Below are 230,686 nucleotides of genomic sequence, written 5' to 3' on the forward strand. Positions count from 1 at the left end.
TTGTTAGTAACATTTCTTGAATGATTTCTGGGAGCGTTGTGGCGTTAGATTCAACCGCACCTGTTAATGGGTAGCAACCTAGGGTTCTAAAGCGTACCATTTTCTTCATTGGTACTTCGCCTTCTTCAAGTGGCATACGTTCGTCATCAACCATAATTAATGTACCGTCACGCTCAACTACCGGGCGCTCTGCCGCAAGGTAAAGTGGTACAATGTCGATATTTTCTAGGTAGATGTATTGCCAAATATCTAGCTCTGTCCAGTTACTTAGTGGGAATACACGAATACTTTCGCCTTTGTTTACCTTGCCGTTAAAGGTATTCCATAACTCTGGGCGCTGGCTTTTAGGGTCCCAACGGTGGTTTTTATCGCGGAATGAATAAACACGCTCTTTAGCGCGTGATTTTTCTTCGTCGCGGCGTGCACCACCAAACGCAGCATCAAACTGGTATTTGTCTAATGCTTGTTTTAAGCCCTGAGTTTTCATGATGTCGGTATGCTTTGCACTACCATGGGTAAATGGGCCTACGCCGGCATCTACACCTTCTTGGTTAATATGCACCAACAAATCAAAACCTAATTTTTCTGCCATTTTGTCGCGAAACTCGATCATTTCTTTAAATTTCCATGTGGTATCAACATGCATTAAAGGGAACGGTGGTTTAGCAGGGTAAAACGCTTTCATTGTTAAGTGCAGCATTACTGCTGAGTCTTTACCGACAGAGTAAAGCATTACTGGGTTATCGAATTCGGCAGCAACTTCACGAATAATGTGAATAGATTCAGCTTCTAGTTGCTTTAGGTGAGTCATGCGGGCTTGGGAGATTTCCATTTTTACTCCATGAAAGTATGCTAGGTTTCGAAAGAAAGAAGCCGTAGGAGAAGTCAGAAGTTAGATATCAGAGGTTAGACGGTAAATATCAGATGTAAGATATCAGAGGTTAGATATCAGAGGTTAGATATCAAGTTTCAGATATCAGTTTTAGATATCAGATGTCTGTTTTCGGATATCGGTGCTTTGATTTCAGAATTTGGGCTTCAATCACCGAGATTATTTAAAATTTTTTATTCAATTCTAGGGTCTAGGGTCTAGGGTCTAGGGTCTAGGGTCTAGGGTCTAGGTTCTAGGTTCTAGGTTCTAGGTTCTAGGTTCTAGGTTCTAGGTTCTTCAACACGCTTGCGTGGTGACAATTAAGTCAATCAGAACCTAGAACATCTTTAATTACTTATCAGATTTATATTCGTAGTTGTAATAGCCGTAATAGCCGTACGCATTGCTTGCCTTACGTACTACACCATTAAATACTACACCTTTTACGTCTATGCCGTTTTGTTCAAAGCGGTTACGAGTAAGTTCAATTTCACGTAAATGGTTTTGGCCAAAACGCGTTACTAATAACGTACTACCTGCATGAGCGCTTACAATTGCAGGGTCTGTTACCGCTAAAATAGGTGGTGTATCAACAATAATAATGTCGTACTTGCCACTTACCTCTGCAACCATTTTACTAAAGTTGCTATGCATTAATAGTTCTGATGGGTTTGGTGGTATTTGGCCACGGGTGATTACATCTAGCCCTTCAACTTGTGACTTTTTAGTCACTTGTTCAAGATTTAAACGGCCCGATAATAAATCACTTAAACCATCGTCCCATTTCATACCGAACTGAGTTTGTAAATAACCTTTGCGCATATCGGCATCGATAATCAGTACCTTTTTACCGCTTTGTGCAAGTACGGTTGCCAGGTTTACCGAGATAAACGACTTACCCACACCTGGGCTTGGGCCAGATATTGCAATAATGTTATTTTTGGCCTCCATCATTGCAAAATGTAAGCTTGTACGAAGGCTGCGTAGCGCTTCAATAGATAAGTCAGCTGGGTTATCTACTGCAAGTATTGACTTAGGCTTATCTTTAACTTTGCGTGCACGATTAAAACCCGTTAGCTTATCTTGGAAATCTGAATAAGGTACCGATGCATAAACAGGTAAGCCAATGCTTTCGATCTCAGTTGGATCTTCAACGCCGCGGTGCATTGCTTTTTGAATTAGCACTATAGCAACCGCTAAAAAGCCACCAAGCATTGTTGCAACAACCGCGACGAGCGCTTTTTTAGGCTTAACAGGCTCTGTTGTATCTACCGCTGCAGCATCGACCACGCGAACATTACCTACCGTACCAGCACGTACAATATCAAGCTCTTGTGTTTTGCTTAGTAAAAGCATGTAAATTTCGTTACCTACTTCTACGTCGCGGGTTAAGCGTAATAGCTCTTGCTGTGTTTCTGGTAGGTTACCCACTTTAGATGTGAGTTCGTCTTTTTCTGATTTTACAGATTCAATTTGCTTTAAAACGCCTTGGTAGGCAGGGTGCTCACGCTTAAACTTACGGCTTAACTCTAAGCGTTTAAGTTCAAGCTCTTGTAAAGTTGTTTCTAGCTCTACAATTTGCTCAAGCACACCTTGTGTTTCAAGGCTAATGTTTACCGAGTTACGTTGTTTTTGGTAGTCGTTAAAACGTTGCTCAGACTGTTCAAGCTGCCTTTTAACTTCTGGTAATTGTACTTCTAAAAAATCTAATGATTTTTTAGCTTCTGCACTATTACGCTCTACATTACGGCGTACGTATATATCAGCTACTTTATCAAGCACCTTTGCTGCGTGCGCTGCGTTTTTATGCTCATAACCCATCGCTATAATGCCTGAGTCTTTACCTTTTTCGCTGGCACCTATCTCTTCTTGTAATTCGATAATTGTTCTATAGCGATTCTTTTTAATGAGAGTAAACTCAGTACCCGGGCGTGCATTTAAGTCTCGAATTGTTAACTCGTAATAACCAGAAGTTTGCTCTTTGCCTAAAACGCCTTTTAATACAGAGTCACCGTCCGGGTTAAAAAGCTCGTAAGTTTTATTTTCGCCAATTACTAATTCAAACTCTTCGCCTTCAAACGCTTTAGGTACATTAAACCTAAATACATTAATAGTCTCGCCACCCCAAGCATAACTACTCAAGCCTAAAAATGGATCAGCTATGTCACCTTTAGATTCAGCGACAAAGCTGCGATAAACCTTACCACCAATAATTGGGAATAACTTAGGCTCAGCAATAATATTTAGCTTTAAGGTGTCGACCGCTTCACCAATCACCGATCGCGATTTTAACAGCTCGATTTCGGTTACCGCTTCACTGCTACTTTCGAACATACCCGCCATATCATCAAGACCAGGTACAGACGGGCTGCTTTCTTCAACTTGTACAAGTGCTGTTGCTTTATATATTGGTGTACTTAACACCGCAACAGCCACACCAATAATGGCAAATACAGTTGTCACTAATACGATGAACCATTTACGGTCGAGTAATGCGCCTAGTAATGCGAGTAAGTCTATTTCTTGCGATTGCGATTCTTGACTTTTACTTTGATTTTTACTTGCTGCTAATGCAGTGGGCTGAGCATTCATCTACTACCCTTTCCTTATAAATACTTTTGCCAAGCGCTACATGCGCTATCGATTAATGCGTAAACGTGCTCAAAAGCCTCTTGGCTTTGACGGTATGGGTCGGGTATTTCTTTATCACCAACCCATTTACCTAGCAAAAATGTTTTACCACGCGCTTGCGGGTATCGAGCGCACAAGTCATTTATATGACGTTGTTCCATCACTAAAATAACGCTGTGCTGTGCAACAAGGGCTGAGGTTATTTGCCTACCCTGATGCTCGCTCATATCAATACCATGTTGCGTTGCAATTTGCTGTGCTTGTGCATCTGCATGTTTGCCTTCAAGGGCCGTTAAACCTGCTGAAGACACACTAACATTTTTACCTTGTAGTTTACTTTTTAATACATATTCAGCGGTTGGGCTTCGGCAAATGTTGCCGGCACACACAACCAATACAGAATCAAACATACTACTTAACCTCTAGTTTGACCCTGTTACATCATCAATTGCATTAACTGAACTAACTGATGGTAATAATAAGCTAATTACACGATTCCAACGTGCTAATGGTGCTGAAGTTACATACACAATATCGTGCGGTTGCAACTCAAACTGCTCTGCAAGCACTAAGGCTGCAACATTCTTTGCATGTAGTTGGTAAACATCAGCAATAATGCCGTCGGTTTCTAAGTTGCGTTTACGTAATACAAATACGCCATTTGCATCTGCTGTATTTTCGTTTAAACCACCTGCATCACTTAAAGCTTGCGCTAAATTTAAACCATAACGATTAACGCCCACTGTACCAGCGCGTTTTACATCGCCTAACACAAATACCTTTTGCATGTCGTTACGATTAACATGCACAATATCCCCATGTTTTAATAGGCGGTTTTGCGAGATATCGCCATGTGCATAAAAGTCATCTAACTGGATCACTTCTGTTTTATCGCCACGGGTAAAGGTTACGGTGCGCCAATCAGCGGCATCTGTTAAACCGCCTGCTTGGTTTAGTGCATCAATTAGAGTAAGCGGTACTTCGGTTACAGGGAGTACCCCTGGGTTGTTAACCTCACCTGTTACATAGGCTTTTTGGCTTCTAAAGCCAACAATTTTAATATCTACTTGAGGGTCTTCGATTACGCGGCTTAAGCGCTTAACAAGCTCTTTATGAACTTGTTGTACTGTTTTACCAGCTGCTTGAATATCTGGAGCGTAGGCAAAGGTAATGGTGCCGTCGGCTTGTACACGGAAGCCGTCGAACTCAGCAGTACGTTGTACTGCAGCAGGAATTGTTAATTCAGGATGATCCCATACGCCGATCGTGATTACATCGCCAACACCTAATTTGTACTGGTAATCAGAGGTGTCGATGCCATCAAGGCTTGATGGTAATGCTGGTTTCGTTTTACTTTGCTTTTGTTGGTTAATTAGAGAAGAGTCGATGATTTGGATATTAACTTTATCGAGCTCCTTCTCAAGATTATCTATTTGTTCGCCCGATTCGATTCCTTCAAAATGGCTACCGGGGATGATTGTACAGCCAGTCATTGCTAGTAACGCAAATGACGTTACAATTGTTTTACAGCTAAGCGCCATTGTTATTTCCCAAATAATTATTCTTAAAACGTCCAGTTAAAATAAAACCACAACTGTTTATTTTTACGCTGCCTAATTAAAGCATGGCATTACAAGGTTCGCAAGACTGAGTGTTTAGTAAACGCTCACTTGTGACAGGTTTTTGCAAAATAGTTAATGAATACTTCTAGGTTCTAGGTTCTAGGTTCTAGGTTCTAGGTTCTAGGTTCTAGGTTCTAGGTTCTAGGTTCTAGGTTCTAGGTTCTAGGTTCTAGGTTCTAGGTTCTAGGTTCTAGGTTCTAGGTTCTAGGTTCTAGGTTCTAGGTTCTAGGTTCTAGGTTCTTCAAGATTTTAAATCGTTGCTTGTGTGTGTTTGCAAGCGATATCGCGTTATTAATACAAAAGCCTACTTCGTAGGAGGCTTTTAACGCCGAACATTTTCAACAATTCACGGCTAAAGCTGTTCCTACGGGATTGGCGCCAGGCCATCACCGTGCATTCCATTTTGTAGGTTGTAGGCGTGAAATTTATTTCGCGCGAAGTCTTAACAACAGCGCCGTATTTGAGACCCGCCAAGCAAGCGTGACGTCTACGACCTAGGAGGCATTTTAATGCCGAACATTCCTCCTCAATCACGGCTAAAGCCGTTCCTACGGGATTGGCGCCAGGCCATCACCGTACATTCAATTTTGTAGGCGTGAAATTTATTTCGCGCGAATTATTAGCAGTAGCACCGTGTTTGAGACTCTCCAAGCAAGCGTGACGCCTACACCGTGTCTAGCCCTTCGGGCACGCTTCCGCCCCTAGGTTGCAGTTCCTACGTACTGATTTTATTATTATTTTTGTTTTTCACGTGTAAAAGCTTAATGCCTACACCGTAGGAGGCGTTTTAACGCAGAACATTTTTCCTCATTCACGGCTAAAGCCGTTCCTACGGCTTCGGGCACGCTTCCGTTCCAGTTCGTCGCAGAGCTCCTCTCGCTTACGCTTGAAAGCAAAATTATTTGCTTGTCTAGCCCTTCGGGCACGCTTCCGCCCCTAGGTTGCAGTTCCTACGTACTGATTTTATTATTATTTTTGTTTTTTACGTGTTAAATCTTAATTCTTATACCGTAGTAGGCGTATTAACGCCGAACATTTTGAACATGTTCACGGCTAAAAGCATTCCTAAGTTAATGCCGTTTTGAATCGCGACTTATAAACTGATTTCTTTATTATCTACACTTACGGTGACTTGTTTGTTTAATAAATTAACTAACAAAATGCTACGCATGTCACCATCTGACTCTTGGTAAATAGCTTGAACATTTTTAAATGACTCTGTGTTTAGATAAACAACATCACCGGCTTTTGGTAGCGAAGATGTTACCTCACTCATATCACTCATAGATTTGAGTTGAGCAATTAACTGCTCAGGTACGATTTGAAATTTATGACCATAAGCAACAAAACCACTTACTCCACGGGTATTTTTTACCGCAGAAAAGTTACAGTTTTGCGAGTCTAGCTTTATAAATAAATAACTAGGAAAAAGAGGAGATGTACGAATTGATCGGCGACCCTTTACGATTCGCTCGATTTTATGTTCGGGAAAGAATACTTCAAAACCTTGGTTTTGAAGGTTAGTTTGAGCTCTTAGCTCTTGTTTTGATTTACAAAAAAGTAAGTACCAACTTTCCATAGTCACACCTAAAATACTCATTTTCCTTAAAACCAATCCAAAAGGATTGGTTTTTATGAGCCAGCGATTATACGCAGAGAATTTAGGCGTGTCTATTACAAAATTGTTATTACCCCAAGTGAGAACTAATCACTACCAAACAGGTCTCTGGTGTATACTTTTTCTGCAACATCATCGAGCTCAGTTACCATTCTGTTGGCAATAATTACATCTGCAGAAGACTTTAATTCAGCTAGGTCATGGGTCACTTTAGAGTTAAAGAAAGTTTCTTCATGTAATTCCGGTTCATAAACAATTACTTCAACACCCTTAGCCTTAACTCGCTTCATAATACCTTGAATTGCAGATGCTCTAAAGTTGTCTGAACCTGATTTCATTATTAAGCGGTGAATACCTAAAACTTTCGGTTTTCTAGCAAGAATAGATTCTGCAATAAAATCTTTACGAGTTGAATTTGCATCTACGATTGCGCGGATCATGTTATTTGGCACATCCTTGTAGTTAGCTAGTAACTGCTTGGTATCTTTAGGTAAGCAATAGCCTCCATAACCAAAAGAAGGATTATTATAATGACCACCAATACGCGGGTCTAAACTTACCCCTTCGATTATTTGTTTAGAATTCAACCCATGACTTTCTGCGTAGCTGTCAAGCTCGTTAAAGTAGGCTACGCGCATAGCAAGGTAAGTATTTGAGAACAACTTGATTGCTTCTGCTTCTGTTGGATCCGTAAATAAAACTTCAATACCTTCTTTAATAGCCCCTTGTGCTAGTAAATTTGCAAATACTTCGGCACGCTCAGAACGTTCACCCACGATAATACGCGATGGGTGTAAATTGTCGTATAGCGCTTTACCCTCTCTTAAAAACTCTGGAGAGAAAATAATATTTTCTGTATTAAACTTTTGCTTAATGCTTTCGGTAAAGCCAACAGGCACCGTTGACTTAATAACCATTACTGCTGTTGGGTTTATTGTATGTACATCAGCAATAACAGCTTCAACTGACTTGGTATTAAAGTAGTTGGTTTCTGGGTCATAATCGGTAGGCGTAGCGATGATGATAAAATCTGCATTTTGATAAGCTAATTGCTTATCTGTAGTGGCAGTAAAATTCAGTTGCTTATTAGCAAGAAAATCCTCAATTTCTGTATCTGATATTGGCGACTTCCCGGCATTTAGTTGCGCTACTTTTTCTTCAACAATATCTAGAGCTACTACATTGTTATGTTGGGCCAACAACATGGCATTAGATAAACCAACATAACCCGTACCCGCGATTGTAATATTCATATATACCTAGTTAAACTGCTTTATTTTTTACTTTGCATTCTTCAATACAGTTACATTTTCGTTATTTTTAACACTCTCGAGCCAATGGAGGTCACAAATACCATCAGTGGGATTGAAGGCTGTTGGTGCTTCTAACAACAACTTACGAATAGAGTGGTGATCGTTTAAATCACATGACGATTTAAGCTCAAGTAAAACTTGTTCAAGCTCATCCCATGGCATCTTAACTTCGTGTGCACTCATGATTCTTTGGTGATCTGTACCAACAACGTTATCACCAATTAATAGCTCTTCATAAAGCTTTTCGCCAGGTCTTAGGCCTGTACATTGAATTTCAATATCACCATCTGGGTGTTTATTTGACTTCACTTCTAAACCAGAGAGGTGGACCATCTTAGTAGCTAAATCCATTATTTTAACTGGCTCGCCCATATCTAGAACGAAAACATCGCCACCTTTACCCATTGCACCAGCTTGAATAACAAGCTGTGCGGCTTCAGGAATCGTCATAAAGTAACGAGTGATATCTTTATGGGTTAAAGTGATTGGGCCACCTTGTTTTATTTGTTGCCTAAATAGCGGAACAACAGAGCCTGATGACCCCAGGACATTACCAAAACGCACCATAGTAAAACGCGTAGTTTTTTGCGTATCTGATAATGCTTGAAGCACTAATTCAGCCATGCGCTTAGTAGTACCCATCACATTGGTAGGTCGAACCGCTTTATCGGTTGAAATAAGTACAAAAGTCTCAACCTTGTTTTCTATCGCAGCACGGGCAATGTTACTGGTACCAAAGATGTTATTTTTAACACCTTCTATAACATTGTGCTCAACCAAAGGAACATGCTTGTAAGCCGCTGCATGATAGATAGTTTGCACTTTAAATGACGAAAGTGTCATTGAGATGAGTTTAAAGTTTTGAATAGAGCCAAGAATTGGCACTATTTCAATATTTAAGGAGTTTTGAAAAACGTAGTCTTTTAGTTCTTTTTCAATTGCATATAAGCCATATTCAGAAAGCTCAAATAAGACTAACTTGGCCGGTGAGTTTTTAACAATTTGTCGACAAAGCTCTGAGCCAATAGATCCTCCAGCTCCAGATACCAAAACAACCTTATCTTGAATATTAGCAGACATTAATTCGGAGTTTGGCTCTACTGGGTCACGTCCTAAAAGATCTTCAACACCAACCTCTTTGACTTGCTCTAAGCTTGTATTACCAGCAACAATATCTGCCATACCAGGGATTGTCATAACCTGTAATTTAAAAGACTCTATTTTATTTAGAATTTCTTTTCTGCGACTTCCCCCTGCACTTGGAAGAGCTAATAAAATTTTACTTGCAGATTTACTATTTGCCACTGAGGGAATGTCATCAGGATGAAAAACATTAATACCTTGGATAAAGGTATTTTGCTTTTTAAGATCATCATCAATGAATGCAACTGGGGCATACTCCGGCCCATTGGCAAGAGCTGTGGCTAATTGACGACCTGCAGAACCAGCGCCATAAATAATTACATTCTCTTTTCTGCGCATTATCAGTTTACCGACAATTGCACGGACAGTTAACCGACTGCCACCAATAAACAATAAAGAGATACACGCGTAAATAACAGGAACAGTTCTTGGTACCTGAACGCCTAAAAAGAATGAGCTAGCAACAAAGTAAATTGTTGATAAAATTACACCAGCAAGAATTGCCCATAGAGCTTGTGAGTTTATGTACCTAAGCACAGCACGGTAAAGGCCTAACTTTATGAAACTAAGAAGGCTTAATGGAGTTATGGCAAAAACCAACCACCAATTTTTTACTTCGTGGAATTCATCAAAGTTATCTAAACGCAAGATAAAGGCCAGCCAAAAAGCAGTAAATATAAATACTGTATCAATAGCCACAGACAAAATACGTTTTTGGCTTCTTGGTAATTTCACAAGGTAATTAAGTAACAATCGAGGGCCCTTCCTGAGCTAAGTGTTCACATCTGTGCCGATTTTACTACAGCAACAACATTCATAACAATGAAAATAATTTAACCTTAAACGACTGCGAACTCTTTATTAGTTTGTAATAATGAGTGTAAATTTGTTACCAAGTCATTTACTTTACTCTATCACCACTACCACTGCCTGTTACTGTCATAAGTATTAGCTTGAAATACAGTTTTATATTCAATGTATCAATCATTTGCTTATCAACCTCAGCTAACTTAGCTGGCGTTGACATGTCTATTTCGTTTACTTGTGCTAAACCAGTAATTCCTGGTCGCACATCAAATACGTTTAATTTACTTCTTTCTAAGGTTAGCTCTTCTTGGTTAAATAGCCCAGGTCTTGGACCTACTAAGCTCATTTCTCCTTTAAGCACATTCCATAATTGCGGAATTTCATCTAATTTCGTCTTACGTAAGAACGACCCAAAAGGAGTTATTGAAGCAGAGCTTGCTAGATGACTTGCAACTGATGCAGTATCAACCTTCATTGTTCTAAACTTTACCAAAATGAATGGCTTTTGATTACGTCCAACCCGCTCTTGTCTAAAGACTGGAGAGCCTGTATCAAATAAACCAATAATGAAAAGTATAATCAAGAAAGGAAAAGCAAATACCAATCCGAACAAAGCAATGAAAAAATCTAAAATACGTAACATTAACGTCTACCCATATTTATTTCTGTTAAAAGTTTGTCTGCTTTCGAAGAGTCGACCACAAAGTTATCAAGCAGGACATTTTCACGTTCTTTTTGCCCTAGAGCTCTTAAACCCAAACGCAGCAATACCTCAGGAAAGTAAAAGTGCCTAATATTTACTTTTTGACTACCTGCAAGATAATTCAGTACTTGTTGAAGTGATAAAGCTTTTTCATCAGCTAATAGGTAAGTCTCACCATTTGCTATATCGGTCATTAAGCAAAGTTTGGTGAAACGAAGTAATTTATCTACTGATAAGTACGAACGCTGATTGCTAATTGCTTTGAAAGGAAAAGCATGAACCTTAGAGACCAGTTTAGCTAAAGTTCTTATGTTCCCAGGTGCATCATGGCTCAAAACAAGTGTAGGGCGAATTATAATGTAATCAATGCCTGAATCGGAACAAAAAGTTTTTACTAAGTCTTCTGCGGTGATTCTCGTTTGAAGCTGTGGCTCCCCTTCAATTAACGAAGAGTTTTCATTAACATCTAAATTAGCGAATTTACCGTGCACATATGCCGTACTAAAGTAAATAAACTTTTTTATTTGATTGTTTTTACACGCTACTAATAAATCTTTTAGAGCACTAATATTTGTTTGCTCAAGCTCTTGAATAGCCGGTGTATGTTTATGAGCAAACGATGCCAAATGAATAACTTGAGTGCACCCTTTTAGCGCACAATCCCACTGTGCAAATTCAGATAAGTCACCAGTTACTATAGATTTGACTGCGGCTTGAGTAGTAATTTCGCTCTCTCTTTGTGTTATCGAGATAGAGAAATCTTTTGCTAAAAAATCAACAAGCTTTTTACCAATAAAGCCGTTTCCACCTGTAATTAAGACTCCCATATTAACTCCTAAAAGAATCTATTCTTAAGTCTTAAACTCGGTGCTTCAACTAGTTTCCACGAAACTGTAGAAACAACAAAGATCGTCGTAAATAGCACTAAGTAAGATGAAACCGTATTAAACTCAAAACCATTTGCTATAAATAACTGAATGATCGGGAAATGAAAGATATATACACCGTATGAAATATCGCCTAACTTTTTAAATGAAAGTACATTAGGCAATGAAATAAATACCAATGTAATGAAAACAGCAATTACAAATGGCTGTAAGTAATAGAAATTGAGCCACATCAAAAGAACTGATGCAATTAACAAGGCTGAAAATTGTCTTTTCAATATATCAAAGTATTTAAAGCAAAATATACCTGAAACAAAATACATCATTTGCCCTGGCAGTTGTGATGCCAGTGTTTCAGCCATTGGAATAGTATCTTTATGCAATAAGATAAAATCTTTATAAATGAATGATAATACATAGATTACCAACATATATAAGTAACTATATTTACGCTCTAACAGCATGTAAATAATAGGAACCATGCAATAAAACATAACTTCTATTTTTAGAGTCCATAATGAACCATTAATAAAGGGCTCTGGGTTCGTTGAAAATACACCATCAATAGTAGGTGCTAAGAAATTCAGAAAAACCGCATTAGCTATAAAGTACTTAATTTCAGATGCATAGTTCCCAACCGAACTCCCGTCCCCGACCAGAAAATATAAACAGCTAGAAAACAAAATTAACAAAATATATGCAGGGTAAAGGCGAAGAAAACGTCCCCAAAAATAATTAATGAGCGTTTTTCTTCTGTCGTAACTCATATAAATCAAAAAGCCACTAACAATGAAGAAAGTAGACACAGCACTACCAGATAACCAATGTAGTGATTCACTAACTGACTCCGTCAGGGGGGTTTTAGCTAAAAAAGCTAAGTGTAAAAACACGACCGCCGTGGCAAGTACCAATCTTAAAAAGTCTAGATTATTGCTTTTATAAACATACTTCATTTATGTACTACCTCAAAAGCGCCATGTAAGTTTCAAACCATGACTCTGAATCAGGAAATAACTGCGCTCTTGTGTGTGAGGCTAGCCGCGTATCGTTATACGTTTCAAGATCAAATAACTTACTTATTTGATTTACGCAATCATGCACATCATCTTCTTTGTAAATCACACCCGCTTGATCTAAAACTGAATGAGCATAATCAAGGTCTGGGGCAATAACTGGAAGATCGTAAAACATAGCCTCTATTAAAGGGTTACCGAAGGTTTCAGATTTTGAAGGAAAAATAGCCGCAAATGCAAAGTCTTGATAATATTGTTTAAGATCTGCCTGAGGTAACTCCCCTAGGTTATTGATCGGTAGTTGTTGTTCTTTTATAGCAGCTATAAATTCTGCAGCTTCAGCTATTGATTCATCAACCGTAATATTAATAACAACAGGTAATTCCTTTTCTTTTATTTCAGTAGCAAGCTTCAATAAAAATGCATGATTTTTATGTGCATAAAAGCGACTAACATAAAGTAGCTCTTTTACTTTAGGTAACTCTTGCTTAGCTTGAAAATTTGCAATGCTCTCTCTTTTGAAGTTATCGCTAATTGGGTTAAAAATAATTTCAGAATCAATTGTCACTTTTTCATTGAGCAATTTTTGCATGTAGCTACTTTGAACAACAACTGTGTCTACAGCTTTAACTGTTTTACCAAAAAGGTAACGCTTAATTTTCTCTGCAATTTTTGCAACTCCACCCAAATTACCATACAAACGATCATCAACGATATATGGATGATGAAGTAGGACTACTTTTTTCTGATTACTTTTAATACCAAATAAAAAATTTCCGAAAGCAAGAATTGCTTTAGGCTCATATTGTTTTACTAATGAATTCATCAGTGAAAAGTTGACTTTAAACACATTCAATAAGGCCTTAATACTGCCAGGTACTACGTCAACAACTACAAATTTGCAATTTTCTGTCTCTGAGTATGTTAGATACTCAGGCAAGTTTGGCACAATAAACACGAACTTTTCGCCGCTTTGTAATGCATTACGGATAAAATTATTAGCAATATTTTTGGGGCCTGCAGCAATCTGATTTGAAAAGTTAACGAGATACATTTTTCTTGCCCTCAAATAAGTAAATAAACAAAGTGAATAACATTAATAAAACGAATATGGTTAATGTATTAAAAATAAAAGCGTTTGAAATACCAAACCCTGTCAACATCATGAAGGCATAAAAAGAAACCCACAAAGGAGCAAACTTTGAACTGATCATTACCTGATAGAAGTATTTTAAAATCATACCTGTCAAAATTGCATACAAAATAACTCCAACAGGACCAAAGTGTACATAACCTGCAGTTACACGACTTAGAGGCCAACCTACAGGGATCATGTACTTAAATGGTGAATTAATTGCAACATTATTTCCCTGTGCGAAATTATAGATATAAACACCTTCATCTAGTGGTGGTTTAGCCTCATAAAATGAGCTTGGAATAAACCCTGTAAAGAAGTCCATAAATGTACTACCGAACCAAAGCTTATTTATAGAGTCAAAATATGGAAAGATAAATAGCGAAATATCAATATCACTGAATCGCTTAAATAACTCGCCCATATATGGCAAGGCGTCAGGTATTAAAGAGCCTGGATCTGACATATAGTAATCTAATGCTCCATCAACCCTTAAAATAGGTGCAAGAGAAGCAAAGAAAACTAAAAAGAATAATAAGAGTAAGTTTTTAACAGAAAATACATTTACATTTTTAATTTTATAGTTCCACATTAGAACTAAGAAAACTAAAAGTAGTAGTGGATTTTTTCTTTCACCGTAAGATGCCAACATGGCAAAGAAAAACACTGATATAAAAAATAGAAAAAGGTAATTTTTAAGCTTAATTTTTTTCAGTGACAAGTAAGTTATGTAGTAGCCTATAGAGAGCATCGCAGATATAAAAAAGATGTTCCTATACATTGCAGTACCTTGAACTACCAAGGTTTTATTATCCATATTACTTATCAGAAAGAAGAAACCGCCTACTTTATGAAGGAACAAAGCAAACATTAGTATAGTGAGGGCAATAAAGAAGTAGCTCGCATATTTAAATTTTACTACTTTCATGCCTACACCAATACTTGATACGCCAAAAAGTTTGCCCTTAGGTTCAAAAAAAGCCATGGTAAAAATACAAACAATTGCAAATATTAGCTTGTACATAACATGCTGAAAAAAGGCAAAACTAAAGTCATCTAAGTGATAGATAACTTTTGGATGAAGCTCTTGCGGATTATGGGCTATAAAATATAGATATGGCACTTCGGCCATAGAAAACAAAATGAAAAAGGGAATTACATGGAAAAAGTCTTTCTTCCCCTTTTTCAAATAAAGAAGTAACAGTAATAGGACAATAAAATAAAAGGTTATAAATGCATCAATCATTGTATTGTTTTATTCTTTTTGCAGGTACACCACCAAAGATACATTGCTTTTCTGTAATTGACTTAGATACAACCGCAGCACTCGCAACGATCGTTTTTTCAGCGATACTTTCAGCAGTTTCTAATAAAATTGCACGTGTACCTAACCAGCAATTTGCTGCAATTTCCTTTTCTATACCAACAGGCTTACTTTTAGGGTCGTAGCCATGGCTGTGGCTGTAAATAACAACCCCTTCTGATAACAAAGTGTTATTTCCAATCGTTAATCTACCAGTGTGATCTAAATGGCAATTTCGGCATATATGTACTTTATCTTCGATAATGCATTCACCGGTGTTGTTCTCAGATACAAGCAATGTTCCTTTTCCAATGAAAACCCCATTGCCTATGGTTACAAGTTTGGGTGACTCAATTCTAGCACCAAACTCGATACGAACATTCTTACCTACTTTTTTACATACTGCCTTATAAAATAGAGTATTTAAAATATCGAAAAAGACTTTTAGAAAACGCAAAGGAATTCGTACACAGAAAAGTAGTAAGCCACTGTCTTGGTAAAGTTTCATAATACGATTAATCATTAGATAAGCCTATTTGCGAAAATATATATAAATAAACAACACATGAAGTTAGATAATAAACACTAAACGAAATAGCTAAGCTCTCTGCACTTGCAGTTACAGCCAAAATATATATGCCCATTACTACCGCAGAAGTCAAAGCAACGTAAAAAAGTTGATATGTTTTATTCATAACTACCATTACTCGGTTGAATGCTAAAGCAATAGAATAGAATAAACAGATTAAAGTTACTTCTAAAAATAGATTCGAGGTATATTGCTCACCATATAAAAGTAAGAAATAATCGTAAAGAAAATAACCTATAGCAATGAAGAGAAGGCAAGATAAAAACATATAACGCAAAGCGTAGACAAGAAGTTGTTTTACATTGCTACCCGATTCATGGAGCTTCGTTAAGTTTCGTAAAACAATATTACAGATGATATTTAAAAGGATTGAACAAATCATAAACATCTGAAATGAAACATCGAATTCAGCAAGTGCTACAAAGCCATTTTCACTGTTAGCAGTTATATACCTTACAAACCAAAAGATAAAAGCATTAATTGCTGAACCTAAAATTACTGGCTTTATCGTATTGAATACACCTTTAGTTTTCTGAAAAAGCACATCGTATTTAATATTTTTTAAAACATGCATGTGATTTATCAAGACATTACATGCTTTGATTGCTAAATCTGTAAACTGATAAATAAGCATATAAAATAAAGCTATTTCAACAGTAATATCTTCATATGTATTGAAAATAAAAGCGGCCGATAAAACGATGCTAATTACTGTTGAGAAGAAAATGACTTTATAGATGCCTTTCCCTATGTACACCGAGGTCGCATAGCCATTCAACAGAGTTAGTGAGATCAATATTACTACTGTCAAAACTATTTGAAGTGTCAAAAAATCAAAAGAAGATAAACTTCCTAAAAATGAACTGCTTGACCATAATAATAAGCATAAGGTTGAGACAATTAATGCTGTAAATGCATAGAAAACACCATACGCAAGCACTGATACTCTACTAAAGTTCTCTTTAGAGCTTTCTTTAACAGCGAAAGGGTTTACTGCTGAGCTAAATGTAGTCTCAAATAAGTTAATTGTACTTCGCAAAAACACAAAAGTTCCATAAACATCTTTTGATGTGTAACGAGCAATTAAAATATTAAGAATTAATATAAAGCCTTTCGCTATTAAAGTACTAAGCATTAATAAAAATGCACTAGAAAAGAGTTTTTTTAGCATTGAATTAAACGCTCAACCCAGTTTTCTATAGAGTAACTTTCATAAACTTCATTACTAACTGGAACATATGGTGAAGTTAGAAATTGTGCTAGATCTTGCTCGTTCTGCTCGCCAATTACAAAAACATTTTCAGCTTTATAAAAAGGCTCTTCCATTACTAATTTATTGTTAGTAATTAGCTTTTTGTTTATTCCTAAGGTCTCAATGGTTCTCATTGTTAAGCCTGTTTGATCAGGGTGGCCATAATCAATAATGACCTCAGAATCACACATCACACGAGAAACATCTTGAGCACTCAGCTTATCGAACGAAACCTCTTCTATTGGTACCTTACGAAAGGACTTGTTAATAACTTTTAGTACTTTAAAGACGGGTTTGCTAGGGTAATAAAAAAATGTGAAAGCAGGTTTATTAAGATTCTTTTCAACCAAAGAAGCCATCCCTAATACATCACTAAAGCGATTAGAGTGTAATGTTCCAACAAAAGCAGCTGAGTATTTATTATCTGAGACTGAATTTACCTTTCGGCTATATTCTTTGCTATAGAAAAGCGGTAAATACTCAAGGTGTTCTATATTTTGACAATCAACCCTATCAAATGATTTTATTGCATCAAAATACTGAAACTTCCCTTTAGCACCTTTCACATTAGACAATGAGTCCCATGAGTAGTACACAAACTTTGCTTTGCTAAAGGTCTGCTTCATTTTATCAAGCAAAAACTCTGAAAGGCCTTCACCTTTAATGACAACAATCAACTCATAGTCGCCTTGCCAGTCAATCTCATTTATAAAGTACTTTGCTGTTAACTTACTTGTGAGGCTTGGCATTAACCTTGACTTTACTCGATCAAAGTTACTCTTTACATAAATGTGGTTAATCCAGTCTACAGAATGACCTTTTGACTCCATCACATTTATAATTTTTGTGTAATAGCCAAACGTATCTGGACTAAAGAGTAAAACTTTCATGCTTGTTGTAAAGTTCCGTAAATGAGTTAATCATTGATTCGAGATCGTCTTCAATTGTAGCCGGGCTAAAGTCAATCACACTTTGCAGCTTGCTAATATCAACTTCAGAAAAGGCTTCATTAACATTACTTTCAAACCAATTTACTTTACAGCCTGTTTTATCAGTCAATACTTTTGCAATTGTATCTGCACGAGTGTTTCTTCCTGAAGCAATGTTAAATATTTCATTACTTTGAATGTCAGCTTTGGCTAACTTGTAGATTGCACTAGCTACATCAACTACTGAAACATAGTCTTTTTGATAGTCCTCGCGGATATACATATTTACTTCTTTTTTAGCGATCGAATCTCTAACTATTGAAGGTAAAAATAGAGGGCTGTTTACCGCTAATCCATAAACGTTACTTGGTCGAACTATGATTGCTTTATCTACTAGGTTTAATACTAAATTCTCAGCCGTAAGCTTTGTTAAGTTAAATAGCGCTCTGTTATCTTTAGCACAAACAGTGAGGTCAGCACTTTCACAACTTGCTTGCTGATTCATGTAAACACGCGTAGATGAAATATAAATAAACCTATCAAACTGGCTACTTTCAAGCATTTTTACTAGGTAACTGACGTTTGAATCGAGTACTTTCATTGGATTATTAGCGCAGTCTCCATGGCCTGCAGCATAAATCACTGTGCCTAATGCTTTAGTGAAAACACCCTCATCTAGCTTTTCTGGTACATAGACTTGCTCACCAGCCTCTCTAAGCTGCTTTACAATCTCACTACCTATGAAGCCTTTACCACCAATAACTGTGTAAATCATGCGCTGCCAAGCCTCTCACGTTGATAATTACCAGACTGGACATTTTGACACCATTGTGAGTTTGCTAAATACCATTTAATTGTTTTTAAAATACCTGACTCAAATGTTTCAAGTGGCTGCCAACCTAGCTCTTTGTTTATTTTTGAGGCATCAATTGCATATCTTAAATCATGGCCGGGCCTGTCTTGTACAAATGTAATTAACTCTTTAAAGTCATCTAAGCCAGCAGGCTTTTCTGCAATTAGATCATTCAGATGGTTACAAATTGTTGTGACTACCTCAATATTTTGTTTTTCATTGAAGCCACCAATATTGTATGTTTCGCCTAGTTTTCCCTCAGATACAACTTTATAAAGTGCTCTTGCATGGTCTTCAACAAATAACCAATCTCTTACTTGCTTACCATCGCCATATACAGGTAGTTTTTTACCCTCTAAAGCATTAAGAATAATTAGCGGGATCAATTTTTCCGGAAAATGATATGGACCATAATTATTTGAGCAGTTTGTTAGCACTACTGGTAGTTGGAAAGTTCTGTTCCATGCTCGAACAAGATGATCGGATGCAGCTTTAGACGCAGAGTAAGGTGAACTAGGCTCATAAGGCGTTTTTTCAGTGAAAAGACCCGTTTCACCTAAATCGCCGTATACTTCATCTGTTGAAATGTGGTGAAAGCGGAATACTGTTTTCTTTTCATCATTTAGAGAAGCATAGTAAGTTCTGGCAGCCTCGAGTAGCTCGTAGGTTCCAACAACATTTGTCTGAATAAATTCACCTGGTCCATCAATAGAGCGATCCACATGGCTTTCCGCGGCTAAATGCATGATAAAGTCAGGTTGAAACTTGGCAAACGTAGCGCTAACTATTTCTCGATCACAAATGTCACCTTTTACAAAATGATATCTTTCATTTTGTTCTACAGATGCTAATGACTCTAAATTACCTGCATACGTTAGCTTATCGAAGTTAACTACTGTATGTTCAGTTTCATTTATTAAGAAGCGAACTAATGCTGAACCAATAAAACCAGCTCCGCCGGTTACAAAAATTGTTTTACTCATAAATTACTCGATTAGAAGGTAGGAGCATCTGCTAGCATTAAACCAGCTTCATCTTTAGGTGATAATAATGGCTGCATACCATTTACAAGAGGCCATTGAATCGCAAGAGTAGGATCATCCCAAGAAATGCTTTGTTCAAATTCAGGTGCATAATAATTTGTGCACTTATAAACAAATTCAGCAGATTCAGTTGTTACATAAAAGCCATGTGCAAACCCTTCTGGCACCCAAAGCTGTCTTTTATTGTCACTATTTAATAAGACACCAACATGCTTTCCAAAAGTCGGGCTATCTTTTCGAATATCAACAGCAACATCATAAACTTCTCCGGCAATCACGCGCACTAATTTCCCTTGCGTTTGCTGCGTTTGATAATGCAGACCTCTTAAAATACCTTGGCCAGATTTACTGTGATTGTCTTGCACAAAAGTTACATCTGCAACATGCTCTCGGAACCAGTCTTCACGAAACGTTTCTAAGAAAAAACCTCGCTCATCACCAAATACTTTAGGTTCTAAAATTTTTACATCAGGGATATCTGTATCAATTATATTCATGAGAAAACTCTTCTTGAAAGTAGGCTCAACAAATACTCACCGTAACCACTTTTGACTAATGGAGCAGCTAATTGCTGTAACTGTTGCTCATTGATATATCCCATTCGAAAAGCGACTTCTTCAGGACAATTTACTTTTAATCCCTGTCTTTTTTCTATAGTTTCGATAAATTGCGCTGCTTGTAGCAGGCTGTCATGGGTGCCGGTGTCTAACCAGGCCGTTCCGCGGCCCATAATTTCAACATTTAAAGAGTTAGTCTCCAAATATTGCTCGATAACATCGGTTATTTCTAGCTCACCTCTAGGTGAAGGTTCAACATTCTTTGCATACTCAACAACTTTATTATCAAAGAAATATAAACCTGGGACAGCATAGTTTGATTTTGGCGCTTCTGGCTTTTCTTCTATAGAAATCGCTTTGCCACTCTCATCAAACTCAACAACACCATATGAACATGGATTTGCTACATGATAGCCAAAAACCGTTGCTCCAGACTCCCTAGAAGCAGCTAGCTGCAGTGACTTAACAAGGTCGTGGCCATAGAAAAGGTTATCACCTAAGATCAATGCAACATTGCTATTTCCAATAAACTCTTCACCCAACAAAAAAGCCTGAGCTAGGCCATCTGGCGACGGTTGAGTTTTGTACTCAATATTGATGCCCCAATCTTTGCCATCACCTAGTAGTTCTTTAAAGCGGTCTAATTCTGCTGGCGTTGTTATGACTAGAATATCTTTTATGCCAGCATTCATTAAGGTAGCGATTGGATAATAAACCATCGGCTTATCATATACGGGCATAAGTTGTTTACTTACGACTTTCGTTAATGGGTAAAGGCGAGTACCGCTACCACCCGCTAAAATAATACCTTTAGTCATATAACTTCCATAATATTAATACCTGAATTTCAGGCTTAACTTTAAAAAATGATATAGAGTGAGTTTCAAAATAGCGCTTAGTTATCAAGCACTTTCTTGCTCTCTAAAATAGTTCTTTCCTAAAACAATCAGAATGCCAATTAAAATCCCAAATAAGGCCCCTACAACACATATAAGCGCTCTTTTTGGACTTACTCTTTCTTCAGGAACTAATGCTGGATCGATAGTTTTGAAAACATACTCATCTCGAACTTCAGCGAACATAATTGTTTTAGCTTGTTCCTCAATAAGCTTAAAAAGTACAGTTTTAATATCTGCAACTTTTGTATTTTCAATTTGTTGCTTTAAAAACTCAGTGCTTTTAATTGCCTCGGCTACATCTCGCTCTTTCATCTCTTTGTTAATATCTTCGATGAGCCAAATTACCCATTGTTGGGCTATGTAGGGCGAAATATGTTCCACAGAAATTGTAATCATACCAGTGTCTTTTGAAGAATTTACGTAGACAATCTCTTTAAACTCTCTATAAGCTTCTTGTAGTGATGGCTTTGGCTTAAATGGAGGGTTAACATCTCTGACCCAAGTATTTGTTTTGGCATCATAGATATCTTCATCGTAGGATATAGTATTGGCTTCGTATGACCAGCTTTTAGCAGCCATTAAATCTAGCAAAATATTATGTCGCTCAATGAACTCACTTGTAAATTTTCTAGATTTTAATACTTCAATTGCTAATGCTGACTTATCAGAAGAACCTGCTCCTAAATCAATTCCAGCCATACTAGCTAGACCACCAAATTGACCTGCTAATGCAGCTAACCCCCCTTCTCCTTGACCACTATCAGCAGGAGAAAGCAGTGCTTCTGATTTATAAATATTTGGAAGGCTAAGCGCTAAAGCAACAGATAAACATGTAAAAATGACGGCTACTATTGCAATTGTTAACTTGCCTTTCCAAATAGTTAAGAAAAAGCCTTTAAGATCTACGCCTTCATCTTCAGCATACATACTTTGTTGAATATTCTGTGAATCCACACTTCTTTCCATTGGTAAGTTATCTCATTTATTTAAAGTTACTAAAATTAAATGCCCGGTAACTATTAAATTAAATACTGCTAATAGCGGCTACTGCTACACCCAACTGATATACGATTTGTGTTGCTGTACTCCACAAGGTTAAGTTATCCATGTAATCTGAATTCAGAGGTACAACAATGGTATCACCCGCTTCAAGTGTGTTTGTGTCATTTACAGCAAACCAACTACCAGTAGATGGAATTTTCACAGAGCCGTTTGCTTTGATGATATAAATACGCTCATCAGCTGCGCGCTCTTTTAAGCCGCCACTAAGGTCAATGTAATCGTCAACTGTGATACCTTGTTTGAATAAATGCGAGGTTGCATAATTAACTTCACCTATAACACTAATTGAATCACGCTTACTTGGTACATATAAGGCATCACCATCTTGTAAAACGAGCTTTTGCTTATCTTCAACAATTAATGGTAAATCAATGACTAGTCGACCTACAGCCTCAACACTTGAGAGATCATTTAACAGCTTATTCATTTCATCATAAGACAGAGTACTGCTACTTACTGAGTTTTCGAAACTTTTTGACGCAATATCACGGCGCAAATCTTCAGAAAGTTTTGCAAGTTGCTGTTGCTCTTGTTTGCGAATTGCTTCACGAGTGAAGATAGCAGCATTAGGCGCGGCAAATTCAGAAAAACCACCTGCACGTTCAAGTAAATTGCTTAATGTTTCGCCACGACGAATTGTGTAAACGCCAGGGAATTTAACTTCCCCTCTTAATTGAACTTTCACATTCTCTTGCCAGTTAGGGATAGAAAAAATATTTATACTATCTTTACTTCGTAATGCGATATTTTCACCATTATTACCTAGCATTGCTGCTTGCAGGTTAAATTTAATGTGTTTAACCTTTGACGCATCACCATTCATTATGCGAGTGATCTCAGCTTGCTCTGTGTAAGCAGATTCAAGTAAACCACCTGCAGCAGCTATTAAATCGTTTACTTCACTATTAACTGTAAGCGGATATACACCTGGGTAGGTTACGTGACCATTAATTTCTACAAGTTGCATCGCCACAGAAACTGAAGCTTGTTGTTTAAGTTTTGAAATAATTGGCTTTAATAAGCTGTAACGACTAAATACGGCATAATCTTCTGGTGATAATTCCTTGGTACCACTACCCAATCTACCCTTAGAGATATCTTCAATTGATTTTGCATTGTCGCGTTCTAATTTAGGACTATCAACTGAATCTGTAACCCCAATATATTTTTCAAATTCTCTTTGCTGGTATTCGTGCCATTGCTTGACTTTATATTGCTGCTGTTGCTGCTCTTCGGTAAGCGCCATATTCGCAAGAGCACTTTCTTCTGCTTGTTTTTCCTGGTAACGGCTAAACACAAATAATTTATCGTTAGCTTTCAGTTCTAGATCATGCTCAGCAGCTTTAACTATCGCTTGTGCTATATCAAATTGAAAAACTTGAATATCGCCTGCTACATTAACTTCACGAACAAGTAATCCGTATCCTAAGTCAGCCTGAGGCAGCAAGTCACCACGCACTGAAGTTAGAACGTCAGAGATGTGTTTACCTTGATGCCATTGATAATGACCCGGACGTGCAACGGCACCAATTAAACTAATACTGTTTTGATATTGGAAGCTCACTGGATTAAAACGAATACGATCGCCATCGCGAGGAGTGTAGTTAATTTGATTGCTACTAAAGTCAATTGATAATACTTCTTTCATATTATTGTTATTGAAGCGTTCAACAATTGCTTTTTTAGCGTAAGCTTGCGGCTTTAAACCACCCGCCATTTTTAATAACTGTTCTGCTGTTTCACCTTTTTTAAGCTCAAAAATAGCAGGACGTTTTACCAAGCCTTCAACAGCGACTTGTGAACCAACAGATGGGATAAAAACTACATCGCCTGGTTTTAAAATAATATCGTTACTGCTATCACCATTGATTAATAGATCATACAAGTCAAAGTTTGCAACAACCTTACCCGCACGTTTAACTTGAATATTACGTAGTGAAGCGATATCAGATACCCCACCACTAACAAATAGTGCATGCGATACGGTAGTCAGTGATGAAACAGAATAACTACCCGGTTTGTACGCTTCACCAAGCACTAGCACACGAATGCTTCGAAGTTTGCCTACTGAAACAAATGCTTTAATACCAATTACTTCTTGTTCAACTTTTGCTTTGATTAACTCTTTGACTTCTGCAAAAGTCAGACCCGCCACTTGAACAGGACTTAAGTTTGGAATGCTGATACGCCCTTCGCGGTCAACAACAACCTCATAGCTCTCGCTTTCTTTACCGTAAAAGTTGATATTAAGAGTATCGCCACGACCAATTAAGTAGGTGTCGGGAACTGCCGCATTTTCGCTTGGCATAAATGATGTAGGCTCGCCAGCAAATAAGTCGTAACCAAAAGGCTTTACTTCATCAACTTTTGGAGCAAAGCGTTCTTCATCAGTTAATGGCTCGTCATTTTGCTCTAGACGAGGTTGAACTGTAGGTTCTTGCTCAGCAGATTCACTTGAAGACTTTTTACCTGTAATGGTCGATAAGTCGACACCATATTGCTTTGCTAGCGCTTCTTGCTGTGCTCTAGGAAGCTTTTTAAATTGTTCGATTTGTGCGGCTGTAGGGGTAAAAGCCAATACTGATGCGGAAGTTAACAGCAAAAAAGTAATGAAGAGTCTTTTAAATAACATCACAGGTAGGGATATCCATAGTTCTACAGTCAAAAAGATTGTCTATTCTACCTGAAAATTACAGAAATAAAAAAGGGACTTTCGTCCCTTTTTGTCATTAAATTGTCAACAGAACGATTTATTTAGTTAAAAACTGTAAACTAGCGTTAGTGACGTTTCTGTATCTGTGTTTTCTTTATCATCGGCAACATCTGAGTTGTGGGTGATGTTGTAAGCTACTTTCATTTGTAGTGAGCCGTTGATCTTAGCAAGGATTGCAGACTCTGAACGCGTTTTAGTGTTGGTATCACCATATTCAACTGATACTAATTGAGTGAAACGCGCGCTGTCTGAAATTTGCCAGTTGTAGTCAACTTTACCTAGCGCGATTACTTCACCTTCACGCTCACCAGCAAGTGAATCACCGTTATCATCAACTTCAGTGCTATCATTCGGATACTGGAAGTACTTATAACCAGGACCGATTTCAGCGTTAAGCCACATATCAGAACGGTCGATTAGGCGTAAACCATAACCCGCTGAGATAACTGACTCATGGCGATATGCACCAAAGTAATCAGATACGTGCGAGCCGTAGATGAATAAGTGTGAATGCTTTTCGTTTAACTTATAGTTACCTTGTGCTGAGATTGAGTACTTTTCGTTAGTACGCTGTGTTTCTTTAACACCTTGATCGTTTTCGATCTCATCTTCTTTGTAGATGCCGTCTAACTTGTACTCGTTATTCCAGTTTTCTAAGTTATGTAAAACCTTAACACCACCTTTTAGAGTTGTTGTTTCAGTGTTACCACTTGTAATAATGGCACCTAGTTCACTGGTTACATCCCAAGTTTTGGTTTCATCTGCTGCGAATGCGCTAGTTGCAGCGCTTGCTGCAACTAGAATTGATAATGCTTTTAATTTCATTAAAAAATAACCTTTACTACTTGTACGTTAGACTTAATTAGTCTTCTTTGTGCAAATGAACATCCATTTGCGGGAATGGGATTGTGATGTTGGCATCGTCTAATGCGATCTTAATGTTTTCCATTAAATCGAAATACGTTGGCCAATAATCAGCAGAGTTAACCCAAGGGCGAACTACAAAGTTTACGCTTGAATCTGCAAGCTCAGATACAGCTACTGTATATGCTGGGTCTTTTAGTAAGCGCTCTTCTTTATCTAAAACTGATTTAAGAACTGCTTTTGCTTCTTTAAGATCTGCATCGTAACCAACACCGATTACTAAATCGATACGACGAGTTGATTCACGAGAGAAATTTGTAATTGGGCTGCCCATAATTGATGAGTTAGGCATGATAATTACTTTGTTGTCTGGTGTACGTAATTCTGTAGAGAAAATTTCGATTTTCTTAACTGTACCCGCTTTACCACCTGCTTCTACATAGTCACCTGATTTGAAAGGACGAAGTAAGATGATTAAAACACCTGATGCAAAGTTAGATAATGAACCTTGTAATGCTAAACCTACTGCTAAACCAGCCGCACCTAAAATAGCAATGAATGAAGTAGTTTCAATACCTAATTGAGATAGTGCCATTAAGATTGTTGCAGCAAATACAATTGCATAGACAATACTAGCAACAAATGAACCTACAGCTTTATCGACTTTCTTTTTATCAAATGCTTTTTCAGTTAAGCCTTCGCAGAATTTAGCGATGCGACCACCGATGAAGAAAATGATTAGCGCTAGAACCGCCTGAACGGCGTAATGTATGATTAAACCTGAATTCTCGTTGATCCAGTTCATTATTGTATCCATGTTCTCTCCTGAAGTTCATTTTTAGCATAACGCTGTACAAATTATATATGATCTTTGGTTAAAAAATCATTAAATTACGCGTGAAACTACGAAATGAGTATTTGCTCAATTACAAAAACCGCAAGTCTAATCTGCGAAACTGAACGCGAGCTGACCAGTGATGGTTTTCTGAATTTTCTGAGGTAAATAAGTTTTTTCTACTTTTTTCAATTTAGGGCTTCACAAGCCAACCTTAATTATGTAATATGCGCGCCACACCAAACGAGGTGTATCTCAGTGGCGGCTGTAGCTCAGTTGGTAGAGCCCCGGATTGTGATTCCGGTTGTCGTGGGTTCAAGCCCCATCAGTCGCCCCACTTCTCCCCCTTTGTAAATTTTTTTATTTTCTTAAATATTTTATACTTTAATCTCAAGACTTAGTTTTATCTTCAATACCTGTTTTCAGTTCTAAAAGCCGTCAGCTGTCAGTTTTGAGCCGAACTGTGTTGTTTGATCGCAATACATTCCGCCTTCAGATGGGTGTTGAATGTAAGACGCGCCAAGCAAGCGTGACGCCTCCGAGATGCGAGATGCAGGGGAATGTAGGCGTGAAATTTATTTCGCGCGAAATATTAACAGCAGTGCCGTGTTTGAGGCGCGCCAAGCAAGCGTGACGCCTACGATGTAGGAGGTACTTTAGTGCCGAGGTAATTCACGGCTAAAGCCGTTCCTACGAGACAAGAGATACAAGGTGCGAGGTGCGAGATATTGTAGGCGTGAAATTTATTTCGCGCGGAATGTTAGCAGCAGTGCCGTGTTTGAGGCGCGCCAAGCAAGCGTGACGCCTACGATGTAGGAGGTACTTTAGTGCCGAAGTCTTTAAGGATAATTCACGGCTAAAGCCGTTCCCACGAGATGCGAAATATTGTAGGCGTGAAATTTATTTCACGCGAAATGTTAGCAGCAGTGCCGTGTTTGAGGCGCGCCAAGCAAGCGTGACGCCTACGATGTAGGAGGTACTTTAGTGCCGAAGTCTTTAAGGATAATTCACGGCTAAAGCCGTTCCCACGAGATGCGAGATGCAGGGGAATGTAGGCGTGAAATTTATTTCGCGCGAAATGTTAGCAGCAGTGCCGTGTTTGAGGCGCGCCAAGCAAGCGTGACGCCTCCGATGTAGAAGGCACTCTAGTGCCGAAGTCTTTAAGGGTAATTCACGGTTAAAGCCCTTCCTACGAGACAAGAGATGCGAGGTGCGAGATATTGTAGGCGTGAAATTTATTTCGCGCGAAAGCCTAGCACCTAGCCCCCTAATACCTAGCGCCTAATTTTTTCAAACCCCAAACAAAAAAATGCCACCTTTCGGTGGCATTACACACGGGATTATTTCTATTTACTAGAAATGCTTTTCAAAGTTCAAGGCAGTGCGCTTTACACCCAACCTCAAACTCATAATTACTTCCAACTTTTCATCTTATGACCTTTAACAGCATAGAAAAGTATGAATAAATAACAAGGCAACATCACAATATAAGCCATTTGTTGTGCTTCTGCGCTTTTTACGCCGCCACTTGCTAAGCCCCAAAATAATGGGCCGAACGCTCCACCAGCAATACCCATAACGAGCAGACCAGAGCCTACACTAGTTAGCTTGCCTAAACCAGATAATGCTAACGGCCAAACTGCCGGCCATACAATGGCATTAGCAAAGCCTAGCACAGCAATGAGCAATAAGGTATCAGGCAGTACCGATTTTAGGCCAAATAATGTTGATATAAATACAGTTTCATTGCTACCTGTAACAATCGCTAGAGTTAACACACAACCCAATACCGCTGAAATTGTCAGCGCTGTTTGCTGCGATAACACTCTTGGGATAAGTAAAATCCCTAAAAAGTAACCTAGCACCATGCAGCCCATGGTGTATGATGTCATAACACTGTATTTTTCAACACCTAACGACAACGCAAAACTGCCAATGGTATCACCAGCAATTACTTCAACTGCCACATAAACAAAAAGTGCCACAATCCCTAAGGCAAGACTCGGATGGCTCAGCGCTTCTTTTACCTGCCCTGGTTTTTGTTCATCAACATCGTCATCAATTAACTCGGGTAATGGCATTTTAGTCACCGCAAAGCCGAGTATACCAATAAAAATAGCCATCCCTAAATACGGTAAAATTAAGCCATTGGCCATTGCGTCAATATCAGTTTGGCTGAGCTCTTTACCTACAAAGCCTTTAAAATCGCTGAGTATCAGAGCAGTAAATACAATCGGTGCTACAACACCCGCACCTTTATTTAATATACCCATAATACTAACGCGAGCCGCAGCTGATTCTTCGGGGCCAATTCTTACTACGTATGGGTTAACCGCTGTTTGTAATAACGTTTGCCCAGCCCCCATAACAAGCTGCGCGAATAAAAACAGTGCAAAAATTTGCGTTTTTGCAGCAGGAATAAACAGTAGACCTGCCACCATCATGGTCGCCATACCCAGCGCCATACCGTTTTTATAACCTACCTTTCTGATGATCATCGCCGAAGGTAGAGCCGTAAAAGTCACGGCGATATAAAACGAGAAAATAATCAGCGATGCCTGAAAAGGTGAAAGCTGCAAAATTTGCTGTAAAAATGGCATCAGTGAACCATTCAACCACGTAGCAAAACCCAGTATAAAAAACAGCGTGGCAACAATCGCCATGGGCACAACACTGCTTTGTTTATTCGTTTCAGACATAACATTTCCTATAACAGCACAGTTCGACTCTTCAGCGCTGCTCATTCAGATGATTATATAAAAGAGATATTAAATATTTATAACACTATCGCAACAAAAATGACAGCGCTGACATATTTCTTTTAAGTGGTTTCTAGGAGCCGTCAGCTTTCAGCTGTCAGTTTTGAGCCGAACAGTGTTGAATGTAAGACGCGCCAAGCAAGCGTGACGCCTACGAGATACGAGATACGAGATACGAGATACGAGATACGAGATACGAGATGCGAGATACGAGATGCGAGATGCGATATGCGAGGTGCGAGATGCGGGGTGTTGTAGGCGTGAAATTTATTTCGCGCGATATTTTAAGATTAGCCGTCAGCTTTCAGTTTTGAGCGAACGGTGTTGAATGTAAGACGCGCCAAGCAAGCGTGACGCCTACGAGGTGCGAGATGCGAGATGCGGGATGCGGGATGCGGGATGCGGGATGCGGGATGCGAGGTATTGTAGACGTGAAATTTATTTCGCGCGAAGTTTTTAGGCCGCCAGATTTTAGTCAGACGCGCAAGCAAAAATGACGCCTACGCTTTGCTGTAGGCGTCACATTTATTCATCACAAAGCACTACTCACCTACAACTGTGACGCGACTGGTTTGTTTTGCGTTTAAGCGGGTGCGTAGCGCAATTTTTGCATTGTTATCTACCTCCACTGGCTCAGCGTAAGTTTGCCAGCTTTGGCCGTTGTCTAGGCTGTATTCAATGCTCAAATAAGCAAATGCGCTGTTGGCATACAGCTTACCATTTTCAATCACACCACCTGGTACCGGTAAATGCAGATCAATGCCATCTTTGGCTAATTTATCAAGCTCTTTTAAACCGACAGCACTTGAGAACTCAGCCCAGTCTTTTGCTTGTTTTTTACTATCGACGTTTTCGCCTTCCCAATCGGCTTTATGCCATGCGCGCTCTGCCACTGACAGAATACGCGGGAAGATCATGGCTAATACTTGCTCTTCAGTGCGGATTGTTTCTGACCATACCTGACCTTGCATACCCAAAATATTCTCTGGCTTTTCAAGTTTAGGTAACGGGCGACCCACCAACGCTTCTAAATTAACGATTGGCTCACGGGTGCGGGTGTAATCAGCATTGGCATACACGTCATCAGGCATGTAATTAAAGGCTTTTTTAGTATCTGTGTAACGAGTGGCCCAGTAATAACCACGCTCTTCAGGGCTTGCTTCGTATGGGTGGTCAAAGTACAAATGCGTACCGTGTGATAACACCACTTGATAACCAGCATTTGCTAGGCGGTATGCTCTATCGGCAACGCCCCATTCCCAAATGTTATCCCAAGTATTAACGGTGAAGGTTTTGTTAGGGAACTCATCACGTTTAAACGAGTTTTCACGGTCGTACATGATGCCATCTTCCCAAATCCCCGGAGAAATACCGCGTTTTTCAAGTAAGGTTGCAACACGTTGTGTGAAATAAGGTTTTAAATCAGCCGGGCCAGCTACACCGTTATTAGGATCAGCAAATAACGCCTGACAGATTGGCGAGCCTATCCATGAACCAGCACCGACTTCATCACCACCAATATGCAGGTTCTTTAACTGCACACCTGCTTCGCGGTACATCTGCTGAAGTTCATAAGTTACTTTATCTAAAAATGCGTAGGTAGAGTCCATACACACATTCATTGAGTTATCTTTGTAGTTTTGTACCGTCATGTACACAGAGGTATCTTTAGGATCTGTAAGCAAGTATTGCGTTGCTGGCCCCATATCTATGTGTTGAATTTCTTTGTTTGCAGAGCGCGTTTTAATGTTGTTTTTAGCGGCTTTCTTAGCTTCTTCTAACATGTTGTGATAACGCGCTTCCATCGCTTTGATTGAGGCACGTGCATGGCCAGGACCTTCAACTTCAGGGATGATTTGAATGTGGCGGTCTTTCGCAAACTTTAATAACTCAACAAACTCATCACGTTTCAAATAACCGTTGCCAGAGCCTGATTTAAATGGCCCTGTGCCAAGCTGAGTTAATAAGCACTCGCGCTCTTCTAAATCAAAGCAGCGATAGCCACCAACGTCTGTGAGCTCTGGTAAACCAGGGATCTCAAGTCGCCAACCTTCATCTTCTGAAAAGTGCCAGTGTAGCTTATTCATTTTATAACGAGCCATTTGCTCAACCAGCTTGAACATGGCTTCTTTGCCATGATAGTTACGACCATTATCGTAATGCATACCACGCCAACCATAACGCGGTGAGTCTTCAAGTTCTAACTGCGGTAAACTAGCACTGCCTTGGCTATTTGCAGGAATGAGGTTCAATAAGCTTTGCATCGCATAAAACACACCAGCGTTATCGCTACCTACGATGGTGATCACTTCATCATCAATCTCTAGAGTGTAGCTTTCAGCTTTTGCATTATTGAGTTTAGGGTCAACTTTTAAGCGAATTACTTTGTCTTTACCGACATCGATATGATCAGGCTGTGCTTTAAGGCTAATGCCATAGTCATCTTGTAAGTCTTGCATAAACACCATAACTTCGTGCTTAAGCTGGCCTTGATAACTGATTTGCCAATTATTGTTTAGCGTCGCGCTACCTCGATTAAAATCGACTTTACGAGGCTTAGGGATAATACGCTTTAAAGCATCCTCTTTACTAACCGACACCTTGTCAGTGCTATTACGCTCGAAACGTACTTTTGCCGTTGCTAAAACCGATAAATCTTTTGGCTCATTGTAACGGCGTAACTGATTTTCACGGGTAAATGGCGTCACAAACTGTTTAAAGTCTTCAGTGTCGGTGTTGGCAAATACGGCTGGTTTATTCTTACCCGAAACAAAAAATGCCCGTGGCATAAAGTCACTGTAAGCAACAATCCATACTTGCGCGTCAAACGGCAACTCTAAACTTTCACCTGCGGCTAAACCTTTAAATGAACTCGTTGGTACGATGCGATGCAAGTCACCATTAACGTGTTCAATGTTTAGGCCCGCGACATGCTCGGTTGAGATTTTACGAACGGAGTGAATATAAAGCTGCCAGTCGCTCTCGCCTGCAGGTAACGCCACATCAGAGCCATTATTGAGGGTAATTTTTCCTAAAAAGCCCGCATCTTTATTACGAAAGTTATCTTCTACCGAAAACAGCAGGTCGGTACCTTTCGCAAACTGATCAACTTGCGATTGAGTTAATGCTGCACTTGCCATTAAAGGCGCAGTCGTTAGCATTACCGCGAATAGTGACTTCTTAAAACCCATTACTTTCTCCTCGTTTAAGCCCTGAGTGTACGGTATTTCTGCGTACTATTTTTCATTTTTGTTAATAATTCGTTCCTATCATATAAAAACTAAAATGACAGCGCTATCATTTTGTGAAAAATAAAGGTGAGGAGTTAGCTATCAGCTATCAGCTATCAGCTATCAGCTATCAGCTATCAGCTATCAGCTATCAGCTATCAGCTATCAGCTATCAGCTATCAGCTATCAGCTATCAGCTATCAGCTATCAGCTATCAGCTATCAGCTATCAGCTATCAGCTATCAGGCTGACGGCTGACGACTGACGACTGACGGCTGACGGCTGACGGCTGACGGCTGACGGCTCAAACCTTAACACAAAGATACTTCTCTTCTAGGTACTCATCTAACCCTTGGTGGCCGCCTTCTCGGCCTAAGCCTGACTGCTTAACGCCGCCAAATGGCGCTACGGGATTTGAAATAAGACCTTCGTTAATACCAATCATGCCGTATTCGAGTGCTTCGCTTACGCGATAAACTTGCTTGATGTTTTCACTATAAAAATACGCAGCTAAACCGTAAGGTACGTCGTTCGCAAGCTGAAGTACTTCTTGCTCATCATCAAAGGCGATTATGCTGACTACAGGGCCAAACACTTCATCATGATAGATATCCATCTCAGGGGTTACATCGGTTAAAATTAATGGCGCTTGAAAGCTACCTTCAAGCTCGCTGTTGTCACCGATTAACGACGCCCCTTTATCTACCGCATCTTGCACAAGCGTTTGTACTTTCTCTTTTGCCTTAGGGTAAATTAATGGGCCAATATCTACCCCGTCATCAAGACCATTACCTACCTTTAACTCAGCTACTTTGTCTGTGAGTTTTTCGAGCACCGTTTCAAGCACTGAGCGCTGAACAAAAATTCGGTTAGCGGCAACACAGGTTTGTCCTGCGTTTCTAAATTTAGCCCCCATAAGGCCAGCAACCGCCTCATCTAAATCGGCATTATCGAAAATAATGAACGGTGCATTGCCACCAAGTTCCATCGATGTTTGTTTAATGGTTGAGGCGCACTGCGATAGTAACTGCTTACCTACACCGGTTGAGCCTGTGAATGTGAACTTACGCACTCGCTCCGACTCGGTCATGATCTCACCCACCATTTTTGCGTTTTCGGAGACCACTACGTTCAGCGCACCTTTTACAAATCCAGCCTTATCAGCAAGGTAGGCTAAGGCAATAGCGCATAATGGCGTATGCTCCGAAGGTTTAATCACAAAACTACAACCCGCGGCATAAGCTGGTGCCACTTTACGGGTGATCATAGCAATCGGGAAATTCCAAGGGGTAATACCAGCCACCACACCGATTGGCTGTTTTATCGTTCTTAAACGATGCTTGCTGTCGGTAGCAGGGATCGTGTCGCCATAACTGCGCTTTGCTTCTTCGCTAAACCACTTAATAAAGCCAGCACCGTATTCAACTTCGCCCAGGGCTTCTTTTAAAGGCTTACCCTGCTCTTTGGTCATTAGTTCAGCGAGCTGTTGCTTGTGCTCAATGACTAAGTCGTACCAACGGCGTAACGTTTCACTACGCTCGGTTGCGGTTGTTTGCTTTAATTTGCTAAATGCCTCGTCAGCACTTTTTATTGCTTGCTCAACGCCAGCCTCATCAATATTAGAGACCTGCGTAATTGCTTGTCCAGTTGCGGGGTTATCTACACTAAAACGCTGGCTCGTAGAGTAAAAGTCACCGTCGATAAACGAATCAGAAAAAACCAAATCAGACATAGAACCTCCAAGTAAAAGCTATCAGCTATCAGCTATCAGCTATCAGCTATCAGCTATCAGCTATCAGCTATCAGCTATCAGCTATCAGCTATCAGCTATCAGCTATCAGCTATCAGCTATCAGCTATCAGCTATCAGCTATCAGCTATCAGCTATCAGCTATCAGCTATCAGCTATCAAAAGCTTAAGAAAATCGGGAAATAAATGTAAAGCTATTGCTGTTCAAAAACACTAATAACTGAACCACCCTCTCGTTCTGCTAAAAACTGACGGCTGAAAGCTGACAGCTCTAAAAAACAAAAAACCGCTGTAGAGACCAAGCAACTACAGCGGTTTTTACGAAATCAAAGCCGTTAAAAATTAATGCTCTTCATTAACGATATTGAGATTATACTTTGGAATTTCAACCACTAAATCTTCATCTTTGATCACCGCTTGGCAACCAAGGCGTGACTCAGGCTCAAGACCCCATGCTTTATCTAGCATGTCATCTTCTAGCTCATCGCTCTCATCTAAAGAGTCAAAACCTTCACGGATGACTAAGTGGCATGTTGTACACGCACATGATTTTTCACATGCATGTGGAATGCTAATACCATTCTTTAGCGCTACATCTAATACCGTTTCACCTGCAGGAGCTTCAATAGCAGCGCCTTCTGGGCATAACTCTTCGTGTGGAAGAAAAATAATTTGTGGCATACCTTACCTCGTTAAACTTCGTCTACTGACTGCCCTTGCAGCGCTTTTTTGATTGATGCATCCATTCTGCGAGCAGCAAATTCGCTACTTGCATTGTCTACAGCTTCAATCGCTGCTTTAATTTCTGCAGGTGTTGTTGCGCTTTCGCGTACGGCAACAAGTTTAGCAATTTCTGCTTTTAACGCACCTAATTCTTGTTCATCAAGTAATGCACTGTCGGTTGCCAGTGATGCTTCAAGCGCTTCAACTACACGTAACGCTTCAACTTGCTGCTCTTTAAGCATACGCGCTTGCATGTCGTCTTTCGCGTTAGTCATTGACTCTTTAAGCATGTTTGCAACTTGGTCGTCCGATAAACCAAATGATGGTTTGACCTGAATTTCAGCTTGCACACCCGTTGATTTTTCCATTGCCGATACACTTAATAGGCCATCGGCATCAACTTTAAAGGTTACGCGAATGTGCGCAGCACCTGCTGCCATGGCCGGAATACCTTTTAAGCTGAATTTAGCCAATGAACGACAATCATCAACTAGCTCACGCTCACCTTGTAATACATGCAGTGACATTGCCGTTTGACCATCTTTGAAAGTAGTAAACTCTTGTGCACGTGCAACAGGGATCGTAGTGTTACGTGGAATGATTTTCTCAACCAAGCCACCCATGGTTTCAAGACCTAGCGACAGTGGTAATACGTCTAATAGCAACATGTCTGAATCTGGCTTATTGCCAACCAATACATCTGCTTGCAGTGCTGCACCTAGTGCAACTACGCGATCTGGGTCGATAGAAGTCAGTGGCTCTTTATCAAAAAATGCAGCAACTTGAGAGCGTACAATTGGCATGCGAGTCGAGCCGCCAACCATTACAACTTGTAATACTTCTTCGTTCTCGATACCAGCATCTTTTACTGCACGGCGACAAGAGCGTAGTGTTTTCTTCACAAGGCTAAGAGCTAGCTCATCAAACGTTTCGCGGGTAACTTCAACCTTGTGGCTTTGACCATCAAACTCTAAACCAACATTTACAGTTTGGTATTGGCTCAGCGCTTCTTTACACGCTTTTGCTTTATTGATGAATAAACGCAATACCGATGCAGAAAGCTCGCTCACACCAGTTTGTTTTTTGAAGTAATCAACTAGTAGCGAGTCAAAATCGTCACCACCAAGGCTTGAGTCACCGCCTGTAGCAAGTACTTCGAATACGCCTTGGTGTAAACGTAAAATAGAAATATCGAAGGTACCGCCACCTAAATCGTACACGGCGATAATGCCTTCTTGGCCTGAATCAAGGCCATAAGCTACAGCCGCAGCCGTTGGCTCGTTTAATAAACGTAAAACCTTGATACCTGCAAGCTCTGCAGCATCTTTAGTGCTTTGACGCTGAGCATCATCAAAATAAGCTGGCACAGTAATAACAGCGCCTAAGATGTCTTGGCCTGCAAAGCTGTCTTCTGCGCGCAGTTTTAATGCTTTTAAAATTTCACTCGATGCAGTAACAGGGCTAATTGCACCCGCAACCGTGCTGATTGCTAATGAGCCATCATGCTCACAAAATTCATACGGCAGTTGACCATAGCTTTTTTCGATTTCAGTCTGAGTTTTACCTAAAAAACGCTTAACCGAGATTAGTGTGTTTGCAGGGTCTTGAGTAGCAGCTGCTGCCGCTCGCTCGCCAACCACAATGCTATCTGCTTGGTATTGCACTACCGATGGTAGCATCGCGTTGCCTGCTAAATCAGTTAGTGTGCGCGCTTCGCCGCTTTGCACTGTTGCAACTAACGAGTTAGTCGTACCAAGGTCAATACCGACTGCTAATTTGTGCTCATGTGGTGCCGCGCTCTGCCCCGGCTCAGCAATTTGCAATAATGCCATAATGCTCTTTTTAAACTCTTAAATAGCTGTTGTGTAACAACTAACGATTAATCATCAAATAAACTGTCTTCAATACGCTCTAGTTCATCGCGTAACTTATAAACAAACTTCAATTTACGAATATTGTCAGCGGCAGCTTGCCATTGTTGCTCATCATTACTTGCCAGCTGAGCGGCTAATTCACTGCTGTATTGTTTATCGAGCTGTTTAATTTGCGCTTCAAACTGGGCAATTGCTGCATCAGGATCTGCGGCATTTTCAAGTTCTTCTAATTCTTCACGCAGCTCCATTTGCTGCATTAAGAATAGCGGGTCTTGTAATGTTTGTTGCTCGGCGCGAATATCAACACCAAGCTCGCTTAGCATGTACTCAGCACGTTTTACCGGGTGTTTTAAGGTTTGTAATGCATCATTGATTTCTGCTGCATTTTGCACAGCAAGTAATTTATCACGGCTGCTAGAGCTTGCGTGGCGATCTGGGTGAACTGCACGTTGCAGCTCAAGGTAGTGTTTATTAATAGTCGCTAAATCAATGTTGTAATCTACTGGAATTGCAAATAACTCAAAGTAACGCATTACATAATCCAACTCGGTAAACAGGAAAGAACAAAGCCCTACATAGGCAGGGCTTCAAGCAAAGAAAGTTTTATAAGCTTAAACGGTGAAGCTTTCGCCGCAACCACACTCATCGGCTTGGTTCGGGTTGTTAAACTTAAACCCTTCGTTCAAACCTTCTTTGGTGTAATCAAGCTCAGTACCATCAATGTAGACTAAGCTTTTAGCATCAACGATCACTTTCACACCACGGCTTTCAAAAATTTCGTCGCCGTCTGCTAACTCATCAACAAATTCAAGAACATAAGCAAGACCTGAACAGCCCGTCGTTTTAATGCCAACGCGTAGGCCAATGCCTTTGCCGCGATTTGCTAAAAATGATTCTACGCGGTTTGCTGCCGCATCTGTCAATGTCACTGCCATGAATTTATCTCTTACTTCGCTTGTTTGCTTTTGTAGTCAGCAATTGCTGCTTGAATCGCGTCTTCTGCTAAAATTGAACAGTGAATTTTCACTGGCGGTAATTCAAGCTCAGCACTGATATCAGTGTTTTTGATTGTTGCAGCTTCATCTAATGTTTTGCCTTTTACCCACTCAGTTACAAGTGAAGAAGAAGCGATTGCGCTACCACAACCATATGTTTTGAATTTTGCGTCTTCAATTACACCTTCTGGTGATACTTTGATTTGCAATTTCATTACGTCACCACATGCTGGTGCACCCACCATACCTGTTGCAACTGACGGATCATTTTTGTCTAAAGCACCCACGTTACGTGGATTTTCAACATGATCGATTACTTTATCACTATAAGCCATAATACTATCCTCACTACCTGCTAGCGGCGGCGATCACTGATTAGTGATGCGCCCACTCAACTGAATCTAAATCAATACCTTCTTGATGCATTTCCCATAGAGGAGACATCTCACGTAAACGGCCGATCGAGTTTTTGATTAGTTCAACGGTGTAATCAATCTCTTCTTCAGTCGTAAAGCGGCCAATGCTGAAACGAATTGAGCTGTGTGCCAACTCGTCATTACGGCCTAATGCACGTAGTACATAAGAAGGCTCTAAGCTTGCTGAGGTACAGGCTGAACCTGATGAAACAGCAATGTCTTTAACAGCCATTAATAACGACTCACCTTCAACAAAGTTGAAGCTGATATTTACAATACCTGGAACTGAGTGACTTGGTTCACCATTGAAGTAAACTTCGTCCATATCAGCCATGATGCCATCGATCAGGCGCTTACGAAGTGCGCTGATGTGTGCATGGTCTTTTTCGAAATCTTCTTTAGCGATTCTAAATGCCGCACCCATACCAACTAATTGGTGAGTAGCTAGTGTGCCTGAACGCATACCACGCTCATGACCACCACCGTGCATTTGCGCTTCTAAACGTGCGCGAGGCTTACGACGAACATAAAGTGCGCCTACACCTTTCGGGCCATATACTTTGTGGCCAGAGAACGACATGAAATCTACTTTTAACTGTTGCACGTCGATAAGTACTTTACCTGCGCTTTGTGCAGCATCTACGTGGAACATAATTTTGCGCTCACGGCACATTTCGCCGATTGTCGCGATATCTTGGATAACACCTAGCTCGTTATTTACGTGCATTACGCTCACAAGTACTGTGTCGTCACGCATTGCAGCTTCAAGCTTTTTAAGGTCAAGTAAACCGTTTTCTTCAACGTCCATATAGGTTACTTCGAAACCTTGACGCTCTAGTTCACGACACGTATCAAGCACTGCTTTGTGCTCTGTTTTAACAGTGATAACGTGCTTGCCTTTCTTCTTATAGAACTGCGCAGCACCTTTAATTGCTAGGTTGTTTGATTCTGTAGCACCTGAAGTGAAAACAATTTCACGTGGGTCAGCGTTGATCAGATCAGCAATATCTGTACGTGCTTGATCAACTGCTTCTTCTGCTTGCCAACCAAAACGGTGTGAGCGTGATGCAGGGTTACCAAAATTACCGTCCATAGTCAGGCATTGCATCATTTCTTTTGCCACACGTTCATCAACAGGCGTGGTTGCTGCGTAATCTAAATAAATCGGTAACTTCATTTCTCTCTCCGCTTTCGTCAAGCTACAGTTGACAGCTTACTTGAATGTTTTCCAGTTGCTTAATTGCATTGTTGATGCTGTTATCTTGGCGCGATGCGACTTCTTTCACATCTGACTTTTCCACCAATTCAGCAAGGGTAATACTATTTAAAAACTCTTCGATACGTGCGCTTAAGTCCGACCATAAGGTATGAGTCAAACAACGCATGCCGCTTTGGCAGCCACCCGTTGCATTGTGGCAACGTGTTGCATCAACAGACTCATCAACGGCGTTAATCACATCGCCGACAGAAATTTCGTTCGCTTCTCGACCTAATAAATATCCGCCACCTGGGCCACGCACAGAGGTCACAAGGCCGTTTTTACGTAAACGGGCGAATAGTTGTTCAAGATAAGATAACGAAATCTCTTGGCGTTCAGAAATATCGGCAAGAGGCACTGCACCCACATTTGTATGTAGTGCAACATCCAACATGGCGGTTACTGCGTATCTGCCTTTTGATGTTAACTTCATGGAGCCCCCGATGTTACTGCACGCTAAGGTGTGCAAATTTTAATTACCAGACCAAAATAGTCAAGTATTATCACTTGATAAAAATTGATACTTGCCATTGATAAAACCGAATACTTGACAAAAACAGTCAAGTACTAGGTACATTGTAATTACCTGAGTAATTTAGTCAAGTATTATACTTATAACCTGTGATTATTTAATAGACTTATTAATAGAGGTAAGAATACCGCGTAAAATGTTCATCTCAGCTTCTTCTGGACGTGCGCGGTTAAATAAGCGACGTAGTTTAGTCATCACCATGCCAGGGTGTTGCTTGATGATAAAACCTGTGTCGTTTAGCGTTTGCTCTAAATGCTCGTAGAACAGCTCTGTTTGCTTGGCATTTGGGTAGGTTGCTTCGTCTTCTTCTTGTACTTTTGGCTGTTTATTTAGATATGCCATACGTGTTTCATAACATAGCGTTTGCACGGCCATTGCTAGATTTAGTGAGCTGTATTCAGGGTTTGCAGGAATACATACGTGGTAGTTACATTGTTGTAGCTCTTCGTTCGTTAAACCACTATTTTCACGACCAAACACGAGTGCAACAGGGCCATGTTCAGCCTCAGCCACTAATTTTTCACCACATTCACGCGGCTCAACCATAGGCCAAGATAAAGTACGTGAGCGTGCGCTGGTACCAATTGTTAAGCCACAATCAGCAATCGCATCTGCCAGTGTATCAACAACCACTGTTTTACCTAAAACATCAGTTGCACCGGCCGCAAGCGCACTCGCATGACTGTCAATTTCACAAGCAGGATCAACAAGATATAAATTTGATAAGCCCATCGTTTTCATAGCACGTGCCGCTGAGCCAATATTACCAGAATGTGATGTGTTAACTAATACGATACGAATATCATCAAGTGTCATTGCGTTGTTACTTACTGAAAGTCAAAAATTGCGGGGATTATAACATAGGTATTGGGTATCAGCTATCAGCTATCAGCTATCAGCTATCAGCTATCAGCTATCAGCTATCAGCTATCAGCTATCAGCTATCAGCTATCAGCTATCAGCTATCAGCTATCAGCTATCAGCTTCGATCTTATGAATAAGAGATGTCAACATTTTTGATAGCTCTTCCGTTTCACTCACCCAAGCTCTACCGATGGCAGCATCAATGTATTTAATCTCAATTCCGATATAAATTTGCGTTCGTGTTTCTGCTATTGACGATCTTGATATATCTAAAAAACGCACCCGTTCTTTATTGCTGATTCTGGCCATACCTTCTGCGATGTTACTCGGTATTGATAAACCAGAACGTGTGAGTTGATTGCGAAAACCAAAATCATTTAGATCTGTCGTTTCTTTGTAGATTTCAGCACTTAATCTTGCGGAACGCTTCCATACCTCTAATTTTTCAAAGTTCATACTTGCATCCTTTTAAGTATAAAAACTTTATATAGGCACGAATTTTTCAGAATGCAAATTTCAAACTGACGGCTGACGGCTGACGGCTGACGGCTGACGGCTGACGGCTGACGGCTGACCACTAACCCCTTCTTCTGAAATTAAATCAACAACAAAATCAGAACTGTACAAAAAACAAACTAATTTATTCGAGTTTATTGTTTACTTTACGCTAGAAATCGCTAGAATACGCCGGCTTAAATATATTCGTTCTTTTACAACCCAAAGGTAATGCTATGCATCCAATGTTAAACATTGCGGTTCGCGCTGCGCGTAACGCAGGCAAAATTTTACTTCGCGCAAGTGAAGATTTATCAAAAGTTGATGTACAACAAAAAGGCACAAACGACTTAGTGACTAACATCGACAAAGAAGCTGAAGCCGCAATTCGTGATACCATTTTAAAATCTTACCCAGATCACACTATCGTAGGTGAAGAGCTTGGTGAGCATAAAGGTAAAGATGCAGATTACCAATGGATTGTAGACCCTCTTGATGGCACAACTAACTTCATCAAGGGTATCCCTCATTTCGCAGTATCTATTGCACTTAAAGTTAAAGGTCGTTTAGACCAAGCTGTTATCTATGACCCAATCCGTGGTGAATTATTCACTGCTTCTCGTGGTCAAGGCGCACAGCTTAACAGCAAGCGTTTACGCGTAACTAAAACTAACGAGTTAGCAGGTTCTGTACTTGCAACTGGTTTCCCATTTAAACAAAAGCACCACTTAGACGCATACTCTGAAGCGTTTAAAGCACTTTTCGTGCACACTGCTGATATCCGCCGTGCAGGTTCTGCTGCATTAGATATGGCTTATGTTGCAGCGGGTCGTGTTGATGGTTTCTTTGAAATTGGCCTTAAGCCATGGGACACAGCGGCAGGCGAGCTTTTAGTTAAAGAAGCAGGCGGTATGGTTGTTGATTTCGCAGGTGGTATTAACTACAACCAAAGCGGCAACATCATTTGTGGTGCACCTAAGTTAACTCAAGCAATCATTCGTGAAATTCGCCCAGTGTTAACTGAGTCACTACTTCGCTAATAGCGGGTTGTAATGTAAAAATACAAAAAGGAGCTAAGGCTCCTTTTTTTGTGGCTGAAAATAATCGTTGTCGAGTTTTACCTCTATGACTTCACCTTCTTTAAATGGCAACTTAGCCAAGTCTTCAGCAAAGTAACTGGCAAATAGCTGTTCAAACTCGCCAGTGCTTTTCATCACCTTTAGTCCTTTTAACAGGGCTTCTGCCAATTCAGGCTTGTGGTTACTGACAAAAAAGTAAAATGCCGTTGGATAGCTAATATAAAGGTCAGGCACTATAGCCAGATCGTCACTTTTGATTTGTTCCATTTCAGAAATAACCTCAATGAACGAACGCGGAAAATAATCAACTCGCCCTCTGATCACTAAGCTAAACATTGCCTGGTAATTTGCCAGCGGTCTGACTGTTAAGCCGTTTTGAGCAAGGATTTTAGTATCGGGCCAATCATGGCCTTGAATGGCACTAAACTGCGCTAAATCTTGTTTCGTTTTTAAATCTTTAAAACGCGGTAAAAACGCTCGCTTAGTTAGAAATGCGCGTTTACCAATGTAGCCTTTAAACAAAGGTACTTTAACTGCTATTGCAAGGTGTTCTCGCTCGGGGCTTGTCATACTCCAAAACACATCGGCTTGCTTTTCATCGAGCATCAGCAATGTGCGCTGTTGATGGGGGTGAACCAGAACCTCGTTGATTTCTGCTTGATAATTACTGGCACGCAAAGCTGCTGCCAGCAATTCATGAAGATAATAATCGCGTTTATACAGTGGGCGTTGTTCAATCGCTAAATTGACCACATTGTTAGCTTCTGTGGTAAGGCTGTATCCTAGGCTTAGCAATACTAGGATTGCACTACATAGTCGCTTCATTGTTATTTTTATTCATTGTGTTTTTTTTAAGCTACACCCAGTTAAACAGGGACACAAGTAAAATTAAGCGAACTTAAAATTTCTTCATGAACTGATAGATATCACTTCATCTTTTTGGCTGCTTAAACGCACCACTGCAGGGGCTGGTCGACTACGTTTACATACAAACAAGTGGCTACTCTGATAACGCTTGGCCTCTTTTTTCGCATCTGTTGCCAGCGCTGCGACTTGGTGGCTGTTAATACATAACTCTAAATCAGGCTTAACTAAACCGATTGATAATGTAAGTAGTGGCACAAACTGCTTTTTACCTTCTCGATTGCTTGCCCAATAACCCCCTTGCTCAATATGTTCTGGGGTGAAAAAGGTGCGAGACTGCAGCTCAAACTTACTAATGATGTCATGGCAAACTTGCTCTGCATCATTTTTATCAAACACCACCATAAAGTCATCACCGCCAATGTGCCCGATAAACCCTTTGCTAGTGCTACAGGCCTCTACTATTACTTCTGCAAGTAATTTTATAACGCTGTCACCACTGGCATAACCGTACAGGTCATTGAATTGTTTAAAGTGGTTTAAATCTACGTATGCGAGTGAGAACGGATAATTATTACGAAGTCTCAGCTCAATTGCTTCGTTAATCGCGACATTACCCGGCAGCATAGTAAGCGGGTTGGCATGTTGTGCATGGCGGATTTTTTCTTCGGTAATGTGTTTTAAGATATTACGCAGGGGTGCCAACCCTAAGTATTCACTACTTCGGGTGATAACAATGTGGCGTCGAATATCAAACTCAAACTCAGTAATTTGCTGACTCACCGTATCGAGTAACTCGTTTTCGTCAACGATTAACGGCTGTTTATCCATTAAAGAAGTAACTGGCTGCTTATCATAAAGCGCATGGCCATAGGGAGCGGCAAACACTTCAGTGAGTTGATCTCGGTGTAATAAACCAACAGGAATATTGTGTTCAAGTACTGCCAAGCTCGTTAAGCTTTTATCTTGCTCAAAGATACTGTGGGCATCTTTACAGCGGGTTGTTGCTTCAATGCTGGCGTGCTCGACTGCCAACCAGCCAATTGCCATAGACTGCTCAAATGCATTGCTATTATCTGATGACTCTAAGTGCTTTAAGCAGTGGATATTAATTTCGTAACTTGGCTGTAAGCTCGGCCTTTCGAGTAAAAAGCCTTGTGCATGTTGTACGCCTAAACTCTCGAGTAAACGAAGCTCCTCTGCCCGCTCTATGCCCTCTGCGATAACTTGCGTATTGGTGGCTTTTGCAAGCTCTATAATTGACTTTAAAAACTCTTTTTTAACCACACTCTGATCGCAGTGATCAATAAAGTAGCGGTCTATTTTTACAAACTCAGGACATAACTCAGACCACTGCTTTAAACCCGAATAGCCAGCCCCTAAGTCATCAATGGCAATCGAAAAGCCTAACTCACGATAATGAGCAATGGTCTTTAACAATAAAAAGCCATCATCGACTTTTTCTTGTTCTGTAACTTCAATTACTACCCGATTAGTTGCTAGGCCAAAGTGTTCAACTAGGTGTAATGTTTCACCTTTAGGATGGCAAGGGTCAAGTAAGGTTTTAGGGCTTACATTTAAAAATAGCTTGCCTTCTAGATTGAGCTTAACAAAGTTCTCAATTGCTCTACTGCGGCAAAGTAGCTCTAATTCAGAGATCTTATGGCAAGCAATAGCTGCACTGAATAATGTACTCGGCATTTCTAACTCAGACCCTTTCGGGCCGCGGCTTAATGCTTCATAACCCAAAATATGTTGATTAGAAATATCAAAGATAGGTTGAAACAAGGTCTCAATTGCACTGTTATCTAAGATCTGCTGTAGTTGTGCGTTCACCTTACACCTAGCGTTAGTAATACAAATAGGTGGGTAAATTATCAACCTTGTATGACAATTTTATGGCAAGGCTATGACGAGTGCAGATCACTCAATAGCGGTGATCAGCTCAAGCTGCTTAATGCGGGCAAAACTATCTGTCATTTTTAATTTAGCTTTTTGGTAATCACTCTGTGCTAAATCAGCTTGTTGCGCAAATTTATAAACTGCGAGCGGATTAAGTAATAACTTTTGTGCATGGTAACAGCTTGGTGCAGCAAACTCAGGTAGTTCAGGCTCTACATTAATTGTTATTACATTCTTCAACGCCTCTGTATCATCACTTTGTTGTTGCTGAAACTCTGTAGCGTCTGCCATCGCTTGCAAGCTTGCCTCACACTCTGGCAACTGTGCTTTTAGATTCAAAAACAAGCCTGTTGATGAAGTAATTAGCTTAAGCGTCAAGTCTTGTAATTGCTGAGCAGTTGATTGGTTTTGTAGTGCTTCTACAACTTGCCAAGCCAACCCTTTATAGCTGTCTAACTGCTGCTGAAGTGTTACTTCAGGTGTTTGCTGCATTTCTGTCTGTTCTGGCTCAGGCTTATCGTCACAAGCACTAAGCATTAAAAGTACAAACACGCTAAACATCAGGTGTTTCATAATTTCTCCCATAAAAAAACCGCCCTAATTAGGGCGGTTTCTTTTTGTATCACTTATTAAGGCATTGGATCGAGATCCGCACCTTCTTTTTCAATTACTTCTGGAATTAAGTCTTCTTTACTTACACCCATTGCAATTGCTACAGCTGAAGCAACATAAACAGATGAATAAGTACCGATGAACACACCAAATAGTAATGCAGTTGCGAAACCGTGGATCGTTTGACCACCCCAACCAAATAACGCAATCAATACTAGGATAGTGGTGATTGATGTTACTAGGGTACGGTTTAACGTTTGCGTTAATGAAATATCGATAATTTCAATCGTGTCATCAATACGCACTTTACGGAAGTTTTCACGGATACGGTCAGATACAACAATGGTATCGTTCAGTGAGTAACCTATTACCGCCAAAATCGCCGCAAGAATCGTTAAGTCAAACTCTAGGCCAAGTACTGAGAATAAGCCTAGTGTGATGATAACGTCGTGTAATAGTGCCGATACAGCACCGATCGCAAAACGCCATTCAAAACGAAACGCAACGTAAATTAAGATACAGATAAGCGCAGTTAACATGGCAAGGCCACCCTGCTCTTTTAGATCTTCACCAACACTTGGGCCAACAAATTCGATACGACGCATTTCTACTGTCGACTCTACTTTTTGTAATGCCGTAATGATTTGGTTACCAATTACTTCTGCTTTTACGCCAGGACCTTGCGGAGCAAGACGCACTAAAATTTCTTTACTTGAGCCAAACAGTTGCACCGAGAAATCTTCAAAGCCACTTTCAGTGATTGCATCACGAACGTCTTTAAGATCAGGTGCTTGTGTAAAGCCTACCTCAACAGCGGTACCGCCAGTGAAGTCGAGACCAAAATTCAAGCCTTTAGTAAAAAACGACACGAAAGAAGCCAATATCAACAAGGTTGATAGTGCCATGGCAAACTTTCTTAACTTCATAAACGGGAGTGTTTTACCACCGAGTTTTAAAATTTGCATGCTGACTCCTAAATCGACAACTTATCAATACGCTTACCGCCAATGAATAAGTTGATTACCGCACGGGTACCAACAATGGCTGTAAACATAGAGGTGATAATACCAATCGCTAGTGTTACTGCGAAACCAGCAATAGGACCAGTACCCACTGCAAATAGGATCACTGCTGCGATAAGTGTTGTGATATTAGCATCTAAAATTGTGCTAAACGCGCTGTCGTAACCAAAGTGAACGGCTTGTTGTGGACTACGGCCATCAGCAAGTTCTTCACGAATACGTTCGAAGATAAGTACGTTGGCATCAACGGCCATACCTACAGTTAATACGATACCAGCAATACCCGGTAGTGTTAACGCAGCACCTGGAATAAGCGACATCACACCCACAATTAATACTAGGTTTGCGCCCAGTGCGATATTCGCCACCATGCCGAAACCTTTGTAGTAAACAAGCATAAATAAAAGTACAAACACAAAACCAAGCACCACCGCTGTCATACCTGCTTCAATGTTTTCTTGACCTAAGCTTGGACCTACCGTGCGCTCTTCAACGATTTGAATTGGCGCTACAAGTGCACCGGCACGAAGTAATAGGCTTAGGTTATGTGCTTCAGCTGGGTTATCGATACCAGTAATACGGAATGAACGGTCAAGACGCGCTTGAATCGTCGCTACGTTAATCACTTCTTCAACTTTAATTGGTGGAAGTGCTTTTCCGTTTTCATCTGTTTTACCTGATGGCTTGTATTCAATGAATACCGTTGCCATGCGTTTACCGATAGCACGCTTGGTGAACGCATTCATCTTTGCGCCACCTTTGCTGTCTAGCGTAATGCTAACTTGTGGACGTTGATACTCATCCATACCTGATTGCGCGCCAGTGATGTGGCTACCTTCAAGAATGATGCGTTGCTTAAGTACCACAGGATAACCTTCACGCGCCATGATCATTTCTGTACCTGGTGGTAAACGGCCTTGCAGGGCTGCACTTGCATCTGCATTTTCATCAACTTCGCGGAATTCTAGTGTTGCTGTTGCACCCAGAATCTCTTTAGCACGCGCTGTATCTTGTACACCCGGAAGTTGCACAATGATACGCTCAGCACCTTGGCGCTGTACGTTAGGCTCTGCAACACCGATTTGGTTAATACGGTTACGGATAATTGTTTCATTTTGTTTGATAGCGTAGTCACGAATTTCTTTAAGCTTTTGCTCGCTCATGCTGGCATAAAAAGCATTGTCGCTGCTGCTATCATCAACGTAAACGTTTAATGGGTAACGTGTTGATAAGAAACGCTCTGCTGCGTCTTTATCTTCTTCGTTACGCATTTCAACACGTAATCGCTCGCTGTTCGCTACACGGCGAATGGTGCGATAACGCAATTTTTCTTCACGTAAGTCACTTTTGAAATCTTGTTCCATTTGCTCAAGCTGAGTATCAACCGCCGTCGCCATGTCGATTTCCATAGTAAAGTGAACACCACCGCTTAAATCTAGGCCTAGTTTCATTGGGTTACCACCCAGTGACTTTAACCACTCTGGTTGAGCAGGCGCCATATTGATTGCAGAGATATAATCTTCACTAAGGGAATCACGCAGTAGATCTTGCGCTTTTAGTTGGTCTTCAACATTCTTAAAACGAACGAGGATTTGTCCGTCTTCAAGTTTGCTTGATTTAACAGTAACGTTATGTTCTTTGAGAGTCGCATTTACTTTATCGAGTACGCTGAGGTCAGCATCAGTACCTTTAGTGCCCGATACTTGTATGGCCGGGTCTCGGCCATACAAGTTAGGAGAGGCATATAAAATACCAACGACTAACACAACAAGAACAAGTAAATACTTCCATAATGGAAACTTGTTTAACACGTGTGAGTCCTTATTTTTATTGTTATAGCGACTTCATAGTGCCTTTTGGCAATACTGCAGAAACAGCTGATTTTTGTACTGTTACTTCTGCTTGGTCGTTTAATGAAATCACGATGAAGTCTTTGTCATCAGCGATTTTAGCAATCTTACCTACTAAACCACCTTGCGTTAGTACTTCGTCGCCTTTCGCCATTGCGCCCATTAGTGCTTTATGCTCTTTTACACGCTTAGCTTGTGGACGGTAGATTAAGAAATAAAATACCAGACCAAAAATACCCAACATGATTAGCATTTCCATGCCACCACCTGCTGGTGCTGCACCTGCCGCACTTGCGTGGGCGTTTGAGATGAATAAACTCATTTCACTTCCTCTTTAATTTTTCTAAAAATTTAATCTGATGTATCTGCAAGCTCTGGCACTTCTTGGCCGCGGCGTGCATAAAAATCTGCAACAAATTCGTCTAGTTTGCCATTACTGATGGCATTACGTAAGCCTTCCATCACGCGTTGATAATAACGTAAGTTGTGAATCGTGTTTAGACGTGCGCCTAAGATTTCATTACATTTATCAAGATGATGCAAGTATGCACGTGAATAGTTTTTACACGTATGACAATCACACTCAGGATCCAGTGGACCGGTGTCTGTTTTATGTACTGCATTACGGATTTTAACAATGCCGCCAGTTACAAATAAATGACCGTTACGGGCATTACGCGTAGGCATTACACAGTCAAACATATCGATACCACGGCGAACCGCCTCTACTAAGTCTTCTGGTTTACCAACGCCCATTAAGTAACGAGGCTTGTCTTCAGGCATCTTGTAAGCACAGTGGTCAAGAATATTGATCATTTCGTTTTTCGGTTCACCAACCGATAAACCACCTAATGCATAACCATCAAAGCCAATTTCTTCTAGGCCTTTTTGTGATTGTGCACGAAGCTCAGGGTACATACCACCTTGGATAATACCAAATAGCGCAGCTGGGTTATCGCCATGACCTTCTTTTGAGCGTTTAGCCCAACGAAGTGATAACTCCATAGAATCTTTAGCTTCTTTTTCTGTCGCAGGGTATGGCGTACATTCGTCAAAAATCATCACGATGTCAGAACCTAAATCACGCTGAACTTGCATCGCTTTTTCTGGCGAAAGCATGATTTTTTCACCGTTAACTGGTGAACTGAACATCACGCCTTCTTCAGTGATTTTACGCATTGCGCCTAAGCTGAATACTTGGAAACCGCCTGAATCAGTTAGAATTGGACGATCCCAATTCATAAAGTCATGTAAGTCACCGTGCTGCTTAATGATTTCTGTGCCAGGACGCAGCATTAAGTGGAAAGTGTTACCTAGGCAGATTTGTGCACCAGTATCTTTCACTTCGTCAGGCGTCATACCTTTAACAGTACCGTAAGTACCTACAGGCATAAATGCTGGTGTTTCTACAACACCACGTTCAAAAATCAAGCGGCCGCGGCGCGCTTTACCGTCAGTGCGGTCTAATTCAAATTTCATATTATCCTCAGTGTCGGAAAAACAGTCCAACAAGCTATAATTTAACCGCTCGATTCTACCCTGTTTGCGGGTTTATTACTATAAATTGGGCTAAATTCGAAAATAAAAAGCCCAGTTAAAAAACTGGGCTTTTTCAAATTCTCATCAGCGCTTATTTGCGCGTTAAGAACATCGCATCACCATAACTAAAGAAGCGATACTGCTGCTCAATAGCCGTGTGGTAAGCACCCATTATGTTCTCTTGACCTGCAAAGGCACTGACTAACATGATTAACGTTGATTCAGGTAAGTGGAAATTTGTCACCATGGCATCAACCACATTGAACTGATAACCCGGGTAAATAAAGATATCGGTATCACCAAAGTAAGTATCTAGTTTGCCGCCGTGCACTTTAGCAGCTGACTCCAGTGAGCGAACTGAGGTAGTACCTACAGCAATTACACGCCCACCTTTTGCTTTAGTTTCGGCTACCGCTTTAACCACTTCATCTGGCACTTCGATGTACTCTGAGTGCATAACATGCTCATCAACTGAGTCAACGCGAACAGGCTGGAAGGTACCTGCACCTACGTGCAAAGTCACAAAGGCCATGTTAATGCCCTTGTCTTTTAAGGCTGCCATTAATTTATCATCAAAATGCAGACCAGCTGTTGGCGCGGCTACAGCACCAGGCTTTTCACCATAAACCGTTTGGTAGCGCTCACGATCTGACTCGTTATCAGGACGGTCAATATAAGGTGGTAATGGCATGTGACCGATGTCGTTTAGGATATCGAGTACATTTTCGTCTTTGGCAAATTCAAGCTCGAAAAGCTCGCCATGACGCGCAACCATGATTGCTTCGGCTTTACCTTCTAGAATGATTTTTGAGCCTGGTTTTGGCGATTTACTAGCTCGCACATGCGCAAGCACACGATGCTCGTCGAGTACACGTTCTACTAAAACCTCAAGCTTACCGCCTGACTCTTTTTGCCCGAACATGCGAGCTGGGATCACTTTGGTGTTATTGAAAATTAATAGGTCATTTTCATTAACGAGCGATAAAATATCACTAAATACTTTATGCTCAACTTGGCCTGATGGGCCATCAAGCGTCAGTAAACGACTGCTAGTTCGATCTGCTTTAGGAAAACGAGCAATTAATTCATCAGGAAGGTCAAAGCTAAAATCAGCTACGCGCATAGAGCATATCTCTCATTAATAAAAACGCGCCAAGTTTACTCTGATACGCCCACCACCTCAAGCAAAGCCCTGCGTCAACTTGGTACTAGCTTAAAGGATTACAAACTTAAGTACTTATTAACCGCTTTTGGGTAAAGTTTGCTTGTAGATTAAGCAAAATGTCATTATTCTAGCTTATTCACTAAACATGGGTTAAGTAAGAGGTAGTAGCGCCATGGCAAAGCAGTTAAAGCTGCTAATTTTGAACGCGAGCGTTGCTGAGCGTGAAACAATTAAGACCACATTAAACAAGCTTAATGTCTTCACGTTTATCGAAGCCAGTGACTCTCAAGATGCGCTTAAAATTCTTAAAAGCCACCCGGTGGATATTATCATTACAGGCCTTGAGGTCGGTAAGATTGATGGTTGGCGCTTTTCGCGCATGATCCGTTCAGGGTTATTAAAAACACCAAAAAACACACCAATTTTACTTACTCCACCAATCTATTGTGAACGTATAGCCGAAACCACGGCTCGCAGCTATGGCATTGATGCTGTTCTTCCATTTGAACGCCAAGATATGCTGCCGCAAGTGCTAGCCAACGTGTTATCAACTCACCTTGAAAAAAGTAGTCGCCTTAATTTATTACTACTTGAAACAGATAACCGTAAAGCAGAAGATATCAGCGAACAGTTAAAACTTAGCTTCGCGATAACCCATACCACTTCAACAAAAGCGGCACTTGCGACCTATCTGCAGCAAAAATTTGCCATTGTATTGATTGACGCCACCGAATCTCATTCAGATACCGCAGCTGGGTTAATTAGCGAAATACTACAGCACAACCCAAAGCAAGCGATTGTAACCATCATTGATAACAATGATGCAGATTATGCTGAGCAGTTGTTGCTATCTGGCGTAACTGACTTTATTCGCGCCCCGTACGATCACTCGTTATTAAGTAAAGTGTGTGACCACGCTGCCCGCCGTGAAGATTTCATGGTGAGCTATGCAGAGTTTGCGCAAAAAGTAGAACAACTAAGCCAAAGTCAAAGCCGCTATAAAGAGCTGTTTTCTGCCCACCAACGTATTTTATTACACCTAAATACTGTGGTACTTGAGTTTAACCAAGAGGGTAATATTCGCTTTATTAACCCTGCTTGGGAGCATTTAACGGGCTATGGCATTAAGTCTAGTTTAGCAAAGTCATTAACTGACTTTTGTTTACCTGAGTGTAAAACAAAGCTACAAGATACTATTCAGCGTATTTTGCATGGTGGTGAGCAACAGCAACAGGTAGAGATCCAACTAAAACATAAAAATGGCAATGCCATTTGGGTTGAGTGTCGCTTACAGCTGATTAAAAACAGCCAGAACTCAGCAACTATTACCGCCACCATAGATAACATTCATGAGCGTAAGCAGGCAGAGCTACAACTTCGTCATTTAGCCTTGCACGATACGCTCACAGAGCTGCATAACCGTTATTACTTTGACCAACAATTACAACGTATTTGTAAAGCACAATACACCAGTAACGATACAGAGCACGCGCTGATTTATATCGATTTAGATCACTTTAAAATCATCAACGACAGTAAAGGTCACCAACAAGGTGACATCGTTTTAAAAGAAGTTGCCCAGTTATTCACAGCGAATATTAGTGATGAGCACTTAGTGTGCCGCATCGGTGGTGATGAATTTGCTGTGATCTTAAAAAATACTAACTTACTCGATGCACACTTGGTTGCAGAAAGTATTTGTATGGCGATTGAAAAGCACCGCTTTCATTCAGAAGGTCAAGAGTACTCAATTAGCTGTTCAATTGGTTTAACACAAATCACCGAGCAAAATAACGACCCAAGTGAGTGTTTAAAACAAGCTGATATCGCCCTTTATGTAGCAAAAAGCTTAGGCCGTAACTTAGTACACTGTTATTCAAAAGAAGATAGTCATCACAATAGTTTACAAGCCGGTCTTGAATGGGGCCATAGTATTCGCCAAGCATTACAACATGATGCTATCGAACTGCACTATCAACCGATTTGGGACTTTAAACGCGGCCACGTCGCCTACTTTGAAGCACTATTACGCTTAAAGCTTGATGATGAGCTTATCTACCCTAATCAGTTTATTCCTGCTTTAGAGCTTTTAAACGATACTTTCTTGATGGACCAATGTGTTATTCGTAATGCCATTAAGAGCGTTGCCGAGTACCCAGAGCTTAACCAAGTAGCAATTAACTTGTCAGCACAGTCGTTTTTAGATGAACGCTTACTGCCGCATATTGAATCGAGCTTAAAAGAATACAATGTTGAACCAACACGCATTATTTTTGAGATCACCGAGTCTGCGAGTATTAATAACCTAGTTGCAACCCGTGCCATGATCGAGCGTTTGAATGGCTTAGGCTGTCACTTCTCTATTGATGACTTTGGTACTGGCTTTAGTACCTTTAATTACCTTAAACAGTTACCGGCTCAACACGTAAAAATTGATGGTTCATTTGTTCGCGACATGTTGAACGACCCAATCGATTTAGCGCTTGTAAAAGCGATTAATGATATTAGCCGTTCGCTTGATAAGCGCTCTGTTGCTGAATATGTTGAAAACAAAGAAATATTCTTAGCGCTAAAAGAAATTGGTATCGACTATGGTCAAGGCTACTTTATTGCCCGCCCAGTACCGGTTGAAAAAATTAGCGACGAGCTGAAAAAAATATCTGAAAATAATCTTTTTAACTAACAAATATCTAGCCTTAAAAAGCCTAAATTTAATACATTTTTAAACATTTTTTCTTAGTTTTTAAACTTCCATACTGACAATACTCATCTATACTTAAATCCACAGCAAGATAAAATGTCGTGTTTTTATAGTGATTATCTATAATAAACATGACATTACTTATTACATTAAACATACTGAGTATGACTTAACATCGTTAAGTCCATCTATTAGCGGTATAAAGGAGAAAAGTGATGACACAACTAATCGTTTTGTTGCTGATTGTGAATCTAGGGATAGCGTATCAATGTTACCGTAATGCGACCTTTAAGGGGTACCCGGTAAAAACATTTACAGGGCTAGGTTTAGTACCTTACTTTAACTTAGTCGTGTGGGTTTACTTGTTGTTTTTACCCGACTTAAAACCATTTTCAATGAATGAAAAGCAGCCACTTTAGGCTGCTTTTTTAGTTGGGAGAATTTAAAAACTATAAGTTGATGCTTTTTCGAGTAATTGCGCGGCTTTTATATCGCCAACCACACACTTTTTAATGTCTGACTTTTTAAATACTTTTACTTGCTCAGTTTTACCTTCGCTAACACCACGGATGATAAAGCTGACATGTTCATCGTTAGGCAGATTTCTTAAACCGCTCCCATAATCACACAAAGTCAGTGATAAGCTCTGATCTACTCGCTTAGCTAAAGAAGCCAGCTGTTGCTTTTGCTCTTTAACACGAGCTTGTTTTTTCTCAGCTAACTCTTTGCGCATTTGTTGCTGCTTTTGTGATAACTTTTGCTGCTGCTTTTCAAGCTCTTTAATCGATGCTTGCAATGCTTGTTTACGTTTTTCGAGCTCTTGCTCTTTGGCATCTTTATCATGACGACGGTCAAATTCAAGGTCGCGCTTTTCACGTTCAAGATCACGGATTTCACGGCTCACATCGCGCTCTTGCTCAGCTACTTCACGTACTCGCTCTGCGCTTTCGCGCATCACTTCCATGGCTTGCTGATAGGCTTCTTGCGTTTTCACGACTACTGCATCGCTGATCACTTGCACATGTTCGCCTAACACTTCGATTTCAGTTAGTTCTTCAAAATCGATATCTGGCATAGGTGGCAGCGGCGCATCGGGTACAGAGGCAAACACTGTAGACCAGCGCGAACTGCCTCGTACATCAAAGCTAAACACCACACCTTGATGCTGCAAATAACTCGAAGACACATTTCTTACCTTGTTATCGGTATCTTGTTTTAACGCCGCTGAGAGGATTTTTTCCATGATCCCGACTTCACGCTGAATTTTATTTAACTCATCACTTGCTTGTGCCTGTAAGCTTACTGCTGTGCAAAGCAATAAGGCTGCCGTAGTTGATTTGTATTTTGACATCTTAATACTCCAAATTGTTGGCAACGGTTGGCAATGGTCCGCCGTCCACTTGCTCTGCTAAATCATTTAACTGCATACGTAAGTACGCTTGGTCTTGGGCCCGCTGCGTTTTGATATATGCAAGTACGCTGGCAATATCTTCTTGGCGCTCGACTCGCCCGGTTTTAATCGCTTCTTTGGCCAGTTGGTACATCTGTTGTTGCTGCACTTCGTTTTGCGCAGTAATGATGTTTTGCAACTGATCAATTTGCTTTTGTTGTGACTCTAGTAAATTGGTTTGCTTGGCCACTTGCTCAAGTAACTGCTGATTTCCTTGCTGTGGATTACTAACAAAAACCCATGCGCAAAATACTATTGAAGCAGCCACTGCCCACATTCCAGCACCAAAAAACAGACTCGTTTTTTGCACTTTAGGCATCGTAGACTCTCGATCCCAATTTGGTACGGGTACCGTTTCATAATGTTGACTTTGTTGTTGCCACTGCATTGCATTATTCATCATTGATGCATACTCAGCATTGGCTTGTAGCAACGCAATTTGCTCTTCAGTGAGGCTTTCGCCTTCTAACCATGCGGTAAATAATGAATCTAAATTAGCCATCTACGGCCTCCAAATGCACTTTTAACTTACCAAGCGCACTGTATAGTCTTGATTTAGCTGTATTGGTCGAAATACCTAATTGCTCAGCGATTTCTTCAAATGTACAGTGCTGAAAAAACTTTAACTCCACCACCAAGCGTTGCTCCCAGGGTAAATTGTTCATCATTGCTTTGAGTTCATCATGCTGCTCAGATTGCAGTTGATTGGTTTCTAACTCACTATGCTCGCAGCTTTCTTCTGGTATATCGTCTAAACCTTGATGCAGCTTACGGCGGCGGTAATATTCAACACTACGCCGGTGCACAATTTGATAGAGCCAAGTATTAAAACTCGACTCACCACGAAAACTCGGCAAGCTTTTATAAACAGAAATAAACACTTCTTGCATTAAATCCATTGCATCATCAGGGTGACTTAACATCCTTAGGCAATAGTTATATACCTGTGTTTCGTGCTGCTTTACTAATTTCAACCACGCCCGTTTATTGCCCTGTTGCGCTTTAGCAATTAGTGTCTCAAGTGATTGAAAAAACACGCTAGCCTCGTCATCTGATCTGCCTTTAATGGTTTTATTATTATGTTAGTCGAGGGAAGGAAAAAAATAGTTTGCTTAAATAATAAAAAAACCCCAAATATTTTTTATTTGGGGTTTAATTTAGAGGTAGAGGCTTTATTCGTTGTCACACTGACCGTCTAAGCTACACTGCTTATTAAGAAAGAGCTCTAGCTGCTGACTAAACAGCCTAAAGTCTCTGATCCGGCCTGTGGTTTTACGCCACACAATGCCAATATCACGGTATGCATCGCCTTGTGATGGCGTAGCAACCATATCTTTTTTATCTAAAATACCGGCATTGATAGCCATTTGCGGTAAGAAAGTAACACCAAGCTGGTGTTCAACCATACTTAATAAGGTATGTAAGCTTGCCGCTTCAAATGGGTTAATACAGCTTGAGCGATTCAAATGGCAGGCACTTAACGCATGGCCTGTCATACAGTGCTCACGCTCTAGTAAGAACACACTCGCATCTGGTAATAGGTTAAAGTCTTCCACGCCATCTGCTGGTGTGTAATCTTTATGGTGCACTAGGCTGAACTGATCTTTAGCGAGTACTTGGGTATGAAACTTTTCAGTGTCATAAGGTAAAGCAAGCAATGCCATATCAATTTGGCCATGCTCTAGTTTATCGAGTAGCTTGTCACTGGTGTCTTCAACCAAAACTAACTCTAACTCGGTAAAGATCTGTTTGCAGAAATGATATAAAGGCGCAGCAATAAAACTGGCTATCGTAGGGATAACACCAAGCGTGAGTGTGCCACTTAAAGGCGTTAAAAAGCTTTTTGTCAGCTCTTTAAGGCTAAGGGTGTCGTCAATAATCTTACGTGCTTTTTCGACAACCTCTTCACCAATTGCGGTAAACATTAAGCTGCGGTTTTCACGCTCTATAAGCTGGCAACCTAAAGTTTCTTCTAAGTTTTGAATTGCACTACTTAAGGTTGATTGACCGATAAAACAGGCGCTTGCTGCGCGGCCAAAGTGTTGATGTTGGTGGACTGCTAATAAATACTGTAGTTGTTTAATACTTGGTAAGTTATTCATTCTCTACCTGCAAATAAAAAGACCCCAATACCTAAGGCATTGAGATCTTTTCAAGCTAAAAGTCTTTTAGTACTTTTTATACCCCGAAGGCAGTTCTCAGTACATAGAAAATAACAATAGCAAGGGCTGCGCCAACTGGCAATGTAATTACCCAAGAAACTACAATGTTTCTTACAACACCCATGTTAAGTGCTGCAATACCGCGTGCCATACCTACACCTAAAACCGCACCTACAAGTGTTTGTGTAGTAGAAATAGGTAAACCAGTACCTGATGCGATAACAACTGTAGAAGCAGCAGCAAGCTCAGCAGCAAAACCACGGCTTGGTGTTAAGTGCGTGATACCTTCACCGATTGTTTTAATTACTTTCTTACCTAAAATAGCAAGACCAGCAACAATACCTAAACCACCTAGTGGTAAAATCCACCATGCGATAGCCGCTTTCTTAGCGATTTCACCGTTGTGCTCAACAATGTTTACAACAGCAGCTAGTGGACCGATTGCGTTAGCAACGTCGTTTGAACCGTGCGCGAAAGCCATACAACATGCCGTTAGTACCATTAGTACTGCGAACACTTTCTCAACGTTGTTGAATTGCATTGCTTTGTCAGCTTTAGGGTCAATTTTAAGGCGAGCAATCGCAATCTTACCGATGATAGCAACTACAACAGCAATCGCGATAGAAAGGGCATAACCTTCAACAGCACCTAAGTTGATACCAATGTGCTTTAAGCCTTTCTTGATTGTTACAAGCGACATGATGAAGCCCGCTAGACCCATATAGATAGGTACGAAACGCTTAGCATTTTTAAGTGGTGCATCAGTGTCAAAAATTAGCTTTTGCGCACTCATGAAAATCAAGTAAGCAATAAAACCAGAGATAGCAGGGGTAACAATCCAGCTACCTACGATACCCATTACCTTGTTCCATTGGATTGCTTCGCTACCTACTGCAACTAATGCGAAACCAATGATGGCACCGATGATTGAGTGAGTCGTAGATACTGGCCAGCCTAAGAAAGAGGCAATTAATAACCAGCTACCTGCAGCGAATAACGCGGCAATCATACCTAGTATCATTAACTCAGGTATGTCCATAAACGGCGTGGCATCGATAATCCCTTTACGGATTGTAGATGTAACCTCACCACCGGCAAGGTATGCGCCAGCGAATTCAAACACCATAGCGATGATGATTGCTTGTTTAATTGTAAGTGCTTTTGAGCCTACTGATGTACCCATCGCATTGGCAACGTCATTTGCACCAATACCATAAGCCATGAAGAAACCGACTGCGGCGGCAGTTAAAACCAATAACGTGCCGTAATTTGCAATGATATCCATTGTGTGAACCTTTAATTTTTTTCGTGTTTGAACTGATTTTTAATTAACGAGCTAACATCAGCTCAAGACGAGAACCTACGCGCTCTGCAATATCTGCAAGCTCGCCTACCCACTCAATGATCTTGTATAAGAACATCACGTCAACAGGGTTAAGTTCATTTTCGATGGCGCGCAATTGACGGCGAATTTTGATCTGCATGTCATCCGTGTCTTGTTCAATAGCGTCCAATTCAACGAGCATTTTTTCAACTAAAGTCACTTCGCGACCTTTGAAGCCCGTTTCAAGCAGCTCATCTAGCTCATTGATTGCTTTTGACGCTTGTTTAGTCGCATCAACACAACGAGTTAAATAAGCAAGGAAATCTGTTTGGATTTCGGTAGGTATGATCATCTCACGACCAACTACACGACCTGCGATATCTTTTGCTTTGTTAGCAATTTTGTCTTGTTGAGTAACAAGCTCTAGCAAATCGGTACGCTCAACTGGCATGAATAAGCCACGAGGTAGTTGAAGGCGGATGTTACGTTTCATTTCATCAGCTTCACGCTCTAAATTACGAATGTTTAGACGGATTTCTTCCGCTTCTTGCCATTCTTCTTTAAACACGTGATTAAAGAAAGGGATCAATGCTTTACTTGCTTGATGTACTTTCTTAATGTGATCTTCCATAGGCTTAATAGGTGATTTAGCAAAAACCCCTAAAAATGCATTTGTAGGCATAACTGACCCTTTATAAATTAGTATGCTTTGGCAGCTGCGAATTTTACAGCATTGTGTTCGATTGTGAACGCTTTTTCTGCCTTACATCACCAATAATAGACAAAGCGGCCTAAGGCCGCTCGGTTTAATAATGAAAAGTTGCGGCTAAATTTACAGCGACTTTTCGATATCTTCTTGAGATGTATGACGAATATCTTTGCCGTTAACAAAATAGATGATGTATTCAGCAATATTCTGGCAACGGTCGCCAATACGTTCTAATGAACGAACTGACCACACTAAATCCATAATTTTCGGGATTGAGCGTGGATCTTCCATCATATATGTCATGATTTGACGGGTAATTGCTTCGTATTCGCGGTCAACTTTGGCGTCTTCTTTATGTACTTCAAACGCACATTGCACATCCATACGTGCAAATGCATCAAGTACATCATGAAGCATTTTTGATACTTGGCGACCCATGTTTTCAATGTTCACCAGTAGGTCTTGCTGATCTTTTGTGAATGAGTCCAGCGCAACTTTAGCAATACGCTCAGCTTCATCACCAATACGCTCTAAATCGGCAATTGTTTTTGCAATAGCAATTACAAGACGTAAGTCACTCGCTGCCGGCTGACGACGAGCGATAATGCGTGTACATTCTTCGTCGATGTTCACTTCCATTGCATTTACTTTGTAGTCGTTTTCACGAACTTTTTGTGCAAGATCGGCATCACCATTACTAACAGCATCCAGCGCGCTGTTTAGTTGTTGCTCAACTAAACCACCCATGTTTAATACATGGTTACGCACATTTTCAAGCTCTTCATTAAAGCGGCCCGAAATGTGTTTATTGATATTATGTTCCATTGTCTACCTCTATAAATTTCGTTTACGGTACCAAGTGACTTTATTGACTAACCGTAACGGCCTGTAATGTAGTCTTCTGTTTTCTTCTTGCTTGGTGTTGTAAATAACGTATTGGTATCTGAATACTCAATCAACTCACCCATGTACATAAACGCAGTTTGGTCTGATACACGAGCAGCCTGTTGCATGTTGTGAGTAACGATTACCACGGTAAACTTATTCTTTAAGTCGTTAATTAGCTCTTCGATAACTAAAGTAGAAATTGGATCTAGTGCCGATGTAGGCTCATCCAGAAGTAGTACTTCAGGCTCGATAGCAATTGAGCGAGCAATAACAAGACGCTGTTGCTGACCACCCGATAGGCCAAATGCACTATCGTGTAAACGGTCTTTAACTTCATCCCATAATGCCGCGCCACGTAAAGATTGTTCAACCACTTCGTCTAGTTTACGCTTTTCTTTAATACCTTGTAAGCGTAGGCCATAAACGACATTTTCGTAGATTGATTTTGGAAATGGATTAGGACGTTGGAATACCATCCCGACATTTCTTCGTAGTGCAGCAACATCTACATTCTTATCATAGATATTGTGACCATGTAGTAAGATCTCACCATCAATACGACAGCTATCAACAAGGTCGTTCATACGGTTGATACAACGTAAAAGTGTTGATTTACCACAACCCGATGGACCGATAAATGCTGTTACCTGACCTTTCGGGATGTTCATATTTACGCCGCTAAGCGCTTGTTTATCACCGTAGTATAGATCTAAGTTTTTAATCTCTAACGCTGTTTGTTCTGCAGTTAGGTTATCTAAATCTAGCTTTGCCGCGCTTTTCGCTTGGTTTACTTGTGGTGCAACTGTAATCATCTCTGTCTACCTATAAAAATTCTGTATTAATGCTCAAGAGCTCTAAACTTTTCGCGTAAGTGGTTACGAATACCAATCGCGGTGATATTCAGGGCGATAATTACTGATACCAGTAAGAATGCCGTGGCATATACCAGCGGACGTGCCGCTTCTACGTTAGGGCTTTGGAAACCAACATCGTAAATGTGGAAACCTAAGTGCATAAATTTTCTATCTAAATGTATGTATGGGAAGTTACCGTCAAGTGGCAGTGTTGGCGCCATCTTAACAACACCAACAAGCATTAGTGGTGCTACTTCACCGGCTGCACGTGCAACCGCTAAGATTAAACCTGTCATAATCGCTGGGCTTGCCATCGGAATGATGATACGCCATAGCGTTTCTGCTTTTGTTGCGCCAAGTGCTAATGAACCATGACGAACCGTACTTGGAATACGTGATAAACCTTCTTCAGTCGAAACAATAACAACAGGAAGCGTTAAAATTGCTAGCGTTAAAGCAGACCAAATCACACCTGGCGTACCAAATACTGGGCTTGGCGATGACTCAGGGTAGAACAATTGGTCAATACTGCCACCTAGCATGTATACAAAGAAACCTAGACCAAATACACCGTATACAATCGAAGGTACACCTGCAAGGTTGATTACCGCGATACGGATCATCTTAGTCACGGCATTTTTTGCTGCGTATTCATGTAAGTAAATCGCTGCAACAACACCAAACGGCGTCACAATCACTGCCATTAGTAATACCATGAACACGGTACCGAAAATCGCTGGGAATACACCGCCTTCAGTGTTTGCTTCACGTGGGTCATCTGCTACAAACTTACCAAGTTGTACAAAGTAATGACCAAGCTTAGCAAAGAAGCCCATGTCATTAGGGAACCACACATCAAGAACTTGATACAGAGGTATAGTAACCACTTCACCGCGCATGTCTCTTACAGTTACTTGGTCACGCTTTGCTTGTTTACGAAGCGCGAATAACTGCTTTTCTAATACTGTGTATTCAGCACGTAACTCAGCACGAGTTTGTGCAAGCTCAGCAACACGCTCATCGGTTAGTTCGTTATCAAGCTGGTATGCTTTTTCTCTTAAGCGTAAACGTTCAAGCTCATAGTTAATATGACCAATATCACCATTTTGTAAGTCTAACGCTTGGTCATTCAGGTCAACAGCACGGTCTACAAGATCATAAAGCACGTCGATTTTGTTATCAGTGATAACTTCACCGTCTTTAATAACCTGTTCTACATAACCGTAGAAGTTACCGTTTTTACTACGCTCGAATACAGCAAGCTCAGCTGGCGCAGTACGCGATGTGATGTCTGTCTCTAGTACCCAACGGAAATCTAGAGCTACGTACTCACGGTTACCTGTTTTAATCAATAAACGCTCTAGTTGCTCTTTATCGTAATGAGATAAATCAACGCCCGTCGCCTCAATACGTGATTTTGCAACTAGTTCACGGTCATAAATCTCACCGATCACTGTTTGTTTTTCAACTGAGCCTTGCAGCTCAAATTGCACTACTTCTGATGGCCAGAAAAAGCTTAAACCTTTCCAAGCAATCATGGCTAGTAAGCCAAGAACCGAGATTAAACTGATGCTTACCGCACCGCCGGTCATCCAAATCCAAGGAGAACCAGACTTAAACCACTGCTTTACCATGTCGTGTCTCTCCACCTACATTGAACTGTATTTATCACGCAGTTGCTGTCGAACAAACTCAGCCACTGTGTTGAAAATGAATGTGAATATGAATAATACAAATGCTGCTAAGAATAGAATGCGATAATGCGAGCTACCTACCTCAGACTCAGGCATTTCTACCGCGATATTCGCTGCAAGTGTTCTCATACCCTGGAAGATACTCCAGTCCATAATAGGTGTATTACCTGTTGCCATTAGTACAATCATTGTTTCACCTACAGCACGGCCTAGACCCATCATTACTGCTGAGAATATACCTGGGCTTGCTGTTAGTAATACTACGCGAACCAATGTTTGCCATTGTGTTGCACCTAGTGCTAATGAACCGTTTGATAAGTGCTTAGGAACACTGAATACCGCATCTTCAGCAATTGAGAAGATAGTCGGGATAACAGCAAAGCCCATCGCAATACCAACAACTAGTGAGTTACGTTGGTCAAACGTCATACCCAGTTCATTGGTTAAGTACTGACGCACATTGCCGTCAAACATCCAAAGCTCAATTGAGTTACTCATCGCAAACGATAACCAGCCGATGAAAATAACCACTGGAATAAGTAAAATTGAGTGCGAACCTTCAGGAATACGGTGACGAATTGACGCCGGTAGCTTGTTCCAGCCAAAAGCCGTTAATAAAATAGCGATTGGTAGCAACACCAATAATCCAATAATCGCAGGTAAATGCTCTTCAATTAATGGTGCTAACCAAAGACCCGCTAAGAAACCTAGGATTACCGTTGGTAATGCTTCCATGATTTCTACAGTCGGCTTAACCACTTTACGTAATTCACTCGACATAAAGTACGCCGTGTAAATTGCGGCTGAAAGCGCAATTGGTACCGCAAATAACATTGCGTACATTGCCGCTTTAATCGTACCGAATGAAATTGGCACTAATGAGAACTTAGATTCAAAGTCATCACTTGCAGACGTTGACTGCCAAATGTAGCCCGGCTCTGGGTAACCTTCGTACCATACCTCTTGCCACAACGCAGACCAAGTTACTTCTGGGTGCTCGTTATGAATTTCAATTACTTTTAGCGCGTCATCAGCAAGAATAAGTGCCGCATTTGAACGTGGCGCTATTGCAAAGTTTTGAATTGGACCTTCGCTTACTTTACCTTGCCACAGTTTAGCATCGCTAGTTGTGTAATAAATACCTAGCTCACCGTTAGCGCCTGCTGTGAAGAAGGTACGACGGTAGAACTCGGTGAAAATGTTTAGTTTCGATTGCTTGCTGGTTTCAAATGCACGGATCTTTTGGAACTCACGGCCATTTTCAGTGTTTACTTCAAACCACTGTGAAACTTCGCCATTATCGTTAGCAAGCATCAGTGAGTTGGCACCAGCCAATAGTTGAGTTGAAACTAGGTTCGCGTTTTCTTCGTTAGCTGCAAGCAGTTGAATTTGCTCAACTTCAGAAGGGTAACGGGTATCATATACGTAAATTTGATTTGCTGAACGCACGAATGTACGTGTTGTATCTGGTGAGATTAATAGCTCATCAACACGACCTTCGATATCAAGCTCAGTACGCTCAACAACCCACTCTACTTCGCCGGTGAACATGTTTTCTTCACCCACAAAGCTGCTGAATATAACGCGCTTGTCAGCCGTTAAAGCAACAACAGCTGTTTTATCTTCGTAGTGGCTAAATGCAAATTTAGTGATTGCCGCACCTTGCTCATCAACTTCAAGCGCCATATCACCCAACGGGTAATCTAAACGTGGTGTTAACTTGCGTTGATTGTTCGGGAATGTCACTAAGAATTTTGGCGCAACCACAACCACAGAGCCATTTTCTAGGCCGTATGCGTATTGCCCCTGAAACGGTGCAGAGCTTGCGAAGCTGCTTACATCGCTTGGTAATTCTGTATTAAGGGTGGTGATCTTTTTACCAAATTGCTCTTTTTCAACATTGTAAAAGTCCACATTACCTTTTTCACCGAGTAAAAAGGCAATTTCGGTTTGTTCTTCAATGCCAAGACCCACAACTTCTGACGCATTTTGTAGTTTTACACTGTTGCGTGTATCTACTTTTGCTGACTCAAAAATAGGTTGAACAACATAAAGAAGGTAAAAGAATATAAGTAGCAGTGCTACTAGCACCATTACGCCACCTGCGGAAATACCCCACTTGGCAAACCTGTCTTTAAATAGACGGCTTCTATCCGTATGAAAGGTAGGTTTATTCGGATTGGAAGTCATCAAAACACCCTTAAATCTTAACGTTGCGCGCATTATATTTCACCAAGATGACAGTAATGTTACAAACGTCATAATTCAGTGTAATAAAGCGAGTATTTCAGGGACGTATTTTAAAGTTAAAAAATGACCAAATTGCGACATTGCTCTGCATATTTATAACGACCAAATTCACAACCTAACAAACTGTTATAACTAATTTTTTATAACTATATGGAAAAAATTGGACAAACAATAAAACTGCATCAATACTCAAGATGACTTATTTTTTTCGACAATAAGAATCATTTTTAACCAACGCCTCCTTCCTTTTATTGCATTTTTCAGAGGCATTTTTACAGAGATATAAGTATGAAGCAGTTAGTAATTACTATTTTGGGGCCAGACAAACCCGGCCTAGTTGAAGACCTTTCAGCCACAATTTTAAACCATCATGGTAACTGGTTAAGCAGTAATTTGAGCCACCTTGCAGGTCACTTTGCAGGGATTATTGAGGCAGCAGTACCTGAAGAGCACCTGCAAGAATTGCAAGACGCATTACATAGTCTGCCGTATTTAGAAATCAGAATTGAACGCGGCGCCGAAACTCTGTCAGAAGAAAAATCTGAACAAATCAATTTTGTCATTACTGGCAACGACAGACCTGGCATTGTACAAGAGCTTGCCAGCGTTATTCGTCACAAAGGGGCGAATATCACTCACCTAAATTCAAAACAACAAAGTGCACCTAACTGGGGCGTGCCAATTTTTAGTGCTGTTGCCACCGTCGCTTTGCCAATTGGCATGAACAAAGACGAAGTGATCAGCGCACTTGAGTCTATTACTACAGACCTAATTGTTGATATTGAGGACGCATAACAAGCAAGTTTATAGGGATATTAAAACTTAAACTAAGCTTTAAAATTAACGACATACATGTCACATAACTGACATGTATGTCATAAAAGTGATAAATACGTCACATAAACGTCATCTGCATCCTCTATATTCTAACTAGCTATAAACGTTGGAAAACTAGATGAACGCATCACACTCTTCTTCTCAAGCCGTTAACTACTTTGCCAAAGAGCTAAGTTGGCTGTCTTTTAATGAACGCGTGCTGCAAGAAGCTAAAGATAAATCTAACCCGATTATTGAGCGCATGCGCTTTTTAGGTATTTACTCAAACAACATGGATGAGTTTTTCCGTGTCCGTGTTGCTGATGTAAAACGCCGAATATTACTTAATAAAATTCCTGATGCGAACTTTGAAGAAGACGAAATATTACTTCATCAGATCCAAAGCAAAGTGCTACAGCTTGGTAAAAAGTTTAACCAAATTCATAAAGACATTTTAAATGACTTAAACGAGCACAATATTCACGTTGAGTTACCTGAGGAGTTATCTGAATTTCACTTGAGTTGGCTGAAAAAATTCTTCCACGATAATGTGCTGCAACACATATTGCCGATTTTACTCTCTGAAAAGAAAGACTACTCAGATCAAATCAACGACACCATGACCTATTTGTTTGTCGAGATGACTAACCAAAAAAGTCATTATGCCATGATGGAAGTACCAACCGACCGCGTATCTCGATTTGTTATTTTGCCACCAGAGAAAACGCGCCGTCACAAAACCATTGTGATGCTTGATGACATTATCGCCTACTTTATTCGCGATGTGTTTAGCAGCTTTTTTAGCTTTGATGATATTCAATGTTATGCCATCAAATTGACCCGTGATGCCGAATACAATTTAGATGACGAGCTTGAAGAAGGCTTGCTCGATAAAATGTCAAAAGGTCTAAAACAACGTATTTCTGCAGAGCCTGTGCGCCTTGTTTATGACGAGAGCATGCCAGCTGAGATGCTTAAAGTGATGAAAAAGCGCCTTAATATAAGCCAACATGATGCGCTTATCCCCGGCGGTCGTTACCGTAATTTCCGCGATTTTATTGCGTTTCCGAATGTTGGCCGTCAATATTTAGAAAACAAACCACTGCCTGCATTACAAAGCACGGCTTTTAACAATCATTCAAGTGTGTTTGATGCCATTTCAGAGCAAGATATTTTACTGTATTACCCCTACCACACCTTTAACCATTTACTTGAGTTTGTACGCCAAGCTGCTTTTGACCCAGATGTAACCCAAATTAAGGTCAATATTTATCGCGTTGCGAGTCAGTCTCGACTTGTCTCTACGCTTATTAATGCAGCAAAAAATGGCAAACACGTAACCGTTATGGTTGAGCTGAAAGCGCGCTTTGATGAACAAAACAATATTGAATGGGCAAAAACCCTAAGCAATGCCGGTGTTAAAGTGATCTTTGGTATTCCTGCGTTGAAAGTACACAGTAAGTTATGCGTTATTCACCGTAAAGAAAAGAACAACATAGTGAAATATGCCCATATAGGCACGGGTAACTTCCACGAAAAAACCGCCAAAATCTACACTGACTTTAGCTTATTCACCAAGTTTGATGGCATTAGTGAAGAGTGCGATAGTGTGTTTAAGTTTATTGAAAGTAGCTATAAACCATTTCAATTTGATCATTTGATGATTTCGCCAGTCAACGCAAGACAAACTATTATGTCGCTAATTGATGCTGAAATAACCAATGTAGAACATGGTAAGGCTGGTCGAATTACGCTAAAAATAAACAACCTTGTTGATAAAGAGCTGGTTGATCACCTCTACTTTGCCGCAAGACGCGGTGTGAAAATTCGCATTATTGTGCGAGGCATGTGTTCGTTAGTGCCCTCTGCCGTTAACGAAAATATTCGCATTATTAGCATTGTTGACCGCTTTTTAGAGCACCCTAGGGTGATGGTGTTTCATAATAATGGCGACGAAAAAGTGTATATTTCATCGGCAGACTGGATGACCCGAAATCTTGATCACCGTGTTGAAGTAGCCACACCGATTTATGATGAAAAATTAAAACAGCTTATTATTGATATTCTTGAGCTACAGTTTAAAGATAGATCAAAAGCGCGCATAATCGATAGCGAACAAAAAAACAGCTATGTGCGCCGTGGCAATCGTAAAAAAATTCGCTCGCAAATTGCCATTTATGACCACCTTAAGAAATGGGAAAGTAACTATAATAATGAATGATTATCCCTCAATTGCTGCCGTTGATTTAGGCTCAAATAGTTTTCATTTAGTGGTGGCAAGAGAGGTCGATGGCTCTTTGCAAATCTTACACAAAGAAAAACAGCGCGTTTACTTAGCTGACGGTTTAGATGATAAAAATCATTTAAGCCAAGAAGCAATCGAACGCGCGCTGGCAATTCTTAAGCAGTTTGCGACTACCTTGCAGGACTTCCCCCTTGAGAATGTCAAAGTGGCGGCAACTTACACATTACGCCGCGCTAAAAATATTCATTCGTTCTTAACCCAAGCAAGTAAAGTGTTTCCTTACCCAATCGAAGTAATATCGGGGCAGGAGGAAGCGCGCTTAATTTACCAAGGTGTTGCCCATTACATTCATCACGATGAAAACCGCTTAGTCATTGATATCGGCGGCGGCAGTACCGAACTCATCATTGGCAAACACTTTAAGCACAAGCTACTTACTAGCCGCAATATGGGCTGTGTTAGTTACACCAAGCAGTTTTTTGCAGATGGACAAATCACTGCTAAGCGCTTTGCCAAAGCTGAAGTTCGCGCAGAGCAAGAACTCGAAGTGATTTTCGCCAACTACTTATCGGCTGGCTGGCAATCTGTGGTGGGAACATCAGGCACTATTAAATCTATCCTTGCCATGATCAATGCTAACGATGCCGAGCAAGAGCTGATTACATTAGAGCGATTATTAGAACTAAAAACTCAGTTTATTGCAGCTAAACAAATAAAAGCGCTACAAATTGAAGGTCTTACACCTGAGCGGCAAGTGAGTATATGTGGTGGTTTAGCTATTTTAATTGCGGTATTTAGGCTGTTTAAAATCGAAGCGTTGCAATACAGCGACTTTTCACTTCGTGAAGGCCTGCTACATGAAATGCAGCAAAAGCTCGCACACAAAGATATTCGCACTAATACCATAGCGAACCTATCTGAGCGTAACGCCATAGATAAAGAGCATGCTAACCGCGTCTCGACAACCGCAAAGTGGCTGTTTGAACAAGTAAAAGAGGCATGGCAACTTACCGATCCTGACTACATCAACTTGCTGGATTGGGCCGCGCAGCTGCATGAAATTGGCTTAGGGGTTAATTCATCAGGGATACATAAGCACAGTGCATATATCGTTGCGAATAGCCAATTACCAGGCTTTACGCAGCAACAACAAACCTTGCTTAGTTGCATGATCCGTTTTTATCGGAAAAAAATTCGTTTAGAAGAGTTTCCTGCACTGCATACCATGCAGCATTATGAAATATTGCAGCTTATTGTGATTTTGCGCTTAGCGGTACTACTGAATCAAAAGCGTATTACCGATCAAGGTTTTAAACTTGAGGTAACAGCCAAGCAAAATAGTATGTTCTTAAAGTTTCACAATAAGTGGCTTAAAGAACATACCTTGCTTTTAGCTGACTTACAGCAAGAGCAAAAATACCTTAAAAAAGTCGGCTTCTTACTCGATTTTCATTAAGCGGATTAATAGATTAATAGATTAATAGATTAATAGATTAATAGATTAATCGATTAATCGATTACATATCCATATGGCGATTTGAGCTTTGCATCATTTGCTTAAGGCCTTGATGTTCAAGCTCAAGTAAACGTTCGAGCTTTTCTTTGCTTTGCTCTGTATCAGCTCGCGATACCAAGTACTCGTATAAGTCGATTACTTTTTGGTGTTGCGTGGTTAAGTAAACCTGAATCGCCTTTTCATCAATTTGCTGATCTGTGCTGATATCGTTAAAAGTAATTAGCTCTGGGTTTTCAGCAAAATACTCATAGCAATAGGTATCTAGCGTGTTTATTTCTGTAATGGCTTTAAAGCCAACGAGATCTTCTGCTAGTTTCTTCTCATATTGCAGATAATAGTCCACCAGCATTTGATTATGCTCGTCCAGTAAGTCTTTAACACTGTGGAAATTGGCTGCCATTTGAGTATGAAATAACACGGTCCAATCATAAACTTGTTGTATTGTTTTAACTTGCATGTGCATTCCTTATCAAAATCAATTTAATATGACTTTGCATAAATCACACCAGTAATAAACCCATTAATTTTCAGCCACTTAAAATAAAATGTGTAACTTGCAGCAAGTAAAAGCGTACAAGTTACACACTGACTGTAAAATTTATAGATGGCGTTTACGCCATATAAAATAAAGCGCAGGTAACACTAGTAGTGTTAAAACTATGGCACTGAGCATCCCGCCGACCATAGGCGCGGCTATTCTGCTCATCACCTCACTGCCCGTTCCAGTGCCATAAAGCACTGGCAATAACCCTATGATAATAGTGGCGACTGTCATCATCACTGGTCTAACCCGAAGGCCCGCACCATTGATGATTGCTTGGCGCAGTTCTGTAACCGTAAACTGTGCTGATTGCGCTTTCGCATCTTGATAAGCTTGGTTGAGATAAACTAGCATGATCACGCCAATTTCCACAGCAACCCCAGCTAAGGCAATAAAACCAACCCCAACAGCAACCGAGAAGTTAAAGCCTTCAAGGTACATCAGCCAAATACCGCCTATCATCGCAAGCGGTAAGGTCAGCATGATCATTGCCACCTCAATAAAGCTTCTAAAATTGAGGTATAACAGCACCACAATGATTGCCAAGGTGAGTGGCAATACATAACTGAGTTTGGCTTTTGCGCGCTCCATATATTCATATTGCCCCGCCCACGTAATTGAGTAACCAGCAGGTAGTTCAAGCTGCTCATGCAGCGCTTGTTGCGCACGCTCAACATAACTGCCAATATCACTGCCTTCAATGTCAATTAAGCTCCAACCATTAATACGCGCATTTTCACTTTTAATACCTGGCGGGCCATCTTCGATAAAGACATGGGCAACATCAGCCAATGCGATACGCTGTCCGTTTGGCGTCACTATCGGTAACAACTTAAGCTCTTCTGGCGAGTCACGATAATCTTGCGGGTAACGCAAGTTAACCGGGTAACGCTCTTGCCCTTCAACCGTTTCGGTCACATTCATACCACCGATAGCAGTAGCAACAACCTGTTGCACATCAGCAATGTTTAAACCGTAACGCGCAGCCTTCTCACGGTTAATATCGACTTTGATGTAACGACCGCCGGCAACGCGCTCAGAATAAACCGAAGCCGTGCCCGGTAAATCTTTTAAGATGACTTCAATTTGCTCACCGATTTTTTGAATTTCGCTCAGCTTTGGCCCTGCTACTTTGATCCCCACAGGCGTTTTAATGCCAGTGGCAAGCATGTCGATTCGCGTTTTGATTGGCATAACCCACGCATTGGTAAGCCCTGGGAACTTAACCAGATTATCGAGCTCTTTTTTCAGTTTTTCGGTTGTCATACCCTCGCGCCACTGTGACTTTGGCTTTAACTGAATAAAGGTTTCGATCATGGTGAGCGGAGCAGGATCTGTGGCAGTATCCGCTCGACCAACCTTACCAAATACCGACTCAACTTCTGGAACACTGGCAATTAGCTTATCGGTCTGCTGTAAGATTTCACGGGCCTTACCAATTGAAATACCTGGGTAAGTAGTTGGCATATACATTAAGTCGCCCTCATCAAGGGGAGGAATAAACTCACTGCCAATTTTATTAACCGGGTAAAAGCCGATAGCAGCCAACACTAATGCCAGTACCAATGTTGTTTTCGGTGCTTTTAATACTGCATTTAACAAGGGTTTATAGGCTGCCACTAATAAGCGGTTTACAGGGTTTTTCTGCTCCGAAATAACCTTACCGCGAATAAAGTAGCCCATTAATACCGGCACAAGTGTAATCGCTAAACCAGCCGACGCTGCCATCGCATAGGTTTTTGTATAAGCCAGTGGCGAGAACATTCGTCCTTCTTGTGCTTCAAGAATAAACACCGGCATAAAGCTGACAGTGATGATCAATAAACTAAAGAATAACGCGGGCCCGACTTCTGCGGCTGAGTCCATCACCACTTGCCAACGATTTTCATCGGTCAGTGGGGTTTTCTCCATATGCTTATGCATATTTTCTATCATCACGATAGCGCCATCGGTCATTGCACCAATGGCAATCGCTATCCCGCCAAGCGACATGATATTGGCGTTTATACCTTGCCAATACATCACCACAAAAGCCGTTAAAATACCCATTGGCAACGTGATAATGGCTACGATCGATGAGCGTATATGGAATAAAAACACTACACACACTAAGGCCACGACAATTAATTCTTCAATTAACTTTGAGCTTAAGTTATCAAGCGCTTGGGTAATAAGGTTTGAGCGGTCGTACACAGGGATGATTTCAACCCCCTCTGGCAGGCCTTTTTTGAGCGACTTTAGCTTTTCTTTTACTAGTTTGATGGTTGCTTCGGCGTTTTCTCCAAAGCGCATCACAACTACACCACCAGTTACTTCACCCTCGCCGTTTAGTTCGGCAATACCACGGCGCATTTGCGGCCCAAGTTTTATATCAGCCACATCACGTAATTGCAGTGGCGTGCCATTGGCATTAGTACCCAGCGGAATGGCTTCTAAATCTGCGACACTTTTGATGTAACCTGTGCTTGATACCATGTATTCAGCTTCAGCCATTTCGACCACTGAGGCACCACGCTCTTGGTTACCTTGCTTAATTGCTGTTTGAATTAAACTCAGCGGAATACCATAAGCACGCAATTTATCGGGGTCGACATTCACCTGATACTGCTTAACCATACCACCAACAGACGCTACTTCTGATACACCCGGCACCGTTTGCAGCTCAAACTTTAAAAACCAATCTTGCAGGCTGCGTAGCTGACTAATATCGTGCTTACCGGTTTTATCCACCAGCGCATACAAGTAAATCCAACCCACACCTGTTGCATCAGGGCCAAGTTCAGGCCTTGCTGAATCTGGTAAGCGAGCACTTACTTGACTCAAATACTCTTGCACCCGACTACGGGCCCAATAAAGGTCGGTGTCTTCGTTAAAAATAACGTATACATAAGAGTCACCAAAAAACGAAAAGCCCCTTACCGTTTCAGCACCCGGCACCGACAACATGGCTGTAGTGATAGGAAACGTTACTTGATCTTGCACCACTTGAGGCGCTTGTCCTGGGTAAGACGTTTTTACAATAACCTGTACATCAGATAAGTCAGGCAAGGCATCAACTGGGGTATTCTTTAAAGAAAAAATCCCAAAGCCCGCCAACATTAAAGACAGCAGTAATACAAAGAAGCGATTACCGACTGACCAACGGATCACGGCAGCTATCATTGCATTTCTCCTTGCATAGGGTGGCTCATGGTCATGATGTCAAAAATCACAAACTCACCGTCTACCAACTTAAAGGTAAAATGCACTTCATCATCACTTTGTAAACTAGACATATCGATACGCGGCGAAAAATGAAATTCCATAGTTGCAGCCTCGCGTCCCCACTTAGGGATAGCCTCACGACTGATCACGGCTGTGCGGGCTTCACGGTCAATACTGTTGATCACGCCATTGACCATTGCGCTGTCACTATCTGGCTCTTGCATACGCATAAAGTCAGAACTCTTACTTGATTCGGAATCTATTAAGAACTGCGCTGAAACCACTACGTTATCGTCTTTCAATAAGCCTGATAAAATTTCGACATCATGATTATCACTACGACCTAGCGTCACAGCCACTGATTTAAAACGCCCTTCACCTAAATCAATCACCACACGGTCTTGGCTACCGGTGCGGATCACCGCTTCTTTTGCGATGACTAATTGCGGCTCAGTTGGCTTAGTAGTAATGCTGACTTCAGCAAACATATTCGGTTTGAGTAAGCCATCTTGGTTGGCAAAGCGTAAACGCACACGAAGGGTACGGTTTTTCTCATCAAGGGTTGGGTAAATATAATCGACCTTGCCTTGCCAGCGCTTACCCGGTAAGTAATCTAAGCTCATAGTAACTGGCAAGCCTTTATGAATTAGCCCTGCTTGACGCTCAAAAACTTCAGCCTCAACCCACACTTCTTCTAGGCGAGCAATACTCATCATGGTTGTGCCCGGTTTCACAAAGAAACCTTCGCGGATATTTAACTCATCCAATACGCCACTTTGCTTGGCATAAAAGGTAATGTTTTGTCTGACCTTTTGGCTTTGCTCTAATTGGGTAATAAAATCGTCAGAAACATTCAGTGAGGCTAAGCGTGCTTTTGCGGCACGTATAAGCACTGCATTGTTACGTTTAAGGGCAAGCAATAGCTCTTCTTGTGCATTCACTAGCTGTGGAGAATACAAGGTATAAAGTGGCTCGCCTTGCTTAACTTGGTCACCTGCAGCTTTTACATATAAGGTTTCTATCCAACCTTCGACACGAGGGTGAATATGCACGAGTTGGTCTTGGTCGTATTGCACATAACCAACCGTATCAACCGTCGTTTGTAATGATTTAAACCTTACGGGCGCTGTTCTTACCCCTAAGTTATTAACGACTGCTGGTGAAATTCTCACAGTACCAGGGCTGTCTTCAGCGCTACTTTGCTCCTCATAAACGGGGACTAATTCCATACCCATTGGCGATAAACCCGGTTCATCACGGCGGTAATTACTGTCCATAGGCGCCACCCAATATAAGGGCTTTTTCTCAGCGCTTGGCATAGCTTCATGATCTGGCTCAGCTAGTTTATTTAAAGCCGTTGCCAATGCCGCACCTACCGCCAAGGCGATAACTAATTTCACTGTATTATTCATTGGTAGCTCCTTGGCTTTGTGCTGCATTTATTTGGTTATCTTTTGCTGCTGCGTAATAGTTAAGGCGAGCGAGGGTTATTTGTTTGTCTATTTCGATATTCAATGCATCAATTTTTGCGTTAAGTTCGCTGATGCGTGCACGCATCACTTCTGAAAAGTCACCATCATCGTTGGTGTAAGCATTTAAAGTCGCTTCGGCTTGCTCCGCCATTTGCGGTAAAAGCTGCTGTTGATATAGTGCTTTGCGCTGAGCAAGTCGGCTTAGTTGGCTAAGCTCTTTAAAATACTGACCTTGCAGTTTTTGTAGGGTAATAAGTTTGTTGGTTTTTACCGCCTCGGCATTAGCTATTGCGGCATTAACTTGTTGATCTTGACGGTTATCAGTAAACAGCGGTAAATCAACACTTACCCCAATAGAGAATAAGTCAGCGCGAGAGTCACCCATCGGGGTATCATCACGATAGCCATAGCCTAGGTTCATACCAAATTGCGGCTTATACGCTTCTTTAGCCACTTTCACTTGGGTGTTTTTGGCACGCATAGCATGATCAATAGCAATAATTGCCGGGTGATTCATCAGCACTTCAGTCACCCCCGATGGCGCAAGCTCTTGATAAGCCATTACTGCGGTCACCTTGGTATTTTCATCGCTCACTGCACCGTTTAGCATTTCAATAGGTAGCCATTGTGCTAGTCGTTTTTTTGCACTATCAAACTGTTGCTCTAACATCACCAGCTTATCTTCAAGCCGAGTCAGCTCTAGCTGGGCGCGAATAATATCCTGCTGGCGAGTCGCACCAAGTGTATTGGCATAGCTTGCTTCTGTAATATCAATAAGCTGATTAAATAAGGCTTTATCTTGGCTGATCAGTTGAATGCTTTTTTGTGCGCGATAGGCATTTAGCCATGCTTCGCTAACAATGGCTTTAATCTGTGCTTGGCGGTCAGCTCTTAGCCAAGGGTATTGTTCAGCCGATTGTTTTAAAGCTTGTTGCTGTAAGGCAAGACTATCACCTCGGCTAAATTGTTGTGACAAGCCCACTTTGAATTGCGTCATACCCTCTTGGTCAAAGGCAAAGCCATCGGTTGGTAAGTTCATGAGTCCAACGGTTAACACTGGATCTGGCAAGGTACCTGCCGCAATGCTTTGCGCTTCTATCGCCTGTTGCTGGTATTTATTTGCCTGTAACCAAGGCTCGTGAGTCAATGCATAATCAATCACCTGATTGAGCGCCAATGGCTCTGCTTTCACTAAACTTGAGGTTATCAATACTGCGCCTAGAGAAAGCGCCTTAATCAATTTGCTGTGAATCATCACATGCTCCAAAAATCTTAAAAATGGTTAAAAAACAATAGATTTTGGGTGCAGAATAAGGAGTATTTCAGCGTTTTACTGAATTTTAGACAGACCTATCCTGCTTAAGCAGTAATAGGTGGACGATATAAAGAACTTGCGTGGAAACTAAGCTGGCTGGCGCCTAACACGGTGACTTTTTCTGATTGCTTAATTGATTTAACAACTAAATCATTTAACGGCAGGAGTGAATGAGCTGTACAGGCATTGAGCGGACACGCACAATCGCTGTTATCCATTACGTCTTCATGGCAACAATCCATATCACTCATGTCGCTGTCAGCACTCATATTTGCATGATGATCCATCTGCATACTGGCATGTGGCATATCACACACCATAGCAACAGACGCAACTGACTGACCCACAAAAGTGAGCAGCATCATAGCTATCAATAAGTAGCTTGAAAGTCGCGTCATCATCATACCTTAAAAATTAATTGCCCAAATTGTAGCCCAAAATTTACGCGCTCGACAAGGGCTTATCTATTTTTATGTTACTGCTGGCAGCAATAGCAAACAGGCAATAACCAGTAAAATACCAAAATCCATCCCCCAATTCGGCATGCATTTTGATTAGCTCGCCCATTTGCCCATCGGCATTACCAGCCAAATAAGACACGATTAATGCAATCACAAACACATCGACCATGCTCCATTTACTTAGGCCCTGTATGAGTTGACCGAGCAAATGCTTAAATCTATTCGCAGGTAAAAAATAATAAAGCAATTGCATCAAGAGTTTTAAAGTGGGAATAACAATCGAGAACACTGCAACAAGCGCGGCAACAAGGTAATTTTTGTTATTGGCGAGCTCATTCACGGTGCCCCAAATGCTGCGTGTTTTTTTGTAGGCATCTATTTCACCTTCGAGCTTATCAAGCCCCAACATGCTTGAAGCCATCATTAACACGCTACGGGTATTGCGATCGCCTTCATCGGCAATCATTTCAATACCTGTTTTGGCAAGCTTAGATTTATCGATTTTTCCTTCTAGGGTGAGCACAGGCTGGGTTACACCAGGAATAAGTAACGCCAAGGCAATTAAAATAGCCAGTACTGGAAAAACAACACGCATTAGTTACAAACCTTTTTAATACTCAGAGCCCGCATCATAACGAACTCTGTGCTTTTAGTCTGTAACCGATGATAAGCTTGCGAACACTTCATCGGCATAAGCACGGGCATCGTACATAGCTTGAAAAACCACATCCATCTTTGACGCAGGGCGGATCATCATTAGCAGCTCATGAGCAGTTTGCCATTGCTCTTCTTCCATCGCCTTAACAAGTTGTAAGCTCGCACCTTGCATGCCATTAAAGTTTAACAGTGCGCTCGAAAGCTCACTACCCAGTGAAAACTCTTTGGCAATGATATCAAGCTCCATATCTAAAATAGCATCAAGTACGGATAGTAAACCGACTAAATAACCCTGCTCAGCTAGGTCTTTACCACCGGGTTCAAGCATCAGCGCAATAAACTTAGCTCTTGTTAAGCCCAGTTTAGTCAGCTCTTGCGGTTTATCATTGCCCAACTCGCTCAGCGCTAATACCCGTACAAATTGTCTAATCGCGTCTTCACCAAGGTAAATAACCGCTTGTGAAATCGAACGAATTGTTTGCTGACTATTGCTTATACGCGCATTAACTAATTTTAAAATGCGTGCGGTAAGGCCAATATCTTTAGCAACCCGCTGTTGAATTGCATCAAAATTTAAATCTGTTTGCGCAGTACAGTTAAGTAATTCAAGCACGGCAACTTTTGATGGTTCAACATTACCAAAACTTAAAAGCTCTGGCTTGGCAAAAAAGTAGCCTTGAAACAGGTCGCAACCAGCCGCTTTTAGTTGCTTAAAGTCTTCATAAGTTTCAATGCGCTCCACTATGATAGTGGTTTCTGGGAAGCTGCGTTTGAGCTTTTTGATCATCATGTTGGTTTTGATAATCGGCTGCGTGACTTCAAGCTTAATAAAATCCATTAAAGGTAAAATATCTTGCCATTTATCTGTGCCGTCGTAATCATCAAGCGCAAACAAATAGCCTTCTTGTTTTAACTGCTTAACGCGGCTCACTACTTTTGGAATGCTAGTAGCCCGCTCGACTATTTCGATAACCGCACTGCGTGGTTGCAGCAACTTAGGGAAATCATCCAAAATAGCGTCGGTCGATAGGTTGATAAACGCAGGTTGAAAGCCCGTTAGTTTTTCGAGTCCCATCAACATTAATGCGTTAAAAAACAGCCGTCCCGTTGCTTGACCATCACTGGTGCCTACCGGAAAGACATTATCACTCGATTCTCTATACAATAATTCGTAAGCATACAAACTTCTATCAGCATTAAATATTGGCTGCCGGGCTATATACTGAGTCATGCTCTGACTTTTGTTACCTTCCATACTTAATTCTGACATTCTACTTCTCACTTAGATGTGGCTATCTCCACATTACTATTGTTATAAGTATAGTGAAAGATGTTTGCCTTGCTAAAAAACAAAAACCCAACCAAACTAGGTACATGAAAACGAATTCAATCAGACCATTGCGCTTCTCTAACTCGATTTTCTTAATTTTACTTTTTCTTACTCAAGCAGTTTTGGCTGAGCAGCAACCTGTACTGAAATACAATGTAACCGGCTCTGGGAACTACTATCCTTACTATATTGATGATAAAAGCAATCCAGGGATCCTTCCTGAAATTATCAAACAAGTTATGCTGCTTGCTGATATTCAAGTGCAGCATGTCGAGCTTCCTGCAAAACGAACCGTTAAATACCTTCACCAAGGACATATCGATTTTGATGTCATAAGCCCCGAATGGCTGAGCCAGACAGAAAAACAAAATCCACAGTTTAGTTACTCAAACACCCTGTTTGCCGTTGAAGAGTATCTAGTGAGCTTAAAAAGCTCTGTGGCTCAATGGCAGCAACTCAACAGTATTCGTAATCAACCCGTAGGGACTGTTTTAGGCTATTACTATTATGACGATAACCGCTTTAAACGGGTTGATTTTCACTCTGAACAACAACTCATTCAGGCGTTAAAAATGCAACGAATTGAGGTCGTCATAATTGATAAACTGCCAGCATTATATTGGGCTGAGCAATTTGATGCAGATATCAGCTTTGGTGCATTACATTCGCTAGGTAATCTAAAAATTCGCCTGCGCAGTGAGCATCAATCATTGTTACCAAAAATAAATACAGCAATCAAAGAACTTAAAAATTCTGGCCGCTTAGATGCCATAATCAATAAATACACAAAAAGCATACCCCTACAATAATTAGGGATATTCCGCTTTGGACCTGCTTTTGCTATAATGCGCGCTGTTTTTCTTACCTTGTTAACTAAAAGAGCCTCCTATGAGCATTGAACAAGCCCTAATCGAACGCAGTAATAACCAATGTGAACTTTGCACTAATACAGACAATCTATCTGTTTACGAAGTGCCACCTGTTACAGAGGCTCATTCTGATAAATGCATTTACGTTTGCCAAACCTGTAAAGATCAAATTGAAAATAATGCTGGTTTAACTGCAAACCACTGGCATTGCTTGAACGACAGCATGTGGAGTCAAACACCGGCTGTACAAGTTGTGGCTTATCGCATGTTGAAGCGTTTAGCTGCTGATAACGGTTGGGCACAAGACGCACTCGATATGATTTATCTTGAAGAAGACACGTTAAAATGGGCGCAAACAGCCCTAGCTGAAGATGACGATATTAAACACATCGACAGTAATGGTGTTGTACTTCAAGCGGGTGACACTGTGACACTTATTAAAGATCTTGATGTGAAAGGCAGCAGCCTTGTTGCTAAGCGTGGCACAGCAGTAAGAAACATTGGCTTAACGAGCAACCCAGAACATATTGAAGGCCGTGTTGATGGTCAACGCATTGTTATTCTAACCAAATACGTGAAAAAATAACGAGCACTCAATTTGCTTTTTAAAGCGAATCCGTAATTAAGAAAATGGGCCAAGTGCCCATTTTTTGTTAATTAAGCTATGATTAAGTCAGCGAACTTTATGCTTATTCAATTACAAAGACGCATAACCCTAAAACGCAAGGAAACAATCATGGCTTCGGATACCATCTCATCTTTCAAACGCGCTTCTCTATGCAGTTTAATGATCTTAGGGAGCAGCTTAGTATTAACAGGTTGTGGTGAAGACTCTGCCGCACCACAAGCTGAGCAATCAACAATGAAAACCCTCAATACTCAGGTTATTTATTTAGACCGCAGCATGCTGCCACCGGGTTCAGTATTAAAAGTACAACTTGCTGATGTATCAAAAATGGATGCCAAAGCAGAGGTTATCAGCGAACAAGAAATTGAATTAAATGGTGCGCCACCATATAACGTGGAACTTGAGTATGACGAAAGCAAAATTGCTGACCGTCACCGCTATAGTGTGAGTGCACGCATTGAGAATCAAGGTAAATTACTTTACATCAGCACCACTCACAATAATCCATTTGCCGAAGATGCGACGGATGATGTGTACAAGGTGACAGTAACAAAAGTATCAGCGAAAAAGCCAGACGTGACATTGACCAATACGTATTGGAAAGCAGTTACAATCAGCGGTGAGGCTATCACCGTTGAAAATAAAGAACCTTTCGTACAGTTTAAAGACGATGGTTCAACCAATGGTCACTTAGGATGTAATAACTTCTCAGGTAGTTACGAGGTTAACGAGCAGACGCTTACATTCAACCCATTAGCAAGCACCAAAAAAATGTGTGTATCACAAATGGATATTGAAGCGGCCATGTCTGCAGCACTTGCGGCAACAGCTAAGTACTCTATCAATGGTGAACAGTTAACCTTGTTAGATGATAGTGATGAGCCACTTGCGACCTTCGCAGCGACTTATATGAATTAACAACAGTTAAATAAAAAAACGCCCAGCAATTGCTGGGCGTTTTTGTATTGGAGAAATTATTCTTCAACTAACTGTTCACTGCGATAAAAACCACTGCTATCGCTTAGTAATGAAACAAGCTCTGGTAATACCGCATCCATTGTTTGCTTTAGTTTCCATGGCGGGTTGATCACTATCATACCCGATGCTGTCATACCGTGAACGTCGGTGTCTGCCTCTGTTGCAAGCTCGAAAAGCTGAATGTTACGCATACCCGATGCGATTAAACCCGCTTCCATTCTGTCAATTCGCTCACGATCTACAACCGGATACCAAATCATGTAAGTTCCAGTTGCAAAGCGTTTATGCGCCTTAACAAGAGTGTTAACAACCGTATCGTAGTCGTTTTTAATTTCGTATGGAGGGTCAATAAGCACACAAGCTCGACGTGATGCTGGTGGTAATAAACCAATTAAGCCTTGAAAGCCGTTTTCACCACGTACGCGAATAGAACGCTTACCTTTCATGTTGTCTTGCAGTAACTGTAAGTCACGAGGATGCAACTCAAAGAACCAACCGTTATCTTGGCGACGTAAAAAGTGCTCTGCAATTTTTGGCGAACCAGGGTAAAAATCTAAATTACCATTTGAGTTAAATGATTTAATCAGCTCAATATACTCATTAAGTGCATTGTGTTCACTGTTATGCTGCCAAAGCTTAGCAATCCCATCTAAATACTCTTGTGTTTTTTGTGCATCACTGCCTGCAAGTTCAAAAAAGCCAGCACCTGAGTGGGTGTCCACATAATCAAGCGGTTTGTCTTTAATTGTTTGGTATTTAAGAACTTCAGCTAGAACAAGATGTTTTAGAACATCAGCAGGGTTACCTGCATGAAAAGAGTGTCGATAACTAAGCATATTTATAAGTCGCCAAATGCAAAACTGCATTAAAAATGAATAGCCATATTGTACATGATAAACAGAAAATGATCCTAGCATCTGGCGTTTTGGTGAATCATAAATGAATAAAAAAGCCGCTACGCTGAATTACACCTTAATAATAAATAAAAATCCTCTAAAACGGCCGTAAATGCTGGCATATCAAGACACTTTCCTTTACATTTGCATGACAATAATCACAGTTTTATGAGCGCATTTATGAATAACGAAACTCTTTCCCAACTCGAACAACTGATCGACAAGTTAATTCTTCGCAACAGTGAACTTGAAAGCGAAGTTAAAAGCTTACAAGAGCAAAACTCTAAGCTTTTAGATGAGAACGAAACTCTGCAACTAGAAGTACTAGAAAACGAAGAGAAACAAAAAGATACAAGCAGCACACTAACTGGCCTGCTTGAGAAATTACAAAGCGTTCAACAGGCTAGCTAATGAGCGGCCCACAAAGTCAGCGGGTCACCGTAGAGCTACTAGGTAAAGAACATGAGTTCTCTTGCCCACCTGGGCAAGAACACGCCCTAGTTGCTGCTGCACAAAATTTGAATGACTTAGTGGAGCAAATGAAACAACGCTCATCGGTTCGCAATGACCAAAAAGCGTTGCTGATGGCAGCATTACATTTAAGTCATGAATTGCTTGAAGTTAAATCTCAACAAGCAGAACAAGAGCAACAACATGACAGCTTAATAGATAAGCTCAGCCAGCACCTTAGTATTTAGAAAAAAGCGCATCCTGCGCTTTTTTTGTTTACAATCAATTCTACTAACCACTATCAGAGCGAAACACTATGCGATTTTGTGCTTTTTTGATCTGTCTTTTCGTAAGCTATAGCGCCCAAGCAAGCGTTAGCTGGCATAGCATCAGTCCCGAAATCCAATTTCTACAACAACAAAATAAACTGCGTTTTTACGATTCGAATCAAGTGCTGATTGAAGGTAAAGAATGCGCATTAATGTTTGATGCCAGTGGTAACTTTGCCGAAGTAGAAAAGCTCGCAGTGCAGTTAAAAAAACGCTTAAAAACACCATTATGTTATTTAGTAGCGAGCCATTATCATGATGATCACCTGCTAGGCTTGGCCGTTTTACAGGCTGAGTTCCCTGAAGCTAAGCTTATTGTGCATCAGCAAGTAGCAACTGAGTTTGTAGCGATGCAGCAAGCATTGACAGATAAATTAGATGGTTATGAAAAAAGTATTGAATTGAGCTATCAACGCCTTGCCAATCAACCTGAAGATCAACAAGCTATTTGGCGCGACAAACTAGAACTTGCTAAAAAACGCTTATTTCGCTGGCGAGAGCTCACCTTAAAGCCACCAGCGATTAGCATTACTGAACCAACACAGCTAGACCTTGGTAATTACCCTATCGTTATTACACCGTATCAAGCGCACACTAAGGGCGATCTCACTTTAAGTGCAGATCAAGGTCGCGTGCTGTTAGGTGGCGATATAGTCGACAGCTTACCCTATCCTGGGCATGGTACATTTTCTAGCTGGATAACCACGCTGCAAGGTATCCAAAAAAATACCACACTGACAACAATTTTACCGGGTCACGGTAAGCCACTGACACCTGCTGAACTTGCACTCCCTTTAAGGTTTTTAAAAACCATTCAAGAGATGACAAATTCCTCGCCAGATAAACCAGTGAGTGAATTAATTCCGCTTTTTCCTGCAGAGGTTAAACAGCAATACCAGCTTGATGAAGTGGGCGAAAGAGCGCTTTCTATGTTTCTAGAAGCTGGACTTAAACAAAGCAAATTGTCAAAATAGGGCTAAAATAGTAAAAGGATTTTATTATATGGCTCAAGTAAGTTTGAAATATTTACTTTTGCTGAGCTTGTTTATTGGCTTACAAGGATGCCAAGTAACTCAGCAAGAAACAGAACAACAACGGGCAAGGCCGGAGATTTTTAGCCATTATGAGCCCGATTTAACAACCCAACAAGCACCTAGTGAGTTTGTCGATTCAACAGCTGTTGAACCACGTCCTGTTGCTGCGCCCATAGCAGTCAATAATACCCCGCTAGCAAAGCCTCGCTCGAAAGATCTATGGCAGCATATCGCCAACAATTTAACGCTGGTATTTCAAACCAATAAACATACATCTGCACGAGTAAAATGGTATTTAAAACAGCCCAATTACCTGATTAAAGTAAATAAACGTGCGGCACCTTATTTGTATCATATCGTCACACGTATCGAGCAACAGAAGCTACCGATGGAGCTGGCCCTATTACCCTTTGTTGAAAGTGATTTTAGACCAACAATACGATCATCAGAGCAAGCCGTTGGTGTTTGGCAGTTAGTCGGCGCAACGGCTTATCATTTTGGTGTGCAAAGCGACCAGTGGTATGACGGCCGCCAAGACATACTCGCTTCAACCGATGCCGCTTTAGCTTATTTAAGTTACTTACATAAACGCTTTGATGGTGACTGGCTGCATGCCCTTGCAGCCTATAACAGTGGTGAAGGACGCGTTAAAAAAGCTATCGCAAAAAATAAAAAGCTTGGCAAAAAAACTGACTATTGGTCGCTATCGCTACCAAAAGAAACCGCTGAATATATACCTAAACTTTTGGCACTTAGCTATTTACTAAAGCATCCTGAACAAGGCTTAAAGCGCCCTAAATTAGCGAATAAAGCACTCACCACAGAATTTGATGTTGGCCAGCAATTTGATTTTTCGGTGATCGCTAACTTATCTGGCGTGGGGCATAACCAGCTCCACAAATTAAACCCAGGATATTTAAAAAACCAAAGCTCGCCAAATGGTCCACATACTCTGCTTTTACCTATGGAGCGCCGCACTTTGTTGCAAAGTAAGCTGTTTCGCAACAACTTTGCCGGTGAGTATATAGTGCAAAAAGACGATACCCTTTATGGCATTGCCAGACGCTTTAATATGTCTGTAAAGGATCTGAAAGCGCTTAATAGCAAAACAAGTAACCTGATTAAGGTCGGTGAACAATTGCGCTTATCACAGCCCCAAACCATGCCGGAATCACTTATGGTTGATTACAATATCAGCCCTTACCTTGAACAGCATGAGGAAGTCATCGCAACCATTGCGGTTGATTACCTAGTCAAACCAGGTGATTCAATTTGGAGTATCAGTCAGCTATACGACGTGCCTCATAAAGACGTCGCAACGTGGAATAAACTCAGTGCCACTAGCATTTTAAAACCAGGCACCATTTTGACATTGCACCTACCGCAAGCAAAACCCGCTGAGCCGCAAGTACCAGCCAGCGAAGCCATGTTGTCAGGCATTGAAAGCTCGTTGAAAAAGCCTTGATTGCTCACTCTTTGTGGTTAGCGTAAAATCAGCGCCTATATTTAAATTCTAAAGAGAAATAACATGCAGATCAGTAAAGACGCAGCGGTTGAGTTTCACTACACACTTAGTGAAGCAGGCGAGCAAATCGAATCAAGTAAAGATGGCGAGCCACTTTCATATATCCATGGCACTGAAGGCATGCTTCCTGGTCTTGAAAAAGCCCTTGAAGGTAAATCGGCTGGCGATAACTTTAGCGTAACACTTGAGCCTAGCGAGTCTTACGGCGAGCGCGTTGATAACCTTATTCAACGTATTCCACTTAAGCACTTACAAGGTAACACAAAAGTGTGGAAGCCAGGTATGACTGCAATCGTTCATTCAAACCAAGGTCGCCACCAAGTGACTATCGTTAAAGTGGGCCGTTTCAATGCTGATTGTGACTTAAACCACCCATTTGCTGGTAAAACACTAACGTTTGATGTTGAAGTGATTAATGTTCGCCAAGCAACTGCCGAAGAATTATCACACGGCCACGTGCACGGTGAAGGCGGTTGTGGCCACAGCCACTAAGGGTAAATGATGACAAACGTTGCAATTGTCACTGGTGGCAGTAAAGGTATTGGCAAAGCTATTGTTGAGCGTTTAGAGCGTGAGGCCTACACAGTATATAACTTAGATATCACCCCGTCTGAGGGCAACTATCGCCACTGTGATGTTAGTGATGTTCAGCAGGTGAAGTCAGTTATCGCCGAAATTATTGCCGAGACGGGCCGCGTTGATGCCTTAATTTCTAATGCGGGTCGTCATTTAAGTGCCAGCATCGAAAATACCGATGAAGCAACGTTTGATGCCCTGTTTGCGCTCAATGTGAAAGGTGCCTATGCAGCAATTCAAGCTGTATTACCTAGCATGAAAAGCCAGCAAGGCGGCAGTGTTGTATTGGTTGCCTCTGATCAGGCAATCATTGGCAAACCAAACTCGTTTGCTTATAACCTTACCAAACATGCACTAGCTTCAATGGCAAAAACGACAGCACTCGATTATGCCGCGTTTAACATTCGTGCTAATGCGGTTTGTCCGGGTACGATAGAAACACCACTGTTTCATAATGCGATCGATGCATATTGTCAGCGCAGTGGTGCCAACAAAGCAGAAATTGTTGCTGAAGAAGCCGCACTGCAACCGCTAGGCCGTTTAGGGCAACCAGAAGAAATTGCAGCTTTGGTGAATTTTTTAATAAGCCCAGAAGCAAGCTTTATAACTGGTAGCTTACAAAGCATTGATGGTGGATACACCACGCAATGAGCGACAAAATTATTGACCCCCATGTGCACTTTTTTAACCTCACTGAGGGTCAATACACTTGGCTACAAGGTAACAATCCCCCCGCTTGGCCAAATCTAGATAAAATAAAAAAACAAATTACTGCTTCAGAGCTTAAAGCCGCTTGCCCATTTCAACTAGAAGCGCTGGTGCATATTGAAGCTGGCTTTGATAACCAAGCGCCAGTGAATGAGCTTAATTGGCTTGCAACGCATTTAAATGACATTCCTTATCGCGCAATCAGCTACAGCGCGATTGACGCATCTAGCAAACACTTTGAAGCGTCACTCAATGAGTTAAAGCACTCATCTTTGGTTGGTATTCGCGATATAACCGAAGGTGATGAAGCAAAGCGCTTTTTAACTCCTCACTGCCAAGATAACCTAGCCATGCTCGCAAGCGAAAACTTACACTTTGAAGCACAGTTTGAAATTGAAAACATGCAGGTAACCGAGCAGATTATTAAATATTGCACCGCACTGCCCTCATTACGTGTGGTAATTAATCATTTAGGCTTTATTAGTAATGAGCAAAGATGGCTCGAAGCAATCATTAAACTCAGCCGCTGCGATAATATCGCGATAAAGTTCTCAGGGTTAGAGTTCACGCAAATAGCAGTAAACAAACATCTTTGGCTGGTTAATAATTTAGTTAAGTACTTTGGTGAACATCGAGTGATGTTTGCCAGTAATTTCCCAGTTTGCCAGATAAATACCAGCTACAAAAACTGCTGGGAGCACTATCACTCATTGTGCTCGCAGTCGAGTTTATGGCATAAACTAAGCTATAAAAACGCCCGCGAAATCTATCTAATTGCTTAAAAACTAGCTATATTCAGGTCAGTAAAGCTGTTTAGGTTGGTGTTATGTTTGTTCATTTTAAAAAGCCTTTAGCTGCTGTAGCAGTTACGTGTTCGCTTATCATTGCAGGCTGTGGTGGTTCTGGTAGCTCAGAGTCAGGGACTATCGATGCTGCTGATATCACATGGACTGAAGGTGTATTTGAGCCATCAAGTAAGTTTGACCAACAATGCCAAGCACTTAATGAAAAGCACTGGCTACGCGCTTGGAGTCACGAAACCTACCTTTGGTATAACGAAATTGTTGATCGCGACCCTGCATTGACTGACGGTGTTTTAAATTACTTTGCCTTATTAAAAACCCAAAACACCACTGATTCAGGTGCAAATAAAGATAACTTTCATGCCAGCTTGCCAACTGACGAGTGGCAAGCTCAGAGCCAATCGGGGCAGTCTTTTGGTTATGGGTTTAAACTTAAGTTAATCAGTGCCAGCGCCCCTCGCCAAGGGATTATCAGCTACACAGAACCTAACTCACCGGCTGCAAACCTCAATCTGAGCCGAGGCTTAGAAGTCATTGAAGTGGATGGCGTTGACTTTATTAATGCCAGCACCCAAGCTGAGGTTGATGTATTAAATGCAGGCCTCTTTCCATCAGAGTCTGGCAAGGTGACCTCTTTTGTATTCAAAGACATTAATACCAGCGAAATTCGCGAAGTCACTATGACTGCACAAACTATTACAGGCCAAGCAGTTAGCAACATAAAGACCTTCGCCAATGGTGAAGTAGGCTACTTTCAGTTTAATCGCCATAATGCTGTAGCAGAAAAACCCTTATACGATGCCTTTAATAATTTAGCTGCAAGTAACGTTAAAGATTTAATTATTGATATGCGCTATAACCCCGGTGGATTCCTGCAAATGGCCAGCCAAGTTGCTTACATGGTAGCTGGCGAAAGTAACACCACAGGTAAAATCTTCGAGCGCACTATTTTTAATGATCAGCATCCAACGTTTAACCCAATCACTGGCGATCGCTTAGAGCCTGTTTATTTTACTGATGAGTTTTTAGGCTTTGCCGAAAACCCAGCTGTCAGCCCAGGAACCCCATTGCCTTCGTTGAACCTAGAACGTGTTTTTGTGCTGACAACAGGCAGCACCTGCTCAGCAAGTGAGGCAGTGATTAATGGCCTACGCGGTGCCGACATCGAGGTAATTCAAATAGGCGAAACAACCTGTGGCAAACCCTATGGTTACTACCCAACTGATAACTGTGATACTACGTATTTCAGCATTCAGTTTACGGGCGTCAATAATAAGGAATTTGGTGAATATGCAGATGGCTTTGCACCGCAAAACAGCAACGATAGCGAGTTTCAACCTGTAATGATCCCAGGCTGCGCTGTTGCTGACGACTTCACTCATCAATTAGGCGATGAAAGTGAAGCTATGCTAAGTACAGCGCTTAGCTATCGTGAGACTGGCCGCTGCCCTGCCGCCACTTCAACGATTAGTGAACAAGGGTTTGCACCGGCTATTTTTACAGACACACCGAAAGTGCTTGATACCCGTACTTCTACCTTGCTTCAGCAAAGTAAAATTTTAGAGCAGTAGGAACCTTAATGAGAGCCCAACTAATTAGTGTATTACTGTTATCGACACTGCTAGGCTGTAGTGCTCAAAGCCAAGAGCCAACACCGAAACTACAGCATGCGCGGTTAACTGAGCCACAAAGTGAGCTAATAGCAAAAGGGATAGCAAGACTAATGCATAGCAAGCCTGTCGCTATAGCCGATGATGCGTTTATAAATAGCAGTATATTAGTGACTGATAGTATGAATGTACTGGATGCGCAAGGTAACCCGATAATGGGTAAACAGCTAGCGATGCCTGAGCGTTTTGAATTATTAATCAAAAATAAAATGTGTTTTGTGCGCCATTTAGATAGTAAAGCGACCGAGCCACTACCTTTGGTAAAATGTAAACCGATAAACTAATCTAAACTAAAAAACAGATATAAAAAAAGCCCTTATGGGCTTTTTTAAAATATATTAGTGAGTATTACTTAATCTCAACACGTTGTGAGCGCATAACGACTTCATCATTTAATTCAATACCGATACCCGGCTCTTCAGATACTTGGAAGAAACCATTTTTAGGTTGTGGATCTTGAATACACAATTCACGGTTCCATTTTTTAATCGCATAGGTGTGATGTTCGTGAATTAAGAAGTTAGGAATTGCGGTTTCTAGGTGTAACGAAGCTGCAGTTGCTACTGGGCCGCCACACACGTGAGCTTGAATACGCACATCAAAGATATCAGCATAATCACACACTTTTTTAGTTTCAGTGAAACCACCACACAGGCCTAAGTCTGGCTGTAATACATCAATACTTTGATCTTCTAAGTAAGGACGCACACCCCAGCGGTTATACAAACGTTCACCACCTGCAATTGGCACCGCTACTTTGTCAGCAACTTTTGCATGTAATGAATGATTTAAGTAATTCACAGGCTCTTCGTAATACATACAATCGAACTCTTCAGCAATTTCACCAATTTGAATTGCTGATGTTGCGCCAGGTAAACTGTGACATTCAAAAATAATGTCAACTTCGTCACCGACTGCTTCACGAATAGCTTGCATACGCGCGCGATATAATTTCATTTCTGCACGAGAAATAATATTAGTGCGGTCATAATAAGTATTGCCGTTTTTATCGTACTGGATTGGGTCAACTTTTACCGCATCATACCCTTCAGCCATCGCCTTAAGCGCTGCTTCTGCGTATTCTTCTGGGTGAACAAGCGCTTTAAATTCGCAGTCCCAGTCAAACTGTAATTGTGATGCATAAGTACGCAGCTTATCGTTAACTTTACCACCTAATAGCTGGTAAACAGGCAAGCCTAATGCTTTACCTTTAATATCCCAAAGTGCAGTATCAATGGCGCTCATTGCTGCATATACAACAGGACCACCACCTAAACCCCAAAAGCTTTCGCGTAGCATTCGTGACCACAGTTTTTCTGTTTGAAATGGGTCATGACCAATTAAAAAGGCATCAGCCATTTCTTTGATCATTGCCGCAGCTGCGCTATGACCTAAATCATAAGCCAGACCCGCTTCACCCACACCGCTAATACCTTCATCGGTGTGAATACGCACAAAAACAGGTGTCCAAGCAGGTCTGTCTGGACAATGAATATCGAACACTTCGACGCGATTAACTTTCATGGTTACTCCTTACTGAGCAAAACTAGGATCAAGACGATAAGCTTTACGTAACATGGCTGGCCAAGCTAACTGGCCACCTGTGCTGCCGCTATGCACGACATTCGCTTGATTATAAATATTATCGATAATAGGTTGTGGTACCGGGATTGCCGTTTGACCACTGGCTTGAATAGCCAATTGAATTTCACAGGCACGCTGCAAATCATAAAATCGCATAAAGGCATCTCCCACTGTTGGGCCAACAGTTAAGCCACCGTGGTTAACCAATAGCATGTGATTAGTGGTGCCTAAATCATCTTGCAAGCGCTTTTTCTCATCACTGTTTACCGCTAACCCTTCGTAGCCATGATAAGACAATGATGGCAATGAGAACATTGAGTATTGGCTAAGTGGTAACAGGCCTTTTTCTTGCGTTGCAACGGCGATGGTTTCTTTTGTGTGTAAATGAATAACACAGTGAGCATCATCACGAACTTCATGAATAGCGCTGTGAATAGTGAAACCAGCCGGATTAATTTTAAATGGCGTGTCATCAAGAATATTGCCTGCTAAATCGACCTTCACAAGGTTTGATGCCGTCACTTCATCAAAACTAAGACCAAATGCATTAACTAAATAATGATCTGTGCCCGGTAAACGTGCCGATAGGTGGGTATAAATTAAATCCCCCCATCGAAAGTGCTCAACTAAACGGTAACATGCTGCTAAATCAACACGAAGCTGCCATTCTTGTTCAGATACTTTATTTTTTAAATCGAGTTTTGGTAAGTCAAACATGGAAAACCTTGTATATGTGACACTGCACAAATAGATGTATAGAAGTCTAAATTACTATTAATGGATGATCAATAGGTGATACAAAAAGGCCACATCAATTGATGTGGCCTTTTCACGCTAAAATGGTGTTTATTTTACTTGTGATAAGTAATCAGCAATTGCAGCCATTTCTTCTTCAGATACGTTTGCAACCATTGCTTTCATCGCAGCAGCCATACCGTTGCTACGCGCACCTGATTTAATGTCTTTCATTTGTGCTAGTAAGTACTCTTTATTTTGACCATTTAATTTAGGGTACTGAGGCATGATAGGCGCTTTACCTTCTGCACCGTGACAAGTTTGGCAAAGCTTAGCTGTGTAAAGTGTTGCACCATCCGCAGCCATAGTGTTGAAAGATAGGCTTGCAGCCATTGCAATGCCAGCCCCACATAAAATTTTCGTGATCTTGCTCATTTGTATCTTCTCTTTTTTGACGGGTTATTAAACATTTTCTTTAGTGTAGACCATGATTTAACAATATTGCACCCGAAAATTGTAACGGCAATAGAAACAGTCACTACCAAATTAAATCATCAGGTACTTCAAAATCAGCATACGGATCATCTTCATCCTTTTGCTTATCTTCAGGCTCAACATGGAACACTATGTAGTCTTCGCTGACTTCAGCGACTTTTCGTGCTGGTTCGTCTTCCAGTACAAAAAATTGGCCTTCTAAAACACAAATTGCTAAACGGCCACCAGCTAGGGCCTTTTGTGTTTTTTCGTTTACTTCGAGCTCTTTCACTTTATTTTGATAAGTGAAGTTAAATGTACGGTCACCACGAATTTCATCTTGATTGTGATGCTCTAAAATCTGCTTAACGCGCGCTACTTGCTCACGTTGCTTTTGCTCTTCTAAACGCGCTTTATTAAGCTCGTCGGCTTTTTTCTGCTGCTCAAGCTTAGTCTGCTCAATATGCTTTTGCAGATCGCTAGGATTACTCGTGGCGCCTTTCTTTTTTTTCTTTTGCTGTTTGCGCTTTTCAGATTTGGCTACTTTAGCTTTATGTGCCGTAGTAAGACCAGCCTTAAGTAATTGATCTTGTAATGACCCCATGACGAAATTCCAATTTATTAATGCGTATTAGGGTTATTTTAATCAGCTCTGCCAACAAATAACAGTACTGAGCCCACTTGATTCACAGCAATCGAGTATATTGATGTGAGATTAACACGCGATGAAATCATGACATATTGATTTAACGCAAGATTTATCATTTTAGTCGCCTTTGAACTTGTAAAAAAACCTGTACCCGATAAGCTAGGGCTTTTCCTCTTGGGAGCTAAAAATGCAGCTGCGACATTTGTTACTTTGCTCTGTGTTTATTTTCTTTGTTTTATACGCCCCGCAACCCTTACTTGGATTATTTGCCAGTCATTTTTCTGTGTCACCTGCTACTGCTGGTAGCTTAATGACCGCAACTATGTTGCCACTAGCAATTGCTCCTTTAGTGTATGGCTTGTTTTTAGCTAAGCGAAACCCACTAACAATTCTAAAGATTGCCATGTTTGTGTTAGCAATCAGCTGTATCGCTTTTACTTTAGCACCAAGCTTTGAGTTGCTATTACTGGTTCGCTTTATTCAAGGGATCACCCTACCCGCAGCGCTCACTGCCATGACCAGTTATATCGGTGTGACTTTTCAGGCTGACCAATTACAACGTAATATGACACTTTACATTAGCAGCACCATTGTTGGTGGCTACTTCGGACGTATGCTCGCCGCCTTGTTTACTGACTTTTTGAGCTGGCAAAGTTTTTATTATGTGATTGCGCTTGGGTTAGTACTATTTGCACTCGCCATTCCTAAATCAAACAAAGGTGCGAGTATTCATGCTGCAAAGTCTCCGCTGTTGTATCTAAAGCAATTAAAAGATCCGCTGGTATTAAAGCTCTACGGAGCGGTGTTTTGTATGTTCTTTTGTTTTGCGGCACTGTTAAATTATTTACCTTTCATTCTGCAAGACAGTTTTGCTATCACTAACACCCGAGACATCGGACTGGTTTACAGCGGTTATTTGCTTGGTGCACTAGCTTCCATAGCCACACCTTGGCTGTTACGAAAGTCATCAACACCTTGGCGTTTATTAACCTGGGTTTTTGTATTTTATAGCCTGACAATGGTGCTATTGATGAGCCAACAGTTATTACTTTTTGTTATTGCTTTTACTGGCTTTTGCGGTGCAATGTTTGTTATCCACTCAAGTGCCGCTCCACTGGTAAATAAAATCAGCAGCGCACCTGCAAGTGTCACCAATGGCGGTTATGTGTCGTTTTATTATAGCGGTGGCGCATTAGGTTCATTATTGCCAGGGCTGGTATATCAGCAACACGGCCAAGTTGCCTTTATGACCGTGCTACTTTTAGTCTGCTTAGTGGGTTTAAGCTTAGTTTATTTGGCAGGTAGAAATACGATACGCGGTTGATGCCCGGTACTTTCAAAAAACAGCTCTAAGTCATCTTTTTTCATCAGCCAAGTGGCAGTATTTTCAAAAGGGTGACAATGAAAAAGCTCGTTAAACCAAATTTCTTGGTCTAGCCAAAGAGTGACATTATTTTGCTTATCGTTTAACAGTGCCAGCATAGAAACACAGCCCGGTGGCACTTTAAGATAACGCGCTAATCGCTCATCAGATGCAAATCCTAAACGCGATAACCCCTGCTGCTGAGCAATGGCTTTTAAGTCGAGTTGTTTGTCGTGAGCGGTGATCACTAAAAAGTGGCGCTTACCTTCGTTATCTCGTAAAAACAGGTTTTTTAAACGTGTGCCCGGTCTATCGAGCATAAACTTATCGGCATCTAAGCTGCCGTGTAATGGTGGATGCTCAATCACATCATAATTAATATCTAATTGAGCTAGCGTAGCAGCTAACTTGCTTTTATCTGCATACATTTACAAACAACGTCCTCGTAATTGCACACTTAAATCACGCCATAATACTTCGTCAATAACGTGTTTATCGTCGCAGTATTGTCGTTCTTTAAGCTCTTCATTTAATAATTCAACCGCTTGGTCTTCGAGCATAAGTTTTAAATTGCTCGACTCTTCAAATACTTCTTGCTCGGCAAAATCTTTAAACTGCCTGCGTGTCATTGGCTTATCAAGATTAATCGGGCGTCTGCCCTGTGCTTTAACTGACACCACATAGGCAAAGATTTTATTGCCTTGCTCATCATTTTTTTCGTAAAACTGCTTATTATTGATTTCAAAAGGAGGCGCTTCTTGTTGGCTTGCGCAACCGGCAAGTAAAACAACCAAAAGCCATGCTATTTTTTTCATTATTGGATAAGCCTTGAACAGTGAATGCGCTTTAGTCTACCAAAAATAAAACAACAGAGTAAAAATTCGAACATTTTAAAAAAAATACTTGACCACAAATGCAAAAATATTTAAAGTTCACCCCGCTTGAGACGCAAGACTTAAGCATCCTGTATTTTAGGAATGTGGGGCTATAGCTCAGCTGGGAGAGCGCCTGCCTTGCACGCAGGAGGTCAGCAGTTCGATCCTGCTTAGCTCCACCACTTTCCTACCTCTCTTTAGGCAATCTGCCGAATCCTTAATAAAAGCCAATAAATTCTAAATTAAAGCGACTTTATTAGTCTTTCTGCTGTCTTCGTTTTATTTTAAACACAAAAAAACCGAGCAAAGCCCGGCTTTTTAAGCAATTACTTTTTAGTGATTATTCACGAATTTGCCCTTCGCCATTCACTAAGTATTTTTCAGTTGTAAGTGACTCTAGACCCATTGGACCATAAGCATGTAGCTTAGTTGTCGCAATACCAATCTCAGCACCTAAACCTAACTGTGAGCCATCAGAAAAACGCGATGACGCATTAACCATTACCACAGATGCATCCACACTGCGTTGGAATAACTCAGCTGCAGCTTGGTCTTTAGTACAAATCACTTCAGTGTGGTTTGAACCAAATTTAGCAATATGATCAATGGCACCAGCAAAGTCAGGTACAACCTTGATTGCGATTTCTAAATCTAAGTATTCTTCACCAAACTCGTCGTAAGCAAGTACTGTTGCATTATCAAAGTACTCGGCAGCTTTCGCATCTGCATTTACTTTTACGCCTTCTTGACGAAGAACAACTGCACACAGGTTTAAAAACTCATCAGCGATATCTTGGTGAACCACTAAGCCTTCTAGGGCATTACACACACCAGTACGCTGAGTTTTACCATTTAATAGTAAATTGATTGCTACATTCAAATCAGCGTCTTTATCAACATAAAGGTGACATACGCCTTTAAAATGCTGAATCACTGGAATGGTACTGTTTTCTGTTACAAAATTAATTAAACCTTCACCACCACGCGGAATGATTAAATCAATTGTGTCACGCTGTTGCATCAGCTCCATGAGTAGGCCACGGTCTGGATCTGGGATTACTGAAATCAACGCAGCTGGTAAACCATGCTTTTCAAGTACTTTATGCATTACGCTCGCGATTGCTTGCGAGCTACGTAGTGCTTCTTTACCACCACGCAAAATAACACCATTACCCGATTTAAAGCATAGAGCGCCTGCATCAGCCGTCACATTTGGACGTGCTTCATAAATCATACATACAACACCCAATGGTACGCGCATCTTGCTGATCTTAATACCATTTGGACGTTCTGAAATTTCACGTAATTGACCAACAGGATCATCAAGGCTAACAATTACTTCGATGCCTTCTGCCATTGCTTCAATACGCTCATCGTTAAGCGTTAAACGGTCAATCATCGATGCAGCAAGGTTGTTATCACGTGCTGCCGCTAAATCGCTTTCGTTCTCTTTGATGATAAAAGCTTTGCTTTCACGTAGCGCCTCTGCCATCTCAGTTAAAACTTGATTCTTAGTAGCAGTATCAAGTAAAGCTAACTGGGTTGCAGCTTTTGCAGCTTGACTCGAAATATCCGTAATTAAACTCATGACTTCTCCAATAATGCGATATCTTTTTCTGAAACAACTGGGCCGATTGAATCTTGCATTTTTTCGCTAAATTCACTTTGCTCGTTGTCAGCAATAAAATTCAATAAACAGCTACTGTAATTCGCTGTGGCTTTTGCTAGACGCGTACCATCATCACTACGGACTAAAATGGTATCGCCTACGCCAAATTCTCCGTGTACTGCAACGATTTCATCGCTACGAATACAACCGTCTTCATCTTCTAATGATTCATCAAATGAACCTTCAACGACAACCTCACCTTGCTCATTTGCTGTGTGAGTCATCCAATGCACTGCTTCTTGCATTGGTTTTTCGTATGGTTTGAAGATAGTACCTGGGTTGTCACCCGCTAGCAGTCGGTTAAATGTCTCTTCTTTAAAACCATTTAAAATAAAGGTTGTAATACCATGTGAAGTGGCTTTTTCAGCCGCTTCAATTTTTGTTTTCATACCACCTGTACCAACGGCACTGGTTGCACAACCGGCCATGGCATAAATTGACTCATCAATGCTTTCAATTTCAGGTAACAACACTGCATCTTCATGTAAATTCGGGTTTTTGTCATAAAGACCATCAACATCCGAAAAAATCATCAATGCATCTGCATCCGCAGCTGCAGCAACCATTGCCGACAAGTTATCATTGTCACCAACTTTTAAATCGTCGGTTGTTACCGTGTCATTCTCATTGATGATAGGTAACACACCATGCTCAAGTAAGGTGAAAACAGTTTCACGAATACTTGTGTAACGCTCACGGTCACGTAAGTCACCATGAGTTAATAAAATCTGTGCTGATGGGAAATCGAAGAAGCGATCCCACATCGCCATCATTTCTGTCTGACCGGCAGCAGCCATTGCTTTTTTCATCGTCACTGAACGCTTTTCTTGTTCAGGGAATAAATGCGAACCAGCAGCTACCGAACCCGATGATACTAAAATAACTTCGATACCTTGCGCTCGACAGCGAACGATGAACTGTGCAATGGTCAGTAAATAACGTGAGCGACACCCGTCTTGTTCGGGTGCGATTAATGCGCTACCTACTTTTAGTACTATACGTCGCCAATTTAACTTTTGCATAACTGTTCAACTTTCCATTTTACTATCTGTTCAGTGCCAATTTGCCACTGATTAAAAGACTCGCGCTTAGCTTTACTAAACGCACTGACTATTATCACTTTGCCAAACCACTTATCTATGCACACGACTACGCCACGCAAGTACTGCGATTAGATATAGCACAACTTTTATTCAGTCAGTAGACCAAACGGTTATAAACCATAAGTTGATAAAAAAAGATAAGTGTTGTTTATGTATCGCTGTAAAAAGCTGTGTGCGGCTTTTATTAATAACAACATACATAGAGCCTATACAATCTGGTACACCAGCAGATAGGGTGTAGATTGTATGACCGAGATTTAGCTGCCACGATGGGAGCTAAACATTGACCAGATAATGAACTTATATTCTATTCAACACGTAATAAATATGTACTGAACAACTTAGAGCTCATTTCTATTTAATTAGAAAACAAAGCGTATAAAACACTAATAATGTCGCAAACAAGTATCTTTTCAAAAAGCTAAGCTACAAAGAGTGTCTTTAAAGCCAATAACTATTTAGATATCAAATTGTTTGAACACGAACTATAATACGGGAAATCAGGGGCAAAGATCAAGTGCAAAAAGTAGTCATAACTTTTATACTTACCATAAACATAGAAAATATACATTTATTAACAGTACCTTAGGCGTGCAATTTTATTGTGTAATAATTTTTAACGAGCCTAGCAGGGTTTAATTTCATAAACACACCCAAAAAGTATTAATAACGACTAAAATCGTATTTGAAGCAACGAGTTTGCTTGTATCCATGACGGTGAGTAGGCTTTAATAGGCAAGCATTATTTTAATAATGTCAGCAACTAATGACGCGATTATCTAAGGCGTTGGCATTTTAAATTGTAGTAACTAAAGGATAATTCATTCTATGTCAGCAATTTTTATAGCAGGGATCGCCTTGTGCTCAGTATTGGCACAATGGATAGCTTGGGCGTTTCGTGTACCGGCTATTTTATTTTTACTACTAACAGGTTTAATTCTCGGGCCTTTTAGTGGCGTGTTAGAACCAGATGCACTGTTGGGAGATTTATTATTCCCAGTGGTTTCTTTAAGTGTGGCCGTGATTTTATTCGAAGGTTCACTCACTCTGCACTTTCGAGAACTCAAAGGGATTGGCAAGGTAGTTCGTAACCTTTGTTCAATAGGCATGATCACAACTTGCTTAGTAATAAGCCTAAGTGCCTATTGGATTTTAGAACTTAATTGGCGTGTTGCCGCTGTACTTGGTGCGGTACTTGTTGTTACTGGCCCTACGGTTATTGCACCGCTATTAAACTCTATGAGACCAAACCAAGACATAGACCGTATTTTACGTTGGGAAGGCATCGTAATAGACCCTATTGGTGCCTTGTTTGCTGTATTGGTATTTGAAGCTGTTATGCTGGTAGGCCAAGGCGAAGTACTAAGCCATACTATTATCGCGTTATTTAAAACTCTCGGTGTAGGTTTAACCATTGGTGTGGTTGCAGGCTGGCTTACAACGCTGCTTATTCGTAGAGAATGGCTGCCGTTTGAGTTACACAAGTTTGGTATTCTTGCCTTAGTACTCATTAGTTTTACGGTTTCAAACCACCTAAGCCATGAATCTGGCCTACTCGCTGTTACCGTGTTTGGTATTTGGCTTGCCAACCAAGACGAACTTGAAATTGACTCTGTACTTGAGTTTAAAGAAGACCTTTCGATGATCTTGATTTCATCGTTATTCATCTTACTTGCTGCCCGCCTACAGTTATCAGACTTAATGATGTTACATAGCGATGTGTTTATTTTCTTAGCCATCGTGTTATTCGTAGCCCGTCCTGCGTGTATCGCAATATCGACTTTTAAAACCGATTTACCACTTAAGTCTCGCTTAGTTCTGGCTTGGATTGCGCCAAGGGGTATTGTTGCAGCGGCGGTTGGTTCAGTATTTGCGTTAAGTATGGTGGAAGCTGGCATTGCCGATGCAGAGAAAATTGTGCCACTTATCTTCACGGTGATCATCGTGACCGTGGTACTGCAAAGCCTGACAGCAACGCCATTAGCAAAGTTATTAAAAGTACGTCAGCCAGCGCCAAATACCATTTTGATTATTGGTGCAAACCATGTGGCCCGTGCCATTGCTTGCGGCTTAAAAGATCAAAACATTCCCGTGCACTTATCTGATCCTGCATGGGAGAACTGCAAAATGGCACGCATGGATGGCTTACCTTGTTACTATGGTAATCCGCAGTCAGAGCATGCTGAGCGTTATTTACCGTTAACGACGATTCGTAGCGTACTCGCGCTTTCGCCTAACCGTCACCACAACGCATTAGGCGTGCAGTATTTCTCGCATTTACTTGACGAAAAAGATGTATTTTCACTGCGTTCTTCAACCAACCACGCTAAAGCAAATAAAGACAGTGCGACCTTCTTATCGCGACAAATTCTGTTTGGCGACAATGGCGCTTATGCGCGCTTAAGTAGCTTAATTGCCAAAGGCGGCAAGGTCAGTGCAACACGTATTTCTGAAGAGTTTAGTTGGGAGCAATACAAAGACGTTAATAGCGAAGCTATCCCGCTGTTTATTTTAAATGGTGAGAAAAGTGATGATGACGATTCACCTATTAAAATTCGCCCGTTCACTACAAATATGGAAAAACCTCCACAAGTAGGTGAACGTATTGTGGCACTTCAACCGCCTAAACTATCGGTGCTAAAAGACCCGAATAACGGCAAACTAAAAGAAAATAAAGAAGAGAAATAAAAAAAGGCCAGCATTAGCTGGCCTTTTTTATATGTATTTATATTTACCTACATAGGTAAACGGGCGCGTGCAACGACGCTGTCTGGCATTTTTTCGGCAAGCTTAGCGAGTAAATTTTCGACTTTCTTGTGAGTTGCTTTATCGGCAACCATTGAATGAAATAACCAACGGTAGGCATCTTCATAATCGCGTGGGCTGCCATAACCTTGATTAAATAGGTTAACCAGTCGCATTTGTGCCTTTAAGTTGCCTTGGGCTGATGCTTCTCGTAAATAGGTTACCGCCATCGCTTTATCTTGCTGCACTAACTGGCCTACATCGTAGTAGCGACCAAGTTGCTCTAATGCCGCGCCTAGCCCTTGTTGAGCAGCCTGACGCATGTAATAGACCCCTAACTCTACATTACGGTCTACACACACAGCATAAGCTAGCATATCGCCATACAAGAACTGATACGATGGCAGTGCCATTTTATTGGCTCGCGCTTCGATATCTTGCACTAACTGGCAATCATCTGCCTTTACACGTGCTAGGTGTGCATTTTTATTGATCAAGCCAATTAACTCGCTCTCTGTGTACAGAGGCACAGCTGTTATAGGCTCTTCAGCCATGCTTAGGCTTGAGAAGAGTAATGTTAAAGGCAATAAAACACGCATCAAAATCACTTAAATAAAGTCAGTCTTAGAAAATAATATACAATTATCATTCCAGAGTGAATTTCGGGCACAAAAAAAGCTGCCGAGGCAGCTTCTTTTTTTCAGTCACTATGACGATTATGCAAACGGGCTGCGTAATACCATAGTTTCTACACGGTCTGGGCCAGTAGAGATGATATCAACTGGAACGCCAGTGATTTCTTCAATACGTTTGATGTAATCAAGTGCCGCTTGCGGTAATTGATCAACTGACGTAGCACCTACTGTGTTTTCTGACCAGCCTGGCATCTCTTCGTATACTGGTGTTACTTTCTCGTAACCTTCAGCTGCTAATGGTGTAACGTTCGTTACTGTGCCATCTTCTAACTGGTAACCAGTACAGATTTTTAATGTTTCTAAACCATCTAAAACGTCTAGTTTAGTTAAACAGAAACCTGAGATGCTGTTGATTTGCACTGCGCGGCGCATTGCCACTGCATCTAACCAACCTGTACGGCGTAAACGACCTGTCGTTGCACCGAACTCATGGCCTTTGTCACCTAAGTGCTTACCAACTGGATCTTGTTTATCAAGACCGTCGTAAAGCTCTGTAGGGAATGGACCAGAACCTACACGTGTAGTGTAAGCTTTAATAATACCTAGCACGTAATCAAGGTGTAATGGACCAAAACCAGCACCTGTTGCTACACCACCAGCTGTAGTGTTTGATGATGTTACGTACGGGTAAGTACCGTGGTCGATATCAAGTAATGTACCTTGCGCACCTTCAAATAAGATGTTGTCGCCCGCTAAACGCGTTTGATCAAGAAGCTCAGTAACATCAACAACCATTGCTTTTAAGATATCTGCGATAGCCATTGCATCGTCAAATGTCTTTTGGAAATCAACTGGTTCAGCTTTGTAGTAATGCTCTAATGTGAAGTTATGGTATTCCAATACTTCTTTAAGCTTGCTAGCAAACTGTTCAGGGTTGAATAAGTCACCTACACGTAAACCACGACGTGCTACTTTATCTTCATAAGCTGGACCGATACCACGACCTGTAGTACCAATTGGCTTATCGCCACGTGCTTTTTCACGGGCTAAATCTAATGCAATGTGGAAAGGTAAAATTAATGGACATGCTTCGCTGATTAATAAGCGCTCACGTACTGGTACGCCACGCTCTTCTAGCATGCCGATTTCTTTCATTAATGCTTCTGGTGATAAAACAACACCGTTACCGATCACACACTTAACATTGTCACGTAATACACCCGATGGAATAAGGTGTAAAACCGTCTTTTCACCGTTGATTACCAGAGTATGGCCTGCGTTATGGCCACCTTGATAACGAACTACTAAAGATGCTTTGTCTGTAAGGAGGTCAACTACCTTACCCTTACCTTCGTCACCCCATTGGGTGCCTAGTACAACAACGTTTTTACCCATTGCAAATTCACTTAGAAAAAATTAGGACGAGATTTTATCAGAAAACGAGGTGAAAGATCACCCCGTTTAGCTTATTTTTTCTGCGCATGAATTTTTACCTTCTTAATTACTTAAACAACTACATGCAGAACAGGGGTTTATAAAATAGTTAAGGATAAAAATTAATCACACGCAAAAACAAAAAAGCCCTACATAAAGCAGGGCTTTTTATCACACAAATATTAATTACTGTGCTTTTGTACCTTTCATATAATTAAAGAAGTCGCTATCAGGTGAAATCACCATCACGTCTTGCTTATTTTTAAAGGTGTTTTTGTAAGCTTCTAGGCTACGCACAAAACCGAAGAACTCAGCGTCTTTGTTATAAGCGTTAGCATAGATAGCGGCTGCATCGGCATCACCTTGACCACGAACAGTACGCGCATTACGCTCAGCGTCTGCAAGCATTACTGTTACACGGCGGTCGACTTCTGCACGAATTGTTTCAGCTTTCTCTTGACCTTCAGAACGGTGCTCTTTTGCAACCGCAGTACGCTCAGCACGCATACGTTGGAAGATTGAACTACTCACTTCTTGTGGTAAGTTAATTTGCTTAACGCGTACATCAAGTACTTCAATACCTAGCTCTTGTGCACTTTCAGACGCTTGAACTAATGCTTCTTCCATCAACTCACTACGCTCACCAGAAACGATCTCTCTGATAGTACGAGAACCGAAATTAGTACGCAGACCGTTGTTCACCTTTTGCTTAAGTAGTGTTTCAGCGTATTGCTTATCACCACGGGCACGCAGGTAGAATGCACTAAAGTCATTAATGCGCCACTTAACGTAAGAATCAACGATTAAGTCTTTTTTCTCACTTGTTACGAAACGGTCAGGTGCACCATCTAGCGTTTGAATACGTGCATCTAAACGACGTACTTGGCTAAAGAAAGGCACTTTTAGGTGTAAACCTGGGCCGTATACTACAGCCTTGTCGTCACTGTCTTTTTCAACTTTGCTGAATAACAGTACGATTGCCTTCTCGCCTTCTTGCACAACAAAAATTGAAGAGAAAGACAGCACAATAGCAATGGCAAGTATTACTAAACTAAAATTTTTCATCTTGCTTATCTCCCCTCATTAAAACGGTCAGTTGCGAAACGGTCATTGCTTGAATTTACCGTGCTGTTACGCGACGTGTTTATTTTATTGCGAAGGTCTTTGATATCACTTGAGCTTGGTAATGCAACACGTGTTGCTGTACCTTGCTTTTCCATGATTTTATCAAGCGGTAAATACATCATGTTATTACCACCTTCAACATCAACTAACACTTTAGAGCTGTTACCTAGCACTTCTTCCATCGCATCGATGTAAAGACGCTTACGAGTTACCTCTTTAGCAGCTTGGTACTCAGGTAATAGCTTTTCAAAACGTGCTACCTCACCTTGTGCTTCTAATGTAATACGTTCACGGTACGCTTCTGCTTCTTGCGTCATACGAGTAACTTGACCACGGGCACGAGGTTCAATTTCACGAGCATAGGCTTCTGCTTCACGGATGAAACGCTCTTCATCTTCTTGTGCAGCAATAGCGTCATCAAACGCGTCTTTTACTTCACCCGGCGGACGTGAATCTTTAAAGTTCACATCGCTTACAATAATACCTAGATTATATGGCTCGATGATTTTGTTAAGCTCATCCCACGTTTGTTGACGCACTAACTCACGACCTGTTGTAAGTACTTGGTCCATTTTTACATGACCAATTACATAACGTAATGCACTATCAAGTGCTTGTTGTAAGCTGTGGTCAGCATCAGTAACGCTGAACTTGTAAAGATGTGGGTCGATAACACGGTACTGTACTTCAAACTCTACATTTACCACGTTTTCGTCTTCGGTAAGCATAAAACCTTTAGCAGATAACGAGCGTACCGCTTCGATATCAACAGGGATCACGCGTTCAATGAAGGTCATTTTCCAACGTAAGCCAGGTTCTGCAATGCGATCGTATTGCCCAAATTGTAAAACAATACCGCGCTCAGCTTCTTTTACCGTGTAAATACCACTTAGTGCCCATACAATGATGGCAATAATAAGGATGAAAGAAATGCCTGCGCCACCAAGTCCACCGCCGTTTTTACCTGGCTTATTACCACCAAATAAACCGCCAAACTTGTTGCCGAACTTACGCATTACCTCGTCTAAATCAGGTGGGCCTTGATCTTTTCCGCCTTTATTATTCCACGGATCTTTATCATTGCCATTATTACCCGGTTCATTCCAGGCCATAGCTATACTCCATTGTTATCTAAATGAATTAGGTTAAATCTATCAAATCTACAGCATTTCTCATACTAAAAAAGACAAATGCTGGTGATTTTTAATCAGTCACTACGAAAGAGTCGAGGTCTTGTCCCATCTCTTTTTTCAAGCGATTCCATTCTGCCATTGGCAAGCGTACCGATAATAACCAGTTTCCTTGCTCATCAAAACACTCTTGATGAACTGCATTTAAGTTGAATAATGCTGCGCGAATACGACCATGTTGTGGTGGTAATTTTAGCTCATCAGCAAACATCTTTTTGGCAAGTAACTCATTAATTGCCTCACTTAGCAGTTCACAACCAACGCCAGTGCGCGCCGACAACCAGACTCGTACCGGTTGACCTTCGTCGTTTCTATCTATACGTGGCGCAACGTCATCTAGCGCATCAATTTTGTTATAAACCAATAATTGCGGCACTTCATCTGCTTCTATTTCTTTTAAAACAGACTGTACTTGCTCAATATTTTCTTTTCGACGAGGGTCTGCCACATCGATAACATGTAGCTGTAAATCAGCTTCACGGGTTTCTGTTAAGGTTGCTTTAAATGCTGCAACAAGGTCGTGTGGTAAGTGACGAATAAAACCTACCGTATCAGCTAAAATAATTGGACCTATATCGCCGATATCCAACTTACGTAAGGTTGGATCTAGGGTTGCGAATAGCTGGTCAGCAGCATACACATCTGAGTCTGTAATACGGTTAAATAACGTTGATTTACCCGCATTGGTATAACCTACCAGTGACACAGTTGGAATTTCATTTCGCGTACGCGCACGTCGTCCCTGCTCACGTTGAACAGCAACTTTATCTAAACGGGCACGAATGTTTTTAATTCTTGCGCGCAGTAATCGTCTATCGGTTTCGAGCTGGGTTTCACCCGGACCACGTAAACCTATCCCGCCTTTTTGTCTTTCAAGGTGGGTCCAACCACGGATCAAGCGAGTAGAAATGTGGCGTAACTGAGCTAACTCAACCTGAAGTTTACCTTCGTGAGTACGCGCTCGCTGCGCAAAAATATCTAAGATCAAACTCGTACGATCAAGAACGCGGCACTGGCAAACGCTTTCTAAATTGCGTTCCTGTGACGGGCTAAGTTGATGGTTGAAAATGATGACATCTGCATTGTGGATTTTGACAGTTTCAGCGATTTCTTCTGCTTTTCCGGTCCCGACGAAAAGTTTCGGATGTGGTGCTTGACGACTGCCTTGCACAATCGCCAAACTACTAACACCAGCAGAAGATACCAACAACTCTAATTCGTGAAGATCTTCGCGATCCCCCTCTTTAGGTAAGTCGATATGAACTAAAACTGCCTGTTCGCCGGCTTCATAACGGTCAAACAAGCATTACGCTCCTAAGTTTAAAAATTTCCAGATTCTTGCTCTTCTGAATCATCACTTCCTTGAACGCCTTGGAAGTTAACAGAACGCGCTGGAACAACAGTTGAAATAGCGTGTTTATACACCATTTGATTTACGGTGTTTTCAAGTAAAATAACAAATTGGTCAAATGACTGGATTTTACCCTGCAATTTAATGCCATTAACCAAAAAGATTGATACTGGAATGCGCTCACGACGTAACGCATTTAAAAATGGGTCTTGTAACGACTGGCCTTTTGCCATGTTATTTTCCTTCGTTCTAGGTGTTATTATAATTAAGTAGCTGAACTAATTTAACAAAGCTAAAAAACTTCCAGCTACTACTAGCTTAGCGAACTTACTACACGTTGCAAGTTTTCTTCATCACCCGTGGTCAACCAAGTTACTTCAGGCCAACCTCTTAACCAAGTGAGTTGTCGCTTGGCTAACTGCCGTGTGGCTGCAATACCACGAAAGACCATTTCATCATAGTCAATTTCGCCAGCAATGTAATCCCACATTTGTCTATAACCCACACAACGAATCGAAGGCAGGTCTGGGTGTAAATCATTACGTTTATATAGGGATGAAACTTCATTTTCAAACCCCTGATCGAGCATTATTTTAAACCTTTTCTCAATTCGCTGATGTAATTCACTGCGATCATCAGGTGCAATGGCAAATTGATGGAAAGTATAAGGAAGCTCAGGCTGCTTTTGTTTTTGCAGCTCAGTCATTGTTTTGCCTGTAATACGATACACTTCTAATGCACGATTAATTCTTTGCGAATCATTTTCGCTCATTTTTTTCGCTGCATCTGGATCGATTTTCACAAGCTCTTTATGCAAATGTGGCCAGCCAAACTGCTTTGCTTCCTTTTCGAGTTCAGCACGTACTTCAGGTGATGCCTCTGGTAGCGGTGATAAGCCATCAATAAGCGACTTAAAATACATCATTGTACCGCCAACCAATACAGGTACTTTACCTTGCTGATGAAATAGATCAATCTTTTCAATTGCATCACGGCGAAAATCTGCCACTGAATAACTATCTGCTGGGTCGATAATATCGATCAAGTGGTGCGGCGCACGAGCAAGCTCTTCGGCATTTGGTTTTGCGGTGCCGATGTCCATATCTTTATAGACTAATGCTGAATCAACACTGATTATTTCTGTGTTTAAATGCTCACACAGCGAAATTGCTAAATCTGTTTTCCCTGCAGCGGTTGGTCCCATTAAAAAAATGACGGGTAAGTTATTCAAGCCTAAATACCTTGCTTAGTTTAAAAACTGAGATAGTTCTATTTTAACTGCTTTTTGACGTAAACGTTGCATAGTTTGTGGATTATTTTCTAACCGAGCCACTTGCTCCAAAAAGGCTTGGCTTGCGTAATAGCGTGCTGGGATTTGCTGAGCTAACCAAGCTAACCATTCATCGAGTGAACTTGGTGAGGCTTTACAGCCAGCAATAAGTCGCTCAATAGCATCACTTACATCAAGTAAATAGACACAAGGCGGAAGCTTTTTCACCATCACAAACTGTTTTTCAATGACTAAATCAAAACCAAGTAAGGTAAACCACGACTGCTGAGCATTTAAAGCACTAATATCATCAGCACTTGCATTTACTCGCACAGGTAACAACAAGGCTTTGCCATCAAGGCTACCTGCTTGCTCTACGTGCGCTTGCCAGTCGAGTGCTAATGCATGCTTAAAGTGCGCAGCAAAGAGTTGGTTGTCTTCACTAAATACGCACTCGCCATCTCGTACATGAATAAGCTTGGCAAGTTTTGCTTGCTCTACAACCGGTGCTGTAACACTTGGTTCAGGGCGTACTTGGTCAAAATGCGCAGCATGTTGCTCGCTGATCCCTTGATAAAATGCATTGACATCTTGGTGCGATGTTTTACTGCGACCTTGGCTGTCACTACTAAAACCACCGCCAGAGCGACCTGCTCCAGTTGCCCCAGAATAACTCGCTGAACGTGTCGGCTGTAATTCAGATTTAGGGTAATCATACTGCTCTGTTGGCGCTGATTGAGTAAAACTTGGCTGTGTGCTGCTTGAGTGCGCCTCATCAAACGGAGCATGCTGAAAAGCAGTGTCATTATGCTCTGTAAAACCAGCTTCGTGCTGAAGCGGCACCACCACTTGTTTTATTGCCTGTAGGATAAAGTCATGCACTAAACGGCCTTGATGAAAACGCACTTCATGTTTTGCTGGGTGCACGTTTACATCGACCTGACGTGGGTCAATATCAATATAAATGACAAAACCGGGCAGCTCTTCAGAGCCTGCGACTTCTTCAAAGGCTTGGCGAATTGCATGCAGAATGAGTTTATCGCGCATCATGCGATTATTCACATAGGTATATTGCGTGCTATTCGTTGAGCCCACGGGTAATACCCAACCGCGCAGCATCAAACCAGCTTCACCTGATTGAATATGCAGCCCCTGCTCACTAAATGCTTTGCCAGCAACTTGAGCGACACGCGCTATTGCTTGCTCAGGGTTTGGTTTAGCACGGTATTGGCGCACAACTTTGCCATTATGAGTCAGGGTGATAGAGACATCAAAACGACTCAGCACAATACGCTTTATGAGCTCATCAATATGTGAAAACTCGGTTTTCTCGGTGCGAAGGAATTTACGGCGCGCAGGGGTATTAAAGAATAAGTCTTTCACCTCAATGGTGGTGCCATCAGGGTGTGCGGTTGGCTTAATCTGCACCGCCATATCGCGACCTTCAGCAAACGCTTGCCATGCAGCCTCTTGCTGCTTTGGCTTTGAGCTTAAGGTTAAGCGAGAAACAGAACTAATTGATGCTAACGCTTCACCACGAAAGCCAAGTGAACAGATGTTCTCTAGGTCATCGAGTGACTTAAGCTTACTCGTAGCATGGCGCGACAAGGCTAATGTTAATTCATCTTTATTAATGCCAGAGCCATTATCGCGAATGCGAATAAGCTTATGACCACCACGTTCAATATCTATTTGAATGCGCGTTGCGCCAGCATCTAAACTGTTTTCTACCAGCTCTTTAACAACGGATGCTGGGCGTTCAACCACTTCACCCGCAGCAATTTGGTTAGCCAATCGCGCGGGTAGTATTTCTATACTCATAGTGTTCCTAACACGAAAATTGACTAGCTTTGAGGAATATCAAGCTCTTGACCAATAAATAAGGTATTTGATTTTAAGTTGTTGGCCGTTTTTAGCTTACTCACAGAGGTGTTATATCTGCTTGCTAAAATACTTAACGACTCACCAGGGCGAACTTTGTGTTTAGTCGGAAACTGCGACTTTAACTTAGCGAATAGCGAGTCATCTGGCGGGTTTTGCATATAGTAATTTTTAATCGAGGTGAAAATTGCTTTTGCTAAGCGCTCCTGATGCTGCGCCGTTTTTAGCATTCGCTCTTCGCGTGGATTCGAGATAAACCCTGTTTCAACCAAAATAGACGGAATATCAGGTGACTTTAATACTGCAAGGCTCGCCGCTTGTGGGCGTTTTTTATGCATTTTAGCCACTTTTCGTAATTCGCTAACCACTTCTTCTGCGACACTAAAGCCTGTTTTCATCGAGTGATCCATCGACATATCTAGCAGTGCTTGCGCTAAATATTTTTCGCTTGCGGTATCTTTTAATACCCCAGCTGCACCACCTAAAAGCTCCGAGTGTTTTTCTTTATCCTCAATCCATTTACCAATTTCTGAATTTGCACGGCGCAGTGATAGCACCCACACTGAGGCACCGTTTGGTTGTGGACTAGTAAAGGCATCCGCATGAATCGACACAAAGAAGTCAGCTTTTTTCTTACGGGCGATGCTAGTACGGGTGTTTAAATTTACAAAGTAGTCACTGCGACGCACCATACGCGAAATCATGCCTTTTTCAGCATCTATCATTCGCTCTAAACGCTTCGCTATTTGTAGCGTAATGTCTTTTTCATAAGTCCCTGACGGACCAATTGAACCTGGGTCTTCACCACCATGACCTGCGTCAATCGCAATAACAATATCGCGCTCTTGATTGAGTTCGCGTTTTTTCACACTGGTGTTGGTCGAAGCAACAGGCTCTGCCTTCGGTGTTTTATCAACAAGGTCAACCACTAAGCGGTGTTTATATGGATCAGTTGGTAGTAAAGCAAATACCACTGGTTTGCTGGCACGGGCTAACTCAAAAACAAAGCGCACACTTTTGCTGTCTTTAGGTTTTGAGTAACGCAGCTTTGAAACAATCTGATGCTTTTTAGGAATAGCTGGCAAGCTATCTAGTTTGTCGGTATTTTTTAAATCAATGACTAAACGAGCTGGATTTTTCAGCATGAAATAGCTGAAATCAGGTTTATCGTTTAAATCAAAGACCACACGAGTGCTGTCAGGTGAAGGCCACACACGTACGCTATTAATCGTATTTTGTGCAAGCGCAATCTGGCTCACAACCAATAACATCAAAGTAGTTAATAGTTTAAACGTACAACGACCCATTTTTACTAATACACCTTTATTTTTATATGTTTATTCTTGCGCGCTCTTAAGTTGCTGAACAATTGCCTGACCACGTTCGGTTAAGCTGTTAATTGCAATGGCACGCGCCTCGCCTTCATAGCGTAGGGTGATATCAAGATCCGGTGTTGGAATAAATTCGCCGCCTTTTTCTGGCCATTCCACAACACAAATAGCCTGTGGTGAAAAATAGTCACGAATTCCCATATATTCAAGTTCTTCAGGGTCACCTAAGCGATATAAATCAAAGTGATAGACATCAGCTTTAGCTAATTGGTAAGGCTCAACCAGTGTATAAGTTGGACTCTTAACCTTACCTTGATGACCGAAACCTTGCACGATACCACGGGTTAATGTCGTTTTACCGGCACCTAAATCACCATGTAAATAGATGACTGCCCCTTGCTCCATCAAGGTTGCAAGTTGCTTACCCATATTAACCGTTGCTGCTTCATCAGCGAGTGGAAAACCAACACTGTCGGTCATTATTACCTCATGAAAAACTAAAAACACATTACTTTGTTAATCATACCAGAATAATTTTGTAAGGCGAGAGCCGCTCTTATGCCTAGTTTGACAAAAAAAAGCCGGCAAAGTTGCCGGCTTTTTAGCTTAAACAGAATTTTGTTTACAGACCTAGTTTCTTCTCAAGGTAGTGGATGTTTGTACCACCGTTTTGGAAGTTTTCATCTGCCAAGATTTTCTTGTGCAGTGGTGTGTTGGTCTTGATGCCATCGATCACTAATTCATTTAACGCATTGCGTGAACGAGCAATAGCTACATCACGGTTTTCACCGTAACAGATCAGCTTACCAATCATTGAATCGTAATGAGGTGGTACTGTGTAATCTGCGTAGATGTGGCTGTCCCAACGAATACCTAAACCGCCAGCAGGGTGGAATCGCGTGATTTTACCTGGTGATGGAATAAAGGTGTCTGGGTCTTCCGCATTAATACGGCACTCAATTGCATGACCACGAATAACCACATCTTCTTGTGTGAATGATAATGGTTGACCCGCTGCAATTTTTAGCTGTTCTTTGATTAAGTCAACGCCAGTAACCATTTCTGTTACAGGGTGCTCAACCTGAATACGGGTATTCATTTCGATGAAATAGAACTCGCCGTTTTCGTATAAGAATTCGAACGTACCTGCACCGCGATAACCGATTTCGATACATGCACGAGTACAACGGTCACCGATGAACTTACGCATTTCAGCTGTGATACCTGGCGCTGGCGCTTCTTCAACAACTTTTTGGTGACGACGTTGCATTGAACAATCACGCTCACCTAAGTGAACTGCATTGCCTTGGCCATCAGCAAGTACTTGAACTTCGATGTGACGTGGGTTTTCAAGGAATTTTTCCATGTAAACCATACCATTACCGAAGAACTGCTTTGCTTCTTGCTGAGTAAGAGCGATTGAATCAATCAGCTCTTTTTCGCTGCGAACAACACGCATACCACGACCACCGCCGCCGCCTGCTGCTTTAATGATTACAGGGTAACCAATACGCTTAGCGATTTGAATGTTGCGCTCACTGTCTGCCGTTAATGGGCCATCAGAACCTGGTACACAAGGTACACCGGCTTTACGCATCGCTTCGATTGCAGAAACTTTGTCACCCATTAAACGAATTGTGTCGCCTTTAGGACCGATAAATACAAAGCCGCTTTGCTCAACTTGATCAGCAAAGTCTGCATTTTCAGAAAGGAAACCATAACCTGGGTGGATAGCAACTGCGTCTGTTACTTCTGCCGCTGCAATAATGCGCGGAATATCTAAGTAACTTTCAGTGGCTGCTGGTTTACCAATACAAATTGTTTCGTCTGCCAGTAACACGTGCTTAAGATCACGGTCTGCCGTTGAATGCACAGCAACAGTTTTGATCCCAAGCTCTTTGCAGGCGCGCAGTACGCGAAGTGCAATTTCACCTCGGTTTGCAATGACTACTTTATCTAACATAGAGTTGGCCTTTTGTTGCGCTATTATTCAATGATGAATAAAGGTTGATCGAATTCTACTGGCTCGCCATTTTCAACTAAGATAGCTTTTACTGTGCCTGCTTTATCAGATTCGATTTGGTTCATCATCTTCATTGCTTCAACGATACATAACGTATCGCCAACATTTACTTTAGAACCTACTTCTACGTATGGTGCTGCTTCTGGAGAAGCCGCTGAGTAGAATGAACCTACCATAGGAGATTTAACTTGGTGACCAGTCGGTGCAGCTGGAGCAGCCGCTTCTGCTGCTGGAGCCTCTGCTACTGGAGCTGGTGCCGCTGCTGGCGCAGGTGCTGCAAACTGTTGTGGTGCATACTGCATTGCAGGAGCTGCTGACATATTGTTACGATTGATGCGTACTGACTCTTCACCTTCAGTGATTTCTAATTCAGCAATACCAGATTCTTCTACTAATTCGATAAGTTTTTTGATCTTGCGAATATCCATTGAACGACCCGCCTGTTAGTTATTTAAAAATTAATGTGTGTTTTGCAACCGGCTAACAGCAGCTTCAAGTGCCACCTTATAACCCATTGCTCCTAATCCAATAATGACGCCTTGTGCCACATCCGAAAAATACGAATGATGACGGAATGCTTCTCGAGCATGCACATTACTTAAATGCACCTCGTAAAAGGGAATGTTTACACTGAGTAATGCATCCCGTAAGGCTACGCTTGTATGCGTAAATGCAGCAGGGTTGATAATAATTGCATCAACCGCTTGCCATGCATCGTGAATGCGTTCTATTAATGCAGCTTCACTGTTACTTTGGAAATGCGTTAAATCAACATTGAGACCGGCAGCAACCTGACTAAGTTCAGCTATAATCTCATCAAGAGATTGAGTGCCGTACTTTTCTGGTTCACGCTTGCCAAGCATGTTTAAATTTGGCCCATTTAGAACTAAAAGTTTGAATTTTGCAGCCATAATACGCGATATATCCTATAAGTAAGCAGTTTAACCATATTCATCATAAACCCACGCTTAACCTAAGCGTGCTGATGTAAAATAGCAACTATTTCTCACGTTAACCACCTATTATAGATATTTCGACGTAAATAGCAGCAAAATACTGGTCTAATCACTCCCTATTCGTGGCAAAGTCAAGCATAGCAAGGCACACAACAGGGTCATTCTAAGCGTTTTCCTGTTGATTAATTGAGCTTCACTGAGTGAATTTGCTATTTTTCACTTAAAATAAGTATTTTTTATGATGCAGATACGAAAACGCCACTCAGATGAGTGGCGTTTTGCTATTTTCTTGCACGTTTGCGTTTATTTAGCGCTATTTCGTACTTTTGCTAAATGTTCTGCAAAGTCTTTGGCATTTAAAAAGCCTGTTACACGTTGCTCTAAAAGCTCATTACCTTGGCTGTCAAAGAACAAAATGCTCGGCAACCCAAATACCGTGTATTCTTCCATTAGCTCTATGGTTTTTGCATCGCTTTCAGTTAAATCGATTTGAATTAATTCAAAGTGAGCAAATTGCTCTTGCACTTTAGCGTCAGGAAACGTGTAATGCTCAAACTCTTTACAGGCAACGCACCAGTCGGCATATAAGTCGACCATTACTAAGCGCCCTTCGCTACTTGCCTGTGCAATTTCTTCTTTTAATTCACTTAGATTAGCAACTTGTCTAAAACCATGTGTTTTTACAGCAGCTTCAGCAACCACCGCTTTACTAGGCCAAAAATAATTTTTCGTTAAACTCGCCCCAGTCACAACCAATAAGGTTGCTGCAAACCACAATGCTGTTTTTAGCTTGCCTTGTGATTGACCACTTTGCCAATGGTGTAAATAAAGTGCTGTAGCAAGAGCTAATAAACCCGCCATTAACCAAATGATTTCAATATCAACAATACGCTCAAGCAGAATAAGTGGTACAACTAGCATAATGAAACCAAATAGGGTTTTCACTTGCTCCATCCAACCACCGGCTTTTGGTAGTAATTTACCGCCAGAAGTCCCCAGTAATAATAACGGTAAGCCCATGCCTAAACTGAGCACATAAAGTGTTAAACCACCGACAAGATAGTCACCACTTTGCGCCACATAAAGTAAAGCAGCAGACAATGGTGCTGTTGTACACGGTGAGGCAATCAAACCAGACAGTACACCCATCATAAATACGCCAACATAGTTGCCGCCTTTTTGCTGGTTACTAACCTGAGTGAGCTTATTCATCATGCCGCTAGGTAATTTGATTTCGTACCAGCCAAACATCGACATTGCCAATAATACAAATAAGATACTAAAGCTAATTAGTACAGTAGGATGCTGTAAATACCCTTGTACTTGCCCACCTAATGATGCAACCACTAAGCCCAGTGCTGCGTAAGTAACGGCCATACCTTGTACATATACAAACGACAGCGAGAACGCTTTTTTAGTCGATAAATTCTGCTGACCCGCTATAAGGCTCGACAAAATCGGAAACATTGGGAATACGCATGGCGTAAAGGCAAGACCAACACCAACTAAAAAGAAGATTACTAGGTTAGTTAGTAAACCTTGCGATGCCAGCTTATCGGTATATGACTGCTCACCAGCTGGTTTTGAAACTTCTTGAGAAGGGGCTGATGACGCTTCATTAGTATCGGCTGCTTGTGTTAATGCCGCTAATGCGTTCCCCGCATCTGCAGCCTGTGATACTTGCTCACCTGCAATCACAGATAAAGGAATGGTTCTAACTTCTGGCGGATAACATAACCCCGCCTCGGCACAGCCTTGAAAACGCACCTTAACAACCGCACCTTCTGTGACGTTACTGAGCTTAGAAACCACAGTTAACGAATCAAAGAATACCTCGGTCTTACCAAAAAACTCATCTTCAATAATCACGCCCTTGCCAAGATCAGGAACTTCAATATCTGCGCCTTTGGCAATAATTTCGACTTTCTTTTTATAAAGGTAATAATCAGGCGCAATATCCCAGCCAATAAATAAGGTTTTGCCTTGCTGGTCAAAATCGAAAACAAAAGCCTGATCAACTGGGAGAAATGTTTGCTCCGCAGGTTGTAGTAGATTTCCAAGTAAATTGTTATTACTCGCGCTTGCTGGCATAAGCCACAACGCACAAAGTAATAAAAGGAACGATCGCATTAATTAAGTACCTCATCCATCCAATTAAAATAGGCTAAATTGCCTGTAGCCACATCAACGACCTGAATTTCAGGCACCTCATAACTATGCAATTTCTTGATAGTTTGGATCACCTCATTCATTTTTTCTGACTTAGTTTTGATCAGTAACTTACTCTCAATAGCTTGAGTCACCTCGCCTTCCCACATGTAAATAGATTCAATAGTAGGCAAAATGTTCACACAAGCAGCTAGCTTTTCTTTAACTAGATGTTGTGCCAACTGACGGGCTTCAGCCTCATTTGCACAAGTAGTAAAAATAAGTCGAAAATGCGTAGTCATAAGGAACCTTTATTTGATTACGTGAGTCGCACCATAGTAGCCGATAGTAACTATAATGTGTAGCGAGCAAGGTGATCCTAGGTTCCGTCTTGAAAAATGACCTGCTCACCCCAATTTATATTTCACTGACTCGAAAGAGAATGACATTTTTTAGAGAGCGTTATGTTTAGATTTTTGTTTTTGTTATTTATTTTAGTGCCGATTGTGGAGATCGCGTTACTCATCCAAGTGAGTGAAGTGATCGGCGGCTTTGCCACCATAGCGCTTGTAATTGTGACCGCGATTGTCGGTGCGAAATTAGTGAAGCAGCAAGGTATGGGCGCGATTCAAAACGTGCAATTACAAATGGCACAAGGGCAAATGCCTGCAAAAGAATTATTTACTGGATTATGTGTCATTATCGCCGGTGTTTTATTAATGACACCAGGCATCATGACAGACTTTTTTGGCTTTTTACTACTCACGCCAGCGATTCGCAACAAACTGGCTGCAGGTCTTGCTAGTCAAGCAACTGTGCGTATGAGTTCGCAGGCAAATCAAGGCTCTGCACACTTCCAATATCATAGTAAAACAACCACTCATGAAGAGCCAAACCATCAACCGACAACTATTGATGGTGAATTTGAGCGAAAAGATTAAAATTTTTTAATTTTTGTACTTGGATTTTTTTAAGCCACCCCCATTAATGAATGCAATGAAACGCAACGGGTGGCTTAGCACTCCCCTGCAATAACACAAGATTTTTTCTGTACTGTTCAGAAACTGTTAGGAGAACTAAATAAATGAACATTCGTCCTTTACATGATCGCGTCATCGTTAAGCGTCTAGAAGAAGAAACTAAGTCTGCTGGCGGTATTGTATTAACTGGCTCTGCAGCTGAAAAATCAACTCGCGGAGAAGTTATCGCTGTTGGTAATGGCCGTGTTTTAGACAACGGTGAAGTAAGAGCATTAGAAGTTAAAGCCGGTGACACTGTGCTGTTCGGCTCTTATGTTGAAAAAGCTGAAAAGATCGAAGGTCAAGAGTACCTGATCATGCGTGAAGATAACATTCTAGGCATTGTAGGCTAATCCTACTTTTCGTTTAGCAACCCGTTTACAGAATTTAAGAGGAATTTAATCATGGCAGCAAAAGAAGTACTTTTTGCAGGTGACGCACGTGGCAAAATGCTAACTGGCGTAAACATTTTAGCAAACGCAGTAAAAGTAACTTTAGGTCCTAAAGGCCGTAACGTTGTATTAGACAAATCATTCGGCGCTCCAGTGATCACTAAAGATGGTGTATCTGTAGCAAAAGAAATCGAGCTTGAAGACAAGTTCGAAAACATGGGCGCACAAATGGTTAAAGAAGTAGCGTCGAAAGCGAATGACGCTGCAGGTGACGGTACAACAACTGCAACAGTATTAGCACAAGCTATCGTAAACGAAGGCTTAAAAGCAGTTGCAGCGGGTATGAACCCAATGGACCTTAAGCGCGGTATCGACAAAGCAGTTACTGCAGCAGTTGAAGAGCTTAAAGCACTTTCTGTTCCATGTGCAGACACTAAAGCAATTGCACAAGTAGGTACTATTTCTGCTAACTCTGATAAAGAAATCGGTGACATCATTGCAGAAGCAATGGAAAAAGTAGGCCGTGATTCAGGCGTTATCACTGTTGAAGAAGGTCAGTCGTTAGAAAACGAACTAGACGTCGTTGAAGGTATGCAGTTTGACCGCGGTTACCTTTCTCCATATTTCATCAACAACGCTGAAAAAGGCGCTGTAGAGCTAGACAACCCATTCATTCTACTTGTAGATAAAAAAGTATCTAACATCCGTGAGCTACTACCTACATTAGAAGCTGTTGCAAAAGCTAGCAAGCCACTACTTATCATTGCTGAAGACCTTGAAGGTGAAGCACTTGCAACTCTTGTTGTGAACAACATGCGCGGCATCGTTAAAGTATCTGCGGTTAAAGCACCTGGTTTCGGCGACCGTCGTAAAGCAATGCTACAAGACATCGCAGTATTAACAGGTGGTACTGTTATTTCTGAAGAAATCGGTTTAGAGCTAGAGAAAGCGACAATCGAAGACCTAGGTACAGCGAAGCGCGTTGTGATCACTAAAGATGATACAACAATCATCGACGGTGCAGGCGAAGAAGACGGCATCAATGGTCGTGTTGCACAAATCAAAGCACAAATCGAAGAAGCGACGTCTGACTACGATAAAGAGAAACTACAAGAGCGTATGGCTAAACTAGCTGGCGGTGTTGCAGTAATCAAAGTTGGCGCAGCAACTGAAATCGAAATGAAAGAGAAAAAAGACCGCGTTGAAGATGCACTACACGCAACTCGCGCAGCGGTTGAAGAAGGTGTTGTACCAGGTGGTGGTGTTGCACTAGTTCGCGTAGCAAGCAAACTTGTTGAACTTGCTGGCGACAACGAAGACCAAAGCCACGGTATCAAAGTTGCACTACGTGCGATGGAAGCACCACTTCGTCAAATCGTAACTAACGCAGGTGACGAAGCATCTGTTGTTGTTAACTCAGTAAAAGGCGGTGAAGGTAACTACGGTTACAACGCAGCATCAGGCGAGTACAACGACATGATCGAAATGGGTATCTTAGACCCAACTAAAGTAACGCGTTCGGCACTACAGTACGCAGCTTCAATCGCAGGCCTTATGATCACAACTGAAGCTATGGTTGCTGAAATCCCGAAAGAAGATGTACCAGCTGCTCCAGATATGGGCGGCATGGGTGGTATGGGCGGCATGATGTAATCATCCCCAAGCACTTCGCTTAAAAAACCCAGCTCCGGCTGGGTTTTTTGCATTCATTTACTTGCTCTGTAAATAAACAAAGACCTTCTAACTTTACAAGTCATTTGAACCCGCAATAAATAGTTGCCTTTTCCTAATCACCCTTAATTTTGTATTTTACATACTTGTACCTAAGTATATACTGGTGCGAATACTACTAGAATGCTCCAAATACGTTCAGGATAACAATGGGTTCAGCTTTATCAAACGCCACTGTAATAACTTGCAATAGCGATCAAAATAATATTCATACTTTTATAAAAAATAGTACCGACTCCCTTCACTCTCGTGTGGAAAAACAACTAGGTGCAGTATTATTCGATAAAAATATGACCCAACAATCGTATTTAGAAATTTTAATCGCAATGCATAGTAGCTATTCTATTATGGAGGGTGCTATATCAACCTTTAGTGCCACAAAAAAACTACTTGTTGGCCGCAGCAAGCTAAGCTGGTTAAATCAAGATATTGCTTATTTGCAAACATCTCAACACGCTCCATCTGTTAAATTATATAAACACGATGATTTAAAAAATATCTGCAACGTATCACATGCATTTGGAATGATGTATGTAATGGAGGGAGCCACCATGGGTGGAGGTCACATATTTAAAGCGCTTAAAAAGCATAATTGGATAAATGAGCTTGAAGGGATCCGTTTTTTTTATAGTTATGGTGAACTTAGGAATCAGAAGTGGGCTCAATTTATCCACGCACTAAAGCAGTATCATAACGACAACCCAAACTCAGCAGATGACATTTTATTGGGAGCAAATAAGGCATTTAGCTTAATCTCTCAAGCGCTTGGAGATATAAATTGAGCAATAAGTTTGAAGTCTCATTAGATAATTGCCATAAAGAACCCATTCATATTCCAGGCTCTATTCAACCGCATGGCTACTTGCTTGTTGTTGACCCTGAAACACTAAAAATATGCTATTTCAGCGAAAACATTTTAGCACTTTTAAACACACAAAAAGAGCGCATACTAGGCTCACATGTAAGTGATGTGTTTGCAGCAAATACAGCCGACATTATCGAGAAAAATAAAGCCCATAAGGACTTTCATGCCATTAACCCACTCAAGATTGAGTTAAAAGGTAAATCGCCTGAGACTTCTATTAAAGGTGTTATTTCTCGTAACGATGAATACTTACTCATTGAACTTGAGTTTGATATAAAGAAAGAGCACTCAAGTATTGATCCCATGAATTACTTGATGAAGCAATCTCTTCACCTAATTGCTGACAAAAAAGAGCTAAATTCATCATTCGACACAGCAGTAGAAGAAGTCCGTAACTTAACAGGTTTTGATCGCGTTATGCTCTATCAGTTTGACCATGAATATAATGGTCAAGTCGTAGCAGAAGCTAAAAAAAATGAGTTAAACTCATTTCTACATCAACACTTTCCCGAGTCAGATATTCCAAAGCAAGCACGCGCTTTATATTTGCGTAATCCTATAAGGTTACTTGCAGATGTGGATGCTGAAGTATCACCTATCTACCCACAAGACAAGCCTGTAGATTTAAGCACGTGTATAACCAGAAGTGTATCCCCCATTCATTGCCAATATTTACGCAATATGGGTGTTAAAGCATCAATGTCTATCAGTATTATTATTGCTGGTAAATTATGGGGGTTAATTGCTTGTCACCACTATTCAAGCCATGTTGTCCCTTTTGAGGCACGACAAGTTGCACAGTATATGGGGTTGATGCTCTCATATATAATTTCCCTCAAAACACAATCTACCGAAGCGATTCAAGAAGCTAAAGCCACCGCCATCAGTGCAGAAATAGCAGAGCATATGTCTGAAGAAGTCTTTTTCATTGATGGCTTACGCAAACAAGTTCCTGCTTTACTTAACATGCTAAGTGCTGATGGTGTTGCTTGGCGGCTAGAAAAAGATATTGAAAGTTTTGGGGATGTACCCGCAAACGATGATATTTATCATTTATTTGAGTGGTTAAAAAGCAACCACCTAGAAGATAAACTGCTGTATCATAACCATCATTTGTCTAATGAAAATGCTGAATTTAGTAAGTTTGCTAATATTGCAAGCGGCGTACTTGCTATGCCTGTTTCTACTAATGAAAACCTATTTATTATGTGGTTTCGTAAAGAGGTGATTGAAACAAAGAATTGGGGTGGGAAACCTGAAAAGATAATCGAATTTCTTGACGACGGTAGTCACCGCCTTATGCCTCGTAGCTCATTTCGTTTATGGCAAGAGAATGTACGTAATAAATGCTCACCTTGGAAGGCAAACGAAATATCTTGCGCTATAAAGTTTCGCAATCACCTAGTTAATCATGTTATCGAAAAATCTGAGCGCCTTAAAAAGTTAAACGACTTACTAGAAACTAAAGTTAATGAGCGAACCGCCGCTTTAAAGTCGGAAATACTCACTCGACAACAAGCCGAGCTTGACCTTGAAATCGCACTTAGAAAATCTGAAGAGTCTAACCAAGAGTTAGAACGGTTTGCTTTTGTTGCGTCTCATGATTTACAAGAACCCTTACGAAAAATACAAATGTTCGGCGATCGCCTGCAAAACTCTAAAGAACAGATTGGAGAAAGAAACGCTTCTTATATCTCTCGTATGATGGATTCTGCCGAAAGAATGCAAAAACTTATCAAAGGAGTATTAAGTTTTTCTAGAATCAATCGAAAAGGCGAAGAGTTTCGTAGCTTTTCAGCACAAGATGTTTTTGATGATATTCTTGATGACCTTGAGCTAATTATAGCTGATAAGTCAGCAGTGTTTCATATAGAAGATATCGGTGAAATCTATGGTGATAAACGACAAATCCAGCGTTTATTTCAAAACTTAATTCTTAATGCGCTTAAATTTAGTCACCCACATCAACCACCCATTATAGGGATTAAGTCAGTTGAGCGAACAGACGAGCATATTGTTATCGCTGTCATTGATAATGGAATAGGTTTTAATAATGAATTTAAAGACAGAATCTTTAACCTTTTTGAACGGGTTCACTCTAAACAAGCATACGAAGGAACAGGGTTAGGCTTGGCTATTTGTAAGAAAATAGTCGAACGACACCATGGAACAATTACAGCAGAAGCAAATATCAATGAAGGCTCTCAGTTTTACGTCAACTTACCACTAAGAGATATAAAACTAAGTCAGCTTTAGTTATTACCGCTACGATTGTGGCGGTAACAGTCTACTAATATGCTCTTTAAGTTGTCTAATTTCATTTTCAATAGACTGGAAACGCTGACTTTGAATCTGTGAATCTTGATCTGTTATAGAGCTTATTTTTGCTTTTACACGCCAGATTTCTAAGATATCACTTCCCTGAATTGAATATGTTTTGTACTCAGGGTTATCACTCTTAAATAAGTAACTGATAGGGTCTGTGTCATGGCTAAAGAGACGTTTAGCTACAATGCCATCTTTAGTGACAACAACACACACTGAACCATTCTCTAACTGCTTAATATCCTTGATCTGCTCAGTGATCAGCGTTTCTCTAGGGCGGATAGTTGGCATCATGCTATCGCCTTCAACTTCGAATAGACGATAATTACCATTTTCAAACCCTGGGATTTTATAAACATCCAGAGTTTTAATATAGTCTTCATCACTACACTGTTCTATATATCCAGCGTGAGCTTCTTCATTAACTAGCGGGATAAATGAAGTCTCTAAGGCTTTTTGATAACTCTGAAAGTTCGATTCATCGTACCCCTCAATACCTAAAATAAGCCAGTTACAATCAACATTAAACACTTGGCTGATTTTAGTGATAGTACTGAGAGACAAGGTCGACTTTCCAGCCTCCAACTGTGATAAAGCCCCCTGTGTTATACCTATTTTATCGGCAAATTCTTGTTGAGAAAGGTTCAAATTTTCGCGTAGAGCTGTCACTCTGTTCGTACTAGTATGATTTAATGGCATTAGATTATTAATAAACTTATGTTTGTATTATGGGTATAAGCAAGTTAATATAACACTTGCTTAACTAAAGTATATACTACTCAAGTAACTAATTATTTAATTTGTTGTTTTTATTAAAAAGTATCTACATGGAATAGATGAGCCACATTTGATGAAATCAGGAGCTGCCAATGTTTAACGACAAATTATTTACCAAAAAATTACGCTCTGTGAGCTATATTTTAGTTGCGGATGATGATCTCGATGATCAAGAGCTTATCCGAGATGCCCTTGTTGAAAACAATGTCGATGAAAATAAAATTCAATTTGTTGATGACGGCATGCAATTACTTGAGTCGCTCGATAAAAACAAAATTTTACCTAGCCTTATTTTATTAGACCTAAACATGCCACGAAAGGGTGGAAAAGAAGCGCTAGTTGAACTAAAAAAATCGGAGCTTTACCGCCATATTCCCATCATAATTTTTACGACTTCTGATTCAGAAGTTGATATTAAGCAATGTTACAGCTTAGGTACTAACGCCTTTATGACCAAGCCTTCTAGCTATTATGATTTAGTTGATTCAATGAAAATGCTAACTCAATATTGGCTTGTTCAAGCTAGGATAGTCTTAGACTAAGGCGAAATATTTAGCCTTACCTGCTCAAGTCAGCACTGCTTGCCAACTCTTTTATCAGCTTCCTTACAACGGCAAACAAATCACTCGGTAACATACCTCTTTCGCCCTCACGCTCTGCGGCAATATCACCAGCTTTTGCATGTAAGGTTACGCCTAAGCAAGCTGCTTGCTGAGGAGTAAGCCCCTGTGCGATCAATGCCGCTATGATACCTGTTAATACATCGCCACTGCCGCCAACCGCAAGTGCAGGATTTCCATCTGTACACACCCATGTTTGGTTATTATCAGCAATTAAGCTTCCAGCACCTTTGAGTACACAAGTAGTAGTATAGCTACGTGCAAGCTGCTTTACTGCATGAAAGCGATTTTCTTCAATATCGCTAGCGCGACAATTAAGTAACCTTGCTGCCTCACCTGGGTGTGGTGTGATAACGGTATTAGCTAATGGAAATGACGAAGCATGCTGAGCCATTAAATTAAGTGCATCAGCATCAATAACCAGAGGCTTATTATTAGTAAAGCAATACTGCATTACTGCTTCAAAGGTTTTTTCCGACCAAGTGTCTTGCCCAAGCCCTGGGCCAATAGCAACACAGGTTGCCCACTCAAGAGCGCTTATCAGATTTGTATCTGTCACCATTAATTCTGGCCGGCCAATACTTACTGGTAGAATAGAGCTACTATGGGTATACACTTTAACCATGCCCGCACCGCTGCGAAGCGCTGCCTCTGCAGTTAAACGAATAGCGCCTGCAGTGCCGGCATTACCACCAACACACAGCAATTTACCATGGCTGGTTTTATGGCTGTTGTTATCGCGCTCAGGAAGCCTAGCTTGGCTCTGATAATTGATAAGCTCAGCCGTGGGTGATGTCTGTTTTAAAAAGGCATCTTCAATACCTAAATCATTAAACTCTAATGTCCCTGCATGCGCTCTACCTTGCCCTGTCACTAACCCCTGTTTAATTCCCACAAAAGTCACAGTAAGCGCGGCTTTTATTGCAGCTCCTTGAACCACACCTGTGTCGGCATGTATGCCTGAGGGTAGGTCAATAGCAACTATCGGCACTTGGCTCTCGTTAGCTGCTTTAATCAAGGTTGAAAAAGGCTCGCGCACCGCGCTTTGAATTCCCGTGCCAAGCAGGCCATCAATAATGATATCTGCTTGCTCAATAACACTGGCATCAGCGGTTATTGCCCCTCCGGCGTCAAGCCAAGCTTGCTGAGCACTGAGCGCATCGCCTTTGAGCGGTTTATCAGATATTGCTGCAATAACCGTAACCTGTTTGCCCGCTTGTTTAGCTAAGCGAGCAACAACATAACCATCACCGGCATTGTTACCAACGCCCGCTAACACTACGAATGTACTTGCTTTAGGAAAATAGCTGATAGCTTGCTGATAAGTCGCCAGCCCTGCTCGCTCCATAAGCTCATACAAGGTTACGCCAGAGCGCTTAGCTGCGGGTCCTTCATGGTCACGAACTTGCTCTGCTAAAAATACTGACTGCGAGAGAACAACTGACATATCTATCCTTAAATTGGCCTTTTAACCAGCATATAAGTACAGATGAGTGCAGTCAATGAGGCATAAAAAACGGCGCGTAACTTACATTACGCGCCGTTTCTTTAAAGCTATAGTGACTTACTCAGTGTCTGGTAAGTTGCGACCGTAGAAGATTTCTTGCATCTCGCGGGTCAGCTTAGAGTAGATGGCTTCTTCTTCTTCTTCCGAAAGATCTGCTGTAGAAACACCGAATAGGTAAGTATTCAAGTCAGTTTCTTTTAACATCATCTTAGTGTGGAACAAGTTCTCTTGATACACGTTCACGTCCATCATTTGGTACGCTTCTTTGGTATCTTCAGTCATATAGTTCTGAATTGAGTTAATCGCGTGATCGATATAGTGTTTTACACCATCTACGTCACGAGTAAAACCACGTACGCGGTAGTCAATTGTTACAACATCAGACTCAAGGCTGTGAATTAAGAAGTTTAACGCTTTTAATGGCGAAATAATGCCACACGTTGATACTTCGATATCAGCACGGAACGTACAAATACCATCATCAGGGTGTGCTTCTGGGTATGTGTGAACACAGATGTGGCTCTTGTCTAAGTGCGCTACCACTGTTTCAGGAAGAGGACCCGGCGCTTCATCAACGTCATACGTTGTTTGTTGCTCAATTGGCTCTTCAGAGATCAAGATTGTTACGCTGGCGCCTTGCGGGTCATAATCTTGGCGAGAAACATTTAGAATGTTTGCGCCAATAATATCCACAACTTCACCTAAAATATCGGTAAGGCGATCAGCACTGTACTGTTCGTCGATATATTCAATATATTCTTTACGCTGTTGTTCCGTCTTTGCGTAACAAATATCGTAAATACTAAAACTTAAGCTCTTAGTTAAGTTATTAAAGCCATGAAGCTTAATTTTATCGAAGGGTTTATTCATGCTAAACCAACCTTAAAACGAGTGAAACCTGCACCAGCAGAAATAAAAGTTCGCGGATTTTATACGAATTTCCTGCTCGGAAAAAGCGTTATTTTACCTGTTCTTGCACAACTTCATGACTATGCGTAATTTCTACTGTCTTATCAAGCATTAAGGCTACAGAACAATACTTTTCAGCAGATAATTGTACCGCTCTTGCAAGGTGCTTTTCAGAGACATTATCACCGGTAACCACAAAGTGTAGATTAATCTTGGTAAACACGCGAGGTGCTGACTCAGCACGCTCTGCAGATAGCTTAACTTGCACATCAGAAAATGACTGTTTTGCTTTTTTTAAAATACTAACAACATCAACAGATGAACAACAGCCCGCTGACATTAAAACCATTTCCATTGGGCTTGGCGCAGCGCTATCGCTGCCTGCATCAAAAACTACATTGTGACCTGAATTTGAAAGGCCAATAAACGTATCGCCTTCTACCCATTTTACATTCGCTTGCATGTGCTTTATCTCTTAAAGTTATTTTGCTTGATTGTAAGCAAGTCACACACAGATGCAAGGGATAAGAGGTGAGCTTTAAAGGAAAGCGAGTTGCTAACTTTGAGCTGCTCGCTTAAAGACTAGAAATTGTATTGTGCTTTATAAGTTAGGCACTTTCGACAACAGCACTATCGAATAAGTTTTTTACTAATCCAGCAAACTCATCAATAAACGCGTGTTGTTCAACGGTTACTGTGTGATTTGTAACGCTGCTTAGCACTTCTTGTAAGTCATATACGATACCGTCGACTTCGCGAACAATTTGGCTGCGTTGTTCAGTATTAAGCTCTGTGTGTTGCTCGCAAAGTAACATGACATTTTCTGCTATCACGTCTTCAATAAGCTCTAACACTGTTGGAGCTCCTGGTTTAATTTGACCCGGCTTCTCAAAAAGCGCTAAATTTTGAGTGAGATACATGACAAGATCATCGTACCCTTGCCTATCTAAAACCATACGACTGCACACCTAATAAAAAACTATCTCTTTAGATTTAAGCAGAAAGCGCTTTTAATTGCTACCTTTGCCAAGCATCTCATACAAAAAAAGCAGCCGAAGCTGCTTTTTATAATGATTTACGATTATTAATCGATTTTTAAGCCTGGGCTTAATGTCGCTGGCATTGCTACTTTTTCAAGCTCAACCGAAGCGACTGGGTATGCACAATAGTCAGCAGCATAATATGCGCTTGCTCTGTGGTTACCTGATGCACCAATACCACCAAATGGTGCTGCACTTGATGCACCTGTGATAGGACGGTTCCAGTTTACGATACCCGCGCGAATACGACGAAGGAAATGGTCGTAATCTGCTGCGCTGTCGCTTAATAAACCAGCTGATAAACCAAAGCTTGTGTCATTCGCTTTATCAATAGCGGCATCAAAATCAGTGAAGCGGAATACTTTAAGAAGTGGTCCAAAGTGTTCTTCGTCTGGGAAGTTAGCTACATTTGTACACTCTAAAATACCCGGTGTCACAAAGCCGGTATTTTCTTTGTGCGTTAGCTCAACTAACACTTCAGCGCCAAGCTCAATAAGCTGCTGTTGTGCTGTGACCATACCTGCTGCTGCTGCTGAAGAAATCATTGACCCAATGAAAGGTTGCTCTTCTGCGTCGTAGTCACCTACTTTAATTGCTTTAGTTGCTTTAATAAGACCCGCTAAGATGGCATCACCTTGCTCGCCTACAGGTAAGAATAACTTGCGCGCACACGTACAACGTTGACCTGTAGAGATAAACGCTGATTGAATAATATCGTGAATAGCCGCTTTAGTATCAGCAACATCAGTAACGATAAGCGGGTTATTACCACCCATTTCTAAGGCTAAGATTTTACCCGGCTGACCGGCAAACTGTTCATGTAAAATATGACCAGTGCGCGAAGAGCCAGTAAAGAATAAACCGTCGATCCCTTTATGAGATGCAAGCGCTTTACCCGTTTCTACTTCACCTTGCACAAGGTTGATTACACCCGCAGGGAGACCCGCCTTTTGCCATAACTTTAACGTTAACTCAGCAACTGCTGGCGTTAGCTCAGAGGGTTTAAATACCACGGTATTACCTGCTAATAATGCAGGTACAATGTGACCATTTGGTAAGTGACCAGGGAAGTTATAAGGGCCAAACACAGCTACAACACCATGAGGCTTGTGGCGGATCATCGCACGACCTTGTGGCATTGGGTTTTCAACATCGCCTGTACGCTCTAAAAATGCTTTTTCAGAGATAGCAATTTTACCCACCATCGCACCTGCTTCAGTGCGTGTTTCCCAAAGTGGTTTACCTGTTTCTTGTGCGATAGCAATCGCTAGTTCTTCGCTGTGCTCTTTAAGCGTTTCTGCGAATGTTTTTACAATCGCTAAACGCTCTGCAAATGTTTTATCAGCCCAGCTGTAAAACGCTTCACGTGCAGCAGCGACTGCGCCGTCTACTTGTTCAGCAGTGGCAGTGTTTGCTTGCCAGATTACATCGTTATTTGCTGGGTTTACAGATTGAAAAGTATGACCAAGGCCTGCTTGCCATTGACCATTAATAAATTGCGCTGCATGAGTCATTAATATGTCTCCTGAATTCTATAGTTCTGCAAGTGATACTGAATCACCCGCTTCTAAGTGAAGTGCTTTTGCTAGTTCACTTGAGATTACGATGCTATCGGCATCGCATGATAGGCTAACTTGAGTCACGGTTGCTCTAAAATCAGCAATTTTATCATTTGCTAACAATACCGTGGTGTCGCCTTGGCTTTCACCAATTTCAACTTTAACTGTGTGGGCATTTCTGACTGTAGCAATGTTATCTACTTTTGCTTCAACAGTTGGACCTGCATCAAAAATGTCTACATAACCATTAAAGGTGAAACCTTCGCTCTTTAATAGTTCAATCGCAGGGCGTGTGTTGTCATGTACTTGACCAATCACAGCTTGTGCATCTTTGCTCAGTAAGTTGACGTAAATTGGGTATTTAGGCATTAACTCAGCAATAAATACTTTCTGGCCAATACCCGTTAAGTAATCTGCCGTTGGAAAGTCCATTGAGAAAAAGTGCTCTTCTAGCCATTGCCAGAATGGGCTTTCGCCGCTTTCGTCAGACACACCACGCATTTCAGCAATGACGGTGTCAGCAAAACGTTCTCTATGTTGATTAATAAACATAAAACGCGCTTTTGAAAGCAATTTACCGTTATTATTTTTACGGTAGCCATCTTTTAAGAATAATGTACATAGCTCAGTTGCACCGGTGTAATCATTACACAGAGTTAAAATATCAACGGCTTTATACACGTCTAGCGTACGAGAAGAATGAATTACTTTGCTTAAATGATAATGATAAAAAGCATCATCTAAACCAACAGCGGCTTCAATACCCGAAGTCCCTACAACTTCACCCGTTTCGCTATCTTCAAGAACAAACAAGTAACCTTCATCACCTGGCTGCTGTGCTGCTTTTGCAAATGAGCTGACAGAATGATCAATTTTCTTTTGTAATAACTCTTCATTATTAGGCAAAGACGTAAAGCCATGGCCTGACTCAACAGCAATCTTTACTAACGCTTGGTAATCGCTTTGCTGGATTGGGCGAAGGATCATCATAAGTCCGCTTGCTCCCTTATAAATAACGGTAAATTAAGAAATGTGGGCAAGCTTAACTTGCCCTGAAATGACAGTTTCGTTTAGCCGTTAACGACTTTTGCAACTGCTTTTTCGAAACGAGCCATACCTTCGCGGATATCAGCTTCTGGAATTACAAGTGACGGAGTGAAACGAACAACATCAGCGCCAGCAACTAAAGACATAACGCCTTCTGCTGTACCAGCCACTAAAAACTCTTTTGCACGACCTTTGAATTGCTCTGTTACTACAGCACCAATTAATAGACCTTCGCCACGGATTTCAGTGAATACATTGTACTTTTCGTTAATCGCAGTTAATAACTCGCGGAATAACGCTGACTTTTCTTTAACACCGTTAAGTACGTCAGGAGTATTTACTGTGTCGAATGCTGCTTCTGCTACTGCACACGCAAGAGGGTTACCACCGTAAGTAGAACCATGAGTACCTACTTTTAAGTGCTTAGCAATATCAGTTGTGGTGATCATTGCACCGATAGGGAAACCACCACCTAACGCTTTTGCAGTCGTTAAGATATCAGGAGTTACATTTAAACCTTGATAAGCATAAAGCTCACCCGTACGGCCAACACCTGTTTGTACTTCATCAAAGATTAGTAGTGCATTATGCTTAGTACATAACTCACGAACACCTTCAACAAACTCAGCAGTTGGCGAAATGATACCGCCTTCACCTTGCAGAGGCTCCATCATTACTGCACATGTGCTGTCTGAGATAAGCGCTTCAAATGCAGCTAAATCGTTGTAGTCACAGTGAACGATATCACCAGGTTTAGGACCAAAACCATCAGAGTATGCAGCTTGACCGCCTACTGTTACTGTGAAGAAGGTACGGCCGTGGAAACCTTTGTTGAATGAGATAATTTGTGACTTTTGCTCACCAAAGTTATCAAGTGCAAAACGGCGTGCAAGTTTAAGTGCCGCTTCGTTAGCTTCTGCACCAGAGTTAGCAAAATATACTTTTTCAGCGAACGTTGCGTCAGTTAGCTTTTTAGCTAAGCGAAGCGCTGGCTCATTAGTCATTACATTTGATAAGTGCCAAATTTTTTCGCCTTGCTCTTTTAATGCACTTACAAGAGCTGGGTGACAATGACCAAGACAGTTAACAGCAATACCACCAGCAAAATCGATAAATTCGCGACCTTCTTGATCCCATACGCGAGAGCCTTCGCCTCGAACTGGAATAACACTTGATGGTGCATAGTTAGGAACCATTACTTGATCAAATAATTCGCGATTGACTGTCATTTTATATCCTCATAATTGTAAGCACACTCAGAGTAAGGTGGCGCTCTAAAGCTAAACTAAGCCATTTTACTTAGCCGATTGAGCTTAGCGCAAAATCACCAAAATTACTCTTTGGTTCAATTTTCATTCATCCATTATTCCAGAAAATTTTCGTCCTGTCTCTTAGAAAACTTTCATGTAGCCCTTGAAAATAAAGGGCTTGAGATATTTTTTCATGGATAGTGAATAACTATTTGAAGGCTATTTTTTACTCTAAATACTATAAAAAGGCTTACGGCTAGTGAGCCAAGCAGAGGCTAAAGAGAAAAAATTTGTCACTGCGGATTGATAAACAATGAATGAATAGTCGCAAAAAAATTAACAATTTTTTTAATTAATTTGAATATGAAAGCGATCAAAATTGCATTTTGCTAGCTGATCAAGCTCTTCTTTAGTGAAATCGAAGTGTGCAAACCAACGTTCGGTTTCGTCATTTTCGACTAGTTGATGCTCATTTAAACTTAAATACTGAGCGTAACAACGTGCTTTTAAAATCACCTTGGTAAGCGGCAAATACTCATCGTTTTTAGCTAAAGGTGTAGTTAACTGCTGCATTACCGCATTAAATGGCAAATACCTAAAAGCCATTTTCTCAATTACGGTGGCTGTTACCTTCATCGACTGCTTATTTAGCAAGGTGCTTAAAAATAAAGGATCCGGTTTTAGCTCTAATAAAGCTGTGTGTAGATCTTTCTTTTGCTCATCACGGGCTTTCGTTACTTGGCGCTGCCAAACTAACTCGAAAATACGAAGGTATATACGGACTAGCGCTATCTTACCCACGTCGAGTAGCATACCTAAAGTAAACGCATGCACCTCATTTACACTATTTAATTTAGCAAGTTCTTGAGCAGCAATGGCACACGCCATTGAGTTATCACGAAGTCGGCGCTTTAGTAGTGGAAATGGCTCTGTACTGTGTGGCATCCAATGACGTACCGCAAAGGTTGGCACGACAAACTTTAAGTTATCTAAACCAATGTAGCGTAGCGCTAACAGTGGGTTATCGACTTGAACTGAAGTGTGTTTATTGCGTTGTTTTCGATAGAAAGGTAAATTCACAAACGCAACGAGCTCACGACCTAACCAACTCAAATCTTTAACTAACGGCTCTAGTCGACCTACTGAGGCCGAGCGCACAGCTAAAATATCTAAAATAGCAGGTACGCTATCTTGAATCCCTATAGTTTCATGAATTACTGAATCAATGTCTTCAAGCTGCTTGTGCATGGCAGCCTCAATCACTTGGTGTAATTGCTTGCTCGCCTGTGCACGGTATTTATGGTGAGCTGTACTGCTCTTTTGACGTTTTTTCTCAGCAGCAACTTCTACTTCTAATAGAGTTCGCTGTTCCATTGATTCGCCATAATCAATTTCGAGGGTGTGAATATAGCCAATTTGACGCTGTGCAAAACTGTGACCAAGCAAAAGATCGTGCGCGCGCTCATTAAGCACCATCGCAGTCCTTTGTTGTCGGTTTTCTTCGGTCATTTGCACAGGCGTATTGTCGGTCATATTTGTTAATTCACTAGCCTAAGGTTAGAAGCGAGTTAAAAAGTTAGCAAGTAATTCAAGCCCTTGTTGGGTCAAAATTGCTTCGGGGTGAAATTGCACTCCTTCAAGTGCTAAATCATTATGCATGATCCCCATAATTTCATCAAAATCAGAATTTTGTTCTGTCCATGCAGTAATAGTGAAGTCACTAGGCAGGCTTTGTTTATCCACCACTAAAGAATGGTACCGGCATACCGTTAGTGGATTTGCCAAACCGTTAAACACACCTTGATTGGTATGCTTAACTAACGAGGTTTTACCATGCATCACTTGCTTTGCACGAATAACATCAGCACCTAGAGCCTGAGCAATAGTTTGGTGACCTAAGCAAATACCAAGAATTGGCAACTGACCTTTTAGTTGTTCAACCACTTGCAAAGAAATACCCGCTTCGTTTGGTGAACATGGCCCAGGCGATAGTACGATGTGCTCTGGGTTAAGTTGTTTAATCTCAGCAATGCTGATCTCATCGTTTCGTTTAACTAATACATCTTGATCTAAGCGCTGAAAATATTGCACTAGGTTGTATGTAAACGAATCATAATTGTCGATCATTAACAGCATTGCGTGTAACCCAAAATTACTCAGTCAAAATAATGAAGGCGCATTTTACCCCAAGCGTTCATAAATGTCGGCAAAAAATGGGGTATTACTCAGCGATTAAATGCGCTGTAAGGTCAGCCCTTTCTTGCTCATTAAGTTTTTGCGAACATTTATTTGCGAAGTCGTAACGTACTAGTACGGTTTTACCAACGGCACAGCAGTTATCTTGCTGCCAAGCCTCTTGACGCAGTACAAATGAACTAGAGCCGATGTGCTCAACACTGGTTTTCACTGTGACATCGTGACCATAAAACAACTCACCCACAAAGCTTACTTCAACCTTAGCAATGATCAGTTTCCACTCATAAGGGTTTAAATCGGGCGTAAAAAACCTGAAAATAGGCGCTCGGGCGGCTTCAAACCATACAGGGAGTACGGTATTGTTGATGTGCCCTAGCACATCTGTTTCGCTAAAGCGTGGTGTGATAGTTTCAGTAAACATAGTAACCCTATAAAAAATATAAACTAAAGGTAGCTCATGACGGACTTTATTCGCGTATACGAAAACGCCCTCAGCAAAGAATTTTGCGACAACTTTATCACGGTATTTGAACAAAGCCCGCATTTAAAACAAGGCATTACCTCAGGCGGAGTAGATTTAGCGAAAAAAGACAGCCGCGATTTATACCTTAATAACCACCCCGAATACGCTGAGCAACTAAAGCATATTCAACAAACGACTGCGGGTTACGTCTTCAAATACCTTGAAGAGCATATTTTTATGATGATTGGTGCCTTTGGTTTAAAGGTTTACCATCCGCAAACCGGCAAACCTGTTGACCTAACACAAGATAACTTTGAAGAAGTCGGCAAACCACAATTGCCATTACTCGTGCAGCAAATTTTCCGCATGGGTCCAATTCAAGCACAGAAATACGATATCAATAAAGGTGGCTACCCTTATTGGCATAGCGAGGTATACCCGCAAGCTGGCCACAACGAAGCTCTGCATCGTGTGCTGTTATTTATGTTCTATTTAAATGATGTAGAAGAAGGTGGTGAAACAGAGTTTTACTATCAACAACGAAAAATATCGCCTAAACAGGGTTCTATGGTCGTAGCACCGGGCTATTTTACCCACACGCACCGTGGTAATAAGCCAATTTCAAATGATAAGTATATTTTAACCTCGTGGGTCTTATTCAACCGCGCGGAACAAATATATGGCCAACCACAATCCTAGCGGTAATAAGCAGCCCACTCGGGCTGCTTATAGCTTAATTAAAGCTCAGCTTTAATCTGCTAGTAATTGATCAAATAAATCAAAAACCTTATCAAGCTCTTCAATTGTGTTGTAATGCATACAACCAATGCGTACTACACCACCGGTTTCTAATACACCTAGCTGCTTACATAAGCCTTGAGCGTAGAAGTTACCGTCCCACACACAAATATGTTGCTTACCTAAAAATTCAGACACAACACGTGGCTCGATGCCTTCAAAAGTTAAAGCAAAAGTCGGTGTGCGATAAGCTATACGCTCTAGTTCATCAATACCAAATAACTTGATACGTGGGTAATCTGCTAAACGCGTTAAGAAATGCTTACTTAATGCCATTTCGTGTTGTTTAGTCATAGCAAATGCAGCCGCGAGTTTTTCTCGACGTGAATGACTATCATCAAGTTCACTAATTGCAGCAATGTAATCAACAGCTGCAATTAAGCCAGCTAGCGCTTCAAAGCTTTGTGTACCCGTTTCCCAGCGACCTGGCGCAACATCTTTTGCAGGTTCAACTTTATATGGTGTGAAACCTTCAAGATGCTCACGTTTGCCATAGACAATACCAAGGTGAGGACCAAAGAACTTATATGCAGAGCAGGCTAAGAAGTCACAATCAAGTGCTTGTACATCTACAAGCTCATGAGGTGCGTAATGAACGGCATCAACATACACTAGCGCACCAACAGCATGTGCAAGCTCAACGATGCGTTTAATGTCATTAATTGAACCTGTCGTGTTTGATGCATACGTCACTGCAACAAGCTTTGTTTTGCTAGATAAAAGGCTTTCAAAATGTGCCATATCTAGGCTGCAATCAGCTTCGTTGATAAGGGTTGTTTTTACTGTCGCGCCTTTATCTTCAGCAGCTTGCTGCCAAGATGATACGTTTGAGAAGTGATCTGCATTGGTGACAATAATTTCATCATCAGCAGTCCAATCACGCGAGATGGCACGGCTAAAGCTAAACGTTAAGCTTGTCATGTTTGCACCAAACACGATTTGCTCTTTAGATGGCGCATTTAATAAATCGGCTGCAGCTTGGCGAGCATTTGCCATTAACTCTACCGTTTTATCACTTGAGAAAAATGCGCCGCCTAAGTTTGAGTTGAAGTAACCCAAATATGCACTCATAGCGCTTAGAACTGACTGTGGTACTTGCGAGCCACCTGGACCATCAAGGAAAATCGGTGACTGACCAGCAACTTGTTGCATAAGTGCAGAGAACTGGCGACGTAATTGCGTTAAGTTCATGGTTTACCCTTACGCAGTTAGTACGAAGCAATCAAGGTAACCTTCTTTGCTTGCGTCTAATTTATTCATTGGTGTAGCGTTGTGCCATACTTCACGGTCATTAATCAGTGCGAACATGCCGTCTTTAATTTCCATTTTGAAACATGGTTCTGCCTGCTGGTGTTCATAAACAAGCAGCTCACCACCCTCTAGGTTTTCGTGTGATACACCACACACACATACGTGATCAAAACCATCTTGGTGAACACCTTCTGGCGCAGCTGGTGTGTCACTGTCGATCGCAAGCATTCTGAATTGGTGAATTTCAATAACGCGATCATCGCTGATACCCGTCATATCACGGAACTGATTAACGATTTGCTTCATGCCATCAGTCGCTAATAAGCTATCTTCTAGATTTTCATAGGTGCGCTCAACATTACCTTGGAATGTATTGATTGAGTCATCTTGCACGAATGCTTTTGTTGGTTGTAGTTTTAACTCACCATCAACAACTTTAATTACTGAATAACGACGCTTACGAAATTCACCATCTGCGTATGGGTTAGCAGGTAGGTTAGCAAAAGAAGGCTTAACTGCGTCAATGTGCGCTTGGCTTACAAAACGAAGTTGTAGAAGGTTCTGGTTGTTTAATGTAGTCATTTCGATCTCGCCTTAATACGTTGAGAATATTGGCGAGGATTTTAATTCAATTAGCAGGGAATATTTGCGTTTTTATGTAAACCAGTAAGGTTTATTGGATAATTTTAAGATCGTTATAGACATTTTTTAGAATATTTAATCTAAAAAATAAAAACAGCCACAAATGTGGCTGTTTTAGGTTGCACAATTTACGACAAGTTTAATTTCTCATAGAAAGGGAAACTTTATAAAAAGCCACAGCGAACTGTGGCTCTTGGTTTACTCAATTAATTGCTTTTCTTACTTGTTGAAGCTGCTCCTGAAAAGAGAGGCCTCTCAGATCACCCAAACCAGCAGCCATGGTCAGTGCATAAATTTCACTTTCAAGACTCAGCATGTGCGCTTCAACAGTGTCTTTATCAATAGCCGATTTTTGGGCTAAGTACTCAGCATAGAGACTATTAATACGATCGATTTGTAATGACAATAAAGCAGCTTGTTGTTTAATTTGCTCGTACTCACGATAGTTAGCTTTACTAAATGTTTCACCTTGCTCTAATTGTTTTCGAACGTCCTGATAAACTGTCGGAAATATATCGACTTTTTTTGAGTTAGCTAGCCCATAAATTTTTTCGATATACTGAGAGAAATAAAACTGTACAACGGCGTCTTTTTCTAAATCAATGAGTTGCTCTAATAGCTTAGGTACATACTCAGCAACTTGCTGCTCTTGCCCGTCAATGAGCATTTCCTTTAATTGTTGATGTTGCTTATCGAGCTCTCGATAACGCTTTTCATAAGATGTTTCAGCATCCAATTGATCTAAAATGGCAAACTCATCTCTAATTGGCTGTAAAACCGATGTGATCCTTTGCTTGGCAAGCTGCGCTTCAGTAACCAAGGAAATGACCTCCTGACTTTGAGACATGACTTCATCTGCAACTGTATCAGATGAGAACAGTGACGCACTTTTTAAAGCATGTTCAGGAGCTAAACGCAGTTCATTAAACTCAGGCTCAAGCACCGCCCATACTTTACGAGCCTTAGCTACACGCTCCTCATCAAATTGCGCTAAGTTCTCCGTATCTATTTGGTTATAAGCTGTCAGTGCTTCTTGGAAAACACTTTGGGCTTTTTCATAGGCTGCCTGTATTTGTTCGGGGGTCGCCTGTTCTTCACCTGTAATACTACTCGCAAGAGAACCTAAATCTTGCTGAACCGAGTCAATGGTTTTACATCCTGATAAAGAGAATAAAAGTAATGAGCTAATTATGGCGAACTTGTTCATTAATAGCTCCACTGCAAACCAACTGCAAAAGACACATTACTATATTCGACTTCAGGTACGCGCAGACGTTGACCATTTTCAAGATTCTTAGTCACTATATCGCGAGATTTGTATTGCGCATCAATACCGCCCATTAACGCAATATGTGACATTATTTGATAACGTAGCCCAACTCGTCCTAACACACCCCAGCCATTAAAACTGTCGGTTAATGTAGTTGTTTCAAATTGAGTATTTTGAATTTCAGAGTACATGGGTGTACTCAATTCAGCTTCTGCATACCAGCTGTACTTATTAAAACTGTCTTTTAAACGACTATCGTAACGGGCACCTAAAGTAAGCAAGATACCCATTTGATCTTCTGACACAGAGACCACGGGGCGTAGCTGGGAGTTATAATCTTGTTGGTCGCCCACATTGTTCGCGTTATTCATACCCGGTAAGGTAAAACGAGCGGGGTTATCTGGATCATCTGAGATAGCAATCAGTGCCTCATCAAATGCCGCCGCACCTGGTTGCACAAAAGCAAAATTTGAGCGTGTAAAACTAGAAGTAAAAAACTTAGTGCCTAAAGTAAGCTGTATGGCTTTTGAAAAATTATAAGCACCTTTAAAACCGATCTCATTCGCTTTTGTTTTAAATGCATTTTCTTGAATATCGCCAAACTCTGCCAAATGCCAAGTTTCAGTTTCAATTTCAGTAGAAATTGTTGCAGCACTTTCAATATAGAATCCCCAATCATCATCGATCCCTGTGTATGATATCTGTCGTATTGCGGGATTGGTCACATCAATTGACTGGCTCAACTTGCCAAACCCTGCTACATCATTAAGAGTTTCACTATAGCTAATCGTTTCAAAACCGAGTCGAACTTCACTAAAAGAGGGGTTAACAGCAAGAGCCGAACCACTAAGGGGGAGTAAAAGAAGAAGTGCTTTCATTGTTCAATTCCTTGATTTGCAAAATCTATGCAGCCAAGAAATGATGCCCGCCTTCCTTGGTTACAACATTAAACACAAAGTTACAACTGTTAACTTTTAACAATAATCAGTGTAGACAAATGTATTAATTTTACAACCAAACTGAACAAAAACTTAATAAAAAGCCCGCTAGGTGCGGGCTTTTATACTAATAAATTTAATTATTACTAATTATACAGCTTGCTGAACGATCACTTGGTCTGCCTTTTTAGTGTATTGAGGCATACGGTGGAAGTTCAGGTAACGATAAGTATCAGCTGCAGTTGCATTGATCTTATCTGCATACTCTTGGTACTCAGCAGGTGTAGGTAATTTACCTAAGATTGCCGCTACTGCTGCAAGCTCTGCTGATGCTAAGAATACGTTAGCGCCAGTACCTAGACGGTTAGGGAAGTTACGCGTAGAAGTAGAAACAACAGTTGCTTTATCAGCAACACGTGCTTGGTTACCCATACATAGTGAACACCCTGGAGTTTCGATACGTGCACCTACGCGACCAAAGATACCGTAGTAACCTTCATCAGTAAGCTGGTCTTTATCCATCTTCGTTGGTGGTGCAACCCAAAGTTGAGTTGGGATACGACCACTGAAACCATCTAGTAGTTTACCTGCAGCACGGAAGTGACCGATGTTAGTCATACAAGAACCGATGAATACTTCATCGATTTTCTCGCCTGTTACGTCAGAAAGAAGACGTGCATCATCTGGGTCATTTGGAGCACAAAGGATTGGCTCTTTGATGTCTGCAAGATCGATTTCAATTACATGCTTGTACTCTGCATCAGCGTCAGCTTCCATAAGTTCAGGGTTAGCTAACCACTCTTGCATTGCATTGATACGACGCTCAATAGTACGAACATCACCGTAACCTTCAGAGATCATCCACTTAAGCATTACGATGTTTGACTCTAGGTATTCAGCAATAGACTCTTTAGAAAGCTTAACAGTACAACCTGCCGCTGAACGCTCAGCTGATGCATCAGAAAGTTCGAAAGCTTGCTCAACAGTTAAGTGCTCAACACCTTCGATTTCTAGTACGCGACCAGAGAATTCGTTGATTTTACCTTTCTTCTCAACAGTAAGAAGACCTTCTTTAATACCGTAGTAAGGGATAGCATGAACTAGGTCACGTAGTGTGATACCTGGCTGCATTTCACCTTTGAAACGTACTAAGATTGACTCAGGCATATCAAGAGGCATTACACCAGTTGCTGCTGCGAATGCTACCGCACCTGAACCCGCTGGGAATGAAATACCTAGAGGGAAACGAGTATGAGAGTCACCACCAGTACCTACTGTATCTGGTAATAACATACGGTTTAACCATGAGTGGATTACACCGTCACCTGGACGAAGTGATACACCGCCACGGTTCATGATGAAATCAGGAAGTGTGTGGTGAGTGTTTACGTCGATTGGCTTAGGATAAGCTGATGTATGACAGAAAGACTGCATTGTTAAATCTGCAGAGAAGCCTAAACATGCTAGATCTTTAAGTTCGTCACGCGTCATAGGACCTGTTGTATCTTGCGAACCAACAGTTGTCATTTTCGGTTCACAGTATTGGCCAGGACGTACGCCAGGCATGTTACATGCTTTACCAACCATCTTCTGAGCTAATGTGAAGCCTTTACCAGAATCAGTTACAAGAGCAGGCTTGCGGAAGATATCTTCAGCTTCCATACCTAGTGATGCACGTGCTTTGTCAGTTAAACCACGACCGATGATTAGTGGAATACGACCACCAGCACGCACTTCATCAAGAATTACATCTGATTTAAGTGAGAAAGTAGAGATTACTTCATCAGTACCGTGACGCTTAACAACACCTTCGTATGGGAAGATATCGATTTGGTCACCCATGTTTAGCTCATCAACAGGAAGCTCGATTGGTAATGCACCAGAGTCTTCCATTGTGTTGAAGAAAATAGGAGCGATTTTACCACCTAAACATACACCACCAACGCGTTTGTTTGGTACGTGAGGAATATCATCACCCATGAACCAAAGTACAGAGTTTGTTGCAGATTTACGAGAAGAACCCGTACCAACTACATCACCAACGTATGCAAGAGGTAAACCTTTCGTTTTAAGCTCTTCTAGTTGTGAGATTGGACCAACTTCACCTGGTTTTTCAGGATTGATACCATCACGTTCGTTCTTCAGCATTGCTAAAGCGTGTAGTGGAATATCAGGGCGAGACCATGCGTCTGGAGCAGGAGAAAGGTCATCAGTATTTGTTTCGCCAGTTACTTTGAATACGGTAACTGAGATTTTTTCAGCAACTGCAGGCTTGTTTACAAACCATTCTGCATTTGCCCAAGATTCGATTACTTGCTTAGCAAATTCGTTACCTGCTTTCGCTTTTTCTTCTACATCATAGAAAGCATCGAACATTAATAATGTGTTTGATAAACCTTTAACAACGATCGGCGCTAACGCTTCGTCATCTAGAAGATCAATCATAGGTGCGATGTTGTAACCACCTAGCATAGTACCAAGTAGCTCAGCTGCTTTTTCTTTTGATACAAGTGGAGAGCTCGCTTCACCTTTTGCAACTGCAGCTAAGAAACCTGCTTTGATGTAAGCAGCATCATCAACACCCGGTGGTACGCGGTTAACTAGAAGATCAACGATAAACTCTTCTTCGCCTGCCGGTGGGTTTTTGATTAATTCAATAAGATCAGCCGTTTGCTGAGCATCTAATGGCGCTGGTACGATACCTAACGCGGCACGTTCTTCTACGTGTTTACGATATTCTTGTAGCACAATATTGCCCTCTTGGTGACGTGAAAGTACTCGGTAGTATTAAGCTAAATACCAATTAAGACCCAGCACTTATAGTATTCTGACGGTTAATTATAAAGCTTTTAAGTATAGATGAAAATCCATGCTGTAAGTAAGGAGTTTAATATTCACTATAAATAGCATGAATAGTACTAGAAAAAAAAGCTATTCAAATGAATATTTATTAAGAATCATTCCTATCTACTTACTTTAGAGGTGTTAGAAATGAAAAAACCCAGCACTAGGCTGGGTTTTAAAATTTTCGTAAAGAGTTAGATTAACGCTCTACTTTTACACGCTCAATTACAGATACTTTCGCTTCAACACGACGGTTTTCAGCGTGAGCTTCTGGCGTATTTGCTGGGTTTTTAAGGCGCTCTTCACCTAAACCAACAGTAGTAAGACGCATTGGGTCAATACCGTCTTCGATTAGTTTCTTAGCAACAGCATCAGCACGTTTCTTAGATAACCACTTGTTGTAGTCAGCTTTACCTACTGATGAAGTGTGACCTTCAAGTACTACGTCAGTACCTGGGTGCTCTTTTAAGAACTTAGCAGCGCGGTCAATATCATCTAAGTATTGTTGAGATACTTTAGACGTGTTGTTAGGGAACGTGATTAGTAAGCTCTTAGTTACTTCACGATCTTCATATAATGTACAGCCAGTACCATCAACAGCGTCAGTCATTGGCGTGTTTGCACATTGGTCATCAGCATCAGGGATGTTATCGCCATCGCTATCAACTGGCTCAACCGCAACAGGAACAACTGTTGGAGCAGGTTCAACTGGCTCAGAAGCTGAGCTTTGCGCACCAAAGATATAGCTTAGGCCTAATTTAGCGCCAACATCTGTGTAACCACGGTCAAGACCTTGGTATAAAGATGTTTCAGCGTTAAACGCGAAGTTATCTGTGAAGTAGTGTTGGTAACCAGCACCTACGTTTGCGAACATTAGATCTTCGTCAACCGCATCAAGATTTTTAAGGCCGAAAATACCGTAGAATGGACCACCACCTAAGTGATATAAAGCGTCAATACCGTAACGTTTGCCACTTTCAGTACCGCTAACAGAAGTACCGTCGTTTAGATCAGCTTTCCAATCGAAGTCCATATCAGCGTATTCTAAACGAGCGCTCCAGTAATCACTAAAACGGTAACCTAGCTCTAAACCCCAACCTGTAGAGTCATCAACATCAAGGCCACCTGGAGTGTAGTCGCGGACATTTTCCCAAGAATTATCATAGTAGTCGCCAAATGCGCCGATGTAGAAACCTTGCTTTTCGGCAGCGAAGCTTGAAGCACTAGTTGCAGCAAGTGCTAAAGCAATAGTAAGTGATTTTAATTTCATTGTTTCCTTCCCATTTTCACAATTAAAATTGTAGCTAAGTCAAACCAGCTCAATCAGTTTAAACAGAGTAGTCGACTAATAGTTAATCAAAACTTAACGAACTCGGTACAGAACAAAAATCTTGCCGAGTAATTTCAGTCAATTACCCAAATAATAGGTTATCTAAATAACTTTGCGTAACAATGCCTTTAGATCGCTTTGTTATGATTAGGTGAAAGTCTATTCAGCCTAATCTACTGACTTCAAAACCGATAAAAGTCCATTCCCAATTACATTATTATATTGGTTATTTTTAAATCAACAAGTTGAAAGCAACTTTATTTGTAAATTTTCGTTAAAAAGCAAAACTTTAGTGCTATTTTATTGATATAAATCATAACACTGGCAGCTAACTTGCTCAATCAACGAACACTCAGATTTAAAAAAATGAGCATTTACAATTGTTATCAACCATAAAGATTAACCCTTAAGTACCACAAAAAGTTTGGTAATTACAATCACCTTCCTTCGGAGGTTGATACCATGCCGCAAATTCTTCCTCATACTCATATGGTTTTTGAATAACTTTTAAAAACTCATTGATTGATGAACTAGATCCTGCCTTTTCATACTCAGCCAAGATCATTTCAATATTATGATTACGGGGAATGACTGCAGGATTAACAGCTCGCATTGTGCTGTAACTTTCAGCTGATGTTCTGAGCCTCCATTTTGAAACCCATTCTTTTAAATTAGAATCTATAACAAAGTCTTTCACTAAAGATTCAGTAAGTGCATTAAAAGTATTGGTGTAATCAAGTTGGTGTTGCTTCATTAACCCCAGTAACTCTGAAACTAAAGCATGATCGCCTTCTTGCTGACCAGCTAAGCCTAATTTCTGCTGCCACATAATATTAAATGCATCATTAAATTTAGCAGCAAAACCATTCACAACCGGTGAGAGTTGCTCAACGGCAGCATCTTGATCAGTAAATAAAGGGATTAAGCTTTCAGCTAAACGCGCAATATTCCAATTGGCAATATTCGGCTGATTACCAAATGCATAGCGCCCTTGATGGTCAATCGAACTAAACACCGTGTCTAAGTCAAACTGATTCATCATCGCGCAAGGACCATAATCAATGGTTTCACCGCTAATCAAGGTATTATCGGTATTCATCACGCCATGTATAAAGCCAATTCGCATCCAGCTGATAACGAGCTCAATTTGCTTATCTAGCACGGCGGTTAAAAATTCAATATAACGCTGCTCACCCGTACTGCTAATGTCAGGAAAGTGGCAATTTATTGCGTAGTCGACTAGCTTTTCTAACCCTTCTATATCACCTTGTGTAGCTAAGTATTGAAATGAGCCAACACGAATATGGCTTTTAGCTAAACGAGTGACAACTGCACCCGGGCGAGGTGGCTGGCGATATACCGTTTCGCCAGTTGTAACTACAGCTAAACAACGCGTAGTCGCGATACCAAGCGCATGAAGTGCCTCACTCATGATGTACTCACGTACAGCCGGACCAATGGCACAGCGACCATCACCACCGCGAGAGAATACCGTTGCTCCTGCGCCTTTTAGCTGTAAGTCCCACAATGTGCCATTGTGATCTGCAATAGCACCAAGCAAATGCGCTCTACCATCACCAAGACGCGGTGAAAAATGACCAAATTGATGACCTGAGTAACCAAGTGCAACCGGTGCAACATCTTTATCTATTGTTGAACCAGATAGTAATTTAGCTAAATATTCGCTGTCGTGTTTAATTTCAAAATTATCAGCTAGCTTGTCATTAAATAGCAGTAATTGTGGCTTAGCAACGGCACTCGGCATATCTTTAATAGCAAGCAGTTCACTAATATCTGTGTATCGGGTTTGCAGTTCCATAACTGTCCTTAACGTGTTGCTACACCTACACGATTATCGCCTACACCATAGGCCACTAGTTGGCTTAGAGCCTGCAAGCTGTAACCGCTTTGCTGTTGTAATTCATTGAAAAAATCTTGTGCTGCTTGTAATGACTTTTTAGTTTGTAAGCCGCCATCAATCAACTCATGGGCACGCAAGTAGGCTTCTACATCGCGAGAAAGCAAAAAAGTATCTTTACCAAGCGCTCGCAAAGCGTAAGGGCCAGTGTTGCCTCCTAATCGAGCGCCATGTTTTTTAAGATAAGCCCACAGACCAATAATATTGTCAGTTGGCCAATCTGCAATAAATTGGCTAAAACTGCCATGTTTTTCGGCAACTTCGTGAATCATGTACGCATTTTCAGGGATCGTTTGTACTTTTTTAAAATTACGAACAATTCGCTCATCACTGGCTTTTTGCTCAAGCATATCTGGCGGCATCATCAACAACTTTTCTACGCTGAAATCCCAAAACACATCACGAAAACCAGCCCATTTATTATTGATAACAGACCAATAAAAACCGCTTTGAAAGACTTTACGCGTAAACTCTTCTAACCATAAATCGTCATGCATTTTGGCAATATCAGTATCATCGAGCGGGTTTGATAACAATGCATGCAGCATTTCTTCGCTGCCTTTTCGAGATACGGCTCGCTGATAAATATCGTTAAATTTTTCCATCATTTTTCCAATTTATTTGGTTAACGCTAAGTGTACGTAAAAACACGCTTATACGTAACCATGTTGCAAAATCGGTCACTAAAAAACAAATCCTTCGCCTTGACACCTAGATGGCTAAAATGCTTTAATCGCCGCCAATACCCTATTTAACTATGTTGGCTTTAACCTTTAAAGCGAGCATAAAGGGCTGGAAGAGGTGCGTTATTCAGGTAGCGTATGGGAAGAGCACAGACTCTGTTGATCATACGTGAGGGGAATTAACGCCGAGAAGTAACACCGTTTGTGAGGTGCTTATTTCGGGCGACTGGGCTGAATCCCAGCGACTGTCACCAACAATAGCAAAGCGCTATTGATTAGTTTGGTGGAGAGCTTCTGGTCTTAGTATAATAAGGCCGTCGCGTCTTTATTATTTTAAGCCCATTCGCTCTTCGAATTATACCTTGTTCGAACGACGACATGCGGCTCCATTCAAATGTTCCCGCATAAACTCTTCGAATACCTTATAAGTTCGTGAGAGATGATCAACAATTTTGATTTAAACGACTATCCACTATGGACAGCGCTTGTCACGCCATTTTCTGAATCTGGCGAGGTCGATTACACGGCCCTTGAACAACTGGTTACTGAGCAGCAAGATGCAAATAACGGCATTTTATTGCTTGGCAGTACTGGTGAAGGACTGGCGCTTTCACTCAAAGAGCAACAAGCCATTGTTGAGCATGTTTGCCAATTAGCACCAAGTGTCCCACTCATGGTTGCTGTGGGCGGCATGAATCTTAAGCAACAAATTGCTTGGGTTGAATACTGCAACCAACTACCTATTCATGGCTACCTGTTAGGTTCACCTCTGTATGCAAAACCTGGGGTTGTTGGCCAAACACATTGGTTTGAAAGCCTACTAGACGCAAGTAACCACCCATGTATGTTGTATAACGTACCAGGACGCAGCGCAGTTGAGATTTCACCACAGGTGATCAAAAACCTTGCTGAGCACAAAAATCTTTGGGCTTTAAAAGAAGCCAGTGGCGACATTAGCAAATTTGAAGGCTTTAGAACGGCATCACCAACACTGGCCATATTTAGTGGCGACGATGCACTTATGCCATATTTTGCTCAAGCTGGTGCAAAAGGCTTAGTTTCGGTTGCCGCGAATGCTTGGCCGAGTCAAACCCATGAGTTTGTTAAACGTAGTTTAAGTGGTCAATACCCAAATCTATTCACCGATTGGTCGCAAGCAATCCAAAGTTTATTCGCTGTGGCAAATCCAATCCCAGTAAAAGTACTGATGCACCTGCAAGGTAAAATAAATACCCCGCATTTACGTCCGCCGCTTACGCATTTAGAGCTTGAGCAAACAGACAGCATCACCCACGCAAACAACACAATTTTATCTTGGAACTAAAAACAGGTTTTATCATGAGCTGGTTAGAATTATTAAACAACTTAGAATCAGGCGCAGTTCGCGCAGCAACACAAGACGAGAACGGCAACTGGCACGCCAATGTTGAAGTTAAACAAGGCATTTTAGAAGCCTTTAAAAACGGCACTAATACTGAGTTCCCAGGTGGTTTTGTTGATAAGCACAACTTAGCACCACAAGGGTTTGCAGCAGATGCTGGCGTGCGTATGGTACCAGGTGGTAGCAGTGTTCGCCGTGGCGCACACGTTGCCAAAGGCACGATTATCATGCCACCAGCATATGTGAATATTGGCGCGTTCATCGACGAAGGCACTATGGTCGATAGCCACGCATTAGTGGGTTCATGCGCACAAGTGGGTAAAAATGTTCACCTAAGTGCTGCAGTACAATTAGGTGGTGTACTAGAGCCAATTGGTGCTAGCCCTGTGGTTATTGAAGACGACGCATTCATCGGCGCAGGCTGCGTTATTGTTGAAGGTGTGGTTGTGAAAAAAGGTGCTGTACTTGCGCCAGGTGTTCGCTTATCGGCAACTATTCCTGTCTACGATTGCGTTAACGAACGCCAGCTAGACAAAGGTGAAGCCATCCCAGAAAACGCGATTGTGATCCCAGGCTCTCGCCCTGCTTCAAATGCATGGGCTCGCGAGCAAGGTCTAAGCATGTCTTGTGCATTGATCGTGAAATACCGTGATGAACAAAGCGATGCATCATTACTGTTAGAAGAGGTTTTACGTTAATGAGCTTTTTGAGCACGCCCATCAAGCAAGCGGTTGAACAAGTTTCAACACATCTTGATACGCCATTTTTTATCTATGATTTAGATAAATTAACTGCACATTTAAATCAACTGACTGCGCAAACCGATGTGAAACTTTGGTATGCCGTAAAGGCCAACCCACTGTCTCGCATTATTCAATGTTTAGACAGCGCAGGGTTTAACTTCGATGTTGCAAGTAAAGGTGAACTTGAGCAAGTACTTGCTCAAGGCATCGATAGCGAGCGCGTGCTCAACACTGGGCCTGCAAAGAGCCCTAAACAAATTTCACATTTTATTGCTCGCGGCGTACGTACCTTCGTGGCCGAGAGCATTAACCAAGTTCGCTGGTTAAACGAACAAGCAACAAAAGCAAATTGTCAGCTGCAAGTTCTATTGCGCGTACAACTTCGTTGGCCAGATAGCGAAAAGAATCCACTTGGCGGCGATAGCCTTACTCCTTTTGGTTTGGGCTGTGATGAGTGGCAAGCACTGACTGTAAGTGATTACCCAGCTCTTAACTTTGATGGCCTGCATATTTTCCAATGGGGCAATATGCTAAGTACTGACAAGCTCGCCGAGCTATGGCGCGCTATGATTGCGCCATTACAACAGCTAGCAAGCTCATTAAATATTAACCTTAATATTCTCGATTTAGGGGGTGGCTTAGGCATACCTTATACTCAAGATGCTAACCGACTTGATTGGTCTGCACTTATCGAGACTCTGGCGGCTATTAAAGCGGATGCTGGTGTCAAAGAACTTTGGATGGAACTAGGCCGCTATGCGGTGGGCGAATGCGGCCATTACGCAACACCAGTTGTTGAGCGCAAAGAGAATTACAATCAACAACAGGTCATTTTATCAGGCGGCATTAACCATTTACTTCGCCCAGCTGTGACAAGCCAAGATTTTCCAGCGGCCTTACTACGCGAATCGACGGCTGAGCCTGCGGCAATGACTTTATACGGGCCACTTTGCACCGCCCTTGATTGCTTAGGTGAGCACCAATTAGCGAGCGATTTAAATGAGCAAGACTGGTTGGTATTCAGCCAATGTGGCGCTTACGGCTTTACCGAAAGTATGCCGTACTTTTTATGTCACGAATTAGCGGCTGAATACATCCTTGAACAAGGCAATATTGAGTGCATTCGTAGCGCTGAAGATGCCAGCTATTATTTAAGGTAATCTCCATGAGTAAAGAATTAATCAGCCAAGAGAATATTGTGGTTGGCGAGATTGCCAACGGCCTACCTCTAACAATTCCTGTGTATCGCTTAAAAGGCGATGACACGGGACCAAACGTGTATATACAAGCCAATATGCACGGCGCTGAAGTACAAGGTAATGCAGTAATTTATCAATTGCTTGAGCAGCTAAAATCACTCAAGCTGCGTGGAGATATTACTCTAGTTCCTTATGCTAACCCTATTGGTTGCAACCAAAAATCAGGTGAGTTTACTTTAGGTCGCTTCGACCCAATCACGGGCACCAACTGGAACCGCATGTACCGCTTTAATAAAGCGTTACCGTCACAGATTGCTGAACAGCATAAAGACAGTGATGATGCGACCCTTAAAGCTACATTTAAACAGGCACTCGTTGCTGACATCGACAATCAATTAAAGGGCCCTGATTACAGCCTAACAACGGGTAAGCGTATTGCCCTTAACTTGCAAAAGCTTGCCCATCAGGCTGATATTGTTTTAGACCTTCACACGGGGCCTATCTCAAGTAAGCACTTATATTGCCCTGAATACGCCAAAGACAGCGCAAGTTACTTCAACATCGAGCATGTGTTATTAATCCCAAGTGATTTTGATGGCGCCATGGATGAAGCGAGTTTCTGCCCATGGTGGTCACTATCTGAAGAGCTTGGCAAACAAGGCCGTGAATTTGCTGTTCAAGTCGAAGCATTCACTGTTGAACTTGGTAGCCAAGAAAAAATCGATTTAAGTGCGGCTTTTGAAGATGCAAATAGCATTTTAAGTTACCTCAATCAAAAAGAGGTATTAGTTGATGCTGCGTATCATCCAAAAGCGATGACACGTTATGCCTGCATGCTTGAAGATTATGTAGCTTACTACGCACCTATGGGTGGCATGGTCGAGTATCTTGCCCCACTGGGTGGCCATATTAAAGCTGGTGAGCCTATCGCCCGCATTTTAAGAATGGAGCGCTACCTTTCTGAGCAGCCGCTACAAACATTAAGTTTTGATAAAGACGCCATTGCTATTTTGCATTTTGCTTCAGCAAGCGTGAATCAAGGTACCGAACTTTATAAGTTTTTTACCAACGTATTTGAGCTATAAGCTCATCCCTTCTCATTGCGTGAGAGTCAACGGCTTATGCCCTTAGGCCGTTACAGCAGGGCTCCAAGCTTAGCTTGGGGCTCTCTATTTACCTAAAATTTCAACAATTCAGTACAAGTTCACGGTTACTTATGTAAAAATCGTTATAATTATACCTACTTACAAGTCTACTGAAAGGGAACTGCAATGGGATGGCGCATTTGGCTGGCAGCAGCTGGCTTATTTTCTGTACCTGTATTTGCTCAAACTGAACAACCACAAACTAACGAACAAGATGACGCGCTAGAACTCGTAAAGCAGTGTATTTTGAACGAAGCGATTGGCGGTGACGGTAAACAAACACTCGAAGAACTTCGTAAAAAATGCTCAGACTTAGACGAGAGTAAAAAGCTCACCGCTTTAGACAAGCGTAAAGCCCGTGAAGAAGTGAGCAAGAAAAACCGTAATGTGATCACCCCACATAAGCGTAACTACATATTACCGCTTTCATATGTATCTAACCCGAATGAACGTCCTTTTGATGGTTTAAAAGATCTTGCTGAGCAAACTGATGGCGAGCCACTTGATAATCTTGAAGTGAAATATCAACTTTCAATTAAAGTGCCTATTTTCGAAGGCTTTTCAGATAAAGATCAGGGCGTATTCTTTGCGTTTACCATGCAATCGTTTTGGCAGTTTTATAACAAAGATATTTCATCACCGTTTCGTGAAACAAACTACGAACCAGAGATCTTCTGGGTGAACTACCTTGATCCTGAGCATGTGCTTTGGGGCGATGAAATGGCAATTGCAATTGGTGCCTCACACCAATCGAATGGCCGCAGCCAGCCTAACTCACGTTCATGGAACCGTATCTATGCCGATTTCCTATGGGAAAAAGATGGCTTTGTTTTTAGCTTTAAGCCTTGGTATCGCATTCCTGAAGATAAAAAGGACGATGAGCTAGAAGCCCGTGGCGATGATAATCCTGATATCTACAAATACATGGGTTACTTTGAGTTTTCAGGTGCATACCGTTACAACGAGCATGAATTTAGCTTTATGACCCGTAATAACTTAAATTCAGATAATCGTGGTGCAATCCAATTAGATTGGTCTTTCCCTCTTTGGGGCCGATTACGTGGCTACGCACAATATTTTAATGGTTATGGTGAGAGCTTGATTGATTACAACGCCGATATTGAACGTTTTGGTGTGGGTATTCTGTTAACTGACTTGCTTTAATAAATATATACCCAAGCCCCCTCAAGATGCAGAATTCAGCGTTTCACAGGTGCTTAATATCAAGGCGTTACTTTGCAAGAATGGCAGTCCCTTTTAAGAAGTAACAACGATGAGAGTAAGTGCCTGTGTAACGCCCAAAGGGTTGGTTTAAATGCGATTTATACTGCGTTATTGATCTTAACAATAGAACCACTATTACTTGCAATCAATGCCTTGCCTAAATCGCTTTTAATTCCAACTGAAACTCGTATATTGAGGGGGTTTGGGTATAAGCGAGCTTTAGTTAGCTCGCTCTAAATAGTCGTTATTTTTTAACGATGAAGTGACCTTCGAATTCTGCTACTAACACATCACCATCGTATACATTTACTGGCACATGGTAGCTTGCTTTGCCACTGTCTTCTAAATCCGCTAACTTGCCTTTACAGCCAGCCAACTCAACACTACCACGAGGGTCGTTATTTAATGGTTTAAGGTATTTAATGTTGGCATCAGCTAACACGATATTTCCTTCGAGGCCTGCTTCTTTCAGCGCTAGGTAAGTTGCGCCCCACCCTGTTAAGGTTGCTAAACTATAAATTGAACCCGCAAACATAGTGTTATGAAGGTTTAAGTTCGCATCTAAATCAGCGCGGGTAGTAAACTGCCAATCGGTATAGCTTTCAACTTTAATGCCCATCGCATCACTGATTGGGATCGACTCACGCCAGGTGTTTTGCAGTACTTGTGTCCAGTTTGGATGACGGAACCAACCCGGCTCAGATGGTTTTTGTTTTACCATTTTCCAATGCTGTACATCGTCATAGGCAAGGTGCGCTTTTTCTTTTAATTCGTAGCCATGACGCTTATAGAAATCAAGGGCTCGCTCACGAGCAAACAATACCAGCTCGTCGGCATCTTGAGTCCATGCGATTTTTTCTAATTCATGTAATAAACGGCTACCAATATGCTGGTTACGATTACCTTCAGCGACCGCCATATAACGAACTTGCGCTTGCTGATGATTATTAAAATGCAGGCGAGCTACACCTAATACTTCGTCGTCATTATTTTTGATAAAGCGGTGCTCAGCGTCTTGCTCTAAGTCATCTTGCTCAGAACCACGCGGCTCGCCCCAGGGTGCTCTTAAAACCTGCCAACGTAATGAATAGTACGCTTGCCAATCTTCGCTGCTTTGTGGGGTGGTCACTTTAAACATAAAAACTCCTGTGATAATTCAGCCACTGTCTGTTGTTTTTCTGTCGTGGCCTTTGGAATGCGAATTACGATACGCGATCTTCTAACAAGTTGGAATAATACTTTGGTGACCCAGCCTAAATTATTATTCTTGGCTGTAAAAACTAATGCACAATTGCACTTTAAGCCTGCTGGTCTATGCTGAAATAATTGTCTTATTTTAATAAACAAATTGCTAAAGGCCCGAAATATGGAACATTTTCTTGAACCCAGTGGCGCAGTAAAACATAGTTTTATTGAGGACTGCCACCGATTAGGGCAACTCATCTATTGGCATAAACAAGGCAATTACAGTATTCAAGTTAGGCAACTTAACCAATTACGCTGGTTATTGATCAACGAAACTCTGCAATCGGTCATTGAAAAACGCCGACCTGCCAGATTACTTTTCCCGCATTTACAATACCTTGCAAAGCTTTGGCAAGACTTAGAGGAACCTAAAAAGATTTTAGAACTAGGGCTAGGCGGTGGTGCTATTCGTAATTACTTACAGCACACCTACCCTGACAGCCAACTAACATCGGTTGATAAAAACCCCGACATAATTCACTGCTATAAACGCTACTTTGGTGGCGACCATGCCAATAACTTGCACTGTTTTGATGCGCAGCAAGTATTAGAGCAAAACAACGAATATAATTGGATTATCCTAGATTTATTCAGTGAGGTAGATGCGCCATTATTTTTATACAAGCACCAGTTTTACACCAAACTAAGAGCAGCGATGGCAAAAGATGGCTTGTTGTTCATTAATTTTTTATCTAATCACCCATCGCAACTAAAACAACTTGAGCACCTGCTAATCACCGAGTTTGGCAAGCGCCCAAGCATTGTAAAAATCCCTGACTACGTGAATCATATCGTGATGATCAAAAAATAAAAATGCTTATACCAATCCGCTTACTTAAGTAGTCTATTTTGAGGCAATAAAACCTCGTTGATAACAAGGCAAGAATTTCGTTATTTAGTTGTTCTCGGCAATTGCTCCTGCATTGCTCTACCTCCTGCATCCATGCAGTCGTAAATGAGAGATTTTTAACGCAGTTAGCGACAGGTTTAATCCCTCAAAATGATTAAGTATTATTGCGGGTTGGTATTACACAGATAAATTAAAAGTAACGGGACCGTCGTTACATAGGCTTACTTGCATATCAGCACCAAACTGCCCTGTAGCCACTGTTAAGCCCGTTTTTTTAGCTTCAGCAATAAAATACTCATAGAGCGTATTGGCTTGCTCTGGCGTGCCAGCACTTGAAAAGCTCGGGCGCATGCCCTTTTTGGTGTCAGCTGCTAACGTAAACTGCGAAACCACTAAAAGCTCACCTTTGATGTCATTCAAACTTAAATTCATCTTTCCTTGTTCATCGGTAAAAATGCGGTAATTGCTGACTTTGTGTAAAAGCTTCTGGGCGCTTTGCTCGGTGTCCTGTTTTTCAACACCTAATAGCAGCAAAATACCTTGTGAAATTTCACCAACAACTTCGCCTGCCACTTCTACTTTTGCCTGTTTTACTCTTTGAATTAAGCCTTGCATTGATCCCTCGATAACTTGATATACATTAAATCTGCGGCACGTCGCATTGCCGACAAATATACCTGATTATCGCTGCTGTGCCCAATGCCATCTAAAATCAACAATTGTGCATTTAACTGTTCAGCAAGCTGTTGTACGGCACTATATCGACAGATCAAATCGGCGCGGCCATGAATAAACCAAACCGGTAAATGAGTCAGTAGATGCGCATTTTCTGCGATAAAGCCTTCTTCAATGAAACAATGATGACGAAAATAATGCACCATTAACTTTGCTTGATTTAACCCGACATGGGGCTCCTGTAAACTCCAGTTTGTCAAAGGCTCACCATGACATAGCACCTGCTCCCAATGACACCATAACTTGGCAAATTTACTGGCTTTAATTTTATCATCATTGTTTAGCTGTTGCTGATAAAAATCGAGTAAGGCACGCCAATCAGTGTAATCATGTGCAAATTCATTAAAGCACTCAGGGTAAAAATGCGCGCCGGCTCCTTTTGTTGTGTAAAGCCACTCGAAGTCACTGTTACAAGCTAAAAAGCTAGCCCGTAAAATAAGCCCTGCAACATGCTCTTGGTGATGAATAGCATAGACAAGTGCCAAAGTGGCCCCCCATGACTCACCACACACCAGCCACTTTTCAATACCCAGTTGCTGGCGTAAATACTCGAGATCGGCAACTAATTCTGAGGTGGTATTGGTTGAACTATCATGGGGTGTTGAGTGACCGCAACCGCGCTGACTGAACATGATCACTCGAAAACGTTCTAAGTCGAAAAAGCGGCAATTTTCAGGGCATAGACCCGCACCAGGCCCGCCATGGCATAACACCACAGCAATCCCTGTAGACGCACCATATTCTTGCACATGGATTTGATGACCATCGCCAACACTTAAGTGATAATCACGGTTGGCAACATATTGTGGATGTAACTGCACCTCGCTCTCCTTAGGTGCAGTGAATTTAAACCTCTATATCAGGCGTGTCCTCGATATTCTCAGGGCTGATACATACAGTAAATTCTGCACCGAGTAATACGACAATCCACGACAAATACACCCATACAAATAAAATAGGGATTGTCGCCAACGCCCCATAAATAACTTCGTATGATGGGAAGTGGCTGATGTACAAAGCAAAGCCTTTTTTTGTCAGCTCAAACAACATAGCTGCAAACAAAGCGCCCGGAATTGCCGCTCTAAATGGAACTCGTGTGTTAGGAACTAAAGTATAGAGCATAATGAAGCCAATCATTGAAATTATGTAAGGTAATAATTTCAATAAAAAGCCGCTAAAGCCGGGGATACCTTGGTCGGCAAACGACACTAACGACACGATGTATGAAGTAACACCAATACTAGCCCCTAATAACACAGGGCCCAGACTAAGCACCATCCAATAAACGGCAAACGAAATCATCATTGGACGCTTTTTCTTAATACGCCAAATTCGATTTAATGTAGCATCGACATTGCGAATAAGTAACAAAGATACCGCCGCTAAAAAACCCACACCAACGGCAGTCATTTTATTCGCATTACCGGCAAAAGCGCTGATATGCTCTTTAATTACATCTGTAGAGGTCGGCACAAGGTTAGTAAACAAGAAGTTTTCTATGGTCACTAACGTGCTTTCGAATCCTGGAAAAGCAGAAAAAATAGCCACACCAACCGCTACTAAAGGCACGATTGATAATAAGGTCACATAAGCCAAGTACCCAGCATTAACAGTGATTTGATCGTCAATACAACGATTAAGATACTGCATCCACCAAGTAGGTTGTTGCTTTAAGAAAATGCTTATTTGCAACTTATAACGACTGAGCTTCTCATCCATAGAATCTAATTTCTGCTAAAATGTTTTGATAATCATAGCAATCCACCACATAATTTGAAATGACAGGTACCTAAAAAGGATTCTCAATGAAAAAACTGACACTTTTAAGTGCACCACTATTTGCAGTAACAATGGCATTATCAGGCTGTCAGTCAGCTTACTACTCAGCCATGGAATCTGTAGGTGTGCATAAGCGCGACATTTTAGTAGACCGCGTAGAAGAAACTAAAGAAGCACAGCAAGAGTCGCAAGAAGAGTTTCAATCAGCATTAGACAGATTAACCACACTTATCAATTTTGATGGTGGTGAACTACAAGATGCCTACAATCAACTGAATGATGATTACGAGTCGAGCTTAGCGGCAGCAAACGACGTAACAAGCAATATCAATAAAGTAGAAGATGTAGCTGAAGCGCTATTTGATGAATGGGCCGATGAGCTAGAGCAATACAAAAGCGCCTCTCTTAAACGTGAAAGCAGCAAAAAGCTCAATGCAACTAAGCGCCAATTTGATCAACTACTTCGCTCAATGCGCAGCGCAGAAAGCAAAATGGAGCCGGTATTATCATCACTTCATGATAATGTTTTGTACTTAAAACATAATCTAAACGCACAAGCTGTAACTGCAATCAAAGGTGAGTTCACAAGCCTAAAACGCGATATAAAAGTGTTAATGGACGACATGAACAAATCAATTGAAGACTCTAATAAGTTCATTGAGCAAATGAACAAAGCGGGCTAATCAGCTCAAGCTATTAATAACAAAAGCCTACTTAAACGTAGGCTTTTTTATGTAACCTCTTGTTACTTTTTAATGATTTATCTTAAATTTTATTTTGCTAAACTCACTGCAAAGAATAAAAAGTAAGCATGGTATGCATTTAAAAACACTCTCAACACTTATTGCAGCAGCACTTTTAAGTGCATGCAGTAATTCAAACACTGTTGATATTATTGCCGGTGAAGGCACCATTACTCCGTTAAAAACTGAGGGAGAGTACGAAGGCCGCTACCACAACCTTTATCCGGGTGATAAAGAATACCCAACAACCTGCACTGACAATTGCTATGAAGCATCAGAACTCCTTGTGTGTGACGACAGTAACTCACAATGCGAGTTTCACGCAGAACAAAATGTGCCTGCAATCAATTCAGGTTTTACGGTGCGCTGGTTAGGTCATGCTGGGTTTTATATTCAATCACCAAATGGTGAGCAGCTGTTGTTTGACCCAGTTAAAGATCAGTTTGATTCACCGGTAGACTTTGCCTTTAAGCTTGCTGGCGGCATTTATCGCAAACCTGGTTTTTGGCCATCACATGCTGAACTTAATGACTTAGATGCAGTAATGTACTCACACATTCACTATGACCATTTTAACAAGGCAGATATAGAAGAGATTGGCAATACCCCCCGCTACTTAGTGCCATTAGGCTTTGCAGATAACTTCCCGACGGGTGGCTTTAATATTTCAGAAATGGCGTGGTACGCAAGTACACAAATTAATGATTTAACGATTCATGCGCTGCCAGCTCATCACTTTAGCAGTCGTATAATGGTGCCTTTCATTTACGACGACCACAATAAAGATTTATGGAATGGTTGGTTACTTGAGCAAAATGGTAGAACCTTGTTTTTTGCTGGTGATACCGGTTACTCAAAACACTTCCAAGATATTAATCAAAAATACGGCGAGATTGATGTATGTTTAATGCCTATCGCTTCTTATTACCATGAAGAAAACGGTAAGTGGTATCGCTATGTTCATACAACGCCAGAAGACAGCTTAAACGCCGCAGAGGAGCTAAACTGTAAAGTGATGATCCCATGGGGTTATGGCAACTCAAGCTGGCAAATGGGTGACCATTCAAGCCACTCTGCATTATTAAGATTACTGCATATGCAAAAACAGATGAACAGCAAAGTCCCTCTTTACATATTGAATGAAGGTGAGCAAGTGTCACTGTAGTGACACTTACAAGCACTACATAGTATGTTTGAGCAATGAGTCCCGTAAAGCCAGCATAAGTTTATGGGCGCTTCCTGCCGACATGGCTAATGGATTAAATTCGCTGGTACCTGAGTACTTTAAGTTTAATGGAGTTGTCATTTTTGAATTAGGTATGTATCCCATCGACCAATTCTCAAATTCACGCTCTACTATTTCACAGTAATTCAGCATGATGATATTGCAATGACGTTTGTCATTAAGAATACGATGATAAGTTTCATTCACCGCTTTTCGTGACCCCTCAAGGCATTGCATAAAGTGGGTGCTATTAAAACAAAGTAGCCCAGTTACATTACTTTCTGCATTATTCTGCTTAGCTTTCTCGAGAATATCTTCGATGTCATTGGGCCCAAACCCATCGCTAATTTCACTTGTGTAAATCAGTCTAACTAAATACATCTTACTCTCCTGCAAGGTAGGTTTAGAAAAGATAGTACAGATGGGGGAGTTAGTAAAAAGTTGCGAGTGGTTAGTGGTTAGTGGTTAGTGGTTAGAACAAAGTAAAATACATTTCCTCAACAACAAGATTGTTTGTGTAATTACCTAAAAAATAACCCCCTCTCGATCAACTGATATCTGACTTCTGAAATCTAACTTCTCGATTTTTGACGGCTAACGGCTAATCATACAACAAAAAACCGCCGTATTTTTCAATACGGCGGTTTTAATTTTGTAAAACTAAAAGACCTTATTAGTCTTTAGCTTGACGGCTCGCACGCTTACGCTCACTTTCAGTTAAGTGACGCTTACGAATACGGATGTTCTCAGGTGTAACTTCCACTAACTCGTCATCATCGATGAACTCAATCGCTTGTTCAAGCGTGTAGTTTAGTGGTGGAACAAGTGTTTGTGCTTCATCTGTACCAGATGCACGAACGTTTGTAAGTTGCTTACCTTTAAGCGCGTTTACTGTTAGGTCGTTGTCACGGCTGTGGATACCGATAACCATACCTTCGTAAACTTCAACACCGTGACCGATGAATAACTTACCACGGTCTTGTAAGTTGAATAATGCGTTAGTAAGTGCTTTACCTGTTGCGTTTGCAATCATTACACCATTCTTACGAGCACCGATAGTACCGCCTTTGTGTGGACCATAGTGATCGAATGTGTGGTAAAGAAGACCAGAACCAGACGTTAATGTCATGAATTCAGTTTGGAAACCAATTAAGCCACGGCTTGGGATCATAAAGTCCATACGTACACGGCCTTTACCATCTGGAGACATGTCTGTTAGTTCACCCTTACGAAGACCAATTTGTTCCATGATAGAACCTTGGTGCTCTTCTTGACAGTCGATTGTAAGTGTTTCGTATGGCTCTTCTTTTTGACCATCAACTTCACGAAGGATTACTTGTGGACGAGATACAGCAAGCTCGTAACCTTCACGACGCATGTTCTCGATTAAGATACCTAAGTGTAACTCACCACGACCAGAAACACGGAAGCTATCTGGGTTGTCAGTTTCTTCAACACGTAATGCAACGTTGTGAACAAGCTCAGCTTGTAAACGCTCAAGGATGTTACGTGAAGTTACGAATTTACCTTCTTTACCAGCAAATGGTGATGTATTTACAGAGAACGTCATTGTTACTGTAGGCTCATCAACACTTAGCGGTGGTAATGCTTCAACGGTATTTATATCACAGATAGTGTCTGAGATTTTCAGCTCACCAAGACCTGTGATAGCAATGATGTCACCCGCGCCTGCAGACTCTGCTTCATGACGCTCAAGACCTAAGTAGCTCATTACTTGGCCAACTTTACCATTACGCTTAGTACCATCTGCACTAACAATTGTTACTTGTTGGTTAGGGCGAACAGTACCACGCTTGATACGACCTACACCGATAACACCGATGTACGAGTTGTAGTCAAGCTGAGAAATTTGCATTTGGAAAGCACCTTCAGGATCTGCATCCGGTGGAGATACTTCGTCAACGATCATCTGGAACATTGGTTCCATGTTTTCTGATGGCTCGTCTAAATCCATTGTTGCCCAGCCGTTGATAGCTGATGCATAGATTACTTTAAAGTCTAACTGTTCATCAGTTGCACCTAAGTTATCGAATAAGTCGAAAACTTGGTCCATAACCCAGTCAGGACGTGCGCCTGGTTTGTCGATTTTGTTGATAACAACAATCGGTGTTAAACCTTGTGCGAATGCTTTTTGCGTTACGAAACGCGTTTGCGGCATTGGACCTTCTTGAGCATCAACAAGTAGTAATACTGAGTCAGCCATCGAAAGTACGCGTTCTACTTCACCACCGAAGTCGGCGTGTCCTGGGGTGTCTACGATATTGATATGGTAGTCGTTCCAAGAGATAGCTGTGTTTTTAGCTAAAATGGTAATACCACGCTCTTTCTCAATGTCGTTTGAGTCCATTACGCGCTCTTCGTTACCGCCGCGCGTTTCTAATGTGCCTGATTGCTCAAGCAGTTTATCAACCAAAGTTGTTTTACCGTGGTCAACGTGGGCGATAATCGCTATATTTCTTAACTTTTCGATGCTCATATTTTTTCTCAGAGAAATTGAATCTCATTGATCCTGCAAGATCTACGCACTCACCTGCGTTTTCACCAGATGTCCCAGCATAGGATTTAAAAGGGCGCATATTATCCCTTAATAATGGCATGGATGAAAGTTTATCCAATATAAATTTATAAACTTTCTTCAAGCTTTTTATAAGTATCTGTTTTATAAATGACAAATTTATTAAAATTAAAGTGAATCTTAGCTCAAAACTGGCGAAATTTTCGTTTTTGAACCATATTTTGGCACTAAATCGTGTTCATAACTGAAAAATTGGCACGCTCAATAATTGTGCAAAACAAGGTCGCACTTTTTACGCACCAGAATGATCTTTTTACGCACCAATTTAGTGCAACAAAAGTTAACAAAACAAAGCCTTGTTTGTTTTTTGTAAGTCTAAACAAGGTGTTAAAAAAATGGCACGAAACCAGCTTATATAAGCGAAAAGCAATAATGCAGCAAAAAATAAAACCCAACAATTGGAGGACACATGTCACAATCGGTTTTAGATTTTATCAAAGAAAATGACGTTAAGTTCATTGATTTACGCTTTACTGATACCAAAGGTAAAGAACAGCATGTTTCTATTCCTCATCATCAAATTGATGAAGATTTCTTCGAAGACGGCAAAATGTTTGACGGTTCTTCAATTGCTGGCTGGAAAGGTATCAACGAATCAGACATGGTACTTATGCCTGTTCCTGAGTCTGCGAAAATGGACCCGTTTTCTGAAGAAGCTACACTAATCGTACGTTGTGACGTAGTTGAGCCTTCAACACTTCAAGGTTATGAGCGTGATCCACGTTCTGTTGCAAAACGCGCTGAAGAGTACATGCGTTCTACTGGTATTGCTGACACTGTTTTATTCGGTCCAGAGCCAGAGTTCTTCCTTTTTGATGACGTTAAATACAAATCAGACATGTCTGGTTCTATGTACAAAATCGATTCTGTAGAAGCTGCTTGGAACTCAGATAAAGATTACGAAGGTGGCAACATGGGTCACCGTCCAGGTGTTAAAGGCGGTTACTTCCCGTGTTCTCCTGTTGATTCATCACAAGACTGGCGTTCAGCAACTTGTTTAGTTCTTGAAGAACTAGGTCAAGTAGTTGAAGCTCACCACCACGAAGTAGCAACTGCAGGTCAAAATGAGATCGCAACGCGCTTCAATACAATGGTATTAAAAGCTGACGAAATTCAAGAGATGAAATATGTTATCCATAACATGGCTCACCTTTACGGAAAAACAGCGACATTCATGCCTAAACCAATCGTAGGTGATAACGGTTCTGGTATGCACTGCCACCAATCTTTAGGTAAAGATGGCGTAAACATCTTCGCTGGTGACAAATACGCTGGTCTATCTGAAGAAGCTCTTTACTACATCGGTGGTATCATCAAGCACGCTAAAGCAATCAACGCATTTGCTAACGCATCAACTAACTCATACAAGCGCCTAGTACCAGGCTTCGAAGCACCAGTAATGCTTGCATATTCTGCACGTAACCGTTCTGCTTCAATCCGTATCCCAGTGGTACCGTCTGCAAAAGCACGTCGTATCGAAATTCGTTTCCCTGATCCAACAGCTAACCCATACTTAGCATTCTCTGCAATGCTTATGGCTGGCCTAGACGGTATCAAAAACAAGATCCACCCTGGCGATGCAATGGACAAAGACTTATACGATCTACCTGCTGAAGAAGCAGCTGAGATCCCACAAGTTGCATCTTCTTTATCTGAAGCACTAGCATCATTAGACGCTGACCGTGAGTTCTTAACTCAAGGTGGCGTATTCACTGATGACCTAATCGATGCATACATCGCGCTTAAAGGTCAAGAAGTTGAAAAACTTAACATGACAACTCACCCAGTTGAGTTCGAAATGTACTACAGCGTGTAACACACGCTGTAGCAGAATTATCTAAAAGATAATAAATGTGTGTTCTCAAGCCCGCTCTGCGGGCTTTTTTAATGGTAATTGAGCGGGTTCTACTCTACAGTTTTATTTAGATTAAAAAATGCAGGGTTGCAGGGTGAAAAGCACAACTTTATTGGTACTATCGCTGATTTTTATAAGCTTTTTTGGCTATAGCGCAGCGCAGAAAGTGTATTCTTGGAAAGATAAAAACGGCGTTTTAGTATTTTCTGATACACCGCGCCCTGGCGCTACCGAAGTAAAGATGAATACCCAAAACCTGACCATGCCAGCTACCGACACCAGCATACTTGATAGCGCACCAAGTGCGACACCTGTCAAATTTAAAGTCAGTATTGCTTCTCCTGCTAATGAAGCGACCGTGCGAGAAAATACCGGTTCAGTGTATGTCACTGCTCGAATTAGCCCACGCTTTGAAAACGGATTTAAAGTACAACTTTTATTTGATGGTTCTGCCCATGGTGCACCAAGTAATAGCACGACCTTTGCACTAAGAGAGGTCGAGCGTGGAGAACACACATTACAAGCTAAACTTTATGATGCTAATAATAAACTCGTTTCGGTTAGCCCAGTCAGCACCTTTTTCATGCACAGAACCTCAATTTATGGCGGAAACTAAGGTTTTTGGCATGACTTCTCGCAAAGTAAAAAGAGTATGCTAAGCTGCACTAAATTGAAACGCACTAAAATGGTGCAACCATGCTCAGTGAAACACATTTTAACTCTGAACTGCTCGACAGTATTTGGAAAAATTTAAGTACTGCTGTCATTTTACTCGACCGAGATTTTAAACTGGTTTATGCAAACGATAGCGCCAGTGAGCTTTTAGGTTTAGGACCCAAGCGCATTATCAACCAACCGTTCGATAACCTATTCAATTACCACTCAATAGACTTAAAACGCATTGCTCAGTATTCGTTGTTCGATGGTGTTGATTGCCACCAGCATAGAGCTGACGTGGTGTTCGTCGATTCTCGCCATGCCAAGCTGACCATTAGCACGCGACGAATAAGCAGCAATGATGAAAATTATATTTTGTTTGAATGCCGCCAAATGGATGATGAAATTCGCCACGATCAAGCTTCGAACCAAATGCATCAGTATCAAGCAGCACGAAATCTAATTCGCGGTTTGGCACACGAAATTAAAAATCCTTTAGGTGGAATTCGCGGAGCGGCGCAATTATTGCAATATGAGGTTGATCAGCAAGAACGTGATCAATGTGCCGAATTAATCATTGAACAAGCAGACCGTTTACGCGAGCTTGTGGACCGCTTACTTGGTCCGAATCAATTGCCACATAAATCCTATGGCAACATTCACCAAGCGTTAGAGTCAGTGATTAAACTGAGCATGTTAGATAACAATGCCAATATCACTTTAGTGAAAGACTATGATCCAAGTATACCGAGTGTATACATTGACCAAAGTAAAATTCAACAAGTGGTACTGAACATTATTCGTAATGCACAACAGGCACTGGTTGATGGTGGCGAGATAAGAATAAAAACCCGCATCAATCATCAACACAGGCGCCCAGGTAAGGCGCCGAAAAAAACCTTGCTGATCCAAATTTCGGATAACGGCCCAGGTATAGACAAGAGCTTACGTGAAACCTTGTTCTACCCAATGATCACCAACAAAGAAAATGGATCAGGGCTTGGTTTATCGATAGCGCAAACCTTGGTTGACCAACATGACGGCCACATTGATTGTGACAGTTGGCCAGGCCATACAGAATTTAATATCTATTTGCCTTTTACGGATTAATGGTTTTTTGGAGTAGTCATGAAAACAGTCTGGTTAGTTGATGATGATGCCTCAATTCGCTTTGTACTAGAGAAAGCGTTGGCACGTGCAGGATTTGAAACTGAAAGCTATGCGAACGCACAAGATGTGCTTAATGCATTAAAGTTTAGCCAGCCAACGGTATTAGTATCTGATGTACGAATGCCGGGTATGGACGGCATGGCGTTACTTGAGACTATCGCCGATCAAAACCCTGGCCTGCCAGTGATCATCATGACCGCTCACTCAGACTTAGACTCAGCGGTTAATGCCTTCCAAAAAGGGGCATTTGAGTATCTCGCTAAACCGTTCGATTTAGATGAAGCTGTCGCGCTGGTCGAAAGCGCATGCCGTGCTAATTCAACGAAAAAAACTAAACGTAAGCAAGCCCCACAAACCAATGCGCATATCATAGGCGAAGCGCCTGCTATGCAAGAGGTGTTTAGGGCAATTGGTAAATTATCAGCATCAAGTATGAGCGTTCTGATTAATGGTGAGTCAGGGACAGGTAAAGAGCTAGTTGCAAGTGCCCTGCATAACCACAGCCCTCGTAAAGAAAACCAATTTATAGCTTTGAATATGGCTGCCATTCCAAAAGAATTGGTCGAGTCAGAGTTATTCGGTCACGAAAAAGGCGCGTTCACTGGAGCCGACAGTATTCGTAAAGGCCGTTTTGAACAAGCGAATGGCGGCACCTTATTTTTAGATGAAATAGGTGATATGCCTCTCGATGTACAAACACGTTTATTACGCGTGTTAGCCGATGGTGAGTTTTACCGTGTTGGTGGTCATCAAAGTATTAAAGTTGATGTACGTATTATCGCTGCAACGCACCAAAACCTCGAAGACTTGGTAAAACAAGGTAAGTTTCGTGACGACTTATTCCATCGCTTAAACGTGGTGCGTTTACGCTTACCCGCGTTACGTGAGCGTACTGAAGATATTGAACGACTAGCACAACACTTTTTACATAAAAGTGCCAAAGAGTTGCAGGTTGAAAGCAAAATTTTAAGCCCTAAAGCTACTGAGCAACTGCGCTTATTCAATTGGCCAGGTAACGTGCGCCAATTAGAGAATACCTGCCGCTGGTTAACGGTTATGGCACCGGGTGAGCTGATCAGCGAGCAAGATTTACCACCAGAGATTGTTGCTGTTACACCGACTGAGCAAGAAGGTGATTGGCTGGATGCATTTCAACAATGGCTTAACCTTGAACTTAAACAAGGCAAAGAAAATATTTGGCCAGCCATTCAAGCACAACTCGAAACTCGTTTGATTAAAACCGCCCTTGCCAACTGTGCTGGCCACAAGCAAGAAGCCGCAGTGAAGATTGGTTGGGGCCGCAATACATTGACCCGCAAGCTAAAAGAGCGCAATATTAGCTAATTTCGCGCTATACCTATGTGAGTCAATGAAGTTAATCGAGCACATTCCACTAATTAAACAAATGGAAATTATTAACAGATTGTCGTTCTTTAGAGAGTTTACTCTCAGTGAACGACAAGTGTTATTAGAGTCATTCAGTCATTTGTATTTGGTCAAACAAGGCCGCGCTGTTTTTAAACAATACGATGCTGATAAACGGCTTTATATCGTGCTAAGCGGCTCACTGATGGTGTTCAAACAAAGTCATTTACTCGAACTTGGCACCATTGAGCCCGGTGAGTTTATCGGTGAAGGCGCATTTATCAATAACCGAGAGCACAGTACCAGTGCACGCGCTAGAGTCGATACCATTTTATTAGCTATTTCCCCTGAAGCACTCACCCGCTTACCCAATGTGATCCGCGAAAAAATTAAAGATCGCATAATCGAGGGCATGAGTGAACGTATTACCAAGCTTAGTAATTACCTTGAGTCGCGAAGCTAGTCCATATACACAATTTGTAATGAGCAATTTAACCAACTTGGGCTATTAACACGTGCCGTGTAACGGTAAGTATCTGATGGTTTCATACCAAAAGGAGTGCTCACTTCTGGCGTTAAATGACTGTATGTTTGCGAATAATTTTTATAATAAATGACTAGGTAGCCATATAAATAATCCCAATCTAGGGAGACTGTTCTACCACTTGTAAGGGTAAAGTGCGCCTGCTTATCATTAAATGTAACTGCAAGATCATTATACTTGTCTTCAACGCATCCAGTGGTGAGTACACGAGCCGGCATAGTAAAACTGGTGGTGGTATTTTTAGCTTTTAAGTAAAAGCCAATATTGCCATGATTGTAAAAGTGATTGGCATCTGTGGTGTACTTAATTTCGGCTTGATAACCCAGTCCCTGCATAATTTCAGCTAGTTGCTCGGCTTCATGAGTAAGAATCTTATCGCTCGATAGCATTAAGGTTGCATCAGTAAACTCTCTTGGCACAGGAAGCTGGGTATATTCATAGGGTAAGCTTTGTTTATTTAATGCTTGCTCTAATGATTGCAACTGCGACTGTTCAAGGTTTTCTGTGTATACGTAAACTGTTGGTTGCTGACAACCTGCCAAAATTAAAAATATGGCTGCTGAAATTATCCTTTTCATGTTCATTCTCACTTTAGATTACAAGCGTAGTCTAAAGTGAGAAAAACAATAAATCAATTAAGATGTTTTTTTAGCCAACTATTAACACTTTGACGGGTATATAGAATATCTTTAAATAAACGGTGAGTTTGATGCTGAAGCAGCTTTTCTTTGTTTGTTTCACCTGAACTTAACTGGCTATGGTTATCATTAAAGCGCGAAATTAACGCAAAACCTTGTTCTGATTTTTCAGGCTGAGATTTAATTGTTTGCGTCAACAAAGCTCGCACATCATCTGCAGCAAGCAATGACGAATCTTGCAAACCCATTAACTCTTTTCTTAGCGCTGATCTTACGCCCATTACAACTTCTCCTGAACGAATAAAAAATGAAACGGACATGCATTTAGCAATTTGTACACCAATTCCAAACGCGCGCAGTGTACCCAGTAAATACTGCAGTTTTTTTACTGTTTATAAAAATGTCAGATTATTTATTGCTGCAAATTTTAACCGCTTGAAGAACTTAAAAATTTAATCTTGGTTCAATTGAGTGCTAGGCTTTATAATGGCTGCGATTGAATTAAGAGAGACCAACATGAACGAAGATTTCATCGAAATTGAACTAGAAGAAGAGCCAATAGAGTTATGTAACTTGCTAAAAGTGCTCGACCTAGTCGAAACAGGCGGCCAAGCAAAAGCCTTAATTGGTGAAGGTTATGTTGGGGTTAACTATGAAATTTGTACAATAAAACGGAAAAAATTATACAGTGGTGACGTATTGGCATTCGATGGTGAGTTGTTCCAACTGACACTAAGCGAAGATGCAACACCAAATCCTCGCCCACCGGAACCGGTACAAAAAGCACAACCACAAAGCGCTGAAGAAGCGCCAAAAAAATCAAAGCGTAAACGTACTAAAAAGCCAAAAGTAGACGAAAAAACCGGTCGCCGCCCTATCTCGTTTGGTTAACTAGAGCTTGCTTAGTTAGCATAAATCACCTTTAATTGAATGCGATTATAACAACAATAAAAGGTGATTTATGAATCCTCCAGCTTGGCTCAAGCCACTTGCTTGGGCAGCCCTTGTATGGAATCTTTTAGGTGTCATTGCGTTCGTAATGCAACTGTTGATCACACCCGAAATGATTAACCAACTCCCCGAAGCACAACAAGCCGCATACCGCGACATACCCCTCTGGTCAACGGCTGCCTTTGCGATAGCCGTGTTTGCAGCAAGCTTCGCGAGCATCTTATTACTGACAAAAAAAGCCCTTGCGCGCGAGTTATTTTTAATCTCGTTTATCGCCGTATTAGTCCAGCAATATTATAATTTTGTGGTGATAGATAGCCTTGCTATGTTTGGTACTAGCGCATTAGCAATGCCATTGTGTGTTATCGTTATTGGTTTACTATTACTGTTTATTAGCCATAAAGGTAAACAACAAAACTGGCTTAACTAAAAACACTTATTTCTGAGGGTAGTTTAAAGTGACTACCCTTTTTATCTGCCTCCTTCCCTTGAAATAAATCACATCAGCAGCAACTATATTAGGTAGCATATTTTTTCATCAGCTAGATGAATTTCTCAGCTGGTATTAAGTTTGCAATAACACTGTGTCTATTTCGAAAAGGAAACAACAAAGCAAGCCAAATTGCTTGCTCAAACCACAGGGGCAAATAATGAATAACAGTTTTGATACCCAAAAGCAGCTTACGATTAATGGTGAGCAATACCATATTCACTCTTTACAAGGTTTAGGCGACAAAGCAAAACGTCTGCCATTCTCTCTAAAAATCTTACTTGAAAACCTGTTGCGCAATGAAGATGGCGTTAATATTAAAAAGCAAGATATCGATGCTTTACTAAACTGGGACCCTCAAGCGAAACCATCAGCAGAAGTAGCGTTTACACCTGCTCGCGTTGTAATGCAAGATTTTACTGGCGTACCCGCCATTGTCGATTTAGCCGCGATGCGTGATGCCATGGAAAAACTTGGCGGCGACCCTGCAAAAATTAATCCGCTGTCACCTGCTGAGCTTGTTATTGACCACTCAGTGCAAGTTGACGGCTACGGTGAAGATGGCTCATTCGACTTAAATGCGAAACTTGAATATGAGCGTAACAAAGAGCGTTACGAATTTTTACGCTGGGGGCAAACTGCCTTCGATAACTTGAAAGTCGTGCCACCAGCAACCGGCATCGTACACCAAGTTAACTTAGAATATTTAGCCCGCGTGGTATTTAACGATAGTAAAAATGGTAAATCACTCGCCTACCCAGATACCCTAGTCGGAACCGATTCGCACACCACCATGATCAATGGTCTTGGGGTATTAGGCTGGGGTGTGGGTGGTATTGAAGCCGAAGCCGCAATGCTTGGTCAACCAATCAGCTTACTTATTCCACAGGTCGTTGGCTTTAAGCTCAATGGTCGCCTGCCAGAAGGTACGACCGCAACAGACCTTGTGCTAACCGTGACAGAAATGCTGCGTAACCATGGCGTAGTGGGTAAATTTGTTGAGTTTTATGGTGATGGTCTTGCTGATTTACCGCTTGCAGACCGTGCAACTATTGCAAACATGGCGCCTGAGTATGGTGCAACCTGCGGTATTTTCCCAATTGATGATGAAACCATTAACTACCTACGTTTAACTAACCGCGATGACAAACAACTTAAACTCATCGAGGACTATGCAAAGCACCAAGGCTTATGGCGTAACCCTGGCGATGAAGCTCATTATACCGACACACTAGAGTTATCACTTGATGATGTTGTACCAAGCCTTGCTGGACCTAAGCGTCCGCAAGATAGAATTGCCCTTGATAAAGCAGGTAGCATTATTGGTGAGCACTTAAAAGGCTTTCAAGAAGAACGTATGCAACATCGCGATAAAAGCGATGTTCAAGAGGCGCGCATTGAAGATGAAGGCCCAACCACCAACCCTGATGAGCCAGTAAACGAAGCACAGTTTATGGGCGCAGCTAAGGTTAACTTTAAAGGCGAAGAGTTTGAGCTTAATGATGGTGCTTGTGTCATTGCTGCAATTACAAGTTGTACAAACACGTCAAACCCAAGTGTTATTTTAGCTGCTGGCCTAGTGGCTAAAAAAGCCAAACAATTAGGATTAAAGGTTAAGCCATGGGTTAAAACCTCACTTGCTCCAGGCTCACAAGTGGTGACTGATTACTTGAAAAAAGCCGACTTAATGGATGACTTAGATGCCTTAGGCTTTAACCTTGTCGGTTATGGTTGTACAACCTGTATCGGTAACTCAGGCCCACTAGCTGATGAAATCACCGATGCAATTCAAAAGCATAAACTGGTTGTAAGCTCTATTTTATCGGGTAACCGTAACTTTGAAGGCCGTATTCACCAAGATGTGAAAATGAACTTCTTAGCCTCACCACCCCTTGTGGTTGCATACGCAATTGCGGGTCGTACAGATATAGACGTGTATAACGAGCCGCTTGCGCAAGACCCTAATGGTAATGACATTTATCTAAAAAATATTTGGCCAAGTGTTAGTGAAGTAAACGAGCTCGTCCGCGAAACTGTAACCAAAGAAATGTTCGCATCAAGCTATGGCAATGTGTATCAAGGTGATGATCGTTGGCAGAAAATTCAAATTCCTGATGGCAAGCTTTATGATTGGGATGATGCGTCAACCTACATCAAAAAAGCACCTTTCTTTGATGGTATGGAGATTGAGCCTCCTGGCATTCCAAGTATTAGTGGTGCGCGCTGTTTAGCAAAATTAGGTGACTCAGTTACCACTGACCACATCTCGCCAGCAGGTGCGATTAAAGCGGATGCGCCAGCAGGTCTTTACTTGCAAGAGCACGGTGTACAAAAAGCACAATTTAACTCGTATGGTTCGCGCCGTGGTAACCACGAAGTAATGATGCGCGGTACCTTTGCTAATGTGCGTTTACGTAATCTATTAGCACCGGGTACCGAAGGCGGTGTGACCCGTATGCAACCAAGCGATGAGCTCGCCAGCATTTATGATGCAGCGATGCAATATCAGCAAGATGGCACGCCTCTGATTATTTTAGCGGGCGCCGAATATGGCACAGGCTCATCACGCGACTGGGCTGCTAAAGGTTCACTTTTACTTGGTGTTAAAGCCGTTATTGCACAAAGCTATGAGCGTATTCACCGTTCAAACTTGATTGGTATGGGTGTTTTACCCCTACAATTTAAAGAAGGTGAAAGCTATGAATCACTGGGTCTAACCGGCCAAGAGTCATTCGACTTTGAAGGCTTATATGACAAAACCAATGAAGTCAGTGTGATTGCCACTAACAGTGAAGGCAAACAAATTAGCTTTAGTGTTGATGTGCGTATAGATACCCCGAAAGAGTGGGATTACTACAAACACGGCGGTATTTTACAGTATGTACTGCGTAATATGCTGGCTGAGCAGTAATTGCTTTTAAGTTAACTAAGGGGCTGAATTTCAGCCCCTTTTTTTGTTTAAATCACCAATTAATTGCAGTTTAGACCAACACACTTACTTACAAAAAATGAAAAGCACATAAAAATCAGCATGTTAAAATTGGACCATAGTTTGCAAATGCTAACCAGATAAAAATCACAATAATTTTGGAATCCTTATGACTATTGCATCATTCAAACGCGCAATTTGCGCAACGGCCATCTCATCAAGTTTATTATTAACGGGCTGTGTTATTCATGTCTCTCCGGGTCAAATCGCAGAACAAAAACAACAAGACTTAAGCGTGTCGGCTGTAAATTTAAACGAGCTAAAAATTGATGCCGAAGCAGGTTCACTGATCATCAAAGGCGACAGCAACGCCACGGCTATCACAGTAAATGCTAATATCTATGCGGCTAAAGGCGATGAGACCTATACATTAACCCTCGAAAAGCACGGCGACACCGCAGAGCTTATCAGTAAGCTCAATAATGGTAGCTTATCGTTTTACAGTGGTTCATCACCTCATATTGATTTAATTGTCTCTGTGCCTAGCAACCTCAAACTAGAGATCGATGATGACTCAGGTGATATCGTGATACGTGCAATGCAAAACGATATCAGCATTGATGATGATTCAGGAGCACTTGTGATCGAAGGTGGTCGTAATATTAATATTGATGATGACTCGGGGGATATTCGCATTAGCAATGTCAGCGGCAATATCAGCATTGAAGACGATTCTGGCTCAATAATGATAGACCAAGGGCAAGGGCGTATTGATATTGAAGATGACTCTGGTGATATCCGCATCGAAAACAGCCAAGGCCCTGCACGTATTATTGATGAATCAGGTAGTATCAGCATTAAAACATTGGCTGGTGCGCTTACCATTGAAGATGGCTCTGGTGATATAGATGTAAGACAAATCAAAGGGCTGGTTACCATTACCGATGGCTCTGGCAGCATTTATGTGGATGACACACTCGGCCTGACAATTATCGAAGCGGGTTCAGGTGATTTAAGCATCGATAACATCAACGGCCCAGTAAAATTGGACAAATAACCGACAATTGCTTGATTTAGAACAATCCTATTAATGACAACAGCACCTACACTTTAATTAAGGCTAAAGTGAGGTGCTTGTATGACCGAACAAACTATCATTCGAATCTTAAAAACCTTTATTATTTTAGGTATTTGCCTAATTATATTGGGGCATTCTTTATTAGCTGGTAATTACTTAAGTGATAGTATGGGTATACATGGCATTATGATCAGCGCAGCGTGTATTGCCGTTGGTGTGCTATTCTCTTTGCCTACCAAAATTTATCTCACTATTTTACTTATGAAAATGGAAAGCGATCTAAAAGCACATAACAAACAGAGCTAATTTCCACCTTGCTCTTTGAGCTGCTGTTCAAGTTGCTTGTTACGTTGCTCCATAAGCTGTTTTACTTGCTCAGCGTCTTGCATCATCTTTTGTACATTTTTAGGGTCGTATACGCCAAGCGCTGAAGGTGCTTCGTTAGCTTTAACGGTTGCTGGTTGCTTCTCATCTGCCTGAAAAGTCTCTGCAGGTAGCACTGTTATGTCGTTCGGATCTAAACTTACCGGGGTACTAACGTAATTAGGGTGAGGTGTATCAGCATAGTGCCACTGACCATGTTCATCTTGCCATTTATAAACAACAACAGGTGTATTAACGTCTTTGCTAAAACTCAATTTCTCAGTGAGCTTTTTTGCTTGGCTGGTAAGTGTATCGGCACTTTGCGAAGCAAAATCACTCACATCACCACTAACTTTTTCTGAGTAACGCTCGAACATGCTCAGTTCTAAGTAAGGTTTACCGTCTGGCTTTTTAATGTAAAACAGCAGCGCAACACTGGTTAGTAGCAGCATAACCGCAAGGTAACAAAAACGCTTAATCATTCCATTTACCGATTATTGGTAGTTACTCTCAATCTTAGCAAATTCACCGGATGATTTAAGATTTTTCATAAATTCATTAAATTGCTCGCTGATACGCTTCCCTTTTTCATTATAAGCAAACTGTAATTGCATTGGCGCTTTGCCCACACTGTAATCACTTACCGTGAATTTTTTAAAGGCATTATTTTTTGAGGCATACCACTGCAGTGTGTTTTTTGCGATCACAGCAACACGTTGATTTTGCTGTATGTCGACTAAAGCCTTCAGCATATCTAGTTCAGAGTAAAAGTCCTCACGGTGCAATTTTCCAGATGCAAACAACGCTTCAAATTGCGGATAGGTGTAGCCAAAGCGGGCCATCAACACATAACCACCTAGCTCATCAATAGCTGGAATATGACAACCTCTCGGCATAACTAAAATATCTTCAACAACTGCGATGCTATCACTCCAATAGTATTGATTACCTCCGCGATACCACTGCTCAGACTCTAAGCGCACATCAACCTTGCCTTCATCAAGTAAATGCTGTGAACGTACCTCAGGAACTAAAATATAGTCAGTTTTCAGCTTGTACTGTTCAGCAAATCGCTCAAGTAGCTCATCAACTAACCCCTTTTGTTTGCCACTAACTAAATGGTATGGAGGGTAATCTGTGTCATAAAGCGCAACCCTCAAAGTTTCTGCTCGCACTAAAGGCACAATTAAAAACAACAATAAAAAAACAACAGCACGACTCATAATTTTCTCTCATAAAATTGAGCCAGGGATTGTATATAAATAGCACAAAAAAAGCGCAACCTAGGTTGCGCTTTACGAAAATTCTGATAGGAATTTAGGATTAGATACCATCACCGTCAATATGTAAGCCACATTCACGGTTTAAACCAAAGAAACGCGTCTCTTCTTCTGTCATACCTGGTTCAAGTTTACGCGTGGTGTGTACATCACCCATAGACACATAACCTTGTTCCCAAAGTGGGTGATACGGTAAATCATGCTTAGTTAGATACTGATAAATATCTCGGTTGTTCCACTCAATAAGTGGGTAGACTTTCACAGTACCACGGCTGATTTCAACAATTTGCTTGTCAGCACGGCTTGATGATTGATCACGGCGCAAACCACTAAACCAAGTGCCTGCTTGCAGCTCGTTTAAAGCGCGGCTCATAGGCTCAACTTTATTAAGTTGATTATACTGCTTAATACCGGCTTCACCTTGCTCCCAAAGTTTACCAAACTTCGCTTCTTGCCACGCGGGGCTAAGCTTAGCTTTATAAACTTTAAGATTAAGCGAAAGTCGCTCCGTCATTTGCTCGATGAACTGATAGGTTTCAGGGAACAAATAACCAGTGTCAGTCAGTACCACAGGAATATCTGGCTGCTGCGATGTCACTAAGTGCAACATCACCGCCGCTTGAATACCAAAGCTCGACGACAAAAAGTGTGTGCTTGGTAAGTTTTCAAGTGCCCACGCAACACGCTCTTCTGCGCTTTTATCAGCCAAAAGACCATTAATATCAGCCAGCATGGCTGTTTGGTCTTCTTTGCTCATCGTTAAGATGTCTTTAAATTCACTCATGGTTAATTCCAAACCTTAAAGCGGTATCGCTTATAAAATTATGCGTGAAAATCGGTTACTGAAACTTTTACTTCAGCAACAATGCCTTTGCGAATTACAAAATCACCAAAACACTCGCCTTCATTTCGCTCATTTGCCCATTGGCCAATTAGCTTATCGAATGCTTCTAGGTATACGTCTTCGCCGACATTTTCTAAATACAATTTTGGAATACGCGTGCCTTCGCGGTTACCGCCTAAGTACACGTTGTATTTACCCGGACCTTTACCAACCAGACCCGCTTCTGCCAACATGGCTCGGCCACAGCCATTCGGACAACCCACAACACGCATAATGATGTTGTCATCGCTGATACCGTGCTTAGCTAATAACGCTTCAGTTTTCTCAATTAAGCTTGGTAAATAGCGCTCTGCTTCAGCCATCGCTAACGGACACGTTGGCAATGCCACACACGCCATTGAGTTTTTACGCTGCTCTGTATGACTGTCATCAATTAAGCCATGGTTGCGAGCAATTTCTTCGATTACCGCTTTTTGATCAGCCGGAACACCTGCGATGATCAAGTTTTGGTTTGCAGTCATGCGGAAATCACCTTGGTGAATTTCAGCAATTTTACGGCAGCCTGTTTTAAGAGGTTGATTTGGGTAATCTAAAATACGGCCACTTTGAATAAACAGCGTTAAGTGGTGCTTACCATCAATACCTTCAACCCAACCGATACGGTCACCACGGTGAGTGAACTCATACGGGCGGCTTTGCTCAAATTGAACACCGGCACGTTTTTCAACTTCAGCTTTAAATACATCAGAACCTACACGATCTAATGTGTACTTAGTTTTCGCATTTTTACGATTAGAGCGGTTACCCCAATCACGCTGTACAGACACCACGTGCTCAGCAATTTTTAACGTATGCTCAAGTGGAATAAAACCAAAGTCATCTGCTTTACGCGGATACGTTGCTGTATCACCGTGAGTCATCGCAAGACCACCACCCACTAACACGTTAAAGCCAACTAACTTGCCGTTTTCTGCAATTGCCACGAAGTTTAAGTCGTTCGCATGCACATCCACTTCATTGTTCGGTGGAATTGTTACTGTGGTTTTAAACTTACGCGGTAAGTAAGTTGAACCTAAAATTGGCTCTTCAGTGGTTTCACTCTTTTCGCCATTTAACCAAATTTCAGCGTATGCTTTAGTTTTTGGTAATAGGTGCTCAGAGATCTTCGCAGCCCACTCGTAAGCTTCTTGGTGAAGCTCAGACTCAACTGGGTTAGTTGTACATAATACGTTTCGGTTTACATCGCCTGCCGTTGCAATTGAGTCAATACCCACGCTATTAAGCATTTGATGCATGCCTTTAATATTTGGCTTAAGCACACCATGGAACTGGAACGTTTGACGCGTGGTTAAACGAATACTGCCATAGCTGGTTTTCTCTTCAGCAAACTTATCAATCGCTAACCATTGCTCTGGCTTGATGATACCGCCAGGCATACGAGCACGTAACATTACGTTATGTAATGGCTCTAATTTTTGTTTAGCGCGCTCAGGGCGAATATCACGGTCATCTTGCTGGTACATGCCGTGGAAACGGATCAGTTGGAAGTTATCAGCAGTGAACCCACCGGTGATCTCGTCTTTTAAATCTTGCTCAATGGTGCCACGTAAAAAGTTACTTTCTCTTTTCAAACGCTCGTTATCAGAAAGCTTTACGTTTTTGTCTTGTTCGCTCATGGTATTTCCTAAATTTGTTACAGTGACGGCTGTTAGCTTTAAACGTGATTAGTACACGTCTTTCTGATAGCGGTTTGCGCTACGTAAATCTTTTAAATATTGCTCAGCTTGTTCATCATCTTTGCCGCTATTTTCTTTGATAATGTCGACAAGCGCCTGATGAACATCTTTCGCCATACGGTTTGCATCACCACAGATATAGAAATGAGCACCCGCTTCTAACCAAGCAAATACTTCTTGGCTGTTTTTGCGAAGTTTGTCTTGAACATATACTTTTTCGGCTTGGTCACGGCTAAACGCCACATCCACTTTTGTCAGTAAACCTGACTTCAAGTAACCTTGAATTTCTACTTGATATAAAAAGTCTTGAGTAAAGTGTGGGTTACCAAAGAATAACCAGTTTTTACCACTTGCTTCACGAGCATCACGCTCTTGTAAAAACGCACGGAATGGTGCAATACCTGTACCCGGACCTACCATGATAATTGGCGTTTCATCATTAGCCGGTAAACGGAAGTTATCGTTATGCTCGCTAAATACTTTTACTTTGCAACCTTCTTCAGCACGACGTGCTAAATAGCCAGAACAACCACCTAAGTGCTCGCTACCAAATGCATCAAACTCAACCAGACCCACAGTTAAGTGAACTTCTTCTTCAACTTCTGCTTGGCTAGATGCGATCGAATATAAACGTGCTTGTAGTTTACGTAAGCAGTCTACTAAGGTTTGTGCTTCAAGCTGAGCTGGGTTTTGACGAATAATATCGAAGATTTGGCGAGGTTCGATGTACTCACGCATTGCCGCTTTATCTTCAACCAACTTTAATAAATCAGGGCTGCCAGTTGCTGTTGCGTATTTTTCAACAAAACCTGGGTATGACTGAGTTAATTCTAATTTTTCGATTAATGCATCACGAACACTTAGTTCTTCGTCGCCAAGTTTAACCGTGCTAGATGCATCGATTTGTGTAAGCGTAAGTACTTCATCAACAAGCGCTTCGTCATTTAAGAAGTAAACGCCTAGCGAATCACCCGGTGTATAGGTAATGTCTGAACCTTCTAATGAAATTTCAACATGACGCACGTCTTTGGTTGAATCACGACCGGTAATTTTTTGCACAACACTTAGCTCTGCAGCAAAAGGGTTTTGCTTGGTGTATTGACTTGCTGCTGGTGCCGCTGCAGCAAATGGCATAGCCACAACTTGACCACCACTTGCTTGTTGCTGCGCTTTAAGATCAGGCTCAAACGCATCAAGTGCACCATCAATCCACTTAGCTGCTTCATCATCGTAATCTACATCTAGGTCAGCACGCTGGAAAATAGTTTCTGCGCCAAGCTTGTTAAAACGCTCTTCAAAATCTTTTGCTGTTTGGCAGAAGAACTCATAACTTGAATCACCTAAGCCAATCACAGCCACTTTAACACCATCTAGTTTAGGTGCTTTTTTAGTTGTTAAGAATTCATGAAGGCTTTCAGCGTCTTCTGGTGGCTCACCCTCACCGTAGGTTGAAACAACAACCGTGATAAACTTTTCTTTTTTCAGGGCTGTTGGTTTGTAGTCAGCCATGTTTACTAGCTTAACAGTTAGACCGCGCGACTCTGCCTGCTCTTTTAACTTGCTCGCCACGCCTTTTGCGTTACCCGTTTGCGAGCCGTATAAAATAGTTAGCGGCGGTGCATCACCTACAGCTGGAGTGGCAGCAACACCACCGGTTAATGCACCTGCGTTGGCATTCGCAGCTAAGTAACCACTTACCCACGCTTGCTGAATTGGATTAAGTTCAGCCACTAAGCCTTGCAGCTTCTGTACTTGCTCTTGCGATAGCGGGCTCGCCGCTGCATTTAGTTGACTTAACAACATGAATTTATTCCTCGTAACCCTGAAAAGTTAACTGCGAAACGAACTTGCTACTGTCATTTCGCGAACAATTTTTTCGACTTTAAAGACTCAATAGAAATGCTTTAAAGGTTTATCTGAGCGTGAAGAATAACGAGGTCTGAGGCGATTAAAAAAGAATAGAATCTGCTTTGATATTCCATTTAGTTATTAATTTAGTATTTATCCAAAAAAAACATGTTAAAAGCAAAAATTCCCAAATAAGAAACTTTTATTAATTAACATTATTGCAACACAAGCCAATTAGCCTATACTCGCTGTGTTCATTTTGAGAACAGCAAAAACTATTAAAATATAAAAAGGAAAATACAATGTCACACGGGACATGTAAAAAATATATGCTAGCCAGTAGCTTACTTTGTTTAGCAAGTTCAGCATTGGCAAATGTTAGTAACGCCGACTTCGAAAGCTGGTCAGCAAATACCCCTGCAAGCTGGAGCACTATTGATAGCGGTATTAGTCTCAGCGCTAATACTAATGTGGTTTACTCAGGTAATTACTCAGCACAAGTCGTGGTTAATACTGGCACCCAAAGTAATACCGATTTACAACAATTAGTAGAGGTAATGGCGGGTGAAAGTTATGAGTTTTCTGCTTGGGTTTACCATACAGAAGGTGGCGTAAAAGCTCGCTTAGTAGTTGATGGCTATCAAGGCTATTCTAACTCAGCATTAACTAATCAATGGCAACAAATCAGTTATCAGTACACAGCCCATGCTACTACATCAATTAATGTTGGCCTACGCTTTTACGACGTAACTGGTTTTGATGGCAGCGAAGTGGTTTATGTAGATAACTTTGCACCAAACACAGGCTCAACCCCACCACCTACGGGCAGCTGCGCCGATAACCAAGTATCTTTTACCCTCACTACCGATAACTATGGGGAAGAAACCAGCTGGCAAATAACCAATAGCCAAGGTAGTGCAGTGGCATCGGGCGGCAGCTACGCAGCAAATACTCAGTACAGTGAGCAAGCATGTTTAACTGATGGTGACTATATCTTTACTATTTTTGATAGCTATGGTGATGGCATATGTTGCTCTTACGGTAACGGTAGCTATAACCTTTCATTCGGTCAAACAGTACTTGCCAGTGGGGCAAGCTTCCAAAGCTCAGAAGCTACGCCGTTTACTTTGGGTGATAGCTCAGGCGGCGGTGACGGGGGTGGTACAACCCCAACAGAGCCAACGGGATACTATGTTACAACGCAAGGCCTTAGTGGTTATGCACTGAAAACAGAGTTATACAACATCATCAAAGGTCATAACTCGCAAGGCTATTCTGCGATTTGGAGTTTTTATGATGTTGCTTCACGCGATAAGTATTTTGAAAACGACAACTCTATTTTAGATCGTTATTCAGAAAACCCCGCAGGCCAAGACAGCTACAACTATGTTGCTGTAAGCGACCAATGTGGTACATACAACAGCGAAGCAGATTGCTACAACCGTGAGCATTCTTTCCCGAAAAGTTGGTTTGGCGGTAAGGTTGAGCCCATGAATTCAGACGTACATCACATTTTTGCCACTGATGGTTATGTGAATTCAAAACGCAGTAACTACCCGTTTGGTGAAGTAGCTAGTGCAAGCTATACCTCTAGTAACGGCAGTAAATTAGGCAGCGCTGCTAGCTCATTAAATTACTCAGGAACGGTTTTTGAGCCTATTGATGAGTTTAAAGGTGACTTTGCAAGAGCCTATTTCTATATGGCAACACGCTATGAAAACGTGATTGGCTCATGGCAAAACAACACAACCTACATTAATGCTGTACTGAATGGTTCATCTAATCAGGTTTTTGAGAGCTGGGTCGTTGCTATGTTATTAAAGTGGCATAACGAGGATCCTGTTAGCCAATTAGAGTTTGACCGTAACCAAGCAGCTTATGAACATCAAGGTAACCGCAACCCATTTGTGGATCACCCAGAATTTGTAGAAATGATTTGGTAACTTCGTTAAGCCAAGGCACTTAGTTTCGGCTAAGTGCCTTTTTATACAATAAAACTGACTTAAGCCTCATTAGAGTTTAACTGCTCGACAAGACGAATGTCATGTAACAAATGGTTATGCCTTACCGACAAAGTATTTTCTTCTGTTGGCTGTATTTTATATCCAAGCTGCTGTAAAACCAGTGTAAATAGGGCGGCATGTTGGTAATGCGTAGATTGCCCATTTAATTCAAACTCTTCGATTACATTATGAGCATAACTAGAACTATTTTGTAATGACTGCCAAATACGCGCTTGTACTTGAGAAATCTGTATCACTGACGTTTGATAACAATTGATTTGTAGGCTTAATAAATAGTTTTCTAGTGAGTTCATAGCGATATCCATTACAAAAAACGCTACTTTAAAAGCTCAAGTTAAGTTGAGGTAAAGTATTTTGTTATTACTTTTTATTCCACTTATTCATTATATCTTTAAATAGCTTTGCTTCTTTATCTTCACAGGGTCTGGGCGATCCACTTGGCACTCCAGATTTACCAAACACCGAATTAAAATCTATGCCGTAACACATGCCATTTAGCACCTCGATACGCTTGCTGCCATCGCCATTTTGCCAAACGACCGTTGCTTTATCAGAGACGGTTAATTGTGCGGGCACCGTAACCCTGCCTGCGGGGCTATTACTAATCGTCGCTTCACCCTGCCCAAACAAAGACGCATGAGCAGAACCATTTTCAACATTAAGCTGTGGGATTGGTGCATAAGGGTTGAGCTTTTTAAATAGCTCTTCGGCTATTTTTGAATTCTCAAGTGTCTGATTAGGCTTTACAACCTCAGAGGTAGCTTCTTTTGGTTCATTTATAGTGGGATTAATTGCCTTAGCGTCAGTCATCTGTTGAGAGCTCCCCTGCGAAACATCTTCGTTTTTTGGCAAAGGCTTAGCCTCACTTGGAACTACTTGCGAGTGTTCTGGTAAAGGTTTGTCTTGAGGTTTCTGCAAACTAGGTAACGAAGTTAAATCAACACTCACATACGCGTTGATTACTTTTGGCGGTTCAGCGACTGCGGGGAGTTTCAAAGACTTTCCATATCGAGTAAATAACAGCAACAAAACAGCATGTAACGAAATTGAGATGATCCATGCTTTGTAATTCCCTTTTAACACCCTAGCGCCTCGTTTTATTTTTAAGAGTGCTAAAAGAGTGAATTAGTTCATAGGAAAGTTGCGAGTTAGCGAGGGTAAAGGTTCTAGGTTCTAGGTTCTAGGTTCTAGGTTCTAGGTTCTAGGTTCTAGGTTCTAGGTTCTAGGTTCTAGTTCAAGCATAACCTTGGGAATGCTTTATGATAGTTGGGTTTCGCTTCGCTCAAACCAACCTACCCGAAGAGTGAACAGGGCAAATACTGAGTGAGACACCACACAAACCAACCCCACCGTGTGATCTGACGTCTGATAGCTGATAGCTGATAGCTTTTCTACAAGCATTAAAAAAGGCCGCCTGGGCGACCTTTTTATAAGCTGTGAAGCTCTATCTTTTGATATTACTCAACGATAGTTGCAACAACACCAGCACCAACTGTACGGCCACCTTCACGGATAGCGAAGCGTAAACCTTCGTCCATCGCGATTGGGCAGATTAGTTCTACAGTCATCTTGATGTTATCACCAGGCATTACCATTTCAACGCCGTCTGGTAACTGTACGTCACCTGTTACGTCAGTTGTACGGAAGTAGAACTGTGGACGGTAACCTTTGAAGAATGGAGTGTGACGACCACCTTCATCTTTAGAAAGTACGTATACTTCTGAAGTGAACTTCGTGTGTGGAGTGATTGAACCAGGCTTAGCTAGTACTTGACCACGTTCAACGTCTTCACGCTTAGTACCACGTAGAAGTGCACCGATGTTCTCACCCGCACGACCTTCGTCTAGAAGCTTACGGAACATCTCAACACCTGTACAAGTTGTCTTCGTAGTTTCTTTGATACCTACGATTTCAACTTCGTCATTCACGTTGATGATACCAGCTTCAACACGGCCAGTTACAACAGTACCACGACCTTGGATTGAGAATACGTCTTCGATAGGCATGATGAATGGCTTATCGATGTCACGCTCTGGCTCTGGGATGTAAGAATCTAGTGCTTCTGCAAGCTCAACGATTTTGTCTTCCCACTCTTTCTCGCCTTCTAACGCTTTAAGCGCTGAACCTTGGATTAGTGGTAAGTCATCACCTGGGAAGTCGTACTCAGAAAGAAGTTCACGAACTTCCATCTCAACTAGCTCAAGTAGCTCTTCGTCGTCAACCATGTCACATTTGTTCATGAATACGATGATGTAAGGTACACCAACCTGACGAGAAAGTAGGATGTGCTCACGAGTTTGTGGCATAGGACCGTCAGTCGCAGCAACTACTAGGATTGCGCCGTCCATTTGAGCAGCACCAGTGATCATGTTTTTAACATAATCGGCGTGTCCTGGACAGTCTACGTGTGCGTAGTGACGAGTTGGAGTATCGTACTCAACGTGTGAAGTTGAGATTGTGATACCACGCTCACGCTCTTCTGGAGCGTTATCGATTGATGCGAAGTCTTTAGCTACACCACCGTATACTTTTGCAAGTACGTTAGTGATTGCTGCTGTTAGAGTTGTTTTACCGTGGTCAACGTGGCCGATTGTACCAACGTTTACGTGCGGTTTTACGCGTTCAAACTTTTCTTTTGCCATGACGGAACCTATCAGTTTTGTGTATCTAGATTACATATGAAAATAATCCACCGAGGGTAGATTAATTTAATTTTTTCAAATTTCAAATAGTTTTTTCTGACAGATAAAGGAAGAAATTAAGATGAGTTCTCGATACTGGTGCTGATAGGCAGATTTGAACTGCCGACCTCACCCTTACCAAGGGTGCGCTCTACCAACTGAGCTATATCAGCAACACCAGAAGTCTGGAGCGGGCAGCGGGAATCGAACCCGCATCATCAGCTTGGAAGGCTGAGGTAATAGCCATTATACGATGCCCGCATAGGAACCTGTTCTTAAACTACCTCTAACCGTCAAGAATAAAGTGGTGGAGGGAGCTGGATTCGAACCAGCGAAGGCTGAGCCGTCAGATTTACAGTCTGATCCCTTTGGCCGCTCGGGAACCCCTCCACGAAAATTCTTTACTAAGTCACTTCCGGTAAAAGGAAAGTGGTGCCGACTATCCGAGTTGAACGGATGACCTACTGATTACAAGTCAGTTGCTCTACCAACTGAGCTAAGTCGGCACTGCTTTAGTACGGGGCGAGATTCTAAGGTAAGGTTTATTGTGATGCAACCATAAAATTAAAAAAAATGTGAATTTATGTGTTAAACGCTCACTATTCAGGCAAAAACCCGTATTTTTACTGCTTTATAGCTAATTCACGCCAATAATTCAGTCCTTTAAACACGAGCAAGCTGTCAAACTTAGCATCTATATATGTATCTGCTAACAATTTGCCATAACCACCAGCAAATAATAACTGACAACCCTGTTGGTTAAGATGTTGTTTTGCTTGCTCGATTGCACCGAGAGTAGCAACCATAGCACCATTTTTTAGGCCATTTGGCGTATTACGCCCTAACTCAGTAGTGAATGGAGTTTGCTCATCATCAAACACACGTTGCGTATTTTGGGTAAGTGATGAGGTCATTAAATCAAGGCCAGGTAAGATCCAGCCTCCTAGATGCGCGCCTTCTTTATTAAGCACATCAATTGTCGTTGCTGTACCGGCATCGATAATAATGCAGTTTTGCTCGGGATATTCTACATACGCAGCGATCATCGCGAGCCAGCGATCAATTCCTAGGTTTTGAAACTGCTGATAAGCACAGGTTAACGTAGCGAGTTTAGCGGTCACCTCTGCTTCAAAGTAAGGAACAGCATGTTGCTGCGCCTGTGCTAATAACGGTTTAAGTAGCTCAGTGCTACCCACGCAGGCATAGACCAGCTCTGTTATTTGTGACCAAGGTAAATTGCTGAGTTCACAGGTTTGGTAATCCTTGCCATCAAACAAAACGGCTTTAATTGCGGTATTACCAACATCCACTAATAGTTTCATAGCTCAGCCTTACGTAATGAAATTTCACCACCATAATAACTTTTCACTTCGCCATCTTGACGAATACGTACGCCACCTTGGTTATCAATCCCTTCACAAATACCAAGCCAGCTACGATGACCCGTATTGAGCTCAACACACTCGCCAGCAAATGCATTTAATTGATTCCACTGTAGATACATATCGTTTAAACCTGATTGCTGATACTGGGCTAAGCGTTTTTCTAAATAAAAGCATAAATAGGCCACCAACTTGTTTTTATCTAATCCCTGTACATGCTGGCTTAAATCAGTCCATGCCTGATCTATGTGTTGGCTAACACTTTCTGGCATATGTAAATTAATACCTATACCTATTACAAGCTGACAAGGACCTTGTGGTTGGCCGTCAAGTTCAACTAATACGCCCGCTAATTTTTCACGGTTTAAGTAGATATCATTTGGCCACTTAAGCTCTACATCCAATTGATATAAGGCTTTAAGCGTATCGTAAACAGCAAGCCCAACAGCAATAGATACCCCCATAGCAGCTTGCAAACCATCATCCAAACGCCAAAAATAACTAAAGTATAAGTTTGCACCAAATGGAGATTGCCAAACGCGCCCACGGCGCCCTCTTCCTGCTTGCTGCATTTCTGCAACTAATACACTTCCAGATGGCAGTGATACTTCTGTTTGCAAACGGCGCATTAACTCACTGTTGGTTGAGTCAATGATAGGCTGCACTTCAACATTAGCGGTGCTGCCACCTAACTCATTATAATGCTGACCGATCTTATCTTTGTTCAGTAAGCCTGCACTATTATTTAGGCAATACCCTTTACCCGTAACCTTAAATATATCGAGCCCCATCTCCTGCAAAGAGTGAATATGTTTACCCACTGCTGCACGGCTAATACCGAGCTGCTCACCCAATTGCTGACCAGAAATAAAACCACCGGTATTTAGAGCTTGTAAAATAGCGAGCTTATTTCCATCTGGCGCTTTCATGATGAAGCTCCCAATTCAATGTGGCATTCATGTTCAGCATTGATCAGGCGTACTTCGTGCTGTAAAGCAATCTGATATTTATGCCAAACCTGTTGTTGTACATGCTTTACCATGGCAATTAAGTCACCACCTGTACTATTACCGTGGTTTACTAGCACTAACGCTTGCTGCTGATGCACTTCAATACCTGCGACCTTAAAGCCTTTTAACCCAGCTTGCTCAATCAACCACCCCGCCGCAACTTTATGATGCTCAGCATCCACAAAGTAATGAGGTAGCTCTGGGTACTGTTTTAAAAGTAACGCAAGTTGCTCATTCCTGATCACTGGGTTTTTGAAAAAACTGCCTGCATTTGCAAGTTCACTGGGGTTTGGTAGTTTGCTGTTTCTGGTTGTGATGATTTGCTCAAATACCTGCTGTGGAGAGGGTTCTGAAAACAGTTGCAATGGTCCATAACTAAGCACTGGCTGCCATTTCTTAGGTAACAGCAACCCTACTTGGGTGATCACCGCTTGATTTTTCAGTGCATGCTTGAAGATAGAGTCACGATACCCAAATTGGCATTCGCCTTTAGTTAAGCGCTTTATGGTTTTGGTGGCAATATCAAAGTATTCGACATAACTCACAAACTTTTCAAGCTCTACACCGTAAGCACCTATATTTTGCACTGGTGCAGCACCAACAGTCCCAGGTATTAAAGCAAGGTTTTCAAGCCCAGGCATATCATTAGCAATAGTCATAGCAACTAATTGGTGCCAGTTTTCTCCGGCTGCAATGTGCAATAAAAAGCCATCGCTTTGCTGCTCTATATCTATGCCCTTCGTATTCATATGGATCACAGAACCTTGGTAGTCAGATAAAAACACCGTATTACTGCCTTCACCTAAAATACAAAATGGCCCAGAAAAGTCTGTGCTTAAAAGCTGATTCACTTCATCAATTTGATAAAAATGCTGGCATTGGCTTGGCAAAGAAAAGGTATGAAAAGATTGCAGGGACTGAGCCACAAAACGCCTCAAAGGTTACCGGTAACTAATCGCATTAGTGTAACCTATCGTCGCAAAATACGCATTAGATTGTAAAAATCACTCAACCCACTGCACTAATCATGTTATAAAACGGGCTCTTTTTCATTTCCGTTCCAGGGTTATTATGAAGTTTAAACCATTACTTTTAAGTCTTGCTATAGCCGGTGCTTGCTCTCAAGCAACTGCAGATGCAATCAGCCAGCACACTTACGCAAACTTAGATGACGTAACAACCACTCACCTACTACTAGATTTAGATGTTGATTTTGATGACAAACAACTAGAAGGTTTTGTTGAGCACACGCTAGATTGGCACAATGCAACAAGCAAAACACTGGTGCTTGATACTCGCGATTTAGATATCGACAAAGTAATGTATCAAGATCAAAAAGGCAGCTGGCACAAAGCTGACTTCACCCTTGCTGCACGTGATGACGTGAAGGGCTCAAAATTAACAATTAAATTTAAAAGCCAAGCAGTTAAAGCACGTATTTACTACAACAGCCGTCCAGAAGCTTCAGGTTTACAGTGGTTAACGCCAGAGCAAACAGCCAGTAAATCACACCCATTTATGTACAGCCAATCACAAGCAATTCATGCTCGTAGTTGGATCCCAGTACAAGATACGCCAGCAATGCGTGTAACCTACTCGGCACGTATTCACACTCCTAAAGACATTCGTGCGGTGATGAGTGCTGATAACAAAGATGCACTTTATAAGGACGGCGATTACCTATTTAATATGCCACAACCAATTTCGCCATACTTAATCGCAATTGGTGCAGGTAATTTAGAATTCAAAGCCATGTCTAAGCAAACGGGTATCTTTGCTGAGCCAACAATTTTAGATGCATCAGTTGCTGAGTTTAACGACACACAAGCGATGATCGATAAAACTAACGCGATGTATGGCGAATACGCATGGGGTCGTTATGACTTATTAATGCTACCGCCAAGCTTCCCATTTGGTGGCATGGAAAACCCACGTTTATCATTCATCACACCAACGGTTGTTGCTGGCGATAAAAGCTTAGTAAACCTAATTGCTCACGAGCTTGCTCACTCTTGGTCTGGTAACTTAGTAACCAATGCGACTTGGGAAGATTTATGGCTAAATGAAGGTTTCACGTCTTACGTTGAAAACCGCATTATGGAAGAAGTGTTTGGCCGTGACCGTGCCGTTATGGAGCAAGCGCTTGATGCTGCCGGCTTACGTGCATTACTTAAAACTCTACCAGCACCAGATACGCGTCTTAACTTAAAACTTAATGGCCGCGATCCTGATGATGCATTTAGCTCAGTGCCTTACACTAAAGGTCAGCTTTTCTTAATCTATCTAGAAAACAAATTTGGCCGTGATAAGTTTGACCCATTCGTAAAAGCTTACTTTGACCAATTTGCGTTTAAGTCTCTTACAACAGCGCAATTTGTTACTTACTTAAAAGCTAACTTGATCGACAAATACCCAGGCGTTGTGAGCATGGATAAAGTTAATGAGTGGATCTTTGAGCCTGGTTTACCAAGCGATGCTCCTAACCCAACGTCTGATGCCTTCGATAAAGTTGATGCTGTAACCAAAACATGGTTAAACGGTGAGATCAGTGCAGCCCAGTTACCAACAGCGGATTGGTCAGTTCACGAGTGGCTACACTTTTTGAATAACCTACCTCGCGATTTAAGCATCGAAAAAATGACTGAGCTTGATAATCAATTCAACCTAACACAGTCAACTAATGCAGAGCGTGCTTTCGCATGGTTTATGCTAGCGGTAGGTAATGGTTATCAACCAATTTACCCAGCGCTTGATGAACACCTATCAGGCATCGGTCGTCGTAAATTAATTGTGCCACTCTATAAAGCACTTATTAAAAACGGTAAAAAAGACTGGGCGCATGATGTGTACTTAAAAGCACGTCCGGGTTACCACCCACTTGCACAAGGTACTGTTGACGACTTATTTGCAAAGTAAGTCATCAAACACAAAAAAGGCGCTGCAATCAGCGCCTTTTTTAATTATTTTATTAGTTACTTACTTTTTGTAAGAACGCACGGCGCTCTTCTGGGCTTGCTTGTTGCCACCAAAACTCAAGCATCGCAGCCGCACTTGGCATATTTTTCAAACCCGCTTGTCCGCCGGGTACTTTTGCAGGCAATGTGACAGGGACTGCTGTCGCAGGCTTGTTGCTTGTACTTGTAGCTGCAACTGGGGTACTGGCTACAGCTTGTGCAGGCGCGCTAGCTGCACGATAGCTAACTATCGATAGCGGCACAGCAAGTTCACTGCCCTTGGCTTTTAAGCTTACTTGCGGTGATTCAGCAAACACTTCTGCAGCAACAGCATTACTGGCACGATTAAACACTAGGTCATAGTCTTTGCCACTCTCTACCGTAAGCTCAACCCAAAATGGCTCCGACTCAACAACTTGATGGTCATCATAACCTTGCTCGTAAAGATCGGTATATTTCATCTTCACTTGGTACGTACCAGGAGCAAGCTCAACATCGTCAACACGACTGAAAAACGACTGTTCAATTAGGCGCTCTCCAACTTGTAAGGGTACAAACTCTTCGGGAAAGTGAATAGTCTCAGCTACACTGCTGAAACTATTAAATAGCATTAACGCACTACTCAGTAATACTAACTTACGCATGTTCACTCCTTGGTTGTTCAACTTGCGGCAGTTTCAGTTTGACACTGCAAATAAAGTTTGTCATTAGTGGGCGGTCATTTAACCACATTTATAAGAGAGCTAAGTATGAGCCAAGAGACTATTTTTACAAAGATTATTAACCGAGAGATCCCAGCTGATATTGTTTATGAGGACGATCTATCTTTAGCTTTTAAAGATATTAACCCACAAGCCCCTTTTCATGTGCTGATCATCCCAAAAACGCCAATAGCGACGATTAATGATGTTACGGAAGAAAACTCAGCTTTAGTCGGTCACTTATATGTAGTTGCTGCAAAACTCGCTAAACAATTTGGCTTTAGTGAAGACGGATTTCGCGTCGTAATGAACTGTAATGACCACGGCGGACAAACTGTGTACCATATACACCTACACATGTTAGCAGGTAAAGAAATGGGCTGGCCTCCATATCAGGACAAGAAAAAAACAGCAATCTAATACTTTAACATGTAAACAAATGTAAAAAGTAGCACAAACATATTATTTTTGGCTATAATAAATATATATCAGTTAGTTAACATATTGCGATTAGTTAACTAACTGTAATTTTTGACACAAAACAGACACAAACTGTACTTTTCCTGCACAACTCTCAGAAATTTCTAATACGAAAGGGGTGGATTGCGTGATAGGATTTAACTGTCAACTTTATTCAAGAGTGTATATATATGAGTAGTTCAGCCTTTTTATTATTAGATCCAGAGCCAATTAACACTATTGGCATTAACGTATTAGAGCCATTGTTAAAAACACAAGGACTAGCAGTGACATCTGGTACTGATATCTCTGAAGTACCAGAAGGAACACGCTTGTTATTTATTGAAACGTCAAGCACAGATCCGTGGGGCAAGTTAAAAGAGCAGCTAGTTAATTTACGATTAAAATGCGATATCGTGCTGTTTAACCTAGATGAAAATCCTGAACTTGCAAACCGTGCTCTATTAAGTGGTATTCGTGGTGTGTTTTACACAACAGATAATGCAGATGTGTTAATGAAAGGCATTCGTTTATTACTTGAAGATCAACTATGGTATCGCCGCGACATCATGTGTAATGCATTAAATCGTATGTTGCAGTTCAATAAAGACGCACTCCACAAATTGACAGATGGTGACATCGAACCGGTTAAACTTACTAAACGTGAAAAAGCAATAATCTCACTAATGAGTAAAGGTTCGAAGAATAAAGAAATTGCTGAAGACTTAAGCATCAGCCCACATACAGTTAAAACTCACTTATATAGTGCATTTAGAAAAACTAAATGTCGTAACCGTATCGAGCTATTGTCTTGGGCACAGCAGAATATTCCAGACGAAATTCGCTAAACTAAACATCCTACAAGTTAAAACAGACGCAGCCGCGTCTGTTTTTGTTTCTGGTTGCTAAACACTGTAATTGACTTTATGCTCAAACTGATTGCAAAACACCGGAAATACAATGCTCGACTCAGCCACTTTATATTACGCCAGTGCTGCCATGATGGCAGTGATGACTCTTCTTAATTACCTTACATGGCGAACCAATAATAATACTCCGGGCACCTTACTCTATATTTTCTACCCTCTAGTGATGTTTGCATCGGTAATGAGTTTTGCATTGCATGGTCATATCAATAATATTGCCAGTATTGCTATCGCAAACACCCTACTCTTTAGTGCTTCCATTATTCATGTACTTGCGATTTGCCAATTTTTAAATGCCAAATGCGTTGGTTTTAAAACCTTTGTTGCGATAACGGTGGTGCTCGCGATTACCATGATTTACCTTGCCACTGATAGCGCAGAGTTACGTAGTCGAATTTTGGTTTCTGATCTTCAGCATATAGTTGAAGCTTTGTTTTTACTGGCATTATTTATTCGAAATGGCCGTAAAAGTTACCCTAATGGCAGTATTGTCTACATTTTAATTCTCAGCATTATTCTGGCTATATTTACAGGCCGAACCTTAATGATGGGAGATGTCACAACAGCAAGCTTATTGTCAGCGGATTGGTTTAGTATCACTTTATTTATTAATGGTGTTATTGCGCCGATGTTTTATGCAACTGGTATGGCACTATTATGTAATGAACGCCGCGAACAAAACCTCAATCAGTTAGCAGAAAAAGCTCATAAAGACTTAGAAATTCGAGGTTTATTCTTATCAACTATTAGCCATGAAATACGTACACCGTTAAATGGTATTTTGGGTAGTGCACAGCTAATCATGAACCAGTCGAGTGACCCACGTGACAAACCTTATTGTGAAGCAATAATTAACTCAGCTGAGTCGCTAAACTTACTGGTCGATAAAGTACTCGATTACGCCAGCCTTGATCAGCGTGATGAAGCGCTCTACGAAGAAGACGTCGAGTTTAAAACCTGGCTCAATAACCTGTGCCTTTTACTCAGCCCTTTAGCAGAGCAAAAACATTTAAAGTTTGAACTTATATACAACTTGCCCGATCAAGCATGTTATTACTGCGACCAACAAAAACTCAGACAAGTTATTATTAACTTAGTAGGTAATGCGATTAAATTTACCGACCAAGGTGCAGTCAAAATCCAAGTAAAACTGCTCAATGAAGGGCAATTAGATCACCTTGTTCGTATCAGCGTCATAGATTCTGGGCCTGGTATTGAAGATGAAGAAATTGCATACCTAACAGAACCTTATGTTCAAAGCAGCGCAGGTAAAGAAAAAGGTGGTACAGGCCTTGGCTTAGCAATCACCAGCCGTTTACTGGAAAAGTTAGGCAGCAAGCTCAATATTGAGAGTGAACTTAATAAAGGCAGTACTTTTAGCTTTGATATTCCGCTTGCCATTGGTGAGCTTAGTCTTGTTGAGCAGCGCCACCAATCAAAAGATTATGTTACTGGCCTAGACGTGTTATTAGTTGAAGACCTCGACTTAAACCAAAAAATTGCCATTGAATTTATGGCCGATGACGAGCACAAGATTAAGCTTGCAAAAGATGGTACTAGTGCCATTGAACTAATGCAAAAACATCACTTTGATGTGGTATTACTCGATATGAATTTGCCTGATTTAACAGGCCAAGAAGTGCTAAAAAAGCTAAAAAATATCGACCATTTAAACCAGCGAACCCCGGTGTTAGCATTTACCGCGAGCCTTAGCCCTGATGAAATAAAAGAATACTTAGCACTTGGTATCAAAGACATTGTTGGCAAACCCATTAAGCAACAAAAACTACGTCAAGCACTCAGTGACTCACAAAGTAATCAAGCAGCAAGCATTGCTGTTGAGCTGCGCGATACACTCTATGATGAAACAGCCGCAGCGACTCTTGTCAGCTCATTCAGTGAAGATGAAGTGTCATCGATTTACAACGAGTTTGTATTGTCAGCCAGAAACAAACTGATCCGCTGCCAACAGCTCGTCGAGGATGATAAAGAGCAGTGCATCAAGCTACTGCACCGCCAAGCCAGCACGGCTTTACAACTAGGCTTTAACCGCTATGGTTTAGAACTTAAGAAAATCGAGCGTAAACTGCTCGACAACAAGCCTTTAAAGGAATCACTAACCGACGCATTAGTCCTATGGCAAGAAAGCCTACAAGCCTACTTAAAGCATGTTAGAAGTGAGTTAGCATAGGAGCTCCTAGCTCCTAGCGAGACTAATCCCTATTAGCCTCAAGCAAGCGACATTTGTCATATGCGTAGAAATTCCCCCTCTCCCATGTCTGAAAGCTCCGAACTCCCCAAATAAATTTGATCCAAATCAACTATTAAATCGCCTTATTTCGCATCAGGAAAATAGCTTGATCTGGATCATATCAGCCGCCCTCAAGCCAGCCTATGATTAACTCATAGACATTAGGAGGCACAACCATGAACGTATTCTTCAGAGATTTTTTTAGCGACCCAGTTTTATTTATGTCATTCGGCATTTTGGCAGTTGTTATCGTTTTATGCCTTTTCTATGTTGGTTTCTTTATTAAGAAAATACACGACGCAGAAGTTCCTAAGTAAGAATTAAGCACGACGCACAAAGCCCCTATCCAATTTATTGTTTAGGGGCTTTTTATTTGCAGCTAGCTAAAATCTTGTAGCGGTTCTCAAAAAGCAAAAACTTGCTACAATAGGCGCTTATTTTGTTTCGAAAGTGTCAGCTATGTTACCTGAGTTTAAGCCTGCGTGGTGGATGCGCAATCGCCATTTACAAACCATAATGCCGCGCTTTTTTCGCCCTTTTCATAATACCCGCTACGACTTATCGACAATCGATACTCCAGATGGCGACTTTTTAGAACTGGCTTGGGCAACACCTCATAACGAGCAAGCACCCCTCGCTATTGTATTGCATGGTTTAGAAGGCAATATAAACAGCTTTTATGCTAAAGGCATGATGAAAAAGCTTAAACAACAAGGCTTTGCTGTTGTATTGATGCATTTTCGAAACTGCTCGCGCGAAGTTAACCGTTTAGCACGTGCTTATCACAGCGGTGAAACAGAAGACCTGCGCTTTTTCATCAACCACCTTAAGAGTAAATTTCCAAAACGTCCGTTATTTGCCGTGGGCTTTTCGTTAGGTGGTAATGTACTGGCAAAGTATTTAGGTGAGCAAGGTACTAAATCGAACTTAACAGGCGCAGCCGTTGTGTCTGCGCCATTTGACTTGTCATCATCTTGTGAAGTAATTCGCAAAAGCTTAGGCAAGATTTATCAAAAGTATTTGCTCGACCGTATGAAAAAGTCGATGCAAAGAAAGCTGCCACAAATCGAACAGCAAATTAGCCTAACGCCAGAAAAACTTATGGCGATTGATGACTTATGGCAATTCGATAATATGCTCACGGCACCATTGCACGGCTTTGCCGGTGCTGAAGATTACTATCAGCAAGCGAGTGCAAAACCATTTTTAAAAAGCATTGCAACACCTACGCTGATTGTGCACGCCAAAGATGACCCGATGTTATCAATAAAAGCCGTGCCAGATAGCTTAGATGTGAGTGAACATGTTACGCTGCGCATCTCAGAACAAGGGGGCCATGTCGGATTTATTAGCGGTAAAAACCCTTTTAAGCCCGAATATTGGCTTGAACGAATTGTTCCTGAGTATTTTCAACAATTAGTTAAAAAAGAGCAGTTATGATCATTCCCCACGAACGCCTCGATAAAGAGACTCTGTATAATTTAATCGAAAGTTATGTTTTACGTGAAGGCACTGATTACGGCGAACAAGAATTTAGCATTGAAAGCAAAGTAGCGCAGGTTCATCAACAGCTTAAAAATGGTGAAGCCATGGTGTTTTTTTCTGAGTTACATGAGTCAGTTACGATTATATCTAAAGCTGAATTCGTTGCTCTACAAGCAGATCCAGAGTACCAAGCGTCGTTTAACGACTAAACTTGTAAGTTACATTGTAACCCTTCACAATGGCTTTTTAACTTAAAGAGCCATTAAAAAATGAAAAAACTAAGCTCACTGGTTGCCGCAGTTTCTTTGGCCTTAATTGGTCAAGCAAATGCAGATCAGGTTACTGCATCAGATAAAGCCATTAAACTGGCAAAAGACACTATTTTAATCGATACCCATATCGATGTGCCTTACCGTATTCATAACAAGTGGGCTGACGTAACCAAAGCTACAAGCGACGGTGACTTTGATTATCCGCGTGCTGTGCAAGGTGGTTTGAACGCTCCTTTCATGTCAATTTACATTCCTGCAAACCTAGAATTTGAAGGCAAAGGTAAAAGCTATCAATTAGCAAATCAGCTAATCGATTCTATGGAAGCGATTGTGCAACGCGCACCAAGTAAATTCGCTATTGCTGACTCAACTGCCGATATTAAAGAGCAATTTAAACAAGGCAAAATGTCGATTGCTATGGGCATGGAAAACGGCTCACCTATCGAAGGCGACATTAAAAACCTTAAGCATTTTTATGAGCGTGGCGTGCGTTACATCACGCTAGCTCACTCACAGAGCAACCACATTTCTGATTCATCTTATGACATCCGTCGTAAGTGGAAAGGCCTGAGCCCGTTCGGTAAAGAGCTAGTAAAAGAAATGAACAACATTGGTATGCTGGTTGATGTATCGCATATTTCTGATGATGCGTTTTACCAAGTGATGGAAATCTCGAAAGTACCCGTGATTGCTTCACACTCGTCACTGCGTAAATACACCCCTGGCTTTGAGCGTAATATGAATGACGACATGCTGTTAGCTCTTAAAAAGAATGGGGGTGTTATTCAAATTAACTTCGGTTCAAGCTTTGTTACAGCAAAGGCTGGCTCTTGGTACGATCAACTTAAATCAGCAAAGGCTGAAAAGAAAAAAGACGGTACTAAGCTAAGCAAAGATTTTGATGCTGCTTATCGCGCTAAAAACCCGTTTCCATTTGCAAGCTTAGAGCAAGTACTTGATCACATTGACCATGTAGTTGAGCTAATTGGCATCGATTATGTGGGTATTGGCTCAGATTACGATGGTGTAGGCGACTCTCTACCTACTGGCTTAAAAGATGTATCTAGCTATCCTAACCTTGTGCAAGGTCTAATGGACCGTGGTTATAGTGATAAAGACATCAAAAAGATTTTAAGTGGCAATATGCTACGTGTATGGCAACAAGCTGAAGCATACGCAAAAGCCCATTAATCGACACAAACTCCATTTAAAAGCGCAGCTAACTAGCTGCGCTTTTTGTTTTTATCATTATAAGTAATTGATAATAAAAATAGCTTGTTTTAATCTGCTGATATTACAAAGCAACTTGGATGATGTGATATGTCAACTTGGCAAGGGAATACTGCGCTGGCATTTGCAAGCATTGCACTTGGCTTATCAATTTATAGCTATACAAAAGTAAACTCGACTGACAAGCCTGTAGTTATTCAGCAAGCAAAACCTAACTTAAAAAAGTTAACCATTCCAGAGCAAGACAGAGAAAATCTAGTTGCCTTACATGGCTATATTTTAGATCTCGAAACACGCATTCACGAGCTTGAAAATCAAGCGCCAACAATTGATCCTGAGCGACTTGCCTCATTAGTTAAACAAGCAATGGAACAGCAAGAAAAAGAGCGACGAGTCGAAATTGAGAAAAGAAATCCAGCGCTTGGCTGGCTAAGTAATTTACCTGATGACTACCGCGAACGCATCAAAGCAGACCCACAATATGCCGACAGCTCAATAAATGAAGCTCTTGCCACCTTACTCAATTTGAGTAAGTCCGAAAATGATCGCTTAGCAGCCTACGGGCAACTAAAAATGACCCTAAGCATGCTCAGACGCGACTTGGACGACAGCCAAGCAAATGCAGTAATCGATGCCATGATAAGCATTAGCGAATACACCAATGACCCTAAGATTCGTGTCAGTACTTTAGAGAATTTATCTCGCCAAAATAACGTATCGCCTAAGCTCGCTGAGCATTTTCAAAAGCTGTTACAAACTGACGATAATGATTATGTTCGCAATATTTCTGCCACAGCCCTCATTGGCCAATTTTTCCGTGCCACAAGAGACGGCAACAATAGTTATGCCAGTGATTTAGCAGAACGCATTACCACTCTTGAAAATAGCAGTAATGCCAAAGTTGCCGAAATCATGGCTGAAAACCTAAAAGGCCCACGGTTAAGAGAAGAAATAGATAAAGCGTTGGGGAAATGATTGAAGGTGCTAGGTGCTAGGACAAACTAAATCCAGTTTAACCTGAAGTAACTATTAACTTGTTTTCTTGCACTGAAATGAAAGCCCCTTCTCGATCTAATCTGACGTCTGACAGCTGAAAGCTTCCAGCTATTTTTTATAACAAAAAGCCCCAGCAGATGCCGGGGCTTTTTAGTAAGGAAACTTAATTAAAAATTAAGCTTTCTTTGGACGCTCAACAACGTCTACTAAAGTCCAAGACTTAGTCTTAGAAATAGGAGCACACTCAGAAATAGTAACTACGTCACCAGTTTGAGCTGTGTTGTTTTCGTCATGTACGTGTAGTTTAGTCGTACGTTTGATGAATTTTCCATATACTGGATGCTTCACGTAACGTGCGATAGCAACAGTGAAAGATTTATCCATCTTGTCGCTGATTACACGGCCTTGAAGAGTACGGATTTTATCGCTCATTATTGACCTGCCTTCTGGTTAATAACTGTTTTTACACGCGCGATATCGCGACGTACTGTTCTTAGCGTGTGTGTCTGAGCTAACTGACCAGTGCTTGCTTGCATGCGCAGGTTGAACTGCTCACGAAGAAGTCCTAGAAGTTCAGCATTTAGCTCTTCTACGCTTTTGTCTTTTAGTTCGCTAGCTTTCATTACATCACCGTCCGAGTTACGAAAGTTGTTGTGAATGGTAATTTACGCGCTGCAAGGTTAAATGCTTCACGAGCAAGCTCTTCAGAAACACCTTCCATTTCGTAAAGTACTTTACCAGGTTGAATTTCAGCAACCCAATATTCAACAGAACCTTTACCTTTACCCATACGAACTTCTAATGGTTTGTTCGTAATTGGCTTATCTGGGAATACACGAATCCAGATTTTACCTTGACGCTTTACGTGACGTGTCATAGCACGACGAGCTGCTTCGATTTGACGAGCAGTCATACGGCCACGGCCAGTAGCTTTCAAACCGAAAGTACCGAAGCTTACTTTGTTACCGTTTTGCGCTAAACCGCGGTTGCGGCCTTTGTGCATTTTACGGAATTTTGTACGTTTTGGCTGTAACATTACTCGCTACCTCTACTTAGCACTTTTTTTGGCTTTCTTTGGCGCGCGTTTAGCTGGCTTCTCTTGCTCTTGTACTAGTGGTAAACCACCAATAACTTCGCCTTTGAAGATCCAAACTTTAACACCAATGATACCATAAGTGGTTAAGGCTTCAGAAGTTGCGTAGTCGATATCAGCACGAAGAGTATGTAGAGGTACACGACCTTCACGATACCATTCTGAACGTGCGATCTCAGCACCGCCAAGACGACCGCTAACTTCAACTTTGATACCCTTTGCACCAATGCGCATTGCATTTTGTACCGAACGCTTCATAGCGCGACGGAACATAACACGACGCTCTAGCTGTGACGCAATACCGTCAGCTACTAGTTGTGCATCAAGTTCAGGCTTACGAACTTCAGCGATATTAATCTGAGCCGGAACACCTGCAATCTTAGTTACTGCTTGACGTAGTTTTTCAACGTCTTCGCCTTTTTTACCGATAACAACACCAGGACGAGCTGTGTGAATTGTTACACGGATAGATTTAGCTGGACGCTCGATAACGATTTTAGACACAGAAGCCGCTTTTAATTCCTTAGTAAGGAAAGTACGTACTTTGTGATCGCCAAAAAGCTGATCAGAGAAATCTTTTGAATTCGCGTACCAGGTAGAAACCCAAGGTTTAGAGATACCTAGGCGAATACCAGTAGGATGAACTTTTTGTCCCATTACTTATACTCCTAGCTATCTGAAACCACAACAGTGATGTGGCTTGTACGCTTAAGGATGCGGTCTGCGCGTCCTTTAGCACGTGGCATAATACGCTTCATTGTTGGACCATCGTCCACAAAGATCGTAGTTACACGAAGCTCATCAATGTCAGCACCTTCGTTATGCTCTGCGTTAGCAATAGCAGACTCAAGTACTTTTTTAACTAATACAGCCGCTTTTTTAGGGCTGTACGCCAGGATTTCTAGAGCGCGATCAACCGGAAGTCCGCGGATCTGATCTGCAACTAGACGTGCTTTTTGCGCCGAACCAGAGGCGAATTTATGTTTAGCTAATGCTTGCATTTATCATTCCCCTCTTAACGTTTCTTCGCTTTCTTATCCGCAGCGTGACCGCGGTAAGTACGAGTTGGTGCAAATTCACCTAGTTTGTGACCGATCATTTCGTCTGTGATGAACACAGGAACGTGCTGACGACCATTATGGACAGCGATGGTCAATCCGATCATGTTAGGTATGATCATTGAACGACGGCTCCAAGTTTTAATTGGCTTCTTGTCACCGCTTTCCAACGCTTTCTCTACCTTCTTCAGCAAGTGTAGGTCAATAAAAGGACCTTTCTTGAGAGAACGTGGCATGGCTATTCCTCAACTATTATTTAGTACGACGACGTACGATAAATTTATCAGTACGCTTGTTCTTACGTGTCTTAGCACCTTTAGTCGGCTTACCCCATGGAGACACAGGATGACGACCACCAGATGTACGACCTTCACCACCACCGTGCGGGTGATCTACCGGGTTCATGGCAACACCACGAACTGTCGGACGGATACCACGCCAGCGATTTGCACCAGCTTTACCTAGTGAACGAAGCATATGCTCAGCATTGCCTACTTCACCAAGTGTTGCGCGACAGTCAGCTGGAACTTTACGAACTTCGCCAGAACGAAGACGTAGAGTTACGTATTGACCTTCACGAGCAAGGATTTGAACGTATGCACCAGCAGAACGTGCGATTTGCGCGCCTTTACCTGGTTTTAATTCTACGTTGTGAACAGTCGAACCTACAGGCATGTTACGCATTGGTAACGTGTTACCAGCTTTGATTGGTGCATCAATACCAGATTGGATTGAATCACCAGCTTTTAAGCCTTTAGGTGCAATAATGTAACGACGCTCACCGTCTGCATATAATACAAGAGCGATGTTTGCGCTACGGTTTGGATCATACTCTAGACGCTCAACAACAGCTGGAATGCCATCTTTAGTGCGTTTAAAGTCGATTACACGGTAATGATGCTTATGACCACCACCGATGTGACGAACCGTGATACGACCTTTGTTATTACGACCACCAGACTTAGAGTTTTTCTCTAGTAGTGGTGCGTAAGGTTTACCCTTATGTAGATCTGGGTTAACCACTTTAACCAGGTGACGACGACCCGCAGAAGTTGGTTTACACTTTTGAAGTGCCATAATTCTAACTCCCCTTATTACTCGGCGCCGCCGACAAAGTCTAGCTCGCTACCTTCTTTAAGAGTAACGTAAGCTTTCTTCCAGTCTGAACGACGACCGAAACGCATGCCAGTACGTTTTGTTTTACCCTTAACGTTTAGTGTGCGAACACCAGTTACTTCTACTTCAAAAAGCTTTTCTGCTGCAGCTTTGATTTCAGCTTTAGTTGCATCAGAAGCTACTTTGAAAACAATCGTGTTGTTCTCTTCAGCAGCGATAGTGCTTTTTTCAGAGATGTGTGGAGCAAGGATCACTTTTAAAAGACGTTCTTCACGGATCATGCTAGCGCCTCCTCAAGTTGCTTAACAGCAGCAGCTGTAATAAGTACCTTATCGAAAGCGATTAGGCTTACAGGATCGATACCAGCTACATCACGCGTGTCAACCTTGTATAGGTTACGTGCCGATAAGAAAAGATTCTCATCTACTTCTTCAGTCACGATTAGAACATCTTTAAGCTCAAGTTCTTTAAGCTTAGAAACTAGTTCTTTAGTTTTTGGTGCTTCAAGACCAAACTGCTCAACAACGATTAAACGCTCTTGACGAACTAATTCAGATAAGATGCTTTTGATCGCACCGCGGTACATTTTACGGTTTACTTTTTGGCTGTGATCTTGTGGTTTAGCTGCGAAGCTAACGCCACCTGAACGCCAAATTGGGCTACGAATTGTACCAGCACGTGCACGGCCAGTACCTTTTTGAGACCATGGTTTTTTACCACCACCGCTTACTTCAGAACGTGTCTTCTGAGCACGAGTACCTTGACGAGCACCTGCTGCGTAAGCAACAACTACTTGGTGTACTAATGCTTCGTTAAACTCACGTCCAAAAGTAGCTTCAGAAACTTCAAGAGCGCCAGAAGCGTCTTTAATTGCTAATTCCATCACTAAATCTCCAGGACTTATGCTTTAACAGCTGGTTTAACGATAACGTCACCGCCGATAGCGCCAGGTACTGCACCTTTAACTAAAAGCAAGTTACGCTCAGCGTCAACGCGAACTAGTTCTAAGTTTTGAGTCGTTACACGCTCAGCACCCATGTGACCGGCCATTTTCTTACCTTTAAACACCTTACCAGGTGATTGGTTTTGACCGATTGAACCAGGAGCACGGTGAGATAGAGAGTTACCGTGAGTAGCGTCTTGCATGCTGAAGTTCCAGCGCTTAACACCACCTTGGAAACCTTTACCTTTAGAAGTACCGGTTACGTCAACTTTGTTGATTTCGTTGAATAATTCAACAGTAAGCTCAGCGCCTACTTCAAAATCGCCTTCACCACCATTTAGGCGGAATTCCCACAGACCGCGACCCGCTTCAACACCAGCTTTAGCGAAGTGACCCGCTGCAGCTTTGTTTACACGGCTTGCTTTTTTAGTGCCTGCGGTTACTTGAAGCGCGTTATAACCGTCAGTTGCTTCAGATTTGATCTGAGCAATGCGGTTAGGTGTCGCTTCGATAACTGTCACAGGGATAGATACACCATCTTCAGTGAAGATACGTGTCATACCCACTTTACGACCGACTAGACCTAATGCCATTTTCCTAAAACCTCTCTAATCTTCCGATTAACCCAGGCTGATTTGAACATCAACACCAGCAGCAAGATCTAAACGCATTAGAGCGTCAACAGTCTTGTCAGTTGGTTCTACGATGTCGATCAGACGTTTATGGGTGCGGATTTCGTACTGATCACGCGCGTCTTTGTTAACGTGCGGTGAAGTTAGTACAGTAAAACGTTCAAAGCGTGTAGGTAGTGGGATTGGACCACGTACTTGTGCGCCAGTGCGTTTCGCAGTTTCCACGATTTCCGCCGTTGATTGGTCAATCAAACGGTGGTCAAAAGCTTTTAGGCGAATACGAATGCGTTGATTTGACATTCTTAAACCTCAATATAAAGAGCATTTAAAAAGAGCATAAAAAAACGACCGAAACAATCTTAATAACTAAGATGTCGGCTGCTTTCATATATCTACGATGAATTCCAAATCGGAATTCCTGTTTATTAGCTTGAAATCCAAGCTTAATCTTTCCTTCCAAGTTCCCGAGGGAATTTTGAAAGCCTGCGTATTATAGATAGATTGGTGATAAATGCAACAACTATTTTGAAAATCTCAAAGGTCTAAATTAAATTTTGTTTAATTTTCGAACTTTATCAATAACATTAGCGTCTTTAAATTATACTTGTGCGAGTAAAGAGGCTAGAAAATCGCTTTTAAATGGTCAGTCCAGTTAATAATTGTTATTCTATGCCGCTTATTTTTGACCAGACTCGGTCTATTTAATATCTACTAATAACTTTGGTGAGTTGATGCGTATCATTAATCGTTGTTTAAATTTCATTTCTGCCGGTATGAACCGCTTGTTTGTAAAAAGTAAGGTGTTGCCAGAGAATCCGATTGAACAATATAACCTAAACCCGGCCAACCCTACTTTTTATATTGTTAGGCTAAATGCACGCTCTGATTTAGCTGCACTGGCAAGGGTATGTAAAAAATACGGCTTACCTAACCCGACCGAAGAGCAGTTATTAGGTAATGCAGAACTTGATCGCTTTATCGGTATTCAAAACCCACCACCGCTATTTGGTAATAAAAGCAAACCAAGCAATGCCCTGCAGCAAGGCAAACAAATTATTGACCACCTGATGCAATCAGGTGAGAAAAACGTCCAAGTGATCCCGGTGACGATTTTATGGGGTCGTAATCCGGGTAAAGAAAAGCCAGGTTTAGGTACTTTGGTGTCTCATTCATTAACACCTAGCTGGTTTCGTAAATTCTTTGTGTTGCTATTTTCTGGGCGCGATAACTTTATTCGCTTTAGTCAGCCGCTCGATTTATCGTTATTGGTCAATGAAAAAGCTGAGGTTGATGAGCTACCGCATAAACTATTACGTGTAGCCCGCGTGCACTTTCGTCGTCAAAAATTGGCAGCGACAGGCCCGAAAATGCCATCACGTGAGCAGCTATTTAATTCGCTACTTGCCTCACCAACAATAAAAAAAGCAATTCAAATAGAAGCGAAAGAAAAAAACATCAGCCAAGAGCAAGCTCGCCAAAATGCGCTAAAGCTACTTGATGAGATTGCCGCCAATTATAGCGATGCCACCATTCGTGTTGCAGACCGTATTTTAACTTGGCTGTGGAATAAGCTTTATAACGGGATTGATATTAAGTTTTCTGAGCAGGTGCATGAGCTTACAGATAAAGGCCACGAAATTATCTATATGCCATGTCACCGATCGCATATGGATTACTTATTGCTGACCTATTCTATTTACCATTTAGGGTTAGTTCCGCCACATATCGCTGCGGGTATTAACTTAAACTTCTTCCCGGCAGGAGGGATTTTCCGTCGCAGTGGTGCTTTCTTTATTCGCCGCTCATTCGCGGGCAATAAATTGTATTCGTCAGTATTTAAAGAGTACCTGAGCCAGTTATTTATCAAAGGCTATTCAGTAAAGTTTTACACTGAAGGTGGTCGTAGCCGTACTGGTCGGTTGTTACCGCCAAAAACAGGTATGCTCGCCATGACATTACAAGCCATGTTACGTGGCATAGACCGCCCTATTTCAATTGTGCCTGTATACATTGGTTATGAGCACGTAATGGAAATTAATACTTACTTAAAAGAGCTTGCCGGTAACGATAAAAAAGGTGAGTCGGTATTAGGTATCTTTAAGGCAATTAAAAACCTTAAAAACTATGGTCGTGGTTATTTAAACTTTGGCGACCCTATATCGATAAACCAATATCTCAATGATCAACAACCTGATTGGCGAGAGTCGATTCACCCAACTGATGTTCAGAAACCACAATGGCTTGGACCACAAGTCGCTAACCTCGCTGATAAGGTAATGGTTAATATTAATAGCGCCGCTGCACTCAATGCAGTGAATCTACTTGCGATGATATTACTGGTAAATGATAAACACGCGCTAAGTAAACCTAAGCTGATTGCTCAGCTTGAGTTTTATTTACATTTACAACGTAGCGCAAGCTACAGTGAAAAGGTGACCACACCAGACGAAAGCGCCGAGCAGCTATTAGAGCATGCACTTAAACTTAATAAGTTTGATGTGATCAGTGACGAGTTTGGCGAAATTATCGCGATTAACGATAAAGAAAAAACACTGTTCAACTACTACCGTAATAACGTGTTGCACTTATTTGCAGTACCGAGCTTATTGGCGCTGCATTTATTCAAAGCACATCAAACTACCATGGCTGATTGCCAAGCCTTGATTGCACGTTTTTACCCGTTGTTTGCCAAAGAGTGGTTCTTGCATGAGTTAGATGAAAACTACATTACTCGCGTACTCGCAAGCTTCGTTGATCAAGACCTGATTGAAATTGATGGCGATAATATCAAGATCACTAACAGCAACGACTGCTTAGCGAAACTCGAAATGCTCGGTCGTGCCCTAAGCTTAACACTACAACGCTACGCTATCGTGGTTGGTTTTATTCAAACTAGCAGTGGTATTGAGCGTGAAGAACTTGAACATGAAAGCCAAGTGTTAGCAGAGCGCTTAGGCACCTTGCACGGCATTAAAACCCCTGAGTTCTTCGACAAAAAAGTACTTATTGGTTTTATTTCAAGCTTGCGAGAGCAAAAGCTAATTACCGAAACAGAGCAAGGCTTAACGGGCAGCAATGAGCTGTGTGAAGTGTATTTATATCTTAAAGCATTGCTGCCAGCACGGGTCTGGCAGTCAATTGACGATATAGTGCAAAGCCAAGCTCAGCACATAAAAGATTAACGCTGACGCATGACCCCTTCTTGGATCGTTGAGGCAACCAAATTGCCTTGACGGTCAAAGAACTGACCTCGCACCAAACCACGACCAGAGCTCGCACTTGGGCTATCAATCGAATATAAAATCCAATCGTCTAGTCTAAACGGACGGTGAAACCACATTGCATGGTCAATCGTTGCAACCTGCATATTCGGCTGCATAAACGATACCCCGTGCGGCTGTAATGCAGTTGGTAAAAATTCAAAGTCAGATGCGTACGCAAGTAAGTAATTATGAATGCGCTGATCGTCAGGCATCTCACCATTAGCTTTAAACCAAATATGCTTAACGGGCTCCATTACTTGTGGTTTGAATGGGTTATGAAAGGTCACAGGACGCATTTCAATTGGCACTTCACGGATGAACTTATTTCGAATTGGTTCAGGAATAAGCTCTGCATTTGCTTGGTAAAATTCAAGCGATGACTTTAGTTCTTCAGGCTGTGGTACATCAGGCATCTGCGCTTGGTGTGATAAGCCTTCTTCTTCACCTTGGAAAGAAGCGGTCATGTAAAAAATCGGCTTACCATATTGAATTGCTTTTACACGGCGAGTACTAAAACTTTTACCATCACGGATATTCTCTACATCATAGACAATCGGCTTTGCAGCATCACCTGGGCGCAAAAAGTAAGAGTGTAAAGAGTGAACAATACGCCCTTGTGGTAATGTTTCTTTTGCGGCAGATAGAGCTTGGCCCATTACTTGGCCACCGAATACAGCTCTAAATCCTAAATCTTGGCTTTGCCCGCGATACAAGCCTTGCTCAATCTCTTCTAACGACATTAATGACAGTAGGTCATCTAATACTTGGCTCATTTATTTATCCTCAATCCCGACAAGCGTTTAATGATACTATAGACTAATTGGAAGTAAATCTTTGTAAGAGCACCTTATTATGACTTATTGGCTTTTTAAAACCGAACCCGATGCATTTTCAATTGATGATCTAAAAAACGCACCTGAGCAAACCTCTATGTGGGATGGCGTGCGTAATTATCAAGCCCGCAACTTTCTGCGCGATGGTATCAAGCAAGGTGACTTGGTAATGATTTATCATTCAAGTTGTAAACAGGTGGGTGTTGCAGGTATCGCTACGGTGACTCGCGAAGCCTATGCCGACCCAACACAGTTTGATTTAAATAGCGATTACTACGATGCCAAAGCAACTGCTGATAACCCGCGCTGGTTTGTGGTCGATGTGCAATATCAATCACACCTTAAAAAGCTAGTTAGCCTGCAGGCGATTAAAGCCAATGAGTCAATTACCGAAATCGCCCTTAAAAAAGGTGGTCGATTGTCAGTAATGCCTGTCACCGAACATGACTGGCAACAGATCATCGCAATGAGCGAGGGCTAAGCATATAAACTAGCGGCCATTTTTAATGAGCTGCTATTTTTGCTATAATTTTGCCCCTTTATTTTAGAGGTAACGTGGGGGATGTATGAAATTATTGTATTGGTTAGAGGAATGGACCAATCTCCCACGCGATGAGCAACAAAGCCTTGTTCCTATGACTGGTGGTGATTTGCTCGGTGATGTTTATGTGAAATACCATATCATTGATGCCAATAAGCCCCTGCTAATTACCTTCTCTCCTGCTGGAACAAATTATCAAGAACATGATATCAATGATGATTTTTCGCCTTGGGCTTATAAGCTCGCGAAAAAGCAGGATGTGAATATCATCGCCTTTCAACATTTAGGCATTAGCAACTGGTTTAGGCACCGTAATCTGTTGTTTTTTATTGAACAGCTAGCACCACTGATTAGTGGATTTAAAGAGCGATTAGGTTATGGTTTGAGTCGAGGAGGCTTTGCCGTTGGCGCCTTTGCCAATCTATTAAAGCTAGACAAGGTTTTACTCTTTCACCCAGTTAGCACAAAAAACAAAGAAAAAGCGCCATGGGATGATCGTTCAAGTACCGACATCGCGCAAAAATTTGATTGGAACGGTGACTACCACGATTTAGATTTAGGCCATGCAAAGGGTTATATTATTTACGACCCAACGAATCGCATCGACCGAGCTCATGCTAAACGTTACCCACAACTAACCCACTTACGCGTGTTTGGTATGGGCCATAGTGTTCATGCAACATATTTAAATAAGTTTGGTTTTTATAAAGATGTTGCTTTTGATTTTATTAGCCACCAGCAAGTTGATATAGCCCAATTCCGCCAGCAAACCAAAACGCTGCGCTTTAAAGAAGATTATTATCGTCGTCTAAATAAGGCAAACAAGAGTTCGCCACATCGTTTAGCCTTACTGAGCACCGCGCATACAATTTTAGCTGAAGAAAAAGCCGAGCACATGCAAGAGCAAAAAGATGCGATTGATGTGCAACCGCTGATTGATGTTGCAATCAAACACCAAGATGAGCACCCAAACGATGCAATAAAGGTCTTAGAAGTAGCGCAGCAACTCTCACCCGATGATCCTGTGATAGACCATAAACTAAAACAGTTGAAATGATACAGCTGCTGTCAGCTTGAGGTAAGTTAACCCTTAGGTTTTACTTTACGGTGTTTTTTGACCCGCCCGTGTTTAGGGATGATTGTTAAATACATTACTAAAGCTAACCACGAAAAGAAGATGATACCGATTAACCAAGCATTCTTTTCGTGGCCTTGAGTGCGTTTACTATTGAGCACAATGACCACAGGTAAAATGTAGGCACTGAGTACAATAATTAAAAACACAACTTCGTTCATAAATACCAATTCGCTTAATTAAAAGTATTATTGCGGATTGGTACTATACCAACGCAGACCAATCAACTTCGTCACTCAAAACACGCTCCGCAGCAATATAATGCAAAATATCTCCCTCACTTACTACATAATCAAGTGGCGGGTTTAAGTCCATATTTTTTGCACTCAAATTATGTGCTACACCCAGCAGTATAGCATCGTGACTATATTTAAAGTGATGAAACAGCTTGCCAAACTCCATTGCTTGCACGCCTTTTGGAATTGGTAAACTAAATTGAGTATCCCCATGTAGTGTCGATAACAGCTCTTCTTGCACACGGCTTGAACCTGGGTCTTGCATTGAGCGCACTAATATCTCGGCTGACTTAGCACTGCTACATTCTACATTGTGGCAATGCTCATGTAGCATTTCGATTTTAGTTTCATCAGTAAAGTGCGCGCTAATGTGGCACTGTTCATTGACCAACTTGCTAATGCGCAGGGCTGTTGTAAACGTTTGGTCATCGTCTTGGCCATCAATAATAATTTTGTCGGCGCGATCAATGGCAATTCTTTTCAACTCATCTAGGTCAGTAAAGCTACTTAGACGAGCAAAATCAACCATAGGATTTGCTAAAAACGGATGTTCCATTTGCTCAGTAACCGCCAATAAAATACGACGATCTAAGCGTTTATGATCGGCCAAGATATAGTCAACCATCTTTTTAGTACGTGTATCATGCCAACCAAAAATAATAATGTGATTGTTTATATGTGCGAAGCTTTTATCACCCGTCATAGCGCGCCTAATTAAATAAGTTACTGTTTGCCCTGTTTTTCCTAACAGAACGCCAAATAATGCTAAACCAAAAGGTATTTGCAGTAATGCGACAATCCAACGGCCAAGCTCAGTGCTCGCGCTAAAATCGCCATAGCCAACTGTAGATGTAGTTACTACATAATAATAAAAATAAGTACTAAGTGGTGTGAGCGCTTGCTCTCCTGCAAGCATAAGCAGCCACCAAATAAGTAGCATATGCAAAAGCGTAGTAAATACCACAGCCTGCCAACTTACTTGATCAATGTGACTGCGAATAAGTACCACTAAACGATTAAATATATGATGCATAATCCTTGCGATTTATAGTGGAAGAAATTATCGATACGGTACTGTAATGCTTGCTCTTTGGCAACTGATGGAAAATTACTAATGCATGTCGATGAAAAATGATAGTAGACTATACTATCTCTGTATTAGGTGTTTAGGGTGAAATATGTCAGGTGTTCTTGCTTCCGTCGATAAGCGTACGCAACTGGTCGGTGAAAACCGCTTAGAGCTTTTACTATTTTACCTACACAGTCGCCACTTATTCGCTCTCAATGTGTTTAAAGTTAAAGAAGTGGTGAAGTTACCGCAAATTAGCAAAATTCCCCACGCCCACCCTAAAGTTTCTGGGGTTGTAAATATTCGTGGCGAATCAATTCCGGTGATTGATTTGCGCAAAGCGATAAACATGCCTGAAGCTAAACACATCGAAGATACAAACCTCGTTATCACCGAGTACAATCGTACCGTGCAAGGCTTTTTAATTGGTAAAGTTGATCAAATCATCAATATGACATGGTCAGATATTATGCCGCCGCCAACGGCAATTGGTAAAAATCATTACCTAACAGCCTTAACTAAAGTAAAACGCGATGGCCAAGAGCAGCTTGTTGAAATTATAGATGTAGAAAAAGTGCTCGCCGAAATCGTTGAGTACGAAGTTCAAATATCTGAAGACATTCTAGACAAAAGCATCGTGAACGAGTTTGCAGGCCGCAAAATCCTTCACGCCGATGATTCGCCAACTGCTCGTAAGCAAGTAAGCGATACCTTGTCGCAACTTGGCATCGAAATCATACCTGCTCGTAACGGACTTGAAGCACTCGAAATGCTAAAAGGCTGGGCTGATCAAGGCAAAGATGTTGAGAAAGAGCTACTCATGGTGATCACCGATGCTGAAATGCCAGCAATGGATGGCTACCGTTTAACACACGAAATTCGTAACGACAGCCGAATGAAGAACCTACATATTGTGCTTAATACATCTTTGAGTGGTAGCTTTAACCAAGCTTTAGTTGAGAAGGTTGGCTGTAATGCCTTCTTATCAAAGTTCCAGCCAATACTATTAGTAGAAGAAGTTCAAGCCCGCTTAAAAGCCGTGCTAGAGCAAGATTCACAGTAAGCGCATTTAGCATCAGTTTTTAAAGGCATAAGCTAAAGCAACGACGTCGCAATTTGCCAATCATCGTTAATCATGATTTATTGGCATTATCGATTCGACGACAACAATAAAAACTATGCTAAATCGCGTTGCTAAACCATTCACTAAACTAGTAGAGCGTTATCTACCCGACCCGTTTGTATTTGTTATATTACTCACCTTGCTGAGCTTTATCGTTGCGAGCCTCTTTACGCCGTCAACGCCCACGCAAGTGCTCGCGGCTTGGGGTGGTGGATTTTGGAACCTATTACAATTTGCCATGCAAATGCTGCTAGTACTGCTAACGGGCTACATGCTAGCGAGTACCCCGGTGATGCGCAGTATACTCAACAAATTGGCAACTCTCGCCAACAGCCCTGCTAAAGCGATCATACTCGTTACACTCGTGTCTTTATTGGCTAGCTGGCTAAATTGGGGCTTTGGTTTAGTGATTGGCGCTTTGTTCGCCAAAGCAATTGCGAAACATACCCGCGTTGATTACCGTTTGTTAGTGGCCAGTGCCTATTCAGGTTTTATTGTTTGGCATGGCGGCTTAGCCGGTTCAGTGCCGCTGACAATCGCAACCGATGGCCATTTTGCAGAGCAAAGCATTGGGGTAATAGGTACCGAAAACACAATTTTTTCTGCATTTAATATCGCTATTGTTGTGGGCTTGTTTATTATCATGCCGCTGGTAAATCGCTATATGTTGCCGAGCGAAAAAGACAGCGTTTATGTTGACTCCGCAAAGCTTGAAGATGAATCAAAGCAAGCAGATACACCTACCCGCCCTGCCGAAGTAATTGAACATAGTCGTTTGCTTGGTATGGGGATAGGTGCCTTTGGTCTTGCCTATTTATTTTATTACTTTGTGCTAAACGGAGGCGGCTTAAACTTAAATAGCGTGATCGCTATTTTCTTATTTAGCGCAATTTTACTGCATCAAACACCGCATAATTTACTTAGCAGCTTACAGCAAGCAATCCCTAGTGGCGCTGGTATTGTGATTCAATTTCCCTTTTATGCGGGGATCATGGCCATTATGGTAAAAACGGGACTTGCTCAACAAATATCGGAAGGATTTATTGCCATTGCAACAGCCGAAACGCTGCCATTTTGGAGCTTTTTAAGCGCAGGATTTGTGAATATATTTGTGCCGTCAGGCGGCGGCCAATGGGCAGTGCAAGCGCCGATTGTCATTCCTGCAGCACAAACACTTGGCGCGGATATGCCACGGGTGGCTATGGCTGTCGCATGGGGCGATGCTTGGACTAACCTTATTCAGCCGTTCTGGGCACTCCCCGTACTTGCTATTGCCGGCTTAAAAGCAAAAGACATCATGGGCTTTTGCCTTGTGCAGCTGATCATCACCGGCGTGTTTATATCGTTAATGCTAAGCTTTTATCCTTAAAAGCTTTATAAACATCACCTATTAGAGAGGGGCAAAAGCTCATAGCGAGAGTCCCTCTTCAAAACGGTTTGTTTACCAAAGGTAACCAAAACTCAAATTCGGTCTGCAATCACCGCCGAATCAGTGCTTCATTCTACCAAAACAACAGTCTATCACTTAAAGTTAGAATCTCTGCTCTCGCTTCTTTTATCTCTTTTTAAAACAAAACAAACGATCTTATAAACAACGAAGTACACTAAAATGAACGCAGATATATCGATAAAATAATCTACCAAGCTACTACTTTTTGAAATAGAAAAATCAAAAGTAAAAAAAGCAACTCTGGTTATGATGTAAGTGATAAAGAAAATTAATAAAAATTGTTTCATAAACAGAACTTTCAATAGCTAATAGTAGAGCAAACTTATCTAGTCATTTCAGCATAAAAATAAGCGCGTAATAAAAGCTACTCACTTAAGCATGTAATAGTTACTAACCAGGTTACTATTCTTTAAATGATATTTAGATAAGGAGAACATTACTCCTTATCTAAAAAATAACTCAATCATCAGTTTCTGTTGGTACAGGCAAGTGTGGCATGCCAAACCCAGGCCTATCTTTCCTTTCAAAGTCTCCTTCATTAACTGTTGTATTCGATAGCACTCCACCAATAACCAGTTCAATTTCAATTGTGGTTAATTCACGCATAATATACTCTCCATGTATTCGCATTTTTTTGCCGGATTGTTAATAGGTTAGGCCGTTTTCCGACAAAATTTAACGTGCCTAGCCTTTGCTTTAGTAGCTTGTAAAATACAAGCTACTAAAATCACATTCGATTACGCAGTTTCATTTTGAGCTACTGTACTTGTTAAAGCTCCACCTTGTAACTCAAACACTTTATCAGCCATATTGATAGTCTCTTGCCTGTGAGCAATCATTATTCGCGTCATCTCTAGGTGCTTAATTTGCTCACTGATTTTTGCTTCGTTCTCTTGATCTAAATGACTCGTTGCTTCATCCAAAAATAGGACGCAGGGAGATTGGTACAGCGCTCTGGCAAGTAATAACCGTTGAAGTTGTCCGCCGGATAAATTAGAACCCATATCGCCCACTAATGAATTATAACCCATAGTCATTTTAGTAATATCACTATGAATTGCTGCATGGCGAGCGCACTGTTCTATTTTTAAGTAATTAGGTTGTGGATCAAAGAAACTAATATTATCGGCGATTGAGCCAGCTAATAGCGTGTCATCTTGCATTACTGCGGCTATTTGTTTGCGGTAATTTTTAAGGCCAAGTTGGGTAATATCCACGCCATCAAGTAACACTTTGCCTGATGTGGGTTGTAATAAACCCAACATAATTTTCATTAACGTCGTTTTACCCGCGCCAGATGGGCCAGTAATAGCAATAGACTCGCCTGAATTTAGCGTTAAATTTATATCTTTTAAAATAGGTGCTTGGTCATCTCTATAACTAAAACTGATATTTTTAAGGCTAAGCTGACCTTTCACTTTATTGTCGTTACTCCCTCTGTAGGCCAAGTCGCCATCGCGATTCGCTTCTTGCTTAGTAAGCGCAATATCAGCGATACGGTCAAGGTGTAAGCTCATCATTTTAAATTGAATAATTTGCTCGATGAAATTTGCAAAGCGACTTGTTAGCTGATTTTTATAGGCTATAAATGCCAACACCATACCGACAGATAAGCTATTACTCATAACCAAAAGTGCAGCAAGGTAAATAACCACTACATTCTCAAGACCAAACAGTAGTTTATTAAAAGACTCAAAACTAATATTTAATCGCCCTAAACGTATTTCACTATTTATTACTTCAGCATAACGGTTTTGCCAAATACCTTGGCGCTGCGCTTCATTACCAAACAATTTAATTGTTTGCATACCACGAATGTTTTCTAAAAAGTTTGATTGCTCTTTAGCGGAGTTTTGAATCATTTCTTCTGTGGCTTGATGCAGTGGTCGATACAACACTAAGCGTACAAGCGTATAAAGGGTAATTGCGCCTACAACAACAGCTGTCAACTTAAGTGAATAAATCAACATCATAATCAATACGGTGATAGCCATAACGCCATCAACAAATGTTTCTACAAACCCTGTGGTTATACGCTCACGTATTTGTGCTAGTGAGCCAAAACGGGAAACAATATCGCCAATGTGGCGGGATTCAAAGTAGTTCATTGGAAGACGCAGTAAATGACGTAATAGATTAACCCCCATTTGCATGTTTAGCAGACTCGAAAGCCTTAAAATCAACCAACTCCGCACTGCATTAGTAATAACTGAAATGATCGCAATGAATGCAAAGCCTAGCGCAAGCACTGTGAGCAAAGACTCATCAAAGCTCACCAGCACTTCATCCACGACCCACTGCATATAATAGGGTGTCATCAGTGCAAATAGCTGTAAAACTAACGACAGCGCAACTAATTTAATTAAGCCAGTTTTTAGACCAGTAACAGCACTCCAAAGCTGACTAAACCTCATTCGTGCCTGTTCTTGTTTAGCTTCAAACTTACTGGTTGGCGTGAGCTCCAAACAAATACCGGTAAAGTGCTTACTAAACTCATCACTATTTAAATTGCGTTTACCTACAGCAGGGTCGTTTATGGCAAGCTTAGCCTTTGCACCTTTACCTGAAACTTTGGTCAATACCACAAAGTGATTCATATCCCAATGTAAAATACACGGCGTTTGTAATTTATGCGCCTCTTCAAGCGGGCACTGTAACGCACGACTCGCTAATCCTAAGCTATCCCCCAGCTCAATTAGCTGCTGTAAATTCATCCCCTTTAGGTTAGCCGAAAAGCGCTTTCGCATTGCAGGCATATCAAGCTTGTGACCGTGAGAGCATGCCACCATGGCCATAGAGGCGAGACCACATTCAGCTATTTCGGATTGGATAATTACAGGTACTCTTTTTGAGAGAGAAAATGTTATAAATCCATTTACAGAGTTCATAGTAACCTCAGTCAAAATACTGTTTATTAATCAAGCTCATTTTTTGAGAAGATAACCTCTGAGTCTAACCCCTGCACAACTCGCATTACTATCCCAGACACACCTAAAGTACAAATAACAATCCAAAAATCAATTAATTCCAAACTTCCATTAAGATTTATTCTTAACATAATAAAATTCCCTCCCATGAAAAAAACTAATGAGATAAAAACATATAATGCCCATTTTTTATTTTTGTATATCCCCGTTAGAATAGCTAAAGAAAAACCGAGAACTACAGTAAAGAAAGCTAATTCACCGTAAGAAATTACAGCATCACGAAGCAATAAATTAACGTCTCTTATAATTACATATGTAGACCCCAAAACTATTAGAAAACACATTGCAAATATTGATACTATTGCAGACAATTTCATTTTCAAAAAAAGAAGGGAATTACTTCCCTTCTATCCCTTTCGTTTTATTTCTCAGAAGCATTATGGTAAATGGCTGCTATACCGCCCACTATTGCACCAAAGCCAGCCCCAATTCCAAGAGCAGTAGCTAAACCACCAGCAGTGATAGACGAGCTAGCATATAAGCCAGCAATGATCACTGGTAAGGGACCACCATTTACTTCTTGTATTTCATTATTGGTTAATTCTCTCATTTTATTTTCCTTACTTTCTAAGCGCATTATAGGTTCCTATACCACTTATAATTGCAGCAAAACACGCTACCTCCCCGTATACCGCTATAGCAACAAATAGAGGTAATGGTCCCCCACTAACTTCTTTAATTTCATTTACATTTAATTCGCGCATATCTATGCTCCAAATTTGTATAGCTGATTATTTATATCTATACTCAGCAAATGTTGATTATTTATTTTGCAATATAAAAATATAGGCAAAATAGGTTGTTAATAGGCTAGCTTTAGCTGCTCGCTAAAGTTAACTAAAGCTGGCCGCTTTTTTAGTAATTTGCATTTAGCAAACCACCAAAACTTTCAAATTTAATTGACTTAACTCACACGCCCTTTGAGGCTGTACAGTGGCTCTAGTAACCACTCAATTAATGTGCGCTGTTCTAACATTATGTCTGCCTCAAACAACATGCCGCTTTTTAACTCAAAGGCCTTTCCATACGCAGACATTTGCTGCTGATTTAAGGTAGCCCTAAGTCGATATACTGGCTCTTGCAATGTAATAGGTAACCGCACTTCGTTTGGTGTAATAAGTGCCTTATCAATGCGGCTAATTGTGCTATTGATAAAACCAAAGCGTTGATATGGAAAGGCATCAAAACGTAACCGAGTTTCGTTGCCTATTTCTATAAACCCTGCGGAGCGCGTTGGTAATAGTAATTCAGCAACTAACTCAGAACCCTCAGGTATAATATGCAGTAAAAGCTTTGCTTGGCTTAACACCTCTCCTTCGACTACTTGGATGCCTGTAACAACACCATTATTGCTAGCCGTAATTGTGTAGCTATAGTTGCTTTTTAACTGCGATAGTTGGTTTTGTGTATCTGAAATTTCTCGTTTTAAGTTACTGATGCGAAGTGCATATTGTTGTGGAACGTTAGCAAGATTAAAGCGTAATTGACTCAGTTGATTATTTTGCTGCATCAGTATTCGAGCTAAGTTTTGCTTTTCTTGCTTAACATCGAGTAAAGCTTGTTGTTGCTGCTCACGTTCTATATTCGATAAATAGCCACTCTTATTAAGCTGGTTGAAATTAGCTTGTTGACTTTGCAATAGGTCAAGCTTTTCATCTGCGAGTGTTAATTGACTTTGTAGTGCAAGCTTTTCTTCATTTAAAAGCGTTTGCTGTGCTTCAAGGTTTAGTATTTCTTGTTTTTGCAACACTTTCGTTTGCATAACCTCATGATTCAAAAGTTTAATTTGCTCTGTTAATTGTTCAACTAACTGTGAACTGAGATCTAAACCTTGACTATCATTTTGCTGAACAACAATTGAAGCAAGTGCTTGTCCTTTAATGACAGAGTCACCTTCTTTTACATGAAGTTTTTCAATTGTTCCGCCTTGATTAGCAAAACTTTGAATGACGCCTTTACTAGGCATGAGAAAACCACGTACGGTTTCTTTGCGGGAATATTCTGCTGTAAAAAGAAATACTATAACCGCAGCAGCAACTGAGCTTAGGGTTGCAACAGTTAATTTAATCGATAATGGTTGCGCTAAAGTGATTACGCCAGTTAAACGTTCACTTTGTTGTGCAATCGCTTCCTTTCTAAACAAGCTCATAACAAAATCCTTTTGCTATATCTCTTGAATTTAAAATTAGCGGGACATTCTAATTTTTGTAAATCAGAATTTTCCTAAAAATAAAACAAAGCACAAATTAAAGGTTTAATTACTAAAATAAAGTGGAAAATTAATTAAAATACATTAATTAAATTTAAGCACCAAGCTGAATATAACTTAGTGCTTAAATATTAATTAACTTGCTAAAATCTTCATTGGCAAGCTGAGGATTGGGCTTTCTGAGTCAGCAAAATGCATCATCACCGCAACGTGAGCTGCAACAACCAGTGCGTACATTACCGCTGAAAAACCTTGTCCATAAGTATCGAGAGGGATGAGGTGTGAGTAGTGACGTCCGCGCCACTCAAAGATAATCTCAAGTGCTCCTACAAATAAGAAAAACACCAGTAGCATCAAGCCGAAGGTATAGCTTAACCACAAGCCAAATAACACGCCTAATAAACACACACTAAGGCCTATCCATGAACGCATCGAAAAACTAATGCTTTTAAGTACATGGCCGCCATCTAAGGGCAGAATAGGTAACAAGTTAAATAGGTTTAACAGTGCACTAAGTACTGCCACACCGGCGAATATTTCCATTTCTGTGGCGTAGTAAAGCACCACTCCCAGCACTGAGGTAATTAAGCCAAAAGCGGGCCCCATGAGTGAGATCACCACGTCTTGCCACCGGGTGGTAATTTTATCATCAGAAACAGCCAAACCACCGACAAAGGGAATAAGGTAAATACCTTTAGTTTTAATGCCAAAATATTTCATAGCGCGCACATGACCATATTCATGCACCACCAAGCAAGCAATTAGCATCAAGGCAAATTCAATGGAAAATAACCACGCATAGCCTGCCACCGAAGCACCCGCTAAAGCCGCTTTGACGACTTTTGCACTTTTGAATAATTTAAAGCCCAGTGCCAGCAAACCAATAATGCCGCGTTTTGGTTCAGCTTCTTGTAACTCAGGTAAAGCAAGTTGGCTCACCCGCTGCTGGTTAACAAAGATTGCTAAGCTTTTTTCCTGCACTTTACTAGTATCAAGGCCAATACGCTGCCCCCGAAAATCAAACTCATAAAGATCTGACTCTGGATTATCGAAGGCAATTGCTTGTTGTTGATGAAAAAGCTGAATTAACTGTGAGCCGTTTAAATGCAAAATAAAGGTTTCGTCTGCGAGGCTCAGCTGAAGTCTGACCATAGTTCTTATAAATACGAATAAAAAGTGCGGCTATTATACTGAGGCCTTACAAAATTACGAATTTCCTTTAGGTACAAGGAGGTATACTTTTCGCACCACAAAACAAGCAAAAAACATGACGAAACATCGTTTATCTACTACTTTTAACTATAGCGTTCTTGTTCATGGAGTGAATATGGTGAAGTCAAATAGACACATTCTCGTAGTGGATGACTCAAAAGCCATCCTGATTGTTATGCATGCCATTTTGAATGAGCTTGAGGTTCCGCACATCACAACCTGCCTAAGTGCAGAAGAAGCTTTAGAAAAAATTAAAAAAGCACCTCGATTCTTTGATGCTATTTTTACCGACCTCAATATGCCAGATATGGATGGTATGGAGCTTATTCGTCACTTAGGCGCTATGAAATACCAAGGTGCAATTGCCATTATTTCTGAGATGGATCCTAAAGTTATAGACCTTGCAGCAGACCTTGCTCGTAAACATAACGCTCACTTAATTGGTAACGTCACTAAACCAGTGCAACTCAATCAAGTGTATTTACTACTGCAAAAGCTTGAGCACTTTGCTATTCATGTTGAGCGTACAAAAACCCCTATTTCTGAGTCACTGCTACTACATGCCATCAGTCATAATGAAATTATTCCGTTTTATCAACCTAAGATAAATCGCCACGATAATCGGGTTGAAAGTATTGAGGTGCTTGCCCGTATCAACACAAGCCAAGCAGATGAAATTATCTTACCGGAGCGCTTCATTTGTATCGCTGAAGACCTAGATTTAATAAACCTTATTACTTTTCAATTGTTTGAAAAAGCCACTAACGATTTTGCAGAAATCAAAGAGCAGTTTGATCCTAACTTAAAACTGGCGTTTAACTTATCTCCTTCGCAGCTCGAGGACTTAAGCTGCCCAGATAAACTGGCTTTAATACTGCACCTTAACAACCTAACACCCAGTGAAGTTATTTTAGAAATTACCGAACAGTATGCTCTACGCAGCACTGCACAACTCGAAACACTCAACCGTTTACGAATGCGCGGTTTTGGTATTTCACTTGATGATTTTGGTACAGGATTTACCAATGTTCAGCAGCTAAAAACACTACCGTTTACCGAAATTAAGATCGATCGCACCTTGATTAGCAATATTGAAACCGATCAGTTTTCCCAAGTGATTGTTAGCAGCTTGGTGAATATAGCGATACAAGAAGATCTTGCTATTGTGGCCGAAGGCATTGAACGCGTGGAAGAGCTTGAATACCTCGACCGCTACAAAGAGTTTATTTTAATGCAGGGCTTTTTGCTGTGCCGCCCGAAAGCCAAAGAAGACTTTTTAAATTGGTCACTTTCATGGCGGCAAATGGTAAAAACTGCAGCAGGACATCGCCGCTAAGGTTTACGCTTATCGTCACTAACGATGGTATTACTCGATGCTAAACGTTGTCGCCAACGCTGTTTGGCGACTTTTTGCATATTGGCTGATTGATCATGTTCATCAACAATTTCGAGCCCCATTAATGCTTCAATTAAATCTTCAAGAGTGACAATACCTTGTACATCACCATATTCATCCACGACTAAACAAATATGCGTGCGCTCAGATAGTAAGGTTTCGAGCAAGGTCGGCACATGCAAGGTTTCTGGTACGGTGTAAATAGGCTTAACAAGCTTGCTAATTTTATAGTCTTCACCCAGACGGTGATAAGCCAGCATAATGTCATTTTTATGCACAAAACCAATAATATCATCACCATTTTTGTCATAAACCAATACTCTAGAGAACGAAGAAGAACCATGCTCCGCCAAGTATTGGTTTACGGTTAAATCTTTATGTACTTTAAAAAGCACCGTACGTGGTGTCATTAAGGTATCGAGTTTGGCATGACGAAAATGCAGCAAGCTGCGTATGATTTCAGATTCATCTTGCCCAAGCGCTCCAGACTCAGTACCAATATCAGCCATGGCTTCAATTTCTTGGCGAATATAGTAGGCTTCATCATAATTACGCCCTAAAAAGCGCGTTAGAATATCAGCAAACCATACGAAAGGTTTTAGAATAAACACCAACCAAATTAGGCTCACACTAACAATGGGTGTTAATCCTCGCCAATAATTAGCCCCTAATGTTTTAGGGATAATTTCAGAGAGCACTAGTACCAATAGCGTCATAATTGCAGAAGCAACACCAACCGCAGCATCAGAGAACACCACTGCAGCTTGTGCGCCAACGCCAGCGGCACCTGCTGTGTGCGCTATGGTATTTAACGTGAGTATTGCAGCTAAAGGTTGGTCTATATTGTCTTTAAGCTTACCAACACGTTTTGCTAACTGCGGTTGCTGCTTTCTGAGCATGGCAACATAACTGGGCGTAATACTTAACAGTACCGCCTCCATCACTGAGCACAAAAACGAAACCGCAATGGCAACAAACATATAAACAAGTAACAATGTCACTGTAAGCCCTCTTAAAAAGTTAACCTGCTCACCATAGCAATTGAAAACCACAAGCTCAAACCCGACTGCAATCTAACGCAGAGCACTTTTTGGGTAATTTGCAGCGTGCTATATTGGTTTAAATTACCTTCAACAGGCGAAACTATGACACTTTCAACTACTTGGCTAAGCCAATCAGCCAAGCTAAAAACAACATTCAGTGCATTAGCGTTATGTGCGTTAAGTAATACAGCGATGGCCGATGTCATTGATAAATCAGCGGTGCAATTTATTGGCCCTCTTGGCGAAGATATGCAACTTAAGCCATATCAAACGGATCATCGCGATGCCATTATTGCTAACCTATTACCTAGCTTGCAAAAAAGCACCGATAGCATACGCGTTTTTGGTAATGAGCTTGACTGGCAATCATTCGACAAAGTGAGCGCGCTAACACTTGGTGGTTTGCAAGCACTCAAATTTACCGCCTCGACAGAGCGTTTTAGCCAAGGCTCATTAACACTTAAAGGCATTGAAAACGCGCAGCTATTTATTGATGGTGAAAAGCAAACAGAAAAAAATAAAAGCTATGAGCTAGCTTTAAGCCAAGGCGATCATCAGTTTGTTATCATCACTGAGCAAGTAGCCAACTGGAATGAGGTTGAGCTTGATTTTACGGCTAAGTCAGAACTAGATGCTGTGCAATTTAGTGCTAAACAACAACACGGTTTGTCTGCTAAGCAATTATTTGATGCGCCAACAGTCAGTTATATTTCAATGGCACCAAATGGCGATTACTTCATTACTAGCCAACGTCATTACGAAGATGCAAGCGCTAATCAAGCGCAATATGTTACTGAACTTAAAGACGAAAAAAACAATACACTTTATCGCTTTGAGTCAGCCCAACCAAGTAACATTACTTGGAGCCCAGATAGCAAAAGTTTAGTGTATTTATTAAATGGCGAGCTTAAGCGTTTAAACCTAAAAACCATGCAACTTAGCGTCATTGCTAAAAACCTCTCTGGGGCAAATGGCTTTCAGTTTTTTGATAACAACAGCTTAATTTTTAGTTGGTCAAAGTCTCCAACAGATAATGGCAAGCTCACTAAGCATTACCAAGGCCTGCAAGACCGTTGGTCTTATGCTCGTACTACATCGCAAGTCTATTTACTCGATATATCAACAGGTCTAAGCAAAACCTTAAGCCAAGGACCACTTAGCCATTCACTTGAAGATTTTGACGCTAAAAGCGGTCACGTCTTAATGAGCCGCTCAGCACAAGCTATGCAACTCTCACCACAGCCAGCAACAGAACTTGTTGAGCTAAACTTAGCTTCAACGGCTCTTACGGTACTTGGTCAATACAAAACATTTAATCAGGCTAAATATACTGACGACGGAATTTATGTCACTGCCGGACCAGATTTTAATAATGGCTTAGGTCGTAATCTTCCTGAAGGGATGCTTGCTAATAACTATGATGGTCAACTTTATTTACTCAGCCGTGACGGTAAAAAAGCAACCCCTTTAAGTAAAGAGTTTAACCCGGCTATCGGCCAGTTAAACGTTCTTAAAAACGGTGATGCACTGATTAAAGTTACCGAGCAAGATACTGTACAACTTTATCAATTCGACTTAAGCAAAAAGCGTTTTAATAAAGTGAATACGGGCTTTGATGTTGTTGAGCAAGTTAGCTATTCACACGAACGCACCCCGCGCATTTTGGTTACCGGCACCACAGCGTCAACACCTCAGCAGTTAAAGCAACTAAGCTTAGGTAAGAGCCGCGCTAAAACTGTGTGGGACTCTAAGCCAATTGGCTATGAAAATACGCAAGTAGCCTCATTGGAAGTGTTTAACTTTACTAATAAGGATGGCATTGAAATTAAGGGTCGCGTTTATTTACCGCATGATTTAGATAGCAATAAACAATATCCTGCGCTGGTTTATTATTATGGCGGTACATCGCCAGTAACTCGTGGTTTTACCGGTCGCTACCCATTTAACCTATGGGCTGAGCATGGTTATGTTGTTTACGTTGTACAACCTACTGGCGCAACCGGCTTTGGCCAAGAGTTCTCGGCTAAACACGTCAACGCATGGGGCGAATACACCGCCAACGACATCATCGACGGCACAAAAGCCTTTTTAGATAAATATAGCTTTGTAGATAGTAAGCGTGTAGGTAATTTAGGAGCCTCTTACGGTGGCTTTATGACCATGCTACTCGCAACTAAAACAGATATGTTCAGTGCATCGATTGCTCATGCTGGAATTTCAAATATCACCTCGTACTGGGGCCAAGGTTGGTGGGGTTACTTATACTCAGCTGAGGCATCTAAAAATAGCTACCCGTGGAACAATCCTACACTTTATAGCCAGCACAGCCCGGTGTTTCATGCTGACAAAGTAACAACGCCGCTATTACTCCTTCATGGTGATTCGGATACCAACGTACCAGTTGGTGAAAGCCACAATATGTACACGGCATTAAAGTTATTAGGTAAAGATGTTGACCTGATTGAGTACAAAGGTGCAGATCACCAAATTTTTGCTCGAGATAAACGTTTCGACTGGTGGAATACCATGTTGGCTTATTTCGATAAAAACTTAAAAGATCAGCCACAATGGTGGCAATATCTTTATCCTGAAAAGTAGATTAATCACTTGGCTGAGTACTGTGCGAGTGCTCAGCTTTCACCCTTTTCAACTACAGCTAAGCCATTAAATTGTAAGAAATAGTTACAAACCTCGCCAATACACTTCTCAGCCTTTGCCATACAGTGCTAACATAACAACAAATCAAGTGTGAAATTAAAGCGAATGACTATTCAAGTTTTATTGGTTGAAGACGACGAACTACTCGTTAAACGCATTCTTAATCATTTTAAAGAAACTGAGTTTAATATTGAGGTAGATTCAACGGGGGCCGATGCATTAAGCATTGTGCAATCGCGTGCTTCATCAAAAGAAGCTATTTCTCTAGCCGTTATCGACATTGTGTTACCAAAACGCGATGGGCTTTTGCTTGCCAAAGAACTTAATGCACTAACAGATATTGGCGTTATTGTGCTGTCTAGTCGTGACTCGCAAGCTGACCGTATTGCAGGCCTTGCACAAGGTGCCGATGACTATATTTGCAAGCCGGTTGACTTACTTGAACTTGAACTAAGAATGCGCGCCCTTTTTAAGCGCATAAAAGGCTCTCAGCAAGATGATGAGAGTGAAGAGTTTATTGAATATGCCGACTTTAAACTGCACCCAGATAACCGCACATTAGTGACCCCTAATGGTGAAGAGTCTCGTCTCACCGAAGCAGAGCACAAGGTACTTATTTGCCTTATTGCAAATGCAGGTAAAGCGACATCACGTGAAAAAATTTCCGAAGAAATAGGTCAACCTGACTGGAGCCCAAGCGATCGTACCGTTGATGTACTTATTGGCCGCTTACGTAAAAAATTAAGCGATGAAAAAGACCAAAAACGTATCGTTACCGTTCGCGGCAAAGGTTACATGCTCTCTATTTAGCAAGTTATCTAATACTGCGTTAATTGACTAATTAACCGCTCAAAGGCGCGATAATTCAGCGCCTCTTTTAATTCATTTAAGGTAATTGCTGGCTGTGCTTTCAAGTCGCTAATGGTACGCGCAACTTTAATAACACGATGATATGAGCGTGGTGATAAAGCCAGTTTTTCGCTGGCTTTTGCTAAAAACTGCAGCTCAGCAGCTGCCAACTCACAATGAATGCTCATTTCTTTATTATTCAAGCGCGCATTCACTTTGCCTTGCCGGTTAAGTTGAATTGCATAAGCTCTTTCAACTCTGGCTCTTACTTGTTCACTGCTCTCTTCTACTTGCGTGCTCTGTAATTGGCTACTGGTGAGTCGCGGCAGCTCAATTTGTAGATCAATCCTATCGATAAATGGTCCAGATACTCGAGATAAATACCGCAATACTTGATCAGGCGTTGCACGCTTATCTGTATGGCTTCCTGTGGGGCTAGGGTTTAATGCGGCGATCAGCTGGAATTGCGATGGAAATTCCATTTGTCGCGCCGCTCGCGATATAGTCACCACGCCCGTTTCCATTGGTTCACGCAGTGAATCGAGCACTTTTCTCTCAAATTCAGGCAGCTCGTCTAAAAACAGTACACCATTATGAGCAAGAGAAATTTCTCCCGGCTTAGGGTTCGAAGAGCCACCAACAAGGGCCACAGCAGAGCAAGTATGATGTGGATTTCTGAAGGGGCGTTCACGCCAATTAGATAAATCAACCGACTGACCAATTATCGAATATAACGCGGCAGTGCTAATTGCTTCATCATCCGACATGGTTGGCATAATCGTAGGCATACGTTGGGCAAGCATTGACTTGCCAGTACCTGGAGGGCCAAGAAACAGTAAATTATGGCCACCAGCGGCTGCTATTTCGAGTACCCTTTTGGCGCCAGGTTGGCCTTTCACATCACTTAAATCGAGTAGCGAGTCACGCTGCGACTGCTGCTCAGGATAGCTAATATTAAGTGGCAGGGGTTGCTGATTTAATAAGTCATTCCAAACATCTTGTAAGGAGTAAACGGCTTTTCGAGCGACGCCCGAAACAAGGCTTGCGAGATTGTCGTTTTCAGCGGGTAAAAAACAACAGCGACCCTGCTCTTTCGCACCTAACACCGAAGGCAAAATAGCGTTAACCCCTCTTACCTCACCATTTAAAGCCAACTCTCCGTAAAACTCATAACGATGAATATCAGGGCAGTTTATTTGCCCAGAGGCGACTAAAATACCCACAGCAATAGCCAAGTCAAAACGGCCGCCTTCTTTAGGTAAATCAGCAGGTGCAAGGTTGACGGTTATTCGTTGATCTGGAAAACCAAACTGAGAGTTTTCGAGTGCGCTACGCACTCTATCTTTCGACTCTTTGACTGACGCTTCAGGTAAGCCAACGATATGAAAAGCGGGCAAGCCATTTCCTAAGTGTACTTCTACAATCACTTCAGGAGCTTGCACACCCACTTGTGCGCGTGAAAATATTCTAGCTAAAGACACGATCCATGATGTCCCTATCATTCATCCTTAAATTAAGTTTAGTCGGGATATTTAAAAACGTGTAATGTCAGTTGCCATTTCATTGCAGCTAAACGCAGTGATAAGGTCATTAACATGGCTAATATCATAGCTACTTCGGTCACTAAACCCAGCGAAATACTTAATGTATAAACAATGCCACCAGCGATACAAGCAATTGCATAAAGCTCGCCCTTTAATAGCATCGGCATATTTCCAGCCAGCACATCACGGATAACACCGCCAAAACAGGCTGTTATTACACCCATGATAATCGCCGTGGTGTCTGGCATACCTGCGAGCATGGCTTTTTGTGTGCCCATCACCGCAAAAAATGCCAAACCGAAAGCATCAGCAACTTGCAGCGCATTAAGTGAAATAGAACGCTGCTTATTGATTAATCGAGTGGTGACAAATACAGACAATAAAATAGCCCAGAAATAGCTTTGATCATGTAGCCAAAATACAGGAACATCTAAAATAACGTCGCGCACAGTCCCACCGCCAATAGCAGTGACAGTGGCCAACACAACAACCCCAAAGCCATCCATTTTTTTGTTGTACGCCAGTAGCGTTCCAGAAACTGCAAACACGGCTACGCCGAATAAATCAAACCAATGGTAAAGTTCAGTCATGTTTGTAACTAAAAAGTAATGTTAGTGCCGTTGTAACATAAACTTTTCAATCTTTTAAGCGAAGTTTCGATTACTCGCCTTTTTCGACCAGCTCAATAAACTTTAAACTTTGCATCATAACGTTATCTGCAAGCGTAGAGTCTGAAAAGTAAGATTCCTTCTCAGTTGCTTTACTAGGAGCTGCCAACAAGATGTTATAATCATCCTCTAACTCGACCCATAAGCTTCGTTCTTGAGCATTTAATTGCGCATGTTTTTTACGAACATTGTCGGCTTCATAAAATGCCTCTTGTGCTTTTAAGAATGCATCTTGTGATTCTTCGCTCATATCTTCACTTGAAAACAAGCTATTACTTAAATCACTAATGTCTTCTTGCATTGCATCCATCGTTTGGCACCCACTAAGGGTAAGAAGTAATACTGAGAAATATAACGCTTTCATAAACTAACTCCTCAAAAAAGCCCAGTAGCATTGCTGCTACTGGGCTCAGAAAATTACTGCTTAATTAAACTGCCCGATACAAAAGTGTGTAACTCGGGATCATCATTATCATCGTAGGTTTCAGGTACTTCGAAACCTAGCGTTGCTACACTAAAACCACCTTCAATGGTTATTACGGGTGTCATAGTCACACCATAGCCATAATTTTGCGTAGCTGTTGGTTCGCTATACATCATCAACGACCCAAGATCTAATGCCCACTCTGCTGAGCGTACTTCACCATCTAACTCAAATGTTGCAGTACCATCATTACTTATAACGACATTAGAGGTTTCTAAACCACTGCCATCATCAGCCATAAAGGTAAATACATGTGAGCCAATAAGATCTGCTTCAGTGAAAGCTGCTTGATCAATAACTCGTGTAACGCGTTCGAAGAGGCCAAAATCATCGCCGTCTTTGAACTGTATAAAGTTACCTTGTGGCTTCACAATAAAGTAAGGGTCAGCAAATTCAATTGGGTCACCATAGGTTTTTACATAGAAATCAACCACTACCTTTTGAGTTTCTGCATCATAGGTGTAGTAACCACCTGATATACCTAACTCATCAAACTCAGTATCATGAGCAAGCTCTAAGAAAGTGCCATCCTCTTTAAATACAGCAATGAAGAAATCTCCATCGTAAGAGCCATATGTATAACCCCCTATTAGCGGGTTTGATTCACTGTAGATTCTACTTAGCGTAATAGTACCCTCACCTTCGATATCGAATGTCAGCGTATCTCCATCAACACTGGCAACAATACTGCCAGCATCATCTATACCGAAACTACCATTGGTATCTTCCGTAATAGTGACATCAAAAGCGCCTGTTGTTTCATCCCAAGTAAAGTCACCAATTTCAAAACCAGGGAATGCGGTGTCATCATCAGGGTCGTCCATTGCTTGAATTTGTAACCATTTTCCATCACGAATAATTACCGCGACATCAGGCTCATCAGCAAGCTGCCAAGCCCCATCTAATGGATGATCCGTTGCAGGACGCTCTACAACAACTTGCTCTTCAGCCATTGCCTTATCAAAGTACCACGCTTGTTTAGCATCTTCAGTACAACTACCTGCTTGCTCATACACGCAAATAGTTAAGAAGTTTCGATCAAAGTCACTCACTTCAGCCTTCATGCTATCAAATAGTAATTTCCCTGACGCTAAACTGTAGTCGTATTGATTGACCACTCCAAGGTAAGTGAAGGTGATTTGATGGCTATACTCTGCCGTCATCTCATCATAAATAGTCGCTATTTTAATGGTTTCTACACCTAGCTCTCTTGGTGAATAAAGTTCAATGTAGTTAGTTGTAATTGGGTAGCCATTATTATCAAAACTTGCGTTCTCTTCTAACCAATAGGGTGCGAATTTAGTTACCCCATACTCATCTGACACAGAGAAGTTACGCAGATGAGATGAATAATCTTCGACACGCTCCGAACCATCATAGTTAAAAAAGCGATATTTACGATACGTAAAGTTTTGACCATTGTTAGTGGCTAATAATCGCTGCGAGAACTCACTGTATACTTGGCAAACTTCCCCTTCAGGACAAATTGGCTGAACACCATTGCTCGTAAAATAGTTATATCTTAAGAACACTCCCTCACTGCTTACTTGCCAAGAACGAAAGTTTTGATTCAGGTTAAAGTTCATTAAACCATCATCATACACATCATAGTGGAGGTCTGTTTGAGGTGAGTTATAGCCTTGGTAAACAGTCCATTTACCCAATAGGTCTGACTTAGTAAATGAAAGCTGATTATCTCTCACCATTAAACCTGTGACTGTACGTGAGCTATCGTCCGCTTTAGCTTCGAGTGATGCCGCAAATTGATAACCCACTTGTACATTTTTAACGAGCCAAATAGCGATGTCATAACTAATAGTTTCTGCACTATTGCTTATAAGCAGTCGATTCCCATCAACTTGCCAAGTCACACTAACAGGCGCGTTATCGTTATCAATGAGCGTTCCTGTTCCACCAGAAAGTAACTCAACACTTACTGCACTACTATATCCACCAAACTCGCTTAGGTTATCAATAACCCAATTACCAATAAGTTCATCAGCTGTCACAGCAAGTGTTTGCTGTTGTTCAATAAGGGTGGCGTTATAGTTCGATTCTGTAGTTCTATATACAACATCTGAACTGGTTATGCGTGTTTCGCTTTTACGGAAAAACTCAACCGTTCTGTTTGCATCGTTTTCAAGAAGAATAGTTAGGTCTAACTCAACTAAGTACTCACAAACATCTAGCTGTTCATCGTTTCCATCAGTAACCACAAAGCAACTCATTAATGCTGGCTCAGCCAAAGTAATTGTGATGTCTTGCTCTTGTTGCGACCAACTAAAGTCAGTATCAACATCCAGTAAACTGACATACCCGGTACCATCATTATTAAACTCAAACTGCCCAACTGAAGTTCGATAATATTGTGGCTGCATTAATAAATAATTGCCGGTCAGATTATTGATTGTTTGATCAACTAATTCATCATCATCTTTAATCTCTTCTTTTGTAGAGTCAATTAATCCTGGGTCTTGGCTTTCAACTGTATTTATAAAGTCATCAATTTGTTCAGCGCTAGATATTAAATCAAGGGTCGAATCGACACCCTCAGGTAGTTCGTAGTCATCATTATCTACAATGATCTTGATTAACGCTGCAAGTAGCAGTTTTTCGTCAGCATCAACAGCGAGTAAAGCTTCATCTAATGCTTGTTCAGAATCGATGTTTGTACCGTCGCGGCTTAAAAGTGCAAACTCTGCAGTACTGACATTAGTAATGTTTACGCCAAAGTTTTCATCTTTGCTTAATGTGCCATCGGCTCCTGCTTGTGAAACAAGCGTTGCGATAGACTTCAGTTGGGATACAAATTCAACGCCCGGATCAATGGAGTTATTACCCAACGCCACCAGCTTAACCAGTTCATCAGCATCTGAGTCATCAACCTCAATGTTTACGCTATAGCGGCCTTGTGCATCAGCGGTAATCTCAAATTGTTCATCACCAATCTGCACCACAATACTTGAGTTGATAATCGGCTCATCGGTTACAATACCGGTGATCGTTACGCTGAGCACTTTACGTTTAAGCTCAATCGTTACTGTTGCTGTGGCGGTTGCACCATCATCATCGGTGACTGTCAGTGAAACAACGACATCTGCATCATCTTCAATCTCAGGCGCGGTGATCGTAAGTGTACTTGTATCACTGCCGGTAAGTGTTAGATCTGGACCTGATGTTTGCTGCCATGCGTAACTTGCAATTGTGCCATCACTGTCTGTTGCCGTCGCTTGTAGGACTAAATCGCCACCTTCTGTTACGCTGCTATCACTACTAATAGATACCGTGGGATTTTTGTTTGTAGCGACGGGAGGGGTATCATCATCGTCATCACCACCTCCACCGCCTCCACCACAAGCGGTTAAAGCGACAAGACTTGTCGCTAGTAATAATTGTTTTAAATACTTTATGGAGTGAAAATTAGGGGGGCTCATCATGCTAATCCTTACATTGAGTACTGTATTTCCCTAAAAAGAGGCAACTGCATACACAGTTGCCATAACTCAAGGGAAGCAAAACCTATTTTGAACATGAAATAAAGGCGGGATCTCAGTGTCGTCCTTAACCATAATCTGAATTCAGTCATGTTTGCCCGTCAAATATGAACACCCGAGATCCCATCAAAGCGATTCATTTTTCGTTAAGGTTCAAGGGTAGATTAGTTACAAGAAATAAGTATGCTGAATGCCGACAAAAATGTACTCAAATACGACATTTCCTATATAAACAACATGTTATATGTAATGACATTGGTACTCTTTCGCTGTCATGCCATATTTTGCTTTAAAAAATTTAGAAAAATACGAGCGTGACGAAAAGCCCACATCATCTATTACTAAGCTTATTTGTCGCCCCTGTCTTAGTAATTCAGCAGCTTTACTCAGTCGATAATTACGCAAATACTCACTAGGAGTAATGTTTAATAGAACTTTTAACTTACGTTGTAATTGACGCTCACTAAGCGCTAATTCTTTCGCACAATTCACCATAGAGAAACCTTGTTGCTGGTAATGCTCAGCAACATACAACTCAAGCTTTTCAAGCAGCTGTTTGTCACGAGGATCAACCACAACCGGTTGCTTTGTCTCAACATGATCAGGTGCATCCATAGTTTGCTGTTGAGAATATAAATTGACCCAATGTATCCAATTCTCAACTTTTAAAAATAGCTCTTCTCTATCAAATGGTTTGGTGATCACATCTAGCGCATGCTGTTGCAAACTACTTACTCGGGTTTCATAGTCGCCCTTGGCGGTCAAAATAATCACCGGAATATGACAAGTAACGGGCGAATTATGTAATGAATCTAAAACAGTAAAGCCATCGACTTTTGGCATCATTAGATCAGTAATTATTAAATCTGGTACTTGGCTCAGCGCTATTTGCAAACCGATCTGACCATCTTCAGCTAATAATACTTGATAGCGGTGCTGTAACTCTGTTTTTAGGTAATGACGTAGCTCGTCATTATCTTCAATAATTAATACACTTGCTTTGTCATGACTCACTTTTGATTTTAGGCTTGTACTATCAACAGGAACTTGCTCTGCAAATTGTGCTGTTTTAAATGCGAGTTTAAAGTTGGTTCCTTCTCCTAAACGACTTGCCAACACAATATTG

The 230,686-nt window shown here is 41.4% G+C and carries 214 protein-coding genes, 6 tRNA genes and 1 riboswitch (2 of these 221 running past the window's edge); of the genes, 66 read left to right on the forward strand and 154 right to left on the reverse strand.

Annotation, left to right across the window (positions count from 1 at the left end; all coding sequences use genetic code 11):
* The 23 genes from cysD to AADY36_RS14985 all read right to left on the reverse strand — a co-directional run.
* Positions 1-832, reverse strand: the 5' portion of a protein-coding gene (gene cysD / locus AADY36_RS14875; RefSeq protein WP_342409156.1) for a sulfate adenylyltransferase subunit CysD. It extends 83 nt beyond the left edge of the window; only the first 832 of its 915 coding nucleotides appear in the window; the start codon lies at positions 830-832; the stop codon falls past the left edge of the window.
* Positions 833-1,222: 390 nt separating this feature from the next.
* Positions 1,223-3,463 carry a polysaccharide biosynthesis tyrosine autokinase gene (locus AADY36_RS14880; RefSeq protein WP_342409157.1) on the reverse strand — a complete coding sequence of 747 codons (2,241 nt, stop codon included), beginning with the start codon at positions 3,461-3,463 and terminating at the stop codon, positions 1,223-1,225.
* A 14-nt stretch (positions 3,464-3,477) separates the two neighbouring features.
* The gene (locus AADY36_RS14885; protein WP_105175007.1) at positions 3,478-3,912 is read right to left on the reverse strand and encodes a low molecular weight protein-tyrosine-phosphatase; all 435 of its coding nucleotides are present in this window, start codon (positions 3,910-3,912) and stop codon (positions 3,478-3,480) included.
* Between the two features lie 12 nt (positions 3,913-3,924).
* Positions 3,925-5,043: a polysaccharide export protein gene (locus AADY36_RS14890; protein ID WP_342409158.1), complete on the reverse strand. Its 1,119-nt coding sequence runs from the start codon at positions 5,041-5,043 to the stop codon at positions 3,925-3,927.
* A gap of 1,174 nt (positions 5,044-6,217) precedes the next feature.
* On the reverse strand, positions 6,218-6,703 hold the full coding sequence (gene rfaH / locus AADY36_RS14895) for a transcription/translation regulatory transformer protein RfaH (RefSeq protein ID WP_058583906.1): 486 nt from the start codon (positions 6,701-6,703) through the stop codon (positions 6,218-6,220).
* Between the two features lie 125 nt (positions 6,704-6,828).
* Complete coding sequence (locus AADY36_RS14900; RefSeq protein WP_342409159.1) at positions 6,829-7,995, reverse strand: nucleotide sugar dehydrogenase; 1,167 nt, start codon at positions 7,993-7,995, stop codon at positions 6,829-6,831.
* Positions 7,996-8,022: 27 nt separating this feature from the next.
* Positions 8,023-9,951 carry a polysaccharide biosynthesis protein gene (locus AADY36_RS14905; RefSeq protein ID WP_342409160.1) on the reverse strand — a complete coding sequence of 643 codons (1,929 nt, stop codon included), beginning with the start codon at positions 9,949-9,951 and terminating at the stop codon, positions 8,023-8,025.
* Positions 9,952-10,099: 148 nt separating this feature from the next.
* On the reverse strand, positions 10,100-10,648 hold the full coding sequence (locus AADY36_RS14910) for a sugar transferase (protein WP_342409161.1): 549 nt from the start codon (positions 10,646-10,648) through the stop codon (positions 10,100-10,102).
* Positions 10,648-11,535 carry an NAD-dependent epimerase/dehydratase family protein gene (locus AADY36_RS14915; protein ID WP_342409162.1) on the reverse strand — a complete coding sequence of 296 codons (888 nt, stop codon included), beginning with the start codon at positions 11,533-11,535 and terminating at the stop codon, positions 10,648-10,650. The genes AADY36_RS14910 and AADY36_RS14915 overlap by 1 nt, the downstream gene beginning before the upstream one ends.
* An 8-nt stretch (positions 11,536-11,543) precedes the next feature.
* Complete coding sequence (locus AADY36_RS14920; protein WP_342409163.1) at positions 11,544-12,548, reverse strand: acyltransferase family protein; 1,005 nt, start codon at positions 12,546-12,548, stop codon at positions 11,544-11,546.
* 7 nt (positions 12,549-12,555) lie between these two features.
* A complete protein-coding gene (locus AADY36_RS14925; RefSeq protein WP_342409164.1) occupies positions 12,556-13,662 on the reverse strand; it encodes a glycosyltransferase in 1,107 nt (368 codons plus the stop codon).
* Positions 13,649-14,989, reverse strand: coding sequence for a hypothetical protein (locus AADY36_RS14930; protein WP_058583913.1), 1,341 nt, complete (start codon positions 14,987-14,989; stop codon positions 13,649-13,651). The genes AADY36_RS14925 and AADY36_RS14930 overlap by 14 nt, the downstream gene beginning before the upstream one ends.
* Positions 14,982-15,569 carry an acyltransferase gene (locus AADY36_RS14935; protein WP_342409165.1) on the reverse strand — a complete coding sequence of 196 codons (588 nt, stop codon included), beginning with the start codon at positions 15,567-15,569 and terminating at the stop codon, positions 14,982-14,984. The genes AADY36_RS14930 and AADY36_RS14935 overlap by 8 nt, the downstream gene beginning before the upstream one ends.
* Complete coding sequence (locus AADY36_RS14940; RefSeq protein ID WP_342409166.1) at positions 15,562-16,806, reverse strand: hypothetical protein; 1,245 nt, start codon at positions 16,804-16,806, stop codon at positions 15,562-15,564. Before AADY36_RS14940 ends, AADY36_RS14935 begins: the two co-directional genes overlap by 8 nt.
* Complete coding sequence (locus AADY36_RS14945) at positions 16,800-17,777, reverse strand: hypothetical protein (protein WP_342409167.1); 978 nt, start codon at positions 17,775-17,777, stop codon at positions 16,800-16,802. Before AADY36_RS14945 ends, AADY36_RS14940 begins: the two co-directional genes overlap by 7 nt.
* On the reverse strand, positions 17,758-18,591 hold the full coding sequence (locus tag AADY36_RS14950) for an NAD-dependent epimerase/dehydratase family protein (protein WP_062566056.1): 834 nt from the start codon (positions 18,589-18,591) through the stop codon (positions 17,758-17,760). The genes AADY36_RS14945 and AADY36_RS14950 overlap by 20 nt, the downstream gene beginning before the upstream one ends.
* A complete protein-coding gene (gene rfbB / locus AADY36_RS14955; RefSeq protein WP_058583918.1) occupies positions 18,588-19,652 on the reverse strand; it encodes a dTDP-glucose 4,6-dehydratase in 1,065 nt (354 codons plus the stop codon). The genes AADY36_RS14950 and rfbB overlap by 4 nt, the downstream gene beginning before the upstream one ends.
* A gap of 11 nt (positions 19,653-19,663) precedes the next feature.
* Positions 19,664-20,209 carry a dTDP-4-dehydrorhamnose 3,5-epimerase gene (gene rfbC / locus AADY36_RS14960; RefSeq protein WP_062566058.1) on the reverse strand — a complete coding sequence of 182 codons (546 nt, stop codon included), beginning with the start codon at positions 20,207-20,209 and terminating at the stop codon, positions 19,664-19,666.
* A complete protein-coding gene (rfbA, locus tag AADY36_RS14965) occupies positions 20,206-21,087 on the reverse strand; it encodes a glucose-1-phosphate thymidylyltransferase RfbA (RefSeq protein ID WP_058583920.1) in 882 nt (293 codons plus the stop codon). Before rfbA ends, rfbC begins: the two co-directional genes overlap by 4 nt.
* 84 nt (positions 21,088-21,171) lie before the next feature.
* A complete protein-coding gene (locus AADY36_RS14970) occupies positions 21,172-22,134 on the reverse strand; it encodes a Wzz/FepE/Etk N-terminal domain-containing protein (protein WP_342409168.1) in 963 nt (320 codons plus the stop codon).
* 58 nt (positions 22,135-22,192) lie between these two features.
* A complete protein-coding gene (locus tag AADY36_RS14975; protein ID WP_342409282.1) occupies positions 22,193-24,862 on the reverse strand; it encodes an SLBB domain-containing protein in 2,670 nt (889 codons plus the stop codon).
* A 126-nt stretch (positions 24,863-24,988) separates the two neighbouring features.
* Entirely contained in the window at positions 24,989-25,768 is a 780-nt protein-coding gene (locus AADY36_RS14980) for a DUF481 domain-containing protein (protein ID WP_342409169.1), read from the reverse strand.
* A gap of 37 nt (positions 25,769-25,805) precedes the next feature.
* On the reverse strand, positions 25,806-26,624 hold the full coding sequence (locus AADY36_RS14985) for a mechanosensitive ion channel family protein (RefSeq protein ID WP_054563554.1): 819 nt from the start codon (positions 26,622-26,624) through the stop codon (positions 25,806-25,808).
* 279 nt (positions 26,625-26,903) lie between these two features.
* Between AADY36_RS14985 and AADY36_RS14990 the strand changes: the two genes are divergently transcribed.
* A tRNA-His gene (locus AADY36_RS14990) sits at positions 26,904-26,979 on the forward strand.
* 1,075 nt (positions 26,980-28,054) lie between these two features.
* Here AADY36_RS14990 and nagP read toward each other — a convergent pair.
* A complete protein-coding gene (gene nagP / locus AADY36_RS14995; protein ID WP_239963982.1) occupies positions 28,055-29,341 on the reverse strand; it encodes an N-acetylglucosamine MFS transporter NagP in 1,287 nt (428 codons plus the stop codon).
* Between the two features lie 602 nt (positions 29,342-29,943).
* Positions 29,944-32,592, reverse strand: coding sequence for a family 20 glycosylhydrolase (locus tag AADY36_RS15000; RefSeq protein WP_342409170.1), 2,649 nt, complete (start codon positions 32,590-32,592; stop codon positions 29,944-29,946).
* Positions 32,593-32,705: 113 nt separating this feature from the next.
* Between AADY36_RS15000 and AADY36_RS15005 the strand changes: the two genes are divergently transcribed.
* Entirely contained in the window at positions 32,706-32,882 is a 177-nt protein-coding gene (locus AADY36_RS15005; RefSeq protein WP_342409171.1) for a hypothetical protein, read from the forward strand.
* Between the two features lie 53 nt (positions 32,883-32,935).
* On the opposite strand, the gene AADY36_RS15010 is transcribed toward AADY36_RS15005, so the two are convergent.
* From AADY36_RS15010 to AADY36_RS15055, 10 genes are all read right to left on the reverse strand, one after another.
* Entirely contained in the window at positions 32,936-34,363 is a 1,428-nt protein-coding gene (locus tag AADY36_RS15010; RefSeq protein WP_342409172.1) for an NAD-dependent succinate-semialdehyde dehydrogenase, read from the reverse strand.
* Positions 34,364-34,722: 359 nt separating this feature from the next.
* Positions 34,723-35,061, reverse strand: coding sequence for an ISC system 2Fe-2S type ferredoxin (fdx, locus tag AADY36_RS15015; protein WP_054563549.1), 339 nt, complete (start codon positions 35,059-35,061; stop codon positions 34,723-34,725).
* Between the two features lie 11 nt (positions 35,062-35,072).
* Positions 35,073-36,935, reverse strand: a complete 1,863-nt coding sequence (hscA, locus tag AADY36_RS15020) for a Fe-S protein assembly chaperone HscA (RefSeq protein ID WP_055020911.1) — start codon at positions 36,933-36,935, stop codon at positions 35,073-35,075.
* A gap of 47 nt (positions 36,936-36,982) precedes the next feature.
* Positions 36,983-37,510, reverse strand: coding sequence for a co-chaperone HscB (hscB, locus tag AADY36_RS15025; RefSeq protein WP_054552503.1), 528 nt, complete (start codon positions 37,508-37,510; stop codon positions 36,983-36,985).
* 78 nt (positions 37,511-37,588) lie between these two features.
* Positions 37,589-37,912 (reverse strand): iron-sulfur cluster assembly protein IscA, encoded by a 324-nt coding sequence (gene iscA / locus AADY36_RS15030; protein WP_054552502.1) that lies wholly within the window; start codon positions 37,910-37,912, stop codon positions 37,589-37,591.
* Positions 37,913-37,923: 11 nt separating this feature from the next.
* Positions 37,924-38,307, reverse strand: a complete 384-nt coding sequence (gene iscU, locus AADY36_RS15035; protein ID WP_054552501.1) for a Fe-S cluster assembly scaffold IscU — start codon at positions 38,305-38,307, stop codon at positions 37,924-37,926.
* Between the two features lie 40 nt (positions 38,308-38,347).
* Complete coding sequence (locus AADY36_RS15040) at positions 38,348-39,565, reverse strand: IscS subfamily cysteine desulfurase (protein ID WP_054552500.1); 1,218 nt, start codon at positions 39,563-39,565, stop codon at positions 38,348-38,350.
* A gap of 22 nt (positions 39,566-39,587) precedes the next feature.
* The gene (gene iscR, locus AADY36_RS15045) at positions 39,588-40,079 is read right to left on the reverse strand and encodes a Fe-S cluster assembly transcriptional regulator IscR (RefSeq protein ID WP_054552499.1); all 492 of its coding nucleotides are present in this window, start codon (positions 40,077-40,079) and stop codon (positions 39,588-39,590) included.
* A 192-nt stretch (positions 40,080-40,271) separates the two neighbouring features.
* Positions 40,272-40,994 carry a tRNA (cytosine(32)/uridine(32)-2'-O)-methyltransferase TrmJ gene (gene trmJ, locus AADY36_RS15050; protein ID WP_054563546.1) on the reverse strand — a complete coding sequence of 241 codons (723 nt, stop codon included), beginning with the start codon at positions 40,992-40,994 and terminating at the stop codon, positions 40,272-40,274.
* Between the two features lie 156 nt (positions 40,995-41,150).
* Positions 41,151-41,498, reverse strand: coding sequence for a four helix bundle protein (locus AADY36_RS15055; protein ID WP_251603179.1), 348 nt, complete (start codon positions 41,496-41,498; stop codon positions 41,151-41,153).
* Between the two features lie 275 nt (positions 41,499-41,773).
* Between AADY36_RS15055 and suhB the strand changes: the two genes are divergently transcribed.
* Positions 41,774-42,577: an inositol-1-monophosphatase gene (gene suhB, locus AADY36_RS15060; RefSeq protein ID WP_054552496.1), complete on the forward strand. Its 804-nt coding sequence runs from the start codon at positions 41,774-41,776 to the stop codon at positions 42,575-42,577.
* Between the two features lie 33 nt (positions 42,578-42,610).
* Here suhB and AADY36_RS15065 read toward each other — a convergent pair whose 3' ends face one another.
* From AADY36_RS15065 to queA, 8 genes are all read right to left on the reverse strand, one after another.
* Positions 42,611-43,441: a substrate-binding periplasmic protein gene (locus tag AADY36_RS15065; RefSeq protein WP_342409173.1), complete on the reverse strand. Its 831-nt coding sequence runs from the start codon at positions 43,439-43,441 to the stop codon at positions 42,611-42,613.
* Between the two features lie 84 nt (positions 43,442-43,525).
* Positions 43,526-45,316, reverse strand: coding sequence for a GGDEF domain-containing protein (locus tag AADY36_RS15070; RefSeq protein WP_342409174.1), 1,791 nt, complete (start codon positions 45,314-45,316; stop codon positions 43,526-43,528).
* Positions 45,317-45,403: 87 nt separating this feature from the next.
* Positions 45,404-45,955 carry a hypothetical protein gene (locus tag AADY36_RS15075; RefSeq protein ID WP_342409175.1) on the reverse strand — a complete coding sequence of 184 codons (552 nt, stop codon included), beginning with the start codon at positions 45,953-45,955 and terminating at the stop codon, positions 45,404-45,406.
* Positions 45,956-46,011: 56 nt separating this feature from the next.
* Positions 46,012-46,959 (reverse strand): protein translocase subunit SecF, encoded by a 948-nt coding sequence (secF, locus tag AADY36_RS15080; protein WP_054563541.1) that lies wholly within the window; start codon positions 46,957-46,959, stop codon positions 46,012-46,014.
* A gap of 8 nt (positions 46,960-46,967) precedes the next feature.
* On the reverse strand, positions 46,968-48,827 hold the full coding sequence (gene secD / locus AADY36_RS15085) for a protein translocase subunit SecD (RefSeq protein ID WP_054563540.1): 1,860 nt from the start codon (positions 48,825-48,827) through the stop codon (positions 46,968-46,970).
* A gap of 22 nt (positions 48,828-48,849) precedes the next feature.
* A complete protein-coding gene (gene yajC, locus AADY36_RS15090; protein ID WP_054563539.1) occupies positions 48,850-49,188 on the reverse strand; it encodes a preprotein translocase subunit YajC in 339 nt (112 codons plus the stop codon).
* Between the two features lie 29 nt (positions 49,189-49,217).
* A complete protein-coding gene (gene tgt, locus AADY36_RS15095) occupies positions 49,218-50,345 on the reverse strand; it encodes a tRNA guanosine(34) transglycosylase Tgt (protein WP_058583935.1) in 1,128 nt (375 codons plus the stop codon).
* Positions 50,346-50,496: 151 nt separating this feature from the next.
* Positions 50,497-51,528 carry a tRNA preQ1(34) S-adenosylmethionine ribosyltransferase-isomerase QueA gene (gene queA / locus AADY36_RS15100; RefSeq protein ID WP_054563537.1) on the reverse strand — a complete coding sequence of 344 codons (1,032 nt, stop codon included), beginning with the start codon at positions 51,526-51,528 and terminating at the stop codon, positions 50,497-50,499.
* Positions 51,529-51,742: 214 nt separating this feature from the next.
* Between queA and AADY36_RS15105 the strand changes: the two genes are divergently transcribed.
* Both AADY36_RS15105 and AADY36_RS15110 read left to right on the forward strand, forming a co-directional pair.
* The gene (locus tag AADY36_RS15105) at positions 51,743-54,253 is read left to right on the forward strand and encodes a two-component system response regulator (protein ID WP_054563536.1); all 2,511 of its coding nucleotides are present in this window, start codon (positions 51,743-51,745) and stop codon (positions 54,251-54,253) included.
* A 233-nt stretch (positions 54,254-54,486) separates the two neighbouring features.
* Positions 54,487-54,690: a hypothetical protein gene (locus tag AADY36_RS15110; protein WP_054563535.1), complete on the forward strand. Its 204-nt coding sequence runs from the start codon at positions 54,487-54,489 to the stop codon at positions 54,688-54,690.
* A gap of 23 nt (positions 54,691-54,713) precedes the next feature.
* On the opposite strand, the gene AADY36_RS15115 is transcribed toward AADY36_RS15110, so the two are convergent.
* The 10 genes from AADY36_RS15115 to AADY36_RS15160 form a co-directional block, all read right to left on the reverse strand.
* Positions 54,714-55,622 (reverse strand): hypothetical protein, encoded by a 909-nt coding sequence (locus AADY36_RS15115; RefSeq protein ID WP_342409176.1) that lies wholly within the window; start codon positions 55,620-55,622, stop codon positions 54,714-54,716.
* A gap of 1 nt (position 55,623) precedes the next feature.
* Positions 55,624-56,223, reverse strand: a complete 600-nt coding sequence (locus AADY36_RS15120) for a hypothetical protein (RefSeq protein WP_054563533.1) — start codon at positions 56,221-56,223, stop codon at positions 55,624-55,626.
* A complete protein-coding gene (locus AADY36_RS15125) occupies positions 56,216-56,758 on the reverse strand; it encodes an RNA polymerase sigma factor (RefSeq protein ID WP_055020909.1) in 543 nt (180 codons plus the stop codon). The genes AADY36_RS15120 and AADY36_RS15125 overlap by 8 nt, the downstream gene beginning before the upstream one ends.
* Before the next feature lie 135 nt (positions 56,759-56,893).
* Positions 56,894-57,823 (reverse strand): hydrogen peroxide-inducible genes activator, encoded by a 930-nt coding sequence (locus AADY36_RS15130; protein ID WP_342409177.1) that lies wholly within the window; start codon positions 57,821-57,823, stop codon positions 56,894-56,896.
* 76 nt (positions 57,824-57,899) lie between these two features.
* On the reverse strand, positions 57,900-59,168 hold the full coding sequence (locus AADY36_RS15135) for an inorganic phosphate transporter (RefSeq protein WP_054563530.1): 1,269 nt from the start codon (positions 59,166-59,168) through the stop codon (positions 57,900-57,902).
* A 43-nt stretch (positions 59,169-59,211) separates the two neighbouring features.
* Entirely contained in the window at positions 59,212-59,889 is a 678-nt protein-coding gene (locus AADY36_RS15140) for a TIGR00153 family protein (RefSeq protein WP_054563529.1), read from the reverse strand.
* Positions 59,890-60,039: 150 nt separating this feature from the next.
* On the reverse strand, positions 60,040-60,741 hold the full coding sequence (gene phoU, locus AADY36_RS15145; protein WP_054563528.1) for a phosphate signaling complex protein PhoU: 702 nt from the start codon (positions 60,739-60,741) through the stop codon (positions 60,040-60,042).
* A gap of 47 nt (positions 60,742-60,788) precedes the next feature.
* Positions 60,789-61,616, reverse strand: a complete 828-nt coding sequence (gene pstB, locus AADY36_RS15150; RefSeq protein WP_054552475.1) for a phosphate ABC transporter ATP-binding protein PstB — start codon at positions 61,614-61,616, stop codon at positions 60,789-60,791.
* Positions 61,617-61,642: 26 nt separating this feature from the next.
* Positions 61,643-63,292: a phosphate ABC transporter permease PstA gene (gene pstA / locus AADY36_RS15155; RefSeq protein WP_054563527.1), complete on the reverse strand. Its 1,650-nt coding sequence runs from the start codon at positions 63,290-63,292 to the stop codon at positions 61,643-61,645.
* Between the two features lie 15 nt (positions 63,293-63,307).
* A complete protein-coding gene (locus tag AADY36_RS15160; RefSeq protein ID WP_054563526.1) occupies positions 63,308-65,542 on the reverse strand; it encodes an ABC transporter permease subunit in 2,235 nt (744 codons plus the stop codon).
* A 348-nt stretch (positions 65,543-65,890) separates the two neighbouring features.
* On the opposite strand from AADY36_RS15160, the gene AADY36_RS15165 reads away from it, so the two are divergent.
* The 3 genes from AADY36_RS15165 to ppx all read left to right on the forward strand — a co-directional run bounded on the left by AADY36_RS15165 (position 65,891) and on the right by ppx (position 70,119).
* Positions 65,891-66,397, forward strand: coding sequence for a glycine cleavage system protein R (locus AADY36_RS15165; RefSeq protein ID WP_287203763.1), 507 nt, complete (start codon positions 65,891-65,893; stop codon positions 66,395-66,397).
* Positions 66,398-66,557: 160 nt separating this feature from the next.
* On the forward strand, positions 66,558-68,639 hold the full coding sequence (gene ppk1 / locus AADY36_RS15170) for a polyphosphate kinase 1 (protein WP_342409178.1): 2,082 nt from the start codon (positions 66,558-66,560) through the stop codon (positions 68,637-68,639).
* Positions 68,632-70,119 (forward strand): exopolyphosphatase, encoded by a 1,488-nt coding sequence (gene ppx, locus AADY36_RS15175; RefSeq protein WP_239963363.1) that lies wholly within the window; start codon positions 68,632-68,634, stop codon positions 70,117-70,119. Before ppk1 ends, ppx begins: the two co-directional genes overlap by 8 nt.
* A 61-nt stretch (positions 70,120-70,180) precedes the next feature.
* Here ppx and AADY36_RS15180 read toward each other — a convergent pair whose 3' ends face one another.
* The 7 genes from AADY36_RS15180 to AADY36_RS15210 all read right to left on the reverse strand — a co-directional run bounded on the left by AADY36_RS15180 (position 70,181) and on the right by AADY36_RS15210 (position 79,099).
* A complete protein-coding gene (locus AADY36_RS15180; protein WP_054563522.1) occupies positions 70,181-70,636 on the reverse strand; it encodes a hypothetical protein in 456 nt (151 codons plus the stop codon).
* A 141-nt stretch (positions 70,637-70,777) separates the two neighbouring features.
* Positions 70,778-73,882 (reverse strand): efflux RND transporter permease subunit, encoded by a 3,105-nt coding sequence (locus AADY36_RS15185; RefSeq protein ID WP_342409179.1) that lies wholly within the window; start codon positions 73,880-73,882, stop codon positions 70,778-70,780.
* Positions 73,879-75,336, reverse strand: coding sequence for an efflux RND transporter periplasmic adaptor subunit (locus tag AADY36_RS15190; protein ID WP_342409180.1), 1,458 nt, complete (start codon positions 75,334-75,336; stop codon positions 73,879-73,881). Before AADY36_RS15190 ends, AADY36_RS15185 begins: the two co-directional genes overlap by 4 nt.
* Positions 75,329-76,651, reverse strand: coding sequence for a TolC family protein (locus AADY36_RS15195; protein ID WP_055020902.1), 1,323 nt, complete (start codon positions 76,649-76,651; stop codon positions 75,329-75,331). Before AADY36_RS15195 ends, AADY36_RS15190 begins: the two co-directional genes overlap by 8 nt.
* Positions 76,652-76,755: 104 nt before the next feature.
* A complete protein-coding gene (locus AADY36_RS15200; RefSeq protein WP_342409181.1) occupies positions 76,756-77,109 on the reverse strand; it encodes a hypothetical protein in 354 nt (117 codons plus the stop codon).
* 43 nt (positions 77,110-77,152) lie between these two features.
* Positions 77,153-77,767, reverse strand: coding sequence for a paraquat-inducible protein A (locus AADY36_RS15205; RefSeq protein WP_342409182.1), 615 nt, complete (start codon positions 77,765-77,767; stop codon positions 77,153-77,155).
* Between the two features lie 54 nt (positions 77,768-77,821).
* Complete coding sequence (locus tag AADY36_RS15210) at positions 77,822-79,099, reverse strand: EAL and HDOD domain-containing protein (RefSeq protein ID WP_055198963.1); 1,278 nt, start codon at positions 79,097-79,099, stop codon at positions 77,822-77,824.
* A gap of 104 nt (positions 79,100-79,203) precedes the next feature.
* On the opposite strand from AADY36_RS15210, the gene AADY36_RS15215 reads away from it, so the two are divergent.
* The 3 genes from AADY36_RS15215 (at position 79,204) to AADY36_RS15225 (ending at position 81,574) form a co-directional block, all read left to right on the forward strand.
* Positions 79,204-79,968, forward strand: a complete 765-nt coding sequence (locus AADY36_RS15215) for a substrate-binding periplasmic protein (RefSeq protein ID WP_054563515.1) — start codon at positions 79,204-79,206, stop codon at positions 79,966-79,968.
* Positions 79,969-80,047: 79 nt separating this feature from the next.
* On the forward strand, positions 80,048-80,614 hold the full coding sequence (locus AADY36_RS15220) for a PhnA domain-containing protein (protein ID WP_342409183.1): 567 nt from the start codon (positions 80,048-80,050) through the stop codon (positions 80,612-80,614).
* 150 nt (positions 80,615-80,764) lie between these two features.
* Positions 80,765-81,574: an META domain-containing protein gene (locus AADY36_RS15225; protein ID WP_054563513.1), complete on the forward strand. Its 810-nt coding sequence runs from the start codon at positions 80,765-80,767 to the stop codon at positions 81,572-81,574.
* A 56-nt stretch (positions 81,575-81,630) separates the two neighbouring features.
* Here the strand turns inward: AADY36_RS15225 and AADY36_RS15230 are convergent, their stop codons facing one another.
* The gene (locus AADY36_RS15230) at positions 81,631-82,470 is read right to left on the reverse strand and encodes a 23S rRNA (adenine(2030)-N(6))-methyltransferase RlmJ (protein ID WP_054563512.1); all 840 of its coding nucleotides are present in this window, start codon (positions 82,468-82,470) and stop codon (positions 81,631-81,633) included.
* Between the two features lie 240 nt (positions 82,471-82,710).
* On the opposite strand from AADY36_RS15230, the gene AADY36_RS15235 reads away from it, so the two are divergent.
* The 9 genes from AADY36_RS15235 (at position 82,711) to AADY36_RS15275 (ending at position 89,909) form a co-directional block, all read left to right on the forward strand.
* The gene (locus AADY36_RS15235; protein ID WP_054563591.1) at positions 82,711-82,941 is read left to right on the forward strand and encodes a cell division protein ZapB; all 231 of its coding nucleotides are present in this window, start codon (positions 82,711-82,713) and stop codon (positions 82,939-82,941) included.
* Positions 82,941-83,228, forward strand: coding sequence for a cell division protein ZapA (locus tag AADY36_RS15240; RefSeq protein WP_054563511.1), 288 nt, complete (start codon positions 82,941-82,943; stop codon positions 83,226-83,228). Before AADY36_RS15235 ends, AADY36_RS15240 begins: the two co-directional genes overlap by 1 nt.
* A gap of 68 nt (positions 83,229-83,296) precedes the next feature.
* Positions 83,297-84,283 (forward strand): MBL fold metallo-hydrolase, encoded by a 987-nt coding sequence (locus AADY36_RS15245; RefSeq protein ID WP_342409184.1) that lies wholly within the window; start codon positions 83,297-83,299, stop codon positions 84,281-84,283.
* Positions 84,284-84,311: 28 nt separating this feature from the next.
* Complete coding sequence (locus AADY36_RS15250) at positions 84,312-85,808, forward strand: LysM peptidoglycan-binding domain-containing protein (RefSeq protein WP_095209769.1); 1,497 nt, start codon at positions 84,312-84,314, stop codon at positions 85,806-85,808.
* Positions 85,809-85,871: 63 nt separating this feature from the next.
* On the forward strand, positions 85,872-86,360 hold the full coding sequence (locus AADY36_RS15255; RefSeq protein ID WP_054563509.1) for an FKBP-type peptidyl-prolyl cis-trans isomerase: 489 nt from the start codon (positions 85,872-85,874) through the stop codon (positions 86,358-86,360).
* 9 nt (positions 86,361-86,369) lie between these two features.
* Positions 86,370-87,095: an SDR family NAD(P)-dependent oxidoreductase gene (locus AADY36_RS15260; RefSeq protein WP_054563508.1), complete on the forward strand. Its 726-nt coding sequence runs from the start codon at positions 86,370-86,372 to the stop codon at positions 87,093-87,095.
* Positions 87,092-87,934 (forward strand): amidohydrolase family protein, encoded by an 843-nt coding sequence (locus AADY36_RS15265; RefSeq protein WP_342409185.1) that lies wholly within the window; start codon positions 87,092-87,094, stop codon positions 87,932-87,934. The genes AADY36_RS15260 and AADY36_RS15265 overlap by 4 nt, the downstream gene beginning before the upstream one ends.
* A 44-nt stretch (positions 87,935-87,978) precedes the next feature.
* A complete protein-coding gene (locus tag AADY36_RS15270; protein ID WP_342409186.1) occupies positions 87,979-89,526 on the forward strand; it encodes a S41 family peptidase in 1,548 nt (515 codons plus the stop codon).
* A gap of 8 nt (positions 89,527-89,534) precedes the next feature.
* The gene (locus AADY36_RS15275) at positions 89,535-89,909 is read left to right on the forward strand and encodes a hypothetical protein (RefSeq protein ID WP_342409187.1); all 375 of its coding nucleotides are present in this window, start codon (positions 89,535-89,537) and stop codon (positions 89,907-89,909) included.
* 64 nt (positions 89,910-89,973) lie between these two features.
* Here the strand turns inward: AADY36_RS15275 and AADY36_RS15280 are convergent, their stop codons facing one another.
* From AADY36_RS15280 to AADY36_RS15295, 4 genes are all read right to left on the reverse strand, one after another.
* Positions 89,974-91,149 carry a mandelate racemase/muconate lactonizing enzyme family protein gene (locus AADY36_RS15280; protein ID WP_342409188.1) on the reverse strand — a complete coding sequence of 392 codons (1,176 nt, stop codon included), beginning with the start codon at positions 91,147-91,149 and terminating at the stop codon, positions 89,974-89,976.
* Positions 91,150-91,158: 9 nt separating this feature from the next.
* Positions 91,159-91,926: a class II aldolase/adducin family protein gene (locus tag AADY36_RS15285; RefSeq protein WP_054552449.1), complete on the reverse strand. Its 768-nt coding sequence runs from the start codon at positions 91,924-91,926 to the stop codon at positions 91,159-91,161.
* Positions 91,927-92,055: 129 nt separating this feature from the next.
* Positions 92,056-92,379, reverse strand: coding sequence for a c-type cytochrome (locus AADY36_RS15290; RefSeq protein WP_054552448.1), 324 nt, complete (start codon positions 92,377-92,379; stop codon positions 92,056-92,058).
* A 103-nt stretch (positions 92,380-92,482) separates the two neighbouring features.
* Positions 92,483-93,022 (reverse strand): DUF2058 domain-containing protein, encoded by a 540-nt coding sequence (locus AADY36_RS15295; RefSeq protein WP_054563501.1) that lies wholly within the window; start codon positions 93,020-93,022, stop codon positions 92,483-92,485.
* A gap of 232 nt (positions 93,023-93,254) precedes the next feature.
* On the opposite strand from AADY36_RS15295, the gene AADY36_RS15300 reads away from it, so the two are divergent.
* Entirely contained in the window at positions 93,255-94,391 is a 1,137-nt protein-coding gene (locus tag AADY36_RS15300) for an MFS transporter (protein ID WP_342409189.1), read from the forward strand.
* Here AADY36_RS15300 and AADY36_RS15305 read toward each other — a convergent pair.
* Positions 94,358-94,858: a prolyl-tRNA synthetase associated domain-containing protein gene (locus AADY36_RS15305; protein ID WP_054563499.1), complete on the reverse strand. Its 501-nt coding sequence runs from the start codon at positions 94,856-94,858 to the stop codon at positions 94,358-94,360. The genes AADY36_RS15300 and AADY36_RS15305 overlap by 34 nt on opposite strands.
* Positions 94,859-95,245 (reverse strand): hypothetical protein, encoded by a 387-nt coding sequence (locus AADY36_RS15310; protein WP_054563498.1) that lies wholly within the window; start codon positions 95,243-95,245, stop codon positions 94,859-94,861.
* A gap of 166 nt (positions 95,246-95,411) precedes the next feature.
* Here AADY36_RS15310 and AADY36_RS15315 point away from each other — a divergent pair.
* Positions 95,412-95,487, forward strand: a tRNA-Ala gene (locus AADY36_RS15315).
* 158 nt (positions 95,488-95,645) lie between these two features.
* On the opposite strand, the gene AADY36_RS15320 is transcribed toward AADY36_RS15315, so the two are convergent.
* On the reverse strand, positions 95,646-96,893 hold the full coding sequence (locus tag AADY36_RS15320; RefSeq protein WP_342409190.1) for a glutamate-5-semialdehyde dehydrogenase: 1,248 nt from the start codon (positions 96,891-96,893) through the stop codon (positions 95,646-95,648).
* Entirely contained in the window at positions 96,890-97,996 is a 1,107-nt protein-coding gene (gene proB, locus AADY36_RS15325; protein ID WP_239964444.1) for a glutamate 5-kinase, read from the reverse strand. Before proB ends, AADY36_RS15320 begins: the two co-directional genes overlap by 4 nt.
* Positions 97,997-98,905: 909 nt before the next feature.
* On the opposite strand from proB, the gene AADY36_RS15330 reads away from it, so the two are divergent.
* Positions 98,906-100,765 carry a cation:proton antiporter gene (locus tag AADY36_RS15330; protein ID WP_054563495.1) on the forward strand — a complete coding sequence of 620 codons (1,860 nt, stop codon included), beginning with the start codon at positions 98,906-98,908 and terminating at the stop codon, positions 100,763-100,765.
* A 47-nt stretch (positions 100,766-100,812) separates the two neighbouring features.
* Here the strand turns inward: AADY36_RS15330 and AADY36_RS15335 are convergent, their stop codons facing one another.
* From AADY36_RS15335 to cutA, 15 genes are all read right to left on the reverse strand, one after another.
* Complete coding sequence (locus AADY36_RS15335) at positions 100,813-101,421, reverse strand: tetratricopeptide repeat protein (RefSeq protein ID WP_054563494.1); 609 nt, start codon at positions 101,419-101,421, stop codon at positions 100,813-100,815.
* Between the two features lie 117 nt (positions 101,422-101,538).
* Positions 101,539-102,852 (reverse strand): adenylosuccinate synthase, encoded by a 1,314-nt coding sequence (locus tag AADY36_RS15340; RefSeq protein ID WP_054552439.1) that lies wholly within the window; start codon positions 102,850-102,852, stop codon positions 101,539-101,541.
* A gap of 225 nt (positions 102,853-103,077) precedes the next feature.
* Positions 103,078-103,956 (reverse strand): protease modulator HflC, encoded by an 879-nt coding sequence (hflC, locus tag AADY36_RS15345; RefSeq protein ID WP_054563493.1) that lies wholly within the window; start codon positions 103,954-103,956, stop codon positions 103,078-103,080.
* 5 nt (positions 103,957-103,961) lie between these two features.
* Complete coding sequence (gene hflK / locus AADY36_RS15350) at positions 103,962-105,128, reverse strand: FtsH protease activity modulator HflK (protein ID WP_054563492.1); 1,167 nt, start codon at positions 105,126-105,128, stop codon at positions 103,962-103,964.
* A gap of 91 nt (positions 105,129-105,219) precedes the next feature.
* A complete protein-coding gene (gene hflX, locus AADY36_RS15355) occupies positions 105,220-106,509 on the reverse strand; it encodes a ribosome rescue GTPase HflX (RefSeq protein ID WP_054563491.1) in 1,290 nt (429 codons plus the stop codon).
* Positions 106,510-106,526: 17 nt separating this feature from the next.
* Entirely contained in the window at positions 106,527-106,790 is a 264-nt protein-coding gene (hfq, locus tag AADY36_RS15360; RefSeq protein WP_054552435.1) for an RNA chaperone Hfq, read from the reverse strand.
* A gap of 80 nt (positions 106,791-106,870) precedes the next feature.
* The gene (miaA, locus tag AADY36_RS15365) at positions 106,871-107,788 is read right to left on the reverse strand and encodes a tRNA (adenosine(37)-N6)-dimethylallyltransferase MiaA (protein ID WP_082401722.1); all 918 of its coding nucleotides are present in this window, start codon (positions 107,786-107,788) and stop codon (positions 106,871-106,873) included.
* A gap of 15 nt (positions 107,789-107,803) precedes the next feature.
* The gene (mutL, locus tag AADY36_RS15370) at positions 107,804-109,648 is read right to left on the reverse strand and encodes a DNA mismatch repair endonuclease MutL (protein WP_342409191.1); all 1,845 of its coding nucleotides are present in this window, start codon (positions 109,646-109,648) and stop codon (positions 107,804-107,806) included.
* A 23-nt stretch (positions 109,649-109,671) separates the two neighbouring features.
* Entirely contained in the window at positions 109,672-110,979 is a 1,308-nt protein-coding gene (locus AADY36_RS15375; RefSeq protein ID WP_235576240.1) for an N-acetylmuramoyl-L-alanine amidase, read from the reverse strand.
* A 66-nt stretch (positions 110,980-111,045) separates the two neighbouring features.
* A complete protein-coding gene (tsaE, locus tag AADY36_RS15380) occupies positions 111,046-111,519 on the reverse strand; it encodes a tRNA (adenosine(37)-N6)-threonylcarbamoyltransferase complex ATPase subunit type 1 TsaE (protein ID WP_055020890.1) in 474 nt (157 codons plus the stop codon).
* 142 nt (positions 111,520-111,661) lie between these two features.
* A complete protein-coding gene (gene accC / locus AADY36_RS15385; protein WP_054552430.1) occupies positions 111,662-113,002 on the reverse strand; it encodes an acetyl-CoA carboxylase biotin carboxylase subunit in 1,341 nt (446 codons plus the stop codon).
* A 23-nt stretch (positions 113,003-113,025) separates the two neighbouring features.
* On the reverse strand, positions 113,026-113,490 hold the full coding sequence (gene accB / locus AADY36_RS15390) for an acetyl-CoA carboxylase biotin carboxyl carrier protein (protein ID WP_054552429.1): 465 nt from the start codon (positions 113,488-113,490) through the stop codon (positions 113,026-113,028).
* Positions 113,491-113,520: 30 nt separating this feature from the next.
* Positions 113,521-113,973: a type II 3-dehydroquinate dehydratase gene (gene aroQ / locus AADY36_RS15395; protein ID WP_054563486.1), complete on the reverse strand. Its 453-nt coding sequence runs from the start codon at positions 113,971-113,973 to the stop codon at positions 113,521-113,523.
* Positions 113,974-114,321: 348 nt separating this feature from the next.
* Entirely contained in the window at positions 114,322-116,148 is a 1,827-nt protein-coding gene (locus AADY36_RS15400) for a protein-disulfide reductase DsbD (protein WP_342409192.1), read from the reverse strand.
* Entirely contained in the window at positions 116,148-116,468 is a 321-nt protein-coding gene (gene cutA, locus AADY36_RS15405) for a divalent-cation tolerance protein CutA (RefSeq protein WP_054552426.1), read from the reverse strand. Before cutA ends, AADY36_RS15400 begins: the two co-directional genes overlap by 1 nt.
* A 162-nt stretch (positions 116,469-116,630) precedes the next feature.
* On the opposite strand from cutA, the gene AADY36_RS15410 reads away from it, so the two are divergent.
* The 5 genes from AADY36_RS15410 (at position 116,631) to AADY36_RS15430 (ending at position 122,429) form a co-directional block, all read left to right on the forward strand.
* A complete protein-coding gene (locus tag AADY36_RS15410) occupies positions 116,631-117,107 on the forward strand; it encodes an FxsA family protein (protein WP_054552425.1) in 477 nt (158 codons plus the stop codon).
* 143 nt (positions 117,108-117,250) lie between these two features.
* Positions 117,251-117,538: a co-chaperone GroES gene (locus tag AADY36_RS15415; RefSeq protein WP_036973362.1), complete on the forward strand. Its 288-nt coding sequence runs from the start codon at positions 117,251-117,253 to the stop codon at positions 117,536-117,538.
* Positions 117,539-117,589: 51 nt separating this feature from the next.
* Complete coding sequence (gene groL, locus AADY36_RS15420; protein ID WP_239963807.1) at positions 117,590-119,230, forward strand: chaperonin GroEL; 1,641 nt, start codon at positions 117,590-117,592, stop codon at positions 119,228-119,230.
* Positions 119,231-119,457: 227 nt separating this feature from the next.
* Positions 119,458-120,090 carry a biliverdin-producing heme oxygenase gene (locus AADY36_RS15425; protein ID WP_239963808.1) on the forward strand — a complete coding sequence of 211 codons (633 nt, stop codon included), beginning with the start codon at positions 119,458-119,460 and terminating at the stop codon, positions 120,088-120,090.
* Positions 120,087-122,429 (forward strand): ATP-binding protein, encoded by a 2,343-nt coding sequence (locus AADY36_RS15430; RefSeq protein WP_239963809.1) that lies wholly within the window; start codon positions 120,087-120,089, stop codon positions 122,427-122,429. The genes AADY36_RS15425 and AADY36_RS15430 overlap by 4 nt, the downstream gene beginning before the upstream one ends.
* A 9-nt stretch (positions 122,430-122,438) precedes the next feature.
* On the opposite strand, the gene AADY36_RS15435 is transcribed toward AADY36_RS15430, so the two are convergent.
* Positions 122,439-123,167 carry a helix-turn-helix domain-containing protein gene (locus AADY36_RS15435; protein WP_160318717.1) on the reverse strand — a complete coding sequence of 243 codons (729 nt, stop codon included), beginning with the start codon at positions 123,165-123,167 and terminating at the stop codon, positions 122,439-122,441.
* A gap of 200 nt (positions 123,168-123,367) precedes the next feature.
* Between AADY36_RS15435 and AADY36_RS15440 the strand changes: the two genes are divergently transcribed.
* Entirely contained in the window at positions 123,368-123,817 is a 450-nt protein-coding gene (locus AADY36_RS15440) for a response regulator (RefSeq protein WP_055198951.1), read from the forward strand.
* A gap of 16 nt (positions 123,818-123,833) precedes the next feature.
* Here the strand turns inward: AADY36_RS15440 and AADY36_RS15445 are convergent, their stop codons facing one another.
* The 10 genes from AADY36_RS15445 to AADY36_RS15490 form a co-directional block, all read right to left on the reverse strand.
* Positions 123,834-125,342, reverse strand: a complete 1,509-nt coding sequence (locus AADY36_RS15445; protein WP_342409193.1) for an NAD(P)H-hydrate dehydratase — start codon at positions 125,340-125,342, stop codon at positions 123,834-123,836.
* 117 nt (positions 125,343-125,459) lie between these two features.
* Positions 125,460-126,272 carry an adenosylmethionine decarboxylase gene (gene speD, locus AADY36_RS15450; protein ID WP_054563482.1) on the reverse strand — a complete coding sequence of 271 codons (813 nt, stop codon included), beginning with the start codon at positions 126,270-126,272 and terminating at the stop codon, positions 125,460-125,462.
* An 88-nt stretch (positions 126,273-126,360) separates the two neighbouring features.
* Positions 126,361-126,774 carry an OsmC family protein gene (locus AADY36_RS15455; protein ID WP_055020887.1) on the reverse strand — a complete coding sequence of 138 codons (414 nt, stop codon included), beginning with the start codon at positions 126,772-126,774 and terminating at the stop codon, positions 126,361-126,363.
* 145 nt (positions 126,775-126,919) lie between these two features.
* Positions 126,920-127,267: a DUF3802 family protein gene (locus tag AADY36_RS15460; protein WP_054563480.1), complete on the reverse strand. Its 348-nt coding sequence runs from the start codon at positions 127,265-127,267 to the stop codon at positions 126,920-126,922.
* 128 nt (positions 127,268-127,395) lie between these two features.
* On the reverse strand, positions 127,396-128,865 hold the full coding sequence (gene astD / locus AADY36_RS15465; protein WP_342409194.1) for a succinylglutamate-semialdehyde dehydrogenase: 1,470 nt from the start codon (positions 128,863-128,865) through the stop codon (positions 127,396-127,398).
* Positions 128,866-128,883: 18 nt separating this feature from the next.
* Entirely contained in the window at positions 128,884-129,900 is a 1,017-nt protein-coding gene (gene astA / locus AADY36_RS15470; RefSeq protein ID WP_054563478.1) for an arginine N-succinyltransferase, read from the reverse strand.
* A gap of 80 nt (positions 129,901-129,980) precedes the next feature.
* On the reverse strand, positions 129,981-131,186 hold the full coding sequence (locus AADY36_RS15475) for an aspartate aminotransferase family protein (RefSeq protein WP_054563477.1): 1,206 nt from the start codon (positions 131,184-131,186) through the stop codon (positions 129,981-129,983).
* Positions 131,187-131,555: 369 nt separating this feature from the next.
* On the reverse strand, positions 131,556-132,716 hold the full coding sequence (locus tag AADY36_RS15480) for an HDOD domain-containing protein (protein WP_285221976.1): 1,161 nt from the start codon (positions 132,714-132,716) through the stop codon (positions 131,556-131,558).
* Positions 132,717-132,764: 48 nt separating this feature from the next.
* Positions 132,765-133,343: an anthranilate synthase component II gene (locus tag AADY36_RS15485; RefSeq protein WP_054552416.1), complete on the reverse strand. Its 579-nt coding sequence runs from the start codon at positions 133,341-133,343 to the stop codon at positions 132,765-132,767.
* Between the two features lie 85 nt (positions 133,344-133,428).
* Positions 133,429-133,824 carry an acyl-CoA thioesterase gene (locus AADY36_RS15490; RefSeq protein ID WP_054563476.1) on the reverse strand — a complete coding sequence of 132 codons (396 nt, stop codon included), beginning with the start codon at positions 133,822-133,824 and terminating at the stop codon, positions 133,429-133,431.
* Between the two features lie 36 nt (positions 133,825-133,860).
* Between AADY36_RS15490 and AADY36_RS15495 the strand changes: the two genes are divergently transcribed.
* Positions 133,861-134,565 carry a 2OG-Fe(II) oxygenase gene (locus AADY36_RS15495; RefSeq protein ID WP_054563475.1) on the forward strand — a complete coding sequence of 235 codons (705 nt, stop codon included), beginning with the start codon at positions 133,861-133,863 and terminating at the stop codon, positions 134,563-134,565.
* A gap of 51 nt (positions 134,566-134,616) precedes the next feature.
* Here the strand turns inward: AADY36_RS15495 and AADY36_RS15500 are convergent, their stop codons facing one another.
* The 8 genes from AADY36_RS15500 to AADY36_RS15535 all read right to left on the reverse strand — a co-directional run bounded on the left by AADY36_RS15500 (position 134,617) and on the right by AADY36_RS15535 (position 145,462).
* The gene (locus tag AADY36_RS15500) at positions 134,617-135,855 is read right to left on the reverse strand and encodes a cysteine desulfurase-like protein (protein ID WP_342409195.1); all 1,239 of its coding nucleotides are present in this window, start codon (positions 135,853-135,855) and stop codon (positions 134,617-134,619) included.
* 9 nt (positions 135,856-135,864) lie between these two features.
* Positions 135,865-136,497 (reverse strand): 2OG-Fe dioxygenase family protein, encoded by a 633-nt coding sequence (locus AADY36_RS15505; RefSeq protein WP_054552412.1) that lies wholly within the window; start codon positions 136,495-136,497, stop codon positions 135,865-135,867.
* A gap of 262 nt (positions 136,498-136,759) precedes the next feature.
* Entirely contained in the window at positions 136,760-137,764 is a 1,005-nt protein-coding gene (locus AADY36_RS15510) for a hypothetical protein (RefSeq protein WP_055020885.1), read from the reverse strand.
* Positions 137,764-138,705 carry an autotransporter outer membrane beta-barrel domain-containing protein gene (locus tag AADY36_RS15515; protein WP_342409196.1) on the reverse strand — a complete coding sequence of 314 codons (942 nt, stop codon included), beginning with the start codon at positions 138,703-138,705 and terminating at the stop codon, positions 137,764-137,766. Before AADY36_RS15515 ends, AADY36_RS15510 begins: the two co-directional genes overlap by 1 nt.
* A 210-nt stretch (positions 138,706-138,915) precedes the next feature.
* On the reverse strand, positions 138,916-141,513 hold the full coding sequence (gene acnB / locus AADY36_RS15520; protein ID WP_054563469.1) for a bifunctional aconitate hydratase 2/2-methylisocitrate dehydratase: 2,598 nt from the start codon (positions 141,511-141,513) through the stop codon (positions 138,916-138,918).
* Between the two features lie 295 nt (positions 141,514-141,808).
* Positions 141,809-142,879 carry an OmpA family protein gene (locus tag AADY36_RS15525; RefSeq protein WP_055198942.1) on the reverse strand — a complete coding sequence of 357 codons (1,071 nt, stop codon included), beginning with the start codon at positions 142,877-142,879 and terminating at the stop codon, positions 141,809-141,811.
* A 466-nt stretch (positions 142,880-143,345) separates the two neighbouring features.
* Positions 143,346-144,758 (reverse strand): protein adenylyltransferase SelO, encoded by a 1,413-nt coding sequence (locus tag AADY36_RS15530; RefSeq protein WP_342409197.1) that lies wholly within the window; start codon positions 144,756-144,758, stop codon positions 143,346-143,348.
* 8 nt (positions 144,759-144,766) lie between these two features.
* Positions 144,767-145,462, reverse strand: coding sequence for a DNA-3-methyladenine glycosylase I (locus tag AADY36_RS15535; RefSeq protein ID WP_054563466.1), 696 nt, complete (start codon positions 145,460-145,462; stop codon positions 144,767-144,769).
* A 183-nt stretch (positions 145,463-145,645) separates the two neighbouring features.
* A riboswitch (Lysine riboswitch) is annotated at positions 145,646-145,842 on the forward strand.
* A gap of 137 nt (positions 145,843-145,979) precedes the next feature.
* Here AADY36_RS15535 and dapA point away from each other — a divergent pair.
* From dapA to AADY36_RS15560, 5 genes are all read left to right on the forward strand, one after another.
* Entirely contained in the window at positions 145,980-146,864 is an 885-nt protein-coding gene (dapA, locus tag AADY36_RS15540) for a 4-hydroxy-tetrahydrodipicolinate synthase (protein ID WP_055020883.1), read from the forward strand.
* Positions 146,865-146,878: 14 nt separating this feature from the next.
* Positions 146,879-147,619 (forward strand): 2,3,4,5-tetrahydropyridine-2,6-dicarboxylate N-succinyltransferase, encoded by a 741-nt coding sequence (locus AADY36_RS15545; protein ID WP_054552405.1) that lies wholly within the window; start codon positions 146,879-146,881, stop codon positions 147,617-147,619.
* A complete protein-coding gene (locus AADY36_RS15550) occupies positions 147,619-148,824 on the forward strand; it encodes a PLP-dependent decarboxylase (RefSeq protein ID WP_054563464.1) in 1,206 nt (401 codons plus the stop codon). Before AADY36_RS15545 ends, AADY36_RS15550 begins: the two co-directional genes overlap by 1 nt.
* Positions 148,825-148,829: 5 nt before the next feature.
* On the forward strand, positions 148,830-149,948 hold the full coding sequence (locus tag AADY36_RS15555) for a succinylglutamate desuccinylase/aspartoacylase family protein (RefSeq protein ID WP_342409198.1): 1,119 nt from the start codon (positions 148,830-148,832) through the stop codon (positions 149,946-149,948).
* 186 nt (positions 149,949-150,134) lie between these two features.
* The gene (locus tag AADY36_RS15560) at positions 150,135-151,172 is read left to right on the forward strand and encodes a phospholipase A (protein WP_054563462.1); all 1,038 of its coding nucleotides are present in this window, start codon (positions 150,135-150,137) and stop codon (positions 151,170-151,172) included.
* A 304-nt stretch (positions 151,173-151,476) separates the two neighbouring features.
* Here the strand turns inward: AADY36_RS15560 and AADY36_RS15565 are convergent, their stop codons facing one another.
* Positions 151,477-152,370, reverse strand: a complete 894-nt coding sequence (locus AADY36_RS15565; RefSeq protein WP_342409199.1) for a bifunctional GNAT family N-acetyltransferase/hotdog fold thioesterase — start codon at positions 152,368-152,370, stop codon at positions 151,477-151,479.
* A gap of 228 nt (positions 152,371-152,598) precedes the next feature.
* Here AADY36_RS15565 and AADY36_RS15570 point away from each other — a divergent pair, with 228 nt between their 5' ends.
* The gene (locus tag AADY36_RS15570; protein ID WP_054563460.1) at positions 152,599-153,288 is read left to right on the forward strand and encodes a spermidine synthase; all 690 of its coding nucleotides are present in this window, start codon (positions 152,599-152,601) and stop codon (positions 153,286-153,288) included.
* A gap of 216 nt (positions 153,289-153,504) precedes the next feature.
* Here AADY36_RS15570 and dtd read toward each other — a convergent pair whose 3' ends face one another.
* The 3 genes from dtd to AADY36_RS15585 are packed head-to-tail and all read right to left on the reverse strand — an operon-like array spanning position 153,505 to position 155,781.
* Entirely contained in the window at positions 153,505-153,942 is a 438-nt protein-coding gene (dtd, locus tag AADY36_RS15575; RefSeq protein WP_054563459.1) for a D-aminoacyl-tRNA deacylase, read from the reverse strand.
* Positions 153,930-154,883: an alpha/beta fold hydrolase gene (locus AADY36_RS15580; protein ID WP_342409200.1), complete on the reverse strand. Its 954-nt coding sequence runs from the start codon at positions 154,881-154,883 to the stop codon at positions 153,930-153,932. Before AADY36_RS15580 ends, dtd begins: the two co-directional genes overlap by 13 nt.
* Positions 154,884-154,908: 25 nt before the next feature.
* Entirely contained in the window at positions 154,909-155,781 is an 873-nt protein-coding gene (locus tag AADY36_RS15585; RefSeq protein WP_055198935.1) for a virulence factor BrkB family protein, read from the reverse strand.
* Between the two features lie 86 nt (positions 155,782-155,867).
* Between AADY36_RS15585 and AADY36_RS15590 the strand changes: the two genes are divergently transcribed.
* Both AADY36_RS15590 and AADY36_RS15595 read left to right on the forward strand, forming a co-directional pair.
* Positions 155,868-156,524 carry a DUF2959 domain-containing protein gene (locus AADY36_RS15590; protein WP_054563456.1) on the forward strand — a complete coding sequence of 219 codons (657 nt, stop codon included), beginning with the start codon at positions 155,868-155,870 and terminating at the stop codon, positions 156,522-156,524.
* A gap of 133 nt (positions 156,525-156,657) precedes the next feature.
* Positions 156,658-157,749 (forward strand): MBL fold metallo-hydrolase, encoded by a 1,092-nt coding sequence (locus AADY36_RS15595; RefSeq protein ID WP_342409201.1) that lies wholly within the window; start codon positions 156,658-156,660, stop codon positions 157,747-157,749.
* A gap of 15 nt (positions 157,750-157,764) precedes the next feature.
* Here the strand turns inward: AADY36_RS15595 and AADY36_RS15600 are convergent, their stop codons facing one another.
* Both AADY36_RS15600 and typA read right to left on the reverse strand, forming a co-directional pair.
* Positions 157,765-158,190, reverse strand: a complete 426-nt coding sequence (locus AADY36_RS15600) for a BLUF domain-containing protein (RefSeq protein WP_055198932.1) — start codon at positions 158,188-158,190, stop codon at positions 157,765-157,767.
* A gap of 292 nt (positions 158,191-158,482) precedes the next feature.
* Positions 158,483-160,306, reverse strand: a complete 1,824-nt coding sequence (gene typA, locus AADY36_RS15605; protein WP_285221964.1) for a translational GTPase TypA — start codon at positions 160,304-160,306, stop codon at positions 158,483-158,485.
* A 508-nt stretch (positions 160,307-160,814) separates the two neighbouring features.
* Here typA and glnA point away from each other — a divergent pair.
* The 5 genes from glnA (at position 160,815) to AADY36_RS15630 (ending at position 165,915) form a co-directional block, all read left to right on the forward strand.
* Positions 160,815-162,221, forward strand: a complete 1,407-nt coding sequence (glnA, locus tag AADY36_RS15610; RefSeq protein WP_054563450.1) for a glutamate--ammonia ligase — start codon at positions 160,815-160,817, stop codon at positions 162,219-162,221.
* A 133-nt stretch (positions 162,222-162,354) separates the two neighbouring features.
* The gene (locus AADY36_RS15615; RefSeq protein WP_239963931.1) at positions 162,355-162,876 is read left to right on the forward strand and encodes a DUF4124 domain-containing protein; all 522 of its coding nucleotides are present in this window, start codon (positions 162,355-162,357) and stop codon (positions 162,874-162,876) included.
* An 80-nt stretch (positions 162,877-162,956) separates the two neighbouring features.
* Entirely contained in the window at positions 162,957-164,027 is a 1,071-nt protein-coding gene (gene glnL / locus AADY36_RS15620; protein WP_054563448.1) for a nitrogen regulation protein NR(II), read from the forward strand.
* 18 nt (positions 164,028-164,045) lie between these two features.
* Complete coding sequence (gene ntrC, locus AADY36_RS15625; protein WP_054563447.1) at positions 164,046-165,431, forward strand: nitrogen regulation protein NR(I); 1,386 nt, start codon at positions 164,046-164,048, stop codon at positions 165,429-165,431.
* A 25-nt stretch (positions 165,432-165,456) separates the two neighbouring features.
* Positions 165,457-165,915, forward strand: a complete 459-nt coding sequence (locus AADY36_RS15630; protein ID WP_054563446.1) for a cyclic nucleotide-binding domain-containing protein — start codon at positions 165,457-165,459, stop codon at positions 165,913-165,915.
* On the opposite strand, the gene AADY36_RS15635 is transcribed toward AADY36_RS15630, so the two are convergent.
* Positions 165,912-166,574, reverse strand: a complete 663-nt coding sequence (locus tag AADY36_RS15635) for a hypothetical protein (RefSeq protein ID WP_342409202.1) — start codon at positions 166,572-166,574, stop codon at positions 165,912-165,914. The genes AADY36_RS15630 and AADY36_RS15635 overlap by 4 nt on opposite strands.
* Positions 166,575-166,627: 53 nt before the next feature.
* Positions 166,628-166,915 carry a hypothetical protein gene (locus AADY36_RS15640; protein WP_062566674.1) on the reverse strand — a complete coding sequence of 96 codons (288 nt, stop codon included), beginning with the start codon at positions 166,913-166,915 and terminating at the stop codon, positions 166,628-166,630.
* A 235-nt stretch (positions 166,916-167,150) separates the two neighbouring features.
* Here AADY36_RS15640 and AADY36_RS15645 point away from each other — a divergent pair, with 235 nt between their 5' ends.
* The 5 genes from AADY36_RS15645 to AADY36_RS15665 all read left to right on the forward strand — a co-directional run bounded on the left by AADY36_RS15645 (position 167,151) and on the right by AADY36_RS15665 (position 172,388).
* Entirely contained in the window at positions 167,151-167,525 is a 375-nt protein-coding gene (locus AADY36_RS15645) for an RNA-binding S4 domain-containing protein (protein WP_054563502.1), read from the forward strand.
* A gap of 70 nt (positions 167,526-167,595) precedes the next feature.
* Positions 167,596-168,015: a hypothetical protein gene (locus AADY36_RS15650; RefSeq protein WP_252950661.1), complete on the forward strand. Its 420-nt coding sequence runs from the start codon at positions 167,596-167,598 to the stop codon at positions 168,013-168,015.
* Positions 168,016-168,235: 220 nt separating this feature from the next.
* Entirely contained in the window at positions 168,236-170,986 is a 2,751-nt protein-coding gene (acnA, locus tag AADY36_RS15655; protein ID WP_055198926.1) for an aconitate hydratase AcnA, read from the forward strand.
* Between the two features lie 187 nt (positions 170,987-171,173).
* Positions 171,174-172,061 carry a DUF4097 family beta strand repeat-containing protein gene (locus AADY36_RS15660; protein ID WP_054563441.1) on the forward strand — a complete coding sequence of 296 codons (888 nt, stop codon included), beginning with the start codon at positions 171,174-171,176 and terminating at the stop codon, positions 172,059-172,061.
* A gap of 81 nt (positions 172,062-172,142) precedes the next feature.
* A complete protein-coding gene (locus tag AADY36_RS15665; protein ID WP_058584005.1) occupies positions 172,143-172,388 on the forward strand; it encodes a hypothetical protein in 246 nt (81 codons plus the stop codon).
* Here AADY36_RS15665 and AADY36_RS15670 read toward each other — a convergent pair.
* From AADY36_RS15670 to AADY36_RS15690, 5 genes are all read right to left on the reverse strand, one after another.
* Entirely contained in the window at positions 172,385-172,927 is a 543-nt protein-coding gene (locus tag AADY36_RS15670) for a DUF4124 domain-containing protein (protein ID WP_054563439.1), read from the reverse strand. The genes AADY36_RS15665 and AADY36_RS15670 overlap by 4 nt on opposite strands.
* Before the next feature lie 12 nt (positions 172,928-172,939).
* Positions 172,940-173,668 (reverse strand): substrate-binding periplasmic protein, encoded by a 729-nt coding sequence (locus AADY36_RS15675; RefSeq protein ID WP_054563438.1) that lies wholly within the window; start codon positions 173,666-173,668, stop codon positions 172,940-172,942.
* Between the two features lie 100 nt (positions 173,669-173,768).
* Positions 173,769-174,509, reverse strand: a complete 741-nt coding sequence (locus AADY36_RS15680) for a phosphoadenylyl-sulfate reductase (protein WP_054563437.1) — start codon at positions 174,507-174,509, stop codon at positions 173,769-173,771.
* Between the two features lie 38 nt (positions 174,510-174,547).
* Complete coding sequence (gene cysI / locus AADY36_RS15685) at positions 174,548-176,245, reverse strand: assimilatory sulfite reductase (NADPH) hemoprotein subunit (protein WP_054563436.1); 1,698 nt, start codon at positions 176,243-176,245, stop codon at positions 174,548-174,550.
* A gap of 48 nt (positions 176,246-176,293) precedes the next feature.
* Positions 176,294-178,108 carry an assimilatory sulfite reductase (NADPH) flavoprotein subunit gene (locus AADY36_RS15690; protein ID WP_239963926.1) on the reverse strand — a complete coding sequence of 605 codons (1,815 nt, stop codon included), beginning with the start codon at positions 178,106-178,108 and terminating at the stop codon, positions 176,294-176,296.
* A 347-nt stretch (positions 178,109-178,455) separates the two neighbouring features.
* On the opposite strand from AADY36_RS15690, the gene AADY36_RS15695 reads away from it, so the two are divergent.
* The gene (locus AADY36_RS15695; RefSeq protein ID WP_342409203.1) at positions 178,456-180,096 is read left to right on the forward strand and encodes an endonuclease; all 1,641 of its coding nucleotides are present in this window, start codon (positions 178,456-178,458) and stop codon (positions 180,094-180,096) included.
* A gap of 59 nt (positions 180,097-180,155) precedes the next feature.
* On the opposite strand, the gene AADY36_RS15700 is transcribed toward AADY36_RS15695, so the two are convergent.
* The 10 genes from AADY36_RS15700 to murB all read right to left on the reverse strand — a co-directional run bounded on the left by AADY36_RS15700 (position 180,156) and on the right by murB (position 186,176).
* Entirely contained in the window at positions 180,156-180,470 is a 315-nt protein-coding gene (locus tag AADY36_RS15700; RefSeq protein WP_239963219.1) for a hypothetical protein, read from the reverse strand.
* A gap of 67 nt (positions 180,471-180,537) precedes the next feature.
* Entirely contained in the window at positions 180,538-181,260 is a 723-nt protein-coding gene (locus AADY36_RS15705) for a hypothetical protein (protein ID WP_342409204.1), read from the reverse strand.
* A gap of 374 nt (positions 181,261-181,634) precedes the next feature.
* Positions 181,635-182,819, reverse strand: a complete 1,185-nt coding sequence (gene tuf / locus AADY36_RS15710) for an elongation factor Tu (protein WP_054564107.1) — start codon at positions 182,817-182,819, stop codon at positions 181,635-181,637.
* A gap of 136 nt (positions 182,820-182,955) precedes the next feature.
* Positions 182,956-183,031, reverse strand: a tRNA-Thr gene (locus AADY36_RS15715).
* Positions 183,032-183,044: 13 nt separating this feature from the next.
* Positions 183,045-183,119 (reverse strand) — tRNA-Gly (locus AADY36_RS15720).
* 44 nt (positions 183,120-183,163) lie between these two features.
* A tRNA-Tyr gene (locus AADY36_RS15725) sits at positions 183,164-183,248 on the reverse strand.
* A 40-nt stretch (positions 183,249-183,288) separates the two neighbouring features.
* Positions 183,289-183,364 (reverse strand) — tRNA-Thr (locus tag AADY36_RS15730).
* 117 nt (positions 183,365-183,481) lie between these two features.
* The gene (locus tag AADY36_RS15735) at positions 183,482-184,180 is read right to left on the reverse strand and encodes a type III pantothenate kinase (protein WP_342409205.1); all 699 of its coding nucleotides are present in this window, start codon (positions 184,178-184,180) and stop codon (positions 183,482-183,484) included.
* Positions 184,177-185,169, reverse strand: a complete 993-nt coding sequence (birA, locus tag AADY36_RS15740; RefSeq protein ID WP_342409206.1) for a bifunctional biotin--[acetyl-CoA-carboxylase] ligase/biotin operon repressor BirA — start codon at positions 185,167-185,169, stop codon at positions 184,177-184,179. The genes AADY36_RS15735 and birA overlap by 4 nt, the downstream gene beginning before the upstream one ends.
* The gene (gene murB / locus AADY36_RS15745; RefSeq protein ID WP_342409207.1) at positions 185,166-186,176 is read right to left on the reverse strand and encodes a UDP-N-acetylmuramate dehydrogenase; all 1,011 of its coding nucleotides are present in this window, start codon (positions 186,174-186,176) and stop codon (positions 185,166-185,168) included. Before murB ends, birA begins: the two co-directional genes overlap by 4 nt.
* A gap of 145 nt (positions 186,177-186,321) precedes the next feature.
* On the opposite strand from murB, the gene AADY36_RS15750 reads away from it, so the two are divergent.
* The gene (locus AADY36_RS15750) at positions 186,322-188,166 is read left to right on the forward strand and encodes a M1 family metallopeptidase (protein WP_342409208.1); all 1,845 of its coding nucleotides are present in this window, start codon (positions 186,322-186,324) and stop codon (positions 188,164-188,166) included.
* Positions 188,167-188,218: 52 nt separating this feature from the next.
* On the opposite strand, the gene AADY36_RS15755 is transcribed toward AADY36_RS15750, so the two are convergent.
* The gene (locus AADY36_RS15755) at positions 188,219-188,848 is read right to left on the reverse strand and encodes a DUF2057 domain-containing protein (RefSeq protein WP_130167783.1); all 630 of its coding nucleotides are present in this window, start codon (positions 188,846-188,848) and stop codon (positions 188,219-188,221) included.
* Between the two features lie 105 nt (positions 188,849-188,953).
* Here AADY36_RS15755 and AADY36_RS15760 point away from each other — a divergent pair, with 105 nt between their 5' ends.
* From AADY36_RS15760 to AADY36_RS15795, 8 genes are all read left to right on the forward strand, one after another.
* Positions 188,954-189,325, forward strand: a complete 372-nt coding sequence (locus tag AADY36_RS15760) for a histidine triad nucleotide-binding protein (protein WP_054563916.1) — start codon at positions 188,954-188,956, stop codon at positions 189,323-189,325.
* A 230-nt stretch (positions 189,326-189,555) separates the two neighbouring features.
* Complete coding sequence (locus tag AADY36_RS15765) at positions 189,556-190,212, forward strand: helix-turn-helix transcriptional regulator (protein WP_054563917.1); 657 nt, start codon at positions 189,556-189,558, stop codon at positions 190,210-190,212.
* A 112-nt stretch (positions 190,213-190,324) separates the two neighbouring features.
* Positions 190,325-192,481 carry an ATP-binding protein gene (locus AADY36_RS15770; RefSeq protein ID WP_055199357.1) on the forward strand — a complete coding sequence of 719 codons (2,157 nt, stop codon included), beginning with the start codon at positions 190,325-190,327 and terminating at the stop codon, positions 192,479-192,481.
* A 236-nt stretch (positions 192,482-192,717) separates the two neighbouring features.
* Positions 192,718-192,858: a DUF3149 domain-containing protein gene (locus AADY36_RS15775; protein ID WP_119852677.1), complete on the forward strand. Its 141-nt coding sequence runs from the start codon at positions 192,718-192,720 to the stop codon at positions 192,856-192,858.
* Positions 192,859-193,000: 142 nt separating this feature from the next.
* Positions 193,001-193,981 carry a hydrolase gene (locus AADY36_RS15780; RefSeq protein WP_054563919.1) on the forward strand — a complete coding sequence of 327 codons (981 nt, stop codon included), beginning with the start codon at positions 193,001-193,003 and terminating at the stop codon, positions 193,979-193,981.
* Positions 193,978-194,235: a YheU family protein gene (locus AADY36_RS15785; RefSeq protein ID WP_054563920.1), complete on the forward strand. Its 258-nt coding sequence runs from the start codon at positions 193,978-193,980 to the stop codon at positions 194,233-194,235. Before AADY36_RS15780 ends, AADY36_RS15785 begins: the two co-directional genes overlap by 4 nt.
* A 60-nt stretch (positions 194,236-194,295) precedes the next feature.
* Entirely contained in the window at positions 194,296-195,489 is a 1,194-nt protein-coding gene (locus tag AADY36_RS15790) for a dipeptidase (protein WP_054563921.1), read from the forward strand.
* 129 nt (positions 195,490-195,618) lie between these two features.
* Positions 195,619-196,503: a hypothetical protein gene (locus AADY36_RS15795; RefSeq protein ID WP_342409209.1), complete on the forward strand. Its 885-nt coding sequence runs from the start codon at positions 195,619-195,621 to the stop codon at positions 196,501-196,503.
* Between the two features lie 195 nt (positions 196,504-196,698).
* Here the strand turns inward: AADY36_RS15795 and rpsQ are convergent, their stop codons facing one another.
* Genes rpsQ through rpsJ form a run of 11 tightly spaced genes read right to left on the reverse strand, consistent with a single transcriptional unit; the run spans position 196,699 to position 201,666 of the window.
* Positions 196,699-196,956 carry a 30S ribosomal protein S17 gene (rpsQ, locus tag AADY36_RS15800; protein ID WP_054552372.1) on the reverse strand — a complete coding sequence of 86 codons (258 nt, stop codon included), beginning with the start codon at positions 196,954-196,956 and terminating at the stop codon, positions 196,699-196,701.
* Entirely contained in the window at positions 196,956-197,147 is a 192-nt protein-coding gene (gene rpmC, locus AADY36_RS15805; RefSeq protein ID WP_054552371.1) for a 50S ribosomal protein L29, read from the reverse strand. Before rpmC ends, rpsQ begins: the two co-directional genes overlap by 1 nt.
* A complete protein-coding gene (gene rplP, locus AADY36_RS15810) occupies positions 197,147-197,560 on the reverse strand; it encodes a 50S ribosomal protein L16 (RefSeq protein WP_036974208.1) in 414 nt (137 codons plus the stop codon). Before rplP ends, rpmC begins: the two co-directional genes overlap by 1 nt.
* A 12-nt stretch (positions 197,561-197,572) precedes the next feature.
* The gene (gene rpsC, locus AADY36_RS15815; protein WP_054552370.1) at positions 197,573-198,274 is read right to left on the reverse strand and encodes a 30S ribosomal protein S3; all 702 of its coding nucleotides are present in this window, start codon (positions 198,272-198,274) and stop codon (positions 197,573-197,575) included.
* A gap of 11 nt (positions 198,275-198,285) precedes the next feature.
* Positions 198,286-198,618: a 50S ribosomal protein L22 gene (rplV, locus tag AADY36_RS15820; RefSeq protein WP_004588690.1), complete on the reverse strand. Its 333-nt coding sequence runs from the start codon at positions 198,616-198,618 to the stop codon at positions 198,286-198,288.
* Positions 198,619-198,632: 14 nt separating this feature from the next.
* Positions 198,633-198,911 carry a 30S ribosomal protein S19 gene (gene rpsS / locus AADY36_RS15825; RefSeq protein WP_010376377.1) on the reverse strand — a complete coding sequence of 93 codons (279 nt, stop codon included), beginning with the start codon at positions 198,909-198,911 and terminating at the stop codon, positions 198,633-198,635.
* Between the two features lie 16 nt (positions 198,912-198,927).
* Entirely contained in the window at positions 198,928-199,752 is an 825-nt protein-coding gene (rplB, locus tag AADY36_RS15830; protein WP_054552369.1) for a 50S ribosomal protein L2, read from the reverse strand.
* 17 nt (positions 199,753-199,769) lie between these two features.
* The gene (gene rplW / locus AADY36_RS15835; RefSeq protein ID WP_054552368.1) at positions 199,770-200,072 is read right to left on the reverse strand and encodes a 50S ribosomal protein L23; all 303 of its coding nucleotides are present in this window, start codon (positions 200,070-200,072) and stop codon (positions 199,770-199,772) included.
* Entirely contained in the window at positions 200,069-200,674 is a 606-nt protein-coding gene (gene rplD / locus AADY36_RS15840) for a 50S ribosomal protein L4 (RefSeq protein WP_054552367.1), read from the reverse strand. The genes rplW and rplD overlap by 4 nt, the downstream gene beginning before the upstream one ends.
* A 17-nt stretch (positions 200,675-200,691) precedes the next feature.
* A complete protein-coding gene (gene rplC / locus AADY36_RS15845; RefSeq protein WP_036974218.1) occupies positions 200,692-201,327 on the reverse strand; it encodes a 50S ribosomal protein L3 in 636 nt (211 codons plus the stop codon).
* 27 nt (positions 201,328-201,354) lie between these two features.
* Positions 201,355-201,666: a 30S ribosomal protein S10 gene (rpsJ, locus tag AADY36_RS15850; RefSeq protein ID WP_002957900.1), complete on the reverse strand. Its 312-nt coding sequence runs from the start codon at positions 201,664-201,666 to the stop codon at positions 201,355-201,357.
* A 431-nt stretch (positions 201,667-202,097) separates the two neighbouring features.
* Here rpsJ and plsB point away from each other — a divergent pair, with 431 nt between their 5' ends.
* Positions 202,098-204,548 (forward strand): glycerol-3-phosphate 1-O-acyltransferase PlsB, encoded by a 2,451-nt coding sequence (gene plsB / locus AADY36_RS15855; RefSeq protein WP_054563923.1) that lies wholly within the window; start codon positions 202,098-202,100, stop codon positions 204,546-204,548.
* On the opposite strand, the gene tesB is transcribed toward plsB, so the two are convergent.
* The gene (tesB, locus tag AADY36_RS15860; RefSeq protein ID WP_054552365.1) at positions 204,545-205,402 is read right to left on the reverse strand and encodes an acyl-CoA thioesterase II; all 858 of its coding nucleotides are present in this window, start codon (positions 205,400-205,402) and stop codon (positions 204,545-204,547) included. The two genes, plsB and tesB, sit on opposite strands and share 4 nt — an antisense overlap.
* A 79-nt stretch (positions 205,403-205,481) precedes the next feature.
* On the opposite strand from tesB, the gene AADY36_RS15865 reads away from it, so the two are divergent.
* Both AADY36_RS15865 and AADY36_RS15870 read left to right on the forward strand, forming a co-directional pair.
* Positions 205,482-205,943 (forward strand): EVE domain-containing protein, encoded by a 462-nt coding sequence (locus tag AADY36_RS15865; protein ID WP_342409210.1) that lies wholly within the window; start codon positions 205,482-205,484, stop codon positions 205,941-205,943.
* A gap of 85 nt (positions 205,944-206,028) precedes the next feature.
* Positions 206,029-207,060 (forward strand): cytosolic protein, encoded by a 1,032-nt coding sequence (locus AADY36_RS15870; RefSeq protein ID WP_342409211.1) that lies wholly within the window; start codon positions 206,029-206,031, stop codon positions 207,058-207,060.
* Positions 207,061-207,086: 26 nt separating this feature from the next.
* Here the strand turns inward: AADY36_RS15870 and AADY36_RS15875 are convergent, their stop codons facing one another.
* Positions 207,087-207,299 carry a hypothetical protein gene (locus AADY36_RS15875; RefSeq protein ID WP_054563926.1) on the reverse strand — a complete coding sequence of 71 codons (213 nt, stop codon included), beginning with the start codon at positions 207,297-207,299 and terminating at the stop codon, positions 207,087-207,089.
* A 43-nt stretch (positions 207,300-207,342) separates the two neighbouring features.
* Positions 207,343-208,407 carry a potassium channel family protein gene (locus AADY36_RS15880; protein WP_054563927.1) on the reverse strand — a complete coding sequence of 355 codons (1,065 nt, stop codon included), beginning with the start codon at positions 208,405-208,407 and terminating at the stop codon, positions 207,343-207,345.
* A gap of 145 nt (positions 208,408-208,552) precedes the next feature.
* Here AADY36_RS15880 and AADY36_RS15885 point away from each other — a divergent pair, with 145 nt between their 5' ends.
* Positions 208,553-209,506, forward strand: coding sequence for a chemotaxis protein CheV (locus tag AADY36_RS15885; RefSeq protein WP_054563928.1), 954 nt, complete (start codon positions 208,553-208,555; stop codon positions 209,504-209,506).
* Between the two features lie 115 nt (positions 209,507-209,621).
* Entirely contained in the window at positions 209,622-210,935 is a 1,314-nt protein-coding gene (locus AADY36_RS15890) for a short-chain fatty acid transporter (RefSeq protein WP_342409212.1), read from the forward strand.
* Positions 210,936-211,475: 540 nt separating this feature from the next.
* Here AADY36_RS15890 and AADY36_RS15895 read toward each other — a convergent pair.
* The 7 genes from AADY36_RS15895 to AADY36_RS15925 form a co-directional block, all read right to left on the reverse strand.
* The gene (locus tag AADY36_RS15895) at positions 211,476-211,646 is read right to left on the reverse strand and encodes a hypothetical protein (RefSeq protein ID WP_161936918.1); all 171 of its coding nucleotides are present in this window, start codon (positions 211,644-211,646) and stop codon (positions 211,476-211,478) included.
* Positions 211,647-211,753: 107 nt separating this feature from the next.
* Positions 211,754-213,904: a peptidase domain-containing ABC transporter gene (locus AADY36_RS15900; protein WP_342409213.1), complete on the reverse strand. Its 2,151-nt coding sequence runs from the start codon at positions 213,902-213,904 to the stop codon at positions 211,754-211,756.
* A gap of 26 nt (positions 213,905-213,930) precedes the next feature.
* A complete protein-coding gene (locus AADY36_RS15905; protein ID WP_152968931.1) occupies positions 213,931-214,314 on the reverse strand; it encodes a hypothetical protein in 384 nt (127 codons plus the stop codon).
* A gap of 50 nt (positions 214,315-214,364) precedes the next feature.
* Positions 214,365-214,553 carry a hypothetical protein gene (locus AADY36_RS15910; RefSeq protein ID WP_152968932.1) on the reverse strand — a complete coding sequence of 63 codons (189 nt, stop codon included), beginning with the start codon at positions 214,551-214,553 and terminating at the stop codon, positions 214,365-214,367.
* 10 nt (positions 214,554-214,563) lie between these two features.
* A complete protein-coding gene (locus AADY36_RS15915; protein ID WP_082422993.1) occupies positions 214,564-214,707 on the reverse strand; it encodes a class IIb bacteriocin, lactobin A/cerein 7B family in 144 nt (47 codons plus the stop codon).
* Positions 214,708-214,907: 200 nt separating this feature from the next.
* Positions 214,908-216,152, reverse strand: a complete 1,245-nt coding sequence (locus AADY36_RS15920; protein WP_342409214.1) for an HlyD family efflux transporter periplasmic adaptor subunit — start codon at positions 216,150-216,152, stop codon at positions 214,908-214,910.
* Between the two features lie 195 nt (positions 216,153-216,347).
* Complete coding sequence (locus AADY36_RS15925; RefSeq protein WP_342409215.1) at positions 216,348-217,364, reverse strand: metalloprotease; 1,017 nt, start codon at positions 217,362-217,364, stop codon at positions 216,348-216,350.
* A gap of 175 nt (positions 217,365-217,539) precedes the next feature.
* Between AADY36_RS15925 and AADY36_RS15930 the strand changes: the two genes are divergently transcribed.
* A complete protein-coding gene (locus tag AADY36_RS15930; protein ID WP_054563931.1) occupies positions 217,540-218,760 on the forward strand; it encodes an EAL domain-containing response regulator in 1,221 nt (406 codons plus the stop codon).
* Here the strand turns inward: AADY36_RS15930 and AADY36_RS15935 are convergent.
* The gene (locus AADY36_RS15935; protein ID WP_054563948.1) at positions 218,757-219,821 is read right to left on the reverse strand and encodes a hemolysin family protein; all 1,065 of its coding nucleotides are present in this window, start codon (positions 219,819-219,821) and stop codon (positions 218,757-218,759) included. The genes AADY36_RS15930 and AADY36_RS15935 overlap by 4 nt on opposite strands.
* Positions 219,822-219,965: 144 nt before the next feature.
* Here AADY36_RS15935 and AADY36_RS15940 point away from each other — a divergent pair, with 144 nt between their 5' ends.
* Complete coding sequence (locus AADY36_RS15940) at positions 219,966-222,461, forward strand: alpha/beta hydrolase family protein (protein WP_342409216.1); 2,496 nt, start codon at positions 219,966-219,968, stop codon at positions 222,459-222,461.
* Between the two features lie 165 nt (positions 222,462-222,626).
* Positions 222,627-223,331 (forward strand): response regulator transcription factor, encoded by a 705-nt coding sequence (locus AADY36_RS15945; RefSeq protein ID WP_054563933.1) that lies wholly within the window; start codon positions 222,627-222,629, stop codon positions 223,329-223,331.
* 8 nt (positions 223,332-223,339) lie between these two features.
* On the opposite strand, the gene AADY36_RS15950 is transcribed toward AADY36_RS15945, so the two are convergent.
* The 5 genes from AADY36_RS15950 to AADY36_RS15970 form a co-directional block, all read right to left on the reverse strand.
* Entirely contained in the window at positions 223,340-224,851 is a 1,512-nt protein-coding gene (locus tag AADY36_RS15950; protein ID WP_055199365.1) for a YifB family Mg chelatase-like AAA ATPase, read from the reverse strand.
* Positions 224,852-224,889: 38 nt separating this feature from the next.
* Positions 224,890-225,504: a trimeric intracellular cation channel family protein gene (locus AADY36_RS15955; RefSeq protein WP_054563935.1), complete on the reverse strand. Its 615-nt coding sequence runs from the start codon at positions 225,502-225,504 to the stop codon at positions 224,890-224,892.
* Between the two features lie 70 nt (positions 225,505-225,574).
* A complete protein-coding gene (locus AADY36_RS15960; protein WP_054563936.1) occupies positions 225,575-225,946 on the reverse strand; it encodes a hypothetical protein in 372 nt (123 codons plus the stop codon).
* Between the two features lie 53 nt (positions 225,947-225,999).
* Entirely contained in the window at positions 226,000-229,503 is a 3,504-nt protein-coding gene (locus tag AADY36_RS15965; protein WP_342409217.1) for a COG1470 family protein, read from the reverse strand.
* 297 nt (positions 229,504-229,800) lie between these two features.
* On the reverse strand, positions 229,801-230,686 hold the 3' end of the coding sequence (locus tag AADY36_RS15970) for a hybrid sensor histidine kinase/response regulator transcription factor (RefSeq protein WP_342409218.1). Its footprint extends 3,101 nt past the window's final position; 886 of the gene's 3,987 nt are visible here — the last part of the coding sequence; its start codon lies beyond the right edge, outside the window — the gene reads right to left on this strand; it ends in the stop codon at positions 229,801-229,803.

It is taken from the genome of Pseudoalteromonas sp. D15MCD-2 (assembly GCF_038562745.1).
In the GTDB taxonomy this organism is placed as follows: domain Bacteria; phylum Pseudomonadota; class Gammaproteobacteria; order Enterobacterales; family Alteromonadaceae; genus Pseudoalteromonas.

Excerpts from the sequence above, each read along its gene's own strand:
- AADY36_RS15110 (WP_054563535.1), top strand. The coding sequence starts at position 54,487 with ATGACACAACTAATCGTTTTGTTGCTGATTGTGAATCTAGGGATAGCG.
- rplV (WP_004588690.1), bottom strand. The coding sequence starts at position 198,618 with ATGCAAGCATTAGCTAAACATAAATTCGCCTCTGGTTCGGCGCAAAAA.
- AADY36_RS15240 (WP_054563511.1), top strand. The coding sequence starts at position 82,941 with ATGAGCGGCCCACAAAGTCAGCGGGTCACCGTAGAGCTACTAGGTAAA.
- AADY36_RS15270 (WP_342409186.1), top strand. The coding sequence starts at position 87,979 with ATGTTTGTTCATTTTAAAAAGCCTTTAGCTGCTGTAGCAGTTACGTGT.
- AADY36_RS14890 (WP_342409158.1), bottom strand. The coding sequence starts at position 5,043 with ATGGCGCTTAGCTGTAAAACAATTGTAACGTCATTTGCGTTACTAGCA.
- glnA (WP_054563450.1), top strand. The coding sequence starts at position 160,815 with ATGTCACAATCGGTTTTAGATTTTATCAAAGAAAATGACGTTAAGTTC.
- pstA (WP_054563527.1), bottom strand. The coding sequence starts at position 63,292 with ATGGTAAAGCAGTGGTTTAAGTCTGGTTCTCCTTGGATTTGGATGACC.
- AADY36_RS15275 (WP_342409187.1), top strand. The coding sequence starts at position 89,535 with ATGAGAGCCCAACTAATTAGTGTATTACTGTTATCGACACTGCTAGGC.
- AADY36_RS15965 (WP_342409217.1), bottom strand. The coding sequence starts at position 229,503 with ATGATGAGCCCCCCTAATTTTCACTCCATAAAGTATTTAAAACAATTA.
- rplC (WP_036974218.1), bottom strand. The coding sequence starts at position 201,327 with ATGGCATTAGGTCTAGTCGGTCGTAAAGTGGGTATGACACGTATCTTC.
- rplD (WP_054552367.1), bottom strand. The coding sequence starts at position 200,674 with ATGGAATTAGCAATTAAAGACGCTTCTGGCGCTCTTGAAGTTTCTGAA.
- nagP (WP_239963982.1), bottom strand. The coding sequence starts at position 29,341 with ATGTCTGAAACGAATAAACAAAGCAGTGTTGTGCCCATGGCGATTGTT.
- AADY36_RS15660 (WP_054563441.1), top strand. The coding sequence starts at position 171,174 with ATGACTATTGCATCATTCAAACGCGCAATTTGCGCAACGGCCATCTCA.
- AADY36_RS15930 (WP_054563931.1), top strand. The coding sequence starts at position 217,540 with ATGGTGAAGTCAAATAGACACATTCTCGTAGTGGATGACTCAAAAGCC.
- AADY36_RS15780 (WP_054563919.1), top strand. The coding sequence starts at position 193,001 with ATGTTACCTGAGTTTAAGCCTGCGTGGTGGATGCGCAATCGCCATTTA.
- AADY36_RS15280 (WP_342409188.1), bottom strand. The coding sequence starts at position 91,149 with ATGAAAGTTAATCGCGTCGAAGTGTTCGATATTCATTGTCCAGACAGA.
- tgt (WP_058583935.1), bottom strand. The coding sequence starts at position 50,345 with ATGAAATTTGAATTAGACCGCACTGACGGTAAAGCGCGCCGCGGCCGC.
- rfaH (WP_058583906.1), bottom strand. The coding sequence starts at position 6,703 with ATGGAAAGTTGGTACTTACTTTTTTGTAAATCAAAACAAGAGCTAAGA.
- accC (WP_054552430.1), bottom strand. The coding sequence starts at position 113,002 with ATGTTAGATAAAGTAGTCATTGCAAACCGAGGTGAAATTGCACTTCGC.
- aroQ (WP_054563486.1), bottom strand. The coding sequence starts at position 113,973 with ATGGCTGCAAAATTCAAACTTTTAGTTCTAAATGGGCCAAATTTAAAC.
- fdx (WP_054563549.1), bottom strand. The coding sequence starts at position 35,061 with ATGCCACAAATTATTTTTCTTCCACACGAAGAGTTATGCCCAGAAGGC.
- rplP (WP_036974208.1), bottom strand. The coding sequence starts at position 197,560 with ATGTTACAGCCAAAACGTACAAAATTCCGTAAAATGCACAAAGGCCGC.
- AADY36_RS14985 (WP_054563554.1), bottom strand. The coding sequence starts at position 26,624 with ATGGATACAATAATGAACTGGATCAACGAGAATTCAGGTTTAATCATA.
- AADY36_RS15495 (WP_054563475.1), top strand. The coding sequence starts at position 133,861 with ATGACGGACTTTATTCGCGTATACGAAAACGCCCTCAGCAAAGAATTT.
- AADY36_RS15590 (WP_054563456.1), top strand. The coding sequence starts at position 155,868 with ATGAAAAAACTGACACTTTTAAGTGCACCACTATTTGCAGTAACAATG.
- AADY36_RS15630 (WP_054563446.1), top strand. The coding sequence starts at position 165,457 with ATGAAGTTAATCGAGCACATTCCACTAATTAAACAAATGGAAATTATT.
- AADY36_RS15310 (WP_054563498.1), bottom strand. The coding sequence starts at position 95,245 with ATGAAAAAAATAGCATGGCTTTTGGTTGTTTTACTTGCCGGTTGCGCA.
- AADY36_RS15010 (WP_342409172.1), bottom strand. The coding sequence starts at position 34,363 with ATGTCTGATTTGGTTTTTTCTGATTCGTTTATCGACGGTGACTTTTAC.
- yajC (WP_054563539.1), bottom strand. The coding sequence starts at position 49,188 with ATGAGTTTATTCATCTCAAACGCCCACGCAAGTGCGGCAGGTGCAGCA.
- ntrC (WP_054563447.1), top strand. The coding sequence starts at position 164,046 with ATGAAAACAGTCTGGTTAGTTGATGATGATGCCTCAATTCGCTTTGTA.
- AADY36_RS15255 (WP_054563509.1), top strand. The coding sequence starts at position 85,872 with ATGCAGATCAGTAAAGACGCAGCGGTTGAGTTTCACTACACACTTAGT.
- typA (WP_285221964.1), bottom strand. The coding sequence starts at position 160,306 with ATGAGCATCGAAAAGTTAAGAAATATAGCGATTATCGCCCACGTTGAC.
- AADY36_RS15460 (WP_054563480.1), bottom strand. The coding sequence starts at position 127,267 with ATGGTTTTAGATAGGCAAGGGTACGATGATCTTGTCATGTATCTCACT.
- AADY36_RS15585 (WP_055198935.1), bottom strand. The coding sequence starts at position 155,781 with ATGGATGAGAAGCTCAGTCGTTATAAGTTGCAAATAAGCATTTTCTTA.
- suhB (WP_054552496.1), top strand. The coding sequence starts at position 41,774 with ATGCATCCAATGTTAAACATTGCGGTTCGCGCTGCGCGTAACGCAGGC.
- AADY36_RS15515 (WP_342409196.1), bottom strand. The coding sequence starts at position 138,705 with ATGAAAGCACTTCTTCTTTTACTCCCCCTTAGTGGTTCGGCTCTTGCT.
- AADY36_RS15105 (WP_054563536.1), top strand. The coding sequence starts at position 51,743 with ATGGCAAAGCAGTTAAAGCTGCTAATTTTGAACGCGAGCGTTGCTGAG.
- rfbA (WP_058583920.1), bottom strand. The coding sequence starts at position 21,087 with ATGACTAAAGGTATTATTTTAGCGGGTGGTAGCGGTACTCGCCTTTAC.
- dtd (WP_054563459.1), bottom strand. The coding sequence starts at position 153,942 with ATGCAAGGCTTAATTCAAAGAGTAAAACAGGCAAAAGTAGAAGTGGCA.
- AADY36_RS14915 (WP_342409162.1), bottom strand. The coding sequence starts at position 11,535 with ATGGGAGTCTTAATTACAGGTGGAAACGGCTTTATTGGTAAAAAGCTT.
- ppx (WP_239963363.1), top strand. The coding sequence starts at position 68,632 with ATGAATGATTATCCCTCAATTGCTGCCGTTGATTTAGGCTCAAATAGT.
- AADY36_RS15885 (WP_054563928.1), top strand. The coding sequence starts at position 208,553 with ATGTCAGGTGTTCTTGCTTCCGTCGATAAGCGTACGCAACTGGTCGGT.
- AADY36_RS15880 (WP_054563927.1), bottom strand. The coding sequence starts at position 208,407 with ATGCATCATATATTTAATCGTTTAGTGGTACTTATTCGCAGTCACATT.
- AADY36_RS15750 (WP_342409208.1), top strand. The coding sequence starts at position 186,322 with ATGAAGTTTAAACCATTACTTTTAAGTCTTGCTATAGCCGGTGCTTGC.
- groL (WP_239963807.1), top strand. The coding sequence starts at position 117,590 with ATGGCAGCAAAAGAAGTACTTTTTGCAGGTGACGCACGTGGCAAAATG.
- iscU (WP_054552501.1), bottom strand. The coding sequence starts at position 38,307 with ATGGCTTATAGTGATAAAGTAATCGATCATGTTGAAAATCCACGTAAC.
- AADY36_RS15960 (WP_054563936.1), bottom strand. The coding sequence starts at position 225,946 with ATGAAAGCGTTATATTTCTCAGTATTACTTCTTACCCTTAGTGGGTGC.
- AADY36_RS15635 (WP_342409202.1), bottom strand. The coding sequence starts at position 166,574 with ATGAAAAGGATAATTTCAGCAGCCATATTTTTAATTTTGGCAGGTTGT.
- AADY36_RS15920 (WP_342409214.1), bottom strand. The coding sequence starts at position 216,152 with ATGAGCTTGTTTAGAAAGGAAGCGATTGCACAACAAAGTGAACGTTTA.
- AADY36_RS15215 (WP_054563515.1), top strand. The coding sequence starts at position 79,204 with ATGAAAACGAATTCAATCAGACCATTGCGCTTCTCTAACTCGATTTTC.
- AADY36_RS15320 (WP_342409190.1), bottom strand. The coding sequence starts at position 96,893 with ATGAGTTTAATTACGGATATTTCGAGTCAAGCTGCAAAAGCTGCAACC.
- AADY36_RS15000 (WP_342409170.1), bottom strand. The coding sequence starts at position 32,592 with ATGGGTTTTAAGAAGTCACTATTCGCGGTAATGCTAACGACTGCGCCT.
- AADY36_RS15700 (WP_239963219.1), bottom strand. The coding sequence starts at position 180,470 with ATGAACTCACTAGAAAACTATTTATTAAGCCTACAAATCAATTGTTAT.
- acnA (WP_055198926.1), top strand. The coding sequence starts at position 168,236 with ATGAATAACAGTTTTGATACCCAAAAGCAGCTTACGATTAATGGTGAG.
- AADY36_RS15040 (WP_054552500.1), bottom strand. The coding sequence starts at position 39,565 with ATGAAGTTACCGATTTATTTAGATTACGCAGCAACCACGCCTGTTGAT.
- AADY36_RS15560 (WP_054563462.1), top strand. The coding sequence starts at position 150,135 with ATGGGATGGCGCATTTGGCTGGCAGCAGCTGGCTTATTTTCTGTACCT.
- hscA (WP_055020911.1), bottom strand. The coding sequence starts at position 36,935 with ATGGCATTATTGCAAATTGCTGAGCCGGGGCAGAGCGCGGCACCACAT.
- AADY36_RS15220 (WP_342409183.1), top strand. The coding sequence starts at position 80,048 with ATGAGCATTGAACAAGCCCTAATCGAACGCAGTAATAACCAATGTGAA.
- AADY36_RS15400 (WP_342409192.1), bottom strand. The coding sequence starts at position 116,148 with ATGCGATCGTTCCTTTTATTACTTTGTGCGTTGTGGCTTATGCCAGCA.
- proB (WP_239964444.1), bottom strand. The coding sequence starts at position 97,996 with ATGCAAAAGTTAAATTGGCGACGTATAGTACTAAAAGTAGGTAGCGCA.
- AADY36_RS15115 (WP_342409176.1), bottom strand. The coding sequence starts at position 55,622 with ATGTCAAAATACAAATCAACTACGGCAGCCTTATTGCTTTGCACAGCA.
- AADY36_RS15755 (WP_130167783.1), bottom strand. The coding sequence starts at position 188,848 with ATGCGTAAGTTAGTATTACTGAGTAGTGCGTTAATGCTATTTAATAGT.
- AADY36_RS14975 (WP_342409282.1), bottom strand. The coding sequence starts at position 24,862 with ATGTTATTTAAAAGACTCTTCATTACTTTTTTGCTGTTAACTTCCGCA.
- secF (WP_054563541.1), bottom strand. The coding sequence starts at position 46,959 with ATGCAAATTTTAAAACTCGGTGGTAAAACACTCCCGTTTATGAAGTTA.
- AADY36_RS15550 (WP_054563464.1), top strand. The coding sequence starts at position 147,619 with ATGAGCTTTTTGAGCACGCCCATCAAGCAAGCGGTTGAACAAGTTTCA.
- AADY36_RS15500 (WP_342409195.1), bottom strand. The coding sequence starts at position 135,855 with ATGAACTTAACGCAATTACGTCGCCAGTTCTCTGCACTTATGCAACAA.
- queA (WP_054563537.1), bottom strand. The coding sequence starts at position 51,528 with ATGCGCGTAGCTGATTTTAGCTTTGACCTTCCTGATGAATTAATTGCT.
- birA (WP_342409206.1), bottom strand. The coding sequence starts at position 185,169 with ATGAAAGCGCCAGATGGAAATAAGCTCGCTATTTTACAAGCTCTAAAT.
- AADY36_RS15285 (WP_054552449.1), bottom strand. The coding sequence starts at position 91,926 with ATGTTTGACTTACCAAAACTCGATTTAAAAAATAAAGTATCTGAACAA.
- iscR (WP_054552499.1), bottom strand. The coding sequence starts at position 40,079 with ATGAAGTTAACATCAAAAGGCAGATACGCAGTAACCGCCATGTTGGAT.
- AADY36_RS15940 (WP_342409216.1), top strand. The coding sequence starts at position 219,966 with ATGACACTTTCAACTACTTGGCTAAGCCAATCAGCCAAGCTAAAAACA.
- AADY36_RS15425 (WP_239963808.1), top strand. The coding sequence starts at position 119,458 with ATGGGTTCAGCTTTATCAAACGCCACTGTAATAACTTGCAATAGCGAT.
- AADY36_RS15480 (WP_285221976.1), bottom strand. The coding sequence starts at position 132,716 with ATGACCGAAGAAAACCGACAACAAAGGACTGCGATGGTGCTTAATGAG.
- AADY36_RS14950 (WP_062566056.1), bottom strand. The coding sequence starts at position 18,591 with ATGATTTACACAGTTATTGGTGGTAAAGGCTTCATAGGTAGTGAGATT.
- AADY36_RS15735 (WP_342409205.1), bottom strand. The coding sequence starts at position 184,180 with ATGAAACTATTAGTGGATGTTGGTAATACCGCAATTAAAGCCGTTTTG.
- AADY36_RS15890 (WP_342409212.1), top strand. The coding sequence starts at position 209,622 with ATGCTAAATCGCGTTGCTAAACCATTCACTAAACTAGTAGAGCGTTAT.
- hfq (WP_054552435.1), bottom strand. The coding sequence starts at position 106,790 with ATGGCAAAAGGCCAGTCGTTACAAGACCCATTTTTAAATGCGTTACGT.
- AADY36_RS15760 (WP_054563916.1), top strand. The coding sequence starts at position 188,954 with ATGAGCCAAGAGACTATTTTTACAAAGATTATTAACCGAGAGATCCCA.
- rfbC (WP_062566058.1), bottom strand. The coding sequence starts at position 20,209 with ATGAATATAATTGATACAGATATCCCTGATGTAAAAATTTTAGAACCT.
- rplB (WP_054552369.1), bottom strand. The coding sequence starts at position 199,752 with ATGGCACTTCAAAAGTGTAAACCAACTTCTGCGGGTCGTCGTCACCTG.
- cysI (WP_054563436.1), bottom strand. The coding sequence starts at position 176,245 with ATGAGCGAACAAGACAAAAACGTAAAGCTTTCTGATAACGAGCGTTTG.
- AADY36_RS15645 (WP_054563502.1), top strand. The coding sequence starts at position 167,151 with ATGAACGAAGATTTCATCGAAATTGAACTAGAAGAAGAGCCAATAGAG.
- AADY36_RS15120 (WP_054563533.1), bottom strand. The coding sequence starts at position 56,223 with ATGGCTAATTTAGATTCATTATTTACCGCATGGTTAGAAGGCGAAAGC.
- AADY36_RS15490 (WP_054563476.1), bottom strand. The coding sequence starts at position 133,824 with ATGTTTACTGAAACTATCACACCACGCTTTAGCGAAACAGATGTGCTA.
- rpsS (WP_010376377.1), bottom strand. The coding sequence starts at position 198,911 with ATGCCACGTTCTCTCAAGAAAGGTCCTTTTATTGACCTACACTTGCTG.
- AADY36_RS15335 (WP_054563494.1), bottom strand. The coding sequence starts at position 101,421 with ATGCGTGTTTTATTGCCTTTAACATTACTCTTCTCAAGCCTAAGCATG.
- AADY36_RS15055 (WP_251603179.1), bottom strand. The coding sequence starts at position 41,498 with ATGAACTTTGAAAAATTAGAGGTATGGAAGCGTTCCGCAAGATTAAGT.
- AADY36_RS15875 (WP_054563926.1), bottom strand. The coding sequence starts at position 207,299 with ATGAACGAAGTTGTGTTTTTAATTATTGTACTCAGTGCCTACATTTTA.
- AADY36_RS14900 (WP_342409159.1), bottom strand. The coding sequence starts at position 7,995 with ATGAATATTACAATCGCGGGTACGGGTTATGTTGGTTTATCTAATGCC.
- AADY36_RS15870 (WP_342409211.1), top strand. The coding sequence starts at position 206,029 with ATGAAATTATTGTATTGGTTAGAGGAATGGACCAATCTCCCACGCGAT.
- AADY36_RS15210 (WP_055198963.1), bottom strand. The coding sequence starts at position 79,099 with ATGTCAGAATTAAGTATGGAAGGTAACAAAAGTCAGAGCATGACTCAG.
- tsaE (WP_055020890.1), bottom strand. The coding sequence starts at position 111,519 with ATGACCGACAGTGTTGGTTTTCCACTCGCTGATGAAGCAGCAACGGTT.
- AADY36_RS15205 (WP_342409182.1), bottom strand. The coding sequence starts at position 77,767 with ATGCGTGTTGTTTTTCCAGTACTGGCTATTTTAATTGCCTTGGCGTTA.
- AADY36_RS15415 (WP_036973362.1), top strand. The coding sequence starts at position 117,251 with ATGAACATTCGTCCTTTACATGATCGCGTCATCGTTAAGCGTCTAGAA.
- AADY36_RS14935 (WP_342409165.1), bottom strand. The coding sequence starts at position 15,569 with ATGATTAATCGTATTATGAAACTTTACCAAGACAGTGGCTTACTACTT.
- dapA (WP_055020883.1), top strand. The coding sequence starts at position 145,980 with ATGATCAACAATTTTGATTTAAACGACTATCCACTATGGACAGCGCTT.
- AADY36_RS14925 (WP_342409164.1), bottom strand. The coding sequence starts at position 13,662 with ATGTATCTCGTTAACTTTTCAAATCAGATTGCTGCAGGCCCCAAAAAT.
- rpmC (WP_054552371.1), bottom strand. The coding sequence starts at position 197,147 with ATGAAAGCTAGCGAACTAAAAGACAAAAGCGTAGAAGAGCTAAATGCT.
- AADY36_RS15445 (WP_342409193.1), bottom strand. The coding sequence starts at position 125,342 with ATGTCAGTTGTTCTCTCGCAGTCAGTATTTTTAGCAGAGCAAGTTCGT.
- rpsJ (WP_002957900.1), bottom strand. The coding sequence starts at position 201,666 with ATGTCAAATCAACGCATTCGTATTCGCCTAAAAGCTTTTGACCACCGT.
- AADY36_RS15565 (WP_342409199.1), bottom strand. The coding sequence starts at position 152,370 with ATGTTTAAAGTGACCACCCCACAAAGCAGCGAAGATTGGCAAGCGTAC.
- AADY36_RS15555 (WP_342409198.1), top strand. The coding sequence starts at position 148,830 with ATGAGTAAAGAATTAATCAGCCAAGAGAATATTGTGGTTGGCGAGATT.
- AADY36_RS14910 (WP_342409161.1), bottom strand. The coding sequence starts at position 10,648 with ATGTTACGTATTTTAGATTTTTTCATTGCTTTGTTCGGATTGGTATTT.
- AADY36_RS15535 (WP_054563466.1), bottom strand. The coding sequence starts at position 145,462 with ATGGAAAAATTTAACGATATTTATCAGCGAGCCGTATCTCGAAAAGGC.
- AADY36_RS15330 (WP_054563495.1), top strand. The coding sequence starts at position 98,906 with ATGTCAGCAATTTTTATAGCAGGGATCGCCTTGTGCTCAGTATTGGCA.
- AADY36_RS15595 (WP_342409201.1), top strand. The coding sequence starts at position 156,658 with ATGCATTTAAAAACACTCTCAACACTTATTGCAGCAGCACTTTTAAGT.
- AADY36_RS15455 (WP_055020887.1), bottom strand. The coding sequence starts at position 126,774 with ATGCAAGCGAATGTAAAATGGGTAGAAGGCGATACGTTTATTGGCCTT.
- AADY36_RS15305 (WP_054563499.1), bottom strand. The coding sequence starts at position 94,858 with ATGTATGCAGATAAAAGCAAGTTAGCTGCTACGCTAGCTCAATTAGAT.
- AADY36_RS15300 (WP_342409189.1), top strand. The coding sequence starts at position 93,255 with ATGCAGCTGCGACATTTGTTACTTTGCTCTGTGTTTATTTTCTTTGTT.
- AADY36_RS15075 (WP_342409175.1), bottom strand. The coding sequence starts at position 45,955 with ATGAAACACCTGATGTTTAGCGTGTTTGTACTTTTAATGCTTAGTGCT.
- speD (WP_054563482.1), bottom strand. The coding sequence starts at position 126,272 with ATGAATAAACCCTTCGATAAAATTAAGCTTCATGGCTTTAATAACTTA.
- AADY36_RS15190 (WP_342409180.1), bottom strand. The coding sequence starts at position 75,336 with ATGAATAATACAGTGAAATTAGTTATCGCCTTGGCGGTAGGTGCGGCA.
- glnL (WP_054563448.1), top strand. The coding sequence starts at position 162,957 with ATGCTCAGTGAAACACATTTTAACTCTGAACTGCTCGACAGTATTTGG.
- AADY36_RS15065 (WP_342409173.1), bottom strand. The coding sequence starts at position 43,441 with ATGAAGCGACTATGTAGTGCAATCCTAGTATTGCTAAGCCTAGGATAC.
- AADY36_RS15185 (WP_342409179.1), bottom strand. The coding sequence starts at position 73,882 with ATGATAGCTGCCGTGATCCGTTGGTCAGTCGGTAATCGCTTCTTTGTA.
- AADY36_RS15955 (WP_054563935.1), bottom strand. The coding sequence starts at position 225,504 with ATGACTGAACTTTACCATTGGTTTGATTTATTCGGCGTAGCCGTGTTT.
- AADY36_RS15485 (WP_054552416.1), bottom strand. The coding sequence starts at position 133,343 with ATGCTGTTAATGATCGACAATTATGATTCGTTTACATACAACCTAGTG.
- AADY36_RS15440 (WP_055198951.1), top strand. The coding sequence starts at position 123,368 with ATGTTTAACGACAAATTATTTACCAAAAAATTACGCTCTGTGAGCTAT.
- AADY36_RS15665 (WP_058584005.1), top strand. The coding sequence starts at position 172,143 with ATGACCGAACAAACTATCATTCGAATCTTAAAAACCTTTATTATTTTA.
- AADY36_RS15785 (WP_054563920.1), top strand. The coding sequence starts at position 193,978 with ATGATCATTCCCCACGAACGCCTCGATAAAGAGACTCTGTATAATTTA.
- AADY36_RS14885 (WP_105175007.1), bottom strand. The coding sequence starts at position 3,912 with ATGTTTGATTCTGTATTGGTTGTGTGTGCCGGCAACATTTGCCGAAGC.
- AADY36_RS15160 (WP_054563526.1), bottom strand. The coding sequence starts at position 65,542 with ATGACTTCCAATCCGAATAAACCTACCTTTCATACGGATAGAAGCCGT.
- AADY36_RS15140 (WP_054563529.1), bottom strand. The coding sequence starts at position 59,889 with ATGCCTACAAATGCATTTTTAGGGGTTTTTGCTAAATCACCTATTAAG.
- AADY36_RS15290 (WP_054552448.1), bottom strand. The coding sequence starts at position 92,379 with ATGAGCAAGATCACGAAAATTTTATGTGGGGCTGGCATTGCAATGGCT.
- AADY36_RS15475 (WP_054563477.1), bottom strand. The coding sequence starts at position 131,186 with ATGACAGTCAATCGCGAATTATTTGATCAAGTAATGGTTCCTAACTAT.
- accB (WP_054552429.1), bottom strand. The coding sequence starts at position 113,490 with ATGGATATTCGCAAGATCAAAAAACTTATCGAATTAGTAGAAGAATCT.
- AADY36_RS15680 (WP_054563437.1), bottom strand. The coding sequence starts at position 174,509 with ATGAGTGAATTTAAAGACATCTTAACGATGAGCAAAGAAGACCAAACA.
- AADY36_RS15600 (WP_055198932.1), bottom strand. The coding sequence starts at position 158,190 with ATGTATTTAGTTAGACTGATTTACACAAGTGAAATTAGCGATGGGTTT.
- AADY36_RS15945 (WP_054563933.1), top strand. The coding sequence starts at position 222,627 with ATGACTATTCAAGTTTTATTGGTTGAAGACGACGAACTACTCGTTAAA.
- AADY36_RS15900 (WP_342409213.1), bottom strand. The coding sequence starts at position 213,904 with ATGAACTCTGTAAATGGATTTATAACATTTTCTCTCTCAAAAAGAGTA.
- AADY36_RS15375 (WP_235576240.1), bottom strand. The coding sequence starts at position 110,979 with ATGTTATTGGTTGTGAGCCAGATTGCGCTTGCACAAAATACGATTAAT.
- mutL (WP_342409191.1), bottom strand. The coding sequence starts at position 109,648 with ATGAGTATAGAAATACTACCCGCGCGATTGGCTAACCAAATTGCTGCG.
- AADY36_RS15695 (WP_342409203.1), top strand. The coding sequence starts at position 178,456 with ATGTCACACGGGACATGTAAAAAATATATGCTAGCCAGTAGCTTACTT.
- plsB (WP_054563923.1), top strand. The coding sequence starts at position 202,098 with ATGCGTATCATTAATCGTTGTTTAAATTTCATTTCTGCCGGTATGAAC.
- AADY36_RS15925 (WP_342409215.1), bottom strand. The coding sequence starts at position 217,364 with ATGGTCAGACTTCAGCTGAGCCTCGCAGACGAAACCTTTATTTTGCAT.
- hflK (WP_054563492.1), bottom strand. The coding sequence starts at position 105,128 with ATGGCCTGGAATGAACCGGGTAATAATGGCAATGATAAAGATCCGTGG.
- AADY36_RS15795 (WP_342409209.1), top strand. The coding sequence starts at position 195,619 with ATGTCAACTTGGCAAGGGAATACTGCGCTGGCATTTGCAAGCATTGCA.
- pstB (WP_054552475.1), bottom strand. The coding sequence starts at position 61,616 with ATGATTACAGTTGCACCACAAGTAAACCAAGCGAAAAGCGCGGCAAAG.
- AADY36_RS14880 (WP_342409157.1), bottom strand. The coding sequence starts at position 3,463 with ATGAATGCTCAGCCCACTGCATTAGCAGCAAGTAAAAATCAAAGTAAA.
- AADY36_RS15690 (WP_239963926.1), bottom strand. The coding sequence starts at position 178,108 with ATGTTGTTAAGTCAACTAAATGCAGCGGCGAGCCCGCTATCGCAAGAG.
- AADY36_RS15130 (WP_342409177.1), bottom strand. The coding sequence starts at position 57,823 with ATGAATAACTTACCAAGTATTAAACAACTACAGTATTTATTAGCAGTC.
- AADY36_RS15200 (WP_342409181.1), bottom strand. The coding sequence starts at position 77,109 with ATGACGCGACTTTCAAGCTACTTATTGATAGCTATGATGCTGCTCACT.
- AADY36_RS15790 (WP_054563921.1), top strand. The coding sequence starts at position 194,296 with ATGAAAAAACTAAGCTCACTGGTTGCCGCAGTTTCTTTGGCCTTAATT.
- AADY36_RS15225 (WP_054563513.1), top strand. The coding sequence starts at position 80,765 with ATGGCTTCGGATACCATCTCATCTTTCAAACGCGCTTCTCTATGCAGT.
- cutA (WP_054552426.1), bottom strand. The coding sequence starts at position 116,468 with ATGACTACGCATTTTCGACTTATTTTTACTACTTGTGCAAATGAGGCT.
- rpsC (WP_054552370.1), bottom strand. The coding sequence starts at position 198,274 with ATGGGACAAAAAGTTCATCCTACTGGTATTCGCCTAGGTATCTCTAAA.
- tuf (WP_054564107.1), bottom strand. The coding sequence starts at position 182,819 with ATGGCAAAAGAAAAGTTTGAACGCGTAAAACCGCACGTAAACGTTGGT.
- hflC (WP_054563493.1), bottom strand. The coding sequence starts at position 103,956 with ATGAAAAATTTTAGTTTAGTAATACTTGCCATTGCTATTGTGCTGTCT.
- AADY36_RS15195 (WP_055020902.1), bottom strand. The coding sequence starts at position 76,651 with ATGATTCACAGCAAATTGATTAAGGCGCTTTCTCTAGGCGCAGTATTG.
- AADY36_RS15260 (WP_054563508.1), top strand. The coding sequence starts at position 86,370 with ATGACAAACGTTGCAATTGTCACTGGTGGCAGTAAAGGTATTGGCAAA.
- rpsQ (WP_054552372.1), bottom strand. The coding sequence starts at position 196,956 with ATGAGCGATAAAATCCGTACTCTTCAAGGCCGTGTAATCAGCGACAAG.
- rplW (WP_054552368.1), bottom strand. The coding sequence starts at position 200,072 with ATGATCCGTGAAGAACGTCTTTTAAAAGTGATCCTTGCTCCACACATC.
- AADY36_RS15340 (WP_054552439.1), bottom strand. The coding sequence starts at position 102,852 with ATGGGTAAAAACGTTGTTGTACTAGGCACCCAATGGGGTGACGAAGGT.
- AADY36_RS15135 (WP_054563530.1), bottom strand. The coding sequence starts at position 59,168 with ATGGATATCATTGCAAATTACGGCACGTTATTGGTTTTAACTGCCGCC.
- trmJ (WP_054563546.1), bottom strand. The coding sequence starts at position 40,994 with ATGACACTTGATGATATTCGTATCGTATTAGTTAACACATCACATTCT.
- AADY36_RS15570 (WP_054563460.1), top strand. The coding sequence starts at position 152,599 with ATGGAACATTTTCTTGAACCCAGTGGCGCAGTAAAACATAGTTTTATT.
- ppk1 (WP_342409178.1), top strand. The coding sequence starts at position 66,558 with ATGAACGCATCACACTCTTCTTCTCAAGCCGTTAACTACTTTGCCAAA.
- AADY36_RS15250 (WP_095209769.1), top strand. The coding sequence starts at position 84,312 with ATGGCTCAAGTAAGTTTGAAATATTTACTTTTGCTGAGCTTGTTTATT.
- AADY36_RS15910 (WP_152968932.1), bottom strand. The coding sequence starts at position 214,553 with ATGAGAGAATTAACCAATAATGAAATACAAGAAGTAAATGGTGGTCCC.
- iscA (WP_054552502.1), bottom strand. The coding sequence starts at position 37,912 with ATGGCAGTGACATTGACAGATGCGGCAGCAAACCGCGTAGAATCATTT.
- AADY36_RS15770 (WP_055199357.1), top strand. The coding sequence starts at position 190,325 with ATGCTCGACTCAGCCACTTTATATTACGCCAGTGCTGCCATGATGGCA.
- AADY36_RS14920 (WP_342409163.1), bottom strand. The coding sequence starts at position 12,548 with ATGAAGTATGTTTATAAAAGCAATAATCTAGACTTTTTAAGATTGGTA.
- AADY36_RS15295 (WP_054563501.1), bottom strand. The coding sequence starts at position 93,022 with ATGGGGTCATTACAAGATCAATTACTTAAGGCTGGTCTTACTACGGCA.
- astA (WP_054563478.1), bottom strand. The coding sequence starts at position 129,900 with ATGATGATCCTTCGCCCAATCCAGCAAAGCGATTACCAAGCGTTAGTA.
- AADY36_RS15525 (WP_055198942.1), bottom strand. The coding sequence starts at position 142,879 with ATGAAATTAAAATCACTTACTATTGCTTTAGCACTTGCTGCAACTAGT.
- AADY36_RS15165 (WP_287203763.1), top strand. The coding sequence starts at position 65,891 with ATGAAGCAGTTAGTAATTACTATTTTGGGGCCAGACAAACCCGGCCTA.
- AADY36_RS15895 (WP_161936918.1), bottom strand. The coding sequence starts at position 211,646 with ATGCGAATACATGGAGAGTATATTATGCGTGAATTAACCACAATTGAA.
- AADY36_RS15675 (WP_054563438.1), bottom strand. The coding sequence starts at position 173,668 with ATGAGTCGTGCTGTTGTTTTTTTATTGTTGTTTTTAATTGTGCCTTTA.
- AADY36_RS15670 (WP_054563439.1), bottom strand. The coding sequence starts at position 172,927 with ATGATTAAGCGTTTTTGTTACCTTGCGGTTATGCTGCTACTAACCAGT.
- tesB (WP_054552365.1), bottom strand. The coding sequence starts at position 205,402 with ATGAGCCAAGTATTAGATGACCTACTGTCATTAATGTCGTTAGAAGAG.
- AADY36_RS15530 (WP_342409197.1), bottom strand. The coding sequence starts at position 144,758 with ATGGAACTGCAAACCCGATACACAGATATTAGTGAACTGCTTGCTATT.
- AADY36_RS15180 (WP_054563522.1), bottom strand. The coding sequence starts at position 70,636 with ATGCAAGTTAAAACAATACAACAAGTTTATGATTGGACCGTGTTATTT.
- AADY36_RS15775 (WP_119852677.1), top strand. The coding sequence starts at position 192,718 with ATGAACGTATTCTTCAGAGATTTTTTTAGCGACCCAGTTTTATTTATG.
- AADY36_RS15230 (WP_054563512.1), bottom strand. The coding sequence starts at position 82,470 with ATGCTTAGTTATCGACACTCTTTTCATGCAGGTAACCCTGCTGATGTT.
- phoU (WP_054563528.1), bottom strand. The coding sequence starts at position 60,741 with ATGGAACATAATATCAATAAACACATTTCGGGCCGCTTTAATGAAGAG.
- astD (WP_342409194.1), bottom strand. The coding sequence starts at position 128,865 with ATGACTCATGCAGCGCAATTTATTAATGGTCAATGGCAAGCAGGCCTT.
- AADY36_RS14945 (WP_342409167.1), bottom strand. The coding sequence starts at position 17,777 with ATGAAAGTTTTACTCTTTAGTCCAGATACGTTTGGCTATTACACAAAA.
- AADY36_RS15505 (WP_054552412.1), bottom strand. The coding sequence starts at position 136,497 with ATGACTACATTAAACAACCAGAACCTTCTACAACTTCGTTTTGTAAGC.
- AADY36_RS14970 (WP_342409168.1), bottom strand. The coding sequence starts at position 22,134 with ATGGAAAGAAGTGTGGATTCACAGAATATTCAACAAAGTATGTATGCT.
- AADY36_RS15765 (WP_054563917.1), top strand. The coding sequence starts at position 189,556 with ATGAGTAGTTCAGCCTTTTTATTATTAGATCCAGAGCCAATTAACACT.
- AADY36_RS15865 (WP_342409210.1), top strand. The coding sequence starts at position 205,482 with ATGACTTATTGGCTTTTTAAAACCGAACCCGATGCATTTTCAATTGAT.
- AADY36_RS15410 (WP_054552425.1), top strand. The coding sequence starts at position 116,631 with ATGTTTAGATTTTTGTTTTTGTTATTTATTTTAGTGCCGATTGTGGAG.
- hscB (WP_054552503.1), bottom strand. The coding sequence starts at position 37,510 with ATGCGTTACTTTGAGTTATTTGCAATTCCAGTAGATTACAACATTGAT.
- rfbB (WP_058583918.1), bottom strand. The coding sequence starts at position 19,652 with ATGAGTAAAACAATTTTTGTAACCGGCGGAGCTGGTTTTATTGGTTCA.
- AADY36_RS15915 (WP_082422993.1), bottom strand. The coding sequence starts at position 214,707 with ATGCGCGAATTAAATGTAAATGAAATTAAAGAAGTTAGTGGGGGACCA.
- AADY36_RS15510 (WP_055020885.1), bottom strand. The coding sequence starts at position 137,764 with ATGAACAAGTTCGCCATAATTAGCTCATTACTTTTATTCTCTTTATCA.
- AADY36_RS15265 (WP_342409185.1), top strand. The coding sequence starts at position 87,092 with ATGAGCGACAAAATTATTGACCCCCATGTGCACTTTTTTAACCTCACT.
- AADY36_RS15640 (WP_062566674.1), bottom strand. The coding sequence starts at position 166,915 with ATGGGCGTAAGATCAGCGCTAAGAAAAGAGTTAATGGGTTTGCAAGAT.
- AADY36_RS15650 (WP_252950661.1), top strand. The coding sequence starts at position 167,596 with ATGAATCCTCCAGCTTGGCTCAAGCCACTTGCTTGGGCAGCCCTTGTA.
- AADY36_RS14940 (WP_342409166.1), bottom strand. The coding sequence starts at position 16,806 with ATGCTAAAAAAACTCTTTTCTAGTGCATTTTTATTAATGCTTAGTACT.
- AADY36_RS14980 (WP_342409169.1), bottom strand. The coding sequence starts at position 25,768 with ATGAAATTAAAAGCATTATCAATTCTAGTTGCAGCAAGCGCTGCAACT.
- AADY36_RS15245 (WP_342409184.1), top strand. The coding sequence starts at position 83,297 with ATGCGATTTTGTGCTTTTTTGATCTGTCTTTTCGTAAGCTATAGCGCC.
- AADY36_RS15235 (WP_054563591.1), top strand. The coding sequence starts at position 82,711 with ATGAATAACGAAACTCTTTCCCAACTCGAACAACTGATCGACAAGTTA.
- AADY36_RS14930 (WP_058583913.1), bottom strand. The coding sequence starts at position 14,989 with ATGATTGATGCATTTATAACCTTTTATTTTATTGTCCTATTACTGTTA.
- AADY36_RS15545 (WP_054552405.1), top strand. The coding sequence starts at position 146,879 with ATGAGCTGGTTAGAATTATTAAACAACTTAGAATCAGGCGCAGTTCGC.